At 63.3% G+C, this 222195-nt stretch carries 234 protein-coding genes, 1 tRNA gene and 2 pseudogenes (1 of these 237 only partly in view); 118 read left to right on the top strand and 119 right to left on the bottom strand.

All coding sequences use genetic code 11. The annotated features are described in order from the left end of the window. From I0K07_RS10610 to I0K07_RS10595, 4 genes are all read left to right on the top strand, one after another. Positions 1–70, top strand: partial view of a hypothetical protein gene (locus tag I0K07_RS10610; protein WP_203293174.1) — the 3' portion only. The gene continues 440 nt to the left of window position 1, outside the view; 70 of the gene's 510 nt are visible here — the last part of the coding sequence; the start codon falls outside the window, past its left edge; its stop codon occupies positions 68–70. Positions 71–117: 47 nt separating this feature from the next. Further along, positions 118–1209: a chorismate synthase gene (gene aroC / locus I0K07_RS10605; protein ID WP_203293172.1), complete on the top strand. Its 1092-nt coding sequence runs from the start codon at positions 118–120 to the stop codon at positions 1207–1209. A gap of 278 nt (positions 1210–1487) precedes the next feature. Beyond that, positions 1488–2960 carry a glycine zipper domain-containing protein gene (locus I0K07_RS10600; protein WP_203293170.1) on the top strand — a complete coding sequence of 491 codons (1473 nt, stop codon included), beginning with the start codon at positions 1488–1490 and terminating at the stop codon, positions 2958–2960. 194 nt (positions 2961–3154) lie between these two features. Further along, positions 3155–3895, top strand: coding sequence for a hypothetical protein (locus tag I0K07_RS10595; RefSeq protein WP_203293169.1), 741 nt, complete (start codon positions 3155–3157; stop codon positions 3893–3895). A gap of 16 nt (positions 3896–3911) precedes the next feature. Here the strand turns inward: I0K07_RS10595 and I0K07_RS10590 are convergent, their stop codons facing one another. Further along, on the bottom strand, positions 3912–4649 hold the full coding sequence (locus I0K07_RS10590) for a TlyA family RNA methyltransferase (protein ID WP_203293167.1): 738 nt from the start codon (positions 4647–4649) through the stop codon (positions 3912–3914). A 51-nt stretch (positions 4650–4700) separates the two neighbouring features. Here I0K07_RS10590 and I0K07_RS10585 point away from each other — a divergent pair, with 51 nt between their 5' ends. Together I0K07_RS10585 and I0K07_RS10580 are read left to right on the top strand one after the other, a co-directional pair. Continuing rightward, positions 4701–5282, top strand: coding sequence for a TetR/AcrR family transcriptional regulator (locus I0K07_RS10585; protein WP_203293165.1), 582 nt, complete (start codon positions 4701–4703; stop codon positions 5280–5282). Positions 5283–5335: 53 nt separating this feature from the next. Then, positions 5336–6742: a S41 family peptidase gene (locus I0K07_RS10580; RefSeq protein ID WP_203293163.1), complete on the top strand. Its 1407-nt coding sequence runs from the start codon at positions 5336–5338 to the stop codon at positions 6740–6742. Here I0K07_RS10580 and I0K07_RS10575 read toward each other — a convergent pair. The 13 genes from I0K07_RS10575 to I0K07_RS10515 all read right to left on the bottom strand — a co-directional run bounded on the left by I0K07_RS10575 (position 6739) and on the right by I0K07_RS10515 (position 17288). Further along, positions 6739–8100, bottom strand: coding sequence for an amidohydrolase family protein (locus tag I0K07_RS10575; protein WP_203293161.1), 1362 nt, complete (start codon positions 8098–8100; stop codon positions 6739–6741). The two genes, I0K07_RS10580 and I0K07_RS10575, sit on opposite strands and share 4 nt — an antisense overlap. A gap of 132 nt (positions 8101–8232) precedes the next feature. Further along, on the bottom strand, positions 8233–8931 hold the full coding sequence (locus tag I0K07_RS10570) for a LytR/AlgR family response regulator transcription factor (RefSeq protein ID WP_238934784.1): 699 nt from the start codon (positions 8929–8931) through the stop codon (positions 8233–8235). 152 nt (positions 8932–9083) lie between these two features. Then, positions 9084–11012, bottom strand: coding sequence for a 1-deoxy-D-xylulose-5-phosphate synthase (dxs, locus tag I0K07_RS10565; RefSeq protein ID WP_203293157.1), 1929 nt, complete (start codon positions 11010–11012; stop codon positions 9084–9086). 14 nt (positions 11013–11026) lie between these two features. After that, the gene (locus tag I0K07_RS10560; protein WP_203293155.1) at positions 11027–11914 is read right to left on the bottom strand and encodes a polyprenyl synthetase family protein; all 888 of its coding nucleotides are present in this window, start codon (positions 11912–11914) and stop codon (positions 11027–11029) included. A gap of 7 nt (positions 11915–11921) precedes the next feature. Continuing rightward, positions 11922–12275, bottom strand: a complete 354-nt coding sequence (locus tag I0K07_RS10555) for a tRNA-binding protein (RefSeq protein ID WP_203293153.1) — start codon at positions 12273–12275, stop codon at positions 11922–11924. Between the two features lie 3 nt (positions 12276–12278). Next, positions 12279–12527, bottom strand: a complete 249-nt coding sequence (locus tag I0K07_RS10550; RefSeq protein ID WP_203293151.1) for an exodeoxyribonuclease VII small subunit — start codon at positions 12525–12527, stop codon at positions 12279–12281. Positions 12528–12632: 105 nt separating this feature from the next. Beyond that, complete coding sequence (locus tag I0K07_RS10545) at positions 12633–13235, bottom strand: histidine phosphatase family protein (protein WP_203293149.1); 603 nt, start codon at positions 13233–13235, stop codon at positions 12633–12635. Between the two features lie 79 nt (positions 13236–13314). Further along, positions 13315–14247 (bottom strand): histone deacetylase family protein, encoded by a 933-nt coding sequence (locus tag I0K07_RS10540; protein ID WP_203293147.1) that lies wholly within the window; start codon positions 14245–14247, stop codon positions 13315–13317. A gap of 54 nt (positions 14248–14301) precedes the next feature. Then, positions 14302–14712 (bottom strand): SET domain-containing protein, encoded by a 411-nt coding sequence (locus I0K07_RS10535; RefSeq protein WP_203293145.1) that lies wholly within the window; start codon positions 14710–14712, stop codon positions 14302–14304. Positions 14713–15065: 353 nt separating this feature from the next. Then, the gene (locus I0K07_RS10530) at positions 15066–15938 is read right to left on the bottom strand and encodes an SDR family oxidoreductase (protein WP_203293143.1); all 873 of its coding nucleotides are present in this window, start codon (positions 15936–15938) and stop codon (positions 15066–15068) included. A gap of 44 nt (positions 15939–15982) precedes the next feature. Further along, entirely contained in the window at positions 15983–16735 is a 753-nt protein-coding gene (gene lepB, locus I0K07_RS10525) for a signal peptidase I (protein WP_238934761.1), read from the bottom strand. Between the two features lie 8 nt (positions 16736–16743). Continuing rightward, a complete protein-coding gene (locus I0K07_RS10520; RefSeq protein ID WP_203293139.1) occupies positions 16744–17064 on the bottom strand; it encodes a YbjQ family protein in 321 nt (106 codons plus the stop codon). Then, on the bottom strand, positions 17061–17288 hold the full coding sequence (locus I0K07_RS10515; RefSeq protein WP_203293137.1) for a hypothetical protein: 228 nt from the start codon (positions 17286–17288) through the stop codon (positions 17061–17063). The genes I0K07_RS10520 and I0K07_RS10515 overlap by 4 nt, the downstream gene beginning before the upstream one ends. Before the next feature lie 203 nt (positions 17289–17491). Here I0K07_RS10515 and I0K07_RS10510 point away from each other — a divergent pair, with 203 nt between their 5' ends. Continuing rightward, positions 17492–17875, top strand: coding sequence for a DUF4870 family protein (locus I0K07_RS10510; RefSeq protein ID WP_203293135.1), 384 nt, complete (start codon positions 17492–17494; stop codon positions 17873–17875). Positions 17876–17888: 13 nt separating this feature from the next. Here the strand turns inward: I0K07_RS10510 and I0K07_RS10505 are convergent, their stop codons facing one another. Further along, positions 17889–19640, bottom strand: coding sequence for an acyl-CoA dehydrogenase (locus I0K07_RS10505; protein WP_203293132.1), 1752 nt, complete (start codon positions 19638–19640; stop codon positions 17889–17891). Between the two features lie 196 nt (positions 19641–19836). Here I0K07_RS10505 and I0K07_RS10500 point away from each other — a divergent pair, with 196 nt between their 5' ends. The 9 genes from I0K07_RS10500 (at position 19837) to I0K07_RS10460 (ending at position 27009) form a co-directional block, all read left to right on the top strand. Continuing rightward, positions 19837–20418, top strand: a complete 582-nt coding sequence (locus I0K07_RS10500; RefSeq protein ID WP_203293130.1) for a cytochrome b — start codon at positions 19837–19839, stop codon at positions 20416–20418. Between the two features lie 3 nt (positions 20419–20421). Then, positions 20422–20964 (top strand): YceI family protein, encoded by a 543-nt coding sequence (locus I0K07_RS10495; protein ID WP_203293129.1) that lies wholly within the window; start codon positions 20422–20424, stop codon positions 20962–20964. A gap of 50 nt (positions 20965–21014) precedes the next feature. Next, positions 21015–21956 carry an L-threonylcarbamoyladenylate synthase gene (locus tag I0K07_RS10490; RefSeq protein ID WP_203293127.1) on the top strand — a complete coding sequence of 314 codons (942 nt, stop codon included), beginning with the start codon at positions 21015–21017 and terminating at the stop codon, positions 21954–21956. A 6-nt stretch (positions 21957–21962) separates the two neighbouring features. After that, entirely contained in the window at positions 21963–23375 is a 1413-nt protein-coding gene (locus I0K07_RS10485) for an FAD-binding oxidoreductase (protein ID WP_203293125.1), read from the top strand. A 260-nt stretch (positions 23376–23635) separates the two neighbouring features. After that, positions 23636–24118, top strand: a complete 483-nt coding sequence (locus tag I0K07_RS10480) for a hypothetical protein (RefSeq protein ID WP_203293123.1) — start codon at positions 23636–23638, stop codon at positions 24116–24118. A 94-nt stretch (positions 24119–24212) separates the two neighbouring features. Then, positions 24213–24998, top strand: coding sequence for a peroxide stress protein YaaA (gene yaaA / locus I0K07_RS10475; RefSeq protein WP_203293121.1), 786 nt, complete (start codon positions 24213–24215; stop codon positions 24996–24998). Between the two features lie 296 nt (positions 24999–25294). Next, on the top strand, positions 25295–26095 hold the full coding sequence (locus I0K07_RS10470) for a 3-hydroxybutyrate dehydrogenase (protein ID WP_203293119.1): 801 nt from the start codon (positions 25295–25297) through the stop codon (positions 26093–26095). A 21-nt stretch (positions 26096–26116) separates the two neighbouring features. Further along, on the top strand, positions 26117–26572 hold the full coding sequence (locus I0K07_RS10465; RefSeq protein ID WP_203293117.1) for an NUDIX hydrolase: 456 nt from the start codon (positions 26117–26119) through the stop codon (positions 26570–26572). A gap of 8 nt (positions 26573–26580) precedes the next feature. Further along, positions 26581–27009, top strand: coding sequence for a TIGR02301 family protein (locus tag I0K07_RS10460; RefSeq protein WP_203293115.1), 429 nt, complete (start codon positions 26581–26583; stop codon positions 27007–27009). Between the two features lie 12 nt (positions 27010–27021). On the opposite strand, the gene I0K07_RS10455 is transcribed toward I0K07_RS10460, so the two are convergent. From I0K07_RS10455 to I0K07_RS10440, 4 genes are read right to left on the bottom strand one after another with little or no spacing between them, the layout of a single operon-like run. Then, entirely contained in the window at positions 27022–27783 is a 762-nt protein-coding gene (locus tag I0K07_RS10455) for a hypothetical protein (RefSeq protein WP_203293113.1), read from the bottom strand. Positions 27784–27843: 60 nt separating this feature from the next. Beyond that, the gene (locus I0K07_RS10450) at positions 27844–28221 is read right to left on the bottom strand and encodes a DUF6165 family protein (RefSeq protein ID WP_203293323.1); all 378 of its coding nucleotides are present in this window, start codon (positions 28219–28221) and stop codon (positions 27844–27846) included. A 31-nt stretch (positions 28222–28252) separates the two neighbouring features. Then, complete coding sequence (locus tag I0K07_RS10445; protein ID WP_203293111.1) at positions 28253–29593, bottom strand: dihydroorotase; 1341 nt, start codon at positions 29591–29593, stop codon at positions 28253–28255. After that, on the bottom strand, positions 29590–30555 hold the full coding sequence (locus I0K07_RS10440; RefSeq protein WP_203293109.1) for a glycosyltransferase family 9 protein: 966 nt from the start codon (positions 30553–30555) through the stop codon (positions 29590–29592). Before I0K07_RS10440 ends, I0K07_RS10445 begins: the two co-directional genes overlap by 4 nt. Positions 30556–30620: 65 nt before the next feature. On the opposite strand from I0K07_RS10440, the gene ygfZ reads away from it, so the two are divergent. The 3 genes from ygfZ (at position 30621) to I0K07_RS10425 (ending at position 33319) form a co-directional block, all read left to right on the top strand. After that, complete coding sequence (ygfZ, locus tag I0K07_RS10435; RefSeq protein ID WP_203293107.1) at positions 30621–31439, top strand: CAF17-like 4Fe-4S cluster assembly/insertion protein YgfZ; 819 nt, start codon at positions 30621–30623, stop codon at positions 31437–31439. Between the two features lie 171 nt (positions 31440–31610). Then, positions 31611–32189: a DNA-3-methyladenine glycosylase I gene (locus tag I0K07_RS10430; protein WP_203293105.1), complete on the top strand. Its 579-nt coding sequence runs from the start codon at positions 31611–31613 to the stop codon at positions 32187–32189. Between the two features lie 686 nt (positions 32190–32875). Then, on the top strand, positions 32876–33319 hold the full coding sequence (locus I0K07_RS10425; protein WP_203293103.1) for a peptidase S1: 444 nt from the start codon (positions 32876–32878) through the stop codon (positions 33317–33319). Positions 33320–33322: 3 nt separating this feature from the next. Here I0K07_RS10425 and fghA read toward each other — a convergent pair whose 3' ends face one another. Next, entirely contained in the window at positions 33323–34162 is an 840-nt protein-coding gene (gene fghA / locus I0K07_RS10420; protein ID WP_203293101.1) for an S-formylglutathione hydrolase, read from the bottom strand. Between the two features lie 135 nt (positions 34163–34297). Here fghA and I0K07_RS10415 point away from each other — a divergent pair, with 135 nt between their 5' ends. Continuing rightward, positions 34298–35437 carry a DUF5694 domain-containing protein gene (locus I0K07_RS10415; RefSeq protein WP_203293099.1) on the top strand — a complete coding sequence of 380 codons (1140 nt, stop codon included), beginning with the start codon at positions 34298–34300 and terminating at the stop codon, positions 35435–35437. Here I0K07_RS10415 and I0K07_RS10410 read toward each other — a convergent pair. Both I0K07_RS10410 and I0K07_RS10405 read right to left on the bottom strand, forming a co-directional pair. Next, positions 35434–35745: a hypothetical protein gene (locus tag I0K07_RS10410; protein ID WP_203293097.1), complete on the bottom strand. Its 312-nt coding sequence runs from the start codon at positions 35743–35745 to the stop codon at positions 35434–35436. The genes I0K07_RS10415 and I0K07_RS10410 overlap by 4 nt on opposite strands. Positions 35746–35748: 3 nt before the next feature. Further along, positions 35749–36858 carry an S-(hydroxymethyl)glutathione dehydrogenase/class III alcohol dehydrogenase gene (locus tag I0K07_RS10405; RefSeq protein ID WP_203293095.1) on the bottom strand — a complete coding sequence of 370 codons (1110 nt, stop codon included), beginning with the start codon at positions 36856–36858 and terminating at the stop codon, positions 35749–35751. 157 nt (positions 36859–37015) lie between these two features. On the opposite strand from I0K07_RS10405, the gene I0K07_RS10400 reads away from it, so the two are divergent. Beyond that, entirely contained in the window at positions 37016–38131 is a 1116-nt protein-coding gene (locus I0K07_RS10400) for a beta-ketoacyl-ACP synthase III (protein WP_203293093.1), read from the top strand. A 392-nt stretch (positions 38132–38523) separates the two neighbouring features. On the opposite strand, the gene I0K07_RS10395 is transcribed toward I0K07_RS10400, so the two are convergent. Beyond that, entirely contained in the window at positions 38524–39735 is a 1212-nt protein-coding gene (locus I0K07_RS10395) for an ammonium transporter (protein WP_203293091.1), read from the bottom strand. Positions 39736–39977: 242 nt separating this feature from the next. Here I0K07_RS10395 and I0K07_RS10390 point away from each other — a divergent pair, with 242 nt between their 5' ends. Genes I0K07_RS10390 through I0K07_RS10380 form a run of 3 tightly spaced genes read left to right on the top strand, consistent with a single transcriptional unit; the run spans position 39978 to position 43173 of the window. Further along, positions 39978–41093: a beta-ketoacyl-ACP synthase III gene (locus I0K07_RS10390; RefSeq protein WP_203293089.1), complete on the top strand. Its 1116-nt coding sequence runs from the start codon at positions 39978–39980 to the stop codon at positions 41091–41093. Further along, complete coding sequence (locus tag I0K07_RS10385) at positions 41093–42097, top strand: TolB family protein (RefSeq protein WP_203293087.1); 1005 nt, start codon at positions 41093–41095, stop codon at positions 42095–42097. Before I0K07_RS10390 ends, I0K07_RS10385 begins: the two co-directional genes overlap by 1 nt. 17 nt (positions 42098–42114) lie before the next feature. Beyond that, positions 42115–43173 (top strand): acyltransferase family protein, encoded by a 1059-nt coding sequence (locus I0K07_RS10380; RefSeq protein WP_203293085.1) that lies wholly within the window; start codon positions 42115–42117, stop codon positions 43171–43173. Here I0K07_RS10380 and I0K07_RS10375 read toward each other — a convergent pair. Then, positions 43170–43544 (bottom strand): hypothetical protein, encoded by a 375-nt coding sequence (locus tag I0K07_RS10375; RefSeq protein ID WP_203293083.1) that lies wholly within the window; start codon positions 43542–43544, stop codon positions 43170–43172. The genes I0K07_RS10380 and I0K07_RS10375 overlap by 4 nt on opposite strands. A 175-nt stretch (positions 43545–43719) precedes the next feature. Here I0K07_RS10375 and I0K07_RS10370 point away from each other — a divergent pair, with 175 nt between their 5' ends. From I0K07_RS10370 to I0K07_RS10335, 8 genes are all read left to right on the top strand, one after another. Continuing rightward, entirely contained in the window at positions 43720–44337 is a 618-nt protein-coding gene (locus I0K07_RS10370; protein ID WP_203293081.1) for a YfbR-like 5'-deoxynucleotidase, read from the top strand. Next, positions 44337–45308 carry an NUDIX hydrolase gene (locus I0K07_RS10365; RefSeq protein WP_203293079.1) on the top strand — a complete coding sequence of 324 codons (972 nt, stop codon included), beginning with the start codon at positions 44337–44339 and terminating at the stop codon, positions 45306–45308. Before I0K07_RS10370 ends, I0K07_RS10365 begins: the two co-directional genes overlap by 1 nt. Before the next feature lie 74 nt (positions 45309–45382). After that, positions 45383–45736 carry a RebB family R body protein gene (locus tag I0K07_RS10360; protein ID WP_203293077.1) on the top strand — a complete coding sequence of 118 codons (354 nt, stop codon included), beginning with the start codon at positions 45383–45385 and terminating at the stop codon, positions 45734–45736. A gap of 97 nt (positions 45737–45833) precedes the next feature. After that, positions 45834–46163, top strand: a complete 330-nt coding sequence (locus tag I0K07_RS10355; RefSeq protein WP_203293075.1) for a hypothetical protein — start codon at positions 45834–45836, stop codon at positions 46161–46163. A 149-nt stretch (positions 46164–46312) separates the two neighbouring features. Beyond that, a complete protein-coding gene (gene nadA / locus I0K07_RS10350) occupies positions 46313–47452 on the top strand; it encodes a quinolinate synthase NadA (protein ID WP_420828485.1) in 1140 nt (379 codons plus the stop codon). Positions 47453–47456: 4 nt separating this feature from the next. Beyond that, positions 47457–48992 carry an L-aspartate oxidase gene (locus I0K07_RS10345; RefSeq protein ID WP_203293071.1) on the top strand — a complete coding sequence of 512 codons (1536 nt, stop codon included), beginning with the start codon at positions 47457–47459 and terminating at the stop codon, positions 48990–48992. Positions 48993–49004: 12 nt separating this feature from the next. Then, entirely contained in the window at positions 49005–49853 is an 849-nt protein-coding gene (nadC, locus tag I0K07_RS10340) for a carboxylating nicotinate-nucleotide diphosphorylase (protein WP_203293069.1), read from the top strand. Between the two features lie 37 nt (positions 49854–49890). Next, positions 49891–50283 (top strand): VOC family protein, encoded by a 393-nt coding sequence (locus tag I0K07_RS10335; RefSeq protein ID WP_203293067.1) that lies wholly within the window; start codon positions 49891–49893, stop codon positions 50281–50283. Here the strand turns inward: I0K07_RS10335 and I0K07_RS10330 are convergent. The 3 genes from I0K07_RS10330 to I0K07_RS10320 all read right to left on the bottom strand — a co-directional run bounded on the left by I0K07_RS10330 (position 50280) and on the right by I0K07_RS10320 (position 51814). Next, positions 50280–50717 carry a hypothetical protein gene (locus I0K07_RS10330; protein ID WP_203293065.1) on the bottom strand — a complete coding sequence of 146 codons (438 nt, stop codon included), beginning with the start codon at positions 50715–50717 and terminating at the stop codon, positions 50280–50282. The two genes, I0K07_RS10335 and I0K07_RS10330, sit on opposite strands and share 4 nt — an antisense overlap. A 79-nt stretch (positions 50718–50796) precedes the next feature. After that, positions 50797–51231, bottom strand: coding sequence for a hypothetical protein (locus I0K07_RS10325; RefSeq protein WP_203293063.1), 435 nt, complete (start codon positions 51229–51231; stop codon positions 50797–50799). A gap of 25 nt (positions 51232–51256) precedes the next feature. Continuing rightward, positions 51257–51814, bottom strand: a complete 558-nt coding sequence (locus I0K07_RS10320; protein WP_203293061.1) for a phosphoribosyltransferase — start codon at positions 51812–51814, stop codon at positions 51257–51259. 114 nt (positions 51815–51928) lie between these two features. On the opposite strand from I0K07_RS10320, the gene I0K07_RS10315 reads away from it, so the two are divergent. Continuing rightward, complete coding sequence (locus I0K07_RS10315) at positions 51929–52942, top strand: alpha/beta hydrolase (RefSeq protein ID WP_203293059.1); 1014 nt, start codon at positions 51929–51931, stop codon at positions 52940–52942. 16 nt (positions 52943–52958) lie between these two features. Here the strand turns inward: I0K07_RS10315 and I0K07_RS10310 are convergent, their stop codons facing one another. The 6 genes from I0K07_RS10310 to I0K07_RS10285 all read right to left on the bottom strand — a co-directional run bounded on the left by I0K07_RS10310 (position 52959) and on the right by I0K07_RS10285 (position 58601). Further along, positions 52959–53612: a hypothetical protein gene (locus I0K07_RS10310; RefSeq protein ID WP_203293057.1), complete on the bottom strand. Its 654-nt coding sequence runs from the start codon at positions 53610–53612 to the stop codon at positions 52959–52961. Between the two features lie 120 nt (positions 53613–53732). Continuing rightward, a complete protein-coding gene (locus tag I0K07_RS10305; RefSeq protein ID WP_203293055.1) occupies positions 53733–54071 on the bottom strand; it encodes a hypothetical protein in 339 nt (112 codons plus the stop codon). A gap of 92 nt (positions 54072–54163) precedes the next feature. Then, entirely contained in the window at positions 54164–54640 is a 477-nt protein-coding gene (locus tag I0K07_RS10300; RefSeq protein ID WP_203293053.1) for a response regulator, read from the bottom strand. 38 nt (positions 54641–54678) lie between these two features. Then, positions 54679–55599 carry a sensor histidine kinase gene (locus I0K07_RS10295; protein ID WP_203293051.1) on the bottom strand — a complete coding sequence of 307 codons (921 nt, stop codon included), beginning with the start codon at positions 55597–55599 and terminating at the stop codon, positions 54679–54681. 38 nt (positions 55600–55637) lie between these two features. Further along, positions 55638–57965 (bottom strand): sensor histidine kinase, encoded by a 2328-nt coding sequence (locus I0K07_RS10290; protein WP_203293049.1) that lies wholly within the window; start codon positions 57963–57965, stop codon positions 55638–55640. Between the two features lie 240 nt (positions 57966–58205). Continuing rightward, on the bottom strand, positions 58206–58601 hold the full coding sequence (locus tag I0K07_RS10285) for an NUDIX domain-containing protein (RefSeq protein WP_238934759.1): 396 nt from the start codon (positions 58599–58601) through the stop codon (positions 58206–58208). A gap of 254 nt (positions 58602–58855) precedes the next feature. On the opposite strand from I0K07_RS10285, the gene I0K07_RS10280 reads away from it, so the two are divergent. Next, positions 58856–59845 (top strand): calcium/sodium antiporter, encoded by a 990-nt coding sequence (locus tag I0K07_RS10280; protein WP_203293045.1) that lies wholly within the window; start codon positions 58856–58858, stop codon positions 59843–59845. On the opposite strand, the gene I0K07_RS10275 is transcribed toward I0K07_RS10280, so the two are convergent. After that, positions 59842–60555 (bottom strand): DUF4197 domain-containing protein, encoded by a 714-nt coding sequence (locus I0K07_RS10275; RefSeq protein WP_203293043.1) that lies wholly within the window; start codon positions 60553–60555, stop codon positions 59842–59844. The genes I0K07_RS10280 and I0K07_RS10275 overlap by 4 nt on opposite strands. A gap of 154 nt (positions 60556–60709) precedes the next feature. Here I0K07_RS10275 and I0K07_RS10270 point away from each other — a divergent pair, with 154 nt between their 5' ends. Together I0K07_RS10270 and I0K07_RS10265 are read left to right on the top strand one after the other, a co-directional pair. Continuing rightward, positions 60710–61897, top strand: coding sequence for a DUF418 domain-containing protein (locus tag I0K07_RS10270; RefSeq protein ID WP_203293041.1), 1188 nt, complete (start codon positions 60710–60712; stop codon positions 61895–61897). Positions 61898–62309: 412 nt separating this feature from the next. Continuing rightward, entirely contained in the window at positions 62310–63032 is a 723-nt protein-coding gene (locus I0K07_RS10265; protein ID WP_203293040.1) for a hypothetical protein, read from the top strand. A gap of 6 nt (positions 63033–63038) precedes the next feature. On the opposite strand, the gene I0K07_RS10260 is transcribed toward I0K07_RS10265, so the two are convergent. Both I0K07_RS10260 and I0K07_RS10255 read right to left on the bottom strand, forming a co-directional pair. After that, positions 63039–63446, bottom strand: coding sequence for a dihydroneopterin aldolase (locus I0K07_RS10260; protein ID WP_203293038.1), 408 nt, complete (start codon positions 63444–63446; stop codon positions 63039–63041). Then, positions 63443–64210: an SDR family oxidoreductase gene (locus I0K07_RS10255; RefSeq protein ID WP_203293036.1), complete on the bottom strand. Its 768-nt coding sequence runs from the start codon at positions 64208–64210 to the stop codon at positions 63443–63445. The genes I0K07_RS10260 and I0K07_RS10255 overlap by 4 nt, the downstream gene beginning before the upstream one ends. Between I0K07_RS10255 and uvrC the strand changes: the two genes are divergently transcribed. From uvrC to I0K07_RS10235, 4 genes are read left to right on the top strand one after another with little or no spacing between them, the layout of a single operon-like run. Continuing rightward, the gene (gene uvrC, locus I0K07_RS10250; protein ID WP_203293034.1) at positions 64209–66101 is read left to right on the top strand and encodes an excinuclease ABC subunit UvrC; all 1893 of its coding nucleotides are present in this window, start codon (positions 64209–64211) and stop codon (positions 66099–66101) included. The genes I0K07_RS10255 and uvrC overlap by 2 nt on opposite strands. 9 nt (positions 66102–66110) lie before the next feature. Then, the gene (locus tag I0K07_RS10245) at positions 66111–66746 is read left to right on the top strand and encodes a CDP-alcohol phosphatidyltransferase family protein (protein ID WP_203293032.1); all 636 of its coding nucleotides are present in this window, start codon (positions 66111–66113) and stop codon (positions 66744–66746) included. Between the two features lie 50 nt (positions 66747–66796). Continuing rightward, the gene (locus tag I0K07_RS10240; RefSeq protein ID WP_203293029.1) at positions 66797–67498 is read left to right on the top strand and encodes a response regulator; all 702 of its coding nucleotides are present in this window, start codon (positions 66797–66799) and stop codon (positions 67496–67498) included. A 6-nt stretch (positions 67499–67504) separates the two neighbouring features. Further along, complete coding sequence (locus I0K07_RS10235; protein WP_203293027.1) at positions 67505–68821, top strand: ATP-binding protein; 1317 nt, start codon at positions 67505–67507, stop codon at positions 68819–68821. 7 nt (positions 68822–68828) lie between these two features. Here I0K07_RS10235 and proC read toward each other — a convergent pair whose 3' ends face one another. The 3 genes from proC to I0K07_RS10220 all read right to left on the bottom strand — a co-directional run bounded on the left by proC (position 68829) and on the right by I0K07_RS10220 (position 70607). Further along, positions 68829–69668 carry a pyrroline-5-carboxylate reductase gene (gene proC / locus I0K07_RS10230; RefSeq protein ID WP_203293025.1) on the bottom strand — a complete coding sequence of 280 codons (840 nt, stop codon included), beginning with the start codon at positions 69666–69668 and terminating at the stop codon, positions 68829–68831. Between the two features lie 7 nt (positions 69669–69675). Continuing rightward, the gene (locus tag I0K07_RS10225; protein ID WP_203293023.1) at positions 69676–70179 is read right to left on the bottom strand and encodes a type III secretion system chaperone family protein; all 504 of its coding nucleotides are present in this window, start codon (positions 70177–70179) and stop codon (positions 69676–69678) included. Between the two features lie 98 nt (positions 70180–70277). Continuing rightward, complete coding sequence (locus I0K07_RS10220) at positions 70278–70607, bottom strand: accessory factor UbiK family protein (protein ID WP_203293021.1); 330 nt, start codon at positions 70605–70607, stop codon at positions 70278–70280. Between the two features lie 122 nt (positions 70608–70729). Between I0K07_RS10220 and lgt the strand changes: the two genes are divergently transcribed. The 11 genes from lgt (at position 70730) to I0K07_RS10165 (ending at position 80673) form a co-directional block, all read left to right on the top strand. After that, complete coding sequence (gene lgt / locus I0K07_RS10215) at positions 70730–71581, top strand: prolipoprotein diacylglyceryl transferase (protein ID WP_203293019.1); 852 nt, start codon at positions 70730–70732, stop codon at positions 71579–71581. 4 nt (positions 71582–71585) lie between these two features. Beyond that, on the top strand, positions 71586–72671 hold the full coding sequence (locus tag I0K07_RS10210; RefSeq protein ID WP_203293017.1) for a class I SAM-dependent methyltransferase: 1086 nt from the start codon (positions 71586–71588) through the stop codon (positions 72669–72671). 72 nt (positions 72672–72743) lie between these two features. After that, positions 72744–73676 carry a ribose-phosphate pyrophosphokinase gene (locus I0K07_RS10205; protein WP_203293015.1) on the top strand — a complete coding sequence of 311 codons (933 nt, stop codon included), beginning with the start codon at positions 72744–72746 and terminating at the stop codon, positions 73674–73676. 197 nt (positions 73677–73873) lie between these two features. Then, on the top strand, positions 73874–74521 hold the full coding sequence (locus I0K07_RS10200) for a 50S ribosomal protein L25/general stress protein Ctc (protein WP_203293013.1): 648 nt from the start codon (positions 73874–73876) through the stop codon (positions 74519–74521). A gap of 96 nt (positions 74522–74617) precedes the next feature. Then, the gene (gene pth, locus I0K07_RS10195; protein WP_203293011.1) at positions 74618–75223 is read left to right on the top strand and encodes an aminoacyl-tRNA hydrolase; all 606 of its coding nucleotides are present in this window, start codon (positions 74618–74620) and stop codon (positions 75221–75223) included. A gap of 117 nt (positions 75224–75340) precedes the next feature. Next, entirely contained in the window at positions 75341–75688 is a 348-nt protein-coding gene (locus I0K07_RS10190) for a hypothetical protein (protein WP_203293009.1), read from the top strand. Positions 75689–76040: 352 nt separating this feature from the next. After that, the gene (ychF, locus tag I0K07_RS10185) at positions 76041–77141 is read left to right on the top strand and encodes a redox-regulated ATPase YchF (RefSeq protein ID WP_203293007.1); all 1101 of its coding nucleotides are present in this window, start codon (positions 76041–76043) and stop codon (positions 77139–77141) included. A gap of 12 nt (positions 77142–77153) precedes the next feature. After that, on the top strand, positions 77154–77591 hold the full coding sequence (locus I0K07_RS10180; RefSeq protein WP_203293005.1) for a globin family protein: 438 nt from the start codon (positions 77154–77156) through the stop codon (positions 77589–77591). Positions 77592–77685: 94 nt separating this feature from the next. After that, entirely contained in the window at positions 77686–78930 is a 1245-nt protein-coding gene (locus tag I0K07_RS10175) for a multidrug effflux MFS transporter (protein ID WP_203293003.1), read from the top strand. A gap of 91 nt (positions 78931–79021) precedes the next feature. Next, positions 79022–79735 carry a hypothetical protein gene (locus I0K07_RS10170; RefSeq protein WP_203293001.1) on the top strand — a complete coding sequence of 238 codons (714 nt, stop codon included), beginning with the start codon at positions 79022–79024 and terminating at the stop codon, positions 79733–79735. A 59-nt stretch (positions 79736–79794) separates the two neighbouring features. Further along, positions 79795–80673 carry an enoyl-CoA hydratase-related protein gene (locus I0K07_RS10165; RefSeq protein WP_203292999.1) on the top strand — a complete coding sequence of 293 codons (879 nt, stop codon included), beginning with the start codon at positions 79795–79797 and terminating at the stop codon, positions 80671–80673. Here the strand turns inward: I0K07_RS10165 and I0K07_RS10160 are convergent. Next, positions 80670–81596, bottom strand: a complete 927-nt coding sequence (locus tag I0K07_RS10160; RefSeq protein WP_203292997.1) for a PhzF family phenazine biosynthesis isomerase — start codon at positions 81594–81596, stop codon at positions 80670–80672. The genes I0K07_RS10165 and I0K07_RS10160 overlap by 4 nt on opposite strands. Positions 81597–81606: 10 nt before the next feature. Further along, a complete protein-coding gene (locus I0K07_RS10155; RefSeq protein WP_203292995.1) occupies positions 81607–82500 on the bottom strand; it encodes a 23S rRNA (adenine(2030)-N(6))-methyltransferase RlmJ in 894 nt (297 codons plus the stop codon). Between the two features lie 133 nt (positions 82501–82633). Between I0K07_RS10155 and I0K07_RS10150 the strand changes: the two genes are divergently transcribed. After that, the gene (locus tag I0K07_RS10150) at positions 82634–84112 is read left to right on the top strand and encodes a S10 family peptidase (protein WP_203292993.1); all 1479 of its coding nucleotides are present in this window, start codon (positions 82634–82636) and stop codon (positions 84110–84112) included. A gap of 55 nt (positions 84113–84167) precedes the next feature. Here I0K07_RS10150 and I0K07_RS10145 read toward each other — a convergent pair whose 3' ends face one another. The 9 genes from I0K07_RS10145 to petA form a co-directional block, all read right to left on the bottom strand. Next, positions 84168–84830, bottom strand: coding sequence for a hypothetical protein (locus I0K07_RS10145; RefSeq protein WP_203292991.1), 663 nt, complete (start codon positions 84828–84830; stop codon positions 84168–84170). Positions 84831–84844: 14 nt separating this feature from the next. Next, positions 84845–85381, bottom strand: coding sequence for an adenine phosphoribosyltransferase (locus tag I0K07_RS10140; RefSeq protein WP_420828484.1), 537 nt, complete (start codon positions 85379–85381; stop codon positions 84845–84847). Between the two features lie 26 nt (positions 85382–85407). Then, a complete protein-coding gene (locus I0K07_RS10135) occupies positions 85408–86043 on the bottom strand; it encodes a glutathione S-transferase family protein (RefSeq protein ID WP_203292988.1) in 636 nt (211 codons plus the stop codon). Continuing rightward, positions 86043–86438: a lysozyme inhibitor LprI family protein gene (locus I0K07_RS10130; protein WP_203292986.1), complete on the bottom strand. Its 396-nt coding sequence runs from the start codon at positions 86436–86438 to the stop codon at positions 86043–86045. Before I0K07_RS10130 ends, I0K07_RS10135 begins: the two co-directional genes overlap by 1 nt. A gap of 60 nt (positions 86439–86498) precedes the next feature. Beyond that, positions 86499–87266, bottom strand: a complete 768-nt coding sequence (locus I0K07_RS10125; protein ID WP_203292984.1) for a trypsin-like serine peptidase — start codon at positions 87264–87266, stop codon at positions 86499–86501. Between the two features lie 42 nt (positions 87267–87308). Next, entirely contained in the window at positions 87309–88181 is an 873-nt protein-coding gene (locus I0K07_RS10120; protein ID WP_203292982.1) for an S-methyl-5'-thioadenosine phosphorylase, read from the bottom strand. Between the two features lie 74 nt (positions 88182–88255). Then, entirely contained in the window at positions 88256–89053 is a 798-nt protein-coding gene (locus tag I0K07_RS10115; RefSeq protein ID WP_238934756.1) for a cytochrome c1, read from the bottom strand. A gap of 15 nt (positions 89054–89068) precedes the next feature. Beyond that, positions 89069–90343, bottom strand: coding sequence for a cytochrome b (locus I0K07_RS10110; protein ID WP_203292980.1), 1275 nt, complete (start codon positions 90341–90343; stop codon positions 89069–89071). Continuing rightward, positions 90340–90993, bottom strand: a complete 654-nt coding sequence (petA, locus tag I0K07_RS10105; protein WP_203292979.1) for a ubiquinol-cytochrome c reductase iron-sulfur subunit — start codon at positions 90991–90993, stop codon at positions 90340–90342. The genes I0K07_RS10110 and petA overlap by 4 nt, the downstream gene beginning before the upstream one ends. Positions 90994–91180: 187 nt before the next feature. Between petA and I0K07_RS10100 the strand changes: the two genes are divergently transcribed. The 4 genes from I0K07_RS10100 to I0K07_RS10085 all read left to right on the top strand — a co-directional run bounded on the left by I0K07_RS10100 (position 91181) and on the right by I0K07_RS10085 (position 94260). Next, complete coding sequence (locus I0K07_RS10100) at positions 91181–91636, top strand: tRNA (cytidine(34)-2'-O)-methyltransferase (protein ID WP_203292977.1); 456 nt, start codon at positions 91181–91183, stop codon at positions 91634–91636. 50 nt (positions 91637–91686) lie between these two features. Beyond that, positions 91687–92586, top strand: a complete 900-nt coding sequence (hemF, locus tag I0K07_RS10095; RefSeq protein ID WP_203292975.1) for an oxygen-dependent coproporphyrinogen oxidase — start codon at positions 91687–91689, stop codon at positions 92584–92586. A gap of 84 nt (positions 92587–92670) precedes the next feature. Next, on the top strand, positions 92671–93495 hold the full coding sequence (locus I0K07_RS10090; RefSeq protein ID WP_203292973.1) for an AraC family ligand binding domain-containing protein: 825 nt from the start codon (positions 92671–92673) through the stop codon (positions 93493–93495). Between the two features lie 33 nt (positions 93496–93528). Next, positions 93529–94260 (top strand): CPBP family intramembrane glutamic endopeptidase, encoded by a 732-nt coding sequence (locus tag I0K07_RS10085; RefSeq protein WP_203292971.1) that lies wholly within the window; start codon positions 93529–93531, stop codon positions 94258–94260. 76 nt (positions 94261–94336) lie between these two features. Here I0K07_RS10085 and I0K07_RS10080 read toward each other — a convergent pair whose 3' ends face one another. The 4 genes from I0K07_RS10080 to I0K07_RS10065 are packed head-to-tail and all read right to left on the bottom strand — an operon-like array spanning position 94337 to position 97084. Continuing rightward, the gene (locus tag I0K07_RS10080) at positions 94337–95593 is read right to left on the bottom strand and encodes a CCA tRNA nucleotidyltransferase (RefSeq protein WP_203292969.1); all 1257 of its coding nucleotides are present in this window, start codon (positions 95591–95593) and stop codon (positions 94337–94339) included. Beyond that, on the bottom strand, positions 95590–95901 hold the full coding sequence (locus tag I0K07_RS10075; protein WP_203292967.1) for a DUF6111 family protein: 312 nt from the start codon (positions 95899–95901) through the stop codon (positions 95590–95592). Before I0K07_RS10075 ends, I0K07_RS10080 begins: the two co-directional genes overlap by 4 nt. 3 nt (positions 95902–95904) lie before the next feature. Next, the gene (locus I0K07_RS10070; protein WP_203292965.1) at positions 95905–96522 is read right to left on the bottom strand and encodes an NUDIX hydrolase; all 618 of its coding nucleotides are present in this window, start codon (positions 96520–96522) and stop codon (positions 95905–95907) included. Further along, complete coding sequence (locus I0K07_RS10065) at positions 96509–97084, bottom strand: DUF1285 domain-containing protein (RefSeq protein WP_238934754.1); 576 nt, start codon at positions 97082–97084, stop codon at positions 96509–96511. Before I0K07_RS10065 ends, I0K07_RS10070 begins: the two co-directional genes overlap by 14 nt. 84 nt (positions 97085–97168) lie before the next feature. On the opposite strand from I0K07_RS10065, the gene I0K07_RS10060 reads away from it, so the two are divergent. The 7 genes from I0K07_RS10060 (at position 97169) to I0K07_RS10030 (ending at position 105433) form a co-directional block, all read left to right on the top strand. Beyond that, complete coding sequence (locus tag I0K07_RS10060; protein ID WP_203292963.1) at positions 97169–98167, top strand: AAA family ATPase; 999 nt, start codon at positions 97169–97171, stop codon at positions 98165–98167. A gap of 3 nt (positions 98168–98170) precedes the next feature. Continuing rightward, the gene (locus I0K07_RS10055) at positions 98171–99067 is read left to right on the top strand and encodes a DUF58 domain-containing protein (RefSeq protein WP_203292961.1); all 897 of its coding nucleotides are present in this window, start codon (positions 98171–98173) and stop codon (positions 99065–99067) included. A gap of 5 nt (positions 99068–99072) precedes the next feature. After that, complete coding sequence (locus I0K07_RS10050) at positions 99073–101799, top strand: DUF4159 domain-containing protein (RefSeq protein WP_203292959.1); 2727 nt, start codon at positions 99073–99075, stop codon at positions 101797–101799. Between the two features lie 8 nt (positions 101800–101807). Further along, positions 101808–103856, top strand: coding sequence for a glutamine amidotransferase (locus I0K07_RS10045; protein ID WP_338041055.1), 2049 nt, complete (start codon positions 101808–101810; stop codon positions 103854–103856). A gap of 79 nt (positions 103857–103935) precedes the next feature. Beyond that, positions 103936–104121, top strand: a complete 186-nt coding sequence (locus I0K07_RS10040) for a hypothetical protein (RefSeq protein ID WP_203292956.1) — start codon at positions 103936–103938, stop codon at positions 104119–104121. A 101-nt stretch (positions 104122–104222) separates the two neighbouring features. Next, the gene (locus I0K07_RS10035) at positions 104223–104723 is read left to right on the top strand and encodes a hypothetical protein (RefSeq protein WP_203292954.1); all 501 of its coding nucleotides are present in this window, start codon (positions 104223–104225) and stop codon (positions 104721–104723) included. A gap of 152 nt (positions 104724–104875) precedes the next feature. After that, positions 104876–105433, top strand: a complete 558-nt coding sequence (locus I0K07_RS10030) for a hypothetical protein (RefSeq protein ID WP_203292952.1) — start codon at positions 104876–104878, stop codon at positions 105431–105433. Here the strand turns inward: I0K07_RS10030 and queE are convergent. Together queE and queC are read right to left on the bottom strand one after the other, a co-directional pair. After that, entirely contained in the window at positions 105430–106062 is a 633-nt protein-coding gene (queE, locus tag I0K07_RS10025; RefSeq protein WP_203292950.1) for a 7-carboxy-7-deazaguanine synthase, read from the bottom strand. The two genes, I0K07_RS10030 and queE, sit on opposite strands and share 4 nt — an antisense overlap. Next, on the bottom strand, positions 106059–106772 hold the full coding sequence (gene queC / locus I0K07_RS10020) for a 7-cyano-7-deazaguanine synthase QueC (protein WP_203292948.1): 714 nt from the start codon (positions 106770–106772) through the stop codon (positions 106059–106061). The genes queE and queC overlap by 4 nt, the downstream gene beginning before the upstream one ends. A gap of 38 nt (positions 106773–106810) precedes the next feature. Between queC and cutA the strand changes: the two genes are divergently transcribed. Next, a complete protein-coding gene (gene cutA / locus I0K07_RS10015) occupies positions 106811–107134 on the top strand; it encodes a divalent-cation tolerance protein CutA (RefSeq protein ID WP_203292946.1) in 324 nt (107 codons plus the stop codon). 10 nt (positions 107135–107144) lie between these two features. Here the strand turns inward: cutA and I0K07_RS10010 are convergent, their stop codons facing one another. The 4 genes from I0K07_RS10010 to I0K07_RS09995 all read right to left on the bottom strand — a co-directional run bounded on the left by I0K07_RS10010 (position 107145) and on the right by I0K07_RS09995 (position 110230). Further along, positions 107145–107405, bottom strand: coding sequence for a hypothetical protein (locus I0K07_RS10010; RefSeq protein WP_203292944.1), 261 nt, complete (start codon positions 107403–107405; stop codon positions 107145–107147). A gap of 121 nt (positions 107406–107526) precedes the next feature. Next, a tRNA-Met gene (locus I0K07_RS10005) sits at positions 107527–107603 on the bottom strand. A gap of 97 nt (positions 107604–107700) precedes the next feature. Continuing rightward, entirely contained in the window at positions 107701–109758 is a 2058-nt protein-coding gene (locus tag I0K07_RS10000) for a methyl-accepting chemotaxis protein (protein WP_203292942.1), read from the bottom strand. Between the two features lie 136 nt (positions 109759–109894). After that, positions 109895–110230, bottom strand: coding sequence for an energy transducer TonB (locus tag I0K07_RS09995; protein WP_203292940.1), 336 nt, complete (start codon positions 110228–110230; stop codon positions 109895–109897). A gap of 49 nt (positions 110231–110279) precedes the next feature. Between I0K07_RS09995 and I0K07_RS15990 the strand changes: the two genes are divergently transcribed. After that, a complete protein-coding gene (locus tag I0K07_RS15990; RefSeq protein ID WP_275297514.1) occupies positions 110280–110411 on the top strand; it encodes a hypothetical protein in 132 nt (43 codons plus the stop codon). A 159-nt stretch (positions 110412–110570) separates the two neighbouring features. Further along, positions 110571–111641: a malate/lactate/ureidoglycolate dehydrogenase gene (locus I0K07_RS09990; protein ID WP_203292938.1), complete on the top strand. Its 1071-nt coding sequence runs from the start codon at positions 110571–110573 to the stop codon at positions 111639–111641. On the opposite strand, the gene I0K07_RS09985 is transcribed toward I0K07_RS09990, so the two are convergent. Beyond that, positions 111638–112132, bottom strand: a complete 495-nt coding sequence (locus I0K07_RS09985) for an acyl-CoA thioesterase (protein ID WP_203292936.1) — start codon at positions 112130–112132, stop codon at positions 111638–111640. The genes I0K07_RS09990 and I0K07_RS09985 overlap by 4 nt on opposite strands. Positions 112133–112372: 240 nt before the next feature. Between I0K07_RS09985 and I0K07_RS09980 the strand changes: the two are divergent. The 3 genes and pseudogenes from I0K07_RS09980 to I0K07_RS09970 form a co-directional block, all read left to right on the top strand. Further along, a pseudogene (locus tag I0K07_RS09980) lies at positions 112373–113011 on the top strand (AAA family ATPase); the annotation flags it as partial. Positions 113012–113362: 351 nt separating this feature from the next. Continuing rightward, complete coding sequence (locus I0K07_RS09975) at positions 113363–113884, top strand: hypothetical protein (RefSeq protein WP_203292932.1); 522 nt, start codon at positions 113363–113365, stop codon at positions 113882–113884. A gap of 137 nt (positions 113885–114021) precedes the next feature. Then, positions 114022–114411: a hypothetical protein gene (locus I0K07_RS09970; RefSeq protein WP_203292930.1), complete on the top strand. Its 390-nt coding sequence runs from the start codon at positions 114022–114024 to the stop codon at positions 114409–114411. Positions 114412–114420: 9 nt separating this feature from the next. Here the strand turns inward: I0K07_RS09970 and I0K07_RS09965 are convergent, their stop codons facing one another. From I0K07_RS09965 to I0K07_RS09880, 18 genes are all read right to left on the bottom strand, one after another. Beyond that, positions 114421–115056 carry an LON peptidase substrate-binding domain-containing protein gene (locus I0K07_RS09965; protein WP_275297512.1) on the bottom strand — a complete coding sequence of 212 codons (636 nt, stop codon included), beginning with the start codon at positions 115054–115056 and terminating at the stop codon, positions 114421–114423. A 42-nt stretch (positions 115057–115098) separates the two neighbouring features. Further along, positions 115099–115653 (bottom strand): SRPBCC family protein, encoded by a 555-nt coding sequence (locus I0K07_RS09960; RefSeq protein WP_203292926.1) that lies wholly within the window; start codon positions 115651–115653, stop codon positions 115099–115101. Positions 115654–115733: 80 nt separating this feature from the next. Beyond that, positions 115734–116111, bottom strand: coding sequence for a curli-like amyloid fiber formation chaperone CsgH (gene csgH / locus I0K07_RS09955; RefSeq protein ID WP_203292924.1), 378 nt, complete (start codon positions 116109–116111; stop codon positions 115734–115736). Between the two features lie 89 nt (positions 116112–116200). After that, positions 116201–116713: a curlin-associated protein gene (locus I0K07_RS09950; protein WP_203292922.1), complete on the bottom strand. Its 513-nt coding sequence runs from the start codon at positions 116711–116713 to the stop codon at positions 116201–116203. A 204-nt stretch (positions 116714–116917) separates the two neighbouring features. Next, positions 116918–117583 (bottom strand): hypothetical protein, encoded by a 666-nt coding sequence (locus I0K07_RS09945; protein WP_203292921.1) that lies wholly within the window; start codon positions 117581–117583, stop codon positions 116918–116920. A 111-nt stretch (positions 117584–117694) separates the two neighbouring features. Beyond that, entirely contained in the window at positions 117695–118591 is an 897-nt protein-coding gene (locus I0K07_RS09940; RefSeq protein WP_203292919.1) for a hypothetical protein, read from the bottom strand. Positions 118592–118736: 145 nt separating this feature from the next. Next, positions 118737–119504: a cell wall hydrolase gene (locus I0K07_RS09935; RefSeq protein ID WP_238934752.1), complete on the bottom strand. Its 768-nt coding sequence runs from the start codon at positions 119502–119504 to the stop codon at positions 118737–118739. Between the two features lie 223 nt (positions 119505–119727). After that, positions 119728–122403 (bottom strand): pyruvate, phosphate dikinase, encoded by a 2676-nt coding sequence (gene ppdK, locus I0K07_RS09930; RefSeq protein ID WP_203292917.1) that lies wholly within the window; start codon positions 122401–122403, stop codon positions 119728–119730. 12 nt (positions 122404–122415) lie between these two features. Then, positions 122416–124617 (bottom strand): glycine--tRNA ligase subunit beta, encoded by a 2202-nt coding sequence (gene glyS, locus I0K07_RS09925; protein WP_203292915.1) that lies wholly within the window; start codon positions 124615–124617, stop codon positions 122416–122418. An 11-nt stretch (positions 124618–124628) separates the two neighbouring features. Further along, positions 124629–125102, bottom strand: coding sequence for a GFA family protein (locus I0K07_RS09920; RefSeq protein WP_203292913.1), 474 nt, complete (start codon positions 125100–125102; stop codon positions 124629–124631). Beyond that, a complete protein-coding gene (locus I0K07_RS09915; protein WP_203292911.1) occupies positions 125099–125578 on the bottom strand; it encodes a hypothetical protein in 480 nt (159 codons plus the stop codon). The genes I0K07_RS09920 and I0K07_RS09915 overlap by 4 nt, the downstream gene beginning before the upstream one ends. A 4-nt stretch (positions 125579–125582) precedes the next feature. Beyond that, on the bottom strand, positions 125583–126467 hold the full coding sequence (locus I0K07_RS09910; protein ID WP_203292909.1) for a glycine--tRNA ligase subunit alpha: 885 nt from the start codon (positions 126465–126467) through the stop codon (positions 125583–125585). A 71-nt stretch (positions 126468–126538) separates the two neighbouring features. Beyond that, the gene (locus I0K07_RS09905) at positions 126539–126706 is read right to left on the bottom strand and encodes a hypothetical protein (RefSeq protein WP_203292907.1); all 168 of its coding nucleotides are present in this window, start codon (positions 126704–126706) and stop codon (positions 126539–126541) included. Between the two features lie 17 nt (positions 126707–126723). Further along, on the bottom strand, positions 126724–128157 hold the full coding sequence (gene lpdA / locus I0K07_RS09900) for a dihydrolipoyl dehydrogenase (protein WP_203292905.1): 1434 nt from the start codon (positions 128155–128157) through the stop codon (positions 126724–126726). 70 nt (positions 128158–128227) lie between these two features. Next, positions 128228–128449, bottom strand: a complete 222-nt coding sequence (locus I0K07_RS09895) for a hypothetical protein (RefSeq protein ID WP_203292900.1) — start codon at positions 128447–128449, stop codon at positions 128228–128230. A 67-nt stretch (positions 128450–128516) separates the two neighbouring features. Beyond that, positions 128517–129767 carry a dihydrolipoamide acetyltransferase family protein gene (locus I0K07_RS09890; protein ID WP_203292898.1) on the bottom strand — a complete coding sequence of 417 codons (1251 nt, stop codon included), beginning with the start codon at positions 129765–129767 and terminating at the stop codon, positions 128517–128519. Between the two features lie 3 nt (positions 129768–129770). Then, positions 129771–130784, bottom strand: a complete 1014-nt coding sequence (locus tag I0K07_RS09885; RefSeq protein WP_203292896.1) for an alpha-ketoacid dehydrogenase subunit beta — start codon at positions 130782–130784, stop codon at positions 129771–129773. Between the two features lie 3 nt (positions 130785–130787). Next, positions 130788–132017 carry a 3-methyl-2-oxobutanoate dehydrogenase (2-methylpropanoyl-transferring) subunit alpha gene (locus tag I0K07_RS09880; RefSeq protein WP_203292894.1) on the bottom strand — a complete coding sequence of 410 codons (1230 nt, stop codon included), beginning with the start codon at positions 132015–132017 and terminating at the stop codon, positions 130788–130790. Positions 132018–132210: 193 nt separating this feature from the next. Between I0K07_RS09880 and I0K07_RS09875 the strand changes: the two genes are divergently transcribed. After that, positions 132211–132690, top strand: a complete 480-nt coding sequence (locus I0K07_RS09875; protein WP_203292892.1) for an Lrp/AsnC family transcriptional regulator — start codon at positions 132211–132213, stop codon at positions 132688–132690. A gap of 46 nt (positions 132691–132736) precedes the next feature. Then, positions 132737–132922 (top strand): hypothetical protein, encoded by a 186-nt coding sequence (locus I0K07_RS09870; RefSeq protein ID WP_203292890.1) that lies wholly within the window; start codon positions 132737–132739, stop codon positions 132920–132922. 63 nt (positions 132923–132985) lie between these two features. Here the strand turns inward: I0K07_RS09870 and I0K07_RS09865 are convergent, their stop codons facing one another. Continuing rightward, the gene (locus tag I0K07_RS09865) at positions 132986–134176 is read right to left on the bottom strand and encodes a thiolase family protein (RefSeq protein WP_203292888.1); all 1191 of its coding nucleotides are present in this window, start codon (positions 134174–134176) and stop codon (positions 132986–132988) included. A gap of 44 nt (positions 134177–134220) precedes the next feature. On the opposite strand from I0K07_RS09865, the gene I0K07_RS15985 reads away from it, so the two are divergent. Continuing rightward, complete coding sequence (locus tag I0K07_RS15985; RefSeq protein WP_203292886.1) at positions 134221–134724, top strand: CPBP family glutamic-type intramembrane protease; 504 nt, start codon at positions 134221–134223, stop codon at positions 134722–134724. Here I0K07_RS15985 and mnmA read toward each other — a convergent pair. The 4 genes from mnmA to flgK form a co-directional block, all read right to left on the bottom strand. Beyond that, entirely contained in the window at positions 134721–135938 is a 1218-nt protein-coding gene (gene mnmA, locus I0K07_RS09855; RefSeq protein WP_203292884.1) for a tRNA 2-thiouridine(34) synthase MnmA, read from the bottom strand. The genes I0K07_RS15985 and mnmA overlap by 4 nt on opposite strands. A gap of 93 nt (positions 135939–136031) precedes the next feature. Next, positions 136032–136307, bottom strand: a complete 276-nt coding sequence (locus I0K07_RS09850; protein WP_203292882.1) for a hypothetical protein — start codon at positions 136305–136307, stop codon at positions 136032–136034. A gap of 154 nt (positions 136308–136461) precedes the next feature. Then, positions 136462–137376, bottom strand: coding sequence for a flagellin (locus I0K07_RS09845; protein WP_203292880.1), 915 nt, complete (start codon positions 137374–137376; stop codon positions 136462–136464). Positions 137377–137388: 12 nt separating this feature from the next. After that, on the bottom strand, positions 137389–139530 hold the full coding sequence (gene flgK, locus I0K07_RS09840; RefSeq protein ID WP_203292878.1) for a flagellar hook-associated protein FlgK: 2142 nt from the start codon (positions 139528–139530) through the stop codon (positions 137389–137391). A gap of 550 nt (positions 139531–140080) precedes the next feature. On the opposite strand from flgK, the gene I0K07_RS09835 reads away from it, so the two are divergent. The 13 genes from I0K07_RS09835 (at position 140081) to I0K07_RS09775 (ending at position 154439) form a co-directional block, all read left to right on the top strand. After that, a complete protein-coding gene (locus tag I0K07_RS09835; protein WP_238934775.1) occupies positions 140081–142123 on the top strand; it encodes a flagellar hook-length control protein FliK in 2043 nt (680 codons plus the stop codon). Positions 142124–142134: 11 nt separating this feature from the next. After that, positions 142135–142824 (top strand): flagellar hook assembly protein FlgD, encoded by a 690-nt coding sequence (locus I0K07_RS09830; protein WP_203292874.1) that lies wholly within the window; start codon positions 142135–142137, stop codon positions 142822–142824. A 101-nt stretch (positions 142825–142925) separates the two neighbouring features. Then, complete coding sequence (locus I0K07_RS09825; protein ID WP_203292872.1) at positions 142926–144314, top strand: flagellar hook protein FlgE; 1389 nt, start codon at positions 142926–142928, stop codon at positions 144312–144314. A gap of 200 nt (positions 144315–144514) precedes the next feature. Then, a complete protein-coding gene (gene sciP / locus I0K07_RS09820) occupies positions 144515–144787 on the top strand; it encodes a CtrA inhibitor SciP (RefSeq protein WP_203292870.1) in 273 nt (90 codons plus the stop codon). 215 nt (positions 144788–145002) lie between these two features. Further along, on the top strand, positions 145003–146646 hold the full coding sequence (gene fliF / locus I0K07_RS09815; protein ID WP_203292868.1) for a flagellar basal-body MS-ring/collar protein FliF: 1644 nt from the start codon (positions 145003–145005) through the stop codon (positions 146644–146646). A gap of 8 nt (positions 146647–146654) precedes the next feature. Further along, positions 146655–147677, top strand: a complete 1023-nt coding sequence (gene fliG / locus I0K07_RS09810; RefSeq protein WP_203292866.1) for a flagellar motor switch protein FliG — start codon at positions 146655–146657, stop codon at positions 147675–147677. A 15-nt stretch (positions 147678–147692) separates the two neighbouring features. Further along, positions 147693–148340: a FliH/SctL family protein gene (locus I0K07_RS09805; RefSeq protein WP_203292864.1), complete on the top strand. Its 648-nt coding sequence runs from the start codon at positions 147693–147695 to the stop codon at positions 148338–148340. A gap of 12 nt (positions 148341–148352) precedes the next feature. Then, positions 148353–148718: a flagellar motor switch protein FliN gene (gene fliN / locus I0K07_RS09800; protein ID WP_203292862.1), complete on the top strand. Its 366-nt coding sequence runs from the start codon at positions 148353–148355 to the stop codon at positions 148716–148718. Positions 148719–148742: 24 nt separating this feature from the next. Further along, the gene (flbD, locus tag I0K07_RS09795; RefSeq protein WP_203292860.1) at positions 148743–150110 is read left to right on the top strand and encodes a sigma-54-dependent transcriptional regulator FlbD; all 1368 of its coding nucleotides are present in this window, start codon (positions 148743–148745) and stop codon (positions 150108–150110) included. A 12-nt stretch (positions 150111–150122) separates the two neighbouring features. Next, the gene (gene flhA, locus I0K07_RS09790) at positions 150123–152255 is read left to right on the top strand and encodes a flagellar biosynthesis protein FlhA (protein ID WP_203292858.1); all 2133 of its coding nucleotides are present in this window, start codon (positions 150123–150125) and stop codon (positions 152253–152255) included. Positions 152256–152289: 34 nt separating this feature from the next. Then, a complete protein-coding gene (locus tag I0K07_RS09785; protein ID WP_203292856.1) occupies positions 152290–153282 on the top strand; it encodes a flagellar biosynthesis protein FlhF in 993 nt (330 codons plus the stop codon). Continuing rightward, positions 153282–154082, top strand: a complete 801-nt coding sequence (locus tag I0K07_RS09780; RefSeq protein WP_203292854.1) for a nucleotide-binding protein — start codon at positions 153282–153284, stop codon at positions 154080–154082. The genes I0K07_RS09785 and I0K07_RS09780 overlap by 1 nt, the downstream gene beginning before the upstream one ends. A 33-nt stretch (positions 154083–154115) precedes the next feature. Next, positions 154116–154439, top strand: coding sequence for a hypothetical protein (locus tag I0K07_RS09775; protein ID WP_203292852.1), 324 nt, complete (start codon positions 154116–154118; stop codon positions 154437–154439). 53 nt (positions 154440–154492) lie between these two features. On the opposite strand, the gene I0K07_RS09770 is transcribed toward I0K07_RS09775, so the two are convergent. Beyond that, positions 154493–155479 (bottom strand): DUF6607 family protein, encoded by a 987-nt coding sequence (locus I0K07_RS09770; RefSeq protein WP_203292850.1) that lies wholly within the window; start codon positions 155477–155479, stop codon positions 154493–154495. A gap of 135 nt (positions 155480–155614) precedes the next feature. On the opposite strand from I0K07_RS09770, the gene I0K07_RS09765 reads away from it, so the two are divergent. After that, complete coding sequence (locus tag I0K07_RS09765) at positions 155615–157699, top strand: TonB-dependent receptor domain-containing protein (protein WP_203292847.1); 2085 nt, start codon at positions 155615–155617, stop codon at positions 157697–157699. 135 nt (positions 157700–157834) lie between these two features. On the opposite strand, the gene I0K07_RS09760 is transcribed toward I0K07_RS09765, so the two are convergent. Next, entirely contained in the window at positions 157835–158251 is a 417-nt protein-coding gene (locus I0K07_RS09760; protein ID WP_203292845.1) for a flagellar FliJ family protein, read from the bottom strand. Further along, positions 158248–159591, bottom strand: a complete 1344-nt coding sequence (gene fliI / locus I0K07_RS09755) for a flagellar protein export ATPase FliI (protein ID WP_203293315.1) — start codon at positions 159589–159591, stop codon at positions 158248–158250. Before fliI ends, I0K07_RS09760 begins: the two co-directional genes overlap by 4 nt. A 527-nt stretch (positions 159592–160118) precedes the next feature. Between fliI and ctrA the strand changes: the two genes are divergently transcribed. Next, entirely contained in the window at positions 160119–160814 is a 696-nt protein-coding gene (gene ctrA, locus I0K07_RS09750; protein WP_138511993.1) for a response regulator transcription factor CtrA, read from the top strand. A gap of 206 nt (positions 160815–161020) precedes the next feature. After that, positions 161021–161572, top strand: coding sequence for a hypothetical protein (locus I0K07_RS09745; protein ID WP_203292843.1), 552 nt, complete (start codon positions 161021–161023; stop codon positions 161570–161572). A 66-nt stretch (positions 161573–161638) separates the two neighbouring features. On the opposite strand, the gene I0K07_RS09740 is transcribed toward I0K07_RS09745, so the two are convergent. The 6 genes from I0K07_RS09740 to chpT form a co-directional block, all read right to left on the bottom strand. Continuing rightward, the gene (locus I0K07_RS09740) at positions 161639–162475 is read right to left on the bottom strand and encodes a CheR family methyltransferase (RefSeq protein ID WP_203292842.1); all 837 of its coding nucleotides are present in this window, start codon (positions 162473–162475) and stop codon (positions 161639–161641) included. 2 nt (positions 162476–162477) lie between these two features. Continuing rightward, positions 162478–163665 carry a protein-glutamate methylesterase/protein-glutamine glutaminase gene (locus I0K07_RS09735; RefSeq protein ID WP_203292840.1) on the bottom strand — a complete coding sequence of 396 codons (1188 nt, stop codon included), beginning with the start codon at positions 163663–163665 and terminating at the stop codon, positions 162478–162480. Positions 163666–163675: 10 nt separating this feature from the next. After that, positions 163676–164050 (bottom strand): response regulator, encoded by a 375-nt coding sequence (locus I0K07_RS09730; protein WP_203292838.1) that lies wholly within the window; start codon positions 164048–164050, stop codon positions 163676–163678. A 14-nt stretch (positions 164051–164064) separates the two neighbouring features. Then, positions 164065–164550: a chemotaxis protein CheW gene (locus I0K07_RS09725; RefSeq protein WP_203292836.1), complete on the bottom strand. Its 486-nt coding sequence runs from the start codon at positions 164548–164550 to the stop codon at positions 164065–164067. Continuing rightward, entirely contained in the window at positions 164547–167339 is a 2793-nt protein-coding gene (locus tag I0K07_RS09720; protein ID WP_203292834.1) for a chemotaxis protein CheW, read from the bottom strand. Before I0K07_RS09720 ends, I0K07_RS09725 begins: the two co-directional genes overlap by 4 nt. Before the next feature lie 109 nt (positions 167340–167448). Further along, on the bottom strand, positions 167449–168120 hold the full coding sequence (chpT, locus tag I0K07_RS09715; RefSeq protein WP_203292832.1) for a histidine phosphotransferase ChpT: 672 nt from the start codon (positions 168118–168120) through the stop codon (positions 167449–167451). A 227-nt stretch (positions 168121–168347) separates the two neighbouring features. On the opposite strand from chpT, the gene I0K07_RS09710 reads away from it, so the two are divergent. From I0K07_RS09710 to I0K07_RS09695, 4 genes are all read left to right on the top strand, one after another. Continuing rightward, positions 168348–169829, top strand: coding sequence for a M23 family metallopeptidase (locus tag I0K07_RS09710; protein ID WP_203292829.1), 1482 nt, complete (start codon positions 168348–168350; stop codon positions 169827–169829). 236 nt (positions 169830–170065) lie between these two features. Beyond that, entirely contained in the window at positions 170066–170959 is an 894-nt protein-coding gene (locus I0K07_RS09705) for a retropepsin-like aspartic protease (protein ID WP_203292828.1), read from the top strand. A gap of 82 nt (positions 170960–171041) precedes the next feature. Beyond that, positions 171042–171509: an arsenate reductase ArsC gene (locus I0K07_RS09700; RefSeq protein WP_203292826.1), complete on the top strand. Its 468-nt coding sequence runs from the start codon at positions 171042–171044 to the stop codon at positions 171507–171509. A gap of 316 nt (positions 171510–171825) precedes the next feature. Continuing rightward, complete coding sequence (locus I0K07_RS09695) at positions 171826–172260, top strand: glyoxalase superfamily protein (protein WP_203292824.1); 435 nt, start codon at positions 171826–171828, stop codon at positions 172258–172260. A 42-nt stretch (positions 172261–172302) separates the two neighbouring features. Here I0K07_RS09695 and clpB read toward each other — a convergent pair whose 3' ends face one another. Then, positions 172303–174915: an ATP-dependent chaperone ClpB gene (gene clpB / locus I0K07_RS09690; protein ID WP_203292822.1), complete on the bottom strand. Its 2613-nt coding sequence runs from the start codon at positions 174913–174915 to the stop codon at positions 172303–172305. A 155-nt stretch (positions 174916–175070) separates the two neighbouring features. Here clpB and I0K07_RS09685 point away from each other — a divergent pair, with 155 nt between their 5' ends. Both I0K07_RS09685 and I0K07_RS09680 read left to right on the top strand, forming a co-directional pair. After that, positions 175071–175829: an MOSC domain-containing protein gene (locus I0K07_RS09685; RefSeq protein ID WP_203292820.1), complete on the top strand. Its 759-nt coding sequence runs from the start codon at positions 175071–175073 to the stop codon at positions 175827–175829. Between the two features lie 188 nt (positions 175830–176017). Beyond that, positions 176018–177409 (top strand): MATE family efflux transporter, encoded by a 1392-nt coding sequence (locus I0K07_RS09680; RefSeq protein WP_203292818.1) that lies wholly within the window; start codon positions 176018–176020, stop codon positions 177407–177409. Positions 177410–177471: 62 nt separating this feature from the next. Here the strand turns inward: I0K07_RS09680 and I0K07_RS09675 are convergent, their stop codons facing one another. From I0K07_RS09675 to I0K07_RS09660, 4 genes are all read right to left on the bottom strand, one after another. Next, positions 177472–178110 carry a DUF4167 domain-containing protein gene (locus I0K07_RS09675; protein WP_203292816.1) on the bottom strand — a complete coding sequence of 213 codons (639 nt, stop codon included), beginning with the start codon at positions 178108–178110 and terminating at the stop codon, positions 177472–177474. Positions 178111–178321: 211 nt separating this feature from the next. Continuing rightward, on the bottom strand, positions 178322–179272 hold the full coding sequence (gene prmC / locus I0K07_RS09670) for a peptide chain release factor N(5)-glutamine methyltransferase (RefSeq protein ID WP_338041054.1): 951 nt from the start codon (positions 179270–179272) through the stop codon (positions 178322–178324). Between the two features lie 6 nt (positions 179273–179278). Next, positions 179279–180349 carry a peptide chain release factor 1 gene (gene prfA, locus I0K07_RS09665; RefSeq protein WP_203292814.1) on the bottom strand — a complete coding sequence of 357 codons (1071 nt, stop codon included), beginning with the start codon at positions 180347–180349 and terminating at the stop codon, positions 179279–179281. A gap of 48 nt (positions 180350–180397) precedes the next feature. Further along, positions 180398–180814, bottom strand: coding sequence for an MAPEG family protein (locus I0K07_RS09660; RefSeq protein ID WP_203292812.1), 417 nt, complete (start codon positions 180812–180814; stop codon positions 180398–180400). Positions 180815–181183: 369 nt separating this feature from the next. On the opposite strand from I0K07_RS09660, the gene I0K07_RS09655 reads away from it, so the two are divergent. After that, positions 181184–182392 (top strand): LL-diaminopimelate aminotransferase, encoded by a 1209-nt coding sequence (locus tag I0K07_RS09655; protein ID WP_203292810.1) that lies wholly within the window; start codon positions 181184–181186, stop codon positions 182390–182392. A 24-nt stretch (positions 182393–182416) separates the two neighbouring features. Here I0K07_RS09655 and I0K07_RS09650 read toward each other — a convergent pair whose 3' ends face one another. After that, a complete protein-coding gene (locus I0K07_RS09650; protein ID WP_203292808.1) occupies positions 182417–182992 on the bottom strand; it encodes a YkvA family protein in 576 nt (191 codons plus the stop codon). A 203-nt stretch (positions 182993–183195) separates the two neighbouring features. Here I0K07_RS09650 and I0K07_RS09645 point away from each other — a divergent pair, with 203 nt between their 5' ends. The 6 genes from I0K07_RS09645 to I0K07_RS09620 all read left to right on the top strand — a co-directional run bounded on the left by I0K07_RS09645 (position 183196) and on the right by I0K07_RS09620 (position 188108). Further along, positions 183196–183414: a hypothetical protein gene (locus tag I0K07_RS09645; RefSeq protein WP_203292806.1), complete on the top strand. Its 219-nt coding sequence runs from the start codon at positions 183196–183198 to the stop codon at positions 183412–183414. 154 nt (positions 183415–183568) lie between these two features. Continuing rightward, complete coding sequence (locus I0K07_RS09640; protein WP_203292804.1) at positions 183569–184240, top strand: DsbA family oxidoreductase; 672 nt, start codon at positions 183569–183571, stop codon at positions 184238–184240. Between the two features lie 25 nt (positions 184241–184265). Continuing rightward, positions 184266–184658 carry an MAPEG family protein gene (locus tag I0K07_RS09635; protein ID WP_203292802.1) on the top strand — a complete coding sequence of 131 codons (393 nt, stop codon included), beginning with the start codon at positions 184266–184268 and terminating at the stop codon, positions 184656–184658. 40 nt (positions 184659–184698) lie between these two features. Further along, a complete protein-coding gene (locus I0K07_RS09630; protein ID WP_203292800.1) occupies positions 184699–186060 on the top strand; it encodes a TldD/PmbA family protein in 1362 nt (453 codons plus the stop codon). 29 nt (positions 186061–186089) lie between these two features. Beyond that, positions 186090–186344 carry a DUF4170 domain-containing protein gene (locus I0K07_RS09625; RefSeq protein ID WP_203292798.1) on the top strand — a complete coding sequence of 85 codons (255 nt, stop codon included), beginning with the start codon at positions 186090–186092 and terminating at the stop codon, positions 186342–186344. Positions 186345–186353: 9 nt separating this feature from the next. Continuing rightward, positions 186354–188108 carry an ABC transporter ATP-binding protein gene (locus I0K07_RS09620; RefSeq protein WP_203293311.1) on the top strand — a complete coding sequence of 585 codons (1755 nt, stop codon included), beginning with the start codon at positions 186354–186356 and terminating at the stop codon, positions 188106–188108. Here I0K07_RS09620 and I0K07_RS09615 read toward each other — a convergent pair whose 3' ends face one another. After that, positions 188109–189707, bottom strand: coding sequence for a sensor histidine kinase (locus I0K07_RS09615; protein WP_338041053.1), 1599 nt, complete (start codon positions 189705–189707; stop codon positions 188109–188111). It abuts the gene before it with no gap. A 139-nt stretch (positions 189708–189846) separates the two neighbouring features. Further along, positions 189847–190515 (bottom strand): fused DSP-PTPase phosphatase/NAD kinase-like protein, encoded by a 669-nt coding sequence (locus I0K07_RS09610; protein ID WP_238934746.1) that lies wholly within the window; start codon positions 190513–190515, stop codon positions 189847–189849. A gap of 95 nt (positions 190516–190610) precedes the next feature. Here I0K07_RS09610 and I0K07_RS09605 point away from each other — a divergent pair, with 95 nt between their 5' ends. The 4 genes from I0K07_RS09605 to I0K07_RS09590 are packed head-to-tail and all read left to right on the top strand — an operon-like array spanning position 190611 to position 194598. Next, positions 190611–191375 carry a lysophospholipid acyltransferase family protein gene (locus I0K07_RS09605; RefSeq protein ID WP_203292795.1) on the top strand — a complete coding sequence of 255 codons (765 nt, stop codon included), beginning with the start codon at positions 190611–190613 and terminating at the stop codon, positions 191373–191375. Next, positions 191372–192661, top strand: coding sequence for a glycosyltransferase N-terminal domain-containing protein (locus I0K07_RS09600; RefSeq protein ID WP_203292793.1), 1290 nt, complete (start codon positions 191372–191374; stop codon positions 192659–192661). The genes I0K07_RS09605 and I0K07_RS09600 overlap by 4 nt, the downstream gene beginning before the upstream one ends. After that, positions 192658–193668, top strand: a complete 1011-nt coding sequence (gene lpxK / locus I0K07_RS09595; protein WP_203292791.1) for a tetraacyldisaccharide 4'-kinase — start codon at positions 192658–192660, stop codon at positions 193666–193668. Before I0K07_RS09600 ends, lpxK begins: the two co-directional genes overlap by 4 nt. 9 nt (positions 193669–193677) lie before the next feature. Continuing rightward, entirely contained in the window at positions 193678–194598 is a 921-nt protein-coding gene (locus I0K07_RS09590) for a lysophospholipid acyltransferase family protein (RefSeq protein ID WP_203292789.1), read from the top strand. Between the two features lie 4 nt (positions 194599–194602). On the opposite strand, the gene I0K07_RS09585 is transcribed toward I0K07_RS09590, so the two are convergent. The 3 genes from I0K07_RS09585 to xseA are packed head-to-tail and all read right to left on the bottom strand — an operon-like array spanning position 194603 to position 197245. Beyond that, entirely contained in the window at positions 194603–195502 is a 900-nt protein-coding gene (locus I0K07_RS09585) for a M23 family metallopeptidase (RefSeq protein WP_203292787.1), read from the bottom strand. After that, entirely contained in the window at positions 195499–195729 is a 231-nt protein-coding gene (locus I0K07_RS09580) for a DUF2093 domain-containing protein (RefSeq protein ID WP_203292785.1), read from the bottom strand. Before I0K07_RS09580 ends, I0K07_RS09585 begins: the two co-directional genes overlap by 4 nt. A gap of 58 nt (positions 195730–195787) precedes the next feature. Next, entirely contained in the window at positions 195788–197245 is a 1458-nt protein-coding gene (gene xseA, locus I0K07_RS09575; RefSeq protein ID WP_203292783.1) for an exodeoxyribonuclease VII large subunit, read from the bottom strand. Between the two features lie 103 nt (positions 197246–197348). Here xseA and purD point away from each other — a divergent pair, with 103 nt between their 5' ends. From purD to I0K07_RS09555, 5 genes and pseudogenes are all read left to right on the top strand, one after another. Next, a complete protein-coding gene (purD, locus tag I0K07_RS09570; protein WP_203292780.1) occupies positions 197349–198626 on the top strand; it encodes a phosphoribosylamine--glycine ligase in 1278 nt (425 codons plus the stop codon). Positions 198627–198710: 84 nt separating this feature from the next. Then, positions 198711–199388 carry a hypothetical protein gene (locus I0K07_RS09565; protein WP_203292778.1) on the top strand — a complete coding sequence of 226 codons (678 nt, stop codon included), beginning with the start codon at positions 198711–198713 and terminating at the stop codon, positions 199386–199388. Between the two features lie 221 nt (positions 199389–199609). Continuing rightward, positions 199610–199705 (top strand): annotated as a pseudogene (locus tag I0K07_RS16090) (REP-associated tyrosine transposase); the annotation flags it as partial. A gap of 291 nt (positions 199706–199996) precedes the next feature. Then, complete coding sequence (locus I0K07_RS09560; RefSeq protein ID WP_203292776.1) at positions 199997–201295, top strand: metal-dependent hydrolase family protein; 1299 nt, start codon at positions 199997–199999, stop codon at positions 201293–201295. Then, the gene (locus I0K07_RS09555; RefSeq protein WP_203292774.1) at positions 201292–202356 is read left to right on the top strand and encodes a phosphotransferase; all 1065 of its coding nucleotides are present in this window, start codon (positions 201292–201294) and stop codon (positions 202354–202356) included. The genes I0K07_RS09560 and I0K07_RS09555 overlap by 4 nt, the downstream gene beginning before the upstream one ends. A gap of 102 nt (positions 202357–202458) precedes the next feature. Here the strand turns inward: I0K07_RS09555 and I0K07_RS15980 are convergent, their stop codons facing one another. The 3 genes from I0K07_RS15980 to I0K07_RS09545 all read right to left on the bottom strand — a co-directional run bounded on the left by I0K07_RS15980 (position 202459) and on the right by I0K07_RS09545 (position 203318). Then, on the bottom strand, positions 202459–202587 hold the full coding sequence (locus tag I0K07_RS15980; protein WP_275297506.1) for a hypothetical protein: 129 nt from the start codon (positions 202585–202587) through the stop codon (positions 202459–202461). A 3-nt stretch (positions 202588–202590) separates the two neighbouring features. Then, positions 202591–202824 carry a hypothetical protein gene (locus I0K07_RS09550; RefSeq protein ID WP_203292772.1) on the bottom strand — a complete coding sequence of 78 codons (234 nt, stop codon included), beginning with the start codon at positions 202822–202824 and terminating at the stop codon, positions 202591–202593. 80 nt (positions 202825–202904) lie between these two features. Then, positions 202905–203318, bottom strand: a complete 414-nt coding sequence (locus I0K07_RS09545; RefSeq protein WP_203292770.1) for a hypothetical protein — start codon at positions 203316–203318, stop codon at positions 202905–202907. A 56-nt stretch (positions 203319–203374) separates the two neighbouring features. Here I0K07_RS09545 and I0K07_RS09540 point away from each other — a divergent pair, with 56 nt between their 5' ends. Continuing rightward, the gene (locus I0K07_RS09540) at positions 203375–204103 is read left to right on the top strand and encodes a sulfite exporter TauE/SafE family protein (RefSeq protein ID WP_203292768.1); all 729 of its coding nucleotides are present in this window, start codon (positions 203375–203377) and stop codon (positions 204101–204103) included. Between the two features lie 4 nt (positions 204104–204107). After that, positions 204108–204686: a GNAT family N-acetyltransferase gene (locus tag I0K07_RS09535; protein WP_203292766.1), complete on the top strand. Its 579-nt coding sequence runs from the start codon at positions 204108–204110 to the stop codon at positions 204684–204686. Positions 204687–204694: 8 nt separating this feature from the next. Here I0K07_RS09535 and I0K07_RS09530 read toward each other — a convergent pair whose 3' ends face one another. The 3 genes from I0K07_RS09530 to tadA all read right to left on the bottom strand — a co-directional run bounded on the left by I0K07_RS09530 (position 204695) and on the right by tadA (position 206082). Continuing rightward, positions 204695–205168 carry a hypothetical protein gene (locus I0K07_RS09530; protein WP_203292763.1) on the bottom strand — a complete coding sequence of 158 codons (474 nt, stop codon included), beginning with the start codon at positions 205166–205168 and terminating at the stop codon, positions 204695–204697. A 106-nt stretch (positions 205169–205274) separates the two neighbouring features. Then, a complete protein-coding gene (locus I0K07_RS09525; RefSeq protein ID WP_203292761.1) occupies positions 205275–205610 on the bottom strand; it encodes a TfoX/Sxy family protein in 336 nt (111 codons plus the stop codon). Continuing rightward, complete coding sequence (tadA, locus tag I0K07_RS09520; RefSeq protein WP_203292759.1) at positions 205600–206082, bottom strand: tRNA adenosine(34) deaminase TadA; 483 nt, start codon at positions 206080–206082, stop codon at positions 205600–205602. The genes I0K07_RS09525 and tadA overlap by 11 nt, the downstream gene beginning before the upstream one ends. Before the next feature lie 38 nt (positions 206083–206120). On the opposite strand from tadA, the gene I0K07_RS09515 reads away from it, so the two are divergent. Beyond that, complete coding sequence (locus tag I0K07_RS09515) at positions 206121–207191, top strand: pseudouridine synthase (protein WP_338041052.1); 1071 nt, start codon at positions 206121–206123, stop codon at positions 207189–207191. Positions 207192–207194: 3 nt separating this feature from the next. Beyond that, positions 207195–207755 carry a 16S rRNA (guanine(966)-N(2))-methyltransferase RsmD gene (gene rsmD, locus I0K07_RS09510; protein ID WP_203292757.1) on the top strand — a complete coding sequence of 187 codons (561 nt, stop codon included), beginning with the start codon at positions 207195–207197 and terminating at the stop codon, positions 207753–207755. Here the strand turns inward: rsmD and mutL are convergent. The 6 genes from mutL to I0K07_RS09480 form a co-directional block, all read right to left on the bottom strand. Further along, a complete protein-coding gene (mutL, locus tag I0K07_RS09505) occupies positions 207752–209638 on the bottom strand; it encodes a DNA mismatch repair endonuclease MutL (protein WP_203292755.1) in 1887 nt (628 codons plus the stop codon). The two genes, rsmD and mutL, sit on opposite strands and share 4 nt — an antisense overlap. Positions 209639–209694: 56 nt before the next feature. After that, on the bottom strand, positions 209695–210237 hold the full coding sequence (locus I0K07_RS09500; protein ID WP_203292753.1) for a DUF3035 domain-containing protein: 543 nt from the start codon (positions 210235–210237) through the stop codon (positions 209695–209697). Positions 210238–210314: 77 nt separating this feature from the next. Continuing rightward, a complete protein-coding gene (gene lspA, locus I0K07_RS09495; protein ID WP_203292751.1) occupies positions 210315–210911 on the bottom strand; it encodes a signal peptidase II in 597 nt (198 codons plus the stop codon). Continuing rightward, positions 210904–213879 (bottom strand): isoleucine--tRNA ligase, encoded by a 2976-nt coding sequence (gene ileS / locus I0K07_RS09490; RefSeq protein WP_203292749.1) that lies wholly within the window; start codon positions 213877–213879, stop codon positions 210904–210906. The genes lspA and ileS overlap by 8 nt, the downstream gene beginning before the upstream one ends. A gap of 181 nt (positions 213880–214060) precedes the next feature. Next, on the bottom strand, positions 214061–215017 hold the full coding sequence (locus I0K07_RS09485; protein WP_203292747.1) for a bifunctional riboflavin kinase/FAD synthetase: 957 nt from the start codon (positions 215015–215017) through the stop codon (positions 214061–214063). A gap of 5 nt (positions 215018–215022) precedes the next feature. Then, positions 215023–215466, bottom strand: coding sequence for a MaoC family dehydratase (locus I0K07_RS09480; RefSeq protein ID WP_203292745.1), 444 nt, complete (start codon positions 215464–215466; stop codon positions 215023–215025). Between the two features lie 125 nt (positions 215467–215591). Between I0K07_RS09480 and I0K07_RS09475 the strand changes: the two genes are divergently transcribed. Both I0K07_RS09475 and I0K07_RS09470 read left to right on the top strand, forming a co-directional pair. Beyond that, a complete protein-coding gene (locus I0K07_RS09475; protein WP_203292743.1) occupies positions 215592–215978 on the top strand; it encodes a response regulator in 387 nt (128 codons plus the stop codon). Between the two features lie 59 nt (positions 215979–216037). After that, positions 216038–216733 carry a protein phosphatase CheZ gene (locus tag I0K07_RS09470; protein WP_203292741.1) on the top strand — a complete coding sequence of 232 codons (696 nt, stop codon included), beginning with the start codon at positions 216038–216040 and terminating at the stop codon, positions 216731–216733. Between the two features lie 11 nt (positions 216734–216744). Here I0K07_RS09470 and I0K07_RS09465 read toward each other — a convergent pair whose 3' ends face one another. The 3 genes from I0K07_RS09465 to I0K07_RS09455 form a co-directional block, all read right to left on the bottom strand. After that, the gene (locus tag I0K07_RS09465; protein ID WP_203292739.1) at positions 216745–217593 is read right to left on the bottom strand and encodes a TIGR01459 family HAD-type hydrolase; all 849 of its coding nucleotides are present in this window, start codon (positions 217591–217593) and stop codon (positions 216745–216747) included. A gap of 50 nt (positions 217594–217643) precedes the next feature. Further along, the gene (locus I0K07_RS09460; protein ID WP_203292738.1) at positions 217644–218858 is read right to left on the bottom strand and encodes an EAL domain-containing protein; all 1215 of its coding nucleotides are present in this window, start codon (positions 218856–218858) and stop codon (positions 217644–217646) included. A gap of 209 nt (positions 218859–219067) precedes the next feature. Next, positions 219068–219739: a YiaD family glycine zipper/OmpA-like lipoprotein gene (locus tag I0K07_RS09455; RefSeq protein WP_203292736.1), complete on the bottom strand. Its 672-nt coding sequence runs from the start codon at positions 219737–219739 to the stop codon at positions 219068–219070. A gap of 385 nt (positions 219740–220124) precedes the next feature. On the opposite strand from I0K07_RS09455, the gene I0K07_RS09450 reads away from it, so the two are divergent. Both I0K07_RS09450 and groL read left to right on the top strand, forming a co-directional pair. Next, complete coding sequence (locus I0K07_RS09450; RefSeq protein ID WP_203292734.1) at positions 220125–220412, top strand: co-chaperone GroES; 288 nt, start codon at positions 220125–220127, stop codon at positions 220410–220412. Between the two features lie 47 nt (positions 220413–220459). Next, positions 220460–222106, top strand: a complete 1647-nt coding sequence (gene groL / locus I0K07_RS09445) for a chaperonin GroEL (RefSeq protein WP_203292732.1) — start codon at positions 220460–220462, stop codon at positions 222104–222106. Positions 222107–222195 lie beyond the last annotated feature (89 nt).

Raw genomic sequence — 222195 nt, 5'->3', positions numbered from 1 at the left:
TGAATATTCCCGCCCTTCGGCCCATGCCCGCCTGGCCCGCTGGATCCGCAAAGCGCAGTCGGCCGCTTAACGGGGCGAAATTCCGCGTCTAGTGTGCGCAAAACACGCGGGTTCCACATGTCTCACAATTCGTTCGGACACCTTTTCCGGGTCACCACCTGGGGCGAAAGTCATGGACCGGCCATCGGCGCCGTCGTTGATGGCTGCCCGGCCGGCATTCCCCTGACCGAGGCTGATCTCCAACCCTGGCTGGATTTGCGCCGTCCCGGTACGAGCCGCCATGTCACCCCGCGCCAGGAAACCGACCAGGTCCGCATCCTGTCCGGCGTGTTCGAGGATGACCGCACGGGCGGCCCGATCACCACCGGCACGCCGATCAGCCTGCTGATCGAGAATGTGGATGCGCGCTCGAAGGATTATGGCGATATCCGCGACAAATGGCGGCCCGGCCATGCCGATTATACCTATGACATGAAGTATGGCGTGCGCGATTATCGCGGCGGCGGCCGGTCCTCGGCCCGCGAAACCGCCATGCGCGTTGCCGCCGGCGGCATTGCCCGCAAGGTGCTGGGCGATGGCATCACCATCCGCGCCGCCCTGGTCCAGGTCGGCGAGCGCGCCATCAATCGCGAGCGCTGGGACTGGGATGCGGTCAGCCAAAACCCCTTTTTCTGCCCCGACGCGGAAACCGCTTCCCTGTGGGAAGCCGACATGGACGCCCTGCGCAAGGACGGCTCCTCCACCGGCGCGATTGTTGAAGTCGTGGTGTCCGGCGTGCCGGCCGGCTGGGGTGCGCCCGTCTATGGCAAGCTGGACAGTGACCTGGCCATGGCAATGATGACGATCAACGCCGTGAAGGGCGTCGAGATCGGCGCCGGTTTCGGCTCTGCCGCCATGCGCGGCGAGGATGCCGCCGATGAAATGCGCATGAGCCAGGACGGACCGGTCTTCCAGTCCAATTTCAATGGCGGCGTTCTGGGCGGTATTTCCACCGGCCAGGACCTCGTGATCCGCTTCGCCGTCAAACCCACCTCCTCCATCCGCATCGAACGCCGCACGCTCAACCGCGATTTCGAGGAAACCACGATCGAAACGCGGGGCCGTCATGATCCGTGTGTCGGCATTCGCGCGGTGCCGGTGGGTGAAGCGATGGCCGCGCTGGTGCTGGCGGATCACAAGCTGCGGCATACGGGGCAGTCGGCGTTTTAGGGCCGGCTTTCCTGTCATCACCTTACCTCCGTCATCCCACGGTGGGCGCGTAGCGCACATCCGGGGGACCTGCGCTTACCCGCCGGCCGGTTGGGTGAGGTCCCCCGGATGCCCTGCGGGCACCGCGGGATGACGAGTGGATGGGTATAGGAGAACAACACGCCCCTCCCCCCAAATCCCAACATGACTGGACCGTTCATGTTGGGCTCATGCGCGGGGTTTTAGCTTTCGGTTAACCTGGCCGGGGAAGCCCCGGTGTAGACCCGGAGGCGTGTCCCATGACACCACGCAAAATCCGTCTGATGGGCGCGGCACTCGCAGCCCTTCTTCTCACACCGGCCCTGCTGGATGTGGCGCCGGCCGAAGCCCAGCGCCAGGAACGCGGGGCCGAGCGCGGTGATCGCGGCGATCGTGGCGCGCGCGGGGATCGTGGTGGCCGCCGTCAGGATGGCCGCGATGGCTCTCAGCGCCAGGGGCGCAGCGAGGCCCGGCCCCAGCGTGACAATCGACAATCCTCCGGTGACCGTGGCAATCGCGGCAATCGCCAGACCGCTGACAATCGGGGCGGACGCGGCGATTATGCCCGCGGCCCGGGCCGCAATCCGCGCAATACGGACCGCGCCGTCGCACCGCGCGAGCAGGCCGACCGGGGCGCGCGCCGCCCGGTCATGCGGCCGGTTGAACGCACGCAGCAACCACCCCGCCGGGACGTCGCCAACCGGACACCGGGGCGCCGCGATGATGTCCGCAATCCGGACCGCGGGCCGCGCCGGGATGGTGTGAGAAATCCGGGTCGCCGCGACGGCAATTGGTCCAGCGACCGAGACAGCCGCCGGGATGGCGTGCGCAATCCGGACCGGGGTCCGCGCCGTGATGGTGTGAGAAATCCGGGCCGCGACAGCCGCCGGGATGGCGTCCGCAATCCGGGCCGGGATGACCGCTTTGACCGTCGCCCGGATCGTGACAATCGTTTCGCCGGCCGCGGCGACCGCGATGGCCGCTATGGGCACCGTCCGGACCGGGATAATCGCTGGGACCGCCGTCCCGGCCGCGATAGCCGGTATGATCGCCGTCCCGGCCGCGACAATCGCTGGGACCGGGGACCGAACCGCCGTCCGGGCGCGCATCATGACCGCCGCCGCTGGGAATATGCGGAGCGCCGCCGGAACTTCTATCGGGACCGCGCCCGCCGCCAGCAGCAATTGCGCTGGATCCGCCATATGAACCATGGCTGGAACTCCAGCCGCTATTACGGTCATTGGGGCCCGTCGAGCCGCTGGCGCTATCACCGCACCTATTACAATCATGGCTATAACAGCCGGAACTTCGCCTATTATGACGGTCTGTGCCGCTATAATGGCAATGGTGACGGCGCCGTGGTCGGGGCCCTGCTGGGCGCCCTGGTCGGAGGCTATGCCGCCGGTGACGACAATGTCGGCGCAGGCATCCTGGTCGGGGCCGGTTTCGGCGCCGTGCTGGGCTCCAGCCTGGACCGGTTCGATGATTGCGACCGGGCGCAGTATCACTACGCCATGAATTACGCCTTCGATTACGGCCAGCCCTATTACTGGGCCAACCCGTATTCCGGTGTCCGCGGGGCCATCATCATCCGCGAGACCTATTACAATGCCGGCGTGGAATGCCGCTGGGGGGATGCGGAAATCTACATGCCCGACGGCACTTATAATTATGACCGTGTCCGCATGTGCCGGGATGGCTATGGCGACTGGCAGGTCGCCTACCGGCAATAGGATCTGTCCAAAGACCGGATGCCGAAAAGGGCGGGTGGCGACACCCGCCCTTTTTGCTGTCCGGAGCCCGGCCTCCGGAGCGGCCTGAATCTTGCGAATTGTTCAGGAAGCTGTTCATGCTGGGCTCATCGGGCCCGTGCGAGTGTGGCGTCAACACCGGGATGATATGTCCCGTCCCATTCTGGAGGCACATGATGAAATTGCTGACCCCCGCCCTGCTCGCCGCCTCGGCCCTGACCGTTTGTGTTCCGGCCGTCGCCCAGGCCCAGTCCTATCAGGCGCAATCCTACCAGGAATGCGAGAATGCCCGTCAGAACCGTCAGGTCGCCGGCGCCATCATTGGTGGCATTCTGGGCGCCGTGATCGGCAATGAACTGGCCGATGACAGCAATAATAACCGCCATGGCCGCCCGGACCGGTATGACCGCCGTGCCCGCTGGGATGATCGCGCCCGCCATCATTCGCGCTATGACCGCCGTTATGAACACCGCGACCGCGGCAATGCCGAGGAAGTCGGCACGATTGCCGGCGCGGGTGTCGGTGCCGTGATCGGGGCCGGTATCGCCGGTGGTGATGATTGCGGCCGCCAGACCTATCGCGCTTCCGATCCCTATGCCGGCAAGCCCTCCGGTTATGGCTATCAGGACAGCTATTACGACGACGGCTATTCGGACGAGTATTACTATGCCGACGACAATGGCGGCGGTGGCAATTACGCCTATGAGGATTACGGTTCCTCGGGCGAGCTGCTGGGCGGATCGGAACAGCGTGCCGAAGCCCGCATCTACAATACGGCCGCGGCGCCGGCCAATGGCCAGTGCCAATGGTCCCAGACGCGCCGGCTCAATGCCTATGGAGAGGCCTATACCGACCAGGTCTACATGTGCCAGGGCATGGACGGGATCTGGCGCCCCGCGGACACATACGGCGAGTAAGTGCTGCGGGACCGGATCAATCCGGTTGGAAACGGCGCGTGGCGGCCATAAGGTATTCCTGATTGCCGTCACCGCCTTTTATGGGACTGTCGATGACCGAAGTAACCGAGACGCCCTCCAGCCCCTCGAAGCCTGAGCGTACGTCTGCGACCGCCCGTTCGCGGTCGCTGTCGCTTTTCACCAGGCCGCCCTTGCCGATCGAGGCCCTGCCGACCTCGAACTGGGGCTTGATCAAGGCGATCAAATCGCTGCGCGCCGCCGTCAGCGGCAGCACGGGCGGCAACAGTTTCAGCAAGGATATGAAGCTGGCATCGCAGACCAGCAGCGAGGGCGGTTCGCAGAACATGTCCGCCGCCAATGACCGGGCGTCCGTGCCTTCCATCGACACGACCCGCGCATCCGCCTGAAGCGAGGCGTGCAGCTGGTCCCGGCCGACATCGACCGCATAGACCTTCGCCGCCCCGCGTGACAGCAGGACCTGGGTAAAGCCCCCGGTCGACGCGCCCACATCCAGACAGACCCGCCCCGCCGGATCGATCCCGAATTCGTCCAGCGCTGCGACCAGTTTGAGCGCCGCGCGCGACACCCAGGGATGGGCCGCCTCGGCCGTCACCTCGGCGCCGTCGGGAATTTTCTGCGAAGGCTTGGTCAGGACCTGGCCATTCACCACCACCTTGCCAGCCGCAATCGCCTCCTGGGCCTTGGCCCGGGTTTCAAAATGTCCGTGGTCGACAAGATAGCGATCGGCGCGCATGGCGTGTCCATGAAAAGTGACTGGGGTCACGACGCAGCGCATAGTCACGCCATGACTGGCAAGAGAGAAACCAAAAAGCGGGCGGTTCGCAAAGCCCTTTACGAGGCTGCGGTGCAGCTGATCGAACACCATGGCTATGAAGCGGTGAGTGTCGACCAGATCGTCGCGCTCGCCGGCGTCGCCAAGGGAACCTTCTTCAACCATTTTCCCGGCAAGGCGGATGTGCTGGCCGACTGGTACCGCGCCGCCATGCAGGGCGGGCTGGAAACCGACCTGTCCGGCATACCCTCCCTGCCCGAGCAATGGCTGGCCCTGGCGCGCGCCAGTGTCAGCGGCGCGGCGGCCTCACCGCGCATGTGGACGGCCAAATCGGAACAGGCACCCGCCACGCCGTCCATCCAGGCTGTCGAGCGCGAGATTGACGTTGCCCTGCTGGAACGGATGACACAGCTGGCCCGAAACGCCGGGTTTGATCGTGCGACCGACCCGGCCGCACTGGCCGATCTGGGTTTGACCCTGATCACCGGCACGATCCGGGAAGCGCAGGTCACGGGACAGGCCGATCGTCTGGACGACCGGCTGGGAGAACGCCTGCGCACATTGTGCACCCTCGCCGGCTATACAGGCCCTTGATTGCCCGGCGCGAAGCGACTAAAGATGACCGCAGTCATTTTTGGAGTGTGCCTGTGTTTCGCCTGTCCCCGACTGCACCGCTTTGCCTGATCGCCGCCTTGGGTCTGTCGGCCTGCGAGATGGATATGACGCCGCCAGCCGGCCGCCAGCCAATCCAGAATGAAGCCGGAATTCTGCCTGCGGCGCAGGGTGTCTGGCACAATGGCGACTATGGCTGGATCCTGGAGATCGGCCCGGCCGGGATCACGCGCTGGCAGGACACGCCGGCCGGCTGCTATCGCACGGCCCAGGACGGCCCCACCCTGATGAGCCAGGTGGAATACCGCTATGTCACGCCGGTCTCCCCGGACCGCGCCCAATTCGAATACCTGCCCGGTGACGGTCACACGATCTTCGACCGGCTCGACGCCCTGCCCGGCCGCTGCGGTGCCCGGGACCTGTCCGGCCATGCCGGGACTCTGGACATCTTCGCCTCGATTTTCCAACAGCACTATGCCTTCTTCGAGCGTCGCGGCGTGGATTGGACCGCCCGGATCGACGAGGCCCGCGCCGGTCTTGCCGATGTGGAGAGCGATGCGGATTTCTTTGCCCTCCTCTCCGCCATGATCGAACCCTTGGGCGACAGCCATACCAAGCTGATTGCTCAATTCGATGGGGAGCGCCACCGGGCGCAATACGGGCTGGGCGAGACCCTGCCGATGATCCATGCGGGCATGGGCGAAACACCCTGGCTGATCGGGATCATCGATGGGCTGATGAATGACGTGCTCGATCCGGGCGCCCGCCACATCCTCAATGACCGGGTGATCGTCGGCACGATTGATGGCCGGATCGGCTATATCCAGATCTTCACCATGGGCGGGTTCGACGACACGCTCGAGCCGGGCACGCCAGACTGGGCCGCCGGGGAGCTGGCCGCCCTGCACACCATGCTCGACGAGGCCCTGACCGAATTCGCCGGGCTTGATGGCGTGATCCTGGACCTGTCGAACAATCGCGGCGGTTATGACGCCGTGACCCGTGCCATCGCCAGCCACTTCACCACTGAGGCCTTTGACGGTTATTCAGTGCGAACGGACTGGGACGGAAATCCCGACATCACCTACCGGATCGAACCGGCCGAAGGTGTACGATACAGCGGCCCTGTCACCGTGCTGACCAGCGACGTCACCGTCTCCGCCGGCGAGATCACGACCTTGATGCTGCGCCAGCTGCCCCATGTCACCCAGGCCGGCCAGACCACACGCGGCGCCTTCTCCACCCCGCTCGCCAAACCCCTGCCCAATGGCTGGTATGTCGAACTGGCCAACGAGATATTCGCGGATGCGGACGGCATGGTCTACGAGGGGATCGGCCTGGAACCGGACTGGCCGCTCACCGTGTTCGACCCGGCGGACCCGGTGGCGTCACACGGTGCCGCGGTACGGGCGGTGGCAGCACGGATGGCGGCCGCCAACTAGTCCTCCAGCTCCAGCACCTGGCCTTCTTTCACGCGCACGACGATCCGGTCGAGTGTCGAGAAATCGGTGAGCGGATCGGCGTCCAGCACGAGGAAGCTGGCCTCAAATCCCGGTTCAATGGCGCCGATGGCCCGTTCCGGGAAAATCTCGCGACCGGTCGCGATCCAGGCCTGGATCAGGGCCAGGTCATCCAGAATGCCGACCGCGCGCTGATAGTCGATCTCATCCCGCGTGGTGAGGCCGAAATTGTCGATGCCGATGCGGATCGGAACCCCCGCTTCATGCAGCGCCGCCAGCACGGTGTGGTGGACCTCATCCATCACGTCCTGATGCTCGGGATTGAGGCGGACGGCAGCCGTCGCCACGACCGGGATGCCCCGCTGAGCGGCGAGCGCCAGCACGTCGGCAGCGGGGACTTCGCTTGGCAGACCATAGCCCGGCTCCCAGGACGCGCCCGGCATGTGGAGGATCATGTCGACGCCCGCCTCGACAGCGACGCGGAAATCCGCCGCGTTGGAGACGTGGGCACCGACGCTCAGCCCGCGCGCATGGGCGATCTGCACCGCGGGGGCGGCGAGGGCCGGATCGAGACCGACGATGGAGTCAAAATCCGGATAGTCGCGGGCATTGCGATAGTCCGGGTCGGCCAGCAAGCGCGCGCGCTCGGCATGCGTGTCGGAATTTTGCAGGAAGATTTTGACGAAATCCGCGCCCTGCGCCTGCACACGTGCAATAGCCGCCTCGACCTCATCCCGTGTCTCGACCGGATGAAAGGCCTCGCCGACGAAATCCTCACGGGTAAAGCCGCTATACCAGAACTGCGTCATGACCTCGATATAAGCGCCCTCGGGATGACCATGGGGCGCTGTGAGCCCGCCCATGGAAAAGCTGACATCCACCGTGTCGCGCGTCGCCAGGAGCGGACGGATGCGCGCGATGTTCGGCGCATAGGCGCCGGGATTGCGGGCATAGAAGACACCCTGGCGCAGCATTTCCGGGGAAAAGCGCTGCACGGTCCACTCGGTCTCGAATTTGTGCGTATGGCCTTCGCCAAAGGGCGGCAGAACATACTGCCCGTCCAGCGTCACCACCCGGTCGGCCCGGACCCTGGCCGGGTCGACAAAGCGCTCGCCGGCCACCGCAAAATCGCGCTGTTCGAACCCCGCCCCGGTCCACACGAAAGCGTCCCGGTAGAGAACCGTCTCAACCGCCACTTCCTGGGCTGGCAGCGGCGGTGTGACACTGCCCGCCATCAGCACCGCTGCGCCCAGCGCGCTGCCGGCCATGGCCAGGGGCAGAGAGCGTGTCATTGCGGCGTGCCAGACGCCTCCGGCCAGCCGGCCCATCCAGTCGAACATGGTCATTTCCCATTCGCAAAGCATCCACGATCCGATATCGCGGCGTTCAACGAGGGATAGACCGGTGCCGGGAGCGGTCCGGAAAAACTCTGTAAATCTGCGAGATTGCCGGTGAAGCGACACAAGAAACGGTCAAATCGACAGGGCCCGCATCTTCTGCGCGCCGGCGCGGCTGGTCTTCACGCTTTCCCCGCCAAGCAATTGCAGGCTCATACAGCCATTGCCGGCCGGCTCGGCCCGCAGCACCGCTTCCAGATTGACGATGTGGGAACGGTGAACCCGGACAAAACTCGCCTCGGGCAGCAGCGCCTCGAACTCGCTCAGGCTCTTGCGGGAAAGATGGCGGCCGTTCGCTGTTGTGAGTTCGGCATAATCCCCCGCACCGGAGACCAGGAGGATCTCGTCAAGCGCCAGGGGCATCCACTCATCCCCGATCCGGGCCATGACACGCTGCGCCGCATCTTTCGGTCTCGCCGCTTCTGCGCCAGCAACCGCCTGCAGCGCGAGCAGCTCCTCGCGGAAGGCGATGGAATAGGCGAGTGCGGCCACGCCGCCATACAGCCCCATCCCCTGGAACATCTGCCAGATGAAGGCTGCACCGATGAAAGGCTGGACCGAGAAGCCGGCACTCAAGGACCCGTGCGACCAACCCAGCAGGATGATGACACTGGCATACCAGCCGACAGCAAAAACCGGGGCTGCCACGGCGTGAAACAGGCCCTGCAGCCAGACCGGCCAGGACATGACGCGCTGCCGGATGAGCGTGATCGTCCCGAAGGCCCACAAGCCCAGCGACCCGGCATTGGCCAAGGCCGAGCCAATATCTTCCATCAAGGGGTTGGATGTCGTCAGGCGGAAGACGACGCTATAGCCGATAAAGAAGAGCAGTGTGCCGCACAGGCAAACAAGAAGCGCCGGACTGGACGACAGAAGCGCCCGGATCCTCCGGATAGGACTCAGGCCCGTTTCGGCTCCGCCCTCGCTCAACCCGCCGCCAGCGCTGCAGCGATGCGTTCGGCAGCGGCCTCGTCCTGGCCCATGGCTTCCAGCGCCTTGGCGGCGATGTGGCGGGCGTTGAGACCGGCTTCTTCATACATGGCGTAGGGCGTGTCCTGGTCCTGGAAAATGTCCGGCAGGGTCAGGGTGCGAACCTTGAGACCGCGATCCAGCAGGCCGGCATCGGCCAGCCAGTGCAGGACAAAGCCGCCGAAGCCGCACTGGGCGCCCTCTTCCACCGTGATCAGGACTTCATGCTCACGCGCCAGGCGAGCGATCAAATCGGTATCCAGCGGTTTGGCAAAACGGGCGTCGGCCACCGTGGTGGAGAAGCCCTGCGCGGCGAGCGCGTCAGCCGCCTTGAGGCTTTCACCCAGGCGCGTACCCAGGGAGAGAATGGCAATGCGCGAGCCTTCGCGGACGATGCGGCCCTTGCCGATCTCCAGCGGGGTGATCTGTTCGGGCATCTCGATCCCGGTGCCATTGCCGCGCGGATAGCGGAAGGCGGAAGGCCGGTCGTCAATCTGCGTCGCCGTCGCGACCATGCGCGCCAGCTCGACCTCGTCGGCCGCGGCCATCATCACCATGCCCGGAAGCTGGCCCATGAAGCCCAGATCGAAGGATCCGGCATGGGTACAGCCATCGGCACCGACCAGTCCGGCCCGGTCGATGGCAAAGCGCACCGGCAGGTTCTGGATCGCCACATCATGGACGACCTGGTCATAACCGCGCTGCAGGAAGGTGGAATAGATCGCCGCAAAGGGCTTCATCCCGTCCGCCGCCATACCGGCTGCGAAGGTGACAGCGTGCTGTTCGGCAATACCGACATCGAACATGCGGTCCGGGAAGCGTTCGGCAAACAGGTCCAGCCCGGTACCGCCCGGCATGGCGGCGGTGATGCCGACCACGCGCTCATCCGTTTCCGCCTCGCGGATCAGCTGCTGGGCGAAGACCTTGGTGTAAGAGGGCGCATCCGCCTTGGATTTCTGCTGTTCGCCGGTGACGACATTGAACTTGGCGACACCGTGATACTTGTCGTCGGCGGCCTCGGCCGGGGCATAGCCCTTGCCTTTCTGGGTGACGACATGGATCAGGACCGGGCCGTTATCCCCGTCGCGCACATTGCGCAGGACCGGGACGAGCTGGTCGAGATCATGACCGTCGATCGGGCCGACATAGCGGAAGCCCATCTCTTCGAAGAGCGTGCCGCCCATGGCCATGCCACGCATGTATTCCTCGGCCCGGCGCGCGGCTTCCTCGACACGCAGCGCCTTGGCCACGCCCTTGCCCAGCTTGCGCAGGCTGCGATAGCCCTGCGAGGAAACGAGGCGGGCGAAATAATGGCTCATCGCGCCAACGGGCGGGGCGATGGACATGTCATTATCGTTGAGGATGACGATTAGGCGGCCACCGATATGGCCGGCATTATTCATCGCCTCATAGGCCATGCCCGCAGACATGGAACCATCACCGATCACGGCGATCACATTGCGGTCGTCCTCACCCTTCAGATCACGCGAAACGGCAAAGCCGAGACCGGCGGAGATCGAGGTGGAGGCGTGGGCCGCACCGAACGGGTCGTATTCGCTCTCCGCGCGCTTGGTGAAGCCGGACAGGCCACCGCCCTGGCGCAGGGTGCGGATGCGGTCACGGCGGCCGGTCAGGATCTTGTGCGGGTAGCACTGGTGGCCGACATCCCAGATCAGCGTGTCGCGCGGCGTGTCGAAAACATGGTGCAGGGCCGTGGTCAGTTCGACCACACCGAGGCCGGCGCCCAGATGCCCGCCCGTCACCGACACGGCATCGATCGTCTCCGCGCGCAGCTCGTCTGCGACAGCGCGCAGCTGTTCCACGCTCAGATTGCGCAGATCCGCCGGAGTCTGGATGCGATCAAGTGCCGGGGTTATGGGTGCCATTCGGTTCCCGCCTCTCAGGAGCGCCGCGCCACGACGAAGTCGACAGCCTCGCGCAATACATCTGCCCGTGCGCCGAAGGGATCAAGGTGTTCCTTGGCCTGTGCGGCCAAATGCCTCGAACGCTCTTTTGCGCCTTCGACCCCCAGAATGGTGACAAAGGTGGCTTTTCCTTGACCGGCATCCTTGCCGGCTGCCTTGCCCATTTCTGACTGGTCGCCTGTCGCGTCCAGAAGGTCGTCGGTGATCTGATAGGCCAAGCCGAGATCGTGCGCAAACCCTTCAAGCGCCCGGCGGACATGATCCTCCACCTCTTTCAGGATGGTGCACATCTCCACGGCGTAAGAGATCAGCGCACCCGTCTTCATCCGGTGCATGCGCGTGACGACGGAAATGTCGAACTGCTCGGTCTCCGCGCGGATATCGATCATCTGCCCGCCGACCATGCCATAGGGCCCGGAAGCGCGGGACAGGCGCTCGACCAGGCGGGCACGGACACTGCCGCGCTGGTGCGTGTCGGGATGCGCCAGGATCTCGAAGGCGACCGATTGCAGCGCGTCACCGGCCAACACGGCCGTGGCCTCGTCATAGGCCTTGTGCACGGTCGGACGGCCGCGCCGCATGTCATCATCATCCATGCAGGGCAGATCATCATGGATCAGCGAATAGGCGTGGATGCATTCCAGCGCGCAGCCGGCGCGCAGCACACCGCGATCATCCGCACCGACCAGCTTGCCGGCCTCAACCGCCAGGAAGGGACGCAGGCGTTTGCCCGGCCCCAGCGCGGCATAGCGCATGGCGGAATTGAGATGGGCTTCCGGACCCTCGGCGCGCGGCAGGAGCGCATCCAGGGCAACGGTCACGCGGTCGGCGGCTTCATTGAGACGCTGTTCAAAGGAATCCATGGCGAGCCTAATGCATCCGTGAGCCGTTGGGCGCACCCTGATCGGGTGCGAGGAGAATGATGGCGCCTTCAGCGTCGGAGACACCGAGGACGAGAATTTCAGAGCGGACGGGCCCGATCTGGCGTGGCGGGAAATTCACCACGGCCATGACCTGGCGGCCGACCAGCTGTTCCGGTGTGTAATGCACCGTGATCTGGGCGGAACTCTTTTTGACACCCAAATCCTCGCCCATATCCACCCACAGCTTGATCGCAGGCTTGCGGGCTTCGGGAAAGGGTTCGGCCTGAACGACTGTCCCCACACGGATGTCCAGTTTCAGGAAGTCCTCGATACTGGCCGGCGGCGTGGGTGTTTCGGACATGGATCAGTCCAGCCCGGCCGGTTCGGTGGCCGGCTGACCGTCTTCACCCTTCACGATTTTCTCGACCTTCAGCTCAGCCGTTTTCAACTTGGCCTCGCAATGGGTCCGCAGGGCAGCGCCCCGCTCATAGATCTCGATGGAACGCTCCAGCTCCACTTCCCCGGATTCGAGCTGCTGCACGATGCGTTCAAGCTCGGCCGCGGCCTGTTCGAAGCTCAGGCTCTCAATGTCGGCATTGGGGGTTTGGGACATGGTGGGGCTCCTCGTGTGACCGGCAGCATAGAAAGCGGGATCAGGCCCGGCAATGGCCGGTGCACCCGATTATTCAGCCGATATGTCAGGCGGTGGGTCTGGCGATTATTCCGGCCGGTATTCATACTGGCGCCAGGACCAGTATGTATCACCGCCATCGAGCACACAGGCCCAGTCCCGGCTGCGCAGATGCGGCCGCATCATGCGGTTGAACCAGCCATGGGCACACAGGACAACCGGTCCGGCGGCAGCGGCCTCGATCAGGCGCACAACAGCAGCTTCGGCGCGGGCTTCCGCCTCCGGACGGCTCTCGCGACCGCGGGCATGCCCCATCCACCAGGAACAGCGTGCAAACACGCCCCAGGTCTTGGCCATGAACTTGCCCGGCAGGGCCGGTGGCGGCAGTTCGGCCTCCACGAACATCGGGTCGATCACCAATTCCCGGCCCGGCGCCACGGCCTGGGCGGTCTCGATGGCGCGCTGGAGCGTTGAGGCGAAAACAGTGTGCGACGCTGCCGCGGCTTCCTTCAGCGCATCCGGCGCCGTCTGCCCCTCAGCCAGGCTCGCCGGCTGATAGATATTGTCCCACCAATCCTCATAGCCCCGCCAGTCCAGCCAGGCCTCGCGATTCGCATCAGGCCGGCCATGCCGGGCGATGATGATCCGGCCGGGAGCGCTATCGGGCTTATCGGGAAGGGACGCTGTCATTCACTCAGGAAGCCGGTCGGGGCAATCGGGACCGGAAGGCGCGCCCCGCCGCTGCCTGCCAATTCAATCCTGTCACAAGTCAGGCCTCGCCAAGGGCCTGCACGAAGGCGCAGGCCGAGCGCGCCAGAGCCGGGCAGTCGTATCCGCCCTCCAGCACGGAGACAAGACGGGAAAACGCAAATTCCCGGGCAATGCCAGCCAGTTGTCCGGCGACCCAGGCATAATCATTCTCATCCAGGGCAAAACCGGCCAGCGGATCATTGCGATGGGCATCAAATCCGGCCGACACCAGGACCAGGGCCGGCTTGGCGCGGCGAAGGGCCGGCAAGGCTTCGGCCTCGAAGGCCCGGCGCCAGTCGGCACTGCCTGTCCCTTCAGGAAGCGGGATATTGACGATATTGCCGTTGAGACCGGTTTCCCCGGCATTGCCGGTTCCCGGATAGAGCGGCGCCTGGTGCAGGGAGATGAAGGTGACACGCTCATCCGTCTCGGCGAGGCATTGCGTGCCATTGCCGTGATGCACATCGATATCGACAATGGTGACCGAAGGCAGGCCGTGCACGTCCAGTGCATGCTTTGCAGCCAGCGCAATCTGGTTGAACAGGCAGAAGCCCATGGCGCGATCGGGCTCGGCATGGTGACCCGGCGGGCGGGCCAGGACGAACCAGGCCCCCTCCCCGTCTTCCACGGTCCGGTCCACCGCCATCAGCGCACCGCCGACACCACTCAGCGCAGCCCGGGCCGAAAGCCCGCAGACCAGCGTGTCGGCATCCAGCGCCACCCACTCCCCCTCGCCCGCTTCAGCGCAGGCCGAGAGGACGCGATCCACATGTTCCACCGTATGGAAGCGGGCGAGCGCCTCGACCGGCGCCTGTTCGGCCGTCAGCCATTCACTGACCGGCACGGTTTCCAGCGCTTCACGCACGGCGCTGTAGCGGCCGGCATGTTCGGGATGCCCGTCGGGCAGGCGGTGTTCAAGGCTGGCGGGGCTGTCGACAATACCGGTTTTCATGACGGCGATTGTCCCGAAATCCGGCCGGCTTGCCCAGCCCCAAAACAGCGTGATTCAGGCCGGAAGCTGGACCCCGAACGCGTTCGAGCGCGCCGGGAGCAGGACGACATCCTCCATGAACTGTCTGTAGTCGCAGAGGATTTCCTCGTCCGCCTGGATATCGCGCGCCGCGCAGCCACTGCCATCCACGGCCGAGAAGTCCAGATTGGGATCATCGGCGTGATTGAGGAAACGAGCATGGTCGCCATCCAGGAGATAGGCGCCCAGCGTGCGGTCGAAATAGGCATAGCGCCGGATGAAGCCCTTGTAGACATCGGGCCGTTCCGCGATCTGGGCCGGCGACAGGAGAATGTCGACATCACGGTCCAAAACCCAGAGCAATTGGCCCTTGGGAATGAATTGCGCGGCATACACGCCCAAGCCTTCCAGCGGGCTGGGTGAGAGATAGGTTTCGACCAGGAACATGGGCCGGACACTCCAGCCGGCCGCGTCGACGGACGGCGAGGATCACGCGGCGGTTGTCCCGGCCGCAGAGTGCGACGCTCCAGCGCCCATATTGGCGAATTTGGGGGAAATACAAGCGGGATTCTAAACGCGCCCGGCCGGTCAGAAATTATAGGGCGAGCCCGCGCGCACCCACGCCACGGCAAAGGCCACGGCCAGACCTGCAATCACCACCACACTGAACCATCCCGAACCTGAGCGCGTCTTCATTGTCCACCCCTGCCACTTCTAGCTTTCGGGGGGAAATTAGGGGTGAATCCCATTCACGGCGTGATCCAGATCACACCCCCTGTTCGAAGGGCGCGGGTGTGGCGCTAATGCCCCAGTGAGACATTCATGATCTTCACGCCCGGCGGGGCGGGCGGCTCTTCCGGCACGAAGAAATCAGGCAGGAGTTCCACGGACGGGTCGTAGGAATACTGGTCCAGATCCCGCTCGCCCTCCTCCCAGAGGAAGCTGTCATCGATCAGGAAATTGCCGGTGAATTCCGCGGCCGGCTTGTTGAGCACCTTGTAGGCCGTGTCCGCGAGAATCTCCGGCTTGCGGCAATTCTTCATCGCCTCTTCATTGGCCAGGACATTGGAGATGGCGGCGGTCGCGACGGCCGTGCGCGGCCAGATCGCATTGGCGGCAATCTTGCCCTTGAACTCCTCACCCCAGCCCAGAATGCACAGGCTCATTTGGTATTTGGCCGAGGTGTAGGCGACGTGCGGACCGAACCACATCCCGCGCATGTCCAGCGGCGGCGCCAGGGCAATGATGTGCGGATTTTCCGCCTTCATCAGGTGGGGCAGGCATTTCTGCGTCGTCAGGAAGGTGCCGCGTCCATTGACCTGGTGCATCAGGTCATAGCGTTTCATGGGCACATCGGCCGTCCCGCGCGGAAAGATGGCGGAGGCGTTGTTGATCACGGCATCAATGCCACCGAACCGGTCCACCGCCGCCTCGACTGCGGCTTCCACAGCGGCTTCGTCGCGGATGTCGCACTTCACCGCAAGCGCCTGGCCACCGGCCGCCTCAATGCTTTCAGCCGCCGTATGGATCGTGCCTTCCAGGCGCGGATCCGGCTGGTCCGACTTGGCAGCGATGACGATATTGGCCCCGTCGCGCGCGCAACGCTGACCGATCGCCAGACCGATCCCGCGGCTGGCACCCGTGATGAAAATCGTTTTGCCCTTGAGACTCATGACCGCTCTCCCCGTTTGAGTGTTGGGGAGAGACTAGTCCGGTCCTACAGACCCTGCCAGACCCGGCCGCGCGGACAATACATGCCCTCTTCACGGCGGCAGCGCTCGAAGGTGAAGAGCACGGTCTCGGCACGGCCGACGACATTCTCCAGCGGCACCAGGCCGGGACCTTCCGGCGCGCGGCTGTCGCGGGAGGCATCACGGTTGTCACCCATCACGAAGACGGTGCCGGGACGCACGGTCACCGGGCCGTAATCATCCAGCGGGGCATTGTCGCGCTGCTCATAGATCGGATGCTCGCGACCGCCGGGCAGGACTTCCGTGTAATGGGTCACCGTCACCGGCAGGCCCGACGGGTGTTCGCGATAGGTGCGGATCTCGTCGAACTCGCGCACCACGGCTTCACCATTGAGGTAGAGACGGCCCTCGCGCACTTCCACGACATCACCGGCCACACCGATGACGCGCTTGATCAGATTGCGCGGCGGGGACTGGCGCTCATCGCGGAAGACGACGACGTCACCGCGCTGCGGGCTGTGCCAGGCCAGACGCCCATTCCAGCTCTCCGGCAGGATGTAGCCAATCCCCAGCGGCAGGGAATGCACCGAATAGCCATAGGCCCATTTGGACACGGCCACGCGGTCGCCCACTTCCAAAGAGGGCTGCATGCTTTCGGAAGGAATGTGAAACGCCGCAAAGCCGAAGGTCACCAGACCCAGCCAGACAGCCGCGACACCGCCAAGAAAACGGGCAGTCTCGATGATTTCACCGGCAGCACGGCCAGCCAGACGTTTCATCAGGGGATTCATTTCAGCTTCACCGCCGTTCCATAGGCCAGGATTTCCGCGGCCCCTTCCATGACGGAGGAGGTCGACAGGCGCACCGTAACGATGGCGTCAGCGCCCAGTTCTTCGGCATGCTTGCACATGCGGTCGAGGGCGGTTTCGCGGGATTCGGCGAGCAGGTCTGTATATTCCGGGACTTCGCCACCGACCAGATTGCGCAGGCCGGCGATGAAATCACGTCCGAAAAAGCGGGCCCGCACGACATTGCCGCGGGCAATGCCCACAATATGGTCGATCTCGCGGCCCGGAATGGTGTCCGCCATGGAAACGATCAGGCTCATTCTTCCTCCCCCTCTGCAATGCGCACGCGATGCGCGGGCGCCCGCAGATACATGATGGCCAGCCCGAAACCCGACAGAAGCAGGGGCCAGGCCCAGACATAGGTCGCCGGATAGGTCAGATACCAGTCCGCGAACCAGCCCAGTGCGACCAGAACGGCATAACCGGCCAGTCCCAGCAGCAAAAAGACCGGGCCCAGAACATCCGACAGGCGCGCCATTGTCATCCGAACTCTCCTCAAAGCGGCAAGCCGCATGTTCGGCATACGTCGAAACGGGAACGCAACCAAGGCACTGGCCGCATCATGACAGCATTTTCAGACAAGCGTGGCCTGTTCGCCGCACAGCCGGGAATGGGGAAAAACGGGCGCGCAATCCCCATTCTTTGGTCCCCATTTCGCCATCATCGCGGATCATAAGGGCCAGCATGATGAGTGATACGATCTATGAACCCAACCGCGCCCCGGCTGCGGACCGCGACGACAAATGGCTGACCGGCCTGAACTATGTACTCTTCCTGGTCGGCAATATCATCGGCGTGTCCAGCCTGATCGCCGTGGTCATCGCCTATGCCCGCCGCGATGCGGCGCCCAATTGGCTGCAATCCCACTACACCTACCAGATCAAGAGTTTCTGGGCGGCCCTGGTCGCGGTCGTCGCCTGTACGGTGATGATTTTCTCGGTCGTGCTGTCGCCGATCGGCCTGCTCGGCCTGGCCCTGGTCTGGATCTGGATGGCGGTCCGCTCGGTCATGGGGCTGGTCCGCCTCGTCGACGGACGTGGCCAGCCGGATCCGCACGGCATGTGGGTCTGATCGCTAACGCGGATCAGAAGCCCACATCGGCGATCATCTCGGCGCCCATCGTGATGTCATCAACGCGCGAGGGCGCCAGCGTCATCACCGATTCCGCGTAGAAATTCGCCAGCGCAATGCGTTCCGCCGCAAAGGCCGGATCGCCGATCTCTTCCTTTTGACGGCGCCGTGCGGCGACCGCGCCCACGCAGAGCAGCCATCCGCCCACAGTCTCGCCAGCCAGCGTTTGGAAAGGCGTGGCACCGGCCAGCCGGTCTTCCATGTCCGCCTCTTTGAGCCAGTCCACGGCTTCGCGCATGGATTCCAGACTGTCGCGCAGTCGCTCACCCAGCGGCGGCAGGTCCGGATGGGATGAGGTGTCACAGGCCTCAATCGTCTGCTCGATATCATCGAACAGCTCGTCAAAGGCCGCGCCGCCATCCATGCTCAGCTTGCGGCCGACCAGATCGATCGCCTGGATCGCATTCGTGCCCTCATAGATCGGCGTGATGCGGGCATCGCGGAAATGCTGGGCCGCACCGGTTTCCTCGACATAGCCCATCCCGCCATGTACCTGGATGCCGGCCGAAGCGACCTCGACACCGATATCGGTGGACCAGGCCTTGGCGATCGGGGTGAGCAAATCCTCACGGCGCTTGAAAGCGGCCTTTTCGTCGGCATCCTCGGAATAATGGGCCAGGTCCGCGGCGACGGCGCAGGAAATGCAGATCGCGCGTGACGCGGCGATCTTGGCGCGCATGCCGGCCAGGGTCCGCTTGATGTCGGGATGATGGATGATCGCGTGCGGGGCCGGGCCGTCAGCCCCGATGGCCTTGCCCTGCTTGCGCTCGCGGGCATAGTCCAGCGCCTGCTGATAGGCGCGCTCAGCAATGCCGACACCCTGGACACCGACATTCAGGCGCGCCGAATTCATCATCGTGAACATGCAGCGCATGCCGGCATTCTCTTCGCCGATCAGCCAGCCCTTCGCGCCGGTATATTCCATCGTGCAGGTCGGCGAGCCATGGATGCCCAGCTTGTGCTCCACCCCGATTGCGCGCAGGTCATTGCGCGTCCCGTCCGGCAGGATTTTCGGCACCAGGAAGAGCGAGATCCCCTTCGTCCCTTCCGGCGAACCCGGCGTGCGGGCCAGCACCAGATGGATGATGTTCTCGGCGCAGTCATGCTCACCCCAGGTGATGAAAATCTTCTGGCCCGACACGGCCCAGCTGCCATCGCCATTGGGTTCCGCCTTGGAGCGCAGGGCCCCGACATCGGACCCGGCCGACGGTTCGGTGAGATTCATCGTGGCCGACCACTCACCCGTCAGCAGTTTGGAGAGATACATCGCCTTCTGCTCATCGGAACCGTGCTCGATCAGCGCCTCGATGCCGCCATAGGTCAGCATCGGGCCCAGACCGAAGGCCAAATTGGCGCCCTGGATCATTTCCAGAACGGCCACGCCCAGCGCCCGCGGCAGACCCATTCCGCCCAGCTCGGCCGGGAATTGCAGCCCCTGCCAGCCGCCCTCGACGAATTGGGCATAGGCGTCCTTGAACCCGGTCGGCGTGGTGACGACATCGCCCTCCAGCTTGCAGTGCTCGGCATCACCCACCCGGTTGAGCGGGGCGAGGACATTCTCGGCCAGCTTGGCCGCCTCATCGAGAATGGCCGCTGTCAGATCGGCGGAGAAATCAGCGAAGGCGCCAGTGGCTTTCAGGCCTTCCACGGCCGCCACTTCTTCCAGCGTGAAGCGCATTTCATCCACGGGTGCGCGATAAGTCATGGCCGACCTCCGATCAGTGTTCTGGGGTTTGTTTCTTGTTTTGTCTGCGCGGGAACATAGCGTTTCGTCCGGATGATGCGAATCCGGAAACAGTGTTTTGTTCAAGCTGCGACAAGCTGTGGCTTTTCGGACGCGGCGACAGGGTGCATACCTGAACGCAACGCGCAGCTTCGCCTGCCTTGCGAAAGGGACCGACATGACCGACACGCCCCGCTACACCGCCATCGCCATCATCCTGCACTGGGTCATCGCGGCCCTGCTGATCGGCATGGTCTTTTTCGGCTGGTACATGGAAGACCTCAGCCATGGCTTCCGCGAGGGCATTGTCCCGATCGACCAGGTCCTGCAGGCCTATAACTGGCACAAGACGATCGGTCTGCTGATCCTCTTTCTCTCGCTGGCCCGCCTCGCCTGGCGGCTGACACACAAGGCACCGGGCATGCCCGAGGGCATGAAGCCCTGGGAGAAAATGGCCGCCCATGCCGTGCACGGCCTGTTCTACGTCATCATGATCGGCATGCCGATCCTGGGCTGGATCGCAGCCTCGGCCTCCGAGTTCGACTCGTTCCTGTTCAACAATCCCGACATGACCATGCCGCGCCTGCCCGTGCCGCAGAGCGAGGGCTTGCACGAAGTGTCCGGCTCCATACATGGAGCGGGCGGTTGGCCGATCCTGATCCTGTGGGTGCTGCATGCGGGCGCCGCGCTGAAACACCAATTCCTGGACAAGGACGGCCTGCTGGGCCGCATGATCCCGCTGCCCTTCCTGAAAGGCTGAACCATGTTGCGTCGCGTTTTTGCTTTCGCCCCCCTGCTCGTTGCCGCGCCGGCCTTTGCGCAGGACTGGACCGTCGACACCGAGGCCAGCTCGGTCGGTTTCGAAACGCGTGTGTCCGGTGCAATGGTCGCGGGCGAGTTTCCGGACTGGCATGCGGACATCACGCTGGACCCGGACAATCTGGAAGCAGCCCGTATCGAGGCGCGCGTCCTGACCGCCAGCGGTTCGACCGGCAATGTCCAGATGGATCAGTCCATGCTGTCCAATTCCGGTCTGAACCCGGTTGAACACGAGGCCGCGACTTTCATCTCCGACGATATCCGCGCCACGGAGACCGGTTATGAAGCGCATGGTGTGCTGAGCATGGCCGGTTCCGGCCAGGACATCATCCTGCCCTTCACGCTCGAGATCACCGATGGGCGCGCTGTCGCCGACAGCCGCTATACCCTCGCCCGCGCCGACTATGGTGTCGGCTCATCCAGCTGGGGGTCGGCGGCCAGCGAAGTCACCCTCATCCTGCATATCGAAGCGGACGCCGCGCAATAATCGGGCAAACAGGCTTGCCAGCCTGCGCTGGCGGGCCTAGCTGACGCCTCATGACCGCGCCGATCAAACCCGCCAACGCCGAAGCCATCGCCGAAGCCGCAGACATCCTGCGGCGCGGCGGGCTTGTCGCCATGCCGACAGAGACGGTCTATGGCCTGGCCGCGGATGCCGCCAATGCCGACGCCGTAGCACGTCTCTACGCCGCCAAGGGCCGGCCGAGTTTCAATCCGCTGATCGCCCATGTCACCGGCCCGAAAATGGCGAAAACGGTCGCAGACTGGCCGGAACTCGGCGCGAAACTGGCCAGCACCTACTGGCCCGGCCCGCTGACCCTTGTCCTGCCGAAGAGGCCGGACGCTGACATCGCCGACATTGCCAATGCGGGCCTCGACACGATTGCCCTGCGCGCACCGGCGCATCCGGCGGCCAAAGCCCTGCTCGCCGAATTCGGCAAACCCCTTGTCGCCCCCAGCGCGAACCCGTCCGGCTCGATCAGCCCGACCACGGCCCGGCATGTTGCTGAAGGCCTGGGTGACAAGGTCGACCTCATCCTCGATGGCGGGGCCTGTCCGGTCGGCGTGGAATCCACGGTCGTGGCCATTGATGGCGACAGGGCCATCCTGTTGCGCCCCGGCGGTCTGGATCGCGTGCAGATCGAACCGATCACCGGCCCGCTGGCCCGGCCGGAGGCCGATGCGCCGCTGGCCAGTCCCGGCATGCTGAAAAGCCACTACGCGCCGGATGCGAAAGTGCGCCTCAACGCGACAGAAAAACGCCCCGGCGAACTCCTGATCGGGTTTGGCGAGATCGGTGGCGATCTCAACTTGTCCGAGAGCGGTGATCTCGTCGAAGCGGCAACCCGCCTGTTTGCTGCACTTCGCGAGATCGATTCCCGCCATCCTGACGCAATCGCGGTTGCGCCCATCCCGGATCGGGGCTTGGGTGAAGCCATCAATGACCGGCTGCAGCGTGCTGCCGCCCCGAAGGACTGACCTGCCATGACCGCGCCTGTTTCCCTGCCCACCGATCTGCTCGACCGTTTGAAAGAGACGCTCGGTCCGAAAGGCTGGAGCCAGGATCCGCACGAGCTGGAACCGCATGTCGCCGACTGGCGCGGCCGCTATCAGGGCGCCACGCCCATCCTGCTCAAACCGGCCACTACGCAGGAGGTCGCCGCCGCGGTGAAGCTCTGCGCCGAGGCCGGTGTCGCGATCACGCCCCAGGGCGGCAATACCTCCCTGTGCGGGGCCGCCACGCCGCAGGGCGAAGTCCTGATCACGCTGAAGCGCATGACCGGCGTGCGCGAGATCGATGTCGACAATGATTCAATGACGGTCGAGGCCGGCTGCGTTCTGGAAAACCTGCAGAAGACGGCTGAGGGCGTGGACCGTCTCTTCCCGCTCTCCCTGGGCTCCCAGGGCTCGGCGATGATTGGCGGGCTGATCTCCACCAATGCCGGCGGCGTGCATGTCCTGCGCTATGGCATGACGCGCGAACTGGTCCTTGGCCTGGAAGCCGTGCTGCCCGACGGCACGATCTGGACCGGGCTGACGGGCCTGCGCAAGGACAATACTGGCTATGATCTCAAGCAATTGCTGATCGGTGCCGAGGGCACGCTGGGCATTATCACCGCCGCCACGCTGAAACTCTTCCCGCGTCCGGGCCGGATGGAACTGGCCTTCATCGGCCTCAACTCCGCGGACGAGGCCGTGAAATTCCTGGGCATGGCCAAGAAAGTCTCCGGCGGTGCCGTGACGGCCTTCGAGCTGATGCCGCGCATGGCGCTGGAACTCGTGCTCGACCATGTTCCCAACACGCGCGACCCGCTGGGCGAGGCTCATCCCTGGTATGTCGTCTGCGAGATGAGTTTCGGGCGGCCGGAAGGCGCGCGCGAGACGATGGAAGCCGCTCTGGAAGCCGGATTCGAAGCCGGCCTCGTCCAGGATGCCGCCCTCGCCGAAAATGACAGCCAGATCCACGATTTCTGGCGTCTGCGTGAAACCATCGCCGAGGCCGAACGCGCCCAGGGCAAGGCCGTGAAACACGACATCTCCATCCCGGTCTCCAAAATGCCGGCCTTCATGGCGCAGGCCACACAAGCCGTGGAGGCCGAGTTCGACAACACGCTGGTCATTGCGTTCGGCCATGTCGGCGATGGCAATGTCCACTTCAATGTCACCACGCGCGATACCGCCGGTGCCGACATCCTGGAAAACGCCAAGGCCATCTCCTCCCGCGTCTATGACATGGTGGACAGCTATGGCGGCTCCATCTCGGCGGAACACGGCATCGGCATCCTCAAGCGCGAGGAACTCTCCGGCCGCAAGCCGGTCGATGTCGCCGTGATGCGCGCCATCAAGACCGCACTGGACCCCAAGGGCATCATGAATCCGCGGGTTTTGTTGGGGTAGGCCGGACAATCTCCACAGTCATCCCACGGTGCCCGAAGGGCATCCGGGGGACCTGCGCTCGCCTGTTGGAAAGGCGAACTCCGCCACAGGCGACAACTCGCAACCCCGTTAGCTAAGGTCCCCCGGATCACTGCTGCGCAGCGACCGTGGGATGACGGGAAGAAAGAGAGATGCGTGAGTGAAGCGCCAAGCCCCCCATTTCGGGGATGGCGCTCCACGTCTGTTGCGTGGATATTCTCAGCCGGTTCCTGGAGATCCGCATGCCGCGTCTGCTTGCCGTCCTGATTTGCTCCCTCGTCCTGACGGCCTGCGAGGCCCGCCAGCCCTCAGACATTGGCGAACAGGCTCTCGCCCTGGGAGACTGGGGCTGGGAAAACGGGGCCGGCTGCACCGGTGAGCGCGACCTGATCCGGTTCAGCGAAGAGCGGATCGACTTCATCCGGGACGGTGAAACCGTCCACACGTCCCCCCTGTATGAGCGCGAACTCGTGCATGCTGAACGGATGGCGGGCGTGGACGGGCGGCTGGAGAGCACTTTCTGGACCTGGTATCGCCTCGATGAAAACGGCGAAGCCCTCTTCGTGCGCGACCGCTATTCCGTGCGCTATCTCGGCGGTGAATTCAGGGGCCTCACCTTCGCCTCCCGCGAGGAGCGGCCGGCCGATGGCGGACGCTTCCGCCGGGTTCGCGGCGATCACCTGCCCGACGGTACGCTCATGCCCTGCACCCCGGCGGCCCCATAGCCTCCCTCTATCCACCCCATAAATCATTTCAGCGGCTGCCCGACTGGAAACCCGTGGACGCCCTCCCTATCCTTGGAGGCCAAGGAGAATGTCCATGCTGATTCTGTTGTCGCCCGCGAAAAACATGAATTTCGACCCGGTCGAGCGCGCCCTGCCGTCCACGACCCCGTCGCTGATTGATGATACGCGCATCCTGTCCAAGACGACCCGTCAGCTCACCGTCTCCAAGCTGAAATCCATGATGGGGATCAATGAGGATCTGGCCCAGCTCAATCGTGAGCGGTTCCAGGTCTTCGATGCCGATCAGCCGGGCGAGAAACAGGCCGCCCTGGCCTTCAATGGCGAGGTCTATCGCGGTCTCGATGCGGCGACGATGTCCGAGGATGACCTGGCCTATGCCCAGGATCATCTGCGCATCCTGTCCGGCATGTATGGCGCGCTGCGTCCGCTGGATGCCATCCACCCCTACCGCCTGGAAATGGGCCGCAAGCTGCACACGCGCCGCGGCGAGAACCTGTATGATTTCTGGGGCAAAAAGATCGGCCAAGAACTCAATGGCCTGATGGAGGGTGAGGCTGAACCCGTCGTCCTCAACCTGGCCTCCAACGAGTATTTCAAATCCGTCGACAAGAAGACGCTGAAAGCCCGCATCATCACGCCGGTCTTCAAGGAAGAAAAAGACGGCCAGCTGCGCGCCCTCATGGTCTACGCCAAGAAAGCCCGCGGCATGATGGCCCGCTGGGCGATCGAAAACCGCATCTCCGACCCGGCCGACCTGGTGAAGTTCGACGCCGGCGGCTACCGGTTCGAGCCGGACGGGAGCAAGGGCGACAACCTGCTCTTCACCCGGCCCCAGCCGGCGCCAGCGAAAGCGGCGTAGATTATCGCCCCCCTCATGCCGTCATCCCCCGGCTTGTCCGGTGGACCTGTGCTCGCCTGCATGCAGGACTGACTCATTTTTCCCGGACGCAGTCCGGCGATAGCCGGACGGAGTTCCGGGACCAACCGCACGTAATTTCAGACGATGAGTCTCCGGTTGATCCCGGACAGCGCTGCCGCGCTTCCGGGAAAAATGGAGTGTGTTCGCTTCGAAACACGCGGATGTCCTGCACGCTGGCTTGACCCGCGAACGCCAATCCCCTTTCTTGGCGCGAGCACAAAGTTGAAGGGTCATTCATGTCTGGAATTCGTACGGATCTGACGGGTCAGGTGGCTGTGATCACCGGCTCGACGAGCGGGATTGGCGCGGCGATGGCCGAGGCCCTGGCGGCGAACGGGGCGAATGTGGTCCTCAACGGACTGGGCGATGCCGGGGAGATCGAGGCGCTGCGCGCGAAGATCGCCGCCGATCATGGCGTCGAGGTCCGCTATCACCCGGCCAATATGATGAAGCCGGACGAGATCGCCGACATGGTGGCTTATGCCGAGCGCGAATTCGGCCGTCTGGACATCCTGCTGAACAATGCCGGCATCCAGAATGTCGCCCCGGTGGATGAATTCCCGACCGAGAAATGGGATGCGATCATCGCCATCAATCTCTCCTCCGTCTTCCATGCCTGCAAGGCAGCCGTGCCGGTCATGAAAAAGCAGGGCAAGGGCCGGATCGTGAACCTGGCCTCCGTCCACGGCTTGGTCGCCTCACCCTTCAAATCGGCCTATGTCGCCGCCAAGCATGGCGTGATCGGTTTCACCAAGACGCTGGCGCTGGAGATTGCCGAGACCGGCATCACCTGCAATGCGATCTGCCCGGGCTATGTGAAGACGCCGCTGGTGGAGAACCAGATCGCCGACACCGCCAAGGCGCGGGGGATTTCCGAAGAGGAAGTCGTGCGCGATGTCATGCTCGCCGCCCAGCCGACCAAGCAATTCGTAACCTTCGAACAACTCGCTGGTGCGCTGCTCTATCTTGTCTCCGATGCCGGTGCCAATATGAATGGTACGCAGATCACGGTGGACGGCGGATGGACGGCGAAGTGACGAGATTCACGCGTTTGCGGCATGGCTGCTGAACCGCTTCGGCCAATCGCCGGAGCCGGGATCGTGGTATTTCGCGGCGAGGATGTTCTGCTGATCAAGCGGGGCAAACCGCCCTATAAGGGCCAATGGTCCCTGCCCGGCGGCAAGATCGAATATGGCGAGACGGCCGCCGAGGCTGCCCTGCGCGAACTGGCCGAAGAGACGTCCACCACGGCGCAGATCCTCGGCCTGATCGATGTGATCGACAGTATCGGCCTGCGTGAGCCGGGCCAGCCGGGCGACTGGCATTACGTCCTCACCGATTTTGCCGCCATCTGGACCGGCGGCGAGCCCATCCCCGATGATGACGTCACCGAAGCCGCCTTCTTCCCCTATGAGGACGCCATCGCCCTGACACAATGGGACAAGACCCGCGATGTCATTGGCCGGGCCCGCGAAATCGTCGAGGCCTTTACTGCGCCACATTCCGGCGCATGATGCGCGCCATGCGCACGCTTCTTCTTGTCTGCCTGTCTGTCCTTTTGCTCGCCAGCCCCTCGCTGGCGCAAAAACCGCGTGGCCAGAGTGAAACAGACCCCAGCGTGCTGACCGAAGCGCCGGTCGAGGACCTCGTCGATCGAGAGCGCACCCTGCCCTATCTGGCCTACACGCTGGGCGAACTGCATTACCTCGCCTATGCCTGCGAAGGGCCCGACGTGCAGACCTGGCGTGACCGGATGGTGGAATTGCTGGCCATGGAAGCCGCTGATAATGGCCGTTTCCGGGATCGTCTGATCGACAGTTTCAATGAAGGCTATCGCGCCCAGCAACGCTATCGCGCCCGCTGCGGCGTCGAGGCGGACACGGAACGCCGGGCCCTGGCCCATCGCGGCCGCGATCTCTCCGAAATGATGCGCTCGGCCTATTTCGACTAGGCCGTCACACCCCTAGCCGTAATAGGCATCCTCGGCCGCACGGAGCTTTTCCTCATCCTTGTGCGGCGGCAGGATTTCCATCTTCACATGCCGGCGGCGATTGGTGGAGATGACGAAGAAGCGCTTGTCCGGATAGTCCAGCTTGCACTCCAGCATGGCCGAGGTGATCAGGTCGACATTCTTCAGGTCGTCATCGGACATGCCGAAGGAGTGCGGCTGTTTGCGGCCGTATTCTTCCAGCCCCTTCTCCACGCATTGACGGATTGCCCGGCGCTTCAGCCCGGCCGTGGTCAGGTGCGGACCCAGCTCGTCCCGGATTTCCGGATTCGAGCAGGGATAGATCGCCAGATAATTCGGTTCTTCCGGCAGATGCCCGGCCTCGACCAGAATGCGCAGGCCTTCCTTGATGGTCTCGCGGGAGTGCTGGCGCGCCGTGATGATGGCGACCGGACGGCGCTTGAGCACGGCATATTTGAAAATCTCCCAGGACGGCCCCTTCCAGTGGGCACTGTCCAGCGCCCGGTGGACGTCGCGCAGCAAGTATTCCTCGCCATTGCGGTCCTTTCCGTCGGCAAATTCCCGGTAGGAACGTGCCGGCGGATCCGCCCAGTCTTCCCAGATGCCCGGCACGCCGAGATAGGCCTTGATGTCCTCATACTCATGCTGGCGCATGGCCCGCTCTTCGCCGGTCACCGTGTTGAGCAGGTGAATCCGCGTCGGCAGATGCAGGATGTTCTCGTCGATATCGAAGAAATAGAAGCTCTTCCGGTCCACACTGTGTTCCTTGCAAAGTCGGGCTTGATGAGGGCCGGATACGCGGCTGGGCCTGCCGGATCAATACTCGGCGTAGGATTTTTCTTCCACGATGGTCGAGCCGAGCAGGAGATTGATCTCCTTTTTCAGGGCTGCGCGCTTGTCATTCGTGACATAGACGGCGCGGGCCAGACGGATGAATTCCGCGCCGAAATCGCCCTGGCGCTCGCAATCGCGGATATCATCCTCGATCTCCCAGAGCGCTTCATTGACCGTTTTGAGCGCCTCTTCCAGCCGGATCATCTCGTCGCTGGCCGGCACATGCTCTTTCTGCGTCGCCGTCAGGATATCCAGCTCGGTGCGGACATTCTTCAGCTTGGCCTCATCGGCAATCCGCTCGGACTTGATGCGCAGAATGGTGATCTTGTCGATCAGCTCACCCGGAGCGATCGCGGTCATGATGGTTGTGGTCACGGGGTTGTTTCCTGTCTTAGCTGCGCTTGGGCAGCGCTTCCATGAAGGTGACCGGTTCGCCGGCCCCTTCGGTCACGAGTTCGCCCTCACGCATGATGGATTTGCCGCGCACGATCGTGCCGACCGGCCAGCCGGTCACGGTCATGCCGTGGAAGGGTGTCCAGCCTGACTTGGTGGCCGACCAGTCATCGGTGATCTCCACCGAACGCTTCATGTCGATCAGGGTGAAATCGGCATCCCAGCCGGCGGCCATGCGGCCCTTATTGGCGATGCCGAAGACGCGCTGGGCGCCGTGCGAGGTCAGGTCGACAAAGCGCTCAATGGTCAGGCGGCCGGCATTCACATGATCCAGCATGATCGGAACCAGGGTCTGCACGCCAGGCATGCCGGACGGGCTTTGCGGATAGGGTTTGGCCTTTTCCTCCAGTGTATGCGGTGCGTGATCGGAGCCGATCACATCGACAATGCCGCGCTGCAGGCCCCGCCACAGGCCGGCGCGGTGATAGGCATCGCGCACGGGCGGGTTCATCTGGGCCCGGCCCTTGATGCGCTCATAGATTTCCGGGCCTTCCAGCGTCAGATGCTGCGGCGTGGCTTCCACCGAAGCGACATCGCGATGCTGTTCCAGAATGTCCATTTCCTCCGCCGTGGAGACGTGCAGGACGTGGATGCGCTTGCCGGTCTTGCGGGCCAAGCGGATGAGGCGTTTCGTCGAGAGGATGGCGGCTTCCGCATCGCGCACGACCGGGTGGCTCGTCCAGTCCCCATCCACCGCCAGACCACGGCGCTCTTCCAGCCGGAACTCATCTTCGGAGTGAAAGGCCGCGCGGCGCGAGATCGCGTTGAGCACCCGCTCAACACCCTCATCATCGGCGACCAGGAGCGAGCCCGTGGACGCGCCCATGAAAACCTTCACACCGCAGCAGCCGAGCATTTTTTCCATCTCGGGCAGAACGTCGGCATTCTCATTGGTCGCGCCGGCATAGAAGGCGTGGTCGCAATGCATGCGCCCCTTGGCCCGGGCGAGCTTGTCCAGATGCATGTCCGGCGAGGTCGTGGTCGGATTGGTGTTCGGCATTTCGAATACGGCGGTCACACCGCCCATCACGGCGCACAGCGAACCGGACTGCAGGTCTTCCTTCCATTCCATTCCTGGCTCGCGGAAATGGACCTGGGTGTCGATGACGCCCGGCACGACCAGCAGGCCGGTGCAATCGATCACCTCGTCAGCCGAGGCCTGGGAGAGATCACCGATCGCGGCCGTCTTGCCATTGATCACACCGATATCGGCAATGCCCCGGCCGGCATGGTTGACGACATCACCACCCTTGAGAATGAGGTCGAAGGTCTGGCTCATTTTGCAGTCCTTTCAAAAAGGCGTTTGGCGGCATCATACACAGTCTCGACCGAAAGGTCGGCGAGCAGGCTTTCCGGGTGTTTGCGGCGGTCAGAATGGGCCGAGTCGATCTCCTCGAAGGAGGCCGGACCGCGCACCAGGTCGCAATGATCACCCCAGGGGCCATAACAACGGTCATCCGACGGACCGAACAGACCCAGTGTCGGCGTGCCGGCGGCGGCGGACATATGCATCAACCCACTATCATTGCCGACATAGAGACGGACGCGCTCAAGGCAAGCTGCCGTTTCCGGCAAGCCGAGCCCCAGCAGGTCGACAAAATCGAGCTCCGGCAGGGCATCATAGATGGGTTGGGCATATTTCTCGTCGCCCGGTCCGCCCAGCATGACGATGTGGGCGCCGGGCATGACGCCGTCCGGTGCCGTGAATTTGAGGATGAATTCGGCGAATTTCTCCGCCGGCCAGACCTTGAAAATCCAGGAGGCGGACGGGCAGATCGCGAGATAGGGCAGCCCGTCCGGCAGATCGGGCAGACGCGTGTGCGCTTCGGCGCGATGCGCGTCCGACAGCCAAAGGCGCGGTGCCGGCGGATCCGTCTCCAGCCCGAGAACACTGGCCGCCTCGATGACTTTCGCCGTCGGCGTGCTTGCCTGTTTCAGGATGCGGCGCTCTTCTGCGCGCAAAGTCCAGGCCGTGGCGGAACAGCGCATGTCGACCACAAGGTCCCAGCGCGTGCCCACGGTTTCCTGCCACAGATCAATCCAGTGACGTCCCATCGGCTTCTTGCGCATCACGATGAGGCGTTCCAGTCGCGGCACTTCGGCAAACAGGGACGCGGCCAGCGGTCCGCAGGCAATGGTGAATTGCGCTTCGGGCCGGGTCTCGACGAGATGATTGAGGACGCCCGAATTGATGATCGCGTCACCGATCCGGGTCGAGGTGATGAAAAGCACGCGTTCCATGGCTGCCGCCAATAGCGCGCATGAGAGGTCTTGGCCAGACGCGAGCACAATGCCATATCCGTGTCATGAGCCTGCCCGACACTCTCCCGCACACCCTGCCCGGCCGCGCCATTGTTTCCGTCGCCGGAGACGAGGCCCGCTCCTTCCTGCAACGCGTCATCACGGCGGACGTCTCCGCGCTTGAAGCAGGCGATTGCCGGCCCGGTGCCTTGCTGACCCCGCAGGGCAAGATCCTGGTGGATTTCCTGATTTTTGCCGAAGACCGGACGGTCTGGCTGGACGTGCCGGCCGAGGCCGCACCCGGCCTGGTCAAACGCCTTACCCTGTTCAAACTGCGCGCCCAGGCGGAGATCGTGCACAATACTGATCTTTGTGCCGTGTGGGCGACCACACCCCATCCGGGCCTGGCCGCCGATCCCCGCCTGGAAGGCCGGGTCTATCGCGGCATTGCCCAGCAGGGCGGACCGGAAAAATCCCTCGACACGCTGGAACTGGAAGCTGGCGTTCCCGCCTTCGGTCGCGATTATGGCGAGGCGGAAGTCTTTCCCACCGACGTCAATCTGGACGCCTATGGCGGGGTGGGCTGGAAGAAGGGCTGTTTCATCGGCCAGGAAGTCGTCTCGCGCATGAAGCGCCGCGGCACGATCCGCAAACGCTCCATCCCCGCCGTCTTCGCCAGCGAGGCCCCGCCGCGTGGCACCGCCGTCATGGCGGGCGACGCCAAGGTCGGCGCAATTTCCTCCGCCGCCGGACACCACGCCATCATCCTGACCCGCATCGACAAGCTGGGCACGGCCACACGCTACGCCGAAGCCGATGGCCAGGAAGCCCATATCACCGTGCCGCAAGCCCTGATCCCGGACGCGCCGCCGCAAGCGGTTTGATCCCGCCCGTTTCCAATCGTCATCCCCCGGCTTGTCCGGGGGACCCCGGCTAACCGGCCAACAGGATGGGTGAGGTCCCCCGGATCCCTGCTTTGCAGGGCCCGTGGGATGACGGAAGATGGAATAATCCTGCCATGACGCTGTCAGCAGGCCTGGATTAGACAGAGAACCATGACGACACGCTGCGCTTGGGTGAACACGCCCGATCCGATCTATGCCGAGTATCACGACACCGAATGGGGTGTGCCGGAATATGACAGCCGCGCTCTCTGGGAAAAACTGATGCTGGACGGCTTCCAGGCCGGCCTCGCCTGGATCACGATCCTGCGCAAGCGCGAGCACATGCGCCAGGTCTTCCACGGTTTCGATCCGGAGATCATTGCCCGCTACGACGATGCCGACCGCGAACGCCTGCTGGCCGATCCCGGCATTATCCGCTCAAAAGCCAAGATCGAGGCCGCCATCGGCAATGCCCAGGCCTATCTGGACATGCGCGAGGCCGGCATCGACTTCTCCGACCATCTCTGGAGCTTTGTCGGCGGCGCCCCCATCCAGAACACCTGGCCCAGCCTAAAGGACACCCCGACCCAGACCGAAGCCAGCCAGGCCCTGTCCAAGGACCTCAAAAAGCGAGGCTTCAAATTCGTGGGACCGGTGATCGTCTACGCCTTCATGCAGGCCGTCGGCATGGTCAATGACCATGAGACAGGATGCCATCGGCATGAGGTTGTGAAGTCGATGGGACGGTAACTCAGGCTCACCCCCCTCTCCCAAGGGAGAGGGGGTGCCGACCGAGCTCCACTTATCCCCACCCCCAAAACCTGTGCCAGACTCCTCCTCGACGTCCGGGAAGAGAGGCATGAGCTCAGTCCCTTGTGCCCGGAGGTTTGCGGAGCCTGTCCGCGCGAGGGGGTGACATCCTGAGCACCGGCAGGGCGTCCGGCCCGGTCTGACGGCACTAAACGCCCGACCTGAGTACCGGCCGGATTGGAAACGGGGGCGAGAGCGTTCGGGAAATCTCCGCGTGCGGGAGGCCAGTGCCTGTCACACACACACTAGAAACAATCGCCGGCAGACAGTCGCCGGCCTCCCGCACACCTCTCATACCGCCAGGCGGAAACGCCGTGGCGCTGAAAGTCGTGAAAGCACCCACCGCATTTTCCCCGGACTTGTTCCGGGGCCAACCGAAGGCGCCGCACCCTTATCCGATGAAAAGATGGAACACCCTGTCGGCCTCGGGACTGCGCCCGGGGAAAATGGTGTGTTGGGAAATGGAGCCCGAAACCCAACTCATCCCCCTCCCCGGAACAGGGGATGCCCGTTTTTCCCCGCCAGACATAGCGTTGGGGTCACGGGGCGGTGCCGGTCTGACTTCCGGTCCTTTTCATCCGGGCTGGTGCCGTCCCCCCATTCACAGGCAGGGGGAGATCACCGCCATGAAACGCATTTTCGCACTGGGCCTGCTGGCCCTCGCCGCAGCCGCACCGGCTTCGGCCCAGACTTTCGGTTCCGTCAATCTGCGCGCCGGTTTCACGCCGGACCCGTGGCGCACCAACATCACCTCGGGCGGCACGATCCAGGCCAGCAATCTGTTTTCCAATTGCCGCGGCTGGGTCGCCGATGCGGTGGACTTTGCCGTCTACTACCAGGCGGGCAGTTTCAACCTGACGATTTCCGCCAATTCCAATGCCGACACGACGCTGATCGTTCGGGCCCCGGACGGACAATTCTATTGCGATGATGACAGCGGGCCCGGCCTCAACCCGGCGATCACGATCAACCGCCCGCAATCGGGTGCCTATTCCGTCTGGGTCGGCTCCTACCGTCAGGGCGAATATGCCCAGGCTACCCTGTCCATCTCCGAACTGGGCATCCAGTAATCGCTAGGCCGTCAGCGCCTTGGCGTGATGGCGGAGGTGATCCTCCATGAAGGTCGCGATGAACCAGTAGGAATGGTCATAGCCGGGATGGCGGCGCAGGGTCAGGGACTGGCCCGCCTCCCGGCACGCCGCCTCGAACAATTCCGGCTTGAGCTGTTCTTCCAGGAATTGATCCGCCTCACCCTGGTCGACCAGGATATGGGCTTCGCTGGGCTGACGCTTCACCAGCTCACAGGCATCATGCTCGCCCCAGTCCGGACATTCATCACCCAGATAGGCGGAGAAGGCCTTTTGTCCCCAGGGCACTTGCGCCGGCGCGACAATGGGTGAAAAGGCCGAAACAGAGCGATAGCGGCCCGGTTGTTTGAAATGCAGGGTCAGCGCGCCATGCCCGCCCATGGAATGGCCGAATATGCCCTGGCGGTCCATGTCGGCCGGGAATTCCGAGCCGATAAGGGCGGGAAGTTCCTCCAGGATATAGGTCTGCATCTGGAAGTGCGGCGCCCAGGGATGTTCGGTCGCATTGATGTAAAAGCCTGCGCCCTGACCCAGATCATAGCTGTCATCATTGGCGACATCCTCGCCACGCGGCGAGGTGTCCGGCGCAATCACCATCAGGCCCAGCTCCGCCGCCATGCGCTGCAGGCCGGACTTCTCCATCACATTCGACCAATTGCAGGTCAGGCCGGAGAGATACCAGAGCACCGGCACCGGTCCGTCCTTCGCCTGGGGCGGTGTGAAGACCGCAAACCGCATCGTGCAGCCACAGGCCTCACTGTCATGGTCATGGACGGACAACGTGCCGCCGAAACTGGCCCAGGAAGAAACAGTGGTGAGGCTCATCGAAAGCGTCCTTCTTGCGTCGCTGCCATCAGACATAGGCGAGGAACGCACACATCTCCAATCCCGGTTCCGCCCCGAATGCAGCCCGCTAACGTGGCAATCGAGCGGAAACTGCCGCCCAAGGAGGAAAGACCGATGAAGACCACCCTGTCCCTGGCATCCCTGCTGGCCGGCAGTCTGAGCCTGGCCAGCCCGGCCATCGCCCAGGCCGTCAATGCCGACACCCTTCCCGGTTCCCCGGTGTTTGATACGGAAAACACCCGCCCTGCGATCGATTTCGCCGGTGTCCAACGGACGCTCGGCGGTGAGCCAACCCAAGTCCTCATCCTCGGCACGAAACACCTCAACAACCTCCCCGAAGCGGCTTTCGATCCGGCCCATCTTTCCCTCCTGCTCGACGCACTGGAGGAATTCGCGCCGGATGTCATCGCGCTGGAAAGCATTGGCGGACGCACCTGCTATCAGATGCGCGGCTTCGCGGAGCTGCATGATGGTGCTGCCGACCGATACTGCACCGATCCGCAACCCGCCCTGAATGCCCTCGGCATATCCCAGCCGGAGGCCGCTCTGGCCGTGGAGATGACGCTGGACACTTGGCCGGACGCGCCTTCCCCGGCCGAACGCCGTCACCTTGCCGCGCTGTTCTACGGAGCCGGCGAACCCTGGTCGGCCGCCCTGCAATGGGCCCAGCTGGATGAAGCCGAACAGATTGCCGCCGACGGGGTGGATGACGCCCTCCTGGTCCGGCTGGAACGCCTGCAGGAATCACGCAATGAAAACCAGTTGATTGGCGTGGAACTGGGCCAGCGACTGGGCCTGACAGAGCTCGCCACCATGGATGACCATACGGCGGACTACATCTACACGCGCTCGCCTGACACGCTGGGTCCGGCCATCCAGTCCGTATGGAGCACGGAACACCCGCTGGAAGCGGAATATGCCGCCATGGAGCCGGGCTTTCTCGGCTCACCGGACGCTGTTCTGGACGGCTACCGCTTCCTGAACAGCGCCGCCTATCAGCGTTTCACCATCGAAAAGGATTTCGGCGCAGCCGCTGCCTCCGGCCGGGACGATGCCGTCACCCGGCAATATCTCGCCTGGTGGCAGACCCGCGGCCTGCGCATGGCCGCCAATGTCGTGGAAGCCGCGGGCAACCAGCCCGGCGCCCGGGTCCTGGTCATCGTGGGGTCCTCGCACAAGGCCTATTTCGAGGCCTATCTGGACCAGATGCATGATTTCGAACTGGTCAGCCTGGACAGCGTGCTCGACGACTAATCTCCCGCCGAAGCACCTGTCCTTTCCTCGAAATCCTCGTGCAGGCGTTTCAGCACGGTCTCGAAATCCTTGAAGATCTCCGTGGCCGGCCATTTCGGGTCGGTCTCGGCCTTCCAGGTCAGGTGGACCAGCGCCCAGCGGCCATCCTCGATCTCGAACAGGCTGTCATCGGACCAGTCCGCCACCGCGACCGCCCGCACTTCCAGCCCGTGCAGGACGTGACCAGGCATGCATTCCCGGCGCAGCTCATCCTCGAAGGCGATGGCCTGCTCATCCTCCATCTCGAACCAGTCGGGTGGAAAGGTCATGAACTAGAACTCCACCACGCTCCGGATGCTTTCCCCGGCATGCATCAGATCGAAGCCCTTATTGATGTCTTCCAGCTTCAGCTTGTGGGTGATCAGGCTGTCGATATCGATGCGGCCGTCCATATACATGTCGACGATCTTGGGCACGTCGGTGCGGCCGCGTGCGCCGCCGAAGGCCGAGCCGCGCCAATTTCGGCCGGTGACCAGCTGGAAGGGGCGGGTCTGGATTTCCGCACCGGCCGGAGCAACGCCGATGATGACGCTGGTGCCCCAACCCTTGTGCGAGCATTCCAGCGCGGTGCGCATCACATCGACATTGCCGATGCATTCGAAGGTGTAATCGGCGCCGCCACCGGTCAGCTCGACCAGATGGCCGACCAGATCACCCGTCACATCCTTGGGATTGACGAAGTCGGTCATGCCGAACTTTTTGGCCATCTCCACCTTGGACGGGTTGAGGTCGACACCGACGATCTGACGGGCGCCGACCATTTTCAGGCCCTGGATGACATTGAGGCCGATCCCGCCGAGACCGAAAACCACGGCGGTGGAATTGGGCTCGACCTTGGCGGTGAAGGTGACCGCGCCGATCCCCGTCGTCACGCCGCAGCCGATATAGCAGATCTTGTCGAAGGGCGCGTCCTTGCGGACCTTGGCCAGCGCGATCTCGGGCAGGACGGTGTAGTTGGAGAAGGTCGAGCAGCCCATATAGTGCAGGATTTTCTCGCCCTTGTAGGAAAAGCGCGAGGTGCCATCCGGCATCACGCCCTGGCCCTGGGTGGAGCGGATCGACTGGCACAGATTGGTCTTGGGATTGAGGCAGTATTCGCACTCCCGGCATTCCGGCGTGTAGAGCGGAATGACATGGTCTCCCGGCTGCAGGCCGGTCACGCCGGGGCCGCACTCCACCACAACACCGGCGCCCTCATGGCCCAAAATGGCCGGGAAGGCGCCTTCCGGATCGGCACCCGACAGAGTGAATTCATCGGTATGACAGATCCCCGTCGCCTTGATCTCGACCAGGACTTCGCCCGCGCGGGGCCCTTCCAGGTCAACCTCGACGATCTCCAGCGGCTTTCCAGCTTCGAACGCAACAGCGGCACGGGTCTTCATGGGGCATCTCCGGGCTAGGTTTGGTCAGGGTGTTTCGAACAGATTTGGATCAAGAGGTCAAAGAGACAATGACACCGCTTGCGCAGTTCGCGAGGTGACCTTGCTGGCGCTTGGTACTAGGTTGCGCGCCCTGTCTGCCCGTTTCGGAGTGAAATGAATGAGCGTTGTGATCCGGTCGACCGGCCTTTGGACACCTGAAGAGTCGGTCTCGAATGACGAACTCGTCGCTTGCTTCAACGCCTATGTGGAACAGTTCAACGCCGACAATGCCGACGCGATTGCGCGTGGCACGGTCGAGCCGCTGAACCCCTCCTCCTCGGCCTTTATCGAGAAGGCCTCGGGCATCAAATCCCGCTACACGATCGACAAGGCGGGCGTGCTGGACGTCAACCGGATGCGCCCCCGCGTGGCGCCGCGCCCCAATGAGGCCCTGGCCCTGACGGCGGAAGCCGGTGTTGCCGCCGCCCGCGACGCGCTGGCCGCGGCTGGCCGCGATCCCAAGGATGTCGATGCGGTGATCTGCTCGGCGACCTCCATGCAGCGCACTTATCCCTGTATGGCAATCGAAATGCAGGACGCGTTGGGCATTGAAGGCTTCGGCTTTGACATGACCGTGGCCTGCTCCTCGGGAACGTTCGGCATCGTCAATGCGATCAACATGATCGAGACGGGCATGGCGAAATCGGTTCTGGTCATCGTGCCGGAGATCACCACGCCGCAGCTCAATTTCCGCGACCGCGACAGCCATTTCATCTTCGGCGATGTCGCCGTGGCCATGCTGATCGAGCATGAAGATGTCGCCGGCGGCGAGGGTTGGCGCGTGCTCGGCCGCAACATGATGACCAAATTCTCCAACAATATCCGATCGAACTTCGGCTTCCTGAACGCGTCGGAAGACCCGGAGCCGGAATTCGAGGATCGCTATTTCGTGCAGGAGGGCCGCAAGGTCTTCAAGGAAGTCTGCCCGATGGTCGCCGAGATGATTCTGTCCGACATGGAGACGTTCGGTCTCACGCCGGACCAGATGAAACGCCTCTGGCTGCACCAGGCGAATATCAACATGAACATGCTGGTCGCCAAAAAAGTCTTCGGCCGCGAGTTCGAGGTTGAGGAGGCTCCGGTCATCCTCGACGAGTTCGCCAACACGGCCGGCGCCGGCTCCCTGGTCGCCTTCCACCGCCACAATGACGGTTTCGCCGCCGGCGAGAAGGGGCTGATCTGTTCCTTCGGCGCGGGCTATTCCGCCGGCACGGTCTTCGTCGAAAAACTTTAATCCCCACCCGATCCGGGCCCGCCTATCATCCCCCGTCGCTTGACTGGGGAATGGGTGTGGTTGCGCGCGGTTCAGGGGATCGCGAATGACGGATTGGAGAAGCGCGCCTCCCGGCCTCCACCAACTCCATACAAAAACGCATAACGGACTCGGCAAAACTGACACCGGTGCCAAAAAAAGACCCGGCCCTGTCCAGTAACAACGCACTGGCAGGGCCGGGTCAGTATGCGTCTCAAGCCGGGGAGGACAGGCCTGGACGTGCGAAACCCAATAACGGGTCAAGCCCCGAAGGGCAACTCAATTTGGGGTCGGGAGCGGGCGCCGCAACCCCTTACAGCACCCGCTCCCGCTCTCCGGCCCCCAACCGGCCGAAGATGGGTGGTGAAGCCGGCCTAATTGCCGACCGACTCACCATGCAAACTTGTATCGAGGCCCGAGACCTCGGATTCTTCATCCACCCGGAGCGTCATAAGCTTGGATTGTATGAAGAGGATGACAAAGGTGACCACGGCGCAGTAGATCGCAGCCGCCAGCGCACCCCAGGCCTGGGTCCAGACCTGCAGAATATTGCCTTCGATCGCGCCAGCCGTTCCGCCGATCGCCTCACTGGCGAAGACACCAGTCAGCACAGCGCCGACCAGCCCGCCCACACCGTGCAGGCCGAACGCATCCAGCGTGTCATCAATCTTGATCGCCTTCTTGAGCGCGGTGACGCCCCAATAGGCACCAAAGGAGCCCCCGGCACCGACCAGGAAAGCCGCCCAGGCCGGGACGAAGCCGGCTGCCGGCGTAATCGCCACCAGGCCTGCCACGGCACCCGAGGCCGCGCCGAGCACAGACGCTTTGCCGCGCAGGATCCATTCCAGGCAGACCCAGACGATGACGGCCGTCGCCGTGGCCACCTGCGTGGTCACCAGGGCATGAGCCGCAGCACCATCCGCAGCGAGGGCGGACCCGCCATTGAAGCCGAACCAGCCGACCCAGAGGAAGCCGGCACCGGCGACTGTGAGGACCAGATTGTCAGGCGCCATGTTGGAGCCCGGATAGCCTTTGCGCGGACCCAGGAATTTCGCCAGGACCAGACCGGCTACGCCGGCATTGATATGGACCACGGCACCACCGGCGAAATCGAGCACGCCGGCATCACCCAGGAAGCCGCCACCCCACACCCAGTGACAGATCGGGGCATAGACCAGGACGATCCACACGGCACCGAACACCATGAAGGCCGAGAAACGGATCCGTTCGACAGCCGCACCCGCGATGATGGCCACCGTGATGATGGCAAAGGTGAGCTGGAACATCAGGAAGAGGTTTTCAGGCAGGTCGCCGGACATGCTGTCCGGTGTGATACCGGCCAGACCGGCACTGGCGAGACCGCCGACGAAGGCGTTCAGCCCGCCGCCATCGGTAAAGGCCAGCGAATAGGCGATCAGCGCCCAGACAACGGTAACAATGGCCGCTGCACCCAGGCTTTGCATCAGGGTGGAGAGCACATTCTTCCGCCGCACCATGCCACCATAGAACAGCGCAAGCCCTGGCAGCGTCATGAGCAGGACCAGGGCGGTCGAAGTCAAAATCCAGGCGTTGTTACCACTGTCCATCTGTGGGGCCTCCGGCGGGGTTGTTGCCGCTTTTTGCGATCTGCCGAAGAGCTAGAAGCCCGCGCGAAGAAGAGTCGACTATCCGCCCGGTTTTTCCTGCATTTGCTTATTTTGCGCTGCACAAGTGTGCAGGTTTGCTCGATTCTTGTGCGGGGCCTGCGAGGCCGCCATGCGGCTTTGCATTGATCGGACAGGTTCATGGAGTAGGCTGGCGCCGTCTGGGAAGGAAAGCAGGACACACCGTGCCAAACAGCCTCATCCGCTCGACGGGCTATTGGGTCCCGTCGAATGTCATCACCAATGATGAACTCGTTGCCAGCTACAACGCCTATGCTGAGCGCTTCAACGCCGAGCACGCGGCCGCCATTGCGGCCGGTGAAATCGACGAAGTGCCGCTCTCCAATTCCGATTTCATCGTCAATGCCTCCGGGATCAAACGGCGGCACGTCTATGAAAAGGACGGCATTCTGGACATTGAGCGCATGGTGCCCCAGATCGCGCCGAGGCCGATCGAGGAAATCTCCACCCAGGCCGAGTTTGCCCTGAAATCCGTCAATGAAGCGCTCGAACGCGCGGGCTATGACGGCAAGGATATCGACGGTGTCATCGTCGCCTCCTCCGCCCAGCAACGCAATTTCCCGGGCGTGTCCTGCGAGATCCAGAACGCGATCGGCGCCAAGGGCTTCTCCTTCGACCTGACCATGGCCTGCGCCTCCGCCCTGTATGGGCTGCACATTGCCAATGGCTTCATCAAGTCCGGCGAAGCCAAACGCATCCTGGTCTGCTCGCCGGAGATCATGACCTGTATCAATGTGCATTCGCGCCGCGATGTGCACTTCATCTTCGGTGACGCGTCTGCTGCCATGATCGTGGAGGCCGATGACGGCCGCCCGGGAGGCTGGGATGTTCTGGGCACGCATGCCGAGAATAAATGGTCCTCCGCCCTGCGTTCCGATTTCGGCTTCATCAATCGCGCCGAACGCCAGATTGATCCCGATTACGAGCCGCATCTGGACCAGGACGGACACCGCGTCTTCAAGGATGTGGTCGGCTTCGCCCCGAAAGTGGCCCGCAATCTGATGACGAAGATCGATCTGCAGCCGGAAGATGTCCGCCGCACCTGGCTGCACCAGGCCAATATCCGCATGGTCGACATGATCGCGAAACGCATCCTCGGCCGCGACCGGACCGAAGAAAATGCGCCGGCCATACTGGACGAGTATGGCAATACATCCTCTTCTTCCGTCGTGATGAATTTCCAGATGCATTCCGACGACATGGCGGCAGGCGAGACGGGTGTGATGTGCGCCTTCGGAGCCGGTTATGGCGTGGGAGCGGCAGCCGTAAGGAAGCGCTGATGACCCGACTTCTCCTCGCCGGCACGACCGGCCTCCTGGCCCTGCTCACCGCCTGTTCGGCCCCGCAGGAGCCGGCGGAACCGGCCGACATGGATGCAACGGCGACAGAGGCCGAAGCGGCGCCTGAAACAACAGAAACAGATGCGGATGAAGCCGATGCGGCGGCCCTTCCGGGCGTCGACATCTACATCGCGCCGCTGAGCTGGGTTGAAGACATTCCCGCACTGGGCGCTATCCACAATGCCACGCAGCGTGCCGGCTATGACAATCAGCCGGCCTTCACGGCTGACGGCCAATCCTTCTATTACGCGTCCGGCGATGGACCGCTGACCGATATCTGGCGCTGCAATCTGGACTGTTCCGAACGCGTGCGGATCACGGATACGCCGGACTCCGGCGAATACTCCCCGCGACCGACCCCGGCCGGCGAAGCCCTCTCCTATATCTACCAGGCACCGGGCGGTTATGGCGGCGAAGTCTGGCTTGACCGGCTGGAGGGCGGCGAGCCCCGTTCGGCCTCTTCCGTCGGCCCCAATGGCTATTACGCTTTCAATGCGGACATGACCCGGCTGGCAGTGTTTGCACTGGACGAGGTCTTCCACCTGAAAGTCTTCGACCGTTTCTCCGATGATGAGCCGGTCGACGTGGCCGAACAGATCGGCCGGGCGCTCTATGCTGCACCCGATCATGCCAGTGTCCTGTTCACCCAGTCCCGCGAGGATGGCGGCTTCTCCGTGCACGAGACCGGTTTCGACGGAGAGGGCACACAGCACCTGTTCGACCTGCCGGGTGAGACCCAGGACTATGCCGTGTTTTCCCTGGCCGATGGTCGCGACGCCTTCTTCGCGGTGGATGAAGGTGTGCTGATGATGCGGACACGGGATCTTCCCTGGTCCTCCATCGCCGATCTGGGTGAAGCCGGCCTGGACGGCGTCAGCCGCATGGCCGTCAGCCCGGACCGGTCGCACATCGCCCTGGTCGCCTTCGAACCCGCCCCGCACTAGCGGCAAGGATTTCCGGCATGGGCGAACACGGGCAGCACAAGACGCTGATCGAAATCCAATTCCTGCGGGCCATCGCTGTGCTGATGGTCGTGGTGGCGCATGTCCACCAAGCCAATGACCGGTTTTTCGAGACGCCCGTGCTGGGCCAGGCCAGCCTGTTCGGCTTTGCCGGCGTGGACGTGTTCTTCGTCCTGTCCGGCTTCATCATCCACTACATCTACCGTGCGCATCGCGGGTTTGACGCCCACTACTTCCTCAACCGGATGAACCGGGTCCTGCCGCTCTACTGGATATTCACGGGTTTCGCCGTCGCGGGCTATTTCGCCATGGGCGACAGTCTGACCCGGTCCCGTGACGAGCTCGACCTGATCGGTTCGCTCACCCTCATCCCGACCGGCCAGACACCCATCCTCCCGGTCGGTTGGACCCTGACGCACGAACTCTATTTCTACCTGGTTTATGGACTGGGCCTGCTGCTTCCGCGCAGCTGGCGCGGCTGGGCCGCGGCGCTCTGGGCTGTATCCAGCCTGGCTTACATCCTGGCACCGCACACGATCGCATCGGCCTGGCTGGACATGATGTTCAGCCCGTTCAACTTTCTCTTCTTGGCCGGGATCGGTCTGGCTGCGCTCCTGCCCGTGATGGCCAGGCTTCGCATCGTGGCACCGCTTGTGCTGGCAGCGGGACTGGCTGGCGGCCTGGTCTGGACCCATTTCAATGGAATTGATGGCCTGGCCGCCGCCCCCGAACGCGTGGCGGTGCTGGCGCCCTTCGCGATTGGGCTGGTCGCGACTTTCCTCGCCTGGTCACCCCGCTTCCCGGCCCTGCTGGCCCGGATCGGTGACTGGTCCTATGCGATCTATCTCTCGCACATTCTGGTCATCAGTGTTCTGGCGCGCATCGTGCCGGATCTGATCGGAGGATCGCTTCTGGCCGGGCTGGCCTTCCATGCCATCTGCCTGATCGCCTGCCTCATCCTGGGCGGACTGACGCATGTCCTGCTGGAACGGCCGCTCCTGAACCGGGGCAAGGCAATGGTGGCGCGCCTCGCCCCGAAACGGGAAAGGACCGGTTAGACCGGCGTGGTTTCGGTGATCTTGTAGGTCAGATCATCACCATCGGCTTCGTGGATGGTGAGGTAGTCACCCATTCGCAGCGTGTGATCACCCAGACGGTAGACCGGCTCATCCGGACCTTCGCCTTCCTCGTCATAATGGAAGAACCAATGCGAACCGCGATGCGTGAGCCAGCCATCAGCCTTTTCGTCCGGGTCGGGCGAGAAACGGTCGACCGTGCATTTGGCCTTGTTCGCGCGCCAGAGCTCAACATCGAGACGGCCATCCCCGTCCAGCGGCGCCACGACCACATAGCCCTGCTCGTCATCGCCGTCGGGGAAACCCGCATCCGGATTCCGTCCCAGTCTCATCACAACACGTGTCAGGCTCATGCCAGTCTCCCGAGTATTTCTATGGCCTTATCCATCCCGGTTTTGCGCTGGAGGTCAATTCGCAGCACGATGCGGCATGAACGCACATCGGCTGTGAAAAGGCAGGACCGGTGGAGTGGAGATGCCCGGGCAAGAATGCTATCTCCCCACTCCGCGATTTTTGGGAAGGACGACCATGCCGGCTGCAGCCCGCAAAAAAGACACGGCTCCGCGCGCCTGGCAGCGCATGATTTCAGGCCGCCGGCTGGATCTGCTGGACCCGTCTCCCTTTGATGTCGAGATCGAGGACATCGCCCATGGCCTGGCCCGTGTGGCGCGCTGGAACGGGCAAACGCATGGCGACCATGCCTTCTCCGTCGCCGAACACTCTGTCGTGGTGCTGCAGATCCTCGACCATCTCTATCCCAAGCTGGAACCGAAATGGCGCCTGGCCGCCATCCTCCATGACGCCTCCGAATATGTGATCGGTGACATGATCAGCCCGTTTAAGGCGGCTCTCGGCGTGAACTACCGCGAGTTTGAGGACCGGCTGGAACGCGCCATCCATCTTCGCTACGGCCTGCCGCCGAAACTGCCGGCCGAGGTGAAGCGCAAGATCAAGCGTGCGGATGTGATCTGTGCCTATTTCGAGGCCACCCAGATTGCCGGTTTCACCAAGGAAGAGGCGCTGAAATATTTCGGACGGCCGCCAGCGGATCTCGAGATCACGATCAAGCCGCGCCCGGTGAAACAGGCCCAGATCCTGATGCTGGATACGTTCAAAACGGTTCTCGCCCAGGTCGAGGGGCGCTGATGGAACTGGCCGGTCAGTCCCTTTCTGTCGGCCTCAATGCGGTCATCCTGTCCGTCGACAGCGACGCGCCGCGCGTCCTGATCGTGCCGCAGGCGGGCGGCGGCGTTGCCCTGCCCTTCGGTCCGTTCGATCCGGCCCGCCATCGCACTTTCGAGATCGGCCTTCGCCGCTGGGTGGCCGAACAGGCCCGCTTCCAGCTGGGCTATGTCGAACAGCTCTACACATTCGGCGACCGCGGCCGCGAAGCGCCGCTGGCGGCCCTCACCGGGTCGGAAGATGCCCGTATCATCTCGATCGGCTATCTCGCCCTGACGGCCGACACGGCCACGCCGCCGGATGGCGGGGGTCGCTGGCGCGACTGGTATGACTTCTTCCCCTGGGAAGATTGGCGCCAGGGCAAGCCGGATGTGATCGAGACCGACATCATTCCCCGCCTCTCAGCCTGGGCCGATGAAGCCGGCGTGCCCGGCCGCCGCGCCTCCCGGCATGATCGCCTCAAGACGGCGTTCGCCATGGGTGGCGAAACCTGGAATGAAGAACGCGTCCTGGACCGCTATGAACTGCTCTACGAGGCTGGTCTTGTCGCGGAGGCCGCCCGGGATGGTCAGGTCGACGATCCGTCCCTGTGCCCTGCCCTCGGCTTGTCCATGGCCTCCGATCACCGGCGCATACTGGCGACCGCGATTTCTCGCCTGCGCGGCAAGATCAAATACCGGCCCATCGTCTTCGAGCTCATGCCCGACCTCTTCACCCTCTCCGGCCTGCAACAGGGCGTCGAGGCAATTATCGGATACCGTCTGCACAAACAGAATTTCCGGCGAGCGCTGGACCGTACCGGCTTCGTGGAAGGCACAGGCAAGGTAGAAAGCCAGACGGGCGGCCGCCCTGCCGAACTCTACCGCTATCGCCGCGAAGCCCTCGCCGGCCTGCCCTCGCTGGGTCTTTCCACGCCGCGCCTGAAAGAAGGCTAGCAAGCCCGGCAAGCGATTTAAGCGGATCGGAACCCTTCTGTGCTAGACCTTGCGGCGAATTGCAGGAGGACATCATGCTTCACCCCCTTCACTGGACCCTGCTGGGCCTGACATCTCTGGGCCTGGCGGCCAGCGCAGCCGCCCAGGACGCTGACATCGTCAACCCGCAGATCACTGATGCGGTCACGCAGGCCAATGTCAAAGTGGTCGGTGATGCGCCGGAAATGGCGATGGGAAATCTCTATCAGGCAACGGGCCAAGCCCTCGGCAATGCCGCTCACAATGCGACCAACGCACAGCAAAATCAGAATGTTCTGGAACAGGCGTCCTCGACCCAAGGGGTCTCGACCCTGCTGGATGTCGACACCGCAGCCACAGGCCTCGACGTGGACAAAATTCTGCCCAACGAGACTGACAGCCCGGAATAGCGGCACCCCACTATATTGCGCTGCACAATTTTTTCCTTGCGCTGCGCAACAATCTGGTTTTGCATGGCAATATCGTTTGATGCGTAGTGGGGTTGTTATGCGGCAGGCATGGCTGATCGAAACCGGGGCTGGTTTTCTGGTCTGCTGTCTGACTGCGCTGGCCCTGCAATTCATCAGCCTGGAACGCTATGAATTGGGCCTGCCCCTTGTCATGGCGCTGATGGTCGGCCTGTGCGTCCTGCCGATGAACCGGATCACCAAACGCCAACTCCTTCTGCCCGCCGCCGCCAATTGCGCGATCACGTTCGCGCTGGTCGCCGCCGGTGTCGGCTTCCCGGTCTGCCTGATCCTGGGCCTCGCCCTGACCGGCCTGGGCCACGCAATCTGGACACTCCACAGCCGCGGTTTCCAGATCCCCGAAGCCTGATCGTCCCAAGAAATCTGGCTATCACTGCCGTGATGCAAGGCAATCGCTTGCTTTGCTCAATGTGAGCATTTATATATTTCCCGACTAAAGCTCATTTCGAGCAAAAGGGGGCGGCCCTGTGACGAGCCGCCTATTTTCAGATCCCACTAATGCTCACTGCGAGCAAAAGGGAGGGGAAAATGGACGGATTGAATTGGGACGGAACGCCTGAAGGCTTTGATCAGGACCGGCCGGAACTGGCATATACGGATGAGGTCAAGGCGGCCACGGACCATCTCTACGAGAAGGTGAAGCATGTGGTGACGCCCATGGAGTGGCCGGCCAAGGCGCCGCTGATCCATGCGATCAACCAGCTCAAAAAAGAAAAAAACGCTGTCATTCTCGCCCACAACTACATGACCGCCGACATTTTCCACTGCGTCGGCGATCTGATGGGTGACAGCCTGGCCCTGGCCCGCATGGCAGCCGAGAGCGAGGCCGACATCATCGTCCAGGCCGGCGTCCACTTCATGGCCGAGACGGCCAAAGTGCTCGCTCCGGAGAAAAAGGTCCTCATCCCCGATACCGAGGCCGGCTGCTCGCTGGCCAGCTCGATCACGGGCGAGGATGTCCGCCGTATCAAGGCCGCCTATCCCGGCATTCCGGTGGCGACCTATGTGAACACCTCGGCCGATGTGAAAGCGGAGTGCGATATCTGCTGCACCTCGTCGAACGCTGTCCAGGTTGTCGAAAGCCTCGGCTCGGACACGGTCATTCTCCTGCCGGACCAGTATCTGGCCAAGAATGTCGCCGCCCAGACCGATGTGAAAATCCTCACTTGGGCCGGCAGCTGCGAAGTGCATGAGCAATTCACTGCCCAGGACATCCAGGACCTGCGCGACGCGCACCCGGGCGTGGTGATCATCACCCACCCGGAAAGCCCGCTGGAAGTGGTCCAGGCTGCCGATTATGCCGGCTCGACCGCGGCCATGGCTGACTGGGCCAAGCATAGCGGCGCCAAGAAAGCCGTCCTGCTGACCGAGTGTTCGATGAGCGACAATGTCGCCGCCGATGTGCCGGAGATCAAGTTCATCCGCCCGTGCAATCTCTGCCCGCACATGAAACGGATCACGCTGGAAAACATCTATGACTGCCTGCGTCTGGAACAGCATGAAGTAACCGTGCCGGACACCGTCATCGAAGGCGCCCGCGCCTCCGTCCAGGCCATGCTCGACCTGCCCAAGCCGGACAAGCCCGCCAGCTTTGATCCGACCCAGCAGGAAAAGCCCGTGGATCTGGTGGCGATCTAGGGCCATGCCCCGCCCTGTCCTCATCTGTGGTGCCGGCATTGCCGGCCTTTGGGCGGCGCTGAAACTGGCGCCGAGCAGGGTCGTGCTGTTGACCGGAGCGCCGCTCGGTGAAGGGGCGGCTTCCGGCTGGGCGCAAGGCGGTGTCGCGGCAGCTCTGGCGGCGGATGACACCCCCGATCTCCACACGGCCGATACGATCAGCGCCGGAGCGGGCCTGGTGAATACCGAGGCGGCCCGCGCGCTGGCCGAAGGCGCCGCAGCGGAAGTCGCAGAATTGGCAGCGCTGGGTGCCCCCTTCGAGCGCGAGGGCATGACCTGGTCGCTCTCCCGCGAAGCCGCCCATTCCCGCCACCGGGTCGCCCGGGTGAAGGGTGATGGCGCCGGAGCCGCGATTATGGCGACGTTGATCGCGGCGGTGCGTCAGGCGGACCACATCGAGATCCGGAATGGCTGGAAAGCCGTGTCCCTGCTTGGTGATACACGCGCTTGTACCGGCGCGGTCGCTCAAAGCCCGGATGGCAGGACCGAGACGATTGAAGCTGACGCCACGATCCTCGCCATGGGCGGAGCCGGCGGCCTGTTTGCCCTGACCACAACACCGTCGGGTGCCCAGGGCCAGGCCATGGTGATGGCGGCCCGTCTGGGCGCGACGGTGCAAGACCCAGAATTCGTCCAGTTTCACCCGACCGCGCTCAATGCCGGTCTGGATCCGGCGCCGCTGTGCACCGAAGCGCTTCGCGGTGAAGGGGCAACCCTGATCGACCGGTCTGGCCACCGTTTCATGAAAGCGGTCCATGCCGACGCCGAACTGGCGCCACGCGATGTTGTGGCCCGGGCCGTGCACCGCCAGAATGCCACTGGCAAAGGGGCCTTCCTCGATTGCCGCACGGCCATTGGCGACGCCTTCCCCGAAGAATTCCCAGCCGTGTTTGCCGCCTGCCAAAAGGCCGGTATCGATCCGCGCATCGAGCCGATCCCGGTGGCACCGACTGCGCACTATCATATGGGCGGCGTAAAGGCCGATATTGATGGCCGCACGGATGTTCCGGGCCTCTACGCCATCGGCGAATGTGCCTCGACCGGCCTGCACGGCGCCAACCGCCTCGCTTCCAACTCCCTGGCCGAAGGTCTGGTGAGCGCGGCCCAGGTGGCCATGGCTCTCACTTCTGGCACCGAACCGGCAAAGCCGCGCGAAACCGTCCCGGGAGGCAGCGCGACGTGGACGCCCCTCCCGCCCCATGCTCTCGCCCGCTTGCGCCAGGCCATGTCACAGCATTGCGGCGTGGAACGCAGTGAGACCGGACTGGCGGCGCTGAAAGCCCTGATCACGGATCTGCGCGCAGAGCACGGAGACGCCGATGCCCTGCTGGCCGCGGACTTCATTGTCACGGGCGCGCTGAACCGCTGCGAGAGCCGGGGCGGACATTTCCGAACGGATTGCCCGCAAGCAGCGGCCGAAGCTGCACACACACAGCTTACACTGGCCGATCTGGCATCGACACAATCCCCGCAACGCCGCTATCAGACACCGGCCGAGTAACAGGACCCCACCATGCCCGTTATGCCCCTGCCCCGCCATGTCGTGACCGAGGCGGTCGCCCGCGCCATCTCCGAGGATCAGGGCGGACGCGGAGACGTCACATCACTGGCCTGCATCCCTGCCCATGCCGACGCGAAATTCTACTTCAAATCCCGCGAAGCCGGCGTGATCTGCGGTCTGCAGCCAGCGCTGGAAGCGATCTGGCAATGCGACCCGGAAGCCCTGGTCAGCCCACAGGTCGAGGACGGCGCCGCGGTCAAGCCGGACGATATCCTGATCAGCGTCACCGGCCGGGCCCGCGGCCTGTTGTCCGCTGAACGGATCGCGCTGAATTTCATGGGCCGGATGAGCGGGATTGCCAGCTTCACCGCACGCTATGTCGAGGCGGTGGCCGGTACGAATGCCCGCATTGTCCACACCCGCAAGACCACGCCCGGTTTCAGGGCCTTTGAACTGCAGGCCGTGCAAGCCGGCGGCGGTGCCCTGCACCGTTATGGTCTGGATGATGCCATCCTGATCAAGGACAACCATGTCGCCGTGTGCGGCGGTGTTGCCGAGGCGGTTGAAGCAGCCCGCAACAGCGCCGGTCACATGACGCGCATCGCCGTGGAGGTCGACCGGCTGGACCAACTGGACGCCGCCATCGCAGCAGGCGCGGAAAGCATTCTGCTGGACAATTTCCCGCTGGACGATCTGCGCGCCGCCGTGGCCAAGGCCAAAGGCAAGGTCACGCTGGAAGCCTCTGGCGGGGTCAATCTGGACACGGTCCGCGGTATTGCAGAGACCGGTGTGGATATCATTTCAGTGGGTGCGCTGACCCATTCAGCGCCGAATTTCGACATCGGGCTCGACGAAGCCTAGGCTGGGAATTTCCCGTCAATCAGAGGGAGGACACACTATGTTCAATCACATCATGGTCGGCACGAACGACATCGAACGCTCGAAGGAATTCTACACCGCCGTTCTCGGCACGCTGGGTGCCGGCGAGCCGATCCGCAATGAAGCGCCGACCGGGCATGTGCGCTATTTCTTCCTTCATGACGGCAATGCCTTCTGCATTACCGAGCCGATTGATGGGGCGGCCGCGACCCACGCCAATGGTGCCACGATCGGCTTCAAGTGCAGCTCGCCGGAACAGGTGAAAGCCTTTCATGATGTCGCTGTCGAACAGGGCGGAACCTCGATCGAGGATGCGCCTGGTCCGCGCACCGGCAATCTGGGTACTGTGCACCTGTCCTATGTCCGCGATCCGGATGGCCACAAGCTCTGCGCCATTCACCGCCCGGGCTAGCGGGAGACACCGAACCGGTTGGTCAGCCAGAGCAGAAAAAGCAGCAGACAGGCATAGGCCATCGAGAAATAGCCAGCCGCGGGCTGGTTATCCAGCCCGTTCAGTCCCATCAGGACCCAGTCCAGATTGTACAGGAGCGCTGCCGCCGCATAGGCCCAGAAAGCCCACGCCTTGCGGAGAATCAGGGCGATGCAACTGGCGGTCAAAATGATTGTCGCCAGAAAATAGATCGAGTCCTGGGCCAGGCTGGTGCCCAGGACGAGATCGACCATACTGTCCTTGAAGAAGGGATGAGTCCCCGGGAAGGCCCGGATCAGGATATCTCCGATCCCCCACCACACCGAGTAGGCCGTCTCGACCAGCATGAGCAGAAGCGAACTGCACAGAAGCACGATCTTCCAGGCCGACAACCCCTGAAAATAGGTGATCCGCATGCGCTCATCCTGCCCTGCACCCTTGCCCGGTACAAAGGATGGCCTGTGTCTCCGCCTCCGGCAAGCCTGACACCAAGGGTCAGCGGATCAGCTTGCGGTTCAACGCAATAAAAAGAAGCGTGATCACCAGCGCCTGATAGACGAGTGAGATATAGCCAGCCACGGTCAGGAAATCGGCACCACTGGCAGCCGCCACGACCCAGTCCACGCTGAACATGAGCATGGCCAGTGGATAGGTCAGAATCACCGCCCGCTGCCTGAGGCAGGCAAGCGTGAAACTGGACACGATCAGGGCCACACCGGAGAAATAGACCGCCTCCTGCCAGAGCGGCGCTGTCAGCACGAAATTCACCATGTCCGCCGGAAAAATCGTGTGCGGTCGCGGCAGGATGCGGATCAGGATGTCGCTCACCGCCCAGTACAGCGAATAGGCCAGTTCCAGGAACATCAAGAGAAGCGTCGCGCCGTAGAGCCAGGTATCCCGCGCCAGCGCCGTATGTGCCGTCTTGACCAAATCACTCTCCGATCATGCCGGGGCGTCAGGTCTCCAGCACGCTGTGCCCCACTTCGCCCTTCGCCAGTATCTCATCGGGGCTCAATCCGCACAATTCATGCGGAAAGACGAGCCAGTCATCCGTTTCTTCTACGTAGAAATCGGGGGTCATGGATGACCGGTTGCGGGTCGGTTTGTAATAGACGGTGGCGATCCGGGTCTCCTGCGGGAAATTCCGTCGGCACTTCGCCTTGAGCACATCGATGATGGCCTCGATGGAACTGCCGCTGTCGAACACATCATCGACGATGAGCAAGCGATCATCGGCATTGAGGGCATCAACGAGATAGCTCTCGCCATGCACCCGCACTTCGCGTGCCATCTGGTCAATCCCGGTATAGGCCGAGGTGCGCAGGGCGATATGGTCGGTCTCGACGCCTTTCCAGGCGAGGTATTCCTGTACGGCAATCCCGACCGGGGCACCCCCGCGCCAGACGCCGACAATGTAAGTCGGGCGAAAACCGGTCTCGAGGATTTTGGCACCCAGCTGGAAGCTCTGGGCCAAAAGCTGGTCGGCAGAAATGAAGGTCTTGTCAGTACTCATTCGCCCAGCTTCAACCACAGGGATGCAGCGCACAAGGGCCTCATCCCTCCGCTCCGCCGTGTTCACGGCAGACGGCCTGTGGCGGCTGGCAGCGAACCCGCCTAATCTGCCGCCATGAGACACGCACATATCCCCGCCGGAACCCTTCACACCATCCATGTCGACAGCCAGGCCGTCGCCGGCAATATGCTAGGCGACAGCCCGCACCGCCGCATCGACGTCTATGTCCCGCACGGACATGAGGGCCGGGATTTGCCGCTTCTGGTGGATCTGGTCGGCTTTACCTCGGGCGGACCGGGTCACACGAATTGGCGGAATTTCGGCGAGAATGTTCCCGAGCGCGCCGACCGGTTGATCCATGAGGGCCGGATGAAGCCTTGCGTGATCGCCTTCCCGGACTGTTTCACACGGCTGGGCGGCAACCAGTATGTGAACTCGCTGGCCATGGGCCATTGGGACGACTTCCTGCTCCAGGAAGCGATCCCGGCCGTGGAAGCCGAATTCGGTTGCGGTGGCGTTGGCAAACGCGGCTGTTTCGGCAAGAGCTCCGGCGGCTATGGTGCCATGGTCCACGCGCTCCTGCATCCGGACTTCTGGTCAGCTGCGGCCTGTCATTCCGGCGATATGGGGTTCGAGCTGATGTTCGCGGCCGACTTCGCCCACACACTGCGTCGCATCGCCAAGCATGGAGGCACGATCGAAAGCTTCATCGAGGCCTGGGAGAAGGACAGCCAGATCAAGGTCAGTGGTGATGATCTTCACGCCCTGATGATCTTGGCCATGGCCGCGACCTATGATCCCGATCCGGACGCTTTCCTGGGCATCCGCCTTCCCGTGACAATGGATACGTGTGAACGCATCCCGGAACGCTGGGCGCAATGGATGAGCTGGGATCCGCTGGAAATGCTGGATGAGCATGCCGACGGGCTGAAAATCCTCAAGGGCCTTTTCATCGATTGCGGCGATATCGACCAATACAATCTGGTCTATGGCGCACGCCGCATGAACAAGCAGCTCGCTGCACGCGGCATTCCGCATGTCTATGAGGAGTTTGCCGGAACGCACTCCTCGATCGACTTCCGGATGGATACGTCCCTGCCCTATCTGGCCAAAGTGCTCAGCGACTGACGCGGCTCCTCCGGCCTCAGGCCGGAACCTTGATGGTCTGGGTCTTCTTGCCGCCCGTGGCCGCGCGCACCGATTGGGTGAAGGCGGTCGCCACCAGCGCGATCAGGATGCGCGCAATGATGGTGAAGAAGAGCAGCAGGATTTTGTCATCCGACACCGCAAAGCGCACGCCGGACTGCCAGCGCCCGCTGAGAGGAAGATGGGAGAGCTGATCTTCCACCCAGTCCGCCGCATCGAGCATGGTGTGAAGCACGTGCTCCATCGTCAGGGCAATGAAGGCCAGCATGATGATGGCGAGGACGAAGGACAGGAAGAGTGTCGCCATCATGGATGAGATTCGGCTCACAAAAGGCGGCTCAGCAACCCGGATCTTGTCCATGCCGGTCAGCGTGGAAAATCCGGTGCCCAGAATGCCCAGTATGATCCGTGCAATGATGGTGAAGATCAGCAGGACGATCTTGTCGTCACTCGCATAGATCCGGACGAGATTATTGTACTGCTCGGGAATGGGCAGGCTGGCCACTGCGTCCTCGACCAGATCCGCACCGTCCTGCACCCAACCCAGCCAGTGGGGCAGGTAGAACCAGAGCAGGACCAGCATCGCCATGGCCATCATCATGGACACGAACAAGGTGGCGGAAATTTTTGTAAGACGCCCGAACAAGAACATGACTTCCCCCAGATCGCACACGCGATGACGGGTAGCCTAGCGGCAAATCATGTCAGAGTCGCGGCAGATCGCGCGCAAGGCGAGCCGGAGGCGTTCTTCACGCCTCCGGCGCCTGACACATCAGTGGCCGATAATCTCGACCGTCACCGAGCTGCCATCGGGAGACCAGCCCGTGGTCGACCAGGATTCACCGGCCGCCAGGTCGGAATTCCAGGGGCCGCACTCCGAAGACGGGCCCTGTTCGGTCTGCACGTGAATGCAGAGTTCGCCATCATGGCTCCAGGTTCCGGCAATTCCGCGACTGTCGGAATAGCTGCCATCCTCGGCAAACCAGGCGTCGAAATACTGATCCCCGACAGTGACGCGAACGGTGTGACCAACCGCGTTGTCCATACCATCGGCCCAGACAGGCGAAGACAGGGCAAGCAAAAGCGAGCCCGTCAGTACGAGATGTTTCATGGGTTCCTCCCCGCATGAATGGCCAATCCGGCCATCGCGCCCCCTTGCGCGAAAACCAGACTAGCGCATTCCCTTGTCAGGGGAAATGCCGGTCAGTCCTCGAGATCACCGTCGCCGTTTTCGCTTTGCGGCACTTCAACGATCTGGACCCAGTATTCACCGATCGAATTGACCACGCGCATCAGCCGGTCCAGCGAGATCGGCTTGACGATGTAGGACGAGGCTCCGAGCCCGTAGCTCGACAGGATGTCATCCTCATCCTTGGATGTGGTCAGGACGATGATCGGGATATGACGCAGTTCGGCGTCATTCTTGATCTCTTCAAGAGCCTCGCGGCCATCCTTCAACGGCATGTTGAGATCGAGCAGGATGATGCCCGGATAGGGTGCCCCTTCAAGACTGGCATAGGGGCCCTTGCGGCGCAGATAGTCGACCAACTGCTCGCCATTCTCGAGGAATTCGAGCGGATTGCGGAGACGGACTTCCTCGCAGGCCTCTTTAAAGAGCAGTCGATCATCCGGATCGTCATCGACCATCAGAATGGTGAAAAGCCGGTTTTCCTGGCTCATGTTTTAGGCCCCGTCCTGCTGAACCCGTCAATCACGGGTCATGTCTCTTCCAGATTCGCCCGATGTCGCGGCAAGATCAAGGTGAAGCAGGCACCTTTTCCTTCCTCGCCGCGGGCAGTGATGCCCCCGCCATGCCGCTCGACAATCTTGCGGCAGGTCGCAAGGCCGACACCGGAACCGGGATAGGCATCCCGGGAGTGCAGGCGATCCAGCAGACCGAAAATGCGCTCGGAATAGCGGTTGTCAAAACCGATCCCGGTGTCGCTGACTTCGATCACGGCTAGCCCACCCGTGGTATCCGCCTCTGACCGGACAGAGATTCGAATATCCACATTCGCGTCCGACTGCCGATATTTCAAGGCATTATCGATCAGGTTTTCGAACAGAATGCGCATCTGGTCCGGGTCTGCCTCAACCGTCGGCAAAGGCTCCACCGTGATGCTATGGGGCTGTTGGACACGATCCTGTGCAATACGGGCGAGGATGTCATCCAGTGCCACCGGACCGGTCCGGGTCAGGTCATCACGAATACGGGCATGGGTTTTCAGCTTGTCCAGCAAGTCACGCAAACGGGTCGCCCCGTCGGTCATCCGCTCCAGATAGCGCGCTTGTTTTTCATCCGGCACGGGCCCGAGACTGTCCAGAAGGCGCTGTCCGAACATTTCAATCTTGCGCAAGGGCTCATGCAGATCATGCGTCGTCACCGAGACGAATTCTGACAGGTCCGCATTTTCACGCTGGAGACGGCGCAGCTGGTTCTCGCGGGCGTCCTGCTCTCGCCAGGCGATGACAAGGATCGCTGCCAGAAGCGATGAAACAAGGCCTATGCCTGCCAGCGCCGGCACATTGCCCCACGCCCATGGAAGCCCTGCGCCCAGCATAACGGCCAGCCCGACCCCCGACAGGATCGGGACCAGCCGGGCGCGCCAGGCAGGCAATTCGGGCGGAGCGTCGGACATTCGCGGTTTTCCGGCCGCGAAAGGGCGGCCGGCCTCTATCAGGTAACACTGCCTTGCCGCACGGGCAGGAGCAGGGTGAAGACGGCGCCCGCATCGGGCTCACCCCAAGCCGTCAGTTCGCCGGCATGGCGTTCTGCGATCTTGCGGCAGGTGGCCAGGCCCACCCCGGTACCGTCAAACTCGTCGCGCCCGTGCAGGCGTTCAAACATGCCGAAGATCCGCTCGGCATGACGCGGCTCAAAACCAACGCCATTGTCGGCGACAGCGATACGGGCCATGGCGCCGCTCTCGCCCACTTCAACACTGCCCTCAATGGAGATGGACGGACTGACGCCGGGACGGCGGAATTTCAGCGAATTGGCGATCAGGTTGAGGAAGAGCTGGTGCATCTGGCCCGGATCCGCCTCGATGGCCGGAAGCTCGCCGACGCGGATGCTGGCCTCTTCCGCCGTGATGCGCGGCTCCAGGTCGGAGAGGACGTCGGCAATCACGGTCGACAGCTCTACCGGCAGGAAAGAGGTGGTCTTGGAATTCACCCGCGAATAGCTCAGCAGGTCATCGATCAGCCGGCGCATGCGGGTCGCGGCATCCACCATGCGTTCCAGATAGTGCCGGCCGGTATCATCCAGAGCATCATAGCACTTGTTGTTCAGACGCTCACCGAAGGCCTGGATCTTCCGCAGCGGTTCCTGCAGGTCATGCGAGGCCGCATAGGCGAATTCCTGGAGTTCGGAGTTGGAGCGTTTGAGCTCCTGGGCGTAGCGCCGCAGGGCCAGCTCGTCGCGCTTGCGATTGGTGATGTCCCGGAAGGTGATCACCGCGCCCTTGCTCTTGTCCGTCGGGTCCAGCGGCGAAGACGCCGATTCGATCGGAATGGGCTGGCCGGCCTTCGTCCAGAAAACATCCCCATCCGCCGATTCACCGGGCAGGCCGGGATAGTGGATACCGCATTCCTCGCGCGGATAAATCGAACCGTCACGGCGGGAATGATGCACGGTGGCATGCATGTCCTTGCCGATCAGCTCATGCTCCGCATAGCCGAGCATCTGGCAGGCCCGCGGATTGATGAAGGTAATCGTGCCATTGCCGTCAATGCCGTAAATGCCTTCCGCGGCCGTCATCAGGATCTGGGACAGACGCTGGTTTGCCGCGGCCGTGACCTGGGCCCGTCTTCGGGTGATCGTTCGGTGGGCGCTGAACAGGACGGCCAGCAGGATGAAGGACAGGGCCATCGCCACGGCGAAGACCCGCAGCACGGCCCGGGCCTGATTGGCACCGGCCAGCGCGTCGATCACATCGATCTCGGTAATCACCCCGATATCGCGCACATCATCCCATCGCCACGCGCCCATGACGAGCACACCGCGGCCATCACGATAGCCCCGCAGATTGTGCCCCCGCCCCTCTTCGATCACGCTGCGTGCGGCAACCGTCAGCGGCCACTGGGCATAAGGACGCGAGGGGATGGCGCCGCGTGTGACATCGACACCGGGATCGCGCACCTCGACATGCAGCATGGAGGGGTGCCCCTCCGCCAGCAGGCCGGCATTGACGAATTCCTCGCCATAGCGCGTGTCGGTCAACAATCGGCCCGTCTGGTCAATGGCATAGGTTTCGCCGGACACGCCGGTCCGTCCAACACGGAAGGTGGCCGTATATTCGGCATGCGGATCGATACGCAGGGCGAGATATCCGATGCGCTCACCGTCACGCCGGACCTCGGCGATCGAGTACATCAGGATTTCCTCGTCGACCTGACCATTCTCCTCGCCCGGATTGATGGTCACCAGATCGACAATGTGCGGACGCGTCAGCAGGGCGCCCGCTGTCGACAGACGCTCCAGATTGACCAGGTCCAGCATCAGTGCCGGTTCGGCCAGATCGCTATCACGGACGGACGCAAGCGTGGTGCCATTGTTGGAAATCAGCAGATAACCGCGATAGCCGTACTCGGTCAGCCATGGGCCCAGCCGGTCGCGGAGATATTGCTGGGCCGGCGCGCTTTCCAGACTGGCGCGGACCGGCGAGGCGGACAATTCTTCCAGGGCCGAGACCACGCCGTCATCCTGGGCCCAGACACGGACATCATTTTCCCGGTCCTGCGCCCAGTCCTGGAAGCGCTGGATCGTGTTGGAGAGGACAGCCTCGAGCGTCGACAGATTGGTGGAGCGTGCCGAAGCCATCAGCGCGCCTTCGCCGGCCATGACAGCCAGCGCCACAATCACAATGAAAAAGACAGCAACGAGACCGGGCAGCACCTGGCCGACCCAGCCATCGGATTCTGCCAAACGCTGGAAGGGTGAGCGTGTTTCCACACTCCCATCCTCACTCTGCAAATAGGTGTCGCTGTCCGGCTGGGCAGTCATTCCGCTCGACTCTGTGGCCTCACCTGACCGTTATCGTAGTCAATTTGTTGCACGTGTCGCGCAATCTCGCCACATGAGCGGCGAAAAAATGCCGGTTTGCTTCAGCCAGGGTTCAGCCGGCCACACCTAGTTTCGGCAGCGTGCGCCCCGCGGTGTGCCGGTTCGGGCTCTGGTGACAACCCTCGCTTTGCCAGAAACCGGGCCGGTACACCGCACCACGCCGGGCGCAATTTTCCCGTCTCACCAGGTCTGCGAGCACACGCCGGACCCCAACTCCTCCAGCCGGCGGCGCGTGGCAGGCGTGACGTCTTCGGGCAAGTCATCCGGGTCAAACCAGTCCACGGCTTCGATCTCGCCATCATTGTCGCACTGGCAGGCCTGCCAGTGCTCGGCGACATAGACGAGGACATGGTCGCCCCGGAAACGGGACTCATTGGAATAAATCCCCATGAGCCGCGCCGGACCGGTCAGTTCGACGCCGCACTCTTCCTGAAGCTCGCGCTGCAGCGATAGTTGGGCCGGCTCACCGCGCTCGACACCGCCGCCCGGCAGATGCCAGCCGGGGACATAGGTGTGCTTGACCAGGACGACATGTCCGTCCTCACGCCGGACTATCCCGCGGACACCGAGTGTCATGCCCCGGACCTGCCGCCACCAAGACTGCAGAACCGGCCGGACAAAGGGTTCAATGCGCCGCCTCCAGTTCATGCCGCAAACCCCGCTAGCCAGTGCCGGACGAGCGCGCTATGTACGGGTCCAGTACACGACATTGTGGGAAGGTTTCGCATGTTTGCTCTGGTTGCCATTGGCGGTGTCGCCATCATTTTCGGTCTGCTCAACCTTATCGAATACCGCCGCCTCGACTAGTCCGCGAACCATAGGTTCCTGACATGGCTGCTCCCGTTTTCATCGGCCTCATCCTGGGTGGGATCGTCGTCCTCTTGTTTGGCGGCGATTTGCTGGTGCGTGGCGGTGCGGCCCTGGCGCGGATCTGGAAACTGCCGCCGCTTCTGGTCGGCCTGACGATCATTGCCTTCGGCACGTCGGCTCCGGAACTGGTGGTCTCGATCCAGTCGGCCCTGTCCGGCGCGCCCGGACTGGCGATGGGCAATATCGTCGGATCCAATATTGCCAACTTCCTCCTGATTCTCGGCCTGCCAGCGATTTTCGGCGCCATCGCGACGACCACGCCCGGCGTGCGCCGCAATGCGATCTTTGCCCTCGTCGCAGCGATGATCCTGATGGTGGTCAGCTGGGGCGATCATGAGATCGACGGTCTGGAGGGGGGAATCCTGTTCGCCCTGATCATCGGCTATATCGCGCTGCTCGGCATTCTGGCCGGCCGTGAGAAGGATGATCCCAGCCTCGCTGAACTGACCGATCTGGAACACATGGACGGCCTGCCCAAAAGCCTGGGCAAAAGCGTCATCACCGTGTTGATCGGCCTGGTCGCCCTGCCCGTCGGGGCCCAGATGATCGTCGTCGGCGGCACGGAAGCCGCTGCCACGCTGGGCGTGGATGAAGCCATTATCGGCCTGACCGCTGTCGCGTTCGGCACCTCCCTGCCGGAACTGGCCACCGTCGTCATGGCCTCGGTCCGCCGCCAGGCCGAGATGGCGATCGGCAATGTTCTGGGCTCGAACATTTTCAACGTGTTTGCCGTGGGTGGCGCGACCGGACTGGCCGCTGCTGCGTCCGGTCATACCCTGCCCGTGCCGGAAAGCTTCTTCACGCTGGATTTCTTCGTCATGCTGGGCGCCAGCGTGGCGATAGCGGGCATCATCCTGGCCAAGCAACCGATCAACCGCCTGTTCGGTGTGCTGCTGTTCGGAAGCTATCTGGCCTATATCGCGGTCCTCGCCCGCGGCGTGATGGGCTAGCCGAACACCCGGCGCAGAATATCGGTCGTCCGGTTGACCGGGTTCCGGCGGATCGCCGCCTCCTCTTCCCCGACATAGTGGAACACACCGTTCAGCGTGCGCCGCGTGGCGTCATCGGTGACCTGTTCGGACAGGGAACGGCCGGAGGACCGGCTGCGGATCAGCCCGCCCAGGAAGCCCCCCTGATTATTGATCCGCTGGTCGATCGGGCGCAGCGCGCGATAGGCGCCGGAACTTTCCAGCGTTTGCGCCATGCGCGGACGGACCAGGGCGTAGAGCTGGTCGGAGGTCCGGTTCTGCAGATATTCGGTGGCGGAACGGTCCCCGCCCCGGACAATCCCCAGCGCGTCCTGCAAAGTGATGGACTGGACCGCATTGAGGAAGATGGTCTGCACCGCTGGCATGGCGGCCTCGGCCGCGCGATTGATCGACAATTCCAGATCATCGAGCTGCTGGGACATGCCCACCCGGCGCAGCATGGATTGCGCGCTGCGGATCTGTGAGGGCAGAGGAATGCGCACTTGCGGATCGCCCCAGAAACCATCGCGCTGCCCCAGCTGATTGGTCGCAAGCCGGGCGGCCTGGCGCAGCGCGGCGCGCACACCATCACTGGCCTGGCTCTCGCTGAGCCCCCATTGCGCGGCACGGGCGGCGGGCATGGCCGACAGGCCCAGTCCGGCCAGGGCAAGCAGAAGCGTGCGGCGATGCATGGCAAGTCTCCTCAAAACGCAGGACGAGTTTGGCATAGGCGCGACGTGCCGCAAACGGTTTCGCCAGAGGGTGGGACGCGGACACAAGATGTCCCCGAGACAGGCCGCGTTTCGCGCTGTAGGGTGCGCGCCGAACCGGTCAGGGGGAGATGACATGGCTGCACCGAAAACCGATCGCTTTGTGTCGATCGACGCGCTGCGCGGGATCGCCGTGCTGGGCATTTTGATGATGAATGTGCAGGGCTTCGCCATGGCGCCCTTCGCCTATGACAATCCCACCCTGCAAATGGATCTGACCGGCGGCAATCTGACGGTCTGGGCGCTGGCACACACATTCTTCGCCTTCAAATTCATCACCATTTTCTCCACGCTTTTCGGAGCCGGCATCATACTCATGGCTGGCGAGGGCGAGGATACAGGCCGGCATTATCCGCGCATGCGCTGGCTGCTCCTGATCGGCCTGATCCACGCCTATTTCATCTGGTGGGGCGATATTCTGGTCACCTATGCCCTGGTCGGCATGCTGGCCGTGAAGGCCCGGCGCATGAACAGCCTGCCCCTGGTGATCTGGGGTCTGGTCCTGATCGCCGTGAGCGGCATTGTCATGGTGGGGGGCACCTATGCTGGCGCCATGATGGGCGGTGAAGGCTCCGCCGAGCAGGAAGCCTTCATGACCGACATGCTCAACAATACGACGGCCGCCTACCAGGCCGGTTTTCTGGATCGCCTGCCCTGGAATGCCGGCTTTGCCCTAATGGGCCAGGTCGCCGGCATGATCATGCTGGGCGCGCGGACCATGGGGCTGATGTTCATCGGCATGGCGCTGATGAAGTCCGGCTTCCTCTCGGCCAGCTGGTCGATGGCCCGCTATGCCATCCTGTCGGTCATCTTCCTGGGCGTCGGCTGGTGGATGAATGACAATTCCACCAACACGATGATCGCCGGTGAATTCGACAGCTGGGCGATGGCACACGGCAATGCCTGGTCCTATGTGGGCAGCCTTGTCCTGGCCTTCGGCTACGCCTGTTTCGTGATGCTGGTTTCCAAGATCGGCGTGTTCAGCCTGATCGTGCAGCTCTTCGCGGCGACGGGACGGATGGCCTTCACGAACTATCTGACCCAGAGCCTGATCATGACCTTCATCTTTGTCGGCATGCCGGGTCTGGGCCTGTTCGGCACCGTGGAACGGGTGGACCAAGCCAAGCTGGTCCTGCTGGTCTGGGCCCTGCAACTGGTCTGGTCACCGATCTGGTTGCACTTCTTCCGCTTCGGTCCCCTGGAATGGGTGTGGCGCACGCTGACCTATGGTGAAGCGCAGAAGCTGTTGAAACGGCAGGCGTAAATCCGCCACGCGCTGCCACGCTGGCGATATGAGGAGTGCGGGACGCCATCCGGCATCGTCTAGGAAACTGAGTGAGTGACACCGCAAGGCATCCCGCACGCGAAGATTTCCTCCCGCCTCGCGACGGGTATTCAAGACCAGGCGGATACTGGAGCCAAACCTCGGCACTCTTGGACCCCCTGATAGCCGTTCCTTCCCTCTGGCGGTCAGCCCAGACATCCGGAACGCTCCGCGACCGCCTCACCCCCGACCTGACCGGGCCGGGCCTCGAGTGGTGAAGAGGCTGGGGAAGTATGAGGCTGGGTGTCAGGGGTGGGGATAAGTTGGCACGACGCCCCTCCCACTCCGAATCCGGGTGACAGGCTTTCAAACCCACTCTAGCGTGTCCTAAAACAGCTGGAGTTTCAGACCGATGCGATCCCTGCTTCTTGCCTTGTCCTTGCTGCTGGCCTTGCCGGCGACCGGTTTCGCTTTCCAGGAGGATGTGATTGTCGTCACCGGGTCCCGGATCAGCCGGGATAGCGTCGGCGGAAATCAGAACATCCCCCATGTCCATATCGTGCGCCGTGCCGATAATTACCTGATCCAGCTGACCATATTGTCGGACACCCGCGAACAGGACGCCCGGCGGGAGGAAGTGCGCTCTACGCTGGAAACCGTTCTGGCCGCGGCCGATCGCAATCCGGACATCACCATTGCCCTGGCGGGCGACAATCTGCTGGATCTCGATCCCGACATGATCGGCCAGGTGGATATTGTTGAACATCCGCGCCGCGAGGACGTGTCCACGGTCACACTTTTCATCAAGACGCCGGTCCGCGCGGATGACGGGTTTGATGACACGGACAATCGGATCGCCAGCTTTGTTGAGGGCCTGGAAACAACCGGACGGACCGAGCTCCAGGTCTCGCCCAGCTATAATCTCACGCTGTCCGGCGGGGCCGACCAGTATCGCAACAGCGTGGTCGAGGCGATTGCCCAGGATATCCGCTTCCTGCGTTCGACCTTCGGCAATGAGTACCGGATTTTCGTGGAAACGAGTTTCGAGAACCGTGTCAGCCTGACCCAGACAGGGCCGTTGGAATTGTCGATCTTCCTGCCCTACTCGGCGGAAATCGAACTGCGGGACAACTAGTCCCGCCTACGTCGTCTGCTTCATCCGAAAACGCGTCAGGCCGACGGCTTCGGCGTCGGCATAGGCGTCGACCTTGCGGGTCGTGACCTGGGCGGCGCAGACGATGTCCGGGCCCAAGGCGATGTCGAGAATTGTTCCGCACAGGGTTTCCTGGAGATCGAACTGTTTCTCCTCCAGCGATTTGATGCCGTGCAGGATGTAGTCATAGTCGACGACCGTGGCGATGTCGTCGGTCCCGCACCAGGCCTTTGACACAACGGTGACGACATCGACCAGGACGCGCTGTTTCACGCCGCGCTCATAGTCGTGAATGCCGATCTCGACATCCAGTTTCACGCCTTCCAGACGATAGACGAAAGCATCCTCGCCGGTGGCATTGACCAGCGCGTTCTCGATGACCTGATCCAGTCTCACTTGCTCTCATCCTCCGGTACGCCGGCTGCGTACATGACATCGCCATTGCGGGCGTCGAAATGCTGTCCGCCATCCACAATGATCGTCTCGCCCGTCATGGACGGTGTCGCAAGGATGAAGCGCACTGTGCGGATGATGTCATCCGGCGTGGAACCGCCCTGCATCGGGTTCATGCGGTGGGCGCGCTCGAACTCGGCCTGGCTCTGCCCGCCCGATGGCAGGGTAATACCCGGCGCTATGCCATTGACCCGCACACGCGGCGCCAGCGCCATCGCCATGGTGGTTGTCGCCGACAAGAGGCCCGACTTGGCCAGCGTGTAAGAGAAGAAGTCCGGGTTCAGGTTGAAGAGCTTCTGGTCGAGAATGTTGATGATACAGCCGGAGGCGCGCTCCGTATGGTGCTGCGCCATGGCCGAAGCCAGGATGACGGGCGCGACCAGATTGATGGAAAGCGTGTGTTCCAGCGTCGCCGCGTCGACATCTTCCGGCCGGTCCATCTCGAAAATGGAGGCGGAATTGATCAGCGCATCGACCCGCCCCACCCGATCCATGAAATCCCGGATACCGGTCGTGTCCGCCATGTCGTACTGAACACTTTCCGCAGAACCGCCGGCTTCACGGATTGCCGCTTCCACCGCGCGCGCCGGCGTGCCCGATTGGTTATAATGGATCACCACATGCCAGCCATCCGCACCCAGGGCACTGGCAATTTTGGCACCCAGGCGCTTGCCGCCGCCGGTTACGAGCGCGATCTTGTCAGGCATGGCCACCTCAAATCCTCAATCCGGTCCGATAGATGACCCTTCCGACGCCAAGGCGCAATCGCTGAGCGGACCGAAAATCATCGCGGACTATGTCAAACGCCTGCCCTCAAAGCCGGGCGTGTACCGCATGATCGGGGAAGATGGCACGCTGCTCTATGTCGGCAAGGCCCGCAATCTGAAGAACCGCGTCTCCAATTATGCGGCGGGCCGCGGGCATTCCAACCGGATCGCCCTGATGATCGCGCTGACCCGGTCGATGGAATTCGTGGTCACCCAGACCGAGACCGAAGCCCTGCTGCTGGAAGCCAATCTGATCAAGCGGCTCAAACCCCGCTTCAACATCCTGCTGCGCGACGACAAGAGTTTCCCCTATATCCTGATCCGCAAGGACCATCCGGCGCCGCAATTGCTCAAGCATCGCGGTTCGCGCAAGACGAAGGGGGATTATTTCGGCCCCTTTGCGTCGGTCGGGGCGGTGAACCAGACTCTGAACACGCTGCAGAAGGCCTTCCTGATCCGCACCTGCAGTGACAGCGTTTATGAGGGCCGCTCGCGCCCCTGCATGCTCTTCCAGATCAAGCGCTGTGCCGGCCCCTGCGTCGATCTGGTCGAGCCGGCGGCCTATGACGAGCTGGTCAAGGAAGCCACGGACTTCCTGCGCGGCCGGTCCAATACGCTGCGCCAGGAATTGCAGACGCGCATGGGCGAGGCGTCCGAGGCGATGGACTTCGAGACCGCAGCCAAGCTGCGCGATCGGATCCGCGCCATTGCGGCTGTCACCACCGACCAGGGCATCAATCCGGACGGGGTGGAGGAAGCCGATGTCATCGCCATCGCCCAGGATGGCGGGAAGTCCTGCGTGCAGGTCTTCTTCTTCCGGGCGGGTCAGAACTGGGGCAATCAGTCCTTCTTCCCGCGCCATGAGACGGATGCGGAACCGGCCGATGTGCTGGCGGCCTTCCTGGCGCAATTCTATGATGACAAACCGGCCCCCGGCCTGATCCTGCTCAGTCATGAGCTGGAGGAGGCCGAACTGTTGGGCGAGGCCCTGTCCCTGAAGGCGGAGCGCAAGGTGCAACTGGCCACGCCCCAGCGCGGCGAAAAGCGCAAACTGGTGGAGCGCACGGCAACGAATGCCCGCGAAGCGCTGGCCCGGCGCCTGGCTGAAAGCGCCACCCAGACCCAATTGCTGAAAGGCGTGCAGCGCGTTTTCGAACTGGACGACATTCCCCAGCGCATCGAGGTCTATGACAACTCCCACATCCAGGGCACGAACGCGCTGGGCGCGATGATTGTGGCCGGGCCGGAAGGCTTTGAGAAAAACCATTATCGCCGCTTCAACATGAAGGGGGATGACGCCGCCACGAATGATGATTTCGGCATGATGAAAGCCATGCTGCGCCGGCGCTTCTCCCGCCTGCAGAAAGAACGCGATGACGGCGCGCCGGTGCCGGATCTGGTTCTGATCGATGGCGGCAAGGGGCAATTGTCGGTCGTGCTGGAGGTCGCCGAGGAATTGGGCATCACCGATGTGCCGATTGCGGCGATCGCCAAGGGACCCGAGCGTGATGCCGGACGCGAAGCCTTTTACCTGCCCGGCAAAGCGCCGTTCAAACTGCCGCAAAAGGACCCGGTTCTGTATTATCTCCAGCGGCTGCGGGATGAAGCGCACCGGTTCGCGATCGGCGGGCACAGGGCCAAGCGCAAGAAGCAGATGACGGACAACCCGCTGGACGAGATTCCCGGCATCGGTCCTTCGCGAAAAAAGGCATTATTGGCCCACTTCGGATCGGCCAAGGCGGTGCGCAATGCTGCACTCGCCGACCTGGAAGCGGTTGACGGCGTGTCCAAAGCCATGGCCAAAAAGATCCACGACTGGTTCCAGAGCTAGGCAAGGCAAGTGCTGAAAGCTGTCCCGAACATTCTCACCGTATTGCGCATTGTCCTGGCCCTGTCGGGCGCCTGGGCGTTGTGGCAGTCCTATTTCTGGTCGGTGGACTATAATGTCCCGCTCTGGCTGGGCGATGCGTCGGTCGCGGCGCGCACGCTGGCGGCCTATTCCGTGGCCGCCTTCATCATCGCCGCGGCCAGTGACTGGCTGGACGGCTATCTGGCCCGGCGCCTCTCGGCACAATCGGCCCTGGGCGCCCTGCTCGACCCGATCGCCGACAAGGTCCTCGTGGATGCCTATCTCCTCGTCTATGTGCTGATCCTCAATCTGGGATCGGAGACAGGGGTGTCGGTCTACATCCTGGTCCCGGTCCTCGCCATCGTGCTGCGCGATGTCGGTATCACCCTGGTGCGCATGGTGTCGAACAAGCCGGGCCATGAAGCTCTGCCAGTGTCGGCCTCGGCCAAGCTGAAAACCCTGATTGCTTTCCTGGTGACCGCCCTGCCCCTGATCGCCTTCCCACTGGGACTGGGCGGAGCGGACTGGCTGTTGCTGGGCTGGATGGCGGCGCTGTGGCTGACGGCCGCGCTCAGCCTGGCGACCGGGCTGGGCTATGTGCGGCGCAAGCCGGACCAGCAAGCTTGAGCGCCGGGACAGTCCGCGCCATTGTAAACCCTCAAGCTTCTGGAGACGGCATGGCGGACCTGGCCGGCGATGACGCCCATATCCTGGTGGTCGATGATGACGACCGCATCCGCACGCTGCTGAAACGCTTCCTGCAGGAGCGCGGCTATCGCGTCTCCACCGCCCCCAATGCCGACAAGGCCCTGTCGACCCTCAACTCGCTCGCCTTCGACCTTCTGGTGCTGGACGTGATGATGCCGGGCATGAACGGGTTCGAACTGACCGAAGCGATCCGCCAACGCGGCGACACGCCCATCCTCCTGCTCACCGCCCGCGGCGAGGCGGAGGACCGGATCAAGGGGCTCAGCCTGGGCGCGGACGATTATCTGGCCAAACCTTTCGAGCCGGAAGAGCTGGTCCTGCGGATCAATGCCATTTTGCGCCGGGCCCGTCCGGCGGCGGCGGCGATCCGGCAGGTCATGTTCGGTGACTGGTCCTTTGATGTGGAACGCGAGAGCCTGACCCGGGGCGGCGAACCCGTTCGCCTGACCGGCGGTGAAGCAGCCCTGCTGGCGGCGCTGGCGGCCTCGGCGGGGCAGACCGTATCGCGCCTCTCCCTGTCAGAACGCACGGGCGGCGGTGAGCGGGCCGTCGATGTCCAGGTCACGCGCCTGCGCCGCAAGATCGAGACGGATCCCAAGGAGCCGCTTCACCTGCAGACCGTGCGCGGGGAAGGCTATCGCCTGGTCGCCGACCCGGTCTTTGAGGACTGACGCGCCATGGCCGTGCTCCGCCGCTATCTGCCCAAGGGCCTGTTTGCCCGGACATTGCTGATCATTGTCCTGCCAGTGGCGCTGATGCAGGTCGCCGTGGCCTGGTCCTTCTTTGAGGAACATTGGGAAACCGTCACCAGCCGGCTCTCCGAGGGCGTGGCGGGCGATATCGCCATGATGACGCGGCTCTACGAGGCTTCCGAGGACGCGCCGGACACGTTCGAGCGCCATGCCGAAATGGCCTATGAGACAATGCGGCTCTCGGTGGACTTCCGGCCGGGAGAGAGCCTGCCGACCTCGCGCCGCACCTCCTTTTTCCGCACGCTGGACCGGACATTGCGGGCGGCGCTCTCGGCCCAGATCGACAATCCGGTCTGGTTCGATACCACGCGCTATCCCAGCTATGTGGATGTGCGGGTCGAGGTGGATGGCGGCGTCCTGCGCTTCATCGCCCTGCGTGAGCGGGTGTTTGCGACGACCGGCCATATCTTCCTGCTGTGGGTGATCGGGGCAACCTGCCTGCTGACCGCCGTCTCCATCGTCTTCATCCGCAATCAGGTCAAACCGATCCGGCGCCTGGCCGATGCGGCGGAGCAATTCGGCCGGGGTCAGGATGTGGCGCATTTCCGTCCGGCCGGCGCGACCGAGGTCCGCCAGGCCGCCCATGCCTTCCTGGAGATGCGCGCCCGTATCCGCCGTCACCTGGAACAGCGCACGGCCCTGCTGGCCGGGGTCAGCCATGATCTGCGCACCCCGCTGACCCGGTTGAAACTCCAGCTGGCCCTGATGCCGGAAAGCCCGGAACGCGAGGATGCCAAGAAGGATCTGGCGGAGATGGAAGAGATGCTGGACGAGTATCTCGACTTTGCCCGCGGCCAGGCCAGCGAGGAGACCGAGCGCCAGGACCTGGTCGCCCTCGCCCGCGATGTCGTGGACAATGCCGTGCGCCAGGAGGGTCAGGTTGAATTCCTGGCCGATGGGGCGATCGAGACCGATATCCGCCCCGGCCCGATGCGCCGCGCGCTGAGCAATCTGATCGGCAATGCCCTGTCCTATGGCGACAAGGCGCGGGTGATCGTGCGCCGGACCAGTACACGGGTTGAAATCGTGGTGGAGGATAATGGTCCCGGCATTCCGGAAGACCAGTATGAAGAGGCGATGAAACCCTTCAACCGCCTCGACGAAAGCCGCAACCAGAACCGCAAGGGCGTCGGTCTCGGCCTCGCCATTGCCCGCGATGTCGCGCGCAATCATGGCGGCGATATCCGGCTTGAAACCTCGGATTTGGGCGGTCTGAAAGCGACAATCAGCCTGCCGGGCTGATCAGGCGCTAGCGGCCATTGCCATTGCCCAGCTGGCGCGAGCGGCGTTCGGCGGCGTTCACCGCATTGCGGACCAGTTCCGGCAGACCGCCACCCGAACCCATCAGGGCGTCGAGGGCCGCCTGGGTGGTACCACCCGGTGAAGTGATGGAGCGACGCAATTCCTGCGGGGACTTGTCGCTGGAGGCCAGGAGGGCACCGGCACCGATAATGGTTTCGCGGGCCAGTTTCTCGGCCAGTTCACGCGGCAGGCCTTCGGCCGTGCCCGCACCGGCGAGGGCTTCGGCAAGCAGGAAGACATAGGCCGGCCCCGACCCGGATACGGCTGTGACGGCGCCGATCAGGCGCTCATCCTTCACCCATTCCACGGACCCAACCGGTTTGAAGAGCTTGTTGGCGGTCTTTTCAAAAGCCTCACCGGCCTCGTTCGCCACGCAAACACTGACACCGGCGCCCACGGACGCCGGCATGTTCGGCATGACGCGCACAATGGGACGATCGCCAAAGGCCATGGCCAGGCGGTTCAGCGTCACACCGGCCATGATGGAGACCAGAGCCGCATCCTTGGACAGCATCGGTGCCAGCGGTGCGGCCACGGCTTCCAGGGTTTGCGGTTTCACGGCGAGGACGATGAGATCCATGCCGGCCGCGTCCGCCGCATCGAGCTCGGCGACACAGCGTACGCCATGCTTTTCGACCAGGTTCTGGACGGGTTCGCCCGGGGACGGGTCCACAATGGTGAGACTGTCCGCACTTACGCCAGACCGTTTGGTCCGCAACCATCCGGAGGCCAGGGCACCGCCCATATGGCCACCGCCGATCAATGCAATCTTCAAGGTCTGTGTCATGCTCGTGTCAGGCTTCGCCAGCCGTCTCGAACATCGCGGCGGCTACGGCTTCTTCCACACCTTTACCGCCCCAGACGAGGAAGTGGAATGCCGGATAGAAGCGTTCGCCTGCGTCTCGCGCAGCCGTGATCATGCCGGCCGCCTGGGCCGGAGAGACAGTTTCGCCCGCAGGCAGCCCTAGCGAATGGCGATAGACGATGGAGCCATCCTCGAACCAGACATCGAAATGTCCCATCCAGAGCTTCTCGTTCAGTCGTGCAACCAATTCACAGACATCACGAAAACGCTTTTGAGGCACTTTCAGGTCGAGGCTGGCGCAGATGTGAAGCGCTTCCAGTTCCGGACGCCAGGCAAACCAGATCTGGTGATCACGCCAGGCGCCGGTCGCTGTCAGGTGGAGCTCGCCATTCTCGTCACGGTCATAGGGATATTGCTCGGCAATGACCGCCTGCTCGACCGAATCGAGCGGATCAACCGTCGACGGTGCGTATTCATCAAAGAGCAGGTCCATGGAGGTGTCTCCTTCGTCTGCGCGGCGACTCACACCGTAGCGTGACGGTATGTCCGCGCCGCGACAGGCGCAATCAAAAGCGGGAAATCAGGATCGGGTCAGGACTTGGCCTTGCCGGATGCCTTCGGCGTCGCCTTGGCCGAGGTTTTCGCAGCCGGCTTCTTGGCACGGCTGGCCGGTTTCGGCTTGGCCGCGGCTTCCAGAGCCTCGATACGGGCTTTCAGGGCATCGACCTCACCCTGGGAGGCATCCAGAGCGGCTTTCACCGCGTCGAATTCCTCACGCGTGACCAGGTCCATTTCAGCGACCATGCGGTCGGCGCGGGCCCGGAATACCGCACGGGCTTCCTCGCCCATCGCCTGCGCCGCGCCAAAGGCATCGGTCATCAGATCGGCAAAATCATTCAGAAGCGGGTTGCGCGTTTGCATCAAAGAAAGCCATTAGAGTGTTCAACGAGAGCCTATATGCGGCCCAGGCGGAAAAATCGCAATGCGTGCTTCCGTCACACATGCAGGTCGCCGACGCCCAAAGCCGACACACAGAGTGATTGATGGACATTTGTACCCCCAGCTTTGATCTCCTCAAGCCGGAGATTTTCGATCTCGGCTGGTTCGCCCTGCGCTGGTATGCGGTGGCCTATATCGCCGGTCTGATGATTGGCTGGCGCTACATGATGGCGCTGGCCCGCCGTCCGCACATGTGGAATCCGCCGGGCACGAAATCACCGAAATCGCCTTTCAGCGTGGAACAGGTCGATGATCTCCTGATCTGGGCGACACTGGGCGTGATCGCGGGCGGCCGTCTGGGTTATGTCATCTTTTACATGCCGGACATGATCTGGGAGCGTCCACAGGACATCATCCTGGGCATTACCGATGGCGGCATGGCCTTCCATGGCGGACTGATCGGCGTCTCGCTGGCGCTCTTCTTCTATTCCCGCCGCCAGAAGATCGATCTGTGGCGCATCGCCGATGCCGCCGCCGTCGTCACCCCGATCGGCCTGTTCTTCGGCCGGCTGGCCAATTTCATCAATGGCGAGCTATGGGGCCGCCCGACCGAACTGCCCTGGGGCATGACATTTGCGGCGGACCGGCTCTGCCTGCCCCGCCATCCCAGCCAGCTTTATGAAGCGGCGCTGGAGGGCCTGGCCCTGTTTGCGATCATCAATATCGCGACCTGGAAATTCCGCTCGCTGGAGAAGCCGGGTCTGAATGCCGGCCTTTTCCTGGTCTTCTACGGCCTCTTCCGGGCCCTGCTGGAAACCGTGCGTGAGCCGGACGCCCACATGCCCGAAGCCCTGCGCGGCTATGTGACGATGGGCATGCTGCTTTCCCTGCCGATGATTGCGCTGGGCTGCTGGCTGATCTACCGCACCATGAAGCAAGACAGCGCGAAAGCCTGAGCGAATGATCACTGATCGCCTGCGTGACCGGATCCGGCAAACGGGACCGGTCTCGATTGCCGCCTTCATGACCGAGGCCCTGTTTGATCCCAAGGATGGCTACTACGCCACCAAGGATCCGATCGGGGCGGGATCGGACTTCATCACCGCGCCGGAAATCAGCCAGATGTTCGGCGAGCTGATGGGCTTGTGGGCGGCCCAGTCCTGGATGGATATGGGATCGCCCGTCGAATTCCAGCTGGTCGAGCTGGGACCGGGGCGCGGCACGATGATGGCCGACGCCCTGCGCGCCGCTCGCACCGTGCCCGGTTTCATGGAAGCCGCCCGGATCAATCTGATCGAGGCCAGCGCCGCACTGAAAGCTGTCCAGGCCCAGACCCTGGGCCCGACCGGAGCGCAGATCCGCTGGGTGGACCGTCTCGAAGCCGTTCCCTCCGGCCCCGCGATCATCCTGGGTAATGAATTCCTCGATTGTCTGCCTGTCCGCCAGGTCATCCGCCACAAAGGCGAATGGTGCGAGCGCATGGTCGGACTGGCCGAGGATGATGAGGCCTTCGTCTTCCTGATGGGACCGCCGATCGGTGTGGATGCCAGCCTCGTTCCGGACAGTCTGCAGGACGCGCCGGAGGGCAGTCTGGTGGAGATTCGCCCAGGCGACCGCCAGGTTGTGGAAACCCTGGCACAGCGCTTTGCGGATCAGCCCGGACGCGCGCTCTTCATCGATTATGGTCCGGCAGCCAGCGAGACCGGCGACACGCTGCAAGCGATCAAGGCGCATGAGAAAGTGGCGGTTCTGGAGGCGCCGGGCACGGCGGACCTGACGGCCCGGGTGGATTTCCAGTCACTCCTGCATGCCGCCCGAAATGACAGCCTGACCGGCTATGGCCCTGTCGAGCAGGGCCCCTTCCTGCTCGGTCTGGGCATCGAACAGCGTGCCGCCGTTTTGTGCCAGAGCGCACCGGAGCAGCGCGCCAAGATTGCCCGCCAGGTCTGGCGACTGACCGATCCGGACCAGATGGGACAGCTTTTCAAGCTGGTTTGCCTGGATAGTGCGGGATTGCCACCACCCGCAGGATTCTCTGCAAGCTGATCATTTCGGCTTCAATCTGGCGCCCGCCTCTGTTAATCAGCGCGCGTCTTGGGCAGCCGGGGACCACCAGCCATGAAATTGATGTCGGGGACGGCCAATACTGATTTGGCCAAGACGATTGCCGATTATCTGGACGCACCGCTCTGCGCGAGCGAGATCGAGCGTTTCGCGGATGGCGAAATCTTCGTGCGAATCGATGAAAATGTCCGGGGCGAGGATGTCTTCATCATCCAATCGACCTCCTCCCCGGCCAATGACCATTTGATGGAATTGCTGATCATCATCGACGCCCTGGTTCGCGCCAGTGCGCGCCGGATCACAGCCGTCATCCCCTATTTCGGTTATGCCCGCCAGGACCGGAAGACCGGTGGCCGGACGCCGATCTCCGCCAAGCTGGTCGCGAACTTGATTGCCAAGGCCGGCGCGGACCGCGTGCTGACCGTCGATCTGCATGCCGGCCAGATCCAGGGCTTCTTCGACATTCCGACAGACAATCTCTTCGCCACCAAGGTGATGGAAGAAGACATCCGCCGGAACTACAAGACCGATGAATTGCTCATCGTCTCGCCGGATGTCGGCGGCGTGGTGCGGGCCCGTGCCCTCGCCAAACTGCTCGATGCCGAGATCGCCATCGTCGACAAGCGCCGTCCGAAGGCCGGCGTGGCCGAGGTGATGAATATCATCGGCGAGGTGGAAGGCCGGCGCTGCATCCTGTTCGACGATATGTGCGACAGTGGCGGCACGCTGGTGAATGCGGCCGAAGCCCTGCTGGAAAAAGGCGCAGTGGAAGTCTCCGCCTACGTCACCCACGGCGTGCTGTCCAAGGACGCCCAGGGCCGGGTGGCCAAATCCCGCCTGCGCGAGCTGGTCGTCACCGATTCCATCGTCGAACCGCCCAACTCCACGCAGACGGAAAAAGTGCGCCGCCTGTCCGTGGCCCCGCTGCTGGGCGAAGCCATCCGCCGCATCGCCAATGATGAGTCGGTGTCCAAGCTGTTCGACTAGACGGCCAAGGCCATCCCGGCCGTTTCACGCGACGGGTGAATTAGCTGACTCTTCGCTGCTGATGCTGTTGCGCGGCGCTCAGGGATCGGTTATAGCCCGCCGCTCGAAATATAACTGTGGCATGAAGCCATGACAGATCGCCGCCCGCCGGGGTTTTCCGGGCTGGAGGCGGCGTTTGCATTTAAGGAACAGGACCGATGAGCTCCAACATCGTTCTCACCGTTGACGTTCGTGAAGGCACCGGCAAGGGCGCGGCTCGCGCTGCCCGCCGTGAAGACCTGGTCCCGGGCGTCCTGTACGGCGGCAAGCAGGGTCCGGTCTCGATCAACCTGCGCGGCAATGAAATCCGCAAGGCTCTGCTGACCGGCAAGTTCATCTCCAACATGATGGAGCTGGACCACGAAGGTAAGCGCCAGCAGGTCATCGCGCGCGACATCCAGTTCCACCCGGTCTCCGACGCGCCGCTGCACGTCGACCTGTTCCGCGTTGACGAAGACACGAAGATCGACGTCGAAGTCACCGTGCACTTCATCAATGAAGAGAAATCCCCGGGCATGAAGCGCGGCGGCGTTCTGAACATCGTGCGTCACACGGTGGAACTGAACTGCCCGGCCGGCTCCATTCCGGATGCGATCGAAGCCGACCTGTCCGGCCTGGACATTGGCGACACGATCCACATGTCCTCCATCGCCCTGCCGAAGGGCGTGGTTCCGACGATCTCCGATCGCGACTTCACGGTTGCCACCCTGCAGGGTTCGCGCGCCGTCCTGACGCCGGAATCGGAAGAAGACGCCGAGACGCCGGAAACGGAAGTCATCAACCAGAAGAGCGAAGACGAGGACTAATCCCTCGCCTCTTCCTGGTTCGAACCACATTGTCAGCGAAGCCGAAACCGGCTTCGCTGATTTTGTATCCGGACACTGCCAAGGAAGCTGCCCCAGATGATGATCCTGGCCGGGCTCGGCAATTGCGAGCCGAAATATCTGAAGAACCGCCACAATGTCGGCTTCATGGCGATGGATGTCATCGCCCAGGCCTGGAGTGCCGGTCCCTGGCGCAAGCGCTTCCAGTCACTGGCCTGTGAGCTGACTGTCGGCTCCAACAAGCTCCTCCTGCTCAAGCCGCAGACCTTCTACAATAATTCCGGCCATGCCGTGGGCGAGGCTGCGAATTTCTACAAGGTCGAGCCCAAGAATGTCGTCGTCTTCCATGACGAGCTGGATCTGGCGCCGGGCAAGTTCCGCATGAAGTTGGGCGGCGGCGCGGCCGGCAATAATGGCATCAAGTCCGTCACCTCGCAGATCGGCCCGGATTTCCGCCGCGCCCGCATCGGCGTCGGCCATCCCGGCGACCGCAACCGGGTGACCGGCTATGTCCTGTCCGATTTCGCCAAGGCAGAAGAGAGCTGGCTGATCGACCTGCTGGACGCCATCGCCGATTCCGTCGATCTGCTGGCCAGTGGCGATGTCGACGCCTTCCAGACCCGCGTCACCCACAAGGCCCCGGCGCCTGAGGTGATCAAGCGTGGACGGCCTGACGCGGACTGATCGCGCCGCCCTCACACCACAGTGAAAACCCGGCATCGCTCCGTGCGGCGAGTTGATTGGTAAAAGGGGACTGGCCCGCGCATTCCTTCTCCCGTCAAAACCACGGGAGACACTGCCATGCCACGCCTTTTCAGCCAGAGCCTGATTGCCGCCAGCCTTGCCGCCGGCATCGCCCTGCCCGCCCTCGCCCTGCAACAGGACACGATGATGCAGGACGACGATTCCATGATGTCCGACGACCACATGATGGACGATGACTCCATGATGATGGACGACGACAAAATGATGTCCGACGACATGATGATGTCGGACGATACGATGATGTCGGACGACGACGCCATGATGGCGGACGACGCCATGATGTCCGATGAGGACATGATGCATGACGACAACAGCATGATGAACTCGGACGACCCGACGCGTGGCCGCCGCAAAGGCCTGAAGGCCGCGCCGGCAGCCCTGTAATCCCCCGACGGACGTCAGGTTCATCGGCTCGCCGGCTGTCCCTTCCCGGCGAGCCCACTCACACCCCTGCACCGCCGGTCACAACCGGCTCCCTCGCCTGCCCGACGACCGGGCCGGTTGGCTGTCCTGTCCGGATATTCCGGGGCTGGCGGGAATGGGATGTTCAGGACCGGCCTGTTGCCGGTGGGGCACCGGGGATCTGTCCATCACCCGGCGCTTCGGTCTCCGGTTCCCGGGATTGCTCGCCCCCTCAAGTCCGCATCCCCGGGAGCCGGAGCCACTGACAGGACAGTCGACCCCGGCGTTCAAAATCCCTATAAGGCGGCGCTCAACACACGAGGGATTTAGCGCCATGGGATTCAAATGCGGCATCGTCGGACTGCCCAATGTCGGCAAGTCGACCCTGTTCAATGCGCTCACCCAGACCGCCGCCGCCCAGGCCGCGAACTATCCCTTCTGCACGATCGAGCCGAATGTCGGTGATGTGGCGGTGCCGGAACCCCGCCTGAAGAAACTGGCCGAGATCGCCGGTTCCAAGGAAATCCTCCCGGCGCGCATGAATTTCGTCGACATTGCCGGCCTGGTCGCGGGCGCCTCCAAGGGCGAAGGCCTGGGCAACCAGTTCCTGGCCAATATCCGCGAGACCGACGCCATCGCCTATGTGCTGCGCTGTTTCGATGATGATGACATCACCCACGTCGCCAACAAGATCGACCCGCTGGCCGACCTGGAAACTGTCGAGACCGAGCTGATGCTGGCCGACATGGAGAGCCTGGACAAGCGCCGCTCCAATCTGGAGAAGAAGGCGAAGACCGGTGACAAGGAAGCCAAAGCCGCCCTCGCCCTGATCGATCTGGCGCTGGAACAGCTCAACAATGGCAAGCCGGCCCGTTTCGCCGAAGTGTCCAAGGAAGACCAGAAGGCCTGGAAGGGCCTGCAGCTCCTGACCACGAAGCCCGTCCTCTTCATCGCCAATGTCGATGAGGACTCGGCCGCCACAGGCAATGCCTATTCTCAAATCGTCATGAAGCGCGCCGAGGAAGAAGGCGCCCAGGCTGTCGTCATCTCGGCCAAGATCGAGAGCGAACTGGCCCTGCTGGAAGACGAGGACGAGCGCGCGGAATATCTGGAAACCCTGGGACTGGAAGAGCCGGGCCTGGATCGCCTGATCCACACGGGCTACTCCCTGCTGGGCCTGCAGACCTATTTCACGGCTGGCCCAAAAGAGGCCCGCGCCTGGACGATCCGCGAAGGCTATACCGCGCCGCAAGCAGCCGGTGTCATCCACGGGGATTTCGAGAAGGGTTTCATCCGCGCCGAGACCATTGCCTATGACGATTATGTCGCCTGCGGCGGTGAAGGCCCGGCCAAGGAAGCCGGCAAGATGCGCGCGGAAGGCAAGGAGTACATCGTCCAGGATGGCGATGTGATGCACTTCCGCTTCAACGTCTAGGACGCCGGACCGGTGTCCTCCCCTACGCCCTTGCGTGAAACCGAAGCGCGGGCAGCCGCCCGTGCGGAAGCTGCAGAAATGGGGATCACGCCGGCACTGATTTCCGACCTGGTCGAGACCTTCTACGGGCATGTCCGGGACGACGCGATGCTCGGCCCGGTCTTTGAGAAGGCCGTGGCCGGCGACTGGGATCCGCACCTGGCAACGATGAAGCGCTTCTGGTCCTCCATTGTCTTTCATGATGGCGGCTATTCGGGACGACCCATGCCGGCGCACATGAAGATCAAGGCGGATATCTCGCCGGACCACTTCACCCGCTGGCTGAAACTGTTCGAGCAAACCCTGTCGGAGATCGGGGCCAGTGAGGCGGCGCACGCGGCCTTCCTCGCCCGGGCACAGCGCATCGGACAGAGCTTCCAGATGCATCTATTCTACTCTCCCTACGAGTAGGACATGGCGGCCATGCACGGCCCGCCCTTGCATCTTCCCGGCGAAGAGCGCATTCCAGACCCGTGCAGGTCTGCACCCGCTCCCGGAGATCGTCATGACGACACAGCAACACCCCTTGGGTGACAGCTTCCCGCTATCTCTGACCGAATTCGTCGCGCTTCTCGTGGCCATGACCGCCGTCGTCGCCCTGGCCATCGACATGATGCTGCCGGCGCTGGACGATATCGCCCTGGATCTGGGCGTGACCGAAGCCAATGACCAGCAATTCGTGATCTCGGCCTATTTGGCCGGTTTTGGTGCCGCCCAGCTCTTTTACGGCCCTCTCTCGGACCGGTTTGGCCGCAAACCCGTGATGATGGTGTCGCTGGCCCTGTTCCTGCTGACCACGCTGATCTGCACGCTCTCTCCCTCCTTTGACCTGCTGCTGATCGCCCGCTTCATGCAGGGCGCCGCCGCGGCGGCCTGCCGGGTGATCGCGGTCGCCGTTGCCCGGGATGTGGCGTCTGGCCGGCGCATGGCAGAAGTGATGTCCATGGTGATGACGGCCTTCATGGCCGTGCCCGTCCTCGCCCCGACGCTGGGTCAGATCATTCTGAGCTTTGCGCCCTGGCGGTGGATTTTCGCCTTTCTGATGCTGTTCGCGGCCGGCCTCATGGTCTGGCTGCAAATGCGCCTGCCGGAAACCCTGCATCCGGAATTCCGGGTGCCGCTGAAATTGCGGTCTCTGATTGCGGCCTTCGGCGAGACAGTCCGGCACCGGCTGATGATCGGCTATACGCTGGCCGCCATGCCCTTCTTCGGTGGCCTCTATGGTTTCCTGGGAACATCACAGCAGGTTTTCGTCGACCATTTCGGCCTGAGTGACGGGCATTTCCCGCTCGCCTTTGCGGCGATTGCCGGCGGCATTGGTGTGACCAGTTATGCCAATTCCCGCCTGGTCATGCGGGTTGGCCAAAGACGACTGTCCCACAGCGCCCTGGTGGCATTCGTCGTGATCAGTGCCATTCACAGCGTGGTGCTGCTGAGTGGCGTCGACAATCTCTACATCTTCCTCGCCCTGCTCGCGGCCGCGATGGCCTTCCTAGGCCTGATCGCCGCCAATTTCTCGGCCCTGGCGATGGAGCCGGTGGGTCATGTCGCCGGAACCGCCTCGGCGCTCTACGGGTTTCTGACCGGCGTCGTCGGCGCCTTCATCGGGTCCGTGATCGGCCAGATGTATGACGGCACACCTGTCCCGCTCATCCTCAGCCAAGCCGTCATGGCAGCGCTGGCCCTGGCCCTGGTCTTCTGGACCGAGCGCGGCAAGCTTTTCGCGGTTATCGATGACGAGGACGAATAGGCAGAACGCATGACGGCGAATTAACGCCGCCGCCAAACTGCCGCGAGGTGCCGACCGCTACTCATCCCTTCAAGACGTGAAGGGAGACACCATGTCCTTGCTCAGCCTTGCCGCCCTTGTTCTGCTCGTGGAACAGCCCGATGCAGCCACCCAGGCCCTGATCGACGCCCATACGCAGGCGCGTGGTGGTGAAGCCGCCATCGAAGCCGTCGACAGTGTGGAGCTTCACCTGACGATCAATGAAGGCTGGCAGGCCGAGGCTGTCTACCGTGCCACTCGAAGCGGCAATATGCGGATTGATGTCAGCATTGACGGCCAGCGGGTCTTCACCGAAGCGCTGGACCAAGGCTCTGCCTGGTCGATGGGACAAGGCGGGATGGCTGGCAGCCCGATCACGGACGAGGAAGCGCGCATTCTCTGGCGCGGGGTTCTGGGCAATGTCTACGGACTGCACGAATACGCCGCCCATGATGTGGACATAACCGCCGGCCGGGACGAGGAGACCGGGCAGGACACGCTGGACCTTGTTCATCCGGACGGGTTTGCCGAACGACTCTATCTGGACCCTCACACCCATGATGTCGTGCGCAGCCGCAGCGACCACGCCCTCCACCCTGCGGTGGATCCGGAAGTGCGCCGGTTTGAAAGCCGATATTCCGATTTCCGCGAAATCGAAGGTGTGCGCTACGCCTTCCGGACCGAGAAATTCGACCTCGATACTGGCGAACGCGTGCAGTGGACCCAGCTCAATTCAATCAGCCTGAATTCATTGGACGACCCGGACGTCTTCACCCTGCCGCAATAGCGGATGCCAGCCGGAAATCGAGGTGCTAGCCTCCTCCGCAATGATAAGGGGAGGTCGATATGTCGTTTGAAACCATTCGCTACGAGGTCGAGGACCACGTCGCAACCATCACGCTGAACCGTCCGCATCGGCTCAATGCGTTCACGCTGGAGATGGGCGAGGAGATCAAGGCGGCATTTGATGCCAGCGACGCCGATGATGATGTTCGCGCGGTGATCGTGACCGGCCACAAACCCGCCTTCTGTGCCGGAGCCGACCTGTCGACGGGAGCGGATACCTTCAACCGCGTGGCCGATGAAGCCCAGAGCGGAACCTTCGACGATAATGACCCGAAATGGCGGGACATGGGCGGAACGCTGAATCTGCGCATCTGGCAGAGCGCCAAACCGGTCATCGGCGCCATCAATGGCGCGGCTGTCGGGATCGGCGCGACGATGATCCTGCCGATGGATATCCGCCTGGCCTCCATGGACGCGAAATTCGCCTATCCCTTCGCCAAGCGGGGCATTGTCTGGGACGGCTGTGCCAGCTGGTTCCTGCCGCGCGTGGTCGGAATTTCCACGGCCATGGACTGGGGACTCACCGGCCGCACCTTCACAGCGGCAGAGGCCTTCGAGAGCGGGCTCGTGGCGCGGGTTCTGCCAGCAGAGGATTTGTTGCCGGAGGCCCGCGAACGCGCGCGGCTGATTGCCGAGAAATGCTCGCCGGTCTCGGTTTCGCTGATGCGTCAGATGGCCTGGCGGATGCTGACCGAGAACAGTCCGATGCAGGCGCACCGGGTCGAGACCAAGGGCATCCTGCATGCCGGCATGGGGCCGGATGCCAAGGAGGGCGTGATGTCCTTTCTGGAGAAACGCAATCCGGACTTCCCGATGCGGGTCAGCGAGGACATGCCGTCCTGGTACCCGTTCTGGGATGAGGCCGAGGATTCCTACTAGGCGTCCTCGCCCGGAATGGCGAGCAGCTCGCCCTCGGCGATCTTCACGGCATCCCCGCCCAGCATGAGCTCGGCCAGCTTTCCGCCCTCCATGCGCAGGCGCAGGCGGATCAGGCTGGGTCGGCCCATTTCGACGCCCTGATAAAGGGCAATCCCGTGCTCCCCCTCGCCCAAACCGGTCTGTTCGGCGAGCAGACCGGCGAAAGCCGCCGCCGCACCACCCGTGGCCGGATCCTCGTGAATACCCAGATTGGGCCCGAACATGCGGGTCCGCCAATCGGTCGTGTGCTCGGTCGCGCTGGCCTTGGCCACCACATAGGCACAGACCGGCATCTCGCCACCGAACGCCGTCTCGAAAGCCGCCAGATCAAGCTTGATGTCGGCCAGGACATCGGCATTGCGGACCGGCACGATGGCGAAGGGCACACCGGCCGACCAGATTCCGCCCTGGATGGAGGTGTCCATGAGATCACCGGGCATGATGTCCAGCGCATCGGCAATGGCGCCAAAATCCGGCAGCTCCCCGACCTGTTCCGGCAGTTTCGGCGCGAAGAAACGGGCCGAGCCGGAACGCGGTCCATTCACCCGCCCGTCCGCCGTGACATCGCCCACCGTCTCTTCCAGCACAAAGCGGCGGCGATCGCCCTCTGCGGCACCGGAGGCCAGCGTCAGGGCCACAGTGGCCCCCACGGTGGGATGACCGGCAAAGGGAAGCTCATCCACCGGCGTGAAAATGCGCAGCCCATAATCGGCATCGCGGCCCTTCGGTTCGGTGATGAAGACCGTCTCGGACAGGTTGAACTCGCCGGCAATGGCCTGCATCGCCATGTCGTCCAATCCATCGGCCCCGAACACGACGGCGAGCGGATTGCCCGCCAGCGCCGTGTCGGTGAAGACGTCATAAATCGCGTAACGCAAGCTCACGGATCGGCTCCTATTCCTCGGCGAGGTCTTCCAGGTCTTCATCGGTCAGCGCGCCATCAACGCGCCAGCCATAGCCATCGCCCTGGGCCAGGGTGTCGGCCAGCCAGGGCAGAAGCTTCACCAGCTTCTCTTCCAGGGTGAAGGGCGGATTGACGATGACCACACCGGCACCGGCCAGCTTGCCCTCGCTGGCAAGGTCCCGGATCCACAGATCAGCGCGCAGGACCTTTTCCGGCTCCAGACCCTTTTCCGAGATCAGCCATTCAGCCAGGCCATTGTCGAACCGGTCCGCCGCCCAAAGGTTTTTCAGGGAGCGCCAGAAGATATAGGTGCCGGTCGGCCACTGACCGTAAGACCCGATCACGGCCTCGGCCATGTGGGCCAGCTCATCACGATCCTCGAAAGGCGGGTCGATCAGGACCAAGCCACGTTTCTCTTTCGGCGGGAGCAGTGATTTCAGCGCCTTGTAGCCATCGCGGCGTTCCACCTTCACGCGGGCATCGCGGCGGTAGCGAGCATCCAGCGTGACCGAGTCGGCCTCGTGCAATTCGCACAGATGGATGCGGTCATCCTTGCGCGAGAGACGGGCGGAGATTTCCGGTGAGCCGGGATATTGCGTCATCCCGCCCGGATTGAGCTCACGCACCAGGTCCAGATAGGGCGCCAGCGCTTCGGCGGCCTCTTCGGGGATGTCGGCGTCCAGCAGGCGGCCGATCCCGTCCTTCCATTCCGGCGAACGCTGGGCCGCGTCGGAGGTCAGGTCATAGCCGCCAATCCCGGCATGCGTATCGATCACGCGGAAGGGTTTGGGCTTGGATTTGAGGTGTTCCAGGCACAGCGCGAGAACGCAGTGCTTGAGGACGTCGGCAAAATTGCCGGCATGAAAAGCGTGGCGGTAATTCATGGCGCTGCCCTTAGCGCATTTTGCCCCCCGGACCCAAGACAATTGCGCGGAATGCGGACGCCTGCAGCCGCGCCCTTTCCCCGGCCTGCCCGCCCCCCTAATCTCCGGCCGGAACAAGATTGGGGAGTATTCCATGATCCGCCTGTTTGCCGCGGCCCTCGCCGCCGTCAGCCTCACCCTTCCCGCCCTCGCACAGGACAGCGATACGGCCTCCGAACCGCGCGTCTATGAAAGCCGGGGCCAGGTCACCGTCAATGGCGAGCGCATCCGCTACCGCGCCATTGCGGGCGAGACCTATCTGCGCGACGAGGACGGCAATCCGACCGCCTCCATCTTCTCCACCACCTATATCGCGGACGGCATGACCGATCCGCGCACGCGCCCGGTCGCCTTTGTCTTCAATGGCGGGCCGGGTTCGGCCAGCCTGTGGCTGCACATGGGCGTATTCGGCCCGCAGCGCCTCGTCCTGCCGGATGTCGGCGATGATGGTGCGGCCCCCTATGACGTGGTCGAGAATGTCTATTCCATCCTGGATGTCGCCGACCTCGTCTTTGTCGACCCGGTCGGCACCGGCTGGAGCCGCGCCCTGGGCGAAAGCTCCGGCGATGACTTCTGGGGCGTCAATGAGGACGCAGAAAGCCTGGCCCAATTCATCCGTATCTGGCTGTCGGAGAACCAGCGCTGGAATTCGCCGAAATACCTGCTGGGCGAGAGCTATGGCACGCTGCGCATCGGCTCGCTGCTGAACCAGCTGGAAGGCAGTTTCACCGATGTGGCGATCAATGGCGTCGCCCTGATCTCCACCGTGCTGGATTTCCGCTATGACGACACATCGGCGGGCAATGATATCGGCTATGTCGGCCTGATGCCGGGCTTTGCCGCTACGGCCTGGTATCACGGCAAGGTCGACCGTTCCGCCTGGAATAATGATCTGGAAGCCTTCCTGGCCGCTGCCCGGGAGTTCGCGGTGGAAGACTACATGCCGGCCCTGATGCATGGCGTTACCCTGCCGGCCGAGCGTGAAGCCGCGGTCATCGCCGACCTGTCCCGCTTCACCGGCCTCTCCGAGGACTTCCTGCGCCGGGCGAACATGCGCGTCTCCCTGCGTCATTTCCAGCGTGAGCTGCGTCGCGATGAGGGCCTGTCCGTAGGCCGCCTGGACAGCCGCTATACCGGTGTCGAGGTGGACGGGATCGGCGACAGTCCGGAAACCGATCCGAGCTTCTACGGCATTGATGGCAGCTATACCGCCGCGATGCTGGACTATTTCGGACGCTCGCTGGGCGTGGACATCACCGAATACTATTCCACCATCGGTGGCGTGCGCGGCTGGAACTGGGATGCCGGCCGCACGGGCAATAACAACTATATCAATGTGGCGCCCTGGATTGCCCGTGCCATGCGCCAGAATTCGGATCTCGAAGTCCTGGTGGCCCAGGGATATTACGACCTGGCGACGCCCTTCTTCGCGGCGGAACTCATGTTCAACCAGCCCGGTTTCGTTCAGGACCGCGTCCGCTTCGAGTATTATGAATCCGGGCACATGATGTATATCCACCACCCCTCGCTGGAGGCGGTGACACAGGATGTGCGTGAGCTGATCACGGATTGATCGTCGACAGAACAGAGAGGCTGGCGCCCGGGCGGGTGCCGGCCGTCTTTCACGCCTAGCTGTCCGCCGGTTTCCGGGTGATATCGCAGATCGCGGCGAGGGCCGTGATGAGGATGAAAGTCGCGGTGGCCATATAGCCGGCCTGGGCGATGCTGTCTGGCAAGGGCATGGAATGATTGACCTGCTCGGCCGCGATCAGCAGGAAAAAGAAGATCCAGGGCCAGATCCGACCCACGAGATTCTTCGCCCGGGTGACGCGCAGATAGAGCGCAAAACCCGCGAAAAGTAATGAAAACTCGAGGGCCAGGGCGAGTGGGTAATTATTCCACAGGCCCAGCCCGACTTTCGGACCACCCGGCCAGAGCGCCAGGTCGGGCACATGGACAAGAAGATCCATGATCCAGTGCGAGAAAACGGCCAGCGCGATGACAGCACCGCCTCTGCGTTTTTCGCGCGGCGCCCAGATCGCGTAGACGAGGCCGGCTCCCACCGCCCAGGCGAGCGCCGCCGGCAGGGAATGGGTGAGCGGCATGTCGTAGAGGTCCAGCGAATTGGAGTCGGTGAAACCGGGAATGATGCGGACATGCTCGATCCCGTTGGCAACGAACACGCCCCAGGCGACATCAACCAGCTGGACGGCCAGGAAGAGTGTCCACAGCGGCACGCTGCGGGCCAGGGACTTGGCGGCGAAGGCGGGTCCGTAATGGCCGACAAACATGGTCCCGCCCTTTCCTATTCGCCTTCGTATTCGATCAGGCTGGAGACCGGGACGCCCAGCGCCTCGATCCGTTTGGCGCCACCGAGATCGGGCAGGTCGATGACGAAGGCGGCGCCGACCACCGTGGCGCCTGCGCGCTGAAGCAGTTTGATGGAGGCTTCGGCCGTGCCGCCGGTCGCAATCAGGTCGTCGACCAGAAGCACCCGGTCGCCTTCCTGGACGGCGTCGACATGGATCTCGATCGCGTCCTGGCCGTATTCCAGCTCATATTCCTCGATCAGGGTGCGATGGGGGAGTTTGCCGCGCTTGCGCACCGGGATGAAGCCGACAGACAATTGGTGGGCCACGGCTCCGCCCAGGATGAAGCCGCGGGCTTCAGTCCCGGCAACGAGATCGATCTTGGCACCGGCCCAAGGCTGGACCATACGATCCACCGCCACACGAAAGGCCCGCGCATCCCCGATCAGCGTGGTGACATCGCGGAACATGATGCCCGGCTTGGGATAGTCAGGGATCGTGCGGATCGCTTTTTTCAGGTCCATCTCTGTCATCCTGGCAGGCTCACGGGCTGGAAGGCTTATTGGGCTTCACTGTAGGGGAAGGTCTCCACCAACGCATCCTTGCGCCAGTCGAGGAAGTCGGGATCGCTGAGCAGCGCGTCGCAATAGGCCTGCGCCGACGCATGCAGCGGAATGTCATACGCCCGGAACCGGTCGGCAACCGGCGTAAAGAAGGCATCGGCAATGGAGTATGTGCCGAACAGAAAGGGGCCGTCCATGCTGGCCACATCATTCCAGAGCGCCTGGATGGTGGCGATGTCGGCGCGTGTCTCTTCCTTCAGCCCGATGGCTTTGGGGGTTCGGGCCAGATCCATGGAGCATTGGCCGCGCAGGGCCATGAAGCTGGAATGCATCCGCGCTGTTGCCGATCGGGCCAGGGCACGCTGCTGCGCATCCCGGGGCCAGAGATGGGGGGCCTGTTCGGCCGCCCATTCGGCAATCGCCAGGGAATCCCAGAACACGCCGCCCTGCCATTCCAGCACCGGAACCGTATGGCCCGGTGACAGGGCCGACAATCGCTGACGCAGATCATCCCCGTGCAGGGGCACCATGTTTTCCTCGAACTCGATACCAGCCTTGCGCAGAACCAGCCAGGCCCGCAGGGACCAGCTGGAATAGCGCTTATTGCCGATGTGCAGGACAGGCCGGGTCATTACATGTCCCGCAATTCGCCGGCCCGGGCGCGGGTGAGGCTGATCCGGCAGTCCAGACCGATCTCTTCGCGCGAATCCTCGGAGATGAACATCAGGGCGACCCGCCGGTCGCATTCACTGTCGCGATAGGTCAGCCAAGCCGACTGGGCGGCGTCCAGCTGGTCGACGGCGTGGAATTGGCCCGCCGTATCCAGATCGATCTCGCGCGCTTCCTCGCGAGCTCCTGCCTCAGCGGTCTCGAGCTGGTCCTCGGCATCGGACAGGAGACGACGCAGGCAAGACCGGCGCGCCGGCCAATTGGTCAGGTGTTCGGCACATTCCACGGCCGGGCGCGGCAATTCGAATTGCGGCTGGGCACCGGCCAGCAAAAATCCGGCGGCAAGCTGAAGCAGCATGTCGTCCTCTCCATCCACTCGGAGGTCTTTATGGACGAGGCCGGGAAGCGGGAAAAGGGGTCAACGGCGCGCAATGTCGGCGCGGACGAGGACCGTGTTCAGTGCGTCGAGAAAATCATCACTGACCCGGCGGGCCACGCCATATTCCTGCCGCTCCCCATCCAGGATCAGATACTGGCCGACATGCAGCGCCACGATATAGGGCTCATCGCCGATCTGCGTGACGAGCGGCGTGCCCGACAAGCCCGGGCGCCGGTCGCAATCATGGAAGATCAGGCTGGGCTCGGTGAGATAGTCCGGCGCCTGCGGCAGGCTGCAGGCCTGTTGGTCGACCGGGCGTCGCAGGAAGGTCAGCTGGCCGTCCGGCTGGCTGTCCGAGACCAGGACGCGCAAACGCGGAACAGAGGCCGGCAGACGCCCGCGGGTTGTGAGAATGGCCCAGTCCTGACTGAACTGGGAGGTGTCTGTTGTGCCGGGATGCCCCGTTTCAACGGCCACGATCTCGCCGATCTCGAGCGGAACCCCCCTCACCCGGCAATTGCGCAATCCCTGCGAGCCGTAGACGCCATGGCGGGTTGCCAGAAGCAGGTCGAATTCCGCGCCCACCGGGTGATAGGCCAGCACGACCGCCCGGCTGAGATGCAGCTGGGTCGGATCGTCATGCCAGCACAGAAGCTGGACCACGCTTTCGCGGGAGACATCGTACTGGGCATCATCGAGGGGTGTGAAACTGACCTCGTCGCTGCGCGCAAAGGCCGGTGCCGCCATCAGCGCAAGCAGAGGCAGGAGCAGGCAGGCCAGTCGGGGACCGGGGCGCAGACATGTCATGCCGCCACTCTAGGTCCGGCAGGCGGGGTCCGTCCAGTCGCGTCAGAGAACGCGCCCGGCAACCACCATGAGGTCGGAGAGGATTTTCGGATCCCGGGCGGAGGGCGGGGTGATGATCGCCGTGTCCAGGACGGTCTCGATCCCGTCCGGTGACGGGGTGCGGTCCTGGCCGGACAGGCTGCCCGTCATCCGGAGCAGCAGCGCCTTGGCCTTCACCGTATTGCCCTGCATGACCTTGAGAACTTCGGCAACGTCGACTTCACCGGCCTCGTCATACCAGCAGTCATAATCGGTCACCATGGCGATGGCGGCATAGGGCAGCTCGGCCTCGCGGGCGAGCCGGGCTTCGGGCATGTTGGTCATACCGATCACATCCATCCCCCATTGCCGGTAGAGCTCGCTCTCGGCGCGGGTGGAGAATTGCGGGCCTTCCATGACGAGATAGGTGCCACCGCGTTGGGTGGGAATGCCTTCAGCCTCCGCCGCATCGGCCGCCAGTCCGCTCAGACGCGCACAGACGGGCCGGGCGAGCGGCACATGGGCCACACAGCCCGGGCCGAAGAAGGTGCGCTCACGCGCCACTGTGCGGTCGACATACTGGTCCACCATGACGAAATGGCCGGGCGCCAGATGCTCACGCAGGGAGCCACATGCCGAGATCGAAAGAATGTCGGTGCAGCCCGCCATTTTCAGGGCCGCGATATTGGCGCGGAAAGGGATGTCCGTCGGCGGGATGGCATGGCCGGGTCCGTGGCGCGGCAGGAAGACGAGGTCCACCCCGTTGAGCCGTCCATGGGTCAGCGGCGCGGAGGGTGATCCCCAGGGCGTTGTCACGCCTTGCGCGCGGACATCCTCCAGCCCGTCCAGCGCATAGAGGCCGGAGCCACCGATAATGCCGAGTTTCCAGGTCGTCATCTTGGTCCCCTTGCGAAAAGGGCCGCGAACGTTCCCGCTCGCGGCCCTTCTCAAATCGGTTCGGGCTTCAGGCCCTAGTGCTTCACATTCGCCCAGACCTGGCGGTAGGCCAGATAGACCAGGATCGCGAAGATGAAGAGGTAGATCAGCACCATGAGGCCCATTTGCTTGCGGGCTTCCATGTGCGGGTCACCGGCCCAGGTCAGGAAGGTGACGACATCCTCCGCCATCTGCTCAACGGTCGCTTCGGTACCGTCGGCATAGGTCACAATGCCTTCCGAGAGCGGCGGAGCCATGGCGATGGCGCCCCCTTCGAAATAGGCATTGTAGTACTGGCCCGGCGACAGGTGAGCGTCATGCGGCGCTTCCTCATAGCCCAGCAGAAGCGAGCGGATGTAGTCGGCACCGCCACCGCGGGCCTTCACGATCAGGGACAGGTCCGGCGGGTAGGCCCCACCATTGGACGCACGCGCCTGCTGCTCGTTCGCGAACGGTGCCACGAAAGCGTCGGACGGCAGGCCGGGACGCATGAACATGTCACCATCTTCATTCGGACCGTCCTCGACCTGATAGCCGGCAGCGATCTGCATCACCACGAGGTTGTCGTTCGGGTTCGGGAAGTCTTCCGACTCGAACGGGCCACCGCGCTGACCCAGATTGCGGAAACGCATCAGGTTCATCGAGTGACAGGAGGCGCAGACTTCCTGGTAGACCTGGAAGCCGCGCTGGACCGCATGGTCGTCATAGACGCCGAACGGACCGGCGTGATGCCATTCATGCTTTTCCGGCGCGTGGGCATCGCCCTCAAGCGCCGAAGCGCCGGCGGACAGACCAAGAGCCAGAGCGGCAGCGGCGAAAATACGGGTCATCATGATCTCGTCGCTCCCTTAGGACTTGTCATTGCCGAGGACAGACGCCTCGATCGATGCCGGACGATCCTTCGGCTTCTCGATGATGCCGAGCAGCGGCAGGATCACCACGAAGTAGGCGAAGTAGTACAGCGTCAGGAACTGCGCCAGGTACACGAATTTGAAGCCCAGCAGCGGCACCGGATCATCCGGGTTCTTCGCACCACACCAGCCCAGACCAAGGGCGGCGATGACGAAGAAGATGAAGAACCAGCGCGTCAGCGGACGGTACCGCATGGAGCGAACCTTGGACGTGTCCAGCCAGGGCAGGACGAACAGGATCGCAATGGCACCGAACATGGCCAGCACGCCGCCCAGCTTGGCGTCGATCGGGCCGATGTCGAAGGTGACAGCGCGCAGGATCGCGTAGAAGGGCAGGAAGTACCATTCAGGCACGATGTGGGCCGGCGTCGAGAGCGGGTTCGCCTCGATATAGTTGTCGGCATGGCCCAGCACACCCGGCATGTAGAAGACGAAGGTGGCGAAAACCATCAGGTAGACGATGATCGCGAAGCCGTCCTTCACCGTGTAGTACGGGTGGAAGGGCAGAGCGTCTTTCTTCGGGTCCTTGATTTCCAGACCGGCCGGATTGCCATTGCCCGGCACGTGCAGCGCCCAGATGTGCAGGCCGACAACGCCGGCGATCACGAAGGGCAGCAGGTAGTGCAGGGAGAAGAAGCGGTTCAGCGTGGCCTGGCCAACGGAGAAACCACCCCACAGCCATTCCCGGATCGCATCGCCGATGAAGGGCAGTGCGCCGATCAAATTGGTGATCACCATGGCGCCCCAATAGGACATCTGGCCCCACGGCAGCACATAGCCCATGAAGGCCGTGGCCATCATCAGCAGGTAGATCACGACACCGAGGATCCAGAGGATCTCGCGCGGTGCCTTGTAGGATCCGTAATATAGACCCCGGAACATGTGCAGGTAGACGGCGACGAAGAAGAAGCTCGCGCCATTGGCGTGCATGGACTGGATGAGCCAGCCGAAGGGCACGTCGCGGGTGATGCGCTGGACGCTCTCGAAGGCATAATCTTCGTGCGCGACATAGTGCATCGCCAGAACGATACCGGAGATGATCTGGATCATCAGGAAGACGGCGAGGATCCCGCCGAACGTCCACCAGTAGTTCAGGTTCCGCGGCGTCGGGAAGTCGACGAAGCTGTCATAGCCCAGCCGGATGATCGGAAGTCGGCTGTCGAGCCACTTCTCGATGCCGGTGGACGGCTTGTAGGTCGAGGGTCCGCTCATGCCACTGCTCCCGAAGCGTCAGTTTCTTGCCAGCCGGAGGAGGCGGCTTCTTCAGGCGACAGGCCGATCTTGACGATCGTGCTCTCTTCGCCGCCTTCGAAATAGTAATCCGGGACCGGCAGGTTTTCCGGAGCCGGGCCACGGCGGATACGACCGGACGTGTCGTAGTGCGAACCGTGGCACGGGCAGTACCAGCCGTCATAATCGCCGGTATTGGAACCCGGACCCAGCGGCACGCAGCCGAGGTGGGTACAATTGCCTTTGACGATCAGGATTTCCGGGCGCAGCACGCGGTTGGCATCAACCGCCGGCGCCGATGTCGCCAGATTGTCGTTTCGGGCCAGATCATCCGGCAGGCTGTTCAGGCCTGCCTCACGGGCTTCCGCGATCTCGGCTTCGGTACGGCGACGGACGAAGACCGGACCACCACGCCACATCACAGTGACGGAGGCCCCTTCCTCAACCTGCGCAGTATCGAAACGGATGGAGCCCAGAGCCAGCGTATCCGCTGCCGGGTTCATCTGATCGATAAACGGCCAAGCCACGAGACCGCCACCGACAGCGGCCGCGCCGCCAGCAGCGATATAGATGAAGTCGCGGCGGGTTGGTTCTTCACCCTGTCCGCCGGGCGCGCCGTTCTCTTCCGTCACGAGCCGACCTCTTCTCTTATCATCTACGGGTCCGCGGGATGCGTCCCCTGCCCCAGAAATCACGTCAAACTTGACGAGCCCGCCAACGCGGGGTTTGACGCGGTATAAACTACTCCCGGACGCACTGGCCAGTAGGCGGCGCAATGCCGCATGCACATGGACACGTCCGGACTGTGCGCGGATTAGAATGCGGATCGTATTTTTTCAACCAGATATTCCGCAAAACCTCGGGGCGTCGATGCGGATCGCGACCTGTTTCGGGGCGGGTCTGGACATTATCGAGCCCTGCGGTTTTCCCCTGACAGACAAGGGGATTCGTCGCGCTGCGATGGATTATTCCGCCTCGATTTCCCCGGTGCGCCATGCCTCGTGGACGTCTTACACACAAAGCGCTGAGGCCGCTTCCGGCCGGCTCGTCCTGTTCACGACAAAGGGCGCAACAGACCTGTGGGAATTTTCTTTCCAACCGGGCGACCGGCTGCTTTTCGGACGCGAAAGTGCCGGTGTTCCCGACGATGTGCATAACGCGGCGGATTGTCGCGTCCGGATTCCGATTCGCCCGGAGACCCGCTCCCTCAATGTCTCGGTCAGCGGGGGAATCGCTCTCGCCGAAATGACGCGGCAATTGGGTCTGGGCGGCTGAACCCGCCTTCCCACTTGCCCTCGCCCCGCGCTTCGCTAAACAACATCGCCATGACGACTTCATCCAAACCCGCCGCCGCAGGCTCTGACCTGCAATGCCAGTCCGCCCAGGCCTGGTTCGAGGATCTGCGCGACCAGATCTGTGCCGAATTCGAAGCGCTGGAAGCCGAGGCCCCCGCCCATCTCTATGGCGGTGAGCCGGGCAAATTCACCTTCGAGGACTGGAAACGGGGTGACGGGTCCAAGGATGAAGGCGGCGGCACGATGGGGCTGATGAAGGGCCGCTTGTTCGAGAAGGTTGGTGTCCACGTCTCGGCGGTGAAGGGTGAGTTCTCCGAACAATTCCGCAAGCAGATCCCCGGGGCCGCCGAAGATCCGCGCTTCGTTGCCACCGGGATTTCCCTGATTGCCCACATGTGGAACCCGCATGTCCCGGCCGTTCACATGAATACGCGCTTCATCACCACGACCCAGTGGTGGTTCGGAGGCGGGATGGACCTGACGCCCGTGCTCGACCGGGCCCGCACCCAGGATCATCCCGATGCGAAGGATTTCCACGCCGCCTGCAAAACGGTGTGCGACCAGCATGGCAAGGATTTCCACGCCCGGTTCAAGGCCTGGTGTGACGAGTATTTCTACCTGCCCCACCGCGACGAGCCGCGCGGCATTGGCGGGATTTTCTACGACCGCCACAATACCGGCGAGTGGGATACGGATTTCGCCTTCACCCGCGATGTCGGCCTGGCTTTCCTGAAAACCTATCCCATGCTGGTCCGCCGCCGCATGGGCGAGACCTGGACGCCGGAGGACCGTGAGGAACAACTCGTGCGCCGCGGCCGCTATGCCGAGTTCAACCTCCTCTATGACCGCGGCACGAAATTCGGTCTGGAGACCGGCGGGAATGTGAAATCCATCCTGTCCTCCATGCCGCCCGAGGCGAAGTGGCCCTAGGCGGGACTGCACGGAACAGCATCCCGATTGCATCCAAACACGGTCTGCCGATCATCTAAGCTGCTCACAGCGAATGGATGAGACGTGCCCGAGCCGACCGAAACCCTGCCGACCGACCGCCCCTTCCAGCGTTTCCGCGCGGAACTGGTCGATACGGCCTTTGCGCCGCACCGGCATGACACCTACACGCTGGCGCTGACGCTGCATGGCGTACAGAGCTTTGATTATCGCGGTGAGACACGCCATTCGCAGCCGGGCGGCGTTGTCGTCCTGCATCCGGACGAGCTGCATGACGGACGGCCGGGCACGGAAGACGGGTTCGGCTACCTGGCCGTGACCCTGCGTCCGGACTGGCTGGTCAAACTGCGCCCGGGACAGGGCCTGCCCTTCCTGCCAGGCGGGATCAGCCGCGACGCGGACCTGGTCCGCGCCGTGAAGACACTGCACGCCCTGCCGGACACCGCCTCCGCGCTGGAAACCGAAACCGCCCTGATCGACCTCGCCCAGGCGCTGGATGCCTTGTGCGACGCGCCGGCCCCGGTGCAGCGCTTTGTCCGCGAACAGGTCGATCTCGCCTGCACGCTGATCGAGGACCATCTGGAAGACGGGATTTCCCTGGCCAGGCTGGAACAGGAGACCGGACTGGATCGCTGGCAATTATGTCGTGGCTTCCGGGCCGTGCGCGGCACCTCGCCGGGCCGCTATCTCACCCTGCGCCGTCTGGACCGGGTGCGGGCTGGCGTGCTGTCGGGCGACCGGCTGGCCGATGCCGCCATGGATGCCGGTTTTGCCGACCAGGCCCACATGACGCGCCAGTTCAAGGCCGCCTATGGCATCTCGCCGGGCCAATGGCGCCGCACGATCATTCAAGACCCGACGGGCCGCCTGGATCAGACTGTCCTTCACTGATCGCGCCGCGCGCGCCTTGAAGGACAAAAAGACATGATTGCTGCCTCCCCCGCCCAGACCGCGCCCGTCCAGCCCGGACGACTCGGCCTGATTCTCGAGATCGCCCTGGTAATGGGCGTGCTGATCTCGACCAAGCTCATCTTCGACCAGGTCGCCTGGAAATATGCCGGACCGATCTCCCTCGCCTTCACCCTGGCGACGATCGGCGTGATCACCTGTTTGCGGAAAGAAAGCTGGTCCAGCTTCGGCCTGCGCCGCCTGCGCCGCTGGTGGTCCTTCCCGCTGATCCTGCCCCAGGGCCTGCTGGCGACAATCGCCATTATCGGCATCGGGGCCGGCACCGCCTATCTGGGCGATTTCCTGGGCTTCTGGTCGGTTGAGGGGGATGCCGAGGGCGTGGAAGCGCGCTGGGGCAATATCCAGGGCAATCTGCCCGTCTATCTCACCTGGCTGGCGATTGCCTGGACGAGTGCCGCCTTTGGCGAAGAAATCTTCTTCCGCGGTTATCTGATCGACCGGGTCGGCAAGCTCCTGCCGGACGCCCGCTGGGCCAGCTTCGTCTCGATCCTGATCCCGGCCCTCATCTTCGGTATCGCCCATGCCTATTATCAGGGTATCCAGGGCCTCTTTACGACCGGCATGATCGGCCTGGCCTTGGGTGCGCTCTACCTGCTCAACAAGCGCAATCTCTGGCCGAACATCCTGGCCCACGGCATCGTCGACACGCTGGCCTTCACGGCGATGTATCTGAACCTGGACATCTGACGACACGCCAGCAGCCAGACACAAAAAACCCCGGCTCAAGAGCCGGGGTTTTTCTGTGGATTGAACCGCCTGTTTTTCAGTGCTGGCTCAGCTTGGCAAGGAGCTCTTCCTTGGTCGGCTCGAAGCGCTCGGCAATCCAGTGCGCTTTCAGCTCGTCCATGGCATCGCCCAGCATCGGGCCCGGTTCGTAACCCAGAAGGATGAGATCGCCACCCTTCACCGGGAAGTCCGGCTCTTTCCATTCGCGGGCAAACTTGGCCAGCAGGGTCCAGTCACGCGGCGGCGGGGCGACTTCCCCGGCGGCCTGCAGGCGGACCTGGTCTTCAAAGGCACGGGCCCCCAGCGTCATCAGCGCACGCTCGGCGGCGGCGAGATCGGAGAAGGCTTCGGTGACATCTTCACGGGCCGACGGGTCAACAGCACCCGAAAGCCGGCGCGCTTCGGCATTCGACATTCTCAGCTTGGCTGCCATGGTCTTGATCCTTTCCGGTCCGCCATCGGCAAGCGCCGCAAACCGCAAAAGCGAATCGGGCGCTAAACCGTATTCTACATCTTGGGCAATGATACCGGTCAGGACTCTTAAGGATCCGTTCACTCCGAGAATTCGCGTCAGGATTCCCGCCTCGGACATCACGGCAATCACGGCACCCGGGTCGGGGGCGGCGAGCAGTTTCTTGAACTCGGACCAGACCCGTTCTGCCGAAAGATTATCCAAGCCTTCCTGAAGCTTGGCGGCAGCTTCAAGCCCGGCAACATCCAGCGAACCGGACCCGTACCAGGCTTCAAAACGGAAGAAGCGGAGGATGCGCAGATAATCTTCACGGATGCGGTTTTCTGCAGATCCGACGAAAACGAAGCGCCGGTTTTCCACATCTTTGAGACCGCCGGTCGGGTCGAGAATCACGCCGTCGGCATCCGCATAGAGCGCGTTGAGACGAAAATCCCGGCGCTGGGCATCCTCCGCCCAGTCCTTCGTGAAGGCGACCACGGCGCGGCGACCATCCGTCTCCACATCCCGGCGCAAGGTGGTGACTTCGAAGGGCTCCCCATCGCAGACAATGGTGATGGTGCCATGCGCCTTGCCCGTGGGCACCGGCCTGAGACCGGCAGCCCGGGCCGCAGCGATCGTTTCATCGGGGAGGAGCTGGGTGGCGATATCGACATCGGCGACCGGTTTTCCCAGCAGCGCATTGCGTACGCAGCCGCCGACAAACCGGCTGCCCCCCGGACAGGCCGCCTCAAGCGCGGCCATCACGCGGCGCGTGGCCGGGGCGCTCATCCAGTCATGGTCTGCGGGATCGAGGCGGTGCGGAACCGACGCTGCTGTGCTCATTGCGGCTCGTCATCCACCGGGCTGTCATCATCATCCGGCTCATCTTCGGGCACGAAATGCCCCGGCACGACACGGCCGTTTTCCAGGCGCGGCGGCACGTACTGGTCCCCGGCATGACCGCCGCGGACACTTTCCAGCACAACCATGATGATCAGCACCAGGATCGCCAGCAGGGCTCCCGCCAGACCCAGTTTCAGGGCCGGTGTCGCCGTTAGTTTCACATCCGCCCGGGTCTGCCACCGCCAAACGAAGAACAGCAGGAAGGGCACCAGGAAGGAGGCGATTTCGATCAGTGTGATACGAACCATGATCTATCCATATAGCCTGTCGTGCAGGGATTTCAGCATGCCGGCGGTGGCGCCCCAGATATAGCGGTCCTGCCAGGGCATGGCGTAATAGTGACGCATCACGCCCTGCCATTCACGGGCATGTTTCTGGTGATTGCCCGGATCCATCAGAAAGGCAAAGGGCGTTTCGAACACATCCGCCACTTCACTGGGGTCGGGCCGAACCGTGTAACCGGGACGAAGCACGCCCACGAAGGGTGTGATGTGGAATCCTGTGCCGGTCCGGTACCCGTCGAAACGCCCGATCAGTTCGACATGGGTCGCGCTGATCCCGACTTCCTCTTCCAGTTCACGCACGGCCGCCTCCGCCGGGCTTTCCCCGCCCGGATCGATACTGCCACCGGGGAAGGATATCTGTCCGGGATGTTTGGGCAGGTGCGCGGCGCGCTCGGTCAGCAAAAGGCGTGGTGCTCCCGCATGCAGGATCAAAGGAGCCAGCACAGCCGCCTGCCGCAACTCCCCCTGCGGCGTGGGGAAACCGCCATTGAGATCGCCATCACTGCGTGCCGGAGGCTCCAGCGGTGCATCAATCGGGTCGAGACGGGATTTAAGCCGTTCGATCAGAGCGTCAGCTGTCTCCATCGACGCCCCCCAGCGGATAGAATTCGCCCCCGCTCCAGACTCCCATCACCCCATCCTTCTCCTCGGCCAGTTCGGCAAGTTCATAGAAGACGGGGCGGGCCATCAGCGCATCCAGACGCCCGCGCACCCGGACAAGCGGGGTCGGTTCGCCGGTTTCTGCATCAAATTGCACATCGATCGGATGCTCCGGTCCAGCCTCGGCGAGATCCCCCATATTGGTCGTGAAAACCAGGGATTGCTCCCGTCCGGAACCGACCGCATCCACCCGTGTGGCAATGAAAGGCGCGGTTTCCACCGTGATGCCGATCTTCTCGACCGGGGTGACGAGATAGGTCTGCCCGTCCTCGTCCTTGCGCAGGATGGTGGAAAAAAGCCTTACAAGACGGTCACGTGTAATCCGCGTGCCTTCATGCCACCAAGTTCCATCGCGCTTGATGACCATGTCCATCTCGCCGCAATACTCCGGATGCCAGCGCTCGACCGGCGGCAGGCCGTCCCCCGCTTCGCGGGCGGCCTTGAGCAGGGACTGCATCGGATCACGTGTTGTAGCGGTGGAAGGCATGGACAGCTTTCATGTGCGACGCCATGCTCGTTTTGAGCATTATGGCCTATAGATCATGTCTGTATCGCAAGGGAATGTAGGACGATGACCGACACGAATGAACCCGGGGCGGAGCTTATTGCAGAAGCCGATGCCGCAACCGAGCGACTGAAAGCGGTCAAGGAGTCCATTGGACGCGTCATTTTCGGCCTCGAGGACGAGATCGAATTGTGCCTCGCGGCCATCCTGGCAGGCGGTCACACCCTGCTGGTCGGCGCGCCGGGCCTGGCCAAGACCCGCCTGGTTCAGACGATCGCCATCGCGACCGGCCTCGACACCAAGCGCATCCAGTTCACGCCGGACCTGATGCCGGCCGATATCCTCGGTTCCGAAATCCTCGAGGAAAGCGATGACGGCAAGCGTCATTTCCGCTTCCTGCCGGGCCCGATCTTCTGTCGCCTCCTGATGGCTGACGAGATCAACCGCGCCAGCCCGCGTACCCAGGCGGCCCTGCTGCAGGCCATGCAGGAACACCATGTCACCGTCGCCGGTGAACGCCACGACCTGCCCCAGCCCTTCCACGTCCTGGCCACCCAGAACCCGGTGGAGCAGGAAGGCACGTATCCGCTGCCGGAAGCCCAGCTCGACCGTTTCCTGCTGCGCGTGGACATTCCCTACCCGTCGCGCGACGCCGAACGCGCCGTCTTGATGGCAACGACCGGCGCCGAAAGCCAGGACGCCGTCGAAGTGCTCAGCCCGGACGAAATCCTGAAATTGCAATCCCTGGTGCGCCGCATGCCGGTCGGTGAGCGCGTGCTGGATGCCATTCTCGACTTGCTACGCCTGGCGCGTCCGGATGATTCGGATGTGGAAGCCGTGCGCGAAGGTGTTTCCTGGGGTCCCGGCCCGCGTGCCGGCCAGGCCCTGATGCTGGCCTGCCGCGCCCGTGCCCTGCTGCGCGGCCGCCTCGCCCCGTCCACCGAGGATGTGGCGGCGCTGGCCGAACCAGTCCTGAAACACCGCATGGCCCTGTCCTTCGCCGCACGCGCCGACGGACACACGCTGGAAGGCCTGATCAAATCGCTGGCTGACCGGGCGGCCTGATCCATGTCCCAGGGCACGGATCGTCATACCGAGGCCCGGGTCGTTGCACTTCGCCATGAGGGCGAGGATGCCGCGGCACGCCTGCCCTCCCTGCTCGCGGAGGCGGATCGCATTGCCGCGACCGTCGCCCAAGGTGTGCATGGCCGCCGGCGCTCCGGTATCGGTGAGACCTTCTGGCAATATCGCCATCACCGTCCCGAAGACGGCCGTGCCGCGGTCGACTGGCGTCAATCCGCCAAGACCGACCAACTCTTTGTGCGTCAAAATGAATGGGAAGCTGCCAATACGGTTTCCCTCTGGCGCGATGGCTCGCCCTCCATGCAATTTGCCTCCAGCCGCAATCTGGCCAGCAAGGCGGATCGCGCCGCGGTCTGCCTGATCGCTGTCGCAGCCCTGCTGACCCAGGGCGGAGAGCGCGTGTCCGTACTCGGCGAAAGCGCGATTGCCCGTACCGGCGCACTCGGCCTGGAACGCGTCTCGCGCCGCCTGGTCACCGGACCTGGCGCTGCAAGTTCCGTGGAAGCCCCGCATGTGGCGCGCTTCTCCCGCATCGTGCTCGCCAGCGACTTCCTGGACCCGCCGGAAACCTGGCAGGCGCGCCTGTCCCGCTTTGCAGCGATGGAAGCCAATGGTGTCCTGCTGCGGATTGTCGATCCGGCGGAAGAGGACTTCCCCTATTCCGGCCGCACCCGGTTTGAAGCCCCGGGGTCCGGCGAGACGCTGCTGTTCGGCCGCGCCGAAGAGGCGCGCAAGGCCTATCGCGCGCGCTGGCAGGAACAGGGGGAACGCCTGACCGCCCTGGCCCGCCAGTTCGGCTGGACGCTGATCACCCACCGGACGGACCGGCCGGCCACCAGCGCCGTGCTGAGCCTTTATCGAACCCTGGCACAGGACGTCTGACCGGCATGTTTGCGCTCGGCCCTCTCTCCTTCGCCGCTCCGCTGGCCCTGGCCGGATTGCTGGCCCTGCCGGCACTCTGGTTCCTGCTGCGTGCCACACCGCCCGCCCCGCGCCGCGCGATCTTCCCGCCGCTGCGCCTCCTGCTGGGCGCTCCGGATGATGCGGAAACCCCGCAGCACGCGCCCTGGTGGCTGATCCTGTTCCGCCTGCTGATCGCCGCGCTGATCATTATCGCCCTGGCCCGTCCGGTCTGGACTCCGCCGAGCGTAGAGAATGAGACGCGTCCGGCGCTGATCGTGCTGGATAATGGCTGGGGCAGTGCGGCTGCCTGGAGTGATCTCCAGCGCGAAGCGAACCGCCTGATCGATGAAGCCGACCGCGAAGGCCGGCCGGTGGCCCTGGCCACGACAGCCGAGACCGGTCAGGCCCACCCGACCCTGCGCCTGGCCGATGCCGACACGGCGCGCCGCATCCTGGAAACCGCCGAGCCGCAATCCTGGCCGGCAGATCGGGACAATCTGGCTGATCGTGTCATGGCCGCCCGCGAGAATGGCGAGCTGGACGGCGAGCTGGCCGTGACCTGGCTGAGCGATGGTCTGGCCTCGCCGGATGATGCCCGCCTGGCGCGCACCTTGTCGCAATTGGGCGATCTGCGGGTGCTGGAACCCGATAGCGGACGCGCGGCCCTGGCGATTGCTCCGCCGGAAACCTCGGCTGACGGTTTCACGGTGGATGTGCGCCGCGCGCCGACCGATCTGCCGCGGACCGTGGGCATTACGGCCATCGGCAGTGATGGCCGCGCCCTGGCACGCCGCGATGTGACCATTGAGGCCGGGTCGGGCTCGGCAACGGCGAATATTTCCCTGCCGCTGGACCTGCGCAACCGGATTGCCAGCCTGCGCCTGGATGGCAGCGCGTCGGCCGCCGCCGTGCACCTGCTGGGCGATAGCTGGCAGCGTCCGCGCGTCGGCCTGATTGAACTGACCGCCCGCGATGGCCAGCCCCTCCTGTCCGATCTGCACTATATCCAGAGTGCCCTCACCGACCGGGCCGAGCTGATCCGCGGTCATCTCGACGACCTGCTGGCCGCCGAGCCTTCCATCCTGATCATGACAGACGAGGCGCGCTCTGATGATGAGCGTATCGAGACTTTCGTGAATGAAGGCGGTGTGCTGATCCGTTTTGCCGGCCCGCGTCTGGCCGCACGGGGTGATGATCTCCTGCCGGTTGAACTGCGTGAGGGCGGACGCCTGTTCGGTGGTGCGCTGAATTGGGAAGAGCCGCAGAACCTGGCCGACTTCCCGGCCGGTTCGCCCTTCTCCGGACTGCCGGTGGACCGGTCTGCGACCGTGGACCGCCAGGTCCTGGCTCAGCCGGGTTCGGCGACACCGGACAAGGTCTGGGCGCGGCTGGAAGACGGAACTCCGCTGGTGACGGCTGAACGCCGGGCCCGCGGCTGGATCGTGCTCTTCCACGTCACAGCGAGCCCGGAATGGTCCGATCTGCCACTGACCGGTCTTTTCCCGCGCATGATGCAGCGCCTGATGGGGCTGGCCCAGGGCAGTTCTGCGGCCACGCCGGCCAATGGTGCCTGGGTGCTGGATCGTGCGCTGGATGCGCAGGGCCAGCTGGCCAACGCCCCCGCCTCAGCCCGTCCGGTTCCGGCGGACGCCCTGGCGAATACCCGTCCGAGCCCGGCGACCCCGCCCGGCCTCTACCGGCTGGGACCAGCCTCCTCGGCTCTCAATGTCATCCAGGATGATACACGCGTGGAGGCCCTGCCCCGCGATCTGCCCGGTGCGGTCTTTGCCGGACTGGATGGTCCGCGCCCGATCCGCTTCGACGCCAGCCTGTTGGCGGCGGCCCTGGTCCTGCTGGCGCTGGATGTACTGGTAGCGCTTCTGCTGGCCGGACGCCTGGCCAATTTGCGGATCGGTGGCGCGGCAGCGGCCGTACTGCTGGGCCTGGCCGCCCTGCCCGGTGCCCCGCAGGCCCGCGCCCAGGATGCGCCCAGCGATGACAGTTTCGCCATGGAGGCCGCCCTCGCCCTGCGCTTTGCCTATGTGCGCACCGGTGATGCCGCACTCGACCAACGTAGCGAGGCCGGCCTGGTCGGACTGAGCCGCGAGATCACACGCCGCAGCGCGATGGAGCCGTCCGAGCCCATGGGCGTGAATATCGATACCGACCCGCTGCTCTTCTTCCCGCTGATCTACTGGCCGGTCGCGACGGACGCCCAGCCCCTGGCCCCGGAAACCGCGGAACGCGTCAGTGCCTATCTGCAATCGGGCGGGCTGATCGTGTTCGACACGCAGGATGCCGATGTCGCCATGCTGCGCGCCGGTGCGCCGCATCCTGGCCTGATCAATGTGCTGGAAAGCATCGATGTGCCGCCGCTGGCGCAGATCCCGCCGGATCATGTCCTGACGCGTGCCTTCTATCTGCTGCAGGAATTCCCGGGCCGCTATTCCGGCAGCCCGGTCTGGGTGGAAGCCAATCCCAACGGGGCTTCGCGCGATGGCACGTCCGGCGTGATCATCGGTGCGCATGACTGGGCTTCGGCCTGGGCCCAGGGTGATCGCGGTGAGGCCATGGCGCCCGTTGAGGGCGGCGAACGCCAGCGCGAAATGGCTGTGCGCTTCGGCGTGAACATCGCGATGTACGCGCTGACCGGCAATTACAAGGCCGACCAGGTCCATGTTCCCGACATTCTCGAGAGGCTGGGCCAATGAGTGCGAGTGTGACAGCTCTCGATTTTGCGCCGCTCCTGCCCTGGACGGTGATTGCCGGCCTGGCCGGGTTTGCCCTGCTGGCGACGCTGGCCGGTGCTCTGCAGCGCCTGTCCGGCTGGATCTGGCGCAGCCTGGCCATTGCCGGCATCACGCTGGTCCTGGCCAATCCCTCGCTGGTGGAAGAGGAACGCGATCCGCTGGCCGATGTCGCCATCCTGGTGACCGACCGCTCCGCCTCGATGAATGTGGGCGGCCGCAATGAAGCCGCCGAGGCGATGGCCGAAGCCCTGCGCCGGGAAGCCGAGAGCGATCCGCTGCTCGACCTGATCGAGGTGGAAGCCTCCGAGAGCGCCGATGGCACGATGCTGTTCGACGGGATCAATGCCGCGCTGGCCAGTGCGCCGCCGGACCGGATTGCCGGTGTGGTCGCCGTGACGGACGGCCAGATCCATGATGCGCCGTCCAGTCCGGACGCCATCAATCTGGACGCGCCCTTCCACCATGTCATGACGGGGGATGTCTCTGCCGGAGACCGCCGCCTGGTGATCGAGGAAGCCCCGCGCTACGGGATTGTCGGCAATACGGTGCAGTTCGTGATCCGCGTCGAGGATGAGTCGATGCAGGGCACGGCCATGGTGTCCTTCCGTTTTGAAGGCGGCGATCCGCAGACCCACCGCATCCCGATCGGCCGCTCCACCCGTGTGGAAGTGCCTGTGGAACGCCGCGGCCAGAATGTCATCGAAGCCGAGGTGGAAGCCGGACCGCAGGAGCTTTCCCTGATCAATAACCGGGCCGCGGTCTCGGTGAATGGTGTGCGTGACCGTCTGCGTGTCCTTCTGGTTACCGGCGAGCCGCACAATGGGGCCCGCGCCTGGCGCGACCTCTTGAAGTCCGACCCGTCCGTCGATCTCGTCCACTTCACCATCCTGCGGCCGCCAGACCGGCGGGACGCCACCCCGGTGGAAGAGCTGGCCCTGATCGGTTTCCCGGTCCAGGAACTCTTCGTGGAGCGTCTGAGCGAGTTCGATCTGGTCATTTTCGACCGCTATCGCCGGCGCAATATCATGCCGCCACTCTATTTCGACTATATCGCTCGCTATGTGGAAAATGGTGGGGCGCTGCTGGTGACGGCGGGTCCGCCCTTTGCCGGTGCGCCGAGCCTTTACCGCACGCCGCTGGCGGCTGTGCTGCCGGTGCGTCCGACGGGCTATATAACCGAGAACGGCTTCACGCCGGAAACCACCGATACCGGCATGCGCCACCCGGTGACCGCCGGTCTGGATGGTGGTGCCGAGACGCCGCAATGGGGCCGCTGGCTGCGCCACATCCATGGCACGGCGCTGGGCGGGGAAACCCTGCTGGAAACCCCGGACGGGGATCCGCTCCTCGTTGTGCAGCGCTCTGGCGAGGGCCGCGCCGCGATCGTGATGAGTGACCAGACCTGGCTCTGGGCGCGCGGCTTCGAAGGCGGCGGTCCCTATGCGGAAATGTTCCGCCGGGTCGCCCACTGGCTGATGCGCGAACCGGAACTGGATGAGGAACGCCTCACCGCCTTTGCCACGGATGGCGAGCTGCATGTCGACCGGGTCACCCTGGCCGACCAAGCCCCGCCGCTGGAGATCACCTGGCCCGATGGCCGGACCGACACGGCGACGATGGCGGAGATCGGCAATGGCCGCTATGAGACGCGCCTGTCGGCGGAAGGCTCCGGCCTGGTCCGCCTGCGCTCCGGCCAGCTGACCACTGTGGCCGCCCTCGGTCCGATCAATCCGGCGGAATATGCCGATCTGCGACCGACCCGCGATCTTCTGGAACCCTTCGTGGCCGCCGGGCTGGGCGGAAGCTTTGCCGTGGGCGATGGCGCCGACGCCAATCTGCCAAACCTGCGCCGTACGCGGGCGGGTGCCGACCAGGCCGGCCGCAACTGGCTCGGCCTGACCCGAAACGAGCGCTATATCGTGCGGACCTCCACCCGTATCCCGCTCCTGCCGGGCTTGCCGGTCGTGCTGGTCCTGGCCTTCCTGCTGGGCCTGGGCTGGTGGCGCGAGGGACGGTAGAGCCACGCGTCAGACTGTTTTCACCTTGCGGAAACCCGGTGCATGGCACACCGGACGCTGATCTGACCGGAGACCGATCATGCGCGCTGTCCGCGGCCTTGTCCTTGTTTGCCTTCTCGCCCCGCTCCTGCAGGGCTGTCTTGTCGTCGGGGCAACCGCACTGGCGGCCGATGTCGCGATCGGGACGGCCGGTGCGGCCGTCGGCGTGGCCGGCAAGGCCGTCGATGTCGTGATCCCGGACGGGGATGATGACGACGACCGCTAGGTCGCGCGAACCGATCCTTTCCAGGCTTTCATTTCACCTCCATGCCCGGCTCTGTTAACCTGCCCCTCGAGGGACGGGTTGCAGACGACAAGGAGGCGCACATGAAGCGCACCATCACTGCCTTTTTTGCCATGGCTGCCCTGACAGCCCCGACGCTGGCCGGTGAGCCGGTATCGATTGCCGAGATCCGTTTCGGCGAGGCGCTGCAGGAGAAGGCCGACGAGTACGGCCAGCGCGAGCTGGAGTATCTGGCCAGCGAAATGCGCGAAGCGCTCGAGCGGGAGCTGGGTGACCATCTCGGAGAGAACGGCCTCGTCCTGGATGTCGTCATCCTCGACGCCACGCCGAACCGTCCGACCATGGAACAAGCCGCCAGCCGCGGCCTGCACCATTCCTCCGTCTCGATCGGCGGTGCCAGCCTGGAAGCCCATCTGCTGGACGCCAATGGGGTCGAGCTGGAGAGCTATGCCTATTCCTGGCGCACCCATAATATCCGCGACGTGATCGGTTATTCGACCTGGACGGATGCCCGCCGGACGATCCGCCGCTTCGCCGATGATATCGGGGAAAGCATCGAGGAGCGGGACGCTTCCGGCTCCTGATTTCCGACGGACAAGTGATTGAAGAACGGGGCGTTTCCAGACGGAACGCCCCGTTTTTCTTGCGCAGTGCACAACAAGCTTCGCTCCACGGGCCTGCCGCCGCGTGCTAGGATTCCGACCATAAAGGGGGACGCGGATAGGAGGAGTGCAAGATGCGCATTCTCGCCGTTGTCCTGATGGGACTGACACTGTCATCCCAGGCCCTCTCGCAGGAAGCTTTCGACGCCCGCTATGAGAGCCTGGCACCCGGATCGATCGAGATCGGCCGGATCGGATATTCCGATGAATTACGCCAGAAGGCCGCCCTTCTGGGCGAAAGCGAATTGACGCGACTGGCCGGCTATCTCCGCGAAGACCTGGAGGCGGCCCTGATTTCCACCGACTGGCATGGCATCGCCCTGCAGGCGACCGTGCTGAACGTCACGCTGATCGATGTCGTGCCAAACCGGCCAACCCTGACCCAGCTGCAGCGCATGCCCAATCTGAGCTATGCCAGTCATACGCCGGGCGGCGCTGATCTGACGGCAGAGCTGGTCGATGAAAGCGGTGAAGTGATCGCCCGCTATACGTTCAGCTGGCACGATCCGGACGCGTCGAATGATGGTGACTCCGGTGTCTGGACGGATACGAGAACGGCCTTCGCCCACTTCTCCGAACGCCTGGTGCAAAGCCTGGGAGATGCCCCCATGCCGGGTCTGTCCGGCACCTAGTCGACGCCGATCCATTTATGGGTCTGCAGGCTGAGCGCCCAGGTCGGGTTCGCCAGGCAGTATTCAAAGGCGGCCTGGGCATTGGCCATCATGTCCGGCCCGTCCATGGGCTGGAGCGAGAAGCGGCGGAAATTCCAGCCGGTATAATCCTGCGGGTCCAGACCGGCCTGGGGATAGACGAGTTTGAGCTCATCGCCCGAGGTCTGGACGACCTTGGCCGTCCCCTTCGGGCTGACGGTAATCCAGTCGATCCCGTCCGGCGCGGCGATGGTGCCATTCGTCTCCACGGCGATCTCGAACCCGGCGGCATGCAGGGCGTCGATCAGGGGCGCGTCCAGCTGCAGCAAGGGCTCGCCGCCTGTACAGACAACCAGCTTGCGCCCCGGCGCATCCGGCCAATAGGCGCGAACATGGTCGACCAGATCCTGCGGCGTGGTGAAACGTCCACCGCCCGGCCCGTCCATGCCGACAAAATCCGTGTCGCAGAAATTGCAAACCGCAGTGTCCCGGTCCCGCTCCAGCCCGTTCCACAGATTGCAGCCGGCAAAGCGCAGGAAGACCGCCGGACGGCCCGCCTGGGCGCCCTCTCCCTGCACGGTCAGGAAGGTTTCCTTGACCGAATAGCTCATGCCGGAACCGAACCGGGCCAGGCCTGCCAGCCCTTGGCGCGCAGCTCGCACGCCGGACAGGTGCCACAGCCATAGCCCCAATCATGCAGCTCACCGCGTTCGCCGCGATAGCAGGTATGGGTTTGCGTGCGGATGATCTCGACCAGATCGGCCCCGCCCAGGCTCTCTGCCAGCGCCCAGGTCTCCGCCTTGTCCAGATGCATGAGCGGCGTTTCGACGGCCATGCCGGTATCCAGGCCCAGCGAGAGGGCGGATTGCATGGCGTCAATCGTGGTGCGGCGGCAATCGGGATAGCCGGAATAATCCGTTTCGCACATGCCACCGACCAGCACGCCATGCCCGCGGCGATAGGCCAGAGCGGACGCCACCGTGAGGAAGACAAGATTGCGGCCCGGCACAAAGGTGGACGGCAGGCCGGACGCTTCCATCTCGATCGCCCGGTCAGCCGTGAGCGCGCTGTCCGCGATGGCGCCATAGCCGGTCAGGTCAATCACGAAATCCTCGCCCAGCCGCTCACCGCCGTGCAGCTTGGCCATGGCGGCCCGCACATCCTGGCGGGCTTGCAGCTCAACACTGTGCCGCTGGCCATAATCGAAGCCGACGGTTTCGACACGCTCATAGCGGTCCAGTGCCCAGGCCAGGCAGGTGGCAGAATCCTGTCCACCGGAAAACAGGACAAGAGCGGAAGAGGCGGTCGATCGGGTCGTCATGAGCGGCTTATAATATGAGACCAGCAGGGATGACCATCATGCGTTTTACATGGATCTACACGACCTGGCCCGACACGGCCTCTGCCGAAGCGGCTGCCGGTGAGCTGGTGGAAGCCGGATTGTGCGCCTGCGCCAACCTGCTGCCGGGCATGATCAGCGTCTATCGCTGGGAAGGCACCATCGCAACCGCCAGCGAATGCGTAATGATCCTGAAGACGCAGGAGGCCCGCATAGACGCGCTGAAGGCCCGCATTCTGGCCCTGCACCCCTATGACACGCCCTGCCTGCTCGCCCTGCCCGTCGAGGCCGAGGCGAGCCATGCTGACTTCCTGCAATGGATTGCCGAGCAGACGGCTGGCTGAGTGACGCGGCCTAGTCGAACCGGTCCGGATCGATCTGGCGATAGACTTCGTGGGCCGCCTCGTCGAAGCCGCGGCGACGGCTGATGATCAGGATGGCCGACAGTCCGCCGCCCACAATGATGGACAGGACCGTGCCCAGGCCCAATGCGATCCAGCCATGCAGGCCCATGGACACCTCCGGCAGGCGGAAATAGCCAAAACCCAGATAGAGGCCGCAGGCCAGGACGGCGATGACGGCTACGCTGATCAAAAGGAATGTGGTTCGGGTCACGATCCGGGCCTCGCACGCTTGCTGGGCCTCTATGTAGACCAAAACGCCCGCAATTCACGCCTGACCCGCTGTGAAAGCGGATTTGTCGCAGGCGCAGTATCGATGTTTTCGGAGGGGAAAGTGGTGGCGAGGGAGAGACTTGAACTCTCGACCTCACGATTATGAGTCGTGCGCTCTAACCAGCTGAGCTACCTCGCCACGCGATGTCTCTCCCATGCGGGAGAGGGACGCCATATACGCGTAGCGCCCGCGACTGGCAAGCCGCGGGCGCTACCCGATTTCAGTTGTGTGCAGTCTAGGCGGCGCGCACTTCCTGCAGGAATTGCTCGACGGCCGTTTTCAGCTCACCGGACTGGCGGGACACGGCCAGGGAGGCTTCCAGAACCTCGCCTGCGCTCTCGCCGGTTTCCGAGGTCGCCTGGTCAACTTCCTGGATGTTGGAGAACACGTCGCGCGTGCCGTCAGCGGCTTCCTGGGCCGAGCGGGTAATCTCGCCGGCAGCCGCCCGCTGCTCTTCCATGGCGGCAGCAATCGCGGTGGCGATCTCGCTCATCTCGTGGATCGTGCCACCGATCGAGCCCATGGCTTCGACAGCCTTGGCCGTGGCGCTCTGGATACCGCCGATATGCTCGGAAATATTCTGCGTCGCGGCACCGGTCTGGCTGGCCAGGGCCTTCACTTCAGAGGCCACGACCGCGAAACCCTTGCCGGCTTCACCGGCGCGGGCCGCCTCGATGGTCGCGTTCAGGGCCAGCAGATTGGTCTGCTCGGCAATGTCATTGATCAGGTTCACGATATTGTCGATCGACTTGGCCGCATCATCGAGACGCTGCACATCGCCATTGGTCTGTTCGACCTGGTCCACGGCGGAACCGGCAATCTCCGTCGAGCGAGCAATCTGCTGGGAGATCTCGCCAATGGAGGACACCATTTCCTCAGCCGCAGCGGCCACGGTCTGGACGTTCTGGGAGGCACCTTCGGAGGCCTGGGCCACAGCGGCGGACTTGCCGGTCGTGGCAGCCGCGGTCGAGCTCATGGCACGAGCCGCGCTTTCCATGCGGGACGCCGCTTCGCCAACCTGGCCGATCGCATCGGACGAGGCCTGTTCAAAGGCCTGGATCAGGCTTTCGACAGCGGCCGACCGCTTCTCTTTCATGCGGCGCTCGGCTTCGGTCTCGGCTTCCAGACGCTCGCGCTCCTTGGCGTTCTGGCGGAACACATCCACCGAGCGCGCCATGTCGCCGATCTCGTCATTGCCCGGGGTGAAGCCCAGATTGACGTCCGCATCGCCTTCAGCCAGGGCGCGCATTGTGCGGGCCATCGCGCTCAGGCGCTGCAGCAACATATTGTTGACGTAGAACCAGCCGATCGCCGTAGCGACCAAGAGGCCGATAATGGCAATGGCAATCATCAGGACGCGACCGGCGGTCACGGCACCATTGGCAGCGTCTGTGGCGTTTTCAACGCGCGTGTTCACGGCTTCCTTGAAGGCATGGACATTCGCGACAAGGTCTTCTGCGGCGAAGCGCGCATCGTCGGCCACGATCTCAGCGGCGGCAACGGCGGCAATCTCAGCCTTGCGGAGCTCGAAAATCCCCTCATCACCATCGCCGAACGCGATCAGCGTATCAGCCTGGCCGCGCATCACGTCGGAGACGATCGGGCCCAGAATGGCGAGGTTCACATCCAGTTCGCCGACAGCTTCATCCCAGAAGTCATAAACGCCGTCCACGTCCGGATTGGTCGCGGCGATATCAACTTCCGTGTACTGGATCAGCATCTGGTTGGCGGCCAGCAGAGCCCGCAGAAGGCTCTCGATATCCGCCTCATCGCTGGAATCCAGCGCGTTTTCAACGCTGGCAGCAAAATTGGTCCGGGCCGTGCGCGCAGCAGCGGTTGCGTCATATCGCTGGTCACGGATCTGCAGTCGGCGGTCGACCACATCATTCATGCCTTCGACCAATTCGGACATTTCCGCGACCGAAGCGGCAAGCTCAGCCGTCTCTTCAGAACCCGACAGGCGTTGCAGGTTCGCAAGATCGCTGGTCAGGCTGTCGCGCAGTTCCACGACCCGTGCGTAATTGTCCTGGCGAGCCAGAACCGTCGGGGACAGGGAAAACGCGTTGAGCGCTTCGGACAGGCCCTGGGTGTTTTCGCTGAGCGCGTCCACAGCCTGAATTTCGGGGATGGCCCGTTCAGCGATCTGTTCCACAGCGCTATTGGCCGAATTAAAGCCGGAAATGCCGACGACCGCAGAGATCAGCGTCATGGCCGATGCCAGACCGAAGGCCGCCAGGAGGCGGACCCGGATACTGGAAGTTTTGTCGAGAAACTTGGCGAGCACAGAATTCATTACGGCGGCCCCTTAGGGTTAATGGCCTTGGACAATAAAGATACGGCGACGCTACCGCGCCGCCGTAAATGAATTCTTATTATGCTTTACGCGTTTCAGTTCTGACGCTGAATTGCGTTTTATTTCCGGGTCTTGGTTAGCCGCCCAGATTGAAGTCAAAGCGCTGTTGAACGCCTTCCGTGGCCGCAGCAGCCGGGGCATAGGCCCAGCCTTCAATGGCGCGGAGCACGGCGCGGTCGAACACGCCTTCCGGATTGGCTTCAACAACGGTTGCATTCTCGACAGCGCCGTCGGCATTCACGGTGTACTCGACCACCGCATAGCCTTCGATGCCGCGACGTTCAGCACCACGCGGATACTCCGGTGCCTCAACAGCCGTACGCTCGCGATCATCCTGCGCCATCGCCGGAGCCGCAGAAAAAGCCATGGCCGTCATTGCGGCCGCCAGGAACATTTTGCCCGTATTGTTCATAGACTTACCCTTCATCCGATAGTCTGTGGCACTGCCCGGGATTTTCCCCGTGTTCGAGCGCCGTCCTGATTTCGTGCGGGTCATTGCTGCCCGACGTGATGAAGAATGCCCCAAAGCTCTTGCCAAACGCTTAAGTGCGATTCGTTTTTTGCGCTTTATCGCAGAATATTTTTTTGCGTAATTTCAATATGTTGTGGGAAATGTTCGTCAAAAATTAGGTTACTGTGCCAAAACGCGACACATCGCGACCGCATTCTTGGTTAACAAACCGCTAAGCGGTTAAAATACTTTCGAATTAAATTTCCCGGGTCCGGACAAGCCTGTCCGCCGAAGGAGCCCCATGATTGAATACCGGTTCGACAAGACGGAATTGGAGGGCTTTGCCACAGCCCTGTTGGAAGCCGCCGGCGCCCGTCCGGATGATGCGGTCTGCGTTGCCGCCCATCTCGCTGACGCCAATCTGAAAGGTCATGACAGCCATGGCGTCGGCCTCCTGCCCGCCTATGTCCGCCATGCCCGAAAGGGCTTGGTCACGCTGGACGCCGAAGACAGGGTCATCCAGGAAACCGCGGTTATCCTGCAAATCGATGCCGGCGGCGGCTGGGGCGCGCCCAGCGGCTTCCGGCTGACCAAGCGCGCCTGCGCCATGGCCCGGGAACAGGGCCTGGCCGCGGCCACGATTGGCAATTGTCACCATCTGGGTCGTATCGGCGCCTATGCGGAACGCGCGGCGGCGGAAGGACTGGCCTCGCTCCACTTCGTCAATGTCACGGATCACGGGCCGCTGGTTGCGCCCTATCGGGGGTCGGATGCCCGTTTCGGGACCAATCCGGTCTGTATCGGCTATCCGGCCGCCGGCAAGCGTCCGGCCTTTCTGCTCGATATCGCCACCAGCCAGATCGCCCTGGGCAAGGTACGCGTCGCCGCCAATCGCGGGACACGGGTCCCCACCGGCAGCCTGATTGACGAAAAGGGCATGCCCACAACCGACCCGACCGGCATGGCCGGGTTCGAGTTCAAGGGTGCCCTCACCCCGATGGGCGGACACAAAGGCTATGGCCTGGCTTTCGCCGCGGAGATCCTGGCCGGAGTCCTGTCCGGCTCCGGCACGATCCAGCCGGGCAATCCGCGCCGCGGTGGCCTGCAGAACCGGATGTTCTCTGTCTATATCAATCCGGAGAAGTTCGGGGATCCGGACTGGATGGAGACCGAGGTCCAGGCGATGGCCGACTATGCCCTCGCCTCACCGCTGATGGATTGGGACAGCCCCGTCCTCTATCCCGGCGATCCGGAACGCGCGATGGCTGGCAAGCGGACCCGGGAGGGCATTCCGCTGGATGAGAAGACCTGCAGCCTGCTGAATGAGGCGGCGGAGAAGCTGGGGCTGGAGACGCGGCTGGAAAACGCCTAACCCAGCTCCACTCCCACCAGACCGAACGGGTCCAGTATTTCGTCCGTGATGCGGACGGGGCGTTTGGTCTGTTTGTCGATACAGCACCATTCGGTGACCGAGCGGGAGGAATAGCGCTTGGCGCCCGGTTTGCGGATATCGACATGACGGTCGAAGCGCGGGCCGTGGATCTTTCCGAACCAGGTGCGGATCTCGGCCTGTTCGCCGGGCAGGATCGGATCGCGGTATTCGATCGTGTGTTTGAGGGCGATCCAGAAATAGCGATCATCCAGGTCTTTCGGCGCGACCGCGTTCCAGTGCGTGATGGCGATGTCCTGCACCCAGCGCAGATAGACGACATTGTTCACATGGCCGAGTACGTCGAAATCGCCCGGGCCCGGCTCGACCCGGCGCACGAGGGCCGTCTCGAAGGACGCCGCACCAATACCCTCACCCGGAACCGCCTGGTCGGGGCCGATGATTCCGGCCAGCTGGATGGTGGCGTCGTCCATGCCTGTCTCCTTCGCACCTGCACAATACATATAGGCAAGACCGCCGGGGTGTGAAGCGTATGGCGGGCATGCACGCCCGGCACCCCATGCGTGGCAAAGATCGCAATCGCCTAAAATCACGCGCAAATTCGCTTCAAATCCGGCGGCGCGGCTTATCCAGCGCGCAAGACATGTTCGATTTTAATGGACATCACGCACCAAGGGGATCGGCCCGAAGGCGGTCGGCATAAGAGGTGGATGATGACCGAGGAAGACCCGAATAATCGCTGCCAGGTCGTTGTGTTCGCGTCCCAGAAAGGGGGCTCGGGCAAGACGACTGTTTCGGCCCATATGGCCGTTGAGGCTGAACGCGCCGGCGCCGGCCCCGTGGCCCTGATCGACACCGACCCGCAGGGTTCGATGGCGAAATGGTGGAATGCGCGGTCCAGCGACACGCCCGCCTTTGCTCAGATTTCGGTTCCCGACCTGGCCCGCGACATCAAGGTCCTGGCCAAGGCCGGCTATCGTCTGATCATCATCGACACGCCGCCGGCCGTGACCTCGACGATTGCTGAAGTGATCACCCATGCTGATCTGGTCGTGGTGCCGACCCGACCCAGCCCGCATGATCTGCGCGCTGTCGGTCCGACGGTGGACATCGTCCAGATGCAGGGCAAGCCGCTCGTCTTTGTCGTGAATTCGGCCACCGCCCGGGCACGGATCACCGGCGAGACCGCCGTGGCCCTGTCCCAGCACGGAACCGTTGCTCCGATTACCCTGCATCACCGCGTCGACTTTGCTGCCTCCATGATTGATGGCCGCACGGTGGGCGAAGTGAATGAGGCGAGCCGGTCTGCCGAGGAAGTTGCCACCCTGTGGCGCTATTTCGAGGACCGGCTGATGCGGATGCGCGGCGACAAGCTGGAAATTATGGGCCACCCGCCCCGGAGGACGTTCGAACAGGACATTCTCACACCTGCCTCGGCCGGCATGGCTACCAGCGATGAGGATGATGAAGAATTCCGCATCGAGAACCAGCCAGGCTATGCCCTGCCGGGACAGGCCCCGAGCTTTGGCGCGACGCCCCCGCCCACTGCGGACGCAGCACCACCGCCGCCCCCTTCAAATTCCAATTGGGACGGGATCGACCGGCGCAAGTCGGACATGGGCCCGCCCAAGGGACAAGCAGACCGGCGCCGGGCGCACCAGCCCTTCGGCCGCCGCCACATGGCATAGGGAGACGATACGATCATGGCCAAATATGCCAGCCTCCACGCCGGGCTGCTCGCCCGTAAGGGAGAAGCCTCCCCTGCCATCCCGTCCAGTTTTGCCGGAGCCAGCTATGTCGACGCACCCTCGCCGGATGCTTCCCCTATGCCGGCCAGGTCAGCCTCCCCAAAGGCTGAAGCAGACCCGCGCCGCAGCCTGCTGCAGCGGCGTGACATAGAAGCTCCGGACACGCCGCAGCCACTCCTGGCGCGCAAACCCGTACCCCCTGTCGAGCCCGCCGCCCCGGCGCAGCCCGACGAACAGGCCCGGGGTTGCTGCGGCGCTCAGCTTGAACTGCCGGATGATCCGCATGCCGGCATCGACCGGGCGGCCCGCGCTCAGGTCCGCCTGACCCAGGAGCAAAAACGTCGCCTGCGTACGGTTGCCGTCCAGATGAACTGGCCCCAGCAACGCATCCTCTCAGACGCGCTGGACGACTGGCTGGACCGTTTGTGCGAGGGTCAAATGAGCAATTGCGCCTGCCTCAGGGCCCGCCCGGAATAGCGCTACCCGCTCACGCATGACGGATATGCGGGCCATTTTTTGGCCCGCGCCCGGTTTCGCCACATTCCCGGCATGTTTATCCTTACAAAGCGCGCTCTCGCGGCCAAGAGGGGGTCGTGGCAGCACGGAGGGTTGGTTTGACCCGATCCTATTCGATGGAAGGCGTGGATATGCGGATCCACGGCAGCGTATTGGAAATCCGCACCGAGGGTGAGCGCACTCACTCAAACGGTTCGGCTGCCGCCAATACGTTCGAAAGCTTCCTGACGGCAATGGATCCACCGGCCGTGCTGTTCGATATACGCGGTGCCCACTATCTGTTCTCTGATCTGGAATGGCAGGAGCGCGCCCGCTCACTGGCGCGCATGTGCCAGGGACGCGTGATGTCCGTCGTTGATCGCGATGACCAGTCAGAACAAACGCGTCTTGTGCTTGAAATCCACCGGGAACGGGGTGGCAAGGGACGGGTTTTCCGCTCCCGCGCCAAAGCGCTTCAATGGCTGGAAGACATGGTTGCCCGGACCTGATCGGCCCAATTACTGGACGGGACCGTCAGCGCCTCCGGCCAGATGTTCCGCCAATATGGTCTCCATCGTGACCAGGCGCTCAGCCGAATTTTCCGCTTCCAGCAATTTCTGCTTTTCCGCCGCAGCGAAGGGCGCGATCATCGACAATTGGTCGACCAGCGTCACCAAGGGTGCCGCACCAACACTTTCCCAATCCGCCGCAACATGCTCGACCTGGAACCAGGCCTGGAGCATCTGCACCAGCCGGCCCCGATCTCCCTCGATCTCCGAGCGCGGTTCGAGGTCCTGGCTGAAGGGCGTGTAGTCCGGCCGTGCGACCCGGTAGGGCGTCGGCGTCTCCAATTCCTCGGTCAGCACGAAACGGCTGACGCCTTTCAACGTGATCAGATAGCGGCCGTCCGGGGTTTCATCGAAATGCACGAGCCGCCCGGCCCCGCCGATCCGGCTCAGCGTCGGCTTGTCCGGCGTGCCGCCCTGGCGGGTCTGGATGATCCCGATATGACCACTGCCCTGCCGGACATCATCGAGCATGTTGAGATAGCGCGGCTCGAACACGTTCAGCGGCAGGAACTCACCAGGCAGCAAAATGGCTCCGCCCAGGGGAAAGAGCGGCAATTGATCTGGAAGGGCTTTACTCTCGGTCATGCTTTTGAGATAGGGCGCGATCGGTGATCCGCCAAGGCCGGTCTATTCCGCGAAAGCACTGCAGGGCATGTCCGGACGCTCATGACAGCCCGCCTCGACATAGGGTTTCAGCCGGCCTTCGATGAAATGCACCCAGACCTGACGCACCACACCAGCCAGCTCGGCATCCACATCACCCATCATGGCCAGATCGATACGAAACACCGTGGTGTCCGGCGTATCGCCTTCACTCAGCGTCCAGCTGGACACCAGATCCACAGCCCGGCCGGACAGGCCCAGCGGGCCGTGCAGGCGCAATTGTTCCGGGGCGCGCACGAAAATCACGCGCGCATGCAGGGTGCCATTGTCGGACCCGTCCTGGAAACGCTCATAGAAACGCCCGCCGATCTCCGGCTCGATCACCATTTCCGCCGGATCCGGCCAGAAGGAATGATCCCACCATCCGGTCACATCGCCGGTCGCCGCGTCGAACACGGTTTCCCGTGGCGCGTCGATCTCCACCGTGATGGAGGCGTTGAAGCCCTGGACCTCGAACGGTTCGAGCGGTTGGGCCTCCTGCAAGGAAACAAGGAGAAAGGACGCAATAAAAGCCAGCATGACGGAACCCCCATGAGTTTCCCGTCACACTAGCTGTCTGGCCAGGCTTCGCCTAGCGAGGGTCGCTTGGAAACGCCGCCTCAGACCTCGAGCCGGTCGGAACAGACCGCCAGGCCGTCAGCATCCCACACGGTCAGCCGTGCAGAGACGGAATATCCGGCATAGATCTCCATCTCGGAGAGAACCGGGTCACCGGTTTCCAGGAATTCCACATCCCCGCTCTGGGAGATGTCAAAACCGCCGCCGCCGGTCGACTGGGTCACCAGAAGCGACCAGCTGCTGGCCGAGGAAAGCTCATTCCACGCCGTCAGGACAAACCCGTCGGCATTGTCGGCCCGGTCAATGCCACAGGCCGGCGCAAAGTCGGGGGCAAGTGCCGGGTCCAGCTCAGCTTGGGCGGAAACGAAAAGGCCGGTCGCCGCGGCGATCGAGGCAAAAAGTGCAAGTTTCACAGACATGACAGCCTCCTTTGCTGCCGGGGGTTAGAGGTCTGGGCGGACCGGCCGGAACCGGGGGACACAACGCGCCCCCCGGGGACCGGTTCGGATCAGTGCTCGCCCTGGATGACGAGGGTCACATTGCCGCTGCCCGTCTGGCGGACCGTGGCGGTCTGGCCGTTGCCGACCTGGATCACGCCGGCGGCATTGTTGGAGCCGTACTGATCGGTGACGGCGTAATTGTTGCGGCCCATCTGGGCGATGCCCGAGATATTGCGATTGCCGGTCTGGACGCTGGCGCCGTAATTATTGCGGCCCTGCTGACCGATCACGGCGTCATTGCGGCGGCCATACTGGTCGACATGGGCCTGGTTGTAGCGGCCCGTCTGACCCACCGTGGTGCCATTGCGGGCGCCATCCTGGATCACCGTGACATACTGGCGGTCACCATTCTGGTTGATCACCATGCGCTGGCGATAGCCATTCTGGCGGCCGGCGATCTCATTCTGATAGCCCTGCTGGGCGACGCTGACGCGATTGCGCGACTGGGCCTCTGCAGCCCCAACCGTACCCATGACCGAAATCGCCGCGAGGGCGCTGGCGATGAAAAGACGGGTCTTCATGATCGATACTCCATTCTGTGTCTGGCCGACGCCCTGTGCATCGAAGCCTGACCCTGTTCTAGCGAGGCGCGGATGAGTGGTTGCTGAGCGGGATATTCATAATCGAACCAGCTAGATGAACGGATTTCCGGCTTTCGTTCATAAAAGAAAGGCCCGAGCCGGACAGGCTCGGGCCACAAGGGGCGGGAGAACAGGAAACGGGGATCAGTCGTCGTATCGGCACTGGGCCGGACGGGCACTGCGCAGACGTTCACACTGGGCGCGGGTAAGCGTGTATTGGCGCTGCGGCTGGACCTGGCGCGCGGCGGGCCGTTGCCCGGGCTGCTGGACCACGGCGCCGTACTGGTTATAGCGGGAGGCGCTGGGCGACGGGCGCTGCGGCGGATCGGCTGCCGCCTGCATCAGGCTCATCGGCATGATCGAGACCTGCCGCGTCGAGCAGACCAGGCGTCCGCGATCATCATAGACCTGGAGCGAGCCTTCCAGATGCGCGTCCTGGCCCAGTTCCGCATCGCGCAGCTCATGCATGCCGCGATAACCATTGGGAACCGCATAGCCCAGGGCAAACGGGTTGCGGGCCAGCGTCGTATCGCGCGGACCACCGCCGGAGAAACGGCCGCTCAGATTGATGTCGACCTGGCTGGTCGGGATCGCCTGGTAGAGCGTGAAACGGTAGGAGCCACTCAACGCGCGATCCGCCTTGGCCATGGCAACACCACCGGCATTGCTCATATAGACCTGAATGCCGCAATCGGCATTGGGGTGAAGATCGATACCGGAGGGCAGCTGGGCCTGGGCCGGCGCGGCGAAACCGGCCAGCAGTCCGGCCGAAACCAGGGCCGCGGTCAATTGGCTCTTCATCGTGCGCATCATTCGCTCCTGTGTGCAGGCCCGTTGCGGGCGTTGCAGACACATCTAGCGAATGGGGGATGAGTTGAGCCTGAGCGGCGGGTTCAGCCCGCGTTCATACAAACCGCGCGGTCAGGCGCGGGCGACCTGCTCACGATAGGAGCGGTCTTCCTCGCTGGCTTGCGGCAGCAGGATGGACGCTTCCACCGTATTGCCCACGCCGAGATAATTGACCTGGGTAAAGCCCATCGACTTGGCCAGCTTGATCCCCTTGCCGCGATAGCCGGCGCGCGCGGGATTGGCCATTTCAGCCGTTTCCGCATCAATCCCCTCGCCATCATCCTGGATGACGAAAGTCAGGGCTTTCAGGCCGCGATGCACGCTGAGGCGGACACGGCGATCGGAGAATTCCGGCTCATCCATCCGTTTGGCCAGCTTGCGGGCCCAGGACCCGTCAGCGAGCCCTTTGGCTTTCTCCGTGGCATCAAAGCCGAGATTGCCGTGTTCGATGGCGTTCGCGAGCAGGACGTAAAGGCCGACGCTGGTCGCACACGGCTCCGGACAGGCCCGGCCCAGGAAGACCGAGACGTCGCGCGCCTGTTCCAGCGTCTGCACAGAGAACTCGCCACTGGCGAGCGCAGTGATGGCGCCCAGACCGACATCACGGCTGGCCGGGACCGCCATGGCGTATTCACGATAGGCGCGCAGGCCTTCGATCGCATTGGTCAGCGTGCCCGCATCGGTATCGGCATCGAGAAACACGTCTGCGCCTGAACGGCGGGCATTGCCGGTCACCCAGAGCGAATGCTGCATGGGCGCGGCATTGGTCTTGGCCTCGGCGAGACGTTTGCCATTGGCATCATCCGCAACGACGAGCGCGACCGGACCTTCATCATCCATGGTCGGGCCCATATAGACCGTCATGCCCAACCCCTTCGCCAGCGCGCGGGACACCACGCGCGTGCGATTGCTGTCGGTCATGCACAACCAGATGCGTTCCGGTGTCTGATCGAGATCGGCGAGGGCCATGCGCTCTCCGCGGATTGCAAATTCAAGCGTTTATGGTTTCCGCACAGTATCGGCACAAGACATTAACAATGACTATCGCGCGCTGAGGAGGAAAAGGACCCGTCCTGCGCGAAGTTCAGCCAATCATGTCAGGAAGGTCAAAGACCTAGGCGTCGCGCTCGCGGACGATACCGGCTTCGCGTTCCCGGCGGGTGGCGAAACGGTAGAAGATGTGCGTGCCGATCCGGCGGGTGCGGACCAGGCTTTCATTCCAGTACGGATCCACGGCCACCGTGTGATAGTGGGTGGCGCGGCGCGTCACATCGCGGCCAAAGCCGAGATAGGCGTGCTGGGCGACCAGCTGGGACCGGCGCCAGGCATTGCCGCGCGGCGCCCGGATCAGGGAGCCGTCACAGGTGAAGGTGAACTGGCAGCCCGTGGTGCGCTCGGAACCCTCATAGACCACGTCACAAATCGTGTCGGGATAATTGCGGTTGCGCACCCGGTTCAAAACGACCTGGGCCACGGCCAGCTGACCGACAATGCCCTCGGAGCGGGCTTCGTAATAGACAGCCTCGGCCAGGCAATCGATTTGCGCGGTGATATCGGCCGCGTGATCAAAGTGAGTGGTATCGAACGTGCGCAGATCATCCAGCGAGCGCACCGTCAGGACCGCGCCTTGCAGCGGGTCGGAGGCCAGGGAGATCGAGGCGATGCGGACCAGTTCAGCCGAGGTGTCGGCATCCAGCGTGTCACCGCGATCCAGATACTGCGAGGCCAGACGCTGCCATTGCAGGGTCTCGTCCTGAACACGTGCGCGCTCGGAGGCGAGATTCATGACCAGGATGGACATCGCGCACAGCACCAGCGCCGCCAGCATATAGAATGCTGTCGCCACTTGTTTCTGCTGGCTGCGGGCTTCGTCCAAGTTCATGGAACTCTTTCCTGCCGGTCTTCGTTCTTGCGTTCGGTTATGACCGAATCACTCTGTGGATTCTGCTAATGTACCACTAAAAAGCGGCACCCCTTTGCCATGCAAAGAGCGCGCCTCTCTATGGGAGGCCGCGAAATTGGTCAAGCTTTGAGGCAAATTACAAATAAGAAATGACCCTCCCCGTTTCCAGGAAGGGTCATTTTTACTTTGACTGTTCAGCCACTTAGGAGGCGCGACGCAGACGGGCCTGGGCCGCCGCCAGACGCGCGATCGGCACGCGATAGGGCGAACAGGACACATAATCCAGGCCGGTTTCCTCGCAGAAATCGATCGAGGACGGGTCACCGCCATGCTCGCCGCAAATGCCCAGTTTGAGACTCTCGCGGGTGGCGCGGCCGCGCTCGGCGGCGATGGCGACGAGATCACCGACCCCGTCCTTGTCGAGCGAGACAAAGGGGTCCTTCTCGAAAATCCCGGCTTCCAGATAGTCATTCATGAACTTGCCGGCATCATCGCGCGACAGACCGAATGTGGTCTGGGTCAGGTCATTCGTGCCGAAGGAGAAGAATTCGGCATCCTCGGCAATCTTGCCGGCCATCAGGGCGGCGCGCGGCAATTCGATCATCGTGCCGATGAGATATTGCGGCTGGCCGCCGGTTTCTTCGGCGACGGCCTTGGCAACGCCAGCGACCCGGGCTTTCAGGATGGACAGCTCGGCCGGGGTGGCGACCAGCGGAATCATCACTTCAGCCAGCGGACGGAACCCCGTCTCCTTCTCGACAGCCACCTGCGCCTCGAAAATGGCGCGGGCCTGCATCTCGTAGATTTCCGGATAGGTGATGCCCAGACGGCAGCCACGATGGCCCAGCATCGGATTGCTTTCGGCAAGATCGCGGGCGCGGGCCATCAGCAGGTCCGCCGGCAGGCCGGTCGCCTTGGCCACGTCTTCCACATCTTCCGCCGTGTGCGGCAGGAATTCATGGAGCGGCGGATCCAGCAGACGGATCGTGCAAGGACGATCCGCCATGATGCGGAAGATTTCCTTGAAGTCCTCGCGCTGCATCGGAAGGATCTTGTCCAGCGCGGTGACGCGGCCATCCTGATCGTTCGACAGGATCATTTCGCGCACGGCAGCGATCCGGTCGGCCTCGAAGAACATGTGCTCGGTACGGCACAGGCCGATGCCTTCCGCCCCGAAATCGACAGCCGTCTGGCAATCGGCCGGGGTTTCCGCATTGGTGCGGACCTTCATGCGGCGATGCGTGTCGGCCCAGGCCATCAGCTTGCCGAAATCACCGGTCAGTTCCGGCTTGATCATCTTGGCTTCGCCATAGAGGACCTGGCCGGACGCGCCGTCGATCGTGACCAGTTCGCCATCCTTGATGACGCGACGGCCGACGGTGAATTGCTTAGCGGCGTAATCGATCTTGATCTGGCCGGCACCGGAGACACAGGGACGGCCCATGCCGCGCGCCACCACAGCGGCGTGCGAGGTCATGCCACCGCGTGCGGTGATGATGCCTTCAGCGGCGTGCATGCCGTGAATGTCTTCCGGCGAGGTCTCGATGCGGACCAGGATAACCTTCTCACCCGCCTTGGAGCGCTCCTCGGCCTCGTCACTATCGAACACGACCTTGCCCGCAGCCGCACCCGGCGAAGCCGGCAGGCCGGCGGTCAGCACATCGCGCTCGGCCTTGGGATCGAGCGTTGGGTGGAGCAGCTGGTCCAGCTGGGCCGGATCGACGCGCATCACGGCTTCATCCGTGGTGATCAGGCCCTCGGTCGCCATGTCGACGGCGATCTTGAGAGCGGCCTTGGCGGTGCGCTTGCCATTGCGGGTCTGCAGCATCCAGAGGCGGCCGGCTTCGACCGTGAACTCGATGTCCTGCATGTCGCGGTAATGGCGTTCCAGAATGTCGAACACCTTGATCAGCTCGGCATAGCTGGCCGGCATGGCGGTTTCCATGGACGGATTATCATCGCCCATCTTCTCGCGCATGGCTTCGGTGAGGCATTGCGGCGTGCGGATACCGGCCACCACGTCTTCACCCTGGGCATTGACCAGGAATTCGCCGTAATAGCCCGGATCACCGGTGGACGGGTCACGCGTGAAGGCCACGCCCGTGGCGGACGTCTCGCCCATATTGCCGAACACCATGGCCTGGACATTGACGGCGGTGCCCCAGCTGGCCGGGATGTCGTGCAGGCGGCGATAGGTTTTCGCGCGCTCGGTCATCCAGGAACCGAAGACGGCGCCGATCGCGCCCCAGAGCTGTTCGCGCGGATCGGACGGGAATTCATAGCCCAGCTCGCGCGCCGCGGCCTTCTTGTACTCGGCGACAATCTCGACCCAGTCATCGGCACTCAGCTCGGTGTCGAGCGAGTAGTCATTATCGTCCTTGAACCCGTCCAGGATGTCCTCGAACACGGCATGGTCCACGCCCAGAACGACATCGGAATACATCTGGATGAAGCGGCGATAGCTGTCATAGGCAAAGCGCTTGTCGCCCGACAATTCGGCCAGGCCGGCAGCGGTTTCGTCATTCAGGCCCAGATTGAGCACCGTATCCATCATGCCCGGCATGGAGGCACGAGCACCGGAGCGCACGGAGACCAGAAGCGGGTTGGCCGGATCGCCGAAGGCCTTGCCGACGGTCTTTTCCAGCTGGGCCAGAGCGGCCTCGACCTGGCCATCCAGGCTTTCCGGATAGGCCTTGTTATTCTCGTAGAAGGCCGTGCAGACCTCGGTCGTCAGGGTGAAGCCCGGCGGGACGGGCAGGCCCAGCTTGGCCATTTCGGCCAGATTGGCGCCCTTGCCGCCCAGGAGTTCGCGCATCCCGGCTTCGCCTTCGGAATCCCCGCCACCAAAGGCGTAAACCCATTTATTATCAGCGCTCATTCTGTTTGGCCCCTAGCCTGAAATCTTGTCGAAATCAGCGACGGCGCAGACGGCCGTGCGAATTCGCGACAATAAAAGCAGTCGATTGCGACGCAACCGCTCGTCGTCCGTGTTAACGGTCACGGTCTCAAAAAATGCATCAATCGGAGCACGCATGCCTGCCAGAGCAGCCATTGCGGCCGTGAAGTCTTCTTTCGCCAAAGCGGACTTGGCCGCCTCGCCCGACTGTGCCAGCGCGCAAATCAGCGCCTTCTCATCGGCTTCCGGCGCACCGGAAAGATAATCCGCATCCGGATCACCGGCAAAGCTCTCACCGGACTTCTTCTCTTCCGCCTTGAGGATATTGGCCGCCCGATTGAACCCGGCCAGCAGCGCGGCACCGTCCTCGGTGTCGAGGAAGGCCTGCAGGGCGCGCGCCTTGGCGGTCACACGGACAAGGTCGTCATCGCCCAGCGCAAAGACGGCATCGATCACGTCGTGGCGGATACCTTCATCGCGCAGGTGGACTTTGAGGCGGTCGGCGAAGAAGGCGAGGAGGTCAGTCAGGTCATGGCTATCAAACGAAGCTAGGTCGATTGTGAGGCCATCAGGATCAGCCGCGCGAGCCTCTTCGTAACAGGCGACGGCATGGTCTCCAGGCCCCTTATAGAAAGTTCGCCCATTTCTTTGAACGAGAGTATCAGCATATATTTCGACGAGTTTGCCATGCTCTTGTAAAATTTCAGACAGATGCAAATCTAGTTCATTTGCAAGCAAGATGCGTATTACACCAAGTACTGCTCGCCTGAGCGCAAACGGATCCTTCGATCCCGTTGGCTTTTCATTAATTGTCCAAAACGAGACAAGTGTGTCGATCTTTTCTGCGAGCGCGACAGCGACAGTGACCGACTCAGACGGTACAGCATCCATTGGCCCTTGCGGCCTGTAGTGATCCCGAACCGCATCTGCCAAAAGCGGGCTTTCACCCTGTAGTTCAGCATAGTATCGACCCATGACCCCCTGCAGCTCAGGAAACTCATAGACCATTTCCGAAACGAGATCGGCTTTAGATAGCTCTACGGCCCTTTTTGTAAGCAACGCATCAGCATTCAGCTTTTTAGCCAATTTGCCCGCCAGTTCCGCCACTCGCCTAGCTTTGTCAGACACGCTGCCCAATCGATCGTGGAAGGTGACTTTGGAGAGCTGGGCCGCCATGTCCGAGAGTGGCGTTTTGCGGTCATTATCCCAGAAGTGGCGGGCATCCGACAGGCGTGCGGAGAGGACGCGGGCATTACCGGCGGCAATCGCCTTGCCGCCATCGGGCGCGACCTGATTGGCAATGCAGACGAATTTCGAGGTGACGCCCGGCTCGCCCGGCTTCTTCACCGCGAAATACTTCTGGTGCGTCTTCATGGTCAGGGTGATGACTTCTGGCGGCAGATCGAGAAAGTCCGGATCCATCTCGCCCAGAAGCGGGACCGGCCATTCCACCAGACCGGCAACCTCCGTCAGAAGACCGGCATCCTCGACCAGTTCCAGACCGGCATCCGTGCAGACCTTGCGGGCACCGTCCAGGATCAGCGCTTCGCGTTCCGCGCGCGACTGGATGACATGGCCCTCTTCGCGCAGGACTTTGGTGTATTGCGCATAATCGGTGATCGTGAAGGGACCGCGGCCCATGCGGCGATGGCCTTCGGTGATATTGCCCGACTTGATGCCGAACACGTCGAAGTCCACGACTTCGCCATCAAACAGGCAGAGCAGGCGCTGGATCGGACGCACCCAGCGCTGGGCCTTCTCATCCTCGCCGAACTTCATGGATTTGGGCCAGGGGAAGGCTTTCATCACCTCCGGGATCGCCTCGGCGATCACATCGGCCGTGGTGCGGCCGGGCTTTTCGATGATGGCGACCCAGAACTCGCCCTTCTTGTCTTCGCGCTTTTCGCACTGGTCCAGCGAGGCAACACCGGCGCCACGCAGAAAGCCTTCAACGGCCTTGTCCGGCGCACCGACGCGCGGGCCCTTGCGTTCTTCGCGGACATCCTCGGTCTTCACCGGCAGGCCCTCAATCACGAGACCCAGTCGGCGCGGACCGGCAAAGGTGGTCAACGAGGTCCAGGCAATGCCGGCGGCCTTCAGCTTGTCACCCAGGAGTTTTTCCAGGTCGGCCTCGGCGCGCGGCTGCATCCGGGCCGGGATTTCCTCGCAGAAGATTTCAAAAAGCAGTTCAGACATTTTGTGTCCCGTCACGAGGTCGGTTTGTCGGTCAGTTCCTGGGAGGTCCAGCGCTCCATGAGCGCGTAATAACTGTCGTCCGGCGGACCTTCATAGATCAGCGTGTCATCCTCGAAGGCCATCCAGTCTTGGGCCGATTTCACCCAGATATGCCCGACCGGACGCAGACGGGCGCGATCATCCAGCGAACCCGCCTTCAATGACAGGGCCGGACGCCCTTCGGTATCATTGGCGATGCGCGTGCCGCACTTGTCACAGAACAGGCCCAGCTTGTTGGACTTGCTGTCGGTGGGAATGGAGAAGGCCGACGGTGCGCCCTGGGTGAAGCGGAAACCGTCCCGCTCCACCAGCATGGACAGGCCGAACGCCGAGGAGGATTGCTGCTGGCAGGTCGTGCAATGGCAGCAATACAGGGTCAGCGGCTGTTTGGAGATCTCATAGCGGATCGCACCACACTGGCAGCCGCCGCGGAGGGGGAGTTTCATGAGGCGGTCTCCGTTGCCAAACAGGCGCCCGAGCGCCCCGTCACATTTTGGGCGAGGCCCGCCCCGCTTTCGGCAATGGTATAGCGCCAGGCCTGGTCCCCATCGCAGAAATCACCCCAAGCAATGATGGAAACACTGCCTTGGGTTTGACCGCTCACCCGATCAGGGGCGGATGCTTCCGTGCCCGGCATGGGCCGTGTGGGAAGGACGCGCGCAAGCCATTCCGGGGCCGGTCGTGCAGACAGTTCGAATGAAATGCTTGCCGAGTTCTCCTCGCCTTGATTGCGAAGAATGGACGTGATTTCAGCCCCCTCCGGAAGAGACGCGGGGATCAGTCCCAACTCGACATAGCGCGAGCGGTCCTCGGCACTCGGCAAAGCAACCTGTTCCGTCACGCCGTCATCGGAGTTCATGCGCAGCACCAGCACACCGGCGCCAAGCGCGGCGATCAGGGCAAGAAGGGCTGCAAACCGCATCGCCCTACCCCTCCAGCGCCGCGCGTTCGGACTTCACCCAGGCTTCAGCGCAGCCCTTGGCCAGTTCGCGGACGCGGGCGATCCAGCTGGCGCGTTCGGCCACCGAAATGGCGCCGCGGGCATCGACCAGATTGAACAGGTGCGAGGCCTTCAGGCAGAAATCATAGGCCGGCAGGGGCAGCGGCTTGTCGAGATTGAGCAGGGCCATGCACTGGCTTTCCGCGCCCTTGAACCACTCAATCAGCATGTCGACATCGGCATGCTCGAAATTGAATTCGGAATACTGGCGCTCGGCTTCCTGGAAGACATCGCCGTATTTCAGGCCCGCACCATTGAAGTCCAGATCGTAGACATTCTCCACGCCCTGGACATACATGGCCAGGCGTTCCAGCCCATAGGTCAGCTCGCCGGAGACGAGATCGACATCGAGCCCGCCGACCTGCTGGAAATAGGTGAATTGGGAGACTTCCATCCCGTCACACCAGACCTCCCAGCCCAGACCCCAGGCGCCCACGGTCGGGTTTTCCCAGTCATCCTCGACAAAGCGGACATCGTGCAAATCGCGGTCGATGCCGATCGCGTCGAGCGAGCCGAGATAGAGGTCCTGGATATCGGCCGGGCACGGCTTCAGCAGGACCTGGAACTGGTAATAGTGCTGGAGGCGGTTGGGGTTCTCGCCATAGCGGCCATCGCCCGGACGGCGCGAGGGCTGGACATAGGCGGCACGCCAGGGGCGCGGCCCCAGCGAGCGCAGCGTCGTGGCCGGGTGCAGCGTGCCGGCCCCCACTTCCACATCATAGGGCTGGAGAATGGCGCAGCCCTGCTCGGCCCAGTAATGCTGCAGACGCAGGATCAGGTCCTGGAAGGACGGCGCAGGTGAAGCGGCCATATCGTATTGTCCCGGCGGAAATAAACGCGTTCAGAAAATTGGCCGGACACTAGGCAACGGGGCCCGTCTAATCAAGCACGCGAGTCCTCATCTCGCTGCGCCGCAGCACTGTCGCCCAGCCGCGCCTCCACCGCCTTGCGGGCCGCTTCCGCCGTCTCATCACGCGCTTTCGTCTTCCGGCCCCTGAAGAGGAAGAAGAGAATGATGGCCGCGGCAAGGAGGAAGAGCGTGATTTCCATGGGGCGGAAAGCCGGGCCTAGCCCGCCTTCGGTGCCGTGATGTGGATCGGGTGGCCCAGTGCCGTCAGGGCGGATTCGGCGAAGCCTTCCGTCAGGGTCGGGTGGACGTGGATCGTGCCGGCAATGTCTTCCAAGCGTGCACCCATCTCGACCGCCAGGGCAAACTCGCCCGAGAGCTCAGACACATGCGTACCAACGGCGTGGATGCCGAGGATGACATGGTCATCCTTGCGCGCCGTGACGCGGACGAAACCGCCATCCGTACCGGCATCCATGGAGAGATAGCGGCCCGAAGCGGCGAGCGGGAATTTGCCGGTGATGACCTCTTCACCCTTCGCCTTGGCCTCATCCGGCGTCAGGCCGACGCCAACGACTTCCGGTTCGGTGAAGCAGACAGCAGCGATGGCGACCGGATCATGCACGCGGCGATGACCGGCGATGATCTCGGCGACCATTTCGCCCTGGGCCGTCGCCTTGTGCGCCAGGAGCGGCTCACCGACAACATCACCGATCGCGTAGACACCGCGCATTCCGGTGCGGCACTGGGCGTCGACCTTGATGAATTTGCCGTCCAGATCGAGGCCCATATTCTCCAGGCCCCAGCCGTCCAGGCAGGCCTTGCGGCCGACGGCGACGAGGATCTTGTCGGCCTCGATCGTCTGCGTGGCGCCCTTGGCGTCCTCGTATTCCAGAACGGATTTGCCGTCCTTGCCTTGCGTGACGCCCTTGGCCTTGCAGGACAGGTTCACATCCACCTTGTGCTTCTTCAGCCACATGGTGATCGGGCGGGTGATCTCCTTGTCATAGAGCGGCAGGATGCGATCCAGCGCCTCGATGAAGGTGACCTCAGTGCCCAGCTTGCGATAGGCGATGCCCAGTTCCAGGCCGATATAGCCGGCACCGACAACGACGAGCTTCTCCGGCTTTTCCGTCAGTTCCAGCGCCTGGGTGGAGCCGATGACATTGTCGCCGAAGGGCATGAAGGGGAGTTCGACTTCCACCGAACCGGTGGCGAGCACGACATTCTCCGCCGTGATCTCGATCTCCTCGCCTGCATCCGTGGTGACGATGCAGGTCTTGGCATTCTTAAAGTTCGCCCAGCCGGCAATATGCTCGGCACCGGCCGCCTTGATCAACTGCGCCACGCCGCCGGTCAGCTTGGAGACGATGCCGTCCTTCCAGCCGATCAGCTTGCCCATGTCCAGCTTGGGCTCTTCGGACAGGGAAATGCCGAACCGGTCGCCCTTGGCCGCAGCACTCATATGCTCGTACTCGGTCGCGGCATGGATCATCGCCTTGGAGGGGATACAGCCGCGATTGAGGCAGGTGCCACCCAGACCGTGCTTGTCGACAATGATCGTGTCGAGGCCCAGCTGGCCGGCCCGGATAGCGGCCGGATAACCGCCGGGACCACCCCCGACAATGAGGACTTGGCAAGACCGTGTCTGCATCACAGGCGCTCCTTGAGTGTATCAGCGCAAAATCGAGAAATGACCGGAGCGCGGGGCTCCGGACGGGGTATCAGGTGTTGGCTTCTTGCGGACGACTGAGGCGGCGCCAGACCAGGGAACCGATCACGGAGCCCAAGGCAACCACAGCAAAAGAGCCGAACACGATCTGGGGCATCCATTCGGACTGGATGCCGATCTTCCCGTGATAGAACATGAGGATGAAAACGCCGGCCGCCCAAACGGCAACGGCGGAGATGAAATCGGACCAGGTCTGTTTCACACTTGGCGTCATCTCATTCACTCCCCTCTTTTGCTTTTGGGCGCTTTGCCCGGTCCGGTCAAGCAGACCGGGGTCAGCCTCACATGAACAGCGTTGCCGGGTTTTCCAGCAGGGATTTGACCCGCTGGATCAGCATGGCGGCGTCATACCCGTCGACGATCCGGTGATCGAAGCAGGAGGACAGATTCATCAGCTTGCGCGGCACGACCTGACCATCCGCATCGAAGCGCGGCAGGGTCTGCATCTTGTTGACGCCGATGATCGCCGTTTCTGGTGCGTTCAGGATGGGCGTCGTGACCAGACCACCGATTGCCCCCAGCGAGGTGATGGTGATGGTGGACCCGCTCAGCTCGTCCTTGGAGGCCTTGCCATCCTTAGCCGCTTGGCCGAGGCGCGAGAGTTCCGAGGCGATCTGCCAGATGTCCAGGCTTTCCGCATGCTTGATTACCGGCACCATGAGACCGTTCGGCGTGGCGGCCGCGATGCCGCAATGCACGGCCTCATACTTGGTCAGCACCATGGCCTCGCCATCGAAATGGGCATTGGCTTGGGGCGTGTCCGGCAGGGCCTTGGTCAGCGCCAGGACGAGGAAGGGAATGAAGGTCAGCTTGGGCTGGTCTTCGGAGCGGTGTGCATTGAGATGCGCGCGCAATTCTTCCAGCGCCGTGACGTCGATTTCCTCGACATAGGCAATGTCCGGGATCGTACGCTGGGCACGGGACATATTGTCGGAGATGCGACGGCGCAGGCCGATCACCTTCTCCTCGGTCACCGCCGTGCGCGCCGAACGGATGGCGGAACCGCCTCCGGAACGCGCGGCCAGGCGGCCACCGGATTTGATAAAATCATCCAGATCGTCATGCGTGATCCGGCCGGCCGGGCCCGTGCCGGGAACCACACCCAGATCAATCGCCGCATCCAGGGCGCGCTTGCGCACGGCGGGGCTGGCCAGCGGACGCTCGCCGGTCGGGCGCGCTGCCACGGACGGAGCCTCGGCGGAGACTTCCGGCTCAACGGGCTTCTTGGCGGCCGGCTTGGGCTCTTCCTTGGGCGCTTCGGCCGGTGCCTCCTCCTCGACGGGAGCGGCACCAGACGTGGCGATGAACATGATTTCCGTGCCGACAGCGATGACATCGCCCGGCGCGCCGACCAGCTTGGTCACGGTGCCGTTCACGGCGCAGGGAATCTCCACCGTCGCCTTGTCCGTCATCACGTCCAGCACGTGCTGGTCCTCGGTGACCGTGTCACCTTCCTTGACGTGCCATTCGACGATTTCCGCCTCGACGATCCCTTCGCCGACATCAGGCATTTTATAGCGGTACTCACTCATCGCTTAAGCCTCCAGCACGGCGTTCATCGCGTTGATGAAACGGTCCGGTCCCGGGAAGTAGGACCATTCATGGGCATGCGGATAGGGCGTATCCCAACCGGTGACACGCTGGATCGGGGCTTCGAGCGCGTAGAAGCACTCTTCCTGGATCTGCGCGGCCAGTTCGGCCGCAAAACCCGAGGTCCGCGGCGCTTCCTGGGAGACGACGCAGCGGCCGGTCTTCTTCACCGAACGGGCAATCGTCTCGATATCGTAGGGAGCCAGCGTCTTCAGATCGATCACTTCAGCATCGATACCGGCGCGTTCGGCGGCTGCCTGGGCGACCAGGACCAGCGTGCCATAGGCGACCACGGTGACATCCTTGCCCTCACGGACCACTTCCGCCTTGCCGATGGGCAGGGAGTAATGGCCTTCAGGCACTTCGCCCTTGGGATGATTGCCCCAGGAGGCCAGCGCACCGCCGGAATGGCCTTCGAACGGGCCATTATAGAGACGTTTGGGCTCGAAGAAGATGACCGGGTCCGGGCTCTCGATCGCGGCGATCAGCAGGCCCTTGGCGTCATAGGGGTTGGACGGCATCACCACTTGCACACCCGGGATATGGGTGAAGAAGGCTTCCGGGCTCATGGAGTGGGTCTGGCCACCGCGGATACCGCCGCCACAGGGCGTGCGGATCACGGCGGGAACCGTGAACTGGCCGGCCGTGCGATAACGGATGCGCGACAATTCGGAGACGATCTGGTCGAGCCCCGGGAAGATGTAGTCGGCAAACTGGATCTCGGCGACAGGCTTGAGGCCCTTGGCCGCCATGCCGATCGCCATCGCCACGATGGCCGCTTCATTGATCGGCGCGTCGAAGGAGCGGTCCAGCCCGTATTTCTTCTGCAGGTTCGCGGTTACCCGGAACACACCGCCGAAATAGCCGGCATCCTCGCCAAAGCTGATGACGTCGGGATCGCGTTCCATCATCACATCCAGCGCCGAGTTGAGCGCCTGGATCATGTTCATCTTGGCCATGTCCTAGACTCCCAGATCCTGGCGCTGGCGGCGCAGGCGCCAGTCCTGTTCGGCATAGACATCCTCGAAGATCGACTCGACCGGCGAGAGCGGACCGTCATGCAGCGTGCCGTAGCTTTCGGCTTCCTTGTAGGAGGCAATCACCAGCTCGTTCAGCTCCTTCTCGAGCGCGACATGGCGCTCTTCGTCCCACTCACCCAGACCGATGAGATGGTTCTTCAGACGCGCGATCGGATCACCCAGCGGCCAGGCCTCCCCCTCGCCTTTCGGCCGGTAGCCGGACGGGTCGTCCGAGGTGGAGTGCGCATCAGCGCGATAGGTGAAGCTCTCGATCACCGTGGCGCCATGCCCCTTGCGCGCGCGCTCGGCGGCCCATTGGGTGGCGGCGTAGACGGCCAGGAAGTCATTGCCGTCCACACGCAGGGAGGCGAGGCCATAGCCCAGCCCCTTGGCGGCGAAAGTCGGAGCGTCGCCAGCGGCGATCCCCTGGAAGGTGGAAATGGCCCACTGATTGTTCACGACATTCAGAACGACCGGCGCCTTGTAGGTGGAGGCCAGGACCAGCGCGCCGTGGAAATCGCCTTCAGCGGTCGAGCCTTCGCCGATCCAGCTGGCTGCGATCTGGCTTTCGCCCTTGTAGCGGCAGGCCATGGCATAGCCGACAGCCTGCGGAAATTGCGTCGCCAGATTGCCCGAGATCGAGAAGAAATTCCCCTCGGCCCAGGTGTAGTGGACCGGCAGCTGACGGCCCTTGAGATTGTCACGGCTGTTGGAGATGCAGTGGCACATCATCTCCACAATGTCGCGGCCCCGCGCGAACAGCATGCCTTGCTGGCGGTAGGACGGGAACACCATGTCGCCCTTGTCGAGCGCCATCGCCCCGGCCACGGCAATCGCCTCCTCGCCGGTGGACTTCATGTAGAAGCTCATCTTGCCCTGGCGCTGCAGTTTCAGCATGCGGTCGTCATAGGCGCGGGTCAGCATCATGTGCTTGAGCCCCTCACGCAGGACATCCGCGTCCAGTTTCGGGTCCCATTCGCCAACCGCCTGGTGGTTATGGTCGAGCACACCGATCAGGCCGAGGGCCAGATCGCGGGTCTCCATGCCGGGCACAGCGACATCCGGCCGTTTGGCCTCACCGGCCGGCTGGACCTCGATGTGAGAAAAATCAGGTGTGTCACCGGGACGCGCATGCGGCGCGGGGACATGAAAGCGAGGTGCGTCTTGGGCCATGAGCTCTCATCTGGACTGGCGGGGCGAGATACCCCGGACATGCAAACGGGACGCCTCAGGCGACCGATATTGCGCGACGGGCTCTAACGCGGAAGCGCTAGTCTTGTCCACCATTGGAATGCGGTGCCATTTTGGGGTTCGCAAGTGCGAAAGCTTAGATTATTTTCTCAGAAAATTCTGATTTGAGGAAATAATGACGGCTACCCTAGATACGATCGACGTTCGCATTCTTGAAGCCCTGCAGGAAGATGCGGGCCGCTCCGTTGCGGACATTGCGGAAATCGTCGGTCTGACGCCCTCCCCCTGCTGGCGCCGAATTCGCCGCCTGGAGACCGAAGGTATCATCAAACGGCGCTCGGTCCAGCTGGATCGTCGCGCGGTTGGACTGATGTTCACGGCCTATCTGGAAGTGAAGATCCAGCCGGCCCGCAAGGCCAATTACGAGAAGTTCGAAAAGGCCATCCAGGACTTCGAGGAAGTCGTGGAAGGCTGCACGATGACAGGCCCCTACGACTATCTGCTGAAGATCGTCGCGCCGGACATCGATGCCTACAACACCTTCATGTACGAGAAGATGATTCCGCTCGACGTGGTTGGCGAATTCCAGACCTCGGTCCAGGTGCGCAACGTCAAGGAAGGCCGTGGCCTTCCGCTGAATCACATCGACAGCTAAGCGGTTTTTCGCCAGTGCAGCATGAACCCTGTCGCCGGGGCGGCGCATGAAACGCGCCCGCCTCGGCCCGCGAACCTGGCTGGCGATCACGCTGGTCGGGATTGTTCTGGCTATCGCCTTGCGCTTTGCCCTGTTCACGACCACGGAGCGTGAGGCCTGCCTGGATGGCAATGGCAGCTGGCATGCCGACAGTGAGACCTGCCGCTTTTCGGACAATCCGGCAGGCTGGTAGATGCCAAGAAAAAGGGCGCAGCCGATGGCTGCGCCCTTCTTGTTTTCAGCCTTGGAGCCTGGCTTAAGCCATGCGCTCCACGGCGACGGCAGTGGCTTCACCGCCACCGATGCAGAGCGAAGCCACACCCTTGGACTTGCCGTGCTTTTCCAGCGCAGCCAGCAGCGTCACCATGATGCGGGCACCGGAAGCGCCGATCGGGTGACCCAGGGCGCAGGCGCCGCCATTGACGTTGATGATGTCGTGGGAAATGCCCAGCTCCTTCATCGCGATCATCGGCACCACGGCAAAGGCCTCGTTGATTTCCCACAGATCGACATCCTCGATCTGCCAGCCGGCGCGCTCGACGACCTTGCGCATGGCAGGCACCGGAGCGGTGGTGAAGTAAGCCGGCTCATGAGCGTGTGCGGCGGTCGCGACAATCTTGGCGATCGGCTTGAGACCGCGGCGTTCCGCTTCCGACAGGCGCATCATGATCAGCGCGGCGGCGCCATCGGAGATCGCCGAGGCATTGGCGGCCGTCACCGTGCCGTCCTTGCCGAAGGCGGGACGCAGGCTCGGAATCTTTTCCGGCATGGCCTTGCGCGGCAGTTCGTCCGTATCGACCACGACATCGCCCTTGCGTGTCTGGATGGTCACCGGCGTGATCTCGCGCTTGAAATCGCCTTCCTTGGTCGCGCGCTGGGCACGGGCCAGGGTTTCCAGCGCATAGGCATCCTGCTGCTCGCGGGTGAACTGGTGTTCTTCCGCGATCATGTCGGCAAACACGCCCATCGCCTTTTTCTCATAGGCGTCTTCCAGACCGTCCTGGGCCATGTGGTCCTTGACGACGTCATGGCCGTATTTGAAGCCGCCGCGGTGGGTCGGCAGCATGTGCGGCGCGTTGGTCATGGATTCCATACCACCGGCGATGATGATTTCCGCATCACCCGCCGCGATGGCTGAACGGCCCATGATGGCCGCCTGCATGCCGGAGCCGCACATCTTGTTCAGCGTGGTGGCTTCGACGGATTTCGGCAGGCCGGCCTTGATCGCGGCCTGGCGGCCCGGGGCCTGGCCCTGACCAGCCATCAGCACATTGCCCATCAGGACCTGGTCGACATCATCACCGGCCAGACCGGCTTCTTCCATGGCAGCCTTGACGGCGATGGCGCCCAGCTCGTTCGCGGACAGGGGCGAGAGCTCACCCAGCAGGCCGCCCATCGGGGTGCGGGCCATGCCGACGATGACGATGGGATCGTCGCTAGCACTCATGTCGTGTCTCCTCAGGGGTTGAAAGTCTCGATAGTCTGGCGCGCATGATCAAAACATGCGGCACAGCGTCAAGTTTTTTCGCAGATGCGGCATCCGCCGCACGGGCTTGGCCCGATTTGCAAAAATGGTGGCAAACCTTTCTTCTGCTTGCACTTTTCGCAAGCTTCGCCCTTGTTGTAGCCAAACTTGATACTGCGTTCAACTTTTCAGTGACGACGCATTGGGGCGAGCTGTTAGCGATAGCAGCACTGGGATTTTTCATCCCCGCCCTTGGCGAAGAGATGGTGTTCCGAGTCGCACTGGCCGGCCGCAGGGGCGTCTGGCGCTCCGCACTGGCGCTCGCCCTCTTCGTGCTCTGGCACCCGGTCCAGGTCTGGCTCGGCCTGCCCATGGCGCAACCGGCTTTCCTCGAACCCGGTTTCCTGCTGATCGCCACGGCGCTGGGCCTGACCTGCACGCTCGCCTGGCGGATGGGCGGGTCAGTGTGGCCGGCCGTGGTGGTCCACTGGCTGACGGTGGTGGGGTGGAAGGCGGTGTTGGGCGGTTAGCCAATCAACCGAACGCCCGTTCCGCCAGTCCCACGCCCGCTTGTCCGGGCAATCCAGCCACCGCCGAGCACTCGGTCCTCGTCGTCCGGCGAATAGAAGACACAGGCCTGGCCCGGCGCGACGCCCTCCTCGCCCTTGGCGAGGACGACACCGATCATGTCGCCATCCACAGACAGGGCAGCGGGGACCGGCGGACGGGTGGAGCGGACTTTCACGCGCACGGGGGCGCCGTCCGACAGGGCCTCATCGCCCAGCCAGTTGATGTCCTTCAAGGCAATCGTGTCGACTTCCAGCGCTTCGCGCGGACCGACGATCACCTCGGCCTTGTCGGCATCCAGGCGCACGACATAGAGCGGTTCGCCCACAGCGATTTGCAGCCCGCGGCGCTGGCCGACCGTGTAGCGGATCACGCCCTCATGCTCGCCCAGCACCCGGCCATCGACATGCACGATCTTGCCTGGACGGGAGGCGCCGGGGCGGACCTTCTCGACAATGTCGACATAGCGGCCATTGGGCACGAAGCAGATGTCCTGGCTGTCCGGCTTGTCGGCGACGATCAGGCCGAAGGCTTCGGCGAGACGGCGCGTCTGGTCCTTGTTGAGATGGCCCAGCGGGAAGCGCAGGAAGTCCAGCTGTTCATGCGTGGTCGCGAACAGGAAGTAGGACTGGTCCTTGCCGGCATCGGCGGCGCGGCGCAGTTCCGGCCCGTTCTCGCCCTCGACACGCTGGATATAGTGACCGGTGGCCATGCAGCGGGCACCCAGCTGCTTGGCCGTTTCCAGCAGATCCGCAAACTTGACGGTCTGGTTGCACCGCACGCAGGGGATCGGCGTATAGCCGGCCAGATAGGTGTCGGCGAATTCCTCGATCACCGCCTCGCGGAAGCGGCTTTCATAATCCAGCACATAATGGGGAAAGCCGCAGGCCTCGGCGACGCGCTTGGCATCATAGATGTCCTGGCCGGCACAGCAGGCGCCCTTCTTGGCGATCGCCGCGCCATGGTCGTAGAGCTGCAGCGTCACACCGACCACATCATAGCCCAGCCGGTGCAGGACCGCCGCAGTCACGGAACTGTCCACGCCGCCGGACATGGCCACCACGACCCGATGATCACCGGGCCGGCCACCCAGCCCCAGCGGATCGCCGGACAGGTTCAATTCGGAAAGGAGTGCATCAGCGCGCGTCGCCGCGTCGCCGGTCAAAAGCGTCGTCATTCTCTCGCCTCCAGCGGGGTCAAGGCCCGCAGCAAACGTCTATGGGAGGCGGGTATATAGTCGAAGGCAGTCGGGAAATACAGCCCTGAGACGCTACCAGCCCTGCCTGAACAAGGCTTCCAGAACGTCTCTGATGAAGCTTTTTGGATATTTCAAAAAGTAGAATGCCGCACCCAGCGACACACCAAAAACAAGCAACGAAACCAATGCGATAACGAGAATATGAGCATTGAATCGGATCATCAGAAAAGCACAAATGCTGGTGATCAGACCACCAATAAGTGCCGCCCATCCGCCCAACCGGTCGTAATCGCCTGATTGCAATCCCTCCTCAGGCCGCTCGGTCATTTCTTCGTCCCGTTCTGGCATTACCACCCCCGAGCCATGATGACCGCAATGTTGTCAGGCAGGCCTGAGAGCAGCCGTTCACGCATGTGCTCCGCGAAGACTTGGATCACGATCATGCCGCGAGACTAGAGCCCGTCGCGTCAAAGCCCAAAGGGAATGCGAAACGGCCGGTCCCCTATCGCAGGTACGGCAGCAGGGAAACATCGTTCAGGGTGGAGAAAGTCACCGCGGAGACGTCCACGGCCGTCTGGGCCTGCTGGAAGCGGTTGGCGGCTTCGGCCATGTCGGCATCCTCGATGTCGGAGATCATCAGGGTGAGGAAGTCCTGGCGGTCGACATGGGAGTTTTTCAGGTTTTCCACCTGGGTCTGTTTCGAGCCGTTCTCGCCGACGCGGACATAGAGATTGTCCAGCGCGGTGATGACATTCTGGATTTCCGAGGTCAGGAAGGCATCCTGCGCCGCCGTCAGGGGCGAGGCGAAGGGACCATTGGCGCCGGCATCGAAATCGGCAATGCGCTTGAACGCCGCCATGACTTCGCCGCCGACATCACTGGCCAGCATGCCGACATCCAGCGTGTAGCCCTGGTCCAGCTGCACGACCGGCGTGCGCTGATTGTTCTCGAACACATCATTCGCGCTGGCCAGCGGCACCAGGTCCGACAGGTTGGACACATTGACCGGCGTCACATCGGAACGCGTACCACCGAAGAGATAGACCCCGGAATGCTTGGTATTGAGCGCGTTGGTGATCTCGTAGAAGGCCTCACGCACCTGGTGCATGATGTAATCGCCTTCCTTGGACGTCACGGAAGTGCGCAAATTGGATACCGCATCGCCCATCTGTTCCAGGGCGATATTCTGGGCTTCCAGGCGGGCCCCCGTGCGCATCGCCGCTTCCTCATAGGATTTGGCGCGTTCGAGCGCGGCGCGGGAAGCCGACAGGGATTCAGCCTGGTAGCCGATGCCCTTGAGATCCGTCGCCAGCTTGCCCGAACTCAGCTGCTGCTGGGCGTCAAACATGTTCTTTTGCGCGCGCATCAGGTCCATCAGGGCGGACTGATTGGCTGCATAGGTGGAAATCCGCGTCATCGCCTATTCCTCTTAGACAATATTGAGCAGGGTTTCGGTCATTTCCTTGGCCGCCTGCATCATGCGCGCCGAGGCATTATAGGACGTCTGGAACATGGTCATCGACGCCAGTTCCTCATCCAGATTCACCCCCTCAACATCGAGCCGTTTCTGCGCCGCCGTCTCCCGCAGGACGATGGCCGAGCCCGCTTCACTTTCCGCCCGCGAGGCCCGCGAACCGACCGTACCGGCCAGACGGGCCATGTAGTCGCCCAGGCTGGCCGAAGTGGCCGAGATCGACCCGGCCGCATCAAAACTGCGTTGATTGTCGAGCGCCGCCTGCAGGGCAGAGCCGCCGCGATTATCGCCCGCCGTGATCACCACATCGCCCACCACGGTCGCGGCGGAGATATCGAGCTGGCCCAGCGAGAGCCGCGACGCGTCGGACCGCACCTCGCTGTTCACATCAAAGCTTTCGGCACGCGAGGCGCGGGCTTCCAGACCCACACCGAACAGGTGGGAAAAAGCGATACCGGAACCGGGACGCGATGTGTCATCGCCCGTCATATTGACCTGGAAACTCTCATAGCCGGCTTGGGGAACCGAGGAGAGTTCGCCATTCGCATCGAGCGAGAAGGTGGCATAGCGGCCCAGACCCGTATTGGGGTCATTGAGCGCGGTGATGACATCATTGAAGGTCTCACCCGCGACCATGGCGATATTCACCGTGCCGACCGAATTGCCATCATGGGTCTTGATGGTGAATTCCAGGCCCGATCCGCCGGCAAACCCGTGCAGCTCCGCACCCGTCAGCCCCGTTTCAAAGAAGCCGGGACGGGTTGAGCGCACCAGATCATTCAGGCCGAAGAAATGGGCAAAACCCCGGCCCGCACGATCAGACGGATTGGTTTCGTCCTGCAGGGTGGACACGCCATTCGTGGCGGCCGTGGCAGAAATCTCCATCTGGCCATTGGCGAAACTGGCGGAGCCGACACCGGCCAGGGCCGTGTTGATCGCCGTCGTCAGACTGTTGACCGTCGTGCCGATCGCGGCCGGTGCCCCGCCATCGACGGAGAGCGTGCCGGCGTCGAAATCGATATCGACCCGGCGCACGAGCAGGCCGGTATTGTCCGTCACGGCGAGCGTGGTCGCACCGGTGAAATTGTGCAGGTCCGTGCCTTCCAGACCGGTATTGCGCCCGGTCAGGGTCTGCGGTGCCGGATAGGAGGTGGCATTGTTGTGCGCCGCGTTCAGCGCATCGGCGGCACCGGCAGCCAGCTCGGCCAGCTCTTCGGCCACTTCAGCCAGATCGCCATCACGCAGGTCCAGAAGGCCGCGCAGCTCACCGGTCTTGATATGGCTGTCCAGCTGCTGGGGCGAACCGCCATTGGGCGGCTGCACATAGATCTGGCCATACTTCACGCCATAAGCGCCCGTACCGGTCGGCTTGTAAGTGATCTCGGCCGGGAAATTGTCGAGCAGGAGGACACCGTCCGTGGTGCGGACCACAACACGGCCATCGCCCTGGAAGTCCGCGCGGACATCCAGATAGGTCGACAATTCGTCGAGAAGTTCGGACTGGCGGTTTTCCGCCCCCGACACATCCCCGCCTCCCGAGGACAGGCTCTGAACATTGGCGTTGAGCTCGAAAAGCTCATTGATGATCTCATTGGACCGGTGGACCGTCGCATTGATCTTGGCGTCAGCTTCCTGGCGCTGATTGCGGACCTCGGTCGACAGACGGCTGGTCTCGTCAAAAAAGGATTGCAGATCGGCAGCGGCCGACAGACGGGACACGGACAGGGACGGATCCACGCTGGCCTGGGACAGACTGGTGAACGCCTTGTTCAGACGGGCAAAAATCGAGCCGCTATCGTCCAGATTGCCGAACTGGGCCTGCAGGCGGTCCAGCGCATCGGCGCGGACTTCGGCCGACCCGGCCTCGCTGATCGCACGCAGGGAGGCGAACTGGAGATGCCGGTCCACAATCCGGGTGATGCCGACGACTTCCACACCCATCGCCACACCGCCGACGGCGCGGGATTGGAGATTGGCCGTTGTGCGGGCGTAACCGGGCGTGTTGACGTTGGCGACATTGTTGGAGGCGGCACGCAGGCCGGCCTGGCTCGCTGCCAACCCCGAAAGGGCATTGCCCAGAATTCCACTCAGCGACATGTCGCGCTCCCGGTCTGACGAGCCAACGCGCCAACTGCCCGGCCAAAGATTCCGGCAAAGCGGCAGGAATTGCCGGGCGCAAACCAGGTATTTCCGGTGCGTCCTTCTTTGCAAATCTGGCTGTAAAGCACTGGCGTCATTGGTTTATTGGCTCAATCTCTGAATTTTTCCGCTGCCGGTTGCCCAGCAGACCTGCCCTTAACATCGCAAGCGCCGGGCCAGTTTTCCGACGCGGATTCCAGACCGTCAGCCAGGCCGGTCGCGATCACGTCTTCACCGCGCGCACGCGTAGGCGCGCCCGTGCTCACGCGCGATTTACAAGGTATTGGGACCGGTATCCGGCGGCCCGGCTCCGCCCGGAAGGACAGCCCGGCAGCTTCCGCCCACCACCGGGCAGGAATAGCCGGGCAAGCCTGCCTCCCAGCAAATATTTCCGGAAAATTAATGCATAAATTCAATGTCTTGGGTGAATTTCACACTGGCATGCCACTTGCGACAGATCTGGCGAACCAAGGCGTGAACTGCGCCATCAATGTGAGTGAAGGTGACGATGCAACCCGGTCAGATTTCCATTCTGTCCATTCTTGGAAGCGCAGCGAATGCGTCCGCCGGTGCCAGCCCGTCTGCGCCGGTGAACGGCACAGCCGCGTCTGCCGTCACCAGCGAGTTCAACCAATTGCTGGCCAGCCTGGCCGGTCACACCGACAGCGCCCTGCCCGCCGCAATCAACCGCGCCGCCCTTCCGGGCGCAACGAATGGTAATGCGCAACCGGTCCTGGCTGACGGCATGGCGGCCCTGGCACCGCAGCTCGCTCAGGATATGACGTCCGGTCAAAGCGGCGACGCGCCCGTTACGGATGCCAGCCTGCTGCTCGCCGGACAGATCGCGGCTGCAGCGCCGCAACCGCAATTGACGGCTGGCCTTGATGGCCCGGCACAACCGATCGTGTCTGCCGAAGCACCGCTTCTTGATGTGACAGCCGCGTCGGCCAACACGACGTCATCCGCGACAGCGTCATCCGCTGCGGCCGTGACGGCACCATCGCCCACACCCGCGACAATGACGGCGCCCGACCAAGCGCAGGCGCAGGCCCAAATCCAAACCCAGACACCGGTCCCGCCGGTTCTGGCGAAAGACAGCACGCCCACCCAGGCCAAATCTTCTGCCAGCCCGAAACTGCCGGTCCAGACTGCCACAGCGCAATCCGCACCCCTGCCGGCCGGACAGCCCGCGATGGCGGCTGACCCCTCGGCGGCGACCGGAACGACGACCAGCAGTACAGCGTCTCCTGCTCCGACCGCTCCGGTGACCTTGGTGTCCGCGGCGCCTGACAGCATGACGGCACCGCTTCCCGTGACAGGTCAGACGATGGGCGAATTGCCGGTTGAGCCAGCACTGGCGGGTATGACCGACACGGGCACTGCAGATCCGGCTGACGCCCTTGTACAGCGCCAACTGCCGGCACAGACGGCTCTCGCCGCCCAGTCCGCGACCCAGGACAATGCCAAGGCCGGCATGAAATCCACGGTCCTGGACAAGCTGCCGACGCAAGCCGTTCCGGCGCAGGCATCCGTGCCCGCTCCCGCTGTCACCAACCCGGTCGCCGCAGAGCAAGCCGGTGCGCTGAATCCGGCACAAGCGCTGGCTCAGGCGGCCCAAGCCCAACCGCAAGCCATCGCCCAGGCCCAGACCAATGGTCAGGCCGGCAGCGCTACCACGAGTGTTCAAGCCGAAATGCCGGCCCTGAAACAGCCGGGTCTCAAAGAGCCGGCAGACACGCGCGCCATCCTGCAACCGCGCGGTGCCTCCGCCATGGCAGCTGGCCAGTCCGCATCCAATACGCAGAGCGCAACGCCGTCCCCGTCGGCATCTGCAGCCGCGAAACCCGACACTACGGCCGCCATGTCCACCACCATGACGTCCGGTGCTGAACCGTCACTGCCGGTCCAGCGCGAATTACCGGTCACAGCGCAACCCCTGACGCTTCAGGCCAGCCTGAACCAGACGACCGGCCTGACGCCGGCTCCGGTTCTGGGTCAGGGTGAAAATGCTGACATGACCGCCACCACCGATATCGACCTGCAGACCGGACGCATGCTGGATGCCCGCGTCGCTGCGGATCGCAATGGCGCCCACTTGCCGCGCTTTGCTGCCCACACCACGCAACACCTGGCCGGGCAGATCAGCCGCAAGGTCAGTGACGGTAATCGCGTCTTCGACATCCGCCTCGACCCTGCCGAGCTGGGCAAGGTCGGCGTGCGGCTTGAGATGCGGGCCGACAATCGTGTCCATGCGGTCCTCACGGCCGAACGCCCCGACACGCTGATGGAATTGCAGCGCAATGCCCGCGAACTCGAGCGCGCCTTGAATGAGGCCGGTCTGGAACTGGGCGAAGACGGGCTGGACTTCCAGATGCAGGAAGACGGACAGGCTGCCGGCGATGATGCGTCGGGCGAGAATGCGTCTTCCATGCCGGTTTTCACCGAGAGCGACACCCTTTCCGCGCTGAGCGAGGCCATCGAGCCTGCCGCTCCGCGATCCACCTATGGCTTCCTGCTGTCGCGCCGCGAAGGCGTGGACATGCGGGTCTAGGAGCAGAGTAGATGACCGATATTACCTCCATTGGCGCTTCCAGCCCGGCCCTTGCGAACTCGCGGACCGGCCTGGCCGACAATTTCGAGATGTTCCTGACCCTGCTGACCGAGCAGATGAAGAACCAGGATCCGCTCAACCCGCTCGACTCCACCCAGTTCGTGAACCAGCTGGTCGATTTCTCCAGCGTGGAACAGCAGATCGCCCAGAACCAGAATCTGGAAAGCCTGCTTCTGCTGCAATCCGCGGCCGCTCAGGCTGACTCGGTCAGTTATATCGGCCGGGTTGCAACCGCACTGACGCCGGACGCCGTCCTGTCCGACAGTCAGGCCGAATGGGAATACACCCTGCCGTCCGATGCGGCCGAAGTGACGCTCCTGATCAAGGATGGCGAACAGATTGTCGCCCGCGCCACCGGCGAAACCACGACCGGCAATCACACCTTCACCTGGGATGGCCTGTCCGATTCCGGCTCCGCGCTGGATGACGGTGTCTATACCCTTGAGATTATTGCCGAGGATGCCGAGGGCGAACCCCTCAACACCTCGATCCGGGCCGCGGCGCGCGTCACCGGAGTGGACATGTCCGGCAATGAAGTCAGCGTCCAGATGGGTTCGATCAGCGTTCCGCTGTCCTCCATCCTGTCTGTCCGCGAAGCCACCAGCACGGCTCAGCCCCCCGCAGAGGAAGCCGTTAGCTGATTCCCAGGCCCGCCGGCCTGAACGATCTGCCAGAAGACGGATCGTGAACCACACCCAGCAGAAAGCTCCGACAAAAACCAAAATCGCAAGGAGCATGCATAATGAGCATCAATTCCGCGCTTTTGGCCGGCGCCTCCGGCCTGATTTCGAACTCCAGCGCCCTGGCTGCGATCTCGGACAATATCGCGAACGTGAACACGGTCGGCTACAAGCGAGCCAATGCCACTTTCACGCCGCTTTATGACGCCGGCGGCAGCACCACGACGCGTTATTCCGCAGCGGGCGTCCGGTCCGTCGCCCGTCTCGCCATCGGCGAGAGCGGCCTGCTGACGGCGGGTACGTCCACGACCGACCTGGCCATTTCCGGCCGCGGTTTCTTCGTGGTTCGTGACACGCCGACCGCCGGTTCCAACGACCCGGTCGCCTTTACCCGCGCCGGCCGTTTCACAGCGGACGATGAAGGTTACCTGCGCAATGATGCGGGCATGTATCTGTCGGGCTGGCCGGTGGCCGCCGACGGCACCGTCCCGCAGAACCCGTCCGACCTGAACACGCTGGAGACGATCAACCTGTCCTCCATCGGTGGTGCAGCGGAAGCGACAACGACCATGTCGATCAACGCCAACCTGCAATCCAGCCAGACCGTGTCGGCCGCCGAAGCGACCTATGCTGCCGGTGTTTCCGCCACGAACATGGCATCCGGCACTGTGACGCCGGACTTCCAGCGTTCGGTTCCCTTCTATGACAGTGTCGGTGGCGTGCGCTCGCTCACCATCTCGCTGCTGAAGAGCTCCACCCCGAACCAGTGGCACGCCGAAGTGCACATGGTTCCGGCGACGGACATCTCCACGGGCGCCGGCCTGGTCGACGGCCAGATGGCCACGGGTATTGTCGCCTTTGACGCCCAGGGCCGCCTGGACACCGCCAACACGACCCTGCCGACCACGCTGGACTTCCTGTCCTCCACCAATGTGGCCGCTCTGGGTGCCAACCAGTTCCAGTGGGCTGCCGCCACCGGCGTCGATGCCCAGTCGATCGAACTGGACTTCGGCTCCCCGAACGCCCCGGGCGGTTTCACCCAGTATGACAGCCCGTCGGCCCTGCTCTCCACGAATGTGAACGGTTCGGCCTTCGGTAACTTCGCCAGCGTGGACGTGGATGAGGACGGTTTCGTCTTCGCCAAGTTTACCAACGGCATTGTGCGCAAGATCTACCAGATCCCGGTCGCGACCTTCGTGAACCCGGACGGTCTGGAAGCCCAGTCGGGCGGTACGTTTACCGTGACGCCGGAATCGGGTGCCTACACGCTCTCGCCTCCGGGCCTGGGCACGTCCGGCAATATCGCCGCCTCGACGCTGGAAAGCTCCAATGTCGACCTGGCCACCGAGTTCACCAGCCTGATCACGACGCAGCGGGCCTACTCCGCCTCGTCCAAGATCATCACCACGGCTGACGAGATGCTCGACGAAGCCATCCGGATGAAGCGCTAACCACCACCCACGCTGATCCGTAATCTGGGCCCCGTCTCTGGCGGGGCCCATTTTTTATGACTGCCATCTCACCGCTTCGAGTCGATTTAGCGGCAAATTTTAAGGCTGTGTTTAAACTTAAATTTACCCAGCGGTTTAGGTGGATGTTAAAGCCCCGCGTGTAGTGTCACCCTACAAACAAAAAACACGGGGACACGGACATGCAGCCGCGCCTTAAAAAAGAAAATTATGTCATTGGACCGGATGGTAGCCCTCTGACCCTTGCGGATCTTCCGCGGCCGGACACCCAGCGCTGGGTTGTTCGCCGTAAAGCGGAGGTCGTTGCAGCGGTGAGAGGCGGATTGCTTTCTCTTGAAGATGCTTGTGCTCGCTATTCGCTGACCGTCGAGGAATTCCTCGGCTGGCAGCGCTCGATCGACCGTCACGGTTTGGCCGGGCTGCGCACCACGCGTCTCCAGCAATATCGCGCCTAAAAGCGCACTGATTCGCTGATCAACGGGAAAAGTCCTGCCCCCGGACTGATTCCGTACGGGAACCACCACCCCTATGCATACAGGCGTCCCGCCGGGTTTTCCCGGCGGGATGCATTTCGTATTCGGCGCCATTAAAGTCTCGTTTACGACACAGGTAGGAAAATTCTGCCCAGTGCTTCGCTGATGAAGCGCGAACCAGCAGGCAGGACTTCCTTGTGAACGCGATACTCGAACAATTCAGGGCTTTTGGTGCCGGTCGTCTGACAGCCATTTTTGGACTGGCCGTCGGCGTTGCCGTCGCGCTCATGTATTTTTCCGGTGCCGTGGGCGGCGGCAGCCAGGCGCTTCTCTATTCCGGTCTCGACCCGGCAGACGCCGCATCCACCTCCCAATTGCTGGACCAGGCGAATATCGCCTACGAGATCCGCGAAGGCGGCACCGCCATCTATGTCAACCGCGACCAGGTTGATGAAGCCCGTGTGCGCCTCGCCTCGTCCGGCCCGCTGAGCGGTGCCTCGGTCGGTTATGAAATCTTCGACCGCCAGGACAGTTTCGGCCAGACCTCTTTCGTCCAGAACATCAATGCCAAGCGCGCCCTGGAAGGCGAGCTGGCCCGCACGATCCAGTCCCTGGCCTTCGTCAATTCCGCGCGCGTTCACCTGAACCTGCCGGAGCGCCGCCTGTTCGCCCGCGACCAACAGGCCCCGACCGCCGCTGTCACCATTTCCGCGAGCCAGCGCCTGAACAGCGAACAGGTTCGCGTGATCCGCAACATCGTCGCCTCCGGTGCCGGTCTGGAGCCGGGCCACATCTCCCTGTCCGATGATCGCGGCCGTGTCCTGGCCAATGCGACCGAGGACGGCATGGCCGGTTCCGCATTCATGGATGAGCGCCGCGCCGAGATCGAAGCGGCCATGCGCCAGAACATTCTGGACATTGTTGAAGGCGTGGTCGGACCGGGCGCTGCCCGCGTCCAGGTCACGGCCGAACTGAACCGCCAGAGCGTCACGCAGAGCTCGGAAACCTTCGATCCGGAAGGCTCCGTCCTGCTGTCCCGCGAGCGCTCCGAAGACATTTCCAGCGACCAGGACGGCAGCCGCAACCGCGTCTCCGCCTCCGAAAACCTGCCGGACACCGAAGGTGAAACCGGGGCCGGCAACCCGGCCAGCCAGTCCAACCGTGAGACCTCCTCGGAAGTCGTCAACTATCGCCTCTCCTCCACCACGCGGACCGAGGTGATCGAGGCCGGTGCCCTGGAGCGCCTGTCCGTCGCTGTGGCCGTCGATGGCATTGTTGATCTGCAGGAAGACGGCAGCACGGTGTGGCGCGAGCGCCCGCAGGCCCAGATCGACGAGATCGAGGCCCTGGTCCGCTCCGCCATGGGTTATGCAGAAACCCGCGGCGACAGCCTGACGGTCCGCCAGATCGAATTTGCCCGCGCCAACCCGCTGCTGGGCACCGCGGCGACGAGCGGCTTCTCCTTCTCCAAGAATGACATCATGCGGGTTGCGGAAATCGTCGTCCTGTTCGTGACCGCCCTGCTGATCATCTTCCTGGTGGCCCGCCCGCTGGTGAAGGGTGCCAGTGGCGCACCGATGCCCCAGGGCCTGGCCCTGGCCGGTGCCGGCGCAGGCGCAGGACCGCAACCGGCAATCGCCGCGGCTCCGGCACCGGCTGCCCTGCCGTCCAGCGGTGGTGCTCCGGCCCTACCCTCTGCGGCGGCTGGCCATGACTCCATCGACATCGAGAAGATCGATGGTCAGGTCAAAGCTTCCTCCCTGAAAAAGGTCGCCAACATTGTCGACTCCCACCCGGAAGAATCGATCTCGATCCTCCGCTCCTGGCTGCATGAAGGTTGATTTGAGACATGGCTGACAAACGCGCTGTCGACGATCCTGCCCGGCTCAACGGTCCTGAAAAGGCCGCTGTGATGCTCCTCGCCCTGGGTGATGAGGGTGAAACGCTGTGGCAGCAGCTGGACGAAGAGGAAATCCGCGAGGTTTCGCAGGCCATGTCCAATCTGGGCACGGTCACATCCAGCGCGGTTGAAAAGCTGATCGTCGACTTTGTCGGCCAGATGTCGTCCACCGGTTCGCTGATGGGCTCCTTCGAGGCCACCCAGCGCCTGCTCACCTCTTTCCTGCCGGGCGACAAGGTCGAATCCATCATGGAAGAGCTGCGCGGTCCCGCCGGTCGGACCATGTGGGACAAGCTGGGCAATGTGAACGAGGTCGTCCTCGCCAACTATCTCAAGAATGAATACCCGCAGACCGTGGCCGTGGTCCTGTCCAAGGTGAAGTCCGAGCATGCCAGCCGCGTCCTCGCTGCCCTGCCGGAAGATTTCGCCCTGGAAGTGGTGACCCGCATGCTGCGCATGGAACCGGTCCAGCGCGAAATCCTCGACCGGATCGAAGAGACGCTGCGCACGGAATTCATGTCGAACCTGGCCCGCACCTCCAAGCATGACAGCCACGAGATGATGGCGTCGATCTTCAACAATTTTGACCGCCAGACGGAAAACCGTTTCCTGGCCGCCCTGGAAGAACGCAATCGCGAGAGCGCCGAGAAGATCCGCTCTCTCATGTTCGTGTTCGAAGACCTGTCCAAGCTGGACCCGGGTGGCATCCAGACCCTGATGCGCGCCATCGACAAGGAACAGATGGCCCTGGCTCTGAAGGGTGCCTCGGACAGTCTGCGCGATCTCTTCTTCTCCAACATGTCCGAACGCGCCGCCAAGATCATGCGCGAGGACATGAACGCAATGGGGCCGGTGCGCCTCAAGGACGTCGACCAGTCCCAGCAGGCCATTGTTTCCGTGGCCAAGGACCTGGCTGCCAAGGGCGAGATCATGCTCGCCGATGGCGGTGCCGACGACGAACTGATCTACTAACGGGTGGGCGAACCAATGAATCCGACGAAATTCGATTTCGACACAGAGTTCGACCATAACGGCGAAATCCTGCGGGAAGGCGAGAGCTATAAGCGCTTCTTCACGCAGGACGATGTCGATGCCGCCCGCATGTGGGGCGTCGAGGAAGGCCGCGAGATGGAAGAGGGCCGCTGCGCGGAAAACCTCCAGGCCATCGCGTCCCAGATGCAGCTGATCCTGGCCCGCCTCGCCCATGAATCCGACGCGCTGCGCCAGGAATCCGCAGCCCTGGCCATCGCGGCTGCCCGCAAGATCGCCGGCCATGCCCTCAACCAGTATCCGCTGGACACGATCGAGGAAGTGGCCCGCGAAGCCGTGCAGGACCTGCGCTCCGAACCCCGCCTGTCCGTGCGCTGCGCGCCGGAACTGGTGGAAGCGCTCTCGGAACGACTGGAGCAGACCGCCCGCCAGGCCGGATTTGACGGCGCCATCATGGTGCGCGGCGAACAAGGCATGCGCAGTGCCGATGTCCGCCTGGAATGGGGTGCCGGCGCCATCCAGCGCAGCGCCGAGGAAATCGATCAACGCTTGAATGATGTGGTGGCCCGCTGGCTGGACGCTGCACCGGAAGAGACCAGTGAGGACAGCGCCCCGGGACATCAGTCCGGCGCGTCCGCTGCCTAAGGGAGGCCTTTCATGGCTGACGAAAACAATTTCGACCTGCCCGATCTCGGTGCTGATGCCGGCCAGCAAGTGCCGGCCACGCAGGACCCGGTTCGCGCCGACTCCATGCTGGAAGAAGAAGAGAAGGCGGCCGCCGACCTGGCCCCGGTCTTCGACGTTCCGGTGAACATCTCGGCGGTGCTCGGCAAGGCGCATATCGACGTCAACTCGCTGCTCAAACTCACCTCCGGCTCGGTCGTCGAACTGGACCGGAAGATCGGCGAAGCCATCGACATCTACGTCAACAACCGGCTGGTAGCCCGCGGCGAAGTCGTCGTGGTGGAAGACCGGCTGGGCGTGACCATGACGGAAATCATCAAGGACGGGGACTCGGCCTAAGGCCGGTCAGGACGGAGCTAAACCATGAGAATTCTGATTGTAGGCAGCTTGGGCGGACAGCTTCATACCGCCACCAAGATCGCCCTGGACCGCGGAGCGAAAGTCTCCCAGGTCGACACGATCGAGCAAGCGACCGCCCATTTGCGGGCCGGTCGCGGTGCCGATCTGCTCATGGTGGATCTCAATCTGGACGTCCAATCCCTGATCGCGGCGAATGAAGCCGAGCGGATCACGGTTCCGGTCGTGGCCTGCGGCGTCAATGTCCGCCCGGAAGCGGCTGCGGCTGCCATTCGTGCAGGCGCCAAGGAATTCATCCCGATGCCGCCGGATGCCGACCTGATCGCCGCCGTCCTGGAAGCGATTGCCGACGACGAACGCCCGATGATTGCCCGCGACCCGTCCATGAAGGCGGTCATCGAGCTTGCTGACCGTATTGCCGGATCCGATGCCTCCGTCCTGATCACCGGTGAAAGCGGTTCCGGTAAGGAAGTCATGGCGCGCTACGTCCACGCCAAGTCCAAGCGCGCTGCAGCTCCCTTCGTTTCCGTCAACTGTGCCGCCATCCCGGAAAACCTGCTGGAATCCGAACTCTTCGGTCACGAGAAAGGCGCCTTTACCGGCGCTGTGGCCCGCCGGGTCGGTAAGTTCGAAGAGGCCGATGGCGGTACGCTCCTGCTGGACGAAATCTCCGAAATGGACATTCGTCTCCAGGCCAAGCTGCTGCGCGCCATCCAGGAACGCGAGATCGACCGTGTCGGCGGCACCAAGCCGGTGAAGGTCAATATCCGCATCCTCGCAACCTCCAACCGGGACCTGCGCAAGGCTGTTGCCGAAGGCATTTTCCGCGAAGACCTCTTGTTCCGCCTGAATGTCGTGAACCTGGCCCTGCCGCCGCTGCGCGAGCGTCCGGCCGACATCCTGGCCCTGTCCGAACACTTCGCGAAGAAATACGCCGCGGCCAATGGTATCGAGGATCGTCCGATCTCCGACAGCGCCCGCACCCAACTGCTGGCCCGCGAATGGACCGGTAACGTCCGGGAACTGGAAAATGCGATGCACCGCGCCGTGCTGCTGGCCTCGGGCCGGGAGATCACGCCGGACGCGATCCGCATGCCTGACGGCTCGGCCTTTACGGGATCCGGCAATTCCATCGCCCGCCAAGCGGCCGATGCCGCTCAGACCGTCCAGACCGACATGATCGGCCGCACGGTGGCGGAAGTGGAACAGGACCTGATCCTGAACACGCTGGATCATTGCCTGGGTAACCGGACGCATGCCGCGAACATTCTCGGCATTTCGATCCGTACCCTGCGCAACAAGCTGAAACTCTATTCTGACCAGGGCTTGGACATCCCCGCCCCGAACCAGACTGCTGGCGTCAACGTAGCCTGATAGGACACGAACTTGGCCGACACCGCTGCCTCCGAACCCACTGCCAACGCGGCCGGTGGACTTGATTTCCGCGCCCTGCTGAACCGCGTCATGCGCGGCGATGTGGCACTCGCCGTGGGCATCCTCGCCATCCTGGTGATGCTGCTCCTGCCGATGCCCAGCATGCTGCTGGACTTCTCCCTGGCGATCTCCGTGTCGGTCTCCGTTCTCGTCCTGATGACGGCGCTCTTCATCAAGAAGCCGCTGGAATTCTCGGCCTTCCCGGCCGTTCTGCTGATCACCACCCTGCTCCGCCTGGGCCTGAACATTGCCTCCACCCGCCTGATCCTGTCGCGCGGGCATGAGGGCACGAACGCCGCCGGCGAAGTGATCGAGGCCTTCGGGGCCTTCGTCATGCAAGGCAATGTGGTGATCGGGATCATCGTGTTCGCGATCCTGGTGATCGTGAACTTCGTCGTGATCACCAAGGGTTCCGGCCGGATCGCGGAAGTCGCGGCCCGCTTCACCCTGGATGCCATGCCCGGCAAACAGATGGCGATCGATGCCGACCTCTCGGCCGGGCTGATCACCGAGGATGAGGCCCGCAAGCGCCGCGCCGAACTGGAAGGTGAGAGCAATTTCTTCGGCGCCATGGATGGTGCCTCCAAATTCGTCCGTGGCGATGCCATGGCCGGCCTGATGATCACCGCGATCAATCTGATCGGCGGCATGATCATCGGCGTCGCCCAGTCGGGCATGGATTTCGGCAGCGCCGCCGCCGCCTATTCCACCCTGACAATCGGTGACGGCCTGGTCTCCCAGATTCCGGCCCTCGTCATCTCCGTTGCCGCCGGCCTGCTGGTCTCCAAGGCCGGTGTGGATGGCGAAGCCGACAAAGCCGTGTTCGGGCAGCTGACTGCGAACCCGCAGGGCCTGGGCCTGGTGTCCGCCGTGGCCTTCATGGTCGGCGTCCTGCCCGGCATGCCCTTCCTGCCCTTCGCCCTGATGTCCGCCGGTGCCGGCGCCCTGGCCTGGATGAACCGGGACATTGCTGAACGAAAAGCCCAGGAAGAAGCCGAGGCCGAAGCCGAGAAAGTGGCCGAGGAAGCCTCCAGCAAGGCCAATGAAGAAGCGCCGATCGAGGACAGTCTCGCCATTGACGAGCTGAAGATCGAACTGGGCTATGGCCTGCTGCCGCTGATCAATGATGTCGACGGCCGCAAGCTGACCGACCAGATCAAGGCGCTGCGCCGCTCGCTGGCCGAGGAAATGGGCTTCATCACCCCGGCGGTCCGCATCATCGACAACATGACGCTGGGCAATAACGAGTACACGATCCGCATCAAGGAATTGGAGGCCGGCCGCGGCCAGCTGCAGCTGCACAAGCTTCTGGTCATGGATCCGTCCGGTCTGCCGATCGACATGCCGGGCGACCACGTCAAGGAACCGACCTTCGGCCTGCCGGCCACCTGGATCGAGGAAGGCCTGCGCGAGGAAGCCACTTTCCGCGGCTACACGATCGTGGAACCGGCTGCGGTCATGGTCACCCATCTGACCGAATTGCTGCGCGAGAACATGGCCGACCTGCTGTCCTATGCCGAGGTCGAAAAGCTGATCGACAAGCTGTCCAAGGAACACAAGAAGCTGGTCGACGACATCACGCCGGCCCAGATCAGCCGTGCCGGCATCCAGCGCGTCCTGCAGATGCTGATCAAGGAACGCGTCTCGATCCGCGATCTGCCGACCATTCTGGAAGGCGTCGCCGAGGCCAGCGCCACGACGCAGAATATCGACGCCATTGTCGAACATGTCCGTGCCCGGCTGGCGCGCCAGCTGTGCCACTCCAACAAGGCGCCCGACGGGGTCCTGCCGGTGCTGGCCATGGGCCCGCAATGGGAGCAGGCCTTCCTGGAATCCCTGGTCGGGGAAGGCGATCGCCGCCAGCTCGCCCTGGCGCCGTCCAAACTGCATGATTTCGTCGCCGCGATCAGAAACTCTTTTGAAACCGCATCAACGCAGGGTCATGTACCGGTGCTGCTGACGAGCCCGATGATTCGTCCGTATGTCCGCTCGCTGGTGGAACGTTTCCGCCCGCAGACTGTGGTGATGTCGCAGAACGAGATTCACCCCAGCGCCCGGCTGAAAACCCTGGGCCATGTCGGCTGAACGGCCGCATGACCGCCCGCAACTGATCTGAACGATGCGACTTAGAACCTTCTCTGCCCAATCCCTGACCCAGGCCATGGCGGACGTCCGCCGTGAAATGGGCCCCGAAGCGGTGATCATCGCCACCAGCGATGGTCCGGACGGGGGTGTCCAGGTGCGCGCTGCGGCGGAAGCCACGCTGATCCGCGAACCGGCCGAACCGGTGCGCGAACGCTCCGAACGCCTCAAGGCGGAAGCCGATATCGAACGCGGCCTGCGCGAAGACAATGATCTGGACCGCGTGATCCGCGCGCTCGGATTCCACCGCGCGCCCGGCATCTCGGCACAGGCGCTGATCCGCTCGGCCCATGACCTGACGGATGGCCATGCCGTGTCGCGCCTCGCGCACGCGATCGAGGCCCGCTACACCTTCCAGCCGCTGCCCGCGATCCCGGAACATCCGGTCCTGTTCGCCGGCACGCCGGGTGTCGGCAAGACATCCGCCCTGGCCAAGATTGCCGCCCGCGCCATCACGGCCGGCGCAACACCCACCCTGATTTCCTGCGATGGCGAGCGGGCCGGTGCCGCCGGCCGCCTGTCAGCGCTGGCCGAACGCATGGGCGCACAGTTCAAGTCCGTCGACGATCCGCGCGAGATGATCGAAACCGTGGACGCGATCGAGGGTCCGATCCTGGTCGACAGCCCGGCGATCAACCCGTTCGAGCTGGACGATCTGGACATGACGCTCGCCTTTGCTGACAGCGCCCAGGCCGAGATCGTCTATGTCTTTGATGCCGGGCTGACGCCGGAAGATGCCGAAGACGGAGCCTCCCTGTTCGCGTCAATCGGCGCGAGCCGCTGCATTCCGGTCAAGCTGGACTGTGCCCGCCGCCTCGGCGCCATTCTGGGCGTCGGTGAAACCGGTCTGGCCTTCGCCCAGATTTCCTCAACCCCCTTCATCGGCGGCGGCCTGGCTCCGGCCACGCCCCTGCGCCTGGCGCGCGCGCTGATCGAAGATCGCAATTCCCCGTTCGAAGAGGCGGACTGATGAAGCTCGCATCCGCACCACAAGACCGTTCCGCCGGGCGCATCCTGGCCGTGGCCTCCGGCAAGGGCGGGGTCGGCAAGACCACCTGCTCGATCGGCATGGCGCACGCCTTCTCCGGCCTGGGCGAACGCGTCCTCCTGGTCGATGGCGATCTGGGCATGGCGAATATCGACGTGCAGCTGGGCCTGCAGCCGACCTCCGACATCACCAGCGTTCTCAACGGCCGCGTCAATCTCAAGGACGCCGTCACACCGGCCCTGGGCGGTGCGGGCGAAAATGGCGGTTTCGATGTCATCTCCGGCCGTTCCGGATCCGGGGCCTTGGCCAATCTGTCCGGGCCGGGCCTGACCAAGCTGGCCAGCGGCGTTGCTGCCCTCTCCCTGTCCTATGACCGGGCCGTGCTGGACCTGGCTGCCGGTGCAGACCGCGCCACGATCCGTCTCGCCCTGACCGCCGACGATGTCGTGGTCGTCATCAATGATGAGCCGACCTCGCTGACCGACGCCTATGCCTTCGTGAAAACACTGCGTCTGCATGATGATGGCGCCGCGCCGCTGGTCGTCGTCAATAACGCACCGGATTCAAAAACCGCCCGCGAAGCCTTCGCCGCCTTCCGCAAGACCTGCGAAGCCTTCCTGTCATTCACACCCACCCTAGCCGGCATCATTCGCCGTGACGCAAATGTCCCAGCCGCCATCCGGCAACAGACCTGTGTCGCCAAGCGCGCACCGGCCTGTGATGCCGCCAAGGATATGCGCGGCATTGCCGGTTCGCTCGCTCGCGGCAAGGAAGCGGCCTAAACTGCCCACGGGGCAAGGAGACCGGGGAGCATCATGTACGACACTTGGGGAGACAGGCTGGCATCGGGTTTTACCCTGTTCGACTGGTGGCTGATCATCGTGCTGTCGCTGGTCGCCGCGCTGATCATGCGCAAATGGCCGCAATGGCCGGCCGCCGCCGCGATTGCCTTTTTCGTCGATGCCGCAGCCCCCTTCTTCTACCGGTGGGCCATGGGCATTCCGCCTGACTTTGCTTTCGACTTCGCGGTGTCCCGCCTGGACGAACGCGGCGGGATCATCGTCCTGCTCCGCCTGACCTTCTACATGGTCCTAATCGGCGGAATTTACTGGACGAAGCGACGCTACGGCCGGAACTGAACAAAAAAGGCGGACCCTCGGGCCCGCCTTTTTCGTGTCCGTGATGCGCAGCGCTATTCGATCACGGTGATCTGGCTGTCCAGATAGGTCTCGGCTTCCGCAAAAGCCTCTTCCACAGTCGCAAGACCGAACAAGACCCGCTGCCCCGCCTCCAGAACCGGGCCATAGAGGAGCGTGCCCTCGGCATCATCCTCGATATGGAAGCGCTGCGTATTGTCTTCCAGCCAGTCGAAACGGGCCCGAACCAGCGCCCAATAATCCTGGGTCGCAGCCCAGTAATCCAGGGCGGCCTGGTCGTTGGACAAATCGGTATTGCGATAGGTGTTCACGCCGATCTCGCGAACAATCTCATGCGTGGAACCATCCGCTTCCACCACGATCTTGGAATTGTCCTGCTCATGGGTCCAGCCCCAGGGCGTGATCGTGTGGCGGTTCACGGCAGCGATGACATCATAGTCATCACGGGTCGTGTCATCGCGGCGCGGCAGGGGACGCCAGGAGACCGGCGGCTCCCAGGTCGATACACCGTCTGCATCATGCGACCACGGCGCGACGGCGGCATAGCGCGGGCTGTCATCGACCTGATAAACGGTCTGCGCCCAAGCCCCGGCCGCCTCGTCTGCGGAGACCGGCTCCACGGTCCAGTCATCATGTCCCTGGAAGGCCAGCACGGTCGCGGGCTGGTATTCCCAGTCCTGGCGCCAGTGCTTCACAATGAAGGGATTGTCCTCCTCACCCACGATCAGCAAGTGCTGGAGCATGATGAAGTCGCCAGTGTCCTCAACCACGATCACGACTTCCCGGGCCGGTGTCAGTTTCGGCTCGGCCAGCTCGTAACCCTCGGCCACCGGAACCGTTTCGCGGAAATCGAACGTCACGGCGTACTCGCCCTGCATGGCCAGGATCGCGGCCCGGTCCTGCTCATACTGGGCCTGCGTATGCGTCAGGCCAGCCGGTGCGCTCGAAACAGTCTGCGTATCCGTGGTGGCGCAGCCCGCCATCAACAGTGCAGCGGCTGCGGAGAAGTAAGCGATTTTCATAGGTGTCCTCATGCCCCGTCTAAAAACCCGGAAAGTTTTCCGGTGTAAGTCGCGAAAGATTCTCACTTGCATTCGCGAAAAGCAAGGGGCAGAACTCACATTAATGCAAATCATTCTCAAACAGAGGGAAGCGAGATGAGATCCGTGTTGTTGAGTGGCGCTGCGGCGCTGGCACTGGCCACGCCTGTTCTGGCCCAGGATGGAAACGAAGACGACGCGATCGACGTCATCGTGGTCGAGACGACCAAGACCGATCTGGACGCCTTCGTCTATCCGGGCATGACCGCCACGATCGACGCCGAAGCGATCGACCTCTACCGCCCGTCCGACCTGGACGATTTGCTGCGCCAGCTGCCTGGCCTGGAGGCCAGCGGCGGACCGCGCCGCACGGGCCAGACGATTGCCTTGCGGGGCCAGGGCCGGGAAAACACCACACTCCTGCTGGATGGGGCCCGCCAGAATTACGGCTCAGCCCATGACGGCGTCTTCTTCATCGACCCGGCCCTTCTGGTTGGCGTCGAAGCCGTGCGCGGGCCGGCCTCTGCCCTCTATGGCTCGGGCGCGTCGGGCGGTGTTGTCGCCTTCCGGACCGCCGGTACCGATGATCTTCTCGGCGCGGATGAAGACTGGGGCTACAGCCTGGGCGCGGGCTATCGCACGGTGGATGAAGAATTGCGCGGATCGGCCAGTCTTTATGGCCGCCACGGACGTTTCGACGGCCTCGTCTCTGTCTCCCGCCGCTCGTCCTCAGATATCACGCTGGGTTCGGGCGACAGCCTTCCGGCCAGCGATGAAAGCCTCTCCACCCTTCTCAAGCTGGGCCATGATGTCACCGACGGTATTCGCGCTGAGTTGAGCTGGCAGAGTTTTGATGGCGAAGCGGTCGAGCCCAATAATGCCCAGGGCGTTGCGACGGTCGGGTCATTGAATGCGCTCGCCCAGAAGGAGATCGACGCCGAGAACCTGACCCTGAATGCCAGCATCGCACCGCCCAGCCTGCCCTGGCTGGACCTGGACCTGACCGTCTATTCCAACACGTCCGGCGTCGACGAGTTGGAACTGGCGTCCGGCCGCCAGCTCCGGCGCGATCTGGAAACCCTGGGCATCCGCGGGGACCAGCGCTTTGAGTTCAACCTCGGCGCCTATGAGGCCGCACTCGTGGTGGGCGGTGAATATTATGAAGACAGCCAGGATGGGTTCGACAGTGGCGATGCGACCGGCACACGCGGCGGCGCTCCGGATGCCGACAGCCAGTTCGCGGCGGGCTGGACCCAGCTGGAAATTGACGGCCCGGCGCCGCTCGGCCTGCCCGGCCGGCTGATCGTGCTGCCCGGCCTTCGCTATGATTCTTTCGAGACCTCCACGCCGACAAGTTCCGCCGTTTCCAATGACGCCACCTCAACCCGTCTGGGCCTGACCTATGCCCCGACGGAGACCTTCAATGTTTTCGTCAGCTGGGGCGAGGCCTTCCGGGCGCCCTCGATCAATGAGCTCTATATCGACGGGACCCATTTCTCCTTCCCGCACATCATTCTGGGCGCGCCCTATTTCATCTCCAATGAGTTCATCGCCAATCCGGACCTGCTGCCGGAAGAGACCGAAACCCTGGAGATCGGATTCAGCCTGGACCTGGCCGATCAGCTCGGCGTGGACCGGCTTGACCTGCGCGCTTCGGTCTATGAGACCCAGGCCGACAATCTGATCGATTTGTTTGTCGACTTCTCCTTCGACGCGACCTGTTTCGTGCCGCCCTTCTTCTCGCCCTGCTCGGCCGGCACGACGCAAAGCCGCAATGTCGGGTCCGCAGAACTGAGCGGGTATGAAGCCCAGTTCGGCTTTGCCAACGGACCGCTCGCCATCGACGCTTCGCTGACAGGAATTGACGGGGAAGATACGCAGACCGGAAATCCGCTGGGCTCTTTGGCGCCGACACGCCTCTTCGTGGATGCGCGCTGGCAGTTCGAGGACCGGCGCTTCCTGGTCGGGAGCCGGATCCAGGCGGCCGACGACTATGATGCGCCGACCGATCCGGACGAGCACCGGGCCGGCTATGTCGTCGCCGACCTGTATGCACGCTGGCAGCCTTTTGCCGAGACGGGTCTGACCTTCAATGCCGGTGTCGAGAATGTGCTTGACCATGACTTTGACCGCGTCTTCGCCGGGGTCAGCGAACCGGGGCGGTCCTTCCGCTTCGATATCGGCTGGTCACGGAACTTCTAGCCGCGAACGCGGCTGGGCGGGGCAGCGTGTTGTGCAGCCTCGCCCGGCCGGTCCATGCAGACCGGCTCATTTCGCAGGTGGGAAACTGTGAAAGCTCAAACTCCCGGGCCTTCCGCGTGAAGGTCCGGGACTTTTTTAGTGCGGGCGCGAGTGACGGATCTGCGCGATCTCGTCCAGCTCGTCCTGTTCGGCCTGGCGGACCGCTTCCTCGATCCGGGCCAGACGGCGCTCTTCGAGCAGCTCATACTTCTTGAGCTCCTGGAAGGCTTCCGACAGGCGGGCGCGCAGCGCATCGGCCTGAACCTCGACCTCGTCCAGCGACAGGCGGATATTCTCTTTCCGCTTGATCACGGCCTGGGCGTAGGAGCCATAGGCGATGAAGCCTTCCTTGAATTCGGTCGCCGCCGCCTGTTCTTCCGGAACGGACGCTTCTAGGCGTTCGATCTGGTCGATCAGGGATTGGCGCGAACGATCAAGCTCGGCCATCTGTTTCTGCAATTCTTCGACCTTGAACCGGGCCAACCGGATCAGGGGTTCATGCGAGCGTGTCATGAGCGCTCTCCTTTACCACCACCCAAAATCTCGGCCAGCATGGCGAAGGTCGACGGGATATCCGCCGCCTCGTCTTTTTGCTGTCCGAGGAATGCTTCCAACGGTTCGTTGAGAGCAATTGCCCGGTCCACCACCGGGTTCGATCCCTGGGTGTAAGCCCCCAGTCGGATCAATTCTTCCATGTCGGCATAGGCCGACAGAAGCTTGCGTGCTTCGGCCACAAAGGGACGCTGCTCGGGGTCATAGACCTCCGGCGCGGTCCGGCTGACCGATTTGAGAACATCAATGGCCGGATAGCGACCCCGCTCGGCGATCGAGCGGCTCATCACGACGTGACCGTCCAGGATACCGCGCACGGCATCGGCGATCGGCTCGTTATGGTCATCACCATCCACCAGAACCGTGAACAGGCCGGTGATGGTGCCGGTCTTGCCGCCATCCTGACGTTCCGGTCCCGGACCGGCCCGTTCCAGAAGACGCGGCAGTTCCGCAAAGACAGACGGCGTATAGCCGCGTGTCGTCGGCGGTTCACCGGCGGCCAAGCCGATCTCGCGCTGAGCGAGGGCAAAACGGGTGACACTGTCCATCAGGCAGAGGACGTCGAGACCCTGGTCGCGGAAATATTCCGCCGTGGTCAGGGTCAGATGGGCCGCCTGGCGACGGGCCAGGGCCGGCGCATCGGACGTCTCGGTAATAACGACGGAGCGCTTGCGGCCTTCCGGGCCCAGCACATCCTCGACAAACTCACGGGCTTCACGGCCCCGTTCGCCGATCAGGCCGATTACGATGACGTCGGCATCGCAGGCCCGCGCCAGCATCGACATGAGCACGGACTTGCCAACGCCGGAGCCGGCGAAAATACCGAGACGCTGACCGCGCCGCATCGGAATGAAACCATTCAGCACCCGGACGCCCATATCCAGACGGTCGCCCAGACGGGCCCGTCCATGAGCGCTCGGCGGATTGCCCTTGAGCGGATAGGGATGGCTCCCCTCACTCAATGCACCCTGCCCGTCCAGCGGCCGGCCGAAACCGTCCAGCACGCGTCCCAGCCAGGACTGCGAAGGCCGGACACGGGCCGCTTCGGGCTGCAGAAGAACTTTCGCGCCCGGCCGGACACCTTCCAACGGGCCGAAGGGCATCATCAGGGCCGTCTCACCCCGGAAACCCACAATCTCGCATTCGGCAGTGCCCGCAGACGTCTCGATACAGGCATGCGCGCCGAGAGAGAGGCCCGCCTTGGGACCCTCTGCTTCAACGAGCAAACCATTGAGCGCACTCACGCGGCCTTCCAGCACGCGATCATCCAGGCGCTCAACGCGATCGATCAAAGTTTGCATCATTACGGGTCAGCCCGCCTCATCAACACCCGGTGTTGGGTACCGGACAGGACGCACTCTACGGCCCAGCCGGTTGCGTTCGTGTAAACACCCGGCATTTTTTGCAGGCTAAATTCGACTGAAATCAGTGCGGCCGGACTCCGATTCCCGATTCGAGTCCCGAATAGAGTGAATTCAGGTGTGGAAAACGGAATCGGGGGTTCGGAGCCCTGAAAACCGGTCAAACCCGTGTTCAAACCCGCACTTGAGGGGCCGCAACTGGCTATACTTTATGCGTGTTATATTTGATCAATCCACAATGATTTGAGTCATTTCCGGCATTCCCGGCCGCGTTAACCCTTGAATGGTTAACGCGATTTGCGAATCAAGCCGCCCAGCGCGATTCAGCTTTCCTGACGATTCTGAAACAGGGTCAAGCCGCAGTTAACTTTCGTTAAGGGTTTCCGCCTAGCGTCCAAATAAGGTTAATCACGAGGTGAGGCCGGGCGGCACTGATTCGTCCGGTAAGGCAAACCGGAGGCGAACCAATGCGGGTTCTTCTGATTGAGGACGATCGGGCGACTGCCCAGTCCATCGAACTGATGCTGAAGTCTGACGGCTTCAATATCTATACAACTGACCTGGGCGAAGAGGGTGTCGATCTCGGCAAGCTCTACGACTACGACATCATTCTTCTGGACCTGAACCTGCCCGACATGCCGGGCTTCGATGTCCTGAAGACGCTGCGCATGTCGAAAATCGACACGCCGATCCTGATCCTGACCGGCAATGCCGACATCGACAACAAGGTCCGGGGTCTGGGCTGTGGCGCCGACGACTACATGACCAAGCCCTTCCACAAGGATGAGATGATCGCGCGTATTCACGCCATCGTCCGCCGCTCCAAGGGCCATTCCCAGTCCATCATCCGTACCGGTTCCATTGCCGTGAACCTCGACGCCAAGACGGTCGAGGTCGAAGGCCAGCGCGTGCACCTGACCGGCAAGGAATACCAGATGCTGGAGCTGCTCTCCCTGCGCAAGGGAACGACGCTCACCAAGGAAATGTTCCTGAACCACCTTTATGGTGGCATGGACGAGCCGGAACTGAAGATCATCGACGTCTTCATCTGTAAGCTCCGCAAGAAGCTGGCAGCGGCCACCCAGGGCGAGCATTTCATCGAAACCGTCTGGGGCCGTGGCTATGTGCTGCGTGACCCGGTCGAGGAAAAAGCCGCCTCCTGACCGGCCTCACATCTCGACCTTGAAGAGCCCGGGCGCCTGCGCCCGGGCTTTTTCATGCGCATCTCCGGCCGCCTCCCCCGTTCAGGGGTTTGGCACCCCCGCAATTCACACCTAGTGTTGTTTCGCAATCAAGGGGGAAGCCGATGCGCTGGTTTATGTCACTTTGCCTGAGCCTGGGTCTGTCATCGTCCGTTTGGGCCGATGAGATGGACGATGCAGAGGCGATCGTCACCGAAATTCTGTCTCGCCTGTCGGACGTGAGTGGCGTTACCATCGACAACCCCGAGCACCTTCGCGCTGTGCTCGCAACGGATCTCCAGCCGTTTTCGGATGAGGCGGATGCGCGGGGTGTCCAGTGGGCCACGAGCTACCGGATGGATTTCAACGCCAGCGAAGTCGAGCGGCATGATGCGGATGGCAATCCCATTCCCCTCGACCCAGCCACGCTGGAGAGTGACGACCTCATGCCGGAGCCGGATAACCAGTGTGATCCGGCCGTCGCCTATCCGCTTTCTGAAGGCTCCACGGCCGATGCAAGCTGGCAACGCTGTGGCTGGTTCGAATCCGACGAGACGGGTTACTACTTCATCGATTTTTCAGAGCTGCTCTACGGTCGTGACGGCAATTACCGCTGGCTTCGCTTTGGTATCGCCCTGCACTCGCCCGATGAGGCCTATGTCCAAGACCTGGCACCTACTGCCACCGCCCTGCTGAACACACTCATGGACAGTGTCAGCGCGGCCTCGGTGGACGACTGACCCAAAGAAAAGGGCGCTGCATCCCTCGATGCAGCGCCCTGTCTCAGATTCTGTGTCGCTTTAGGCCTAGGCAGCGGCCGACTTCGCCGCACCCGCCTTGCCGTAAAGGCCGCGGCGGCCCTCCACCGGCGTATAGTCCTGGGACAGGCCCACAACCGTCTCGGCCGCGCCCATGATCAGATAGCCGTCCGTCGCCGTCTGACTCGCCAAGCGGGACAAGACACGCTTCTTGGTATCGGCATCGAAATAGATCAGCACATTGCGGCAGAAGATCACGTCGAAGGAACCCAGATTGGAGAAATTCTCCAGCAGGTTCTGCTTCTGGAAATTCACCATGGCGCGGATATTCGGCTTGATCCGCCACTGGTCACCCTGCTGCTCGAAATGCTGGACCAGCCGCTGGATCGCAAGGCCACGCTGGACCTCGAACTGCGAGTAGACACCAGCCTTGGCTTTTTCCAGGACACGCGGCGCCATGTCGGTCGCCACGATCTCGAAGCGCAGACCGCCGAGACGGGCCCGCTCCTCTTCCAGCATCATGGCGAGCGAATAGGGCTCCTGACCGGAAGAACAGGCCGCACACCAGATGCGGATCGAACCATTGCTGCCGCGCGCGCGTGAAAGGACGGGCAGGATTTCCTGCTTGAACAGGTCAAACGGCGTGTTGTCGCGGAAGAAGAAGGTCTCGTGCGTCGCAAGGGCCTCGGTGATCTGCCACAGGATCCGGTCATTGGGATCCCGCTTGGCCGCACCGATCAGCGCTTCAATGGACGGATAGCCTTCAGCCCGGGCGAGCGGTGCCAGACGGCTCTCGAGCAGATAACCCTTGTCGGTAGACAGGACCAGACCGGACCGCTTGTAGGCCTGTTCGGCCACGAATTTGATGTCGTCAGTACTGATCATGGCTACATTCCATTCTTCGCGCGCGTGGCAATGCCCGCACCGATTTTCGCCAGGGGCAGGATTTCGTCGGCCAGGCCGGCTTCGGCCACGGCTCCCGGCATGCCCCAGACCACGCTGGTCGCTTCGTCCTGGGCCAGGATGGTGCCGCCTGCATTGCGCAGATGGCGGCAGCCTTCGCGCCCGTCATGTCCCATACCCGTCAGGATCACACCCAGGGCCCGGCCACCCGTGACTTCCGCCACGGACTGGAAGAGCGGGTCCACGGCGGGACGGCAAAAATTGATCGGCGGCGTCTGGTCCAGCACGGCATAGAAGCCCGCCGCATCCTTGCGCACCGTCATGTGGAAATCGCCCGGGGCCACATAAATGCCGCCACCGGTGAGACGCTCACCATCCTCGGCTTCCTTGCAGCGCAGCGGACAGGCCTTGGTCAGGTGTTCCGCCAGGATGCGGGTGAACAGGGCCGGCATGTGCTGGGCGATCACGATCGGCGCGCGCATGTCGGCGCTGAAGGCGGCCACGACGTCACGCAGCGCCTGCGGACCGCCTGTGGACGAACCGATGGCGATGATTTCCGGCTTGCAGTTGAGACGCTGGCCAGGACCGCGCGCCGGAGCCCGGGCCGGGGCCATCGGCCGGCGAACCGGAGCCGATGCGGCGGGAGCCCCCGCCGGCGGTGCCGAACGCGCCGTCGGCGGCGTCGGGGCGGCCGGGCGAGCCGGAATGTCACGCTGTGTGGGAACCGGGGGAATCGGACGCGGTGCCAGAGCTTTCAGCTTGGCAAGCAGGTCGCGGCGGAACTCCTCGGCACCGGCCAGACGGCCGGCTTGCGGTTTCGGCGCATAGTCCGCAGCTCCCATGGACAGGGCGCGGATCGTCACCTCACCGCCGCGGCGGGTCAGCGTTGACGCCATAACAACCTTGGAGCCCGGAACCGCTTTCAACAAAAGCGGCAGGGCGGCCAGGCCATCCATTTTCGGCATTTCGACGTCAAGCACGATCAGGTCGGGCTTGAGTTCCTGGGCCTTCTTCAGGCCTTGTTCTCCATCAACCGCCGATCCGACCAGGGTAAGATCCGGGTCTTCTTCGACCCAGCGGGTCATCAGGCCCCGCGCGACAGCGGAGTCATCGATGACGAGGACTTTGGCGATGGAATTTGCAGGCGCGCCGTTGGGGGCGAGTTCCGGCATGGAAAACTCCTTAAGAGGCGCGGAGCAATCCGGTCTGTTGGAACTTGGACTCGATGATTTCGCCATCGAACGGCTTCATGACGTATTCGTCGGCACCGGCCCGGAGGGCTTCGGTGATGTGCGCCATGTCGTTCTCCGTGGTGCAGAACACCACGACCGGGGTGTCGCCACCCTCTTCACGACGCAGCGCCTTCACGAAGTCCAGACCGTTCATGACCGGCATGTTCCAGTCGAGGAGGACGGCATCGGGCATTTGCTTGCGGCAAGCCTCAAGCGCTTCGGACCCGTCCGCTGCCTCGACACAATTGAATTCGAGCTCTTCGATGATTTTGCGAGCGACTTTCCGGATCACCCGGGAGTCATCAACAACGAGACAGGTTTTCATGCCCTTACCCCTCCTCAGGCCGCTTCATTCTTGCGCGCGACCGTTCCAATCACAGCCGACACGTCCAGCACGGCGAGCAATTCTTTTTCCAGCCGGTGAACCCCCTTCACCATGGAACGCCAATTGGCGTCGACATGAGCGGGGACCGGTTCCAGCTCCGACCGCGGACGGCGAAGCACTTCACCGACACTGTCCACGATAAGTCCGAAAATTTCGTTGCCGCGCTCGACACCCAGCGCCATGCCGGTTTCGGTTTTCTCGCGCGGGGGCAGGCCCATGCGACGGCGGGCGTCGATGGCCGTGACAATCCGGCCGCGCAGGTTGAGCAGTCCGGCCACCTCATCGGGGGCACGCGGGACATGCGTCACCGATTGCGGGGCGAAGACTTCGCGGATCTGGTCGACCGGGGCACCGAAGAGTTGGTCGCCAATGCGCACGGAGACGTATTCATTCATCGCCTCGGCGCTCAATTCATTGGAAGCGGTGTGCTGCGTGCTCATGCCACTTTCTCCTCTTGGGACACCTCATCGAGGGCCGCAATCAGGGCACCGCGATCCGATCGCGGCAGAACCATGGTCAGGCCTTCAGCCTGGGTGTCTTCCGGCCAGTCGGTGACGGCCAGGGCCGGCAGGTCGGCCCACAGGCCTTCCTTGCGGATACGGTCCAGAGCACCCGGATCACCGACAAGGGCGTCGAAATGCTCACCAGCCTCGGCAATCGCCTTGACCTCGTGCATGCCGCCCGACGGCGTCACGTCATAGCCGGCAGCGGCCAGCAGCGGCGCGATCATGCGGCGCGCGAAGGCGTCGGCATCGACCAGAAGGACCTTGCGGCGGCGCGAGGCGGAGCGGCGCTGGATCTCGCCGGCACGCGACTGGTCGAGATACCAGGCGATGTCGACAACGTCCGTCGCCTTGCCCTTGATGATGGCGGAGCCGATGACGCCCTGACGGTCCGAAGACATTTGCAGGTCGACGCGCTCTTCCACCACATCGACAATCTCGTCGACGGCCAGACCGATGGAGGTGTGGTTCTCGGCAAAGACGAGCACCGGCTGGCGCTGGCCTTCGCGTTCCGTGACTTCCGCGCCCAGCGGCACGATCGGCATGAGGCGGCCACGATACTGGACCACCCGGCGGCCATTCGTGTTCTCCAGGGCGGACAGGTCGAACTCTTCCAGACGGGTGACCAGGGCAAGCGGAACCGCCTTGGGCTCCTCGCCGCCGGCACGAACCAGAAGCAGACGCTGCGTCTGCTGGTCCAGCTCGGTAACCGTCGCGGACTGGGATGTTGCAGCGGTTTCTTCGTCCATGGCGGAGACAATCTCGCCGGCCAGGCCATTGGGATCCAGGATCATGATGACGGAGCCATCGCCCAGGATGGTCGCACCGGAATAGGCCTGCACATTGCGCAGGGATTCCGAAAGCGGCTTCACAACGATTTCCTCGGTGTCGAGCACATTGTCGACCACCAGGCCGACATTGCGGCCGCCCGCGTCCAGCACGACCACGAAGGCCGCCTGTTCGTCACTGGTCTGCTTGGCCTCGCCAACACCCAGAACATTGTGCAGATCAATGATCGGCATCAGACGGTCACGCAGGCGCATGACCTGGGCACCGTGCAGGTTCTCGACCGAATGCTCGGACCCGGCACCGACGCGGACCAGTTCGCGAACCGACAGCTGCGGAATGGCGAAGCGTTCTTCGTCACAGCCCACGATCAGGGCGGAAACAATCGCCAGGGTCAGCGGGATCTTGATCGAGAAGTGCGAACCGCGGCCGGCCGTCGAGGACACGTCCACAACGCCGCCGATCTGTTCGATATTCGTGCGCACCACGTCCATGCCGACGCCGCGGCCGGACAGATTGGTGACTTTCGCCGCCGTGGAGAAGCCCGGCGCAAAGATGAAGCGATGGATCTGCGCTTCGGTCATGCGCTCCAGCTCATCATGCGTGGTCAGGCCTTTTTCCAGGGCCTTCTCGCCGATGCGCTGGGTGTCGAGGCCTTTGCCATCGTCCGAAATCGCAATGATGATGTGACCGCCTTCATGATAGGCGGACAGTTTGATCGTGCCCTTCTCCGGCTTGCCGGCGGCAGCGCGGTCGGCCGGCATCTCCAGACCGTGATCGGCCGAGTTGCGGACCATATGGGTCAGCGGATCCTTGATCAGTTCAAGAACCTGGCGGTCCAGTTCGGTGTCCTGGCCTTCCATGACCAGTTCGATCTTCTTGCCCAGATCGGTGGACACGTCGCGAATGATCCGCGGCAGTTTGCGCCAGGCATCGCCGATCGGCTGCATGCGGGTCTTCATGACACCGTCCTGCAGTTCGCCGGTGACAGCGGACAGGCGCTGCAGCGGGCCTTTCAGCTCGTCATCTTCCAGACCGCGAATGGTCTGCATCAGCTGGTTCCGGGTCAGAACGAGTTCCGACACCGTGGTCATCAGGGATTCCAGCACATCAACGCCAACGCGGACGGTCTGCTGGACGCGCGGACCGCCTTCGCCGTGATTGGCATCGGCACCGCCCTTGAGTTCCGCCATGGCGGACTGCAGGGCTTCTTCCTGGCTCATGTCTGCGGTGATGAAGTCAGCTTTCGGAGCGGCCGGGGCTGCCGGGGCAACAGCCGGGTCGGCTTCAGCATTCATGAACGCAGCTTCCAGCTCGGCGGCCGACACTTCACCCGGGCGCAGCTCGCGGCCCAGTTCAGGATCGAAATCGCCAACACCGAGATGTTGGACCTCAGCCGGCTCTTCCGCCACCGGTTCCGGTGCCATGCCCGGATCCACTTCGGCGTTATTGAAAGCGGCTTCAAGATCGGCAAGGGAGACTTCACCCGGGCGCAGTTCACGGCCGAGATCCTCGTCCCAATTCTCGGGCTTTTCAGGAACGGCCTGTTCGGCACCTTCCAGCTTGCCCATGGACGCATCCTCGAGACGTCCGATCAGCGCGGAGTCTTCACCTTCCGGCTCCTGGCCGGTGGCTTCGAGTGATTCGAGCAATTCCTTGATCTGGTCGATCGCCTGGAGAACCAGGGTCACCATCGGCGGTGAAACCTTCAGCTCGCCATCGCGGAACTTGCCAAGAAGCGTCTCGCCAGCGTGGGCGACGGCTTCAAGTCGCGGCAGTCCGAGGAAGCCGCAAGTCCCTTTGACGGTGTGCAAAAGGCGGAAAATATTGTCGAGAATGGCCCGGTCTTCCGGGTTGTTCTCGAAGCGCACCAGTTCGGCGTCAATGACGTCCAGGCTCTCGGCCGTTTCGGTCAGGAACTCGCTAATGAGATCGTCCATGGCATGCCCCGTATACGGTAGTGATTTCACCGCACACTGGCAGGCCTTAGTTAACGGACTCCTGCCTGCCTGAAACTGGGCATGAATAGGATATGAGCAAAGACCGGATTTAGCCGATCATTCCTTCAACGGGCTTGAGCAATGCTTGGAACTCGACCCGCTCACCATCCGCGTGAGCGCTGACGCGACCACCGGCACTACGGGCGATCAGCGCCGTGTAATAGGGCTGGATGGAACGGCCATCGAAACCATTCTCCGGAGCCTTGCCTTCCAGGGCCAGAGCCGTGCCTTCCTCGAGGCGGGCACGCGGTCCTTCGGTAACCACGCGCAGGCGCGCGCCACCGGCAGAGGATGTGGCTTCAACCGTGACCGTGCCGCCGCGCGGTGCCGCATCGACACCCAGCGAACACAGATTCAGAAGAAGACGGCCGGCATTCTTTTCAAGACCGGCAGCCTCAACCTTCCAGACGATTTCCGGCTTGAAGGCCTGATACATGTTTTCCGCCAGACGCTGCAGCTCGCGGCAATCGAGAACGCCCGGTGCCGAGCCGCCGCCACCAAAGGCCAGCCGGGCAAATTCCAGCTTGGCCTGGGCCTGGCGCGAGCTCTCGCGGACCAGGTCCATGGCATCTTCATGCATGTCGCTGGAGTCCGGATCATCAATCACACTCAGGGCTGCACCGAGTGCGGACACCGGGCTGACCAGATCATGACACAGCCGGGAGCACAGGAGTGCGGAGAGCTGTTCGGCGGCGAGTTCGGACGGAAAATCATCAAGCATGGAGCAAGGCATACACGATTCTCCCCTGCACTCCCGCGTTTTCGCAGCGTCCTGTGATGAAACATTCAGAGGAAAGGTCTTGGCAACCGGATCAGTCCAAGACATGATTCGTTCCCGGTTGGAGGGGGCACTCGAACCGATACGAGACACTCCGTTCGGTGCGAGTTTTGCTAGACAGACCGCGTAAGCCACGTGGCGTTAGAAGCTGACCGGAGTATGGACACCGAATGTCCGGATTTGACGTATCCCGCGCCGATGCCCACCGCACGCGCGGCCTGGTGGCCGCAGCGAGCCTGAGCCTGTCGGCCATCCTCCTGTTCGCCCTCATGACAGGGCGCGAGTCTCAGAGCGAGGCCGCCACGCTCGAACGCGAGCCGGTGACCGAACTTGTCCAGGTCTCCACCGACCCCGCCACGATCGAACCGGCCCAAGACACGGAACGCGAACGCGCCCTGGAGCCGCCAGGCCTGAGCCCCGCCTTCCCGACCGACATCATTGCCCTCAACACGGCGGCCTTTGCTGACTGCGTACGCTGCGCGACCACCATCCAGGTCGAGCGCGAAGTGCCGCGCGGCGGCACGCTGGCCGGACTGCTGGATGATTCCGGCATCGACCGGGTCGAGGCCGCCCGCGCCATTTCCGCGCTGAACACGCTCTATGATCTGCGCTATCTGCGCGCCGGCCAGAATATCCGCATCTATGTGGAGACCACGCCGGGAGCCGAAGGCGAAGACGACACGCTGCGCCTGAACGGTCTGTCTTTCCGCCCCGATGTGGAACGCTCCATCACGGTGGCACGGACCTGGGACGGTGAATACCGCGCCCGCGAAACCATTGCCCAGTTCGAACGCGAAATGGTGCGCTCCTCCGGCGAAATCACCACCTCGCTCTATGTTGACGCCCTGAATGCCGGCGCCACCGACCGGGTTGTCGTCGAACTGGCCGGCGTGCTGGCCTATGCCATCGACTTCCAGCGCTCCATCCAGCCGGGCGACGGGTTCGATATCGTCTTTGAACGCTTCGTCGATGAAGAGGGCGAAACCGCCCGCACCGGCGACATCCTTTATGCCCGCTATGAGGGCCGCGGCGAGCCGAAGGAATTCTTCCGCTATGAAACGCCCGACGGCATTGTGGGCTATTACAGCTCCGAAGGGGCCAGCGCCCAGCGCCTGCTGATGCTGACACCGATCAATGGTGCCCGCCTGTCCTCACACTTCTCCCGGGCGCGCCGCCACCCGATCCTGGGCTATACACGCCGCCATAACGGGACCGATTTCGCCGCGCCGCGCGGCACGCCGGTCTATGCGGCCGGCAATGGCGTCATCGAGCGCGCCGACCGCTATGGCAGTTTCGGCAATTATGTCCGTATCCGTCACGCCAATGGCTATCAGACCGCCTATGCCCATTTGAACGGTTTTGCCCGCGGCATGCGTGCCGGCACCCGCGTCACCCAGGGCCAGGTCATCGCCTATGTCGGCACGACGGGCCGGTCCACGGGGCCGCACCTGCATTATGAAGTCCATCACAATGGCACGCCGGTGAATCCTATGACGCTGGATCTGCCCACGGGCCGCCAGTTGAATGAGGACGAAATCCCGCTGTTTGAAGCCGAGCGTGATCGCATCATCGCCATCCGCGATGCCGCCGCCCCGGCCGCCGAGCCGAGCGAGACCCCGCTCGTGGCCGATGCCGGAAACGGCGCGCAGTAGAGGCTGCCACACTTGCTGGAATGAAGGCGCGTCCGGGTCAGAGGGAAATCCCCTCACCCGGACGTTTTCATGCCCAACATTCTCTCATCTGCGCTGGTGACCTGCCCGTTGTGAGTTGCGGGTTCTTGTTGTTCTCTCAGGATGTTGGCGAGATGACGGAGTTTTCACGCGACGATCATATACCCGTCAGCTGACGCCTGCTTATTGCACCGCGAACAGTCAGCATTGAGGTTTTCATGATCCGTTTCAGCCCCTTCGCAAGCGCCATTGCCACCGGAATTGCCGCCGGCATCGCCTTGACCACTGCAGCCCAGGCCCTGGAGCCTGCCGCTGAACAGATCGACATGGACCTGTCGACCGGCCGGCCGATGATCGAGCTGATGATCAATGAGGAAGGCCCCTATCCCTTCATCTTCGACACGGGCGCCGGCGTTTTCACCGTCCACCCGCAACTGGTTGAAACGCTCGGACTGGAAATCTCCGGCCAAGGTGAGATCTCCAGCCCCGGCGGTCAGGCCTTCCCGGTCGACCTCGTCAATCTGGATACCGTGTCCCTGGGGACGGCTCAGGTCGGCGATATCGAGGCGCGCATCGTTGATATGGGCCTGCCCGTGGAAATGGGTGGATATGGCGTCTTGGGACCGGTCCAGTTTCGCGCTTTCGACCGGGTCGCCTTCGATTTCGAAAACCAGCGCATTGAAATCGGTGGAAGCTTCAACAAGCCGGATGATGTCGCCTGGCAGGCTTTCGGCGATGATGCGCCCCTGCTCGACGTCATGCTCACGATCGGTGATGCGCGCATTCCCGCCCATATCGACACGGGCAATCCCGGCGGGCTGATGCTGCCGCGCGATGTCGCGGACCAATTGCCGCTGGACGCCCCGCTCCAGGTGGTCGGCCAGGCGCGGATGGTCGACGGCACGATGGATATCTACGGCGCTCCGATCAGCGAAAGCTTCCAGGCCGGCGATGCCGATATTCCGGTGAGCAATGTCCTCTTCTTCGAGCGGGCAATGGCCAATATCGGCAGCGGCGCGCTGCGCGGTCTGCAGCTGGAGATCGACTGGGCCCATGAGCGTTATGCGCTTTGGGGCGATGCCCAGCCGATGCAACCGCAACGCCGGGGCTGATGGCCTCCAAAACACTTCATTGAATATTGAAATGACGGCGTGTCCGGGTTAGAGGCAAACTTCCTCTGACCCGGACGTTTTCATGTTGAACATTCTCATCCTGTGTACCGGCAATTCCGCCCGTTCCATCCTGGGCGAAGTCCTGGTCACCGCGCTCGGCGAAGGCCGCCTGCAAGGCTTCTCCGCCGGCTCCCAACCCAAGGGCCAGCCCCACCCTGTTGCGCTGGAAACCCTCAAGGCCCACGGCCATCCCATCGACCGCCTGCGTTCAAAGTCCTGGGATGAATTCACCGTCGAAAATGCCCCGCGCATTGATGCCGTCATCACCGTCTGCGACAGCGCCGCCGCCGAGGTCTGCCCTGTCTGGCCGGGCGCCCCGGTCAAAGCCCATTGGGGGCTGCAGGACCCGGCCTATATCGAGGATGACGCCGAATGCCGGGTCGCGTTCGAGGCAACCTATCAAGCCCTGTCGAAGCGCATCCGGACGCTGTTGGCGGGGCTGGATGGGGATGATCAGGCGGCTTTGAAAAGGGCGTTTCAAACCATTTGATCCGTCATCCCACGGTGCCCGAAGGGCATCCGGGGGACCTGCGCTAACCTGTCTGCTTGTTGGGCGAGGTCCCCCGGACAAGCCGGGGGATGACGGTGGGAATTGAAACATCCCAATCCCTCAATCCCGCGATTGACCCGCCCCTCACGCCGCGCTACACGGCGCAAACGGTTTGGGAGATACCGGCCGCCCGCAGGCGCAAGCCATGGTGAAATCTCCTGAAGACTGATCTTTGCCACAGCGATTATCGTGCGGCGAGATGGCAAGGCGGGCCCCATCGAGAAGACCGCATGCTGATTGCATGAGGCTGAAGACCATGTCGAATACCCCCCTGCCCCCGCTTGCGGCCCTGAAGGCCCAGGCCAAACGCTTGCGCAAATCCCTCGAAGCCGAGGGCAATTTCATCTCCCATTCCGAAGCGCTGGAACTGATCGCCGGCCAGTATGGCTGCCGGGACTGGAACACGCTTCACGCGGCGGCCGGCAATCGTCCGGCCACGCCGCTCCATGTGGGCGCGAAAGTATCCGGTGCCTATCTGGGCCAGGATTTCTCGGCCGAGGTGAAAGCGCTGACCCAGCTCAATGACGGCGCGCACTACCGCCTCACCCTCGATCTCGACGAGGCGGTGGATGTCGTCACCTTCGAGAGTTTTTCGGCCTTCCGGAAACGGATCAACGGCACCGTCAACCGCGATGGCCGCTCCGCGTCGAAAACCTCCGATGGACGGCCGCATCTGGAATTGCGGCTCTAGACAAACGAAACGGGGCGGACCTGATGGCCCGCCCCGTCTCTGTTACTCGACGATTTCGAGTTTGGGTTTCTTGGCGCCGATGGCCTTGCCATTGACGACCAGGACACCGTCCTCGGATCCGACCGTGATCGTGTCACCATCCTTGATCTCGCCTTCCAGAAGCATGCGGGCCAGCGGGTCCTGCAGCTCTTTCTGGATGACGCGCTTCAGCGGACGCGCCCCATAGGCCGGGTCATAACCCTTGGCCGCCAGCCAGTCGCGGGCCGCCGGGTCCAGCTGGATCGTCATGCGACGATCTTCCAGCAGTTTGGCCAGGCGCTTGATCTGGATGTCCACGATCGCACCCATATGCTCTTCCGCCAGTTTGCGGAACAGGATGACCTCGTCGATCCGGTTCAGGAATTCCGGCCGGAAGTGACGCTGGACCGCACCCATCACCGCGTCGCGGGCATCCTCGGCATTATCAACCAGCTGCAGATGCTCGGCCCCCAGATTGGAGGTCATGATGATGATCGTATTGCGGAAGTCGACCGTACGGCCCTGCCCGTCCGTCAGCCGGCCATCATCGAGGACCTGCAGCAGGACGTTGAAGACATCCGGGTGGGCTTTCTCGATCTCGTCGAACAGCACGACCTGGTAGGGCCGGCGGCGGACGCTCTCGGTCAGGGCCCCGCCCTCGTCATAACCGACATAGCCCGGAGGCGCGCCGATCAGGCGGGCGACGGAGTGCTTCTCCATGTATTCCGACATGTCCATGCGGGTGACCGCCGACTCGTCGTCGAACAGGAATTCCGCCAGCGCCTTGGTGAGCTCGGTCTTGCCGACACCCGTCGGGCCCAGGAAGAGGAAGGAGCCGATCGGACGCGCCGGATCCTTCAGACCGGCCCGGGCACGGCGCACCGCGTCCGACACGGCCTGCAGGGCAGCATCCTGGCCGACCACCCGCTTGTGCAGACTGTCTTCCATGCGCAGCAGCTTGTCGCGCTCGCCTTCCAGCATCTTGTCGACCGGCACACCGGTCCAGCGCGAGACGACATGGGCGATCTGCTCGTCATCGACGACTTCCTGCACCATCTGGCCATCCGCACCATCGGCCTCGGTTTCCGCTTCGGTCAGCTTGCGCTCCAGCTCCGGCAGGCGGCCATACTTGATCTCGGACGCCCGTCCCAGATCACCGCGGCGTTCCGCATCGGCCAGCTCATTGCGGGCCCGCTCCAGCTCTTCCTTGAGCGTGGTGGCAGAGGCCAGCTTGTCCTTCTCGGCACGCCAGGCCGCGGTCAGCTCGGCTGACCGGCCTTCCAGCTCGGCGATCTCCTTCTCGAGCGTTTTCAGGCGCTCCTTGGAGGCGTCGTCATTTTCCTTCTTGAGCGCTTCCGCCTCGATCTTCAGCTGGATGGCGCGGCGATCGATCTCGTCGAGCTCTTCCGGCTTGCTGTCGACCTGCATGCGCAGGCGCGAGGCGGCCTCGTCCATCAGATCGATGGCCTTGTCCGGCAGGAAACGGTCGGTGATGTAGCGGTTGGAGAGATTGGCCGCAGCGACAATCGCGCTGTCGGCAATGCGCACACCATGGTGCACTTCATACTTCTCCTTCAGACCGCGCAGGATGGAGACCGTGTCTTCCACCGTCGGCTCTTCCACCATGACCGGCTGGAAGCGACGGGCCAGGGCCGCGTCCTTCTCCACATGCTTGCGATACTCATCCAGCGTCGTGGCACCGACACAGTGCAACTCACCGCGCGCCAGGGCCGGCTTCAATAGGTTGGACGCGTCCATCGCGCCATCCGTCTTGCCGGCACCGACCAGGGTGTGCATCTCGTCGATGAAGAGGATGATCTGGCCGTTGGCCGACTGCACCTCATTGAGCACGGATTTCAGGCGTTCCTCGAACTCGCCGCGATATTTCGCACCGGCGATCAGCGCGCCCATATCCAGCGCCAGGAGACGTTTTTCCTTCAGGCTTTCCGGCACATCGCCATTGACGATGCGCAGGGCCAGACCTTCCGCGATGGCGGTCTTGCCGACGCCCGGCTCACCGATGAGAACCGGGTTGTTCTTGGTGCGGCGGGACAGGACCTGGATCGCGCGGCGGATCTCCTCGTCACGGCCGATCACCGGGTCGAGCTTGCCTTCGCGCGCCACCTCGGTCAGGTCGCGGGCATATTTCTTGAGGGCTTCATAGCTGTCTTCAGCCGACTGGCTGTCCGCCGTGCGGCCCTGGCGCAGATCATTGATCGCACTGTTCAGGGCTTGCGGCGTTACGCCGGAGGCTTTCAGCGCATCGGCGGCCTTGTTGCCGGCGGTCAGGCTGATCGCCTGCAGCAGGCGTTCGGCGGTGACATACTGGTCACCGGCCTTCTTGGAGGCTTCCTCAGCCGCGCCGAAAATCTTGGCCGTGTCCGGGGCAAGGTAGAGCTTGCCTTCGCCGCCTTCCACCTTGGGCAGGGCAGCCAGGGCCTGGTCCACGGCGTCCTGAACCTGACGCACACGGCCACCGGCCGTCTCGATCAGATTGGCCGCCAGGCCGGCTTCATCATCCAGCAGCGCCTTTAGCACATGCTCGGGCGCGAATTGCTGATGGTTCGATTTCAGGGCCAGGCCTTGAGCGGCCTGGACAATGGACCGGGCCCGGTCCGTATAGGTTTCAAAATCCATGTCGATCTCCCGATAGTGGCGAGATAACGTGCCGAAAACCGCCTTCATCAAGCACGGCCAGCACGGTGTCTGACTGGCATGTAGGTGTTGCACCCATGTCACACAAGAGCACCAGCCGCGACATTCTGACCGAGTCCCGATAAAGCCTGTCCATCATGCCACAACTCGCTGCCATCCACCGCTTTCCCGTCAAAGGCTTTGGCCCGGATATCCTCGAAACGGTCGAGCTGACCGCGGGTGAAACCCTGCCCCATGACCGGTCCTGGGCCATTGAAAACGGGCCCGGCCCCTTCAACCCGCAAGAGCCGGGCCATGTGAAGAAAAAGCATTTCCTGATGCTGGCCGGACAGGCGGAACTGGCGCGCATCGCGTGTGAATTCATCGCGCATTCTTGTGAATTTCGCTGCAACTTCCCGGAAGGACACGCGATTTCCGTCACGCTGGATGACGCCAGCACGCATGCCCCCCTGTTCGAGCGGATCGAGGCGCTTCTGGGCGACCAGGTGCGCGGCCGGCTCCGCATCGTCCATGCGCCGGGTCAGGCCATGACCGACATCTCCCAGCCGCACATTTCCCTGATCAATCTCGCCTCGGTCCGCGACCTCGCACAGAAGACCGGTCACGCCATCGATCCGGTCCGCTTTCGCGGCAATCTCCTGATCGACGGTCTGCCGGCCTGGTCGGAATTCGACTGGATCGGCCAGGAGATCGCGATCGGGGATATCCGGCTGCGCGCCGAAAGCCGGATCCGGCGCTGTGCGGCGACCAGCGTCAATCTGCAGACCGGCATCCGCGATATCGACCTGCCCAAAGCCCTGTTCGACCATTATGGCCACATGGATTGCGGGATTTATCTGAGCGTGCTGACGGACGGGACGCTGAGCTCCGGAGCTCCGGTTTTGCTTGACGGCTGAGGGATCGGGGCTTAACCCCGATGCATGGGCTCAAGGGTGCCCGCCGTTCGCAGACTTTGTCCGGTGAAACCTGTTTTCTCACATCACAGACACTCTGCCCGGGCCCCGGTAATGCGAGCCCCGAAACTGGCCCATGTGTGCAGAGACAATCCGCGCCGCCAAAGCGGAGCGGGATGAGGACGGCTGACATGTCACAAAGTCACGGCCGAATGGCCGACTATACCCATGCGCCCATTGTGCCGCTGTTTTTCAAGACGGCCCTGCCGATCGTTTTCCTGATGAGCGTGAACGGGCTTTTCACTGTCGTCGACGCGATCTTCCTGGGCTGGTTTGTCGGTCCGGACGCGCTGGCCGGTGTCACACTGATGTTTCCCCTGGTGATGATTTTCGTCGCCCTTGCCTCACTGGTCGCCAATGGCATGGCCAGCGTGATGGCCCGCCAGTTGGGCGCTGAGGATCTGGAGGCAGCCCGCGCCAGTTTTGCCGGTGCGCACGGGCTGAGCGCGCTGACCTGCCTCATCCTGCTTTTCCTCTTCCTGATCGGCGGCGCGCCGCTGGTGGCGCTGGCGGCGAACGGATCGGAGAACCTGTCCGAACCGGGCTATCGCTATCTGCTGATCACCGTGATCGCCTCCCCGCTCGCCTTTGCTGTCGGCCTGCAGACCACCGCCCTGCGCGTGGAAGGCTGGGTCGGTTTCATGGCCGGGATCGGTGTCCTGGTCACCGTCGCCAATATTGCGCTGAACTATGTCCTGATTGCGCTACTGGGCTGGGGCGTGGCCGGGTCCGCAATCGGCAGTGCGGTGGCCCAGGCCGTCGGCCTGGTCATTGTCCTGATTTTCCGGATGCGGGGCGAAACACCCCTGCCGGCCTTCGCCCTGCCCTGGACGGCCTGGCGGACCGGATGGAAATCCTTCCTGGCCCTGGGCGCCCCGCAAAGCCTGTCCTTCCTGGGTCTGTCCCTGGGGTCCGGCACGATCATCATCATGGTTCAGGCCACATCCGGAGACAGCTATGAGACCGTGGTCGCCGCCTATGGCATCGCCATGCGCCTGCTCTCCTTCAGCTTTCTCGGACTGATGGGGATGGCGCAGGCCCTGCAGGCCATGATCGGCAACAATTACGGGGCCGGTCGTCAGGACCGTGTGGCACAGAGCCTGCGCCTCGGCGTGATCTGCGGCCTGTTCTATGCCGCCAGTGCCGAAGCCATCTTCCATTTCGGGGCGCAGGCGCTTGCGGGAATGTTTGTGGAGGACCCGGCCGTGATCGCCGAGGTGGGCCGCATCCTGCCGGTCATCGTCGCCGCCTATGTCCTGGCCGGACCGGCCGTGATGATCTCGACGCATTTCCAGGCGATCGGGGATGCGCCGCGCGCCGCCATTCTCAGCCTGTCGCGGACCTATCTCTTCGCCATCCCGCTGACCCTGACCCTACCGGTCTGGCTGGGTGAATGGGGGGTGTGGGTGGCCGGGCCGACAGCGGAAGTCCTGATGCTGGGCCTGACCCTGATCGTGCTGACCCAGACGGCGCGCACGCGCGGCTATCGCTTCGGCCTCATTCCGAAGCCCGCCACCGCCTAGGCACAAAAAAGGGATGGCGGGCCAAGCCTGCCATCCCTGTTTTGCGGTGATGCTGAACCGGCCTAGGCCGCTTCGCTGTCCGAACCGTCCTTGCTGTCGCCATCGGCAGCCGCACCGGCATTGTCGAGCGCGGCAGCGGCAGCCGCCTTGTCAGCCTCGATCTCGGCCTTGGTACGGCGCGGGCGACGCGTGCGGCGGCGCGGGGCGTCTTCTTCTGACGCTTCGCCATCCGGAGCGGCAGACGGGGCGTCGGCGGCGGCTTCACCTTCCGGCGTCACAACACCGAGCGGATCGTCCTTCTCCGCGTCATTATTGCGCGGCTGACGGCTCCGGCCACGGCCCCGGTCATTGCGATCGCGGCTGCGGCGATTATTGGACTGACCGTCGCCCTGGCTGTTGTCTTCGGACGTGATTTCCCCGTCCTCGCCCTCACCATTGGCCTCGACATCATCATTGTCATCCTGGTTCGGATCACGCTTGGGCTGGTTGGCCTGGACGATGCGGTAATAGTGTTCGGCGTGCTGGTAGAGATTCTCTGCACGCACCCGGTCACCAGCGGACGATGCGTCCCGCGCCAGTTGCAGGTATTTGTCGTAGATCTGGGATGCGTTGCCCCGGATTTTCACTTCCGGACCATTGCTCTCATAGCTGCGGTTTGCCGGATTGCCGGACTTACGCCCTCGACCGCGTTGACGCTTCATATCGCTATCCCTGTTTGAGCGACGCTGTTTCAATTGCTCTGACCTTGCTGTGCGTTGGCAGGTGCAAGCCTGTGCGCCATTCAGTCTGGGGATCGTCAAATTTACCGGATACGGGCAGGTGGTTTATCCGGCTGCGCGAGACCCCCGTACTGGCGCGATCCACCTGCCTTGAAGGGACCCTAGACTCCCCCGCCGCGCATTCCAAGTCCTTTTAACTGTTGTATCCGATGACCACACGGTCCTGTCCGGCGAGGTCTGCGACGACACGGACCCCGGCCAGACCTGCCCCGGCTGCCAGGTCGCAAACCGATGCGCCCTGATCATAGCCGATCTCGCAGGCGAACAGCCCGCCCGGACGGAGGATACGCGGCAGGTCAGCGAGAATCGCCCGATAGGCCTCCAGCCCGTCGGCCCCGCCATCCAGCGCCAGAGCCGGTTCGAAATCGCGCACTTCCGGATCCAGGCCGGTCATCACATCGGACACGATATAGGGCGGGTTGGAGACAATGATATCGAAGGACTGATCGGCCAGACCGTCCGCCCAGCGCCCTTCGAGAAAACGCGCCCGACCGGCCAATTGGCAGGCCTCGGCATTCCTGCGAGCCACGGCGAGCGCTGCGGAAGACAGGTCCACGCCCACCCCCCGCCAGTCCGGACGTTCGCTCAACAAGGCCAGGAGAATGGCGCCGGACCCGGTGCCCAGATCCAGCACGTCCAGCGCCCCGTCCTTGCGCGCGTTGAGCACGGTGTCGACCAGGGTTTCGGTATCCGCACGCGGCGTCAGGACATCCCCGGTGACGATCAGGTCCAGTGTCCAGAAGGGCTGACTGCCCAGAACCTGGCTGAGCGGTTTGCGCTTGAGGCGCTCCCAGGCGAGATCCGCCAGATGCGCCACACGCTGCCAGGACACCAGGGCCGGATCGGCCAGGGCTTCGGCCAGGCTGGCCGGCGCCAGAATGTGGGTGAGCAGATGGCGGGTCTCGATCTCCGCCTCTTCAATCCCGGCATCCAGCAGACGCTTGACCAGATCGATGCGGATGGCCGGCAGGTCGAGCCCCAGCCAGGCTTCCCGCAAGGGCTTGCTGTCGGCCCGGTCGAATTCCGCCCGGGCATCACCGACCAGCTTGTCGAAAGGCCCGTTGCTGTCCGACGGCCCGGTCACAATGGATCAGGCGTCTTCCAGCGCTGCCAGACGGGCAGCCTGGTCTTCCGCGATCAGCGCCTGGATCACCTCATTGAGCTCATCCCCGGCCACGATCTTGTCGAGATTATAGAGGGTCAGATTGATGCGGTGATCAGAGACACGGCCCTGCGGATAGTTATAGGTGCGGATCCGCTCGGAGCGGTCGCCGGACCCGATCTGGCCCTTGCGCTCGGCCGCGCGTTCAGCCGCCTCGGCTTCGCGCTTCATGTCATAGAGCTTGGCCTTGAGGAGTTCCTGGGCGCGGGCACGGTTCTGGTGCTGGGACTTCTCCGCACACACGACCATGATCCCGGTCGGCAAGTGCGTCATGCGCACGGCCGATTCCGTCTTGTTGACGTGCTGGCCGCCGGCCCCGGAGGCCCGCATGGTGTCGACGCGCACCTCGCCCATATCGAGATCGAAATCGACCTCTTCCGGCTGCGGCATGATCGCGACCGTGGCGGCGGAGGTATGGATGCGGCCCTGGCTTTCCGTTGCCGGAACCCGCTGGACGCGGTGGACACCACTTTCAAACTTCAGACGCCCGAACACGCCATTACCGGACACGGCGGCAATGACTTCCTTATAGCCGCCATGCTCGCCCTCGGAGGCGGAGACCAATTCCCAGCTCCAGCCCTGCAGCTGGGCATAGCGCTGATACATGCCATAGAGATCGCCCGCGAACAGGGCGGCCTCATCCCCACCGGTCCCGGCGCGGATTTCGATCAGGGCGTCGGCGGTATCGTCCTTGTCCTTGGGCAGGAGAAGCAGGGACATTTCGTGCTCGAGTTCCGGCAGGCGCTCCTTGAGCTCGTAATATTCCTCGCGCGCCATCTCCGCCATTTCGGCGTCGCCGCCCTCCATCATCTCGGCGAGATCATCCAGTTCCTGACGCGCAGCGCGCAGCTCGCTGGCCTTTTCGGCCACCGGCTTGAGCTCCGCGTGTTCCTTGGAGAGTTTGACGATTTCATCGGGATCGCCAGCGGCGCCCAGGCGGGCTTCCACCTGTTCGAACCGGTCGATGACCTGGGAGAGTCGGGCTTCGGGTGCGTGCATGGGCTTCGGTTAGCACCAAGCGCGAGCGAAGAAAATCCTGACGGGCTGTTACAGCGCCGCCAGAACGTTCCGCACCGTCATCACGATCAGCACGACAGAGCTGAGCATGAAGACCAGGAAGCGCACCGGCACGAAATTCCACAGGGCCTGGATCAGCGAGTGGGCGACCCGCAGGGCGACATAGCCCCAGGCCAGCATCACCATCAGCTCATCGGCCACGCCGACCAGATGGGAATAGACACACAAAGCGTAGAAGATCACCGGCTGTTCGTGCAGGTGATTGTAATTGTCCGCGATCCGCTTCACCTCGATCGGCAGGACATCCAGCTCACCCTTCTGCTGGATCTTGCCGGCATCGATCCCGGCCTTCTGCATCGCCGGAATCCGCGTGGCATACATCCACAGCCACATCACCAGCGTCCAGCACACCAGGCCCAGAACGGGCGTCATCATGGATTGAAACATGTTTTTCTCCCCTGTTTGCGGCGGAGGTTAGTGGGGTTTGAAGGACGTGTCATGGCTTGCGACACTCGTCCCCGCTTCTCTTTGACAGGCAAAGGGAAGCTCCCCTTCTCCCTCGGGAGAAGGTGCCCGCAGGGCGGATGAGGGGGGACGGCGAAGTCTGCGTGATCATCTGCCAGCACCGGGATTTCCCCCTCTCCCGGCGCATGCGCGCCACCCTCTCCCCAAGGGAGAAGGAGGATGGCAGCCCGCACCCTCCGCACCCCCCAAAAGCCCCATTTCTGCCGCCATGCATCCGAAATGACACCTCACTCTGCCGCTAAGCTCTTGAAGCTGGGCCTTCAGCGTGTGTAAGTGGGAGATAATTCGAGCATGCCGGATCAAACGATGGAATTTCACCGCACCAAGCGCCTGCCGCCCTACGTTTTCGAAGAAGTGAACCGCCTGAAGGCCGAGCTGCGGGCCTCGGGGGCGGACATCATTGATTTCGGCATGGGCAATCCGGACCTGCCCACGCCGCAGCACATCCTGGACAAGCTCAAGGAGACGACGGAGAAGCCGCGCACCAATGGCTATTCCTCCTCGCGCGGCATTCCCGGACTGCGCAAGGCCCAGTCGCGCTATTACAAGCGCCGCTTTGATGTTGATCTCGATCCGGACAGCGAGGTCATCGTCACGCTGGGCTCCAAGGAAGGCTTTGCCAATCTGGCCCAGGCGATCACGGCGCCGGGCGATGTCGTCCTGGCCCCCTCACCCTCCTATCCGATCCACACATTCGGCTTCCTGATTGCCGGCGGCACGATCCGCCATGTCGCCGCGCCTTCGCCGGAGGAATATCTGCGCGGGCTGGAATATGCCGTGCGCCATACCGTTCCCAAGCCGATCGCGGTCGTGGTCTGCTACCCGTCCAATCCGACGGCGCAAACAGCGACGCTGGACTATTACAAGAAGGTCGTGACCTTCGCGGAAGAACATGACCTCCTGATCCTGTCGGACCTGGCCTATTCGGAGATCTATTTCGGCGATGAGCCGACCCCGTCCATGCTGCAGGTCGAGGGTGCCAAGGAGCGAACGATCGAGTTCACCTCGATGTCCAAGACCTATTCCATGGCCGGTTTCCGCGTCGGCTTTGCCTGTGGCTCACCCAAGCTGGTCAGCGCCCTGGCCCGGGTGAAATCCTATCTGGATTACGGCGCCTATACGCCGGTCCAGGTGGCGGCGTGTGCTGCGCTGGACGGTCCGCAGGATTGTGTCGACGAGACCCGCCGCATCTACAAGCACCGCCGCGATGTGCTGGTGGAGAGCTTCGGCCGCGCCGGCTGGAACATCCCCTCGCCGGAAGCCTCCATGTTCGCCTGGGCCCCGCTGCCGGAAGGCTGCGAGGAGATGGGCTCACTGGAATTCTCGATCGAGCTGATGAAGGAAGCCGGGGTCGCCGTGGCACCCGGCGTCGGTTTCGGCGAGCATGGCGAGGGCTTTGTGCGCCTCGCCCTGGTGGAGAATGAGCAACGCATCCGCCAGGCCGCACGCAGTGTCGGCGAGTTCCTGAAAACCCGCCGACCGGCCATTCGGGCTGTCTAGGACAGGGCTCTAGAAAGCCGGGCCCTAGAAATAGTGATGGACGCTGCCCGTCGAGTGCGGCCATTTCGCGCCGGCCTTGGAACGCAGGCGGCGACGGCGCATGCGGGACTGCATGACATTGCGCGCTTCATCCAGGCTCGGAAGATCGGCTTTCGGCTCGGTCTTGAGCTCTTCGCGGTGGGCGATGAAGTCGGAATAGGCTTCCAGTTCCGCTGACAGGCTGGCCGCGACGAGGTCGATCATGATCGCATCATCGACATAGCCCAGAACCGGCGTGGCATCCGGGATCAGGTCTTCCGGGTCCGCGAAATAGGCCAGGGCATCGATGACGGCCTTGCGGTCATCGCCTTCCAGCTTCCAGTCATCATCATCGAGCATGCCCAGCATCGGGCCGAGCTGGTCGAGACGCTTGGTGACGAAAGCGGGCGGGTTGGACTTGCGGGCCTTTTCCAGCATGTCCGCGACACCGGCCAGGATCCGGCTCTCATCCGCCGCCCCCAGGGATTCGCGCGCCTCGTCGAGACGGGCACGGAAGAAGTCGAGATCAGCTTCGTTCAGCTCGAATTCGACTTTCAGGGTCGGTTGGTTGGTCGTGGTCATTTTGAGTAAGGCACCTTCATTGGCCGTTGAACAATGATGACTGTGTCCCACACGACCGGCGCGCCGTGTAGCGGGAACGGATATGATCGCGTCCCCGGGGACAGCCGGACAGGACGTTCCGGTCATCACCGACGGTAATCCGCCCTTAACCCTGAGCGCAAGTTCGGCTGCCGCTACCAACGTCCGCACGGTACATTCTCCCCATGAATGTCGCTTTCAATACCGCCGCGAACAGCATGATTGCCGCGCAAAACCGGGCTCACGAGGCCGGTGCGGAAATGGTGCGCAATGCCGCGCAGGGCCAGGATATCATCCAACCGGCCGTTGCCGTCATTCGCGCCGAGAAGACCCATGCAGCTTCGGCGGCCGTCATCCAGACGGTGAACGACATGACGAACCGCCTGCTGGACATCAAGGTCTAGCAGCCCGCTCTCGGTCGGTGGATGGCCGGTGGGCGTCATCCCCCTGTCGATGTCTCCATTGGCGTGTTGTGCGGCATGGGGGATGACGATCCGGCCACCGACCCTGTCGCTTTCCCCCCTCGCTTTTGCACCCGAATGGGCCTAACTGAGGCCCATGTCCGAGAAGATTTCCGTCGATATCGTCGCTGACCTGGTCTGCCCCTGGTGCTGGCTGGGCAAACGCAATTGGGACCAGGCCGTGGCCCAGGTGCCCGAGGTCAAGGTGGAGACGGTCTGGCGGCCCTACCAGCTGGACCCGACCATTGCGCGCGGCGGCCAGCCCTATGCCGACTATATGAAAGCCAAATTCTCCGGCGAGGCGACCGAGCGCTGGAAACAGATGCGCGCCTATCTGGAAGAGGCGGCACCGGGTGCCGGCATCCGCTTCAATTTCGACGCCATCAAGATCCGCCCCAACACGCTCAACGCCCACCGGGTGATGAAATGGGCCAATGGCCAGGGCAAGGCCAACGCCGTGGCGGAGGGGCTGTTCCAGGCCTTTTTCCAGGACAGCCGCGATATCGGAGACATTGACGTGCTGACCGAGATCGCCGGCGCGGCGGGCCTCGACACGGCGATCATCGCCGACCTGCTGGCCACGGATCGCGACGAGAAAGCCGTGTGGGAGGAAGAGGTCTTCTTCCGCAAACTCGGCGTTTCCGGCGTTCCGACCTATATTTTCAACGGACGCTTTGCCGTGTCCGGCGCCCAGGAACCGGCCATGCTGGCCGATGCGATCCGCCAGGCGGTCAAGGAACCCGCCGCCGCGGACGACGAGGACGACTGATCATCGACCCGCGAAAGGGGATATCATGACTGCACTCCAAGCCCTGGCGCTCTATGCCGGCCTCAACACGCTGCTCCTGATCGGACTGGCCCTGAATGTTTCGCGCATCCGACGCCGCGACAAGGTCAGCCTGGGCACCGGATCCAATGATCTGCTGGAACGCGCCGTGCGCGCCCATGCCAACGGGATCGAGAATGTCGCCCTCGGCCTGATCTGCCTCTGGCTGCTGGTGACGATCGGTTACGGCCCGATCTGGGTCCACGCCCTCGGCTTCGCCCTCACCTTCGGACGCGGCTTCTACAGCTATGGCCTCCTGTCCAAGCCGGGACCGAGCCTGGGCCGCATCACCGGAACCGGCCTGACCTGGCTGATGCTGCTGGTCAGCGCACTGCTTCTGATCGGCCACGCCTTCACCTGAGCAATTGCCCCCCAGCGGGCCCCAGCGCTATAGCGAGACCATGACCCAAGCCCAGTCCGCTCCCGATTCCGCCCGCCTGCAGGAAATTGCCGGCGACCTGATCCAGCGCGCCATCAAGGCCGGTGCCGATGCCGCCGAAGCCTCTGTCGGTGAATCCCGCCAGACCGAGCTGTCCGTGCGGGATGGCCAGCTGGAGGATATCGAACGCTCCGAAAGCCTGGATGCGGGTGTCCGCGTCTTTGTCGGTCAGCGCCAGGCCGGGGTCGCCTTCTCCGACCTTTCCGACCAGGGCCGCCAATTCACCATCGAGCGCGCCGTCGCCATGGCCAAGGCCGCGCCGGAGGATCCCTATTCCGCCCTCGCCGAGCCGGAACGCCTGTGCCAGGACCCGCCCGCGCTCAACCTGTTCGAGGCGGTGGAGTGGAGCCCGGAAGAGCTGGAGAGCCGGGCGGTCGCCGTGGAGAAAGCCGCCCGCGCCATTGAAGGCGTGACGATGACGGACACCGCCTTTGCCGGTTATGGCCAGGGCGCAGCCGCCTATGCCACTTCGACCGGTTTCAATGCCGGCTGGCGCAAGAGCCAGTTCAGCTATGGCGCCAGTGTCATCGCCGAAAAGAATGGCGCCATGGAGCGCGACTATGCCGCGACCAGCGCCCGCCGCGTCTCCGACCTGAAATCCATCGAGGAGATCGGCACGGAAGCTGGTGAACGCACGGCCCGCCGGGTCGGCCCGCAGAAAATCGCCAGCGGCACCATGCCCGTCCTGTTCGACCGCCGTGTCTCGACCGCCTTTTTGAGCGCGCTGTGCAGCGCCATTTCCGGCCCGGCCGTGGCCCGGGGCGTGTCCTTCCTGCGCGAGAAGATGGGCGAGAAAATCTTCGCCGACGGCATAACCATCCTGGACGACCCGCACCGGGGTTGGGGCCATGCCTCCTGCCCGTTCGACGGGGAAGGCACGGTCAACCAGGCCCGTGAGATCATCTCCGACGGGCATCTGACAACCTGGTTCCTCAACTCCGCCGCGGCACGCCAGCTCAAGCTGGACCCGACCGGCCATGCGCGCCGCAATATGGGCGGACCTCCGGGCGCCGGCCCGACCAATCTCCACCTGGCCGCTGGTTCTGCCAGCCGTGACGATCTGATCGCCGGCATCGGCGAAGGCCTGCTGGTCTCCGAAATGTTCGGTCCGTCGCTGAACGCCAATACGGGTGACTGGTCGGTGGGCGTATCGGGCTATCGCATCACGGGCGGACAGATCGACCATCCCGTGAGCGAGATCACCGTGGCCGGAAACCTGCTCGATATTTTTGCAAAACTTGTCCCGGCGAGCGATCTGGAGTTTAGAGGCGCCGTTAACGCTCCCAGCGTATGCGTTGACGCGATTTCCGTCGGTGGTCTGTGACCATCGCCCCCTGCCGCAGGAAAACTGACATGACCGATACCACGACCCATATCAACAACCAGCTCCTCCACCTCGTCATTGGCGGCGAACTGGTCTGTGTCGACCCGACCAATTGCGAATTCAAGGATCTCAAGGCCGTCGATTTCGTCGGCGCTTACGGCACGTATGAAGATGCCCGCAAGGCCTGGAAGAACGCTGCCCAGCGCACTGTCGACAATGCCCATATGCGCTATTTCATCATCCACGCGCACAAACTGCTCGATCCGTCCGCGGACAAGCACTAGGCCAGTCTCCTGAGTTCGACCACGCCTTCCTCCACGGCCCAGCTCGGCCGCCGGCTCTGGCGCGACGGCCTCTCCCGGCATCGCGGCCTGGTCGGCCTCGCCGTCCTGCTCTCTGCCGTGACAGCGGGGGCTGCCGCCTCCTATGTGGGTGTGGTCGGACATGTGTTCGACACGCTGGAAGCCGGCGTGGAAGGACTGGACTGGATCGGCCCGCTGGCGATTGTCGGCCTGGCCCTGCTGCGCTCGGCCAGCCTCTATCTCCAGACCGTCCAGACCAACCGGCTTGCCCTGACGGTGATGCAGGACCTGCAGAACGCGATGTTCGCGAAACTGGTCCGCTCCGACTTCACCCGTCTGCAGAACGAGCCGGTCGGTTCCCTGGTCTCGCGTTTCACCAATGACATCACGCTGCTGCGTGAGACCCTGATCCGCCTGACCAATAATCTCCTGCGTGACATCCTGCAGGTGATCGCCACGATTGGCTGGATGCTGTGGCTGGACTGGATGCTGACCTTGCTCATCCTGGTCGTCTATCCGGTCGCCGCCTGGCCCGTGATCCGGATCGGCCAGCGTCTGCGCAAGACGTCCAACAAGGCCCAATCCCAGATGGGCGAAGTGACCAGCCAGCTGGAGGAGAGCTTCTCCGGCACGCGCATGGTGAAGACCTACGGGCTGGAGGATTTCGAGACCCAGCGCGCCGGCAAGGCCTTTGCCGACCGCTTCGCCTTCCTGTTCCGCATCGCCGAGAACAAGGCCCGCGTCGACCCGATCCTGGAAGCCGTGGGCGGACTGGCGCTCTCCATCCTCATCCTGGTCGCCGGCTGGCGCCTGATGCAGGGCGAAAGCTCGATCGGCGATCTGATGGGCGTGCTGACCGGTGTCGCCCTGCTCGCCTCGCCCATCCGCGCAATCGGCACGCTGAATGCTGTCGTCCAGGAAGGCTTTGCCGTTCTGGAACGCGTCTTTGCCGTACTCGACGAGCCGGAGACGATCACCACAGCACTCGATGCGCCCGAGCTGAAGGTGGAAAACGGCGCGGTGGCCTTCGACCAGGTCGGCTTCGCCTATCCGGACGGAACGGCCGCGCTGGAAAGCGTGTCCCTCACAGTCGAGCCGGGCCAGACTGTCGCCCTGGTCGGCCCGTCCGGCTCGGGCAAGTCCACCATCCTCAACCTCCTGCCGCGCCTCTATGACCCGCAGAACGGGACGGTCTCGATTGACGGCCAGGACATTCGCGGCGTCTCCCTTCCCTCCCTGCGCCGGGCCATGGCCCTGGTCAGCCAGGACGTCACCCTGTTCGACGACACGGTGCGCGCCAATATCGGCTTCGGGGATCTGGACGCGGACGAGGCGGCGATCATCGCCGCGGCCAAGGCGGCCGATGCCCATGATTTCATCACCAAACTGCCCGGCGGCTATGATGCGCCCGTTGGACCGCGCGGCAGCAATCTGTCCGGCGGCCAGCGCCAGCGTCTGTCCATTGCCCGGGCGATCCTGAAGAACGCCCCCATCCTCCTGCTCGACGAGGCGACCTCCGCGCTTGACACGGAGAGCGAACGCCGCGTCCAGGAAGCGCTGGAACATCTGTCAGAAGGCCGCACCTGCCTGGTCATCGCGCACCGGCTTTCCACCGTGCGCAATGCCGACTGGATCTATGTGCTGGAAAACGGCCAGATCGCCGAACAGGGCCGCCATGACGATCTGGTGGCAGAAGACGGCCTCTATGCCCGCCTGTGCCGCATGCAGTTCGGCGAAGAGGGCTGATTATTCAGCGGCAATGTCCGCCGCGCGGGCATCGGCTGGCAGATTGACCGTGAAGATCGCACCGGCACCCGGCGCACTTTCCACACTGATCGAACCGCCCATCAGCTCAGCCAGTTTCTGGGCCAGGGCCAGGCCCAGCCCGGTCCCGCCACATTTGCGCTGCAGCACGGCTTCGGCCTGACTGAAGGGCATGAAGGCCTTGGCGATCATGTCGCCATCCATGCCGATCCCGGTATCGGATACTTCAAACACCAGGGCCCGGTTGCCATCATCCATCTGGCGCGCCAGACAGCGGATCCGGACACTGCCCTTGTCCGTGAACTTCACGGCATTGGACAGAAGATTGGAGAGGATCTGACGCACCCGCATCGGATCACCATGGGCGGTCATGTCGGCGCAGGGGTCGACCTCGATATGGAATTGCAGCCCCTTCTCGATCGCCTTCATGCGATAGGGGCCCGCCACGGTGCGCACGACGTCTGACGGATTGTATTCGCCCGCCTCGATCTCGAACCGGCCGGATTCCACATTCGCCAGGTCCAGAATGTCGTTGAGGATATCCAGCAGGGCTTTGCCCGACGCTTCGATCAGCTCGACCATTTCGCGCTGGGAGTCCTCCAATTCGGTCGCCTGCAGCAGGCTGGACATCCCCAGCACCCCGTTGAGCGGCGTGCGGACCTCATGGCTCATCGTGGCCAGGAATTTGGATTTTGCGCGGCTGGCCTCGGTAGCCTGCTGGCGCGCCTCGACCAGGTCATGGATATCGGTCAGTGCGCCCACGACCCGCGTCGCTTCGCCATCGGGAGAGCGCACGGCTTCGGCGCGCAGGCGGAACCAGCGGTGATGGCCGCCGACAATGCGCAGGCGCGCTGTCAGGTCGAGCGGGCGCCCGGTCTTGAAATGCGTGGCCAGGGCCGAGGAAAAGCGCGCCTTGTCGTCTTCATGGATCAGGGCGAGGAAGTGCGAGGAAGGCGCGGTGAATTCCCGGGCCTGATAACCCAGCAATTCCCGGCCGCGGGGCGAGACATAGATCTGGTCGGTTTCCAGGCACCAGTCGATGATGCCATCCGATGTGCCCTTGATCGCCAGGGCGGCCCGGTCGCCGGATTCCAGCGTCAGGATTTCACCGGTCAGGCGGCGGCGGTAATGGTTGAACACGCCCAGCAATTCATCGCCGATATCGATCGGGCGGTTGAAAGTGGCGGCGATGATGCCGACCGTCTGGGCGCCATTGAACAGGGGAAGGCCGACATAGGCTTCCACACCGGCTTCGGAGAGGATGAAATCCTTGGAGAAGCGGGCGGACAGATTGGATTCATAGATGGTGGCGCCGCTTTCGATGGTCTCGCCACAGGGCGTGCCGCGCAGCTCATAGCCGTAGTTTTCCGAGATCACGCCATTGGAGGCCACACGCAGGGTCCGCATGCGGCTATTGGTGGCGTCGATCCGGGCGATGAAGACGCTGTCCGCCGCAAAAATCTCGGCCGTGTTTTTCACGAAGGCCTGAAGAAAGGCGGGACCACACTCACGAGACAACAAAAAATTCAGACGGTTCAACCGATCCTGAGTTACATCCGCTCGTATGGCGAGATCCGGCATTTGCCCCTCCAGCGCTCGACCGGCCCTTCCGGTCTCCCAACGTGGTTAACGGGTCTTAATGTGCCGCAAAGCTGTGGACAGAGTCGTCATATCTGATGAATCCCCGCGGATTCACTGCTCATAAAGAATCAGCGTCACGCTACTCCCTGCGCAGCACGCGCTCCGTCAGGAAGCTGCCCCACCAGCTCGCCATGAAGGAGGATTGGACCACCTCACGGTCATAAACCGTCTCCACCCAGTCCATGAATCCGATCGGCGTGGTTTCATTGTACTGGCGGTAGGTCTCGAAGAAGTGATCCAGCACACCGGTCTTGCCGGCCTTCACGTGCAGATACTTCAGGGAGAGGTGCTGGATCGCCTCCTCATAGGGCAGGCCCAGCTTGGTCAGGGCAAAGAGGACGGAGATGATGCCGGCCCGGTCCGCGCCCGACTTGCAGTGGATCAGGGCGGGATAGGCGATCTCGTCGAAAATCTTCACGGCCCGCTGCATGCGATCGACATAGGGCGCCTCGCGGGAACCGAAAGGCATGTCGATCATGACGAGGCCCAGGCGTTCGCAGGCATCCTTTTCCAGGTCGTAATAGCAAACCCCCGGCTGGGTGCCGCGAATGTTCAGGATCGTCTTGAAGCCCTGCTCGGCCAACGCTTCCAGCCGTTGCGGCGACGGCTGGTTCGACCGCCACATGCCGCCGCCCACTTCATGCAGATTGTGGAATTTCTGGCGCAGGATGCCGTGGTCCTTCCACAGGAAATCCTGCCAGGCGCGTTCACGGTCTTTGGGGTCGTTCAGGTCGTAGGGCATCGTCATCTTTCCGTTCCGACCGCGCATTTAGGCCGACGGCGCTTTCAAAGCAACCGCGCCCCATGCTTGACCTTTTTGCCTGTGGAGGCGAGCTATCATTCATGTTGAAACGCCTGCTCTCGCGGCCCTGGGCCCAGGAAGTCGTCGCCTTCCTCGTCCTTCTCTACATCGAGGGGGTGCGCCGCTCCATCCGTTGGGAAGTGCGCAATGGCGAATACGTCCAGTCCGTGTGGGCCAACAAGCTTCCCATCATCGGCTGCGTCTGGCATGGCCGCGTGTTGATGGCGATCCAGGGCTGGCATCGCCAATATGACCGGATGGTGGCCCTCGCCTCGCGGTCCCGCGAGGGCGAAATCGGTTCCCGTTTCGCCCGCTGGTACAAGGTGGGTGTGGTGCGCGGTTCCTCGCGCAATCCCGGCAAGCCGGAAAAGACCAAGGGCGGGGAAGCGGCCTATCGCGCCATGCTGCGTCACCTGGAAAGCGGGGGCTGTGGCGCCGTCACGCCGGACGGCCCGCGCGGCCCGCGCATGCGCGCCGGCTTCGGGGCTGTGCGCATGGCCCGGGATACCGGCGTGCCGATCCTGCCCTTCACCTGGTCAGCCAAGGGCAAATGGGTTCTAGAAAAGGCCTGGGACAAGCATTGCCTGCCCCATTTCTTCACCCGTGGCGTCATCGTCTGGGGCAACCCCATCCATGTTGCGCCCGATGCCAGTCAGGAAGACCTGGAAGCCGCTCGCGCCCAGCTCGAGGCGGAACTGAACCGGATCACACGAGAAGCCGACGAAGCCGTTGGCGGCCCTGTCATGCAGCCGGATGAGCGCCTTCGCCCCGGCACCGGGCCGGACGCGCCCGGGGACGCCGCGTGAGCCTGCCCCCGGCATTGTCCTGGTATCGTGGCCTGACCCGCCTGGCCGCGCCCGTCGCCCCTGCCCTGCTGAACAATCGCGCCCGCAAGGGCAAGGAAGACCCGGACCGCCGCGGCGAACGCCTCGGACTGGCCTCCCGGCCCCGTCCCGAGGGCGGGCTGATCTGGCTGCACGGGGCCAGTGTCGGGGAGAGCCTCGTTCTGGCCAGCCTGGTCGACACGCTGGCGGCGCGGCATGAGGACCTCTCCTTTCTCGTCACCACGGGAACACTGACCTCCGCCCGCATGCTGGCCAACCGCCTGCCCGAGCGCGCCTTCCACCAATTCATTCCGGTCGACACACCGGCCGCCGTGCGCCGTTTCCTGCAACACTGGCAGCCCGATCTCGCCGTGTTCGCCGAAAGCGAGCTCTGGCCCAATCTGATCATCGAGACCTCGCGCCGCGGCACGCCGCTGGCCCTGATCAATGCGCGGATGAATGAGCGCTCCATCCAGTCCTGGCGCCGCCGTCCCGACACGGCCCGCTGGCTGCTGGGCCAGTTTGCCTGGATCGGTGCCGCCGACACGCGCACCCGCGACGGGCTGGAAGACCTGACCGGCTATCACGTCACCCTGGCCGGCAATCTGAAACTGGAAGCCCGCCTCGCCCCGCCGGACCCGCAAGTCCTGGACGGGTTCCGCTCCGCCCTCGATGGCCGCCCGGTCTGGCTCGCCGCCTCCACCCATCCCGGTGAGGACGAGATCGTACTGGCCGCCCACGCGAAACTGCTGGAGCAATCGCCCGGCGCCCTCCTCATCCTCGCCCCGCGCCATCCGGAACGCGCCGGGAAAATCCGCCGCCAGATCGAAGAGCGCGGCCTCTCCGTCTTGCAGCGCTCCGAGGATGCCTCCGCGCCGACGCCGGACAAACAAGTCTGGCTGACCGACACGCTGGGCGAGATGGCGATCTGGTTTTCCCTCGCTCCGGCCTCACTGATCGCCGGCAGTCTGATCCCGGGAATTGGCGGCCATAACCCGGTCGAAGCCAGCCAGGCCGGTTCCGGTGTCATCACAGGACCGTTCCGATCCAGTTTTGATGACCTCTACAGCGCCTACCAGGCCCATTCTGCCTGCATCGAGGTTGAGTCAGATACCGATCTCAGTACCGCCGTGATGCGGGTCTGGTCCGGTCAGGGCCCCACACCATCCGCCTCGCAAGCAGCCCTTGCGGCCGCTTCGGGCGGGGCCATGGCCAAGACGGTGACCGCCCTGGAGACCTTGCTGCACAGTGCGGAGGCCACCTCATGAGGGAACCGGCCTTCTGGCGCACGGATGGCGGACGCGGATCGGGCTCGCTGGTGCGGGCCCTGCTCAGCCCGCTGGGCCATCTTTATGCCTGGACAGTGGCCCGCCGCATCCGCAAGACCGTGCCGGAAAAGCTCGACATTCCGGTGATTTGCGTCGGCAATCTGACCGTGGGCGGTGTCGGCAAGACGCCGATTGTCCTCGCTCTTCTGCAAAGACTGGCAGAGATGGGGCAAACACCGGCCGCCCTCTCGCGCGGTTATGGCGGAAAATTGGCCGGACCGGTCCGCGTCGATCCGGATATCCACACCGCCGCCGATTGCGGCGATGAACCGCTTCTCCTCGCCCGCACGGCACCCGCCTGGATCAGCCGCGACCGCGTCGCCGGCGGTCAAGCCATTGCCGGATCAGGGGCTTCGGTCATCGTGATGGATGATGGCCACCAAAATCCCAGCCTCGCCAAGGACGCGTCTATCATCGTTGTCGATGGCAAGGCCGGCTGGGGTCCGGGCACGCTTTTCCCCGCCGGGCCACTGCGCGAACCGGTCAAGACCGGCCTCGCCCGCGCCGATGCCGTGGTCATCATGATGCCCGATGGCGAAACAGCCCCGGATTACAGAGGCTTGGGTCTCGACACGGTGGAAATCCCGGTCTTTCACGCCTGGCTAGCCCCTACCGCACCTCCGCCGCCGGGCAAGCTGGTCGCCTTTGCCGGGATCGGCCGGCCGCAGAAATTCTTCGATGCCCTGACGGCCGCCGGCGCTGATCTGGCAGAAGTCGCTGATTTTCCTGACCATCACCCCTGGAGCTCCGGTGATCTGGACCGGCTGAATGCGCTGGCCAAGGCCCATGATGCGCGCCTGGTCACGACGGAGAAAGACTGGGTCCGCCTGCCCGCTGACGCCCGCGCCGCCATCCTGTCCTGGCCCGTGGAAGCCCGTTTCGCCAATCCCGCCGCGCTGGACGGCCTGTTGCGGGACATCATGGACGGCGCCGGGGAAGCCCGGTAAATCCGGTTCATGATCGAGGCACAGCGTAACGCATCTTTCCTGACCCGACTGGGCTGGCGGCTCGAAGCCACCGCCTGGGACGCCTATGCCGCCTGGTACCGGGCAAAAGGGATCGACAAGGCCTCCGATGCCGCTGGCGACCTCCTGCGCAAGCTGGGCCCGCTCATGCCCACCCACACGGTCGCCCGCATCAATATGCAGCGCTGTTTCCCCGAAGCCGCCGATGCCGAGATCGACCGGCTGCTGGGCGCAATGTGGGAAAACTTCGGACGCCTGGCCGGGGAGATGCCCCACCTCGACGTATTTGCCGGACCGGAATTCAATGAGCGCGTTGAATTCATTGGCCGCGAACGTCTGGAACAGGCGCGCGACACGGGCCAGCCCCTCGTCATCATCAGCACGCACAGCGCCAATTGGGAGATTGCGGCGGCCGCCATCAGCCAGACCGGCCTGCCCTGCCACATCACCTATCGGCCCGCCAATAATGTCCTGATCGATGAGCGCATCTCCCGCATGCGCCAGGGCTATGGTGTGAAGACGCTGACCGCCAAGGGCGGCGATGGCGCCAAACAGCTCATGCAGGCGCTCAAGGCCGGCGAGAGCGTGGCGCTGATGAACGATCAGAAGATGAATGACGGGGTGGAAGCGCCCTTCTTCGGCCATCCCGCGATGACAGCCCCCGGGCCGACCCGCCTGGCCATGCGCTATGGCTGCCCGCTGCAACCCCTGTCGGTTCGACGCTTGGGTGGTGCACGTTTCCGTGTGGAAGCCCACGAACCGATCGAACTCTCCACCAATCCGGACAAGACCGCCGCCATCGTCGAGACGGTGACGCGGATCAATCAATGGGTGGAAAGCGAAATCCGCAAGGCCCCGGAACAATGGTTCTGGGTGCATCGCCGCTGGGCCAAGGCCGTCTACAAGGGCTGAGCCGTCAGTCCTGCAGGGATGACAGGTCCAGCTCCAGCATCATGGCCGGATCGACATAGAAGCTGTCATTGATCTTCACGCGCCAGTCCAGATGCGGACCCGTGGCCCGGCCACCGGCCCCGATCTCACCGATCAGATCGCCCTGTTCCACCATGTCGCCTTCGCTGACATGCACGGCACTCATGTGGAGGAAGAGGCTGACGAGGCCCTGGCCATGATCCAGAAAGACCAGTCCGCCTTCGTAATACATGTCGTCCTCGGCCAGGATAATGCGGCCGCTGGCGGGCGCGATCACCGGCGTGCCGGTTTCATTGGCCCAGTCCAGACCCCAGTGGGGATTGCCCTGGTGGCCGTCATTATAGACGCGGGCGGAGCCATAGACTCCAGTCGTGATGCCTTCGGACGGGCGGATGAAACCGTCCAGGAAGCCCTGCCCGTTCCAGCGCGTGGCCAGAGCCGCCCGCTTCTGCGCGTATTCGCGCTGACGGCGGGGCAGCGTGCTCTCATCCGGCGTCACCGTGGCCTGAGGCACACCATTCACATGCTGAAGCCGGTATTCGCGCTGCTCGATGGCCCAGTCTTCCTGCGTGAAGCCGGCTCCGTCCGGTGCGCGCACAGAAAAGCTGAGCGTTTCCGGGGCATCGCGCTGGATGCCGACAATGGCGTAGCCGTCCGCATCCGCCGTGGTCGAGAATTCGCCAAGGCTGATTTCTGATCCCGGCGCATAACGGCAGATCAGCAGACCGCCTTCGCGGCGTTGACCCACACAGCCAACAGGGGCCGCGGCCGGCTCAGCCTGCGCCAGGGTGGACATGTCCGGCTCACGTGCAGCGATCAGCTCCGCAATCGGGTCCGCCGTTTCACCCGCAGACTGAAGAGCCAGTGCAAGGGCAAGCGCGATCATTGGCCCGGACCTGCGTTCAGCTCGAGCCAGCGCTGTTTGGCGATCTGGGCGTCGCGATAGGCTTCCTGCTCATCGACATTCCAATAGCGCAGCTCGGCCAAGCCAATCTTGTCGCCCGTTACGGCGCAGGTGACATAGGCACCACCCTTGAGGATGATGAAATCGCTGTCGCCATACTCGAGTATGGCCTCGCCCTGGAACTCTTTGTCGAAAGTGAAATCGCTCATAAGGCCGCTCTAGCATGACACTGCAAAAAGGGGGAGGCCCCGCCTGATCAAAACCGGGTCAGAACAGGGTGCCCTGACCGGCCGGCGGCGTCTTGGCCTTGGGCTTCGGTTTTGGGCGCGGCTTCGCCGCTGGTGTTGGCGCGGGCGCAGAAGCTTGTGCATCCGATGGCGTCCCATCAATCACGGCCTTGCGACGTACATCCGCGAATTCCAGCTCAACAGCATTGCCGGCCGCCAGTGCCGCACCGGCACGGACAATGGCCCCGTCGGCATCGCGCACCACGGCAAAGCCGCGGTCCAGGATCTTGGAATAGTTGAAGGCCTCGATCCGGCTTCCCAGCATTTCCAGCCGGCGTCGCTGGTCGCGCGCGCTGCGCTGCAGGGCGGGCCCGAGACGCGCAGACCGGTCCGCGATGCGATCACGGCGCTGGCGGATATCCCGCCGCAGGGCTTCCGGTTTCAGACCCGCTTCCAACACGAGAAGCCGCGCGCGCTTTTCCGCGGCATTGTTGAGGAGGGCCGGGTCCAGCCGATCCGCCACCATGTCGAAGCGCTGGCGCTTCAGGTCCAGCAGGGCCTGGGGCCGTGGCAGGGCCCGCACCACACCGCGCAGCTCGGTCCGGCGGCGCTCGATATGACGCGACAGGCCGGAGACAAGGCGGGCCGCCAAAGCGTCGATATCGCTCTTCAACTCGGCACGAACGGGAACCGCCATCTCAGCCGCACCGGTCGGCGTCGGCGCGCGGCGGTCGGAGACATAATCGATCAGCGTGGTGTCGGTTTCGTGCCCGACCGCGGAGATCAGCGGGATCTCACTCTCTGCGGCGGCACGGACAACGATTTCCTCATTGAATCCCCAGAGGTCCTCGATCGAGCCCCCGCCCCGCGCGACGATCAACACGTCCGGGCGCGGCACCGGCCCGTCCACGGGCAGGGCATTGAAGCCGCGAATGGCCTCAGCGATTTGCTCAGCCGCCTTCTCGCCCTGGACGAGGACCGGCCAGAGCAGGACATGGCGCGGGAAGCGATCCTGCAGGCGATGCAGGATGTCGCGGATCACGGCGCCGGTTGGTGAGGTCACCACGCCAATGGTTTTCGGCAGGAAGGGAATGGGCTGTTTGCGCGCCGGATCGAACAGGCCCTCAGCCGCGAACTGTTTCTTGCGCTCTTCCAGCAGCGCCATGAGTGCGCCGGCGCCGGCCGGTTCCATGCTCTCGACAATCAACTGGTATTGCGAGCGGCCGGGATAGGTGGAGAGCTTGCCCTCGATGATGACTTCCAGCCCCTCTTCAGGGCGGAAGCGGAAACGGGCAGCCGTGCCTTTCCAGGCGATGGAGGCGATGACGGCGCGCTCATCCTTGATGTCGAAATAGACATGGCCGGACTTGGCCACCACGACCCGCCCCAGCTCGCCCCGAACACGCACATGTCCGAACGCATCCTCAACCGTTCGCTTGAGCGAACCGGCCAGTTCGGACACGGAGAATTCGTGGAGGTTTCCGGCAGGCTGTTCCATCCTGTCTCTGGTAGGATGCTTCCCGCATCTCCGCAACGGCCCGGCAGACTCGCGATTGGCGCAGGATTGGGTTAGGCAGGGCCGACGAATTCAAGAGGGTGACATGAAGGTTCTCGTTGTCGGGTCTGGCGGGCGCGAACACGCGCTGGTGTGGAAGATTTCGCAAAGCCCCCTGCTGACGGCCCTGCACGCCGTTCCGGGCAGCGCCGCCATCGAGGAATTGGCGACCTGCCACGACCTCTCTGTCTCTGACCTGGAGGGCCTGGTCGACCTCGCCAAGCGCGAATCGATCGACCTCGTCGTGGTCGGACCGGAAAACCCGCTGTGCGATGGTCTGGGCGACAAGCTGCGCCAGGCCGGCATCGCCACCTTCGGCCCGTCCAAGGGTGCAGCACGGCTGGAAGGTTCCAAGGCTTTCGCCAAGGATTTCTACGCCCGACACCATGTCCCCAGCGCCCGCTATGGCACCTTCTCCGACGCCGCCGAGGCCAAAGCCTTCCTGGACCAGTTCGAGCCACCCTATGTGCTCAAGGCGGACGGTCTGGCCGCCGGCAAGGGTGTGGTCATCCTGTCGGACCGCGCCGAAGCGGAATCGGAGATCGATGCTTTCCTGTCCGGCAAGTTCGGCGAGGCCTCGAAAACCCTTGTGATCGAAGAATTCATGCATGGCGAGGAAGTCTCGATCTTCGCCCTGTGCGATGGCGAGGATGTCCTGTTCTGTGGCGCAGCCCAGGATCACAAGCGCGTCGGCGAAGGCGATACCGGCCTGAATACCGGCGGTATGGGCGCCTATTCCCCGGCCCCGATCGCCACGCCGGACCTGATCGAAACCGCGATGAAAACGATCATCGAACCGGTGGCGAAGGGTCTCGCCGCCGAGGGCCACCCCTTCCAAGGTGTGCTGTTTGCCGGTCTGATGGTGACCCAGGACGGTCCCAAAACGGTCGAATTCAACATCCGTTTCGGCGATCCGGAATGCCAGGTCCTGATGTTCCGCATCGCGGACGACATCCTGCCCTATCTGCGCGCCACTGCAGACGGCACGCTGGGCGAGATGGAACCGCTGCAATGGACCCCGGAACCCGCCATCACCGTGGTCATGGCCGCCAAGGGATATCCGGGCGACTACAAGAAGGGCACGCTGATCGAAGGCGTCGACGCGGCCAACAAGATGGAAGGCGTTCAGGTCTTCGAGGCCGGCACATCCCGCGACAACCAGGGACGCCGGACCGCTGCCGGTGGCCGCGTGCTCAATGTCACGGCGTCGGGCGAAAGCCTGCACTATGCCGTGGACCGGGCCTATGCCGCGGTTGACCAGATCAACTGGCCGGACGGGTTCTGCCGCCGCGACATCGCCTGGCGCGCCCTGAAAACGCATTAGGCCGCGAGCCTGTCCGGACGCTGTATCACCGGGAAGATGGGTGCCGCGGCATGAGGCGGGCTGATGCCTTGCGAGCGTCCCTGCGTGGGCGCAGAACAAAGGGTGTGTATTCCTGTTTTTCCGAATTTCGTTTTGCCTTGGGCATATAACGCCGTATTTAAACTAGATGCGAATTATACTGCCAGGGATCAATGGAAAATGATGCCAATTGAATTTGTAGTTACATCAGATTATGAATCGAAAAAAAGTGCTATTTATGTATCTGATATAGCTGAAAGAGTTGTTAGCTTCTCGGAGGGGCGGGTCTTTTTATTAACTCTCCTTATTGTGAATGCTTTATTGTACCTTGTGCTTATTTATTTTGAAATTGCAAGCCTGTGGGCAGATGTTGCTATTGCCTTCAACGCCTCTCTTGCTTTGTTTGTAGTTATTCATAGGCATTTTCGTATTAGATTTTTTAAGGGAAGATTCTTTCATATTTTCAGCTTAATTGAAGGGTATTTGGAGGATTATAAGATTTCTATTTCAGATGATGGACTAAAGATCGAAGGAAATAGGGATTCGTTTGAAACTTCTTGGTCTTCGATCGTTCGTTTGGATTTAAAGAAATACGGATGCTTGCTGTCTTCTGCGTTTTTGAGTGTTTATGTTTCTTATGACGATGTTCCCAAGAGCTATTTTGTTGAGTTTGTTATCCCAAGCTGCACTAAATTAGAGGAAGGTAGACAAGGTAGTTATGCGATACGAGTACCCAATCCGTGAAAACCGGTGTGAAAGCCGGGACACACGTCAATTGTCGATGCTGCTTGGAAAAACAGGGACACACACCCATTAGTGGGCTTGGCATTCAGGCCCGCTTGAGCCAAGCCGATGCCTCGCGAGCGCCCCTACGTGCCCCGAATAAACAGTGACATACACCAATTTTCAGCCCCGCCCTACGCCCATAGGCTGCAAAAGTGGCGCGCTTGTCCCAATTTGCGAGCATGCCTCGCCAAGCGCGCATCATCCTTCCCGGCTACCCGCACCACGTCACGCAGCGTGGCAATCGGCGTCAGCAGACTTTCTTTGATGATGAGAACTAGGATTAAATGGTGTGTGTCCCGATTTCTCAGGGTAGTTGGTGTATACCTGTGTTTTACATCCCGCGACAGCCAAGGCCGCCGCACCGCCGCCGGTGGCCGCGTGCTCAACGTCACGGCCTCGGGCGAAAGCCTGCACTATGCCGTGGACCGGGCCTATGCCGCCGCGACATCGCCTGGCGCGCCCTCAAAACACATTACGGTTTAAGCGCGTTAGCCGTTCCCGGCATTTGACTTCCCGATGGGCATGATCAAGCTTCCCCCCACGTATTTTCTGGGGAGAGAGACGTCATGCTCAAATCTGCCATTTCCGCCCTGGCCCTGACCGCTGCTGCCGGTCTGGCGCAGGCACAGGACGCCGCCGACGAGGCGCCGCTGACCGTCATCCATGCCGGCTGGCTGCTGGCTGTTCCAGGTGAAGCGCCGCTTGAGGACCAGTCCATTCTGGTGCGTGGCGACCGGATCGAAAGCGTGGAAGCTGGCTTTGTCAGCCCGGAGGGCGCGACCATTGTCGACCTATCCGACGATTATGTGATGCCGGGCTTCATCGACAGCCATGTGCATCTGCAATCGGAACTCGGCCCGGGCCGGCGCTTCAATGACTTCACGCACTCGGCAGCGGATTTTGCGTTTGACGGCGCCGTCAATGCCCGCACCACCCTGCTCGCCGGCTTCACGACGGTTCAGGATGTCGGCGGCAATTTCGAAGCCAGCCTGGCGCTGCGGGACGCGATCAATGATGGCGATGTACCCGGCCCGCGCATGCGGATCGCCGGCAGCGCCGTGACGCCGACGGGTGGGCATGCCGACATCAACGGCTTCTCGCTCGACGTGCTGCACATGTTTGCGTCGGAAACCGCCTGCAATGGCCCGGCCCAGTGCCGCGAAGCGGTTCGCACCCTGATCCGCGGCGGTGCCGATGTGATCAAGATCACCGCCACGGGCGGCGTCCTCTCCGACACGGCTGCCGGGGTGGAACAGCAATTCTTTGATGACGAGCTGGCGGCCATTGTGGAGTCCGCGCACATGATGGGTCGCCGCGTCACCGCGCACGCCCATGGTGTGACCGGCATCAATTCCTTCCTGGAAGCCGGTGGCGACTCGATCGAGCACGGTACCTATCTGGACCGCGAGTCGATCCGCCTGATGCGCCGCAATGGTGCCTATCTCGTGCCGACCGTTCTGGCCGGTGTCACCGTGGCAGAACTGGCCGAGACGGCGGACTTCATGACAGACAATCAGCGCGCCAAATCGCGCGAAGTGGGTCCGGTCATGCTGGACATGGCGCGCCGGGCCCATGAGGGCGGCGTGACCATTGCTTTCGGGACCGATAGCGGCGTGTCCCGCCATGGCCTCAATGCCCGCGAATTCGAACTCCTCGTTGATGCCGGTCTGACGCCGATGGAAGCCATTGTGACGGCCACGATCAATGCTTCCCGCCACGTCCAGATGGATGAGGTGATCGGCACGATCGAAGCCGGCAAGTTTGCCGACATCGTCGCCGTAGACGGCAATCCCCTGGAAAACATCTCGGAATTGCGCGACGTCGATTTCGTGATGAAGGGCGGCGAGGTTTATCTGGGCGAATGAGCGAGATCGACGACCAATTCTCCGGCACCAAACAGGTTGCCGATGCCCTCGCCTTTGATGAAGGCGCCCTGGCCCGATGGATGAGTGCGAATGTGGACGGCTATGCCGGCCCACTGAGCGTCAGCCAGTTCAAGGGCGGACAGTCCAATCCGACCTACAAAGTCTCCACGCCTGAGAAGGGCTATGTCCTGCGACGCAAGCCGCCGGGCAAGCTGCTGCCGTCTGCCCATGCCGTTGACCGCGAGTTCGAGGTGATGAGCAAGCTTGGCGCCGCCGGCTTCCCGGCTCCGGCCATGCAGGGCCTGTGCATGGACCGCGATGTGATCGGCACGGAATTCTACGTCATGGATTTCGTGGAGGGCCGGATCTTCTGGGATCCGCTTCTGCCCGATCTGGACAAGTCGGAACGCGGGCCGATCTACGACGCGGCCAATGCCACACTGGCGCATCTGCATTCCATCGACCCGGTCGCAGCCGGCCTCGGTGAGTACGGCAAGCCGGGTGATTATTTCCAGCGCCAGATCGGCCGCTGGTCCAAACAATACCGGGCCGCCGAGACCAGCACGATCGCGCCCATGGACAATCTGATCGAGTGGCTGCCGCAGGCCGCGCCCGAACAGGAACGCACCAGCGTGGTCCATGGCGATTACCGGCTGGACAATATGATCTTCCACCCCACCGAACCGCGCGTCATCGCGGTGCTGGACTGGGAGTTGTCGACGCTGGGCGATCCGCTGGCGGACTTCACCTATCAGCTGATGGGCTGGGTGATGCCGCAGGAAGTGCGCAATGGCTTTCTGGGCATTGATCTGGAAGCCCTCGGCATTCCCTCGATCGAGCAATACACACAAGCCTATTGCGAGCGGACAGGGCGGGACAGCATCCCCGAGCTGGACTTCTACTTCGCCTACAATATCTTCCGCCTCGCCTCGATCGTACAGGGTGTCTATGCGCGCTCCCTGCAGGGCAATGCGTCCAATTCCCGGGCCCAGGAAATGGGCGCGGCCGTCGTGCCGCTGGCCGAAGCGGCCTGGGGTTTTGCGAAGAATGCCGGGGCCTGATCAGGCATCATGCGATAGCTCACGCGTCCGCGCCTTGATCCGGTGCGGACGCAGGTCTTCAAACTGGCATGGTCGCGTGGCGGCAATACACGGCACAGGGGCTCAGGCGCCAGACCTGTCCCGGTTTTCGGACGTCTTCGCCTTTTGCTTCTTCTCGACCCAGCTGGCCCACACGACGACGACAACGGCGAGCGCAGTGAACACACCGAGCGGCCAGATCGTGACGTCCATCAGCTAGTCCTCCACCCTGTCATATTGTCCGAGATGCCTTGCAATATAGGCGTTGAGCACCAGGAGAACAATTCCGAACCCCAAGCTCCAGGGGTTCACCTGGTCACCCGAGGCGAAGACCGACACCCCGATTGCGCCCAGCCCGGCCGCGCGTGTCGACTGTTCCCAGCTCTGCCAGACGGAGCGATTGGGACTGAAGGCCAGACGCAAGCGAAGCAGGCTCCGCCAGAAGGTCATGACACGCTTTTTGACGGCTCCCCACATACAACAACTTATAGATGTTCCTGTTGTGTTCCGCAAGCGGGTCAGAACCGGTATCAGCCCATGACATGGCCCAGCCAAGGCGCCATCAGGGCCAGACCGACGACCAGTTCGAAACCGACCGAAAAGAGATTGTAACCGGTACGGGTCTGGCGCTTGTCGTGATCGAGGAGAATGGAGGTCGTGCGGCCGATCGCCATGCCGAGCCAAGCGGCCCCTGCGGCAAATCCCGTGGCAATGACGCTGGCCATTCCGGCCTGGGCCTGCATGGCGATGGTCAGCAATACCGCACCATGGAGGAGGAGAAGCCCGCCGCCATAGGTCGCCCGGAACTCGGCCCAGCCTCCAGGCTTGGATGAGGGTTGCAGCCGGACGACTTTGGCGCCCCAGGACGGGCTGATCAGGCTGCCCAACCCCAACGCGCCGCCCACAACAGCTGCGACTCCACTGACAATCACCGTAACGGACATGGTCTTCCCCTGTATGTTCGCCCTCAAGAAATAGGCGTTTTTCAAACGAGACAAGCATGCCCCTGATCCTGCTCGCCACTTTTGTCACGGCTTTCATCTCCGGCGTGTTCGGGATGGCTGGCGGGCTGATCCTGATGGGCGTGCTGGCGCTTGTGCTGCCCGTCGCCTCCGCCATGGTGGTTCACGGCGTGATCCAGAGCGTCTCCAATGGCTGGCGCGCTGTCCTGCACTATAAATGGATCGACTGGCGCATTCTGGGCATCTACCTGCTGGGCTCGGCCAGTGCGGCAGCCCTCCTGGTTTTCATCGCCTTCGAACTGGACAAGGCCTGGCTCTTCATCGTGCTGGGCCTGGTGCCGGGCGTGATCTGGCTACCCAAGACGCTGATCCATTTCGATGCCGCCCGGCCGGTCCATGCCGCCTTGTGCGGCTTCATCGTGACGGGCCTCAACACGGTCGCCGGCGTCTCCGGCCCCCTGCTGGATGTCTTCTTCGCCGACACCGAGCGCGACCGGCGGTGCATCGTGGCGACCAAGGCGGCGACGCAGGTCATCGCCCACGCGGTAAAGATCGGCTATTACATCCTGCCAGCCTTGGCCGCGAACGCCCTGCCGAATGCGCAATGGCTGCTGGTCGCCGCGCCGCTGGCCATTCTCGGCACGACGCTGGGCGCGCGTTTCCTGGCCATGATGAGCGATATCCAGTTCCGCCAGTGGACGAAATTTATCGTCAGCGCGATCGGTCTCGTCTACATCGTGCGCGGCCTTCTTCTGCTGGCAGGATGACGGAATGCAGATTTCACCGCGCGTGCTCGAAAACACTCATGTCCGGCTGGACCCGCTGACCGAGGCCCATCGCGAAGCCCTGCGGCCTTTGGCGCAGGAGGCGGAGATTTGGGCGCTGACCTCGCTGCGCGGGGATGGCGAGCATTTTGATGACTGGTTCGATCTGATGCTGGCCAACACGCTCTCCGGCACGCAGATTTCCCATTGCGTAACGGACCTCAAAACGGGTCAGCCAGTGGGCCATACCGCGCTGCTCTCCATCGTGCCGGAACATGCCCGCCTGGAGATCGGCTGGACCTGGTATGGCGCACAGGCGCGCGGCACGAAAATCAATCCGGCCTGCAAACACCTGCTGATGGAACGGGCCTTTGCCTGCGGTGCCGAACGGGTGGAACTGAAGACGCATCACAGGAACCTGCGTTCCCAGGCCGCCATGACCAAGATGGGGGCGACGCGGGAGGGCACGCTACGCCGGCATCTGAAATGCTGGACCGGCGAATGGCGGGATACGGTCTGGTTTTCGGTCCTGCGGGAAGAATGGCCCCGCGTGAAGGCAGGGCTGGAGGCCCGGCTGAACGCCTGACGGGCTGACTAGCCTTGGCAGGTCAGCGGTGCGCCGAGGATGCGGCCTTCGCTGATTTCCAGCTCGACTTGATCCATGATGACATCATCGGACTGTGCAGCGTAGACGACCAGATCCGCCGGAACGCCCGGCATCAGGATGGTCCGGCGCGCGGACGCCGAACCGGACGCGCCGGTCGACGTGCGAATGAAAATGGCCCCCGTCGACGCCGGAGCTTGCGAACGCGGGCGCACGATAGAGCCCGGACGATGCATCACGGTCACAGCCTGAGCGGTTTCCAGCATCAGGCCTTCGCCGATGGCGGAGATCCGGCCCTGCTCGATGAAGATGTCCTGGTGGTCCCAGCTGCCCGAGGCATCGACGATGGTCACATCCTGGATCAGCAGGGGCGCGTCGGCACACACCGTGGTGTTCGCCTGCGCGGCAGCTCCCGCGGAAAGGGCGAGGACGAACCCGGTCACGAATTTGGTCAGTGCACGCATGATGCGGACGCTCCAGAGCTTCAGGCCCCTATTCGTCCGCGCACTGATTCAACTCAAGACAAGGTTTTATGACAGGTTCCATCATACGGAATTTGTCGAAATACCGTCAGGGCTTGGGCGGCAATGTCCGGACGAAGGCGAGGCTCGTGGATATCCAGTCTGACAAGGCGTCATCATCCAGATCTTCCGGCCCGTCCAGCGTCACCCAGCCGGTCATGACACGGCCCGTGACATTCATTTCACGAGCGCCGGGTTTGGCCAGGTTTTCGGCATAGGCATCCGGTCCGACGCGGACATGCATCTCGCCCTGAACCAGTCCGCAGCCCATATGCCCGCCCATCAGGAAGGCGATCCCGCCGAACATGCGCTTGCGGACCGGATCAGCCCCCTGCATCCGCAATTCGGCTTCCAGCCGGTCTGCCAGGTCCGGATCAAACGCCATCGCTCTTCGCCTTGCGTCTTGCCCTGAAAAAGGAACGCAGCAAGTCCGCGCTCTCTTCGGCCAGAATGCCGGAGGTCACTTCGGGACGCCAGTGGCAGGTGGGCTGTTCGAAAAAGCGCGGACCATGGGCCACGGCCCCACCTTTCTCGTCCGGCGCGCCATAGATGACACGCCCGATGCGCGCATGGCTGATGGCGCCAGCACACATGGCGCAGGGTTCCAGCGTGATATAGAGCTCCAGCCCGGTGAGCCGGTAATTGCCAAGCTTTTCGGCACCGCGCCGCAGGGCAAGGATTTCAGCGTGGGCGGTTGGATCATGGCCGGCAATCGGCGCATTATGGGCCTCTGCAATGATCTCGTCCGTGGCCGGATCAACCAGAATGGCACCAATCGGCGCTTCGCCTGCTTCAGCTGCCGCATGAGCAAGGCGTAGCGCTTGTTCCATAAAACGTGTATCGCGCAGGTCCGTCATCTGCGGCGGGTTAGAGCGACCGAGTGAAAGGGTCAAGCGTGAGCGAAAACGAAACCAGCGAACGCATCGCCAAATATCTGGCGCGCGCCGGTGTGGCTTCGCGCCGTGAGGTCGAGCGCATGATCGAGGATGGCCGCGTCCGAGTGAATGGCAAGAAGCTGGACACGCCCGCCTTCAAGGTCTCTGCCGCCGACCAGATCGAGGTCGATGGCAAGCGCGTGGACCCGCCGGCCGCGACCCGTTTGTGGCGCTATCACAAACCCGCCGGACTGGTGACCACCCATGCCGACCCGGAAGGCCGCGAGACCGTGTTCGACGCAATTCCGGATGATATCGGCCGGGTCATTTCCATCGGCCGTCTCGACCTGACCTCCGAAGGCCTGCTCCTGCTGACCAATGATGGGGCCCTCGCCCGCGCCCTGGAATTGCCCTCGACCGGCTGGATGCGCCGCTATCGCGCCCGCGCTTTCGGCACGGTCGACCAGGCTGCCGTGAACAAGCTGAAGGCCGGCGTCACGGTCGACGGGATCAAGTATGGCCCGATGGATGTCGAGATCGAACGCGAGACCGGCTCCAATATCTGGCTCAATGTCGGCATTCGCGAGGGCAAGAACCGTGAGGTCCGCAAGGCACTCGACAGTGTCGGCCTGCGGGTCAACCGGCTGATCCGGACCGCCTATGGCCCGTTCCAGCTGGGCGATCTGGCGCGTGGCGAGATCAAGCCGGTGCCGGGACGCGTGCTGAAGGACCAGTGCGGCCATCTCGTCGAGATCGCCAGCACGACCGGTGAAGCCGTCGCCAAGAAAAAGCCACAACGCCCGGGCCGCAAACCCATGGGCCGGAAGATGGGCGGTCCGGGTCAGCCCGGCCTGCCGCGCGAAGCGGAAGATCTGGACGGTGCCAAACCGCTCAAGCGCTCGCGCGGTCGTCCCGCGCCGGCTCGCGGACGCGCATCCGGCGATGCGCCACGCCCGAATGGCCCAGCCCGAGCGGGCGGCCCATCGCGGTCAGGCGGCCCTTTACGTTCAGGCGGGCCGTCCCGCAGCGGTGGACCTTCCCGCACCGGCGGACCGGATCGCGGGCCACGCAAGCCGCGCGGGGGCCGCTAGGCCATGCGGGTAGTCGGCGGAAAGTTCCGCAATCGCGCGCTTGTCGCGCCGAAGGGCCGGTCCACCCGTCCGACCTCGGACCGGGCGCGCGAGAACATGTTCAATGTGATCGAGCATGCCGAGTGGTGCCCGCCCATCGAGGATGCCCGGGTCATCGATCTCTATGCTGGTTCCGGCGCGCTGGGCATTGAGGCTGTCTCGCGGGGTGCCGCCTTCTGCCTGTTCGTGGAAATGGCCGCCGAGGCGCGCGGGGCGATCCGCACGAATGTCGACACGCTGCAGCTGTTCGGGAACACCCGTATCCACCGCCGCGACGCCACCGCGCTGGGCGAGAAACCCTCCAATCTGGGCGCGCCCTTCAACCTGGTCTTCCTGGACCCGCCCTATGGCCATGATCTGGGCCCCAAGACGCTGAGCAATCTGCTCAAGGGGAACTGGGTCAGCGAGGATGCCGTGGCGGTGCTGGAAGTCGGTGTCGAGGAAGAGCCGGAAACGCCGGGCTGGGAGGCCCAGGTGGTCAAGGAATACGGCGCGGCGAAGGTGCTGTTCCTGACGCGGGCCTAGCGCCGCCCGAACAGGCGTTCGATATCGCTCAGCTTGAGCTCGACATAGGTCGGGCGGCCGTGATTGCACTGGCCGGAATGGGGCGTGGCTTCCATTTCCCGCAGGAGGGCATTCATTTCCTCGCCGGTCAGGCGGCGGCCGGAGCGGACGGAGCCGTGACAGGCCATCGTGCCGACCACGTCTTCCAGCTTTTCCTTGAGCGAGAGCGCCTGGTCATATTCGGCCAGATCGTCGGCGAGATCGCGGATCAGACCCTGGACATCGAGCTTCTTCAGAAGGGCCGGTGTTTCGCGTACGGCGATGGCACCGGTGCCGAAAGCCTCAATGACCAGGCCGAGTTCTTCCAGTTCCTCGGTGCGCTCGAGCAGGCGGCGGGCTTCGTTCTCATCGAGATCGACGATTTCCGGCACGAGGAGTTGCTGACGCTGGACGCCGGTTTCGGCGATCATCTTCTTCATGCGCTCATAGACGAGGCGTTCATGGGCGGCATGCTGGTCGACAATGACGATCCCGTCCTGCGTCTGGGCGACGACATAGGTCTCGTGCAATTGCGCGCGGGCGACACCGAGCGGCCAGTCCGGCGGCGGCGCTTCGGTCGGCGCGGAGGGTGCGGCTGCGCCTGGTTGGTAAGCGACATCAGCCGGCGGAACAAAGCCCGGCATGTCCGGTTCGACGCGGGCCGACATGCCTGGATCGAAGACCCGGTCCTGGATGGGTTCGGCGGGACGTCCCCAACCGGCGACCTGACCGGCAGCCGACTGGTAATGGCGCGGCCCGTCCTGGAAGCCTTCCGGCCGGGCGCGGCCCAGGGCAAAGCCTGACACGGTGGTCGAGGCCCGGTGGCCTGCCGCTGCCAGGGCATGGCGCAGCGAGCCGACGATCAGGCCGCGCACGAGCCCGGAGTCCCGGAAGCGGACTTCGGCCTTGGCCGGGTGAACATTCACATCCACCAGATGCGTGGGAAGGTCGACATTGAGCGCCACGACCGGGTGGCGGTCCCGGGCGAGGAAATCCTGGTAAGCGCCGCGGATCGCCCCGTGCAGGAGCTTGTCGCGGACCGGGCGGCCATTCACGAAGAGATATTGGTGCTGGGAAGAGCCGCGCGAGAAGGTCGGCAGGCTGGCGAAGCCGGAAACGCGGATGCCCTCGCGCTCCTGGTCCACCTCCAGGGCATTATCCCCGAAATCCGTCCCCAGCATGGCCGACATGCGCGCCTTGCGGGCTTCGCTGTCATCACCGCGCTCGGCCGCGACGGAGAAGCGCTTGCGGCCATCCAGGGTGAGGAAGAAGCCAACATCCGGCCGCGACATGGCCAGGCGTTTGACGACATCGGAAATCGCCTGGTTTTCCGAGCGCTCGCTCTTGAGGAATTTCAGACGGGCGGGTGTGGCGTAGAAGAGGTCGCGCACTTCGATCCGCGTACCGCCACGCCCCAGCGGCGCGGCCGGTGCCGTGCCATGCGTCTTGCCGCCCTCAACGGCGATAGTGAAGGCATCGCCCTCCCCTTTCGCCTGGCTGGTGATGGTCAGGCGCGCAATCGAGCCGATGGAGGGCAAGGCCTCGCCTCGGAAACCCATCGTGCCGATATTGAGGAGATCATCCTGGCCATCCTCACCAACGGGAAGCTTGGACGTGGCATGGCGTTCAATGCAGAGCGCGAGTTCCGCCTCGCTCATCCCCTTGCCGTCATCCTCGACGACCAGGCGGACCAGGCCCCCACCCTCGGCGGTGATATCGATCCGGCGGGCGCCGGCATCCAGCGCATTCTCCGCCAATTCCTTGATCACGGAAGCGGGACGCTCGACGACTTCGCCCGCCGCAATGCGGTTGACGGTCTCCGGCGGCAGGCGGCGGATGATGGGTTGGGTGGCGGTCAAAGACATAGGGCCAGCCTCTTGGCTGGCCCCGAGTCGGTCAAGTGCGGACACCTGTCCAGGTCTTAGAGACCCGGCAGTTTCGGCAGCAGACGACGATCGCGTTCGATCTCGACATCACCACCACCGGTCACATTCTGGATGCGCTCCTGGCGCTCGGCCTCGGCTTCAGCGTCCAGCGGGGTCGCATCGACCGGCGGCTGATACTCGCCATCGCGCCAGAACAGGATCTGGTCGGCAAAGCTGCGCGACTTGCGGACCACGCCCGCCGTCTCGCCATCAATGATGGAGCGGATGAAGGGATCGGCTGCACCACCACCCGCCTGGGCGACGAGCAGGGCTTCCCCGTCGGACCCGTCAAAAGCACCGCTTTCACCCAGAAGGGCGGCACGGGCCTGCTGGTCCGGATAGATTTCGTCAGGGCGCGGCTGGCCCGGGGCCGGCGGACGCAGATTATATTCCGGCGGAACCGTCAGCGGCGCGATCGTCACCGTGCGGAATTCGTCCGGCGTGGTCCGGCCGGACGCCAGAATCTGCGGAGCGCTGGAGCACCCGGACAGGGTGATGGCGGCACCGGTGAAGGCAATAAGGGCTGTACGCAAACGCATCTGGACGTAACTCCGTGGATTGTTGCTGTCAGTATAAGCCAAGACCGGGCCCAATCGCCAGCCCGCATCCCACCCGTTCAACGCGTGCTTTCGGATTTCCGGTCGCTGAGCAGCATGTCCAGGATGATCGCGGCAACACCGAGATTGATCCCGACATCGGCGATGTTGAAGACATAGGGGAAATGGATGTCCGAGAAATTCAGGAAATCCACCACGGCGCCGTAGAGGCCCCGGTCGATCGCATTGCCGACAGCGCCCCCGATGATGAAGCCGAAAGCCGCGCCCTGAAGCGGGCGCAGGGCCTTCAACGGCCCCGTCTGGAACAGGCCGGCCAGAAGGCCGGCGGCGACGGCCAGGGAGAAGGTGATCAGGACGAGCCGGCCAACCCAAGTATCCGCTCCGAACAGGCCGAAGCTCACACCCTTGTTCCACACCATGGTGAGATCAAAAACCGGTGAGAGTTCGATATGGCCGCACGTATTGGCCATCACCGCCCGTTCCGCCGGCTCCGCGCGCTGGAAATCCAGGCAGCCGGGCGGCGAGAAATTGAGACGGTCCAGCACCAGGTATTTGGTCAACTGGTCGAGGGCGAGAATCCCGCCCGCCAGCGCCAGACCGATCCGGGTGACCGGCTGGCTCAGGCGCTGGCGAAACGCGGCAAGGCCATCAGCCATTCCGGGCATCCCAGAAGGCCACGGCATCGGCATCGCGCGGTGTCACATCCGGATAACGCGCATCGGAACCGATCGCCGTGGAGTATTTCCACGAGCGGGCGCATTTCTTCCCTTCGGCACGACCCGGCACGACGGCGATATCGGCGACATCATCAAGCCGGAAAGCCTCACCGTCCGCCGCACCGTCCACCAGATAGGCCTGGCTGGTGATGGTGATCTCGGCGAGGAATTCATCGACATCCCCGCCCGGGGCTTCCGAGGCCATCGCCGACCGATAGACCGGGTCCGTGATGTGGACACGCGGTGCCGCCTCCAGGGAGGACCCGATCCGCTTTTCACGACGTTCCACTTCCAGCGCCCCGTTCACGACGCGACGCAGGCGACGAATGGTGCGCCAGTTCTCGGCCAGGGCCCCATTGTGCCAGCTGGACGGCGTTTTCGGATAGGTGCGGAAATGCACGCTGTCATCTTCGGACGGGAAGCGGCTGAGCCAGACTTCTTCCATCGTGAAAGGCATGATCGGAGCGAGCCAGGCCGTCAAACGCATGAAGACTTCATGCATGACGGTACGGCAGGCCCGGCGGCGATCACTGTCCGGCCGGTCGCAATAAAGACTGTCCTTGCGCACATCGAGATAGAAGGCGGACAGGTCGACCACGCAGAAATTGAACAGGGCGGCATAGACCTTCTTGAAGTCATAGGCGGCATAGCCGGACTTCACGACCTCATCGAGCTCCTGCAGACGGTGCAGCACCCAACGCTCCAGCGACGGCATGCGATCCACCGGGAGGTGCTCCACGGTCTCGTCATATCCGTGCAGGGCCCCGAGCAGATAGCGCATCGTGTTGCGCATCTTGCGATAGGCATCGACGGAGGTCTGAAGGATTTCCTCGGAGATCCGCAGATCATCCGTAAAGTCCTGCGCGGCGACCCAGAGGCGCATGATCTCGATGCCGTATTTCTTGGCGATTTCATTCGGGGCGAGGACATTGCCGAGGGATTTCGACATTTTGCGGCCATCGCCCGCCATCACGAAACCATGGGTCAGCACGGCGTCATAGGGTGCCCGGCCGCGCGTGCCGCAGCTTTCCAGCAAGGAGGACTGGAACCAGCCACGGTGCTGGTCGGAACCTTCAAGATACAGATCCGCCGGCCATTTCTGGTCAGCCCGCGGCTCCAGTGCAAAGGCATGGGTACAGCCGCTGTCGAACCAGACATCGAGAATGTCGGTGACCTTCTCATAGCTGTCCGCATCGTATTCGGAGCCCAGGAATTCGGCGGACGGGCGTTCAAACCAGGCATCCGCGCCGTCGGCCTCGACCGCTTTCACGATGCGCGCATTGACCTTGGGATCATTGAGCACGCGGGTCGTGCCCTTCTCGACGAACAGGGTGAGCGGCACGCCCCAGGCGCGTTGGCGTGAAACCAGCCAGTCCGGGCGTTGCTCGACCATGGAGCGGATGCGGTTTTCGGCCACTGAGGGCGTCCAGCCGGTTTCGGAGATCGACTTCAGGGCCTTCTCGCGCAGCGTGCCGCCCGATTTCATCGGCCGGTCGATCGCGACGAACCATTGCGGCGTATTGCGGAAGATGACCGGGGCCTTGGACCGCCAGGAGTGCGGATAGGAGTGTTCCAGCCGGCCACGCGCCAGAAGCTGGCCAGACGTGATCAACTGGTCGATCACCGCCTTGTTGGCCGGCCCTTCCTGGCCCTGTTTCTTGCCATCCAGACGGATGATGTGCAGGCCTGCAAAGAGAGGGATGTGCTCGTAATAGGCACCGTCCGCGCCGACGACATGCGGCACGGCCTCGTGCTTGTCATGCCATTCCGGGAAGGCCATCCAGGCAACATAGTCTTCCGCACCATGGCTGGGTGCGGTGTGGACGAATCCGGTACCGGCTTCGTCCGTGACATGCTCACCGGGCAGAAGCGGGACCGGATAGCTCCAATACTTGTCGGCTTCGGCCAGCGGGTGCGAGCAGACAAATCCGGACGGGTCGACGGTCTCAAGACGCTCGGCATTGACGATCTTCGCAGCCGCTGCGGTCTCTTCCCACAGGGCATCGGCCACGATCAGGAGATCGCCCGGCGCCGCCCAGGGCTGGAAATCCCCGCCATCAACGCCGACCACCTTGTAGAGGCCATAGCTGATTTCCGGCGAGAAACAGATCGCGCGGTTGCCCGGGATCGTCCAGGGCGTGGTGGTCCAGATGACGACACTTGCGCCGATGCAGGATTTCGGCACAGCCGAACCATCCTTGCGCACACCGCGCAGCGGGAATTTGACGTGGATCGTGGTGGAGACCTTGTCGTGATACTCCACTTCGGCTTCCGCCAGGGCGGTCTGCTCGACCGGCGACCACATCACCGGGGCAGAGCCGCAATAGACCAGGCCCTCTTCCACGAATTTCAGGAATTCCTCGACGATCCGAGCTTCGGCGTCGAAGGACATGGTCAGATAGGGATCATTCCACTCACCGGCCACGCCGAGACGCTGGAATTCCTCGCGCTGAACATCGATCCATTCGGACGCGTATTTGCGGCACTCGGCCCGGAATTCCTGTTTCGGGATATCGTCCTTGTTTCGGCCCTTGGCGCGGAAATTCTGCTCGACCTTCCACTCGATCGGGAGGCCGTGGCAGTCCCAGCCCGGACGATAGGGCGCATCCAGGCCGGCCATCTGGCGTGACCGCACGACAAAATCCTTGAGGATCTTGTTCATGCCGGTGCCGATATGGATATGGCCGTTCGCATAGGGCGGACCATCATGCAGAACGAAACGCTCCTGCCCTTTGGAACGGGCGCGCAGCTGTTTGTAGATATCCAGCTTGGCCCAGCGCTCCAGCCATTCCGGCTCTTTCTTGGGCAGGCCGGCGCGCATCGGGAATTCGGTGGTCGGCAGGAAAAGCGTGTCTTTGTAGTCGCGAGCGTCGGCAGTCTGGCCGTTCTCGTGCGAATTATCCGTCATCGGATCATGTCCTTGCGGTGGGGGTCATCTCAGGGTTCAAAGCGGAACATCTCCCGGCACCGCCTGGATCACCCCAAGCGGGCCGGGCTGGTAATTCGCCCCGTCTTCAACGCGGAGAAGAGAGCCGCGCGGCGGTTGAGACCGTGTCTATTGACCATGGAAACGCGTGTAACAGAGCCCGTCAGGCCGGTCCAGTTGAAGGGCCAGATGGAGCCGCCAGCAGGCGGCGGGCCTGCGCCGCATCCTCGGCGATTTGCGCCTTCAGGGCGTCCAGCCCGTCAAACTTGCGTTCCGGACGGATGAAAGCCTGAAACTCGACCTCCAGCGCCTGGCCGTACAGATCGCCTGCAAAATCGAACAGGTGGACTTCCAGCAATTCACTGAGGCCATCCACCGTCGGGCGTTTGCCGAAATTGGCGACGGCATCGACTGCTGCATCCTGTCCCGGCAGGCCCACCCGGACGGCATAGACGCCATAGGCCGGACGGACGAAATCACCCAGATCGATATTGGCGGTCGGGAAGCCGATCGTGCGACCCCGCTGGTCACCCTTCTGGACGATGCCCTCGATGGCCCAGGGCGTGCCCATGAGTTCGGCGGCCGCCTTCATGTCGCCATCCAGGATCGCCTTGCGGATCCGCGTCGAGGACACTTTGTCAGCCCCATTGCCGTGCAAGTCGGCAAAGGCGGTCTTGATCCCGCGCGCTGCGCACAGGCGTTCCAGCTCACCGATCGTGCCAGCCCGGCCTGCGCCGAAGCGGAAGTCGGATCCGGTGACAACACCCTTGATACCCAGCCCCTCATCCAGCACGTCGGCGACAAACTGCTCCGGCGTCATGGCGGCCATGTCCGCCGTGAAAGGCAGGATGTGGAGGCGTTCCACGCCCAGCGATTCCAGCGTCCGGTTGCGGCGATGCTCGCCCATCAGGCGGAAGGCTGGCGCGTCCGGCGCAAAGAAACGGCGCGGATGCGGATCGAACAGGGCCACGCCGAGCGGCGCGTCGAGCGTCTCCGCCAGACCGCTGGCCAGCGCAATCACGTGGCGGTGCCCGTGGTGCACGCCATCGAAATTGCCCAGCGCGACGACCGAGCCTCGGCCATCATCGGGAATGGACTGGAAACCCTGGAAAACCTGCATGCGGATCAATCGTCGGCTTTGCGGCGGCGCTTGCGGACCATGACTTCGGCCTCGGCCTCCATCGTTGTCTTGTCACCCACGGTGCAGATGCATTGCATCACGGCCTTGCGGGATTTCAGATCGACCGACTTCACCGTCACGCGGGTCGTCACTTCGTCACCGATACGGGTCGGCAGGAAGAAACGCATGTTCAGGCCCAGGAAGATCGCGCCCGGTCCGGGCAGCTGGTTTCCAAGCACGCCGGAAATGAATGAGGCCACCAAAGCACCATGTGCAATCCGGCCCCGGAATGGGGTCGAACGGGCAAATTCCTCGTCCATATGCACCGGATTATAGTCGCCGGAGACTTTTGCGAACAGATCGAGGTCTTCCTCGGTAACCGTTCTAACCGCCTCAGCCGATTGGCCAATTTCCATTTCTTCCAGGGCGATACCGCGCACTTCTGCCATGGGCGACTCCATCTTTGTAACCGCTTTAACCGATTTTTATCCGCGAATGTCTAGGGTCCGTGCTGAAGACGGCGGAACAAGCCGTCCTTATGTGTGTAAACGCGCCGAGTGGATGGAGACTACATATGGCTGTCGAGATGACGATGCCTATCCTGGTTGTTGACGACTACAAAACCATGATCCGCATCATTCGCAACCTTCTCAAGCAAATCGGCTTCGAGAATGTGGATGAAGCGGCTGATGGCCAGGAAGCCTATCAGAAAATGCAGGAAAACAAGTACGGTCTGGTCATTTCCGATTGGAACATGGAACCGATGACCGGCTATGAACTGCTGCAAAAGGTCCGTGCTGACGAGAGCATGAAGGCGACGCCCTTCATCATGGTCACCGCCGAATCCAAAACCGAAAACGTGGTCGCCGCGAAGCGGGCCGGTGTAAACAATTACATCGTGAAACCCTTCAACGCCGGCACCCTCAAGGCGAAGATGGCCGCAGTTCTGGGCGACTTCTAGTCGAAACCCCCGTGAACTGCCCCAACCGCCCATTGAGTTCGCTAAGGAAGGAGGGCCCCATGCCCGCCGCCAATGTTGCAGCGCAAGTTCGCACGTCCCTGGCGTCACTGAAAGCCAGCGACCTGCAGGATGCGCAGATCATGGAAGTCCTGAAGCTGGCCCACCAGCTGACGGATACGATGAAGCTGTTCTTCAGCTCTCTCGACCAGTCGATCTGCCAGGAATTCAACTACATCGCCGACTATATCTCGCGGACCCGCGACGAGATTGCGGCGCTGCGTCCCAACGACATCAAGACGGAACGCATCCCGTCTGCCGGCGTAGAGCTGGAAGCCGTCGTCGGTGACACGGAAAAAGCAACCGAGACCATCATGAGCGAGGCCGAGGCCGTGCTCTGTGAGGACTCCACTGACTATGATGAGTATCGGGCCGCCGTCGAGGCGCGCATGATGACCATCATCGAAGCCTGTTCCTTCCAGGACCTGGCCGGACAGCGTGTGTCCAAAGTGGTCAACTCACTGCGTCACGTGGAAAGCCGCGTCGCCCGCTTTGCCGAGGTGATGGGTGTCCGCGATGCCGACGGCTTCGAATCCGAACAGGAAAAAGCCGAACGCGAGCGCAACGAGAAAAACCTGCTCAACGGTCCCGCTCTTGGCGGTCCGGAAACGAGTCAGGACGACATCGACGCGATGTTCGCCGAGGCCGGCAGCGTGCCGGATCTCGACCAGTCCTCGATCGACTCCCTGTTCGACTAGGACACGCGGGACTACCAGACGAGTTTCGGCGCCAACCAGCGCGCCGAAACCCCATAACCGTCCAGTGCGCGAGCGACAGCTTCTCCATCGAAGCTGTCGCTTTTCACATTGGCGCCCAGAATACCGTCCGCGATGAAAAGCGCATCAATCCCGATACGGTCAGCCCCGGCGACATCGGTTTCCGGACCGTCGCCGATGGCCAGGGTCCGGCCCAGATCAACCGCGAAGCCTGCGGCTTCCAGAGCGGACCGGGCCAGATCATAGATCGGCTTGTGCGGCTTGCCCGCCACGATGGAACGCCCGCCCATCTCGCGATACATGCGCGCAATCGCGCCCGCGCAATAGATCAGCTGGTCACCGGCCTGAACGACAATGTCCGGATTGGCACAGACCAGGTCGAGACCACGCGACAAAGCCGATTCGAGCCGCTCGCGATAGTCTTCCGGCTTTCCATTCCAGTAATCGTCCGGCCCGGTACAGGCGATGAAGTCCGCCTCCCCGACATCGACGAAATCCAGGTCGAGCCCCTTGAACAGGCTGTGATCCTCGTCCGGTCCGATATGCCAGGCCTTGCCCGGCACGCGATCCACAAGTTCGCTGTGGATGGCATCACCGGATGTGACCATGGCATCCGTCGCATCATCCGGCAGCCCCATCTGGGTCAGAAACGTGTTCAGGCTGGAACTGCGCCGCGGGGAGTTGGAGACGAGACAGACGGCACCGCCGGCCTGGCGGAATGCGCGCAAGGCCTCGACCGCCTCGGGCAGCAAGGCACGACCGTCGCGGATCACGCCCCAGACATCGCAATACAGGGTGTCATAATGCTCCCGCAGCGGAGCCAGATGCGCAGCTTGTGTCATGCCGCGCTTGAAGCAGCCACTTGCGACGGCGTCAATCGGCCTGCAGGAATTTAGCTGACGAGACGCAGGCCGGCCGGCTGGGCCGCTTCTTCGAGCACCTCATCGCGCACCGGGCGCGGCTCTCCGAAGAGATGGCCTTCGCCATAGGCGACATCCAGTTCGAGCACTTCGACCACAGTGGCCTCGTCCTCGATCTTGTCGACAATCAGGTCGATGCCGTGACGCGCGAAGAGACCGGCGAGGTCCTCGTGGGAAATCGCCCCCGGTTCATATCCGGCAATCGGCTCGTACTCATTGATCGCGCTCAACAGGCGCTGGCCGCCAATCTTCACGAAACGCACGCCGGCGCGCTCCATCGTTTCCAGGTCGAGATCGACGTGCTGGATCTGGTCAACGGAGAAGCGGAAACCGAAATCGGCCATGCGGGCCATATTGCGGGCGGCGACGGCGTCGCGCTCTTCAAAGGCGCGCTGGGAAATCTCGAAGATCAGCGAACCGGCGAGGTCCTTGTTCTGGCGGACGAAGTCGAGGAATTCCGGGAAGAAATCCTCATCCGACAGCGAGTTCAGCGAGATATTGCAGAAGATGCCGACCTTGCGGTCCTGGCCGGTCAGACGGCGCACGATCTGGACACACCGGAAGAGGAGGAGATTGTCCACCTCGGTCATGATGCCAGCCTGTTCAGCGGCCTGGATAAAGGTGGCCGGAGCAATCACACGGCCCGTCGTGTCGCGCAGCCGGGTATAGCCTTCATAGAAAGCGATGCGGCGCTGCGGCAGGGTGACGACCGGCTGCAAATAGAGGTCAACGCGATTGGCCGACAGTGCCTCGCGGACGATCTCGATATCGATACCGGCTTCAGCCGTCTCCGTCTGGACCGGCTTGCCATCCATACCGGCCGGACCACCAACGCGGCGCACAAGGTCTTCCAGGACACGGACTTCATGGACCAGGGCATTGTCCCGCTCGACGGCCTCTGCTCGCAGATCATCGGTGATCTCGTCCAGGCGTTTCTGGGCGGCCTCGAACTCCTCGGCCAAGGCCAGGTTGGAGGCTTTGAGATTGTGGATTTCCTGTTCCAGCGCCCGGCGCTCCTGGGTGCGCGACGCCGCGGAATGCGCCATGCCGGCAACGATGAAAACGATCGCGCCCATCATCCAGGCCGTCATGGTCGGCATGAGGCCGAGCCGTTCAAAACCGATCGCGGCCACAGTCGCAATCGCGACATAGGTCATGAGGATAAGAATATCGAGCGCGCGGGGCATGGCGGTCTTCCAGACAGCGAATCGTCACATGGGCTTGAAGGTTAAGCTGTGTCGGGCCCGGTTGTCGTTTGGTTAACGAAGGTAAACCCTATTGAGGGGTTTCTTATCTAACTTATTGAAGTTTCAGGCCATGCATAAAATAAAGCGGCCCGCACACAGGCGGGCCGCTTCAGACGTATTTCAATGTCACCGCGACGAAATCGCGGGAATTACGACGCAGCGTGCGGACGGATGAGGATTTCCACGCGGCGGTTCTGCTGCCGGCCATAGGCGGTGGAATTGTCCGCAATCGGCGAGCGCTCGCCCATGCCCGCGACGTAGAACCGGTCGCGCAGCACGCCCTGGGCAATCAGGTAGTTCGCGACGGAAATGGCCCGTTGTTCCGACAGGGTCTGGTTATAGGCGTCCGGACCGGTGGAGTCGGCGTGACCGACGACGTCGATATAGGTCGCCGGATAGCGGTTCAGCACGGTCGAGACATCATTGAGGATGCCATAGAACTGGCCCTGGATATCGGAGGAGTTGGTGGCGAAGGTCACGTCGCCCGGCATGATCAGGCGCAGATCATTGCCCTCACGGCGGACGCCGACGCCCGTATCGGACAGGGCCTCGCGCATGGCCGCTTCCTGGCGGTCCATGTAATTGCCAATGGCGCCACCAGCCAGGGCACCGATACCGGCGCCGATCAGCGCATTGGTCCGGCCTTCACTGCTGTCGCTGGTATTGGTGAGATAACCCAGGGCCGCGCCAGCAGCAGCCCCGATCAGGATACCGCGTCCGGTATTGTTGGCGCGGGTTTCGCCTGTGTAGGGATCCGTGGTGGTACAGGCGGTCATTGCCACCAGGGCCGTGACAGAGACGGCGGCAGTGCGGAGTTTCATGGGTATACCTTCTCAGCGATGCAACTAAACGGATCATAGCCTGAAATGTGACAGGCATTCCAACGCCAATTGGACGCAGGTGAAGATGAACGCAGGCTGACTGGTATTCCGTCGCTGACTCCTGCGGCCCCGACTCGCAGGCACCGCGCCTGGGCGCTAATGAATGCCGTGACCCAAGGGGTGTGCCGAACCGATTTCTCCTGCAGCGCAGCGCGATCGGGGATTCCGGCCCGCGCGGCACCGCCTGCAAAAAAACGCACCCGCCGCCCCTTGACGCTCCCTCACCCGCCCCTTATCTCCGCCGCTGTTAGCAGTCGGCTGGGGTGAGTGCTAACGCACCCCGGTCCTGCAGAAATCACAGTCCTCTTGCTGGAGAAGAACCAAGATGACCTTTCGTCCTCTGCACGACCGCGTGCTGGTGAAGCGCGTCGAAGAAGAGTCCACGACCAAAGGCGGGATCATCATCCCGGACACCGCCAAGGAAAAGCCGCAGGAAGGCGAAGTCGTCGCTGTCGGCGGCGGTGCCATCAAGGATGACGGCTCTGTCCGTCCGCTCGACCTGAAAGTCGGCGACCGCATCCTGTTCGGCAAATGGTCCGGCACCGAAGTCACCCTCGGCGGTGACGAGCTCCTGATCATGAAAGAGTCCGACATCCTCGGTGTGATGGCCTAACCGGCCCGTCCACCCAGCGATCCACTCAGAACAACGGAACCAATCCCATGGCTGCTAAAGACGTATTTTTCGGTTCTGACGCCCGCGAGCGCATGCTGCGCGGCGTCGACATCCTCGCCAACGCTGTGAAAGTCACGCTGGGCCCGAAAGGCCGCAATGTCGTGATCGAGAAATCCTTCGGCGCTCCGCGCACCACGAAGGACGGCGTTTCCGTCGCCAAAGAAATCGAGCTGACCGACAAGTTCGAAAACATGGGCGCCCAGATGCTGCGCGAAGTCGCGTCCAAGACGAACGACATCGCCGGTGACGGCACCACGACCGCCACGGTTCTGGCCCAGGCCATCGTGCGCGAAGGCATGAAGTCGGTGGCTGCCGGCATGAACCCGATGGACCTGAAGCGCGGTATCGACAAGGCCGTCGCCCTGGTCATCGAAGACATCAAGGCGATCTCCACGCCGGTCAAAGACAGCGGTGAAGTTGCCCAGGTCGGCACCATCTCCGCCAATGGCGCTAACGACATTGGCGAAATGATCGCCAAGGCGATGGACAAGGTCGGCAAGGAAGGCGTCATCACGGTCGAGGAAGCCAAATCCCTCGAAACCGAGCTGGACGTCGTGGAAGGCATGCAGTTCGACCGCGGCTATCTGTCCCCGTACTTCATCACGGATGCGGACAAGATGCAGGCCGAGCTGGAAGAGCCCTACATCCTGCTGTTCGAAAAGAAGCTGACCTCCCTGCAGCCGATGCTCCCGATCCTGGAAGCCGTGGTGCAGTCGGGCCGTCCGCTGCTGATCATCGCGGAAGATGTCGAAGGCGAAGCCCTGGCCACCCTCGTGGTCAACAAGCTGCGCGGTGGCCTGAAGATCGCCGCCGTGAAGGCTCCGGGCTTCGGCGATCGCCGCAAGGCCATGCTGGAAGACATTGCCATCCTGACCGGTGGCCAGGTCATCTCCGAAGATCTCGGCATCAAGCTGGAAACCGTCACGCTGGACATGCTGGGCTCTGCCAAGCGCGTCAACATCACCAAGGACGACACGACGATCGTCGACGGTGTCGGTGACAAGGCCCAGATCGAAGCCCGCGTCTCGCAGATCCGCAAGCAGGCTGAAGACACCTCCTCCGATTACGATCGCGAGAAGCTGCAAGAGCGTCTGGCCAAGCTGGCCGGCGGTGTCGCCGTGATCAAGGTTGGCGGTGCCACCGAGATCGAAGTGAAAGAGAAGAAGGACCGCGTCGACGACGCCCTGAACGCCACCCGCGCTGCGGTGGAAGAAGGCATCGTCCCGGGCGGTGGTGTGGCCCTCCTGAAGGCCACGCTGAAGCTGGCCGGCCTGGAAGGTGACAACCCGGATCAGACCCAGGGTATCGCCATCGTCGCTCGCGCCCTGCAGGCTCCGATCCGCCAGATCGCCACGAATTCCGGCGTTGAAGGCTCCATCGTGGTCGGCAAGGTGCTGGAAAATGACAGCGCCACCTTCGGCTTCAACGCTCAGACCGAAGAATACGGCGACATGCTGTCCTTCGGCGTGATCGACCCGGCCAAGGTTGTCCGTACGGCTCTACAGGATGCGGCCTCCGTCGCCTCCCTGCTGATCACCACGGAAGCCGCCGTCGCCGACGCTCCGAAAGACGAGTCCGCTGCTCCGGCCATGCCGGACATGGGCGGCATGGGCGGTATGGGCGGCATGATGTAATCATCCGCCTGAGCCCAGCTCAGACAAGAGAGGCCCGCTCCGATCAATCCACCCGCTTTGCCTATTCCCCCCCGGTCCGGGGGGGCGGG

The sequence above is a fragment of the Maricaulis parjimensis genome (genome assembly GCF_016817355.1).
Classification (GTDB): Bacteria; Pseudomonadota; Alphaproteobacteria; order Caulobacterales; family Maricaulaceae; genus Maricaulis; species Maricaulis parjimensis.
Note: the sequence above shows the minus strand (reverse complement) of the source record. Positions and strands in the feature narration are given on the sequence as shown.

Bases quoted from the DNA above. Each gene is read 5' to 3' on its own strand.
- aroC (WP_203293172.1), top strand. From the start codon at position 118: ATGTCTCACAATTCGTTCGGACACCTTTTCCGGGTCACCACCTGGGGC.
- I0K07_RS10600 (WP_203293170.1), top strand. From the start codon at position 1,488: ATGACACCACGCAAAATCCGTCTGATGGGCGCGGCACTCGCAGCCCTT.
- I0K07_RS10595 (WP_203293169.1), top strand. From the start codon at position 3,155: ATGAAATTGCTGACCCCCGCCCTGCTCGCCGCCTCGGCCCTGACCGTT.
- I0K07_RS10590 (WP_203293167.1), bottom strand. From the start codon at position 4,649: ATGCGCGCCGATCGCTATCTTGTCGACCACGGACATTTTGAAACCCGG.
- I0K07_RS10585 (WP_203293165.1), top strand. From the start codon at position 4,701: ATGACTGGCAAGAGAGAAACCAAAAAGCGGGCGGTTCGCAAAGCCCTT.
- I0K07_RS10575 (WP_203293161.1), bottom strand. From the start codon at position 8,100: ATGTTCGACTGGATGGGCCGGCTGGCCGGAGGCGTCTGGCACGCCGCA.
- I0K07_RS10570 (WP_238934784.1), bottom strand. From the start codon at position 8,931: ATGGAAGATATTGGCTCGGCCTTGGCCAATGCCGGGTCGCTGGGCTTG.
- dxs (WP_203293157.1), bottom strand. From the start codon at position 11,012: ATGGCACCCATAACCCCGGCACTTGATCGCATCCAGACTCCGGCGGAT.
- I0K07_RS10560 (WP_203293155.1), bottom strand. From the start codon at position 11,914: ATGGATTCCTTTGAACAGCGTCTCAATGAAGCCGCCGACCGCGTGACC.
- I0K07_RS10555 (WP_203293153.1), bottom strand. From the start codon at position 12,275: ATGTCCGAAACACCCACGCCGCCGGCCAGTATCGAGGACTTCCTGAAA.
- I0K07_RS10550 (WP_203293151.1), bottom strand. From the start codon at position 12,527: ATGTCCCAAACCCCCAATGCCGACATTGAGAGCCTGAGCTTCGAACAG.
- I0K07_RS10545 (WP_203293149.1), bottom strand. From the start codon at position 13,235: ATGACAGCGTCCCTTCCCGATAAGCCCGATAGCGCTCCCGGCCGGATC.
- I0K07_RS10540 (WP_203293147.1), bottom strand. From the start codon at position 14,247: ATGAAAACCGGTATTGTCGACAGCCCCGCCAGCCTTGAACACCGCCTG.
- I0K07_RS10535 (WP_203293145.1), bottom strand. From the start codon at position 14,712: ATGTTCCTGGTCGAAACCTATCTCTCACCCAGCCCGCTGGAAGGCTTG.
- I0K07_RS10530 (WP_203293143.1), bottom strand. From the start codon at position 15,938: ATGAGTCTCAAGGGCAAAACGATTTTCATCACGGGTGCCAGCCGCGGG.
- lepB (WP_238934761.1), bottom strand. From the start codon at position 16,735: ATGAAACGTCTGGCTGGCCGTGCTGCCGGTGAAATCATCGAGACTGCC.
- I0K07_RS10520 (WP_203293139.1), bottom strand. From the start codon at position 17,064: ATGAGCCTGATCGTTTCCATGGCGGACACCATTCCGGGCCGCGAGATC.
- I0K07_RS10515 (WP_203293137.1), bottom strand. From the start codon at position 17,288: ATGACAATGGCGCGCCTGTCGGATGTTCTGGGCCCGGTCTTTTTGCTG.
- I0K07_RS10510 (WP_203293135.1), top strand. From the start codon at position 17,492: ATGAGTGATACGATCTATGAACCCAACCGCGCCCCGGCTGCGGACCGC.
- I0K07_RS10505 (WP_203293132.1), bottom strand. From the start codon at position 19,640: ATGACTTATCGCGCACCCGTGGATGAAATGCGCTTCACGCTGGAAGAA.
- I0K07_RS10500 (WP_203293130.1), top strand. From the start codon at position 19,837: ATGACCGACACGCCCCGCTACACCGCCATCGCCATCATCCTGCACTGG.
- I0K07_RS10495 (WP_203293129.1), top strand. From the start codon at position 20,422: ATGTTGCGTCGCGTTTTTGCTTTCGCCCCCCTGCTCGTTGCCGCGCCG.
- I0K07_RS10490 (WP_203293127.1), top strand. From the start codon at position 21,015: ATGACCGCGCCGATCAAACCCGCCAACGCCGAAGCCATCGCCGAAGCC.
- I0K07_RS10485 (WP_203293125.1), top strand. From the start codon at position 21,963: ATGACCGCGCCTGTTTCCCTGCCCACCGATCTGCTCGACCGTTTGAAA.
- I0K07_RS10480 (WP_203293123.1), top strand. From the start codon at position 23,636: ATGCCGCGTCTGCTTGCCGTCCTGATTTGCTCCCTCGTCCTGACGGCC.
- yaaA (WP_203293121.1), top strand. From the start codon at position 24,213: ATGCTGATTCTGTTGTCGCCCGCGAAAAACATGAATTTCGACCCGGTC.
- I0K07_RS10470 (WP_203293119.1), top strand. From the start codon at position 25,295: ATGTCTGGAATTCGTACGGATCTGACGGGTCAGGTGGCTGTGATCACC.
- I0K07_RS10465 (WP_203293117.1), top strand. From the start codon at position 26,117: ATGGCTGCTGAACCGCTTCGGCCAATCGCCGGAGCCGGGATCGTGGTA.
- I0K07_RS10460 (WP_203293115.1), top strand. From the start codon at position 26,581: ATGCGCACGCTTCTTCTTGTCTGCCTGTCTGTCCTTTTGCTCGCCAGC.
- I0K07_RS10450 (WP_203293323.1), bottom strand. From the start codon at position 28,221: ATGACCGCGATCGCTCCGGGTGAGCTGATCGACAAGATCACCATTCTG.
- I0K07_RS10445 (WP_203293111.1), bottom strand. From the start codon at position 29,593: ATGAGCCAGACCTTCGACCTCATTCTCAAGGGTGGTGATGTCGTCAAC.
- I0K07_RS10440 (WP_203293109.1), bottom strand. From the start codon at position 30,555: ATGGAACGCGTGCTTTTCATCACCTCGACCCGGATCGGTGACGCGATC.
- ygfZ (WP_203293107.1), top strand. From the start codon at position 30,621: ATGAGCCTGCCCGACACTCTCCCGCACACCCTGCCCGGCCGCGCCATT.
- I0K07_RS10430 (WP_203293105.1), top strand. From the start codon at position 31,611: ATGACGACACGCTGCGCTTGGGTGAACACGCCCGATCCGATCTATGCC.
- I0K07_RS10425 (WP_203293103.1), top strand. From the start codon at position 32,876: ATGAAACGCATTTTCGCACTGGGCCTGCTGGCCCTCGCCGCAGCCGCA.
- fghA (WP_203293101.1), bottom strand. From the start codon at position 34,162: ATGAGCCTCACCACTGTTTCTTCCTGGGCCAGTTTCGGCGGCACGTTG.
- I0K07_RS10415 (WP_203293099.1), top strand. From the start codon at position 34,298: ATGAAGACCACCCTGTCCCTGGCATCCCTGCTGGCCGGCAGTCTGAGC.
- I0K07_RS10410 (WP_203293097.1), bottom strand. From the start codon at position 35,745: ATGACCTTTCCACCCGACTGGTTCGAGATGGAGGATGAGCAGGCCATC.
- I0K07_RS10405 (WP_203293095.1), bottom strand. From the start codon at position 36,858: ATGAAGACCCGTGCCGCTGTTGCGTTCGAAGCTGGAAAGCCGCTGGAG.
- I0K07_RS10400 (WP_203293093.1), top strand. From the start codon at position 37,016: ATGAGCGTTGTGATCCGGTCGACCGGCCTTTGGACACCTGAAGAGTCG.
- I0K07_RS10395 (WP_203293091.1), bottom strand. From the start codon at position 39,735: ATGGACAGTGGTAACAACGCCTGGATTTTGACTTCGACCGCCCTGGTC.
- I0K07_RS10385 (WP_203293087.1), top strand. From the start codon at position 41,093: ATGACCCGACTTCTCCTCGCCGGCACGACCGGCCTCCTGGCCCTGCTC.
- I0K07_RS10380 (WP_203293085.1), top strand. From the start codon at position 42,115: ATGGGCGAACACGGGCAGCACAAGACGCTGATCGAAATCCAATTCCTG.
- I0K07_RS10375 (WP_203293083.1), bottom strand. From the start codon at position 43,544: ATGAGCCTGACACGTGTTGTGATGAGACTGGGACGGAATCCGGATGCG.
- I0K07_RS10370 (WP_203293081.1), top strand. From the start codon at position 43,720: ATGCCGGCTGCAGCCCGCAAAAAAGACACGGCTCCGCGCGCCTGGCAG.
- I0K07_RS10365 (WP_203293079.1), top strand. From the start codon at position 44,337: ATGGAACTGGCCGGTCAGTCCCTTTCTGTCGGCCTCAATGCGGTCATC.
- I0K07_RS10360 (WP_203293077.1), top strand. From the start codon at position 45,383: ATGCTTCACCCCCTTCACTGGACCCTGCTGGGCCTGACATCTCTGGGC.
- I0K07_RS10355 (WP_203293075.1), top strand. From the start codon at position 45,834: ATGCGGCAGGCATGGCTGATCGAAACCGGGGCTGGTTTTCTGGTCTGC.
- nadA (WP_420828485.1), top strand. From the start codon at position 46,313: ATGCTCACTGCGAGCAAAAGGGAGGGGAAAATGGACGGATTGAATTGG.
- I0K07_RS10345 (WP_203293071.1), top strand. From the start codon at position 47,457: ATGCCCCGCCCTGTCCTCATCTGTGGTGCCGGCATTGCCGGCCTTTGG.
- nadC (WP_203293069.1), top strand. From the start codon at position 49,005: ATGCCCGTTATGCCCCTGCCCCGCCATGTCGTGACCGAGGCGGTCGCC.
- I0K07_RS10335 (WP_203293067.1), top strand. From the start codon at position 49,891: ATGTTCAATCACATCATGGTCGGCACGAACGACATCGAACGCTCGAAG.
- I0K07_RS10330 (WP_203293065.1), bottom strand. From the start codon at position 50,717: ATGCGGATCACCTATTTTCAGGGGTTGTCGGCCTGGAAGATCGTGCTT.
- I0K07_RS10320 (WP_203293061.1), bottom strand. From the start codon at position 51,814: ATGAGTACTGACAAGACCTTCATTTCTGCCGACCAGCTTTTGGCCCAG.
- I0K07_RS10315 (WP_203293059.1), top strand. From the start codon at position 51,929: ATGAGACACGCACATATCCCCGCCGGAACCCTTCACACCATCCATGTC.
- I0K07_RS10310 (WP_203293057.1), bottom strand. From the start codon at position 53,612: ATGTTCTTGTTCGGGCGTCTTACAAAAATTTCCGCCACCTTGTTCGTG.
- I0K07_RS10305 (WP_203293055.1), bottom strand. From the start codon at position 54,071: ATGAAACATCTCGTACTGACGGGCTCGCTTTTGCTTGCCCTGTCTTCG.
- I0K07_RS10300 (WP_203293053.1), bottom strand. From the start codon at position 54,640: ATGAGCCAGGAAAACCGGCTTTTCACCATTCTGATGGTCGATGACGAT.
- I0K07_RS10295 (WP_203293051.1), bottom strand. From the start codon at position 55,599: ATGTCCGACGCTCCGCCCGAATTGCCTGCCTGGCGCGCCCGGCTGGTC.
- I0K07_RS10290 (WP_203293049.1), bottom strand. From the start codon at position 57,965: ATGACTGCCCAGCCGGACAGCGACACCTATTTGCAGAGTGAGGATGGG.
- I0K07_RS10285 (WP_238934759.1), bottom strand. From the start codon at position 58,601: ATGACACTCGGTGTCCGCGGGATAGTCCGGCGTGAGGACGGACATGTC.
- I0K07_RS10280 (WP_203293045.1), top strand. From the start codon at position 58,856: ATGGCTGCTCCCGTTTTCATCGGCCTCATCCTGGGTGGGATCGTCGTC.
- I0K07_RS10275 (WP_203293043.1), bottom strand. From the start codon at position 60,555: ATGCATCGCCGCACGCTTCTGCTTGCCCTGGCCGGACTGGGCCTGTCG.
- I0K07_RS10270 (WP_203293041.1), top strand. From the start codon at position 60,710: ATGGCTGCACCGAAAACCGATCGCTTTGTGTCGATCGACGCGCTGCGC.
- I0K07_RS10265 (WP_203293040.1), top strand. From the start codon at position 62,310: ATGCGATCCCTGCTTCTTGCCTTGTCCTTGCTGCTGGCCTTGCCGGCG.
- uvrC (WP_203293034.1), top strand. From the start codon at position 64,209: ATGGCCACCTCAAATCCTCAATCCGGTCCGATAGATGACCCTTCCGAC.
- I0K07_RS10255 (WP_203293036.1), bottom strand. From the start codon at position 64,210: ATGCCTGACAAGATCGCGCTCGTAACCGGCGGCGGCAAGCGCCTGGGT.
- I0K07_RS10240 (WP_203293029.1), top strand. From the start codon at position 66,797: ATGGCGGACCTGGCCGGCGATGACGCCCATATCCTGGTGGTCGATGAT.
- I0K07_RS10235 (WP_203293027.1), top strand. From the start codon at position 67,505: ATGGCCGTGCTCCGCCGCTATCTGCCCAAGGGCCTGTTTGCCCGGACA.
- proC (WP_203293025.1), bottom strand. From the start codon at position 69,668: ATGACACAGACCTTGAAGATTGCATTGATCGGCGGTGGCCATATGGGC.
- I0K07_RS10225 (WP_203293023.1), bottom strand. From the start codon at position 70,179: ATGGACCTGCTCTTTGATGAATACGCACCGTCGACGGTTGATCCGCTC.
- I0K07_RS10220 (WP_203293021.1), bottom strand. From the start codon at position 70,607: ATGCAAACGCGCAACCCGCTTCTGAATGATTTTGCCGATCTGATGACC.
- lgt (WP_203293019.1), top strand. From the start codon at position 70,730: ATGGACATTTGTACCCCCAGCTTTGATCTCCTCAAGCCGGAGATTTTC.
- I0K07_RS10210 (WP_203293017.1), top strand. From the start codon at position 71,586: ATGATCACTGATCGCCTGCGTGACCGGATCCGGCAAACGGGACCGGTC.
- I0K07_RS10205 (WP_203293015.1), top strand. From the start codon at position 72,744: ATGAAATTGATGTCGGGGACGGCCAATACTGATTTGGCCAAGACGATT.
- I0K07_RS10200 (WP_203293013.1), top strand. From the start codon at position 73,874: ATGAGCTCCAACATCGTTCTCACCGTTGACGTTCGTGAAGGCACCGGC.
- pth (WP_203293011.1), top strand. From the start codon at position 74,618: ATGATGATCCTGGCCGGGCTCGGCAATTGCGAGCCGAAATATCTGAAG.
- I0K07_RS10190 (WP_203293009.1), top strand. From the start codon at position 75,341: ATGCCACGCCTTTTCAGCCAGAGCCTGATTGCCGCCAGCCTTGCCGCC.
- ychF (WP_203293007.1), top strand. From the start codon at position 76,041: ATGGGATTCAAATGCGGCATCGTCGGACTGCCCAATGTCGGCAAGTCG.
- I0K07_RS10175 (WP_203293003.1), top strand. From the start codon at position 77,686: ATGACGACACAGCAACACCCCTTGGGTGACAGCTTCCCGCTATCTCTG.
- I0K07_RS10170 (WP_203293001.1), top strand. From the start codon at position 79,022: ATGTCCTTGCTCAGCCTTGCCGCCCTTGTTCTGCTCGTGGAACAGCCC.
- I0K07_RS10165 (WP_203292999.1), top strand. From the start codon at position 79,795: ATGTCGTTTGAAACCATTCGCTACGAGGTCGAGGACCACGTCGCAACC.
- I0K07_RS10155 (WP_203292995.1), bottom strand. From the start codon at position 82,500: ATGAATTACCGCCACGCTTTTCATGCCGGCAATTTTGCCGACGTCCTC.
- I0K07_RS10150 (WP_203292993.1), top strand. From the start codon at position 82,634: ATGATCCGCCTGTTTGCCGCGGCCCTCGCCGCCGTCAGCCTCACCCTT.
- I0K07_RS10145 (WP_203292991.1), bottom strand. From the start codon at position 84,830: ATGTTTGTCGGCCATTACGGACCCGCCTTCGCCGCCAAGTCCCTGGCC.
- I0K07_RS10140 (WP_420828484.1), bottom strand. From the start codon at position 85,381: ATGACAGAGATGGACCTGAAAAAAGCGATCCGCACGATCCCTGACTAT.
- I0K07_RS10135 (WP_203292988.1), bottom strand. From the start codon at position 86,043: ATGACCCGGCCTGTCCTGCACATCGGCAATAAGCGCTATTCCAGCTGG.
- I0K07_RS10130 (WP_203292986.1), bottom strand. From the start codon at position 86,438: ATGCTGCTTCAGCTTGCCGCCGGATTTTTGCTGGCCGGTGCCCAGCCG.
- I0K07_RS10125 (WP_203292984.1), bottom strand. From the start codon at position 87,266: ATGACATGTCTGCGCCCCGGTCCCCGACTGGCCTGCCTGCTCCTGCCT.
- I0K07_RS10120 (WP_203292982.1), bottom strand. From the start codon at position 88,181: ATGACGACCTGGAAACTCGGCATTATCGGTGGCTCCGGCCTCTATGCG.
- I0K07_RS10115 (WP_238934756.1), bottom strand. From the start codon at position 89,053: ATGATGACCCGTATTTTCGCCGCTGCCGCTCTGGCTCTTGGTCTGTCC.
- I0K07_RS10110 (WP_203292980.1), bottom strand. From the start codon at position 90,343: ATGAGCGGACCCTCGACCTACAAGCCGTCCACCGGCATCGAGAAGTGG.
- I0K07_RS10100 (WP_203292977.1), top strand. From the start codon at position 91,181: ATGCGGATCGTATTTTTTCAACCAGATATTCCGCAAAACCTCGGGGCG.
- hemF (WP_203292975.1), top strand. From the start codon at position 91,687: ATGACGACTTCATCCAAACCCGCCGCCGCAGGCTCTGACCTGCAATGC.
- I0K07_RS10085 (WP_203292971.1), top strand. From the start codon at position 93,529: ATGATTGCTGCCTCCCCCGCCCAGACCGCGCCCGTCCAGCCCGGACGA.
- I0K07_RS10080 (WP_203292969.1), bottom strand. From the start codon at position 95,593: ATGAGCACAGCAGCGTCGGTTCCGCACCGCCTCGATCCCGCAGACCAT.
- I0K07_RS10075 (WP_203292967.1), bottom strand. From the start codon at position 95,901: ATGGTTCGTATCACACTGATCGAAATCGCCTCCTTCCTGGTGCCCTTC.
- I0K07_RS10070 (WP_203292965.1), bottom strand. From the start codon at position 96,522: ATGGAGACAGCTGACGCTCTGATCGAACGGCTTAAATCCCGTCTCGAC.
- I0K07_RS10065 (WP_238934754.1), bottom strand. From the start codon at position 97,084: ATGCCTTCCACCGCTACAACACGTGATCCGATGCAGTCCCTGCTCAAG.
- I0K07_RS10060 (WP_203292963.1), top strand. From the start codon at position 97,169: ATGACCGACACGAATGAACCCGGGGCGGAGCTTATTGCAGAAGCCGAT.
- I0K07_RS10055 (WP_203292961.1), top strand. From the start codon at position 98,171: ATGTCCCAGGGCACGGATCGTCATACCGAGGCCCGGGTCGTTGCACTT.
- I0K07_RS10050 (WP_203292959.1), top strand. From the start codon at position 99,073: ATGTTTGCGCTCGGCCCTCTCTCCTTCGCCGCTCCGCTGGCCCTGGCC.
- I0K07_RS10040 (WP_203292956.1), top strand. From the start codon at position 103,936: ATGCGCGCTGTCCGCGGCCTTGTCCTTGTTTGCCTTCTCGCCCCGCTC.
- I0K07_RS10035 (WP_203292954.1), top strand. From the start codon at position 104,223: ATGAAGCGCACCATCACTGCCTTTTTTGCCATGGCTGCCCTGACAGCC.
- I0K07_RS10030 (WP_203292952.1), top strand. From the start codon at position 104,876: ATGCGCATTCTCGCCGTTGTCCTGATGGGACTGACACTGTCATCCCAG.
- queE (WP_203292950.1), bottom strand. From the start codon at position 106,062: ATGAGCTATTCGGTCAAGGAAACCTTCCTGACCGTGCAGGGAGAGGGC.
- queC (WP_203292948.1), bottom strand. From the start codon at position 106,772: ATGACGACCCGATCGACCGCCTCTTCCGCTCTTGTCCTGTTTTCCGGT.
- cutA (WP_203292946.1), top strand. From the start codon at position 106,811: ATGCGTTTTACATGGATCTACACGACCTGGCCCGACACGGCCTCTGCC.
- I0K07_RS10000 (WP_203292942.1), bottom strand. From the start codon at position 109,758: ATGAATTCTGTGCTCGCCAAGTTTCTCGACAAAACTTCCAGTATCCGG.
- I0K07_RS09995 (WP_203292940.1), bottom strand. From the start codon at position 110,230: ATGAACAATACGGGCAAAATGTTCCTGGCGGCCGCAATGACGGCCATG.
- I0K07_RS09990 (WP_203292938.1), top strand. From the start codon at position 110,571: ATGATTGAATACCGGTTCGACAAGACGGAATTGGAGGGCTTTGCCACA.
- I0K07_RS09985 (WP_203292936.1), bottom strand. From the start codon at position 112,132: ATGGACGACGCCACCATCCAGCTGGCCGGAATCATCGGCCCCGACCAG.
- I0K07_RS09975 (WP_203292932.1), top strand. From the start codon at position 113,363: ATGGCCAAATATGCCAGCCTCCACGCCGGGCTGCTCGCCCGTAAGGGA.
- I0K07_RS09965 (WP_275297512.1), bottom strand. From the start codon at position 115,056: ATGACCGAGAGTAAAGCCCTTCCAGATCAATTGCCGCTCTTTCCCCTG.
- I0K07_RS09960 (WP_203292926.1), bottom strand. From the start codon at position 115,653: ATGCTGGCTTTTATTGCGTCCTTTCTCCTTGTTTCCTTGCAGGAGGCC.
- csgH (WP_203292924.1), bottom strand. From the start codon at position 116,111: ATGTCTGTGAAACTTGCACTTTTTGCCTCGATCGCCGCGGCGACCGGC.
- I0K07_RS09950 (WP_203292922.1), bottom strand. From the start codon at position 116,713: ATGAAGACCCGTCTTTTCATCGCCAGCGCCCTCGCGGCGATTTCGGTC.
- I0K07_RS09945 (WP_203292921.1), bottom strand. From the start codon at position 117,583: ATGCGCACGATGAAGAGCCAATTGACCGCGGCCCTGGTTTCGGCCGGA.
- I0K07_RS09940 (WP_203292919.1), bottom strand. From the start codon at position 118,591: ATGGCCCTCGCCGATCTCGATCAGACACCGGAACGCATCTGGTTGTGC.
- I0K07_RS09935 (WP_238934752.1), bottom strand. From the start codon at position 119,504: ATGAACTTGGACGAAGCCCGCAGCCAGCAGAAACAAGTGGCGACAGCA.
- ppdK (WP_203292917.1), bottom strand. From the start codon at position 122,403: ATGAGCGCTGATAATAAATGGGTTTACGCCTTTGGTGGCGGGGATTCC.
- glyS (WP_203292915.1), bottom strand. From the start codon at position 124,617: ATGTCTGAACTGCTTTTTGAAATCTTCTGCGAGGAAATCCCGGCCCGG.
- I0K07_RS09920 (WP_203292913.1), bottom strand. From the start codon at position 125,102: ATGAAACTCCCCCTCCGCGGCGGCTGCCAGTGTGGTGCGATCCGCTAT.
- I0K07_RS09915 (WP_203292911.1), bottom strand. From the start codon at position 125,578: ATGCGGTTTGCAGCCCTTCTTGCCCTGATCGCCGCGCTTGGCGCCGGT.
- I0K07_RS09910 (WP_203292909.1), bottom strand. From the start codon at position 126,467: ATGGCCGCTTCACCTGCGCCGTCCTTCCAGGACCTGATCCTGCGTCTG.
- I0K07_RS09905 (WP_203292907.1), bottom strand. From the start codon at position 126,706: ATGGAAATCACGCTCTTCCTCCTTGCCGCGGCCATCATTCTCTTCTTC.
- lpdA (WP_203292905.1), bottom strand. From the start codon at position 128,157: ATGCAGACACGGTCTTGCCAAGTCCTCATTGTCGGGGGTGGTCCCGGC.
- I0K07_RS09895 (WP_203292900.1), bottom strand. From the start codon at position 128,449: ATGACGCCAAGTGTGAAACAGACCTGGTCCGATTTCATCTCCGCCGTT.
- I0K07_RS09890 (WP_203292898.1), bottom strand. From the start codon at position 129,767: ATGAGTGAGTACCGCTATAAAATGCCTGATGTCGGCGAAGGGATCGTC.
- I0K07_RS09885 (WP_203292896.1), bottom strand. From the start codon at position 130,784: ATGGCCAAGATGAACATGATCCAGGCGCTCAACTCGGCGCTGGATGTG.
- I0K07_RS09880 (WP_203292894.1), bottom strand. From the start codon at position 132,017: ATGGCCCAAGACGCACCTCGCTTTCATGTCCCCGCGCCGCATGCGCGT.
- I0K07_RS09875 (WP_203292892.1), top strand. From the start codon at position 132,211: ATGACGGCTACCCTAGATACGATCGACGTTCGCATTCTTGAAGCCCTG.
- I0K07_RS09870 (WP_203292890.1), top strand. From the start codon at position 132,737: ATGAAACGCGCCCGCCTCGGCCCGCGAACCTGGCTGGCGATCACGCTG.
- I0K07_RS09865 (WP_203292888.1), bottom strand. From the start codon at position 134,176: ATGAGTGCTAGCGACGATCCCATCGTCATCGTCGGCATGGCCCGCACC.
- I0K07_RS15985 (WP_203292886.1), top strand. From the start codon at position 134,221: ATGATCAAAACATGCGGCACAGCGTCAAGTTTTTTCGCAGATGCGGCA.
- mnmA (WP_203292884.1), bottom strand. From the start codon at position 135,938: ATGACGACGCTTTTGACCGGCGACGCGGCGACGCGCGCTGATGCACTC.
- I0K07_RS09850 (WP_203292882.1), bottom strand. From the start codon at position 136,307: ATGCCAGAACGGGACGAAGAAATGACCGAGCGGCCTGAGGAGGGATTG.
- I0K07_RS09845 (WP_203292880.1), bottom strand. From the start codon at position 137,376: ATGACGCGGATTTCCACCTATGCAGCCAATCAGTCCGCCCTGATGGAC.
- flgK (WP_203292878.1), bottom strand. From the start codon at position 139,530: ATGTCGCTGAGTGGAATTCTGGGCAATGCCCTTTCGGGGTTGGCAGCG.
- I0K07_RS09835 (WP_238934775.1), top strand. From the start codon at position 140,081: ATGCAACCCGGTCAGATTTCCATTCTGTCCATTCTTGGAAGCGCAGCG.
- I0K07_RS09830 (WP_203292874.1), top strand. From the start codon at position 142,135: ATGACCGATATTACCTCCATTGGCGCTTCCAGCCCGGCCCTTGCGAAC.
- I0K07_RS09825 (WP_203292872.1), top strand. From the start codon at position 142,926: ATGAGCATCAATTCCGCGCTTTTGGCCGGCGCCTCCGGCCTGATTTCG.
- sciP (WP_203292870.1), top strand. From the start codon at position 144,515: ATGCAGCCGCGCCTTAAAAAAGAAAATTATGTCATTGGACCGGATGGT.
- fliG (WP_203292866.1), top strand. From the start codon at position 146,655: ATGGCTGACAAACGCGCTGTCGACGATCCTGCCCGGCTCAACGGTCCT.
- I0K07_RS09805 (WP_203292864.1), top strand. From the start codon at position 147,693: ATGAATCCGACGAAATTCGATTTCGACACAGAGTTCGACCATAACGGC.
- fliN (WP_203292862.1), top strand. From the start codon at position 148,353: ATGGCTGACGAAAACAATTTCGACCTGCCCGATCTCGGTGCTGATGCC.
- flbD (WP_203292860.1), top strand. From the start codon at position 148,743: ATGAGAATTCTGATTGTAGGCAGCTTGGGCGGACAGCTTCATACCGCC.
- I0K07_RS09785 (WP_203292856.1), top strand. From the start codon at position 152,290: ATGCGACTTAGAACCTTCTCTGCCCAATCCCTGACCCAGGCCATGGCG.
- I0K07_RS09780 (WP_203292854.1), top strand. From the start codon at position 153,282: ATGAAGCTCGCATCCGCACCACAAGACCGTTCCGCCGGGCGCATCCTG.
- I0K07_RS09775 (WP_203292852.1), top strand. From the start codon at position 154,116: ATGTACGACACTTGGGGAGACAGGCTGGCATCGGGTTTTACCCTGTTC.
- I0K07_RS09770 (WP_203292850.1), bottom strand. From the start codon at position 155,479: ATGAAAATCGCTTACTTCTCCGCAGCCGCTGCACTGTTGATGGCGGGC.
- I0K07_RS09765 (WP_203292847.1), top strand. From the start codon at position 155,615: ATGAGATCCGTGTTGTTGAGTGGCGCTGCGGCGCTGGCACTGGCCACG.
- I0K07_RS09760 (WP_203292845.1), bottom strand. From the start codon at position 158,251: ATGACACGCTCGCATGAACCCCTGATCCGGTTGGCCCGGTTCAAGGTC.
- fliI (WP_203293315.1), bottom strand. From the start codon at position 159,591: ATGCAAACTTTGATCGATCGCGTTGAGCGCCTGGATGATCGCGTGCTG.
- ctrA (WP_138511993.1), top strand. From the start codon at position 160,119: ATGCGGGTTCTTCTGATTGAGGACGATCGGGCGACTGCCCAGTCCATC.
- I0K07_RS09745 (WP_203292843.1), top strand. From the start codon at position 161,021: ATGGACGATGCAGAGGCGATCGTCACCGAAATTCTGTCTCGCCTGTCG.
- I0K07_RS09740 (WP_203292842.1), bottom strand. From the start codon at position 162,475: ATGATCAGTACTGACGACATCAAATTCGTGGCCGAACAGGCCTACAAG.
- I0K07_RS09735 (WP_203292840.1), bottom strand. From the start codon at position 163,665: ATGCCGGAACTCGCCCCCAACGGCGCGCCTGCAAATTCCATCGCCAAA.
- I0K07_RS09730 (WP_203292838.1), bottom strand. From the start codon at position 164,050: ATGAAAACCTGTCTCGTTGTTGATGACTCCCGGGTGATCCGGAAAGTC.
- I0K07_RS09725 (WP_203292836.1), bottom strand. From the start codon at position 164,550: ATGAGCACGCAGCACACCGCTTCCAATGAATTGAGCGCCGAGGCGATG.
- I0K07_RS09720 (WP_203292834.1), bottom strand. From the start codon at position 167,339: ATGGACGATCTCATTAGCGAGTTCCTGACCGAAACGGCCGAGAGCCTG.
- chpT (WP_203292832.1), bottom strand. From the start codon at position 168,120: ATGCTTGATGATTTTCCGTCCGAACTCGCCGCCGAACAGCTCTCCGCA.
- I0K07_RS09710 (WP_203292829.1), top strand. From the start codon at position 168,348: ATGTCCGGATTTGACGTATCCCGCGCCGATGCCCACCGCACGCGCGGC.
- I0K07_RS09705 (WP_203292828.1), top strand. From the start codon at position 170,066: ATGATCCGTTTCAGCCCCTTCGCAAGCGCCATTGCCACCGGAATTGCC.
- I0K07_RS09700 (WP_203292826.1), top strand. From the start codon at position 171,042: ATGTTGAACATTCTCATCCTGTGTACCGGCAATTCCGCCCGTTCCATC.
- I0K07_RS09695 (WP_203292824.1), top strand. From the start codon at position 171,826: ATGTCGAATACCCCCCTGCCCCCGCTTGCGGCCCTGAAGGCCCAGGCC.
- clpB (WP_203292822.1), bottom strand. From the start codon at position 174,915: ATGGATTTTGAAACCTATACGGACCGGGCCCGGTCCATTGTCCAGGCC.
- I0K07_RS09685 (WP_203292820.1), top strand. From the start codon at position 175,071: ATGCCACAACTCGCTGCCATCCACCGCTTTCCCGTCAAAGGCTTTGGC.
- I0K07_RS09680 (WP_203292818.1), top strand. From the start codon at position 176,018: ATGTCACAAAGTCACGGCCGAATGGCCGACTATACCCATGCGCCCATT.
- I0K07_RS09675 (WP_203292816.1), bottom strand. From the start codon at position 178,110: ATGAAGCGTCAACGCGGTCGAGGGCGTAAGTCCGGCAATCCGGCAAAC.
- prfA (WP_203292814.1), bottom strand. From the start codon at position 180,349: ATGCACGCACCCGAAGCCCGACTCTCCCAGGTCATCGACCGGTTCGAA.
- I0K07_RS09660 (WP_203292812.1), bottom strand. From the start codon at position 180,814: ATGTTTCAATCCATGATGACGCCCGTTCTGGGCCTGGTGTGCTGGACG.
- I0K07_RS09655 (WP_203292810.1), top strand. From the start codon at position 181,184: ATGCCGGATCAAACGATGGAATTTCACCGCACCAAGCGCCTGCCGCCC.
- I0K07_RS09650 (WP_203292808.1), bottom strand. From the start codon at position 182,992: ATGACCACGACCAACCAACCGACCCTGAAAGTCGAATTCGAGCTGAAC.
- I0K07_RS09645 (WP_203292806.1), top strand. From the start codon at position 183,196: ATGAATGTCGCTTTCAATACCGCCGCGAACAGCATGATTGCCGCGCAA.
- I0K07_RS09640 (WP_203292804.1), top strand. From the start codon at position 183,569: ATGTCCGAGAAGATTTCCGTCGATATCGTCGCTGACCTGGTCTGCCCC.
- I0K07_RS09635 (WP_203292802.1), top strand. From the start codon at position 184,266: ATGACTGCACTCCAAGCCCTGGCGCTCTATGCCGGCCTCAACACGCTG.
- I0K07_RS09630 (WP_203292800.1), top strand. From the start codon at position 184,699: ATGACCCAAGCCCAGTCCGCTCCCGATTCCGCCCGCCTGCAGGAAATT.
- I0K07_RS09625 (WP_203292798.1), top strand. From the start codon at position 186,090: ATGACCGATACCACGACCCATATCAACAACCAGCTCCTCCACCTCGTC.
- I0K07_RS09615 (WP_338041053.1), bottom strand. From the start codon at position 189,707: ATGCCGGATCTCGCCATACGAGCGGATGTAACTCAGGATCGGTTGAAC.
- I0K07_RS09610 (WP_238934746.1), bottom strand. From the start codon at position 190,515: ATGACGATGCCCTACGACCTGAACGACCCCAAAGACCGTGAACGCGCC.
- I0K07_RS09605 (WP_203292795.1), top strand. From the start codon at position 190,611: ATGTTGAAACGCCTGCTCTCGCGGCCCTGGGCCCAGGAAGTCGTCGCC.
- lpxK (WP_203292791.1), top strand. From the start codon at position 192,658: ATGAGGGAACCGGCCTTCTGGCGCACGGATGGCGGACGCGGATCGGGC.
- I0K07_RS09590 (WP_203292789.1), top strand. From the start codon at position 193,678: ATGATCGAGGCACAGCGTAACGCATCTTTCCTGACCCGACTGGGCTGG.
- I0K07_RS09585 (WP_203292787.1), bottom strand. From the start codon at position 195,502: ATGATCGCGCTTGCCCTTGCACTGGCTCTTCAGTCTGCGGGTGAAACG.
- I0K07_RS09580 (WP_203292785.1), bottom strand. From the start codon at position 195,729: ATGAGCGATTTCACTTTCGACAAAGAGTTCCAGGGCGAGGCCATACTC.
- xseA (WP_203292783.1), bottom strand. From the start codon at position 197,245: ATGGAACAGCCTGCCGGAAACCTCCACGAATTCTCCGTGTCCGAACTG.
- purD (WP_203292780.1), top strand. From the start codon at position 197,349: ATGAAGGTTCTCGTTGTCGGGTCTGGCGGGCGCGAACACGCGCTGGTG.
- I0K07_RS09560 (WP_203292776.1), top strand. From the start codon at position 199,997: ATGCTCAAATCTGCCATTTCCGCCCTGGCCCTGACCGCTGCTGCCGGT.
- I0K07_RS09555 (WP_203292774.1), top strand. From the start codon at position 201,292: ATGAGCGAGATCGACGACCAATTCTCCGGCACCAAACAGGTTGCCGAT.
- I0K07_RS15980 (WP_275297506.1), bottom strand. From the start codon at position 202,587: ATGGACGTCACGATCTGGCCGCTCGGTGTGTTCACTGCGCTCGCCGTT.
- I0K07_RS09550 (WP_203292772.1), bottom strand. From the start codon at position 202,824: ATGACCTTCTGGCGGAGCCTGCTTCGCTTGCGTCTGGCCTTCAGTCCC.
- I0K07_RS09545 (WP_203292770.1), bottom strand. From the start codon at position 203,318: ATGTCCGTTACGGTGATTGTCAGTGGAGTCGCAGCTGTTGTGGGCGGC.
- I0K07_RS09540 (WP_203292768.1), top strand. From the start codon at position 203,375: ATGCCCCTGATCCTGCTCGCCACTTTTGTCACGGCTTTCATCTCCGGC.
- I0K07_RS09535 (WP_203292766.1), top strand. From the start codon at position 204,108: ATGCAGATTTCACCGCGCGTGCTCGAAAACACTCATGTCCGGCTGGAC.
- I0K07_RS09530 (WP_203292763.1), bottom strand. From the start codon at position 205,168: ATGCGTGCACTGACCAAATTCGTGACCGGGTTCGTCCTCGCCCTTTCC.
- I0K07_RS09525 (WP_203292761.1), bottom strand. From the start codon at position 205,610: ATGGCGTTTGATCCGGACCTGGCAGACCGGCTGGAAGCCGAATTGCGG.
- tadA (WP_203292759.1), bottom strand. From the start codon at position 206,082: ATGACGGACCTGCGCGATACACGTTTTATGGAACAAGCGCTACGCCTT.
- rsmD (WP_203292757.1), top strand. From the start codon at position 207,195: ATGCGGGTAGTCGGCGGAAAGTTCCGCAATCGCGCGCTTGTCGCGCCG.
- mutL (WP_203292755.1), bottom strand. From the start codon at position 209,638: ATGTCTTTGACCGCCACCCAACCCATCATCCGCCGCCTGCCGCCGGAG.
- I0K07_RS09500 (WP_203292753.1), bottom strand. From the start codon at position 210,237: ATGCGTTTGCGTACAGCCCTTATTGCCTTCACCGGTGCCGCCATCACC.
- lspA (WP_203292751.1), bottom strand. From the start codon at position 210,911: ATGGCTGATGGCCTTGCCGCGTTTCGCCAGCGCCTGAGCCAGCCGGTC.
- ileS (WP_203292749.1), bottom strand. From the start codon at position 213,879: ATGACGGATAATTCGCACGAGAACGGCCAGACTGCCGACGCTCGCGAC.
- I0K07_RS09485 (WP_203292747.1), bottom strand. From the start codon at position 215,017: ATGCAGGTTTTCCAGGGTTTCCAGTCCATTCCCGATGATGGCCGAGGC.
- I0K07_RS09480 (WP_203292745.1), bottom strand. From the start codon at position 215,466: ATGGCAGAAGTGCGCGGTATCGCCCTGGAAGAAATGGAAATTGGCCAA.
- I0K07_RS09475 (WP_203292743.1), top strand. From the start codon at position 215,592: ATGGCTGTCGAGATGACGATGCCTATCCTGGTTGTTGACGACTACAAA.
- I0K07_RS09470 (WP_203292741.1), top strand. From the start codon at position 216,038: ATGCCCGCCGCCAATGTTGCAGCGCAAGTTCGCACGTCCCTGGCGTCA.
- I0K07_RS09465 (WP_203292739.1), bottom strand. From the start codon at position 217,593: ATGACACAAGCTGCGCATCTGGCTCCGCTGCGGGAGCATTATGACACC.
- I0K07_RS09460 (WP_203292738.1), bottom strand. From the start codon at position 218,858: ATGCCCCGCGCGCTCGATATTCTTATCCTCATGACCTATGTCGCGATT.
- I0K07_RS09455 (WP_203292736.1), bottom strand. From the start codon at position 219,739: ATGAAACTCCGCACTGCCGCCGTCTCTGTCACGGCCCTGGTGGCAATG.
- I0K07_RS09450 (WP_203292734.1), top strand. From the start codon at position 220,125: ATGACCTTTCGTCCTCTGCACGACCGCGTGCTGGTGAAGCGCGTCGAA.
- groL (WP_203292732.1), top strand. From the start codon at position 220,460: ATGGCTGCTAAAGACGTATTTTTCGGTTCTGACGCCCGCGAGCGCATG.